Here is a 230,686-nt window from a genome sequence, read left to right as displayed (position 1 = left end):
TTGCGACAACATTTTGACTCACCACAAACACATCATCAGCGCGTCTGTCGGACACTATGGCGAGATTCACACGCCGCGCCCCGACATCAAGTGGCGCATAGTAGATATACACCATACGCGGGCGCGAGTTTGTGCCTAGCTCCCATGTGAATTCTTCTATGGGTGTGCCGCCGGGTTGGACGACTCTCCCTGTGCGCCGCGCCGAAGACGGGAGCGCACCCGCTTCTTGAATCATCAAGATATTTGCGGGGTTGTCGCCCGTAATCAGCTGTCGCACGCTCACATTCCACTTGCTTTCGGTGTTTGCCGAAGAACCTTGCAGATTCCAAGTGCTGACTTTATAGTCTTCAATATTGCCAAAGGCGAGGCTAAAGCTCATTGCTAAGAAATAGAATAATTTTCTCATCTTTTTCCTTTAGGGATTGGTTACAAAAATAGGGTCTGAAGGAAGCAAAATCGGCGTGATATACCATTGTTGGTCAAGATTGCTTTCAGCACTTGTTACGCATTGCTTAAGGAAAATGCTAAAATATTGTGTGGTGCGAATAGTCGGCGTCTGCACGCAGGTTTTGAGAGCGACATTTTGAATCTGCACCGCTTGGTTATCAAAAAAGTTGAGATTCCAAAGTTGCGTTTGGTCGTTGGTGCTGCACACCGCGTGAATCACACCATTTTTGTAGCCTTTGAGGCAAGTTTTGAGTTTTAGATTCTGAATCTGCACTTGCCCATTTGGAAAGCTAAGAATGCGCCAAAAGCGCACATCGCCAAACTCGTAGCTATCAATGGGCGTGTATCCCCACACCCAATTTTGCGGTTTGAGCGCCCAGATTGTGATGATTCCACCGCCCGGACTCATTAGCGCAACAGGGTTTGAGGCGTTTGCGGGGACGATTTGGTTGGCGTTTGAGAGCGCAAGGGGCGGGTGATTGCCGAGATTGAGCAACATCTCGCGTGATTGTGCGCCCGGCTGGGGCAGGTTTGGGGGTGTTGGGGTGTCGCCAATGCCCAAATCAGCATCAGACATGTCGGGCGTGGAGTGGCACGCAGTCAAAAAAAGCGCGAAAAATGCGGTCGCAAAAAGTCTCATTTTTATCCTTTGCAATGGGGTTTGAACTTAGGATATGGGGTTATTTTGAAGCCAAAAGATTAACGAAAAGTTAATATTGCTATGCGCCACAAAGCAACAAGGAGTGGGGATTGGGCTTTTGTGATTTATGACATCTCGCGCAGAATCTGCCACGAAAGTAGGAGTTTTTGGAGGTTAGTTTTGGCGTTTGCGGGGCTGGTTGAGGGCAGAGAAAAGATGTTGATATTGCGGTTAAATTTTTGTGAAAAAGAGGGTGGGGGGATAAGGATTTTATAATATTCTTTGGTTTGGGCTGTGAGCGGAAAGCCGAGATTCTTACAATATTTTTGAAAAAGTGCGCTTGCTTTTGTGCCATTGAGACAAATAGTCTTAATCTTGCTTGAGCTAAGCAGCGCAAAGATGTCATTAAACGCAATATTTTTGAGGCTACTATCGCTCGAACCGATAATCTCACAGGTTTGCACAATATCCCACAGTACGAGGGAATGGGATTGTAGAAATGCGGTTTTGGCGGCGATGTTATTTATTAAGGCTTGATTTTGTGCGATACTCTTATCATCAAACAATGCTCCCAACACTTTCCAAAAGCGATTTTGTGGGTGTGCGTAGTAGAATCCACACTCGCGTGATTTTATAGAAGGGAACGAGCCAAGAATGAGGGTTTTAGAATCTGCATTCAAACCACTAGGCGGGAATGGGTGGGTGGGCATTTTCTTTAATCCCGCCGAATTGGCTTACATATATTCTCTAAAATGTTTTTTAACTTACATTTCAAGTCATTTTTTAATCCTTCAAGATCATTTGATGAATAGTTGATTCTGTCTTTTGTTATCAAATCAAAATGCACAGCCTTTTCTTTACTTATTTGCATATTTTCATTTTCATCAAACAAAAGGATTAAAGGCTTATTTTGTCCTTCTGCTAAACCGATTTCATAATAAACATTTGGGCGAGAATATGTCAAGTCTGCAATCATCAAATCACACCCTTTAATGCCATTTTTAATTTTCTCAATAATATCTTTAGATTCAATATCTTCTTTATCTACTCTATAAGGCAAGTATATTTGCTTATGTTGATGTTCTTTGCTTAGCTCATAACCTTCAGCCACCAGTTCATTATAAACATCAACTATACTACTCCAAATATTATTTGTATTTTTAAAAGCCATAGCCACAAAAACCTTTTGAATTCTGGAATTATAAATTTCATCAAAAATATGCACAAGGCTTGCTAAATCCATTTTTGCTTTATAAATATGATTATTCAATACCCATTTTTTAAAAAGTTCTATCTTTTTTGTAGCTTGACCACTAATTGCATAAAATAAAAATGCAAAAAATAAACTCGTATTGTTTGTTTCTTTTAAATTTTTGTCTTTGAAAATCTCATTAATAGAATTAAGACGCCCTTGCATGTCTTCTATTTCTATCTCCACTTTAATAGCCTCTAAAAATTTGAAAAAATCTAAAAAGCTACTTCTTTTATTATTGTCAAAAATATTTTCTAAGTTTTTAAAATACTCTGTAAAAGAGAGTTTAGAGGCTTTTTTAGCATAGTAATATGGCAATCCAAAAGCTTTATCATCTTTGAGTTTTTCATCAGGGAAATTTGAATTATCTTCAAATATAAGTTGCAAATTTTGTTCCATACTCAAAGGAACTGCCTTAAAGTTAAGATTATGGAATATTATTTTGGCTTGTTTGCTATACTCTTCTTTAGTTCTAAAAAATATAATACAAACAGCAATGATTAGTTTTAGGTCTTTTGTTTTAGATTTAAGGTTTTCAAAAGCAGTAATTCTATGATTTCCATCAATACGAAAGAAAATATTTTCATCATTTCTTTCTTTGAGTGTGCTTAATGTTGCTACTTTAAAAGTTGAATCGCCATAAGGCTTTGGAGATTGAATGCCTATATTAAGCTTTTTAAAGCCAAAATTCCCTTTTTGATTATCTTGAAATGCCCAAATAAATTCTTCCAACCTCTGGATTTCCTCTTCATCTTCTGGCAAATAACACCCTAATACTAATTCTGGAAAAAATAGATTCTCCCCTCTTTCTAAAAAACCTTGCAATTCTTTGCTGTGTTGCTCTATAGTGCCTCTTTGATAGTCATCATCAGGCTTTGAAATTCTAGCAATCTCTTCAAAATCTGCAAAGCCTCGAAAGGTCAAAAATCCCCCGAGTGAAGTTTCCATGATGCCTTTTAGCTTCATCTTATCCTCCTAATATCATTTTTTCTACTTCTTTTTTAGCAGATTCTAGAATCTCTTTTGCCTCTTGCTGCAACTTCTTTGCCTTGTCTCTACGATGCGTGATTTCATCGGCGATTTGCTCTTGAATTAGTAAGGGTGGGAGGGGGATTTTTAGAGATTCTAATTCTTGAATATTGATATTGAGCTGCGCAACAGGTCTTTGCAATCTTGAAGTTTGATTCTTTGTTATATTAGATGACAAAATACATAGAATAAAATCATTAAAAACATTTTTCTTAAATCTTAAAATTGCAATAGCTTGATTAATCACTGCTGGCAAATCATAGTTATACTGGGCTATCTTTCCTATACTACCAGCTATCCCAAATAAAATATCTCCCCTTTTTACTCTTACTCTTGATAAATCAATATTATAAATATGCTCTTTTACAAAGATTACATTCTCTAAATCAACTTCAAGATTTTGGGTAAAATTCACCAATCTTAAAAAATAATATTTGCCATTTTCTTCATAGTCTTCCCCTTTAGATTTTGGAGTAGCGCCAGAAGCAATAAAATTTGTAATATCCTTAAGTCTCTCCAAAGGATACTTGCCCTTTTGCAGGGCTTTTTCTAGGTCTTGGTAATATTTTTGATGATAGCTTGGGTCGAAGCGAGAACCACTTAAAGCACTTATTTTTTGCGTGAAGATTCTAGAATCTAAAGTATTATTTGCTTTTTGTGGCATAGTAATGCCTAATTCACCCAATAAATATTCATCAATAGAATCTAAAAGTTCTTGGGCTTGTTGTTCTTTATCTTTTTTAACTTTATAGGCATTATCCATAATGTCAATAATTTGTTGCTGGATTTGTTTATTGGGAATCTGTGGAATTTGCAATTCTTTGATTCTCTCAATAGCCAATTTTGGAATTGTCGTTTGAATATATTGTCTTTTCATTTGGTTTTGTAGGAACGAAGTTTTCAAAATAATGCTCAAAAACTTTGGCAATACGCGATTCATAGCCTGTAGCTTTACACAATTTTCTGTTAAAATAACTTGATTATTTGTGGAGTTTTTAAATAAGAATATTTTTCCTATTGTTCCCGCAATGGACAAGGCTATCTCATCATTATGAATTTCATAGCGAGAAAGAAGCTTAAAAATATGCTCATCTATTGATTTTAAATTATCTATATCAATATCTAAACTTTCAGAATCTAAATCTTCAACACGTAAATATTTATATGGCGTTATAGTGTTAGAATAGGTTTCACCCTTTGGAATTCTCTTACCACTTCGAATAGAAACAAAGCTTTTTAGAGGGTAGGTCGTTATTGCCATGTTGGTAGTTTTATAATATTCTGCATCAAATCTCTCACCGCTTAATTCACTCCATTTTCTGATAAACATTTCACTCATACTAAGCCTTTGATGAATTTCTCTAATTCTTTGGTGATAACATCTAGTTCATTGTTTCCTGTAGGTTTGCCTGTCGCGTCATAGCCAATATCTTCAGCAATTGCCATAAAAATATCATAATCTAGTCCCTGCTCCTCAAAAAGCCTTGTCTTTTCTTGTTGATAAATCTCTATCATCTCATCTTGCAAAGAGGTAATTTGCTTTCTATATTTTATGCTAATAGCATTTTTTGCTTCTTTGTAGGATTCTTGTTCTTTATCTTCTTTGCTGGGATATTGATTATTTAAATCTTTCATTTCTTTTTTCTTTAAGTTGTCTAAATCCTGCATTTTGTCTTCATATTTTTGGGATATTTTGATTTTATTTTGCAAGTTTTCTTTAAATTTTTTAATTTTTTGTGTTTGTTCTATGCTGTATTTTTGTAGAAACAAAACAGAACTCTTAACCCCTGCTCCTGTGTGAGAAAAAGCAGTTTGTGGCATAGAGACAACAGCGAGGATTCTGTAAAGTTCTTCTATATTATCACGCACATATTGTAAGCTTGAGTTCGTCAAGATACCATCAGGGATAACAATAGCTAGAATCCCTTTGTCTTTTAAAAAATTATAGGCTTGTTCGATAAAAAGTATCTCTGTGCTTTGACTTTCTTTCCCTTTTCTGTGTGGCTTTAAATCTAGCCAAGAATCTCCACTATAAGCAAGGTTATATTGATGCAAATAAGCCTTTTCTGTTTGTTTAATAGTAGAGCCAAAAGGGGGATTGGTAATAATAAAATCAAAATGATTTGGCTTGAAATCTTTATTTTGATTTTTAATTGCAAGTTTATTCAGTCTCTCTTTTAAATCTCTATTTTCTTCATTATCTTCTAATTTGATGCTTGCCTCTTCAATGGGGGCTAAGCCATCATAAGCAATGACATTGGTATGCCCATCATCGTGGATAATCATGTTCATTTTGGCTACTCTTGCGATTTGTTCGTTGATTTCTATACCAAATAAATTTTTCTCTGCAAACGAATGCCAATAATTATGGTGTTTAAGCGCATTTGTTTTAAACTTTTCATCTGCTTGCTTACGCACTTTATCTAAAGCGTGGAGTAAGAAGCCACCACTCCCACAACTCGTATCAAGCACAAAGGAATTATTATTAATAGGCAAAACATCTACAATAAATTTCACAATTTCTCTAGGTGTGAAATATTGCCCAAAATCTCCCCTAAAGAATGAACCCATAAAGGTTTCAAAAGCTCTTCCTTTAGAATCTAAATCTGTTTCTGAGAGATTGTATTTTTCTAAATACCCTACTACTGCACGAATCTTTTCAGGACTTAAGCGAATATCCTCTTTGAAAACTTCGGGGTCTTTCTTACGTCCTTCTTCATAAAGTTCATAGATTCTTTGGGCTAACTCTTGGTTTATTCTCTCGTTTTCTGATTGTTTTTGATTTTTGTCTTTTTCCTCTTTTTGATTTCTTTTGGTATAAATTTGGAATTTGTAAGGTTCTCCATCGGGAGTATTTTTTTCGTCCCAAATCTTGCAAAATATCAGTTTATCAAGCTCATCAAATGCAGTGCTTGGATTTAACTCACCTCCTCCCCAAAGGGCATTATGTGCTTGTTTAAAAACCTGCGTTAATTCGTCTTGCTTGATAACTATTAAATCAAAATATTTTTTGTCTCCTCTTTGCCCACCTGCTACATATTTATACACTGCAATTTCTTTTGAGCCAAATTGTGGAATATCGGAAATGGTGATTCTCTGTCTTGGACGCTCTTTTGGGACTTGATAATACTCATCTTTTAGCCCAGAAGTAATCCACACATAAGAAGCTAACTCTGTCGTTGCATAACTAAAAGCTTGTTCAACTGCATTTCTAAACTCCAAATCTGAAATGTCTTGTTTTTTGCATTCAACGATAATATAAGGAGATTGACATTGAATATCATTAAAAACAATAATATCTGCCTCTTTAGTAGAACTTCCCATTTTGACAGGTTCAAATTGTTTAATAGATTCTACAGGATAATTGTATTGCAAGATAAGTTTCAAAAATGTCATTGCTTGAACTTTTTCCTCTGGATTGGTATATTTGCGTTTTTTATTTTGATGAATATAGGTAATGTATTCTTTATTTTCATCAAATAAAATCAGATTCTTGTCGATACCTTCATCTATTAAATCTTGTTCAAAATTATTCATTTTCCTCTCCTTGATTTCTTTGATATTTATATAAATTTCAGAATCTCAAGATTCTTTCTAAAATACTTTGACATAGATTATTCAAACAAATTTTTGATATAAATTTCATTGTCATGATATTTAGCTTTCTTTGCATCTTCCTGTAATCTTTCAATCTTATTTTGTTTATATTCTGGTAAATCCCAACAGATAGGTAATAATTCACAAAATCTATAAAAATACTCAGATAAGCTATAATCTCCTCTCAAAAAAGGACGTTTGGATAAATCACATTGCTGCGTTATCCATTTTTCTAACTCATAAGATTCATAAATATGCCCTTGCTTTGCATTCCATATTTTAGCTATTCTTACTAATCGTCTTAAAGTTTGATTATTCACTAATTCTCTATCTAAGTCATTCGGATTAGTTGAAATCCAATCCCAAACTCGCGTTTGATACCAATTTTGCTTATTTGGAATTCTATAATCTCCAAAATCATCAATAATGGCAGGGACTAAATCAAATTTAATATGATTGAGTTCTAAAACTACTGCTGGGAAACTTTGCTTGCAAATAGAGGTCGGGTATTTGGATTCTGCAAATTCTTTCAAGTAATCTAAATAATCTTGTGGTTTTTTAGGATAATTATTTCTAGGTTCTAAACGATAAAATCCTCCAAATATTTTTCCAAAAACAACTATTATGTCAACATCAGAATTTTCATCAAACTGCCTTGATATAATCGTTTTTCTTTTATAAGAACCAAAAACAAAATATTTTTCAATTTGATTTCTTGGAGTAATTGAAATCTCATTACTTTCATCAAATTGTTGTAATCTTCGAAATATTGTATTAATAGAAACTTGAATGTTATTCTTCTCATTATCCCTTACAATCGCTCTTTCCGCCAAATCATTCAAGTAGCTATTCACACTCATTTTTGCTCCTTATCTACTTGATATTGTGCGTTTTTATCTATTTCAATCTGCTTTTTCGCACTTTTGTATCCTGCTTGAGCAATGGGCAAAGAATTTTCATTAATATTAGTTCTCCTAGAATCTAACTTTTTTAAGTATTGAATTTGTTGCTCTATGCTTATATTCTTAGATTCTATTTCCAAAAATATTCTAGCCTTATTCCTAAGAGCTAGATATTTGTTTCCACTATTTTGGTGAGATAAATACTTCTCTTGAGGGTTTAAAAATACAAGTAACATTGTTATAAATCCTGATATAATAGCAATAAACCCACTCCAACATTCATTTGAATCATTATACACAAAAACTAGACTCGCACAAACAGAAGCAATAGATGTTATCATTAAGGCATAATTCCAGTATCTCCAATACTTTGCACTCTCAAAATGTCCCTTAGCTGAATAAATAGAATCTTCTTTGATTCTTTCAACTTCTCTTTTGATATTTTCTAAAATTTCATTTTCGCTCATTTTCCTACTCCCGCCATATCAGATTTTTAAATTTTTGGTATTTGCATAAATCTAAGCAGCCTTTAGCAATGATTTCGTGATTGTCATATTCTGCAGATTCTATGCCCTTAGAATCTGCAAACAATTCTCTCGTTCTCACATCAAACGCTTTTTGTAATCCATATTCTAGCCCTCACCTTAATTTTTAAAATCATATTTTTAATATTCACACTTCATAAGGAATAATCTTAATATTCCAAATTATTCTCTTCAAGAAATTTTTTCACGCCATAATCCATATTTTGGCAACTCGTTACAAAAACTCGATGCACTTTTCGTTTGGCAAAAATCTTTTGATTCTGCTCAATATATGCTGTGCAGTCTCCTAGAAAAATCCTTAAATGTTCTTGCTTGACTTGAGATTTTTCCCAATTTTTACATTGAATCAAAAGTGCCTCTTCTTCGCCTTTACTTGCATTTATAAATTTCACCCTCTATGAGATATTCCTGCGAATCCCAAAATGAATTCCAACCTTTTTCCATATTTAATATATACAAAGTATCTCCACCTAATGTCGCGGACTTGTTTTTCAAATCATTGAGAGCAGATTCTCTCAAATCTAGCAGACTCATAGAACTCCAAGTGTCTATTTTTTGCCCAACTTCTTGACCCAACAAACGACAATCTTTAGGTTTTTCCTTTGTTATATTTATGCTTTTAGCTTGAGGCAATAGGTGGGTTTTTGATGTGCAGCCCACCAATAGGGCTAAAAAAAATATTGCGATGCAGTATTTCATAGCTCTCTTGCCAATGAAAACAAAATTTTTACTTTCTCCCATCTTCTATCACCCTAACTTCCCCGCTCGATTCCACCTCTAAAACCACAAATGGCAACCCTTGTTTATTGAGTTCTTTCATAAAGGGGTCGGGGTCGTTTTGCTCCATATTCCACACCCCCGCGCCTTGCGTTGCACGATAATGTTTATTGATATTTTTATCTACTTTCACAATTGCCTCAAATTGTTCTCTTGTGGTTTTGAAAAATGTTCCATTAAACCAATTATTCCCTGTCTCTCCCCAAGGTGATTTAGTAAAGGCTGAATATTTGCCTTTGCTACTATCGTATAAACGAATGATTATTTCTGGTATATCCTGAGGCTTAACATCTATTGCGCCTTGAAATTTTAAATATACATCTTCATCTTTCTTGTTACAAATTGAAAATACTGCACGAAAAGCCTGAATTTTATCTGTTCCTCCACTATCCTTATCTGCAGACACATAACATAAAACGTTATCTCCTACTTGCATATCTTTAAAACAAGCTTCATAGTCTCTCATGTTTCCATTTTCCCGATATAGCGACCACCGCCAACCTTCTTTCCCTATCTTTTCTCCATCAACACCACACTGATCTTCAATTTTTTTAGGTTGGCAACATACAATCCAATAACCCGTATTAATCCCCTGATATTCGCCGCCTTTTGGCATATCGCTATTATCCGCGCCGCTTGCATTCTTGCTTGCCCCAACGCCCCACTTGCCCTCGCAAATCAACTTCGCCCCAATCATCGCCGGCACGCCTGTGGTGTAGCTCACCCCCTGCGCATTCACCTCGTCAAAGCATTTCTCGTGTTCGCAAACATTATAAATATAAATCGTGCGCTCCTTGCCGTCCTTCACCCCGCGCATATAGCAGCCAATATTCGTCTTGCCCTTTGTGCGCGGTGCGAGGCTCGCTGGGTCGGGCAATAGCGTCTTTAGCACCTCGATAGGCACAATGCTCCCGCCCTTGTGCTGCACAGAATCGACACGCAAAAGCCCGACATTTTCAAGGCATTTCATATGTGTAAGGTAGCTCTCGCCAAAGGTCATAAAAAAGCGAATCTTGCGCAAACCTTTGATGTTTCTTATCAAAGATTCCAACTCCTCGTGATAGAGTAGATAGCTGTTTTTCACCCCTACTTCGGGGTAGTCCCACTCTTTCATCAGTGCAAGTGGGGCAATGTCGCGCCACTCTCCGCCAAAATACCCCTCAACTTTCAAATCCTGTGTGTTGGATTCTAAACTAAAATGCTTTTCTTCGCGCTCAAACTTGCGATAAATCGTGTCTTGTTGCAAGTCTGGATTTAGATTCAAATCGGTTTGGGAGACAAGATTATGGATTGCCGTGCGGTTTTCAGCCGCTCCCAAAGACGAATCGCCCTTCACCCAATACCGCGCTTTGCTGCTCACCTCGCGCAAATTAATCTCTGGGTTAAAGTTTGTCGCAAATGCATACCCATGGTCGCCCGCGTTGCAATCCAAAATATCAATAGAATAAATTTCATCAAAATAATGTTTCTGCGCATACGCACAAAACACATTCGTAACACCCGGGTCAAACCCGCTACCAAGCAGCGCAAAAATCCCCGCTTCTTTGTAGCGCGTGTCATACGCCCACTGCTCTTTATACTCAAAATGCGCATTATCGGGGTGTTCATAGTTTGCGGTGTCAAGATAATGCGTTTTGGTGCGCAAACACGCTTCCATAATCGCCAAATCCTGATAAGGCAACGCGACATTCACAACAAGCGCGGGGCGCACTTTGTTTATCAGCGCAACGAGCGCATCGACATTATCCGCATCAACGACATCAACCTCAATCTCGCCCAAGCCCTTAGCACGGATAGAATCTGCAATCGCCTTGCATTTGCCAAGTGTGCGCGAAGCAAGGACAATGCGCGAAAACACCTCGCGATTTTTTGCCATTTTGTGTGCCACCACACCGCCAACGCCACCCGCACCAATCTGTAATACAACTGCCATATAGAATCCTTTAGAGTGAAATAAAAGATTTATCTGTTATAAATCTCACTTAATCATACGGGATTCTATCATTTTATCGCTGTTTTTGTTATTGACAATGCCGCCTTTACTGCCAAAAGACAAGGCAAAACCTTAAAAATTCACAGATTCTTATGATGAAAAAAATAATAAAAATGAAAGAAATTTGAGAAGTTAGAAATCATTTAAAAAGGCATACACGCGAAACTATGCAGTATGCCAAAAGTTTATCTAAAGATTCTATCGGTGAAAAATCGCCTTAATAGAGCCTCGTGTGATGATAAGCTGATTACTCTGAATCAAGACATCACTTGTGCCATCAGCAAAAAGCTGCACCAAAGTATCTTCCACAGCCATACTTTCTGGAGCACAAAGCATTCTTGTCATACCGACACCGACAAAATGAAGCTTATTATTCTTAAGCGTGTAATCGCCAAAAAACCCATTGCACCCAGCATTGCCATTTAATCCTCGATTTGCATCAAAATCCACATATGCAGTATGTTCTGACATCGCCACATTAATTTGTTTCCCTGCATTATCAAGTGAAGAAAGCATCCATCTGTGTGCAATCTGACTTTGCAAATCTTGTGCATTACCACAACCTATGGCAAATATACCTACTATAACCAAACACAAATTCTTCATACGCATCACTACTCCTTATCTTTCATCAATTTTGAAACAGATTCTGTAGATTCTAACAAAAGTTAGTAAAACATTATCAAACTTTATTCTTGCCATTCAAGTTCTTTGAGGGCTTCTTTGATTTTTGAGCTGACTTTCACTCCGCTGACAAAAGTATAATTTTGAGACTTGATTCTCACATGCAATTCTCTTTCGCCCTTCATTTCTTCTGCCTTGACTTTGAGTTTTTCAAGTATGCCTTCTTGTAGATTATAAGGATCAAGCACCACACATAAAGGCGCACAAGTATCAATTTCTTTAGGACGCATATCAATAGGAATGATCGCGGATTCTTCTTCATTTTGAGGTTTGTATTTAGGCTTTACATTTTGTTTTGCTGCATCTTGCAAAGATAATACTTCCATAATGCGAAAATTGGCATTATCCTCACGTTCTTCGACTTTACATTTAAGTGCGATAGGCAAAGAATTATCCACCTCTTCTAGAATCTCTAAATGTTTTTCAAATACCATAAAATCTACTTTTCCGCCATAATCCAAAAATTCGATATTCCCAAAAGGCTTACCGCTTTTTTTGCTGATCTTGCGTTTAATATCCAAAACCTTCCCTACAAGCATACACATTGAGCCTATTTGGAGATTTTCAAGCTCAATTGTTTTCACAACGCCTTTGATTTTCTTGATTTCATCTTTAAAATCATCAAGTGGGTGTCCTGATATATAAATCCCCATACACTCGTATTCATAATCTAACAATGTTTTAATATCATACTCGCCTTTATCCTCAATCTGTATGCGGACATTTATCCCCACATCTTCACTGCTAAATAAGGAATTATTAATCAACTCTTGAGCTTTAATTTTTCCTCTTCCCTCTTCGCATAATTCATCAATATGCTCAAGCATACTTTTGCGTGAATAGCCGAGATTATCCAAAGCTCCTGACTTGATTAATGGCTCAAGTGTTCGTTTAGAAAGTTTGCTAAAATCTACGCGCGCGACAAAATCTTCAAGATTCTGATACGCCCCATTTTTTTCTCTCTCTTCTATAATGTTTTCAATAGGTAAATCTCCCATGCCCTTAATCGCACTCAATCCAAAAATGATTTTCTTTACGCCATTAAATTCTCCCACACCAAAATCGTTTTCAGAAATATTAACATGAGGCGGGACAATATCAATATGAAGAGCCTTCACTTCTTCAATATATTTTGCAATTGATTCTGTTTTGCTTGTCTCACTTGTAAGCATTGCTGCCATAAATTCGTATTTGTAATAAGTCTTCAAATAGGCAGTTTGATAAGTAACCATTGCATAAGCAGCGGAGTGTGATTTATTGAATCCATAACCTGCAAACTTGACAATAAGCTCCCATAAATCCTCTGCTTTGCTTCTGTCGTATCCTTGTTTTTGTGCGCCATCGGCAAATTCTTTTTTCAGTCGAATCATCTCATCAAGCTTTTTCTTTCCCATAGCACGGCGCACCAAATCCGCTCCACCAAGTGAAAATCCACCGATTGTTTGCACGATTTGCATCACTTGTTCTTGATAAACAATCACCCCATAAGTAGGCTTAAGGATAGATTCTAATATATCAAAAGGATAGACGATAGATTCTATACCATGCTTACGATTAATAAAGTCATCAAGCATACCTGATTCCATTGGACCGGGACGATAGAGGGCAAGCATCGCGATAATATCTTCAAAAGTCGTGGGCTTAAGCTTTTTACTAAGACTTTGCATACCGCTAGATTCAATTTGGAATAAACCCAAAGTATCGCCACTTTGAATCGTCTCATACACTTTAGAATCTTCCATATCCATAATACTAAAATTAATCTCTACCCCATATCTTCGCTTAATCAGCTTGATTGCATCATCAATCACGGTAAGCGTCTTTAATCCTAAAAAGTCAAATTTAATCAAATCTACAGGTTCTAGCCAACCCATTGAATATTGCGTTGCGACACCTTGCATCTTATCATTCGTATAAAGTGGCACTTTATTCCAAAGCTCTTCTTGAGAATCAATCACAATTGCTGCGGCGTGTGTTCCTGCATTGCGCTTCAATCCCTCAAGCAAAACAGCATAATCCCACACTTGTTTTGCAAGCGGACTTTTTTCTACCAATTCTTGGATTCTCGGTTCTTTTTCCCATGCACCATCTTTTTCTTTTCCATCTTTACCCTTATGCTTTATAAGCGTAATGCCAAGCTCGGCTGGAATGAGTTTAGCAAACGCATCGGCTTCATTATAAGGCATATCTAGCACGCGTGCGACATCACGAATCACACCTTTTGCCAACAAAGAACCAAAAGTAATCACTTGCGCGACATTATATTTACCATAAGTATTTGCGACATATTCTATCATTTCGCCTCGTCTGCGTTGGCAAAAATCCATATCAATATCAGGCATACTCACGCGTTCAGGATTCAAAAATCGTTCAAAAAGCAAATCGTATTTGAGAGGATCAATATCTGTAATATTCAACGCATAAGCGACCAAGCTACCCGCAGCAGAGCCACGACCCGGACCCACAGGAATACCCTCTTTTTTAGCAAAATTGACAAAATCCCAAACTATCAGCATATAACCCGGAAACTTCATTGAGATAATCACATCAATTTCACGCTTTAATCGTTGCTGGTAAAGACTATGTCGCTCTGGTGGGATATTTTCTAGCCGTTTTTTTAATCCCTCTGTGCATTTGTAGGTAAAATAAACACTATCATCAATCGCATCAAGCTCAATATTTAGAATCTGTGGGAGATTCTCATCTTTAGCATAAAGCTTGGTATTTTTAAAAGTCGGGGGTGTGGCAGGAGAATTTTTTAAAATAACCTCTCCGGTATGCTTGTTTTTAATCTCTATATTTTTCAATGCGAGATTAAGTTGGCATTTTTGTGCGATTTCTTGCGTATTTTCAAGCACTTCAGGAATATCTACAAAAAGTTTTTGCATTTGCTCGGGAGATTTGACATAAAATTCTTTCACAGAATGTTTTAGCCTATCTTTGCTATTAAGTGTTTTACCCATTGCGACACACATTGCGACTTCTTGTGCGCTCGCATCTTTTTGAAAGGTATAATGTGTATCATTGGTAGCAATCACCTTGATTCCAAGCTCTTTGCCAAGTCTTAGAATCTGCTCATCAATAAAAAGCTGGTCGGCGATGCCATGTCGCATAATCTCAAGATAAAAATCCTCTCCAAAAATATCTCGATATTCCATTGCGACTTCTTTAGCGACTTCATAGCCTTTCGCCCCAAATGCAATATTGCGAGGATTGTTCGTATTGAGTTGCCAATTAACCTCTCCTTGCAAACACGCCGACGAACATACTAAGCCCTCTCTTCGCTCACGCAAAAGCTTTTTATTAATACGCGGATAATAGTAAAAGCCATTGATATAAGCTTGTGAAGAAAGATACATCAGATTCTTATAGCCTGTCTCATTTTTTGCATAAAGACAGAGGTGAAAACGTTGTTTGGTTGATTTATCATTCAAATCATCACAATTATGCAAATAAGCCTCAATACCAATGATAGGATTTAGCCCTTCTTCTTTCATTGTTACATAAAAATCAAGCGCACCAAACATATTGCCATGATCAGTGATTGCCACAGATTGCATTCCTAACTCGCGGATACGACTTGCAAGAAGCTTAATTTTATTAGCCCCATCAAGAAGAGAATACTCGGTGTGCAAGTGCAAATGGGTAAAACTCATTGCTATTCCTTTATCTTTAGTGTGTCTTTAATATTATATCAAATACAAAATAATGAGAAATGTTCTTAATTAAATTTGGAAAAATTATTGGATTAAAAACTCATATCGCAAATCTTCTAGCTCGTGTTTTAGTCGTTTGTTTTCGTCCAAAAGCATATCGTATTGCGTTTGCAAACTAGAAATTTCTCTACTTTTATAATAAATCGTGCTAGAAAGGTAAATTTTTGGCACAGAAAAAAATAAAATTCCTGCCAAAATCCCTAAAGCTACCCATAAATTATGTGCATTTAAACCCGAATAAGTAGAGGATTCTTGAGCGTAAAGATCTTGCTTCTCTTCTTCACTTACACGATTATCGATAATATCTTGATATTCCTGCATAAAAATGCCTCACATTAATTTAATATAATTTTAATCATTCCTGTATTCAAATACCCTTAATTTCGCACTTCTAGCGCGTTTATTATGAGTGATTTCATCAGAATCTGGAACAATAGGCTTTTTAGTGAGGATATATCCTTTTTCGTGATGATTCCCACATTCACACTTGTAAGTCTCTTGTGGGCAAATACATGACTTACTCCATTGTTTAAAATTTTGCTTCACCAAACGATCCTCAAGTGAATGAAAAGAAATAATCCCCACACGCGCACCTCGCAAATATCCTTTATCATAAGTCTGTGATAAAGAATCTAAGAGCTTTTGCAGCTCACCCAATTCATCATTGACTTCAATACGCAATGCCTGAAAAACCAAAGTCGCTGGGTGCAAACCTTGACGCCTAAAATGTTGCTCGACAAAAGAACTTAAATCAAAACACGACTGGAAAGGTTCTCTTTTGCGTCTCTCTACAATCAATTGAGCAAGCTTTTTACTCTCCTTAAACTCTCCATAAGACCTGAAAAGATTCTCTAAAGCGTGAGAGGAATAAGTATTTACAATGTGCGCAGCAGTCAGATTCTGTTGGGTATCCATTCGCATATCAAGCAAAGGGCTATTAAAACTAAAACCTCTTGCAACCTCATCAAGCTGCATTGAGCTCACGCCAATATCAGCGATAATTCCCTTGATACGCGAACAAACTTGCGCGGATAAATGTGAAAAAATATGCGAAAAGGGTTGATGAAAAAGATGAATGCGATTGCGATAAGATTCTAAACGTTTTGATGCCAAAGATAAGGCATATTCATCTCTGTCAAAAGCATAAATATGAATATGAGGATAAGATTCTAAAAGGGCAAGACTATGCCCACCATAACCCAATGTGCAATCAACCACGATTGGATTTTCATTCAAATCAACAAAGTCAATAGAATCTATATACTTAAAAACTTCGACTATTTGCTTTTGAAGGACGGATTGGTGCATTATTTTCAAGCTTTAAGGCTTAAAACGATCAAATCGAAGCCCATTATCAAGGATAATTTGATGCTCTTGATAGAGAGAATTTTTCAGATTCAAAACCATTACAAAATAAATTTGCTTGCTTTTTTCATCAAACTCCATTTTTAGCGGCAAATCCACTCGCACGAAATAAGGCATTTTATTAGCAAACAAAATAAAATCCTGTATATCTTGTGTGCTTGGCGCGTATCCAACGACTTGATAATAAGTATCGGCAATTTGCTGCTCTGAAGAGGTAGAGAGTTTTTTGACCTCTACATGTGTAAAAAAATCTTGCAAATAAGTCTGAATCTTCTCTTCATCAGCCACATTATAAAGATTTGCAAGAAATGTGTATTTTTGCACTACAAGATTCTTTAATTCTGCTTCAATAGCTTGATAATCTTGATTGATACGGTTAAAGACAATTTTTGATTCCTTTGTGCGAAGGGCTTGTTTTTTATATTCTTCAACTTTGGGTAAAAGAAAAGTGGTCGTGCAAAAAACACAAACAATCACAAAAACTAAGAATAAAATCAAATTGCGAATAACAAAATCAGCATTAAAATCATTATTCATTGTTTTTGTCCTTATCTTGAGTATTGATAGGTTTAAGAATCGGATTAGCCTTACTCACCGAAACGAAATTAAACCAGCCGCTCATCAAAGGATAAAATTCTACCCGCGTTTCAGTAAAAATAGCTCTAAGTGGAGCTTCAAGGAGAAACTTATACACTTCTTTGGAAGGTGTCAAGCCTTTTATCACCAAACGATTGTAATTGAGCTCCATACTATTTGCAGTGATTTGATGAGGAATAAGTTTAAAGAGATTAGCCACAGCATCTTTAAGCATTTCATTTTGTGTTTGTATCGTCTCGCCCAATTTGATTTCATAATCCAATCGTTCGATATAGTCTTTCACGACAATCACTTTCAACTTGATACTTTCTACATTTTCTTCGACAGAGGTTTGTTCGTTGATTCTGTTAATAATCTGAATTTCAAGAATCTTCTCATACGCAAAAATAAACAATACAGCTAAAATAATATATCCTGTCCAAATTTTTGTAACGCGTTTGAATATAGATTTGGGCTTTGGACGTATAAAACTATAAGCCATTATTTTATCCTTGATTGTCTTTCATTTCAGCCTTAGCAAGCTCAATAAGTGCATCGGGGATAGACAAACTCCTTATCTCTATATCCAACATTAGATTCCCACGAATATGCTCAATGGCTTGCTCTGTGATACCATAAGTATCCAAAATAACGATTTTCTCGATGAAACGCGCACTATAAACTTCGTTGCTATAAAATTCACTGATAGAATGTTTCAGAATCTCCGTTGCGTTTGACGCACGAGCCAAATCCCTTAATTCTTCGAGATGCGAAATTTCTGCCTCTTGTGCTTTTTGAGAATCTATTTCTTCGGGCATAAACTCTTTGCGAATCAAATCCTCATCTAAATCTTCCAATTCACCGATTTCATTTAATTCATCAATCGAGCCAATCACGGTATCTAGGTCTTTCATTTCTTTCAACGAATGCACTTCCATCATCGTATTTTGATCTTCCCCGCTACTATCTAGTCCGCTCTCCATCATAAAAAATCCGCCAAAATAAACGCTCTGTTCATCTGCGACAAAAAGCGTAATACTTCCCCGCTCTTGCAAGACAAATAATTGCATTTCTTTTGTCAGAGTTTTTTTGACATTTTCATACACCAAAATAAAAGGCGAAAACAAATAATCCAGCCCCAAGGCACGAATAAACTTCACACGATTTTCATCAACGGCAAGCTGCTGAATATAAAAAAGCCAATTGTGAGGCATCTCAATGATTTTAGAAGTTTTTGCATTCACGCCAAATTTAAGCAAATCTGTTTTTTTGGAGCAATGCGCCAAACCTTGATTATAAGTTTTACTTATCGCACTCAAATAAGTGAAAGGATGTCTGCGTTTATAGCTTGCGATGAGTTTTGCTGCTTCTACAGGCAATTCTTTATCAACGATTTTAAATTCTTTTGTGAGGGAGCTTTTAATAGTCTTATTCTTCATCACGACAATTTTTAAGGCACATATCTTAGCGTCCAAATTCACACCGATAAGAACCGTTGAAAAAAATGGTCTGAGTAAAAATTTCAGCAAAACATATCCTTACAATGAAGTTTTATTATTCTAGCAAAACTTCGATAAAGTCTCATACAAGAAGCAAGCATTTAGTGTTCCTTTTCCATTTTTTGAAGCACTTGTTGCTTGGCTTCTTCTATGTCTGTATGAGAATCAATCATAAAACCATCGTCTGCATAAAAAGAAATCGTAGAAAAAGGCTTGGGAATCTTGAATTTATCCCAAGTGCTAAGTTCCCAATAGTGCGAACATTCTACTCGCATAGGGACGATGTGCTTTTGAGCTTTTTGACTCATCGCGACAACGCCATCGGCAATAGAATGATAAGGTCCTTTTGGTCCATCTGGCGTAATACCCATATCATAGCCTTCTTTGAGTAGTTTTATTGATTCAATCAAAACCCTTAATCCACCCTTAGAAGTTGAGCCACGAAGTGTTTGCAGTCCAAAATAACGATATAAATGCACCATTATCTCGCCGTCAAAATGTTGAGAAGAAATGATAAAAAATCCTTTATTGCGCTCTTTTGGCATACGCTTCACAAGTTGGCGATACAAAAAAGGAAGCATCAAAAACTCACCATGCCAAAAGCAGCCTACAAAATTGTGTTTTTCAATATCGGGGCTGATATAAAAACGATGTCTTGTGCAAAGATACAGAATCCACAAAGCGATATAAGCCAATGGGGGAACGATGCAAAGCAAAATTTTTCGTTTTTTTTCGCGTGAAATCATTTTTCCTCCTTATCGCAAGAATCTATAATCTCTCCAAACAAGCTCCCTCCGTCATTTTTTACTACTCTTACTTGACATATTGATCCTATGGGTGCTTTTTCTCCGATGATTCTGATCAGTTTATTAGTATCACTGCGCCCTTCACTCCAACACTCACCATCAGAATCTTTATGATTTTCAATCAACACGCTATGGAGATTCCCAATCTCTGCTTGAGCTTTTCGCGTCAGAATCTGTTTATGTGCATTCTGTAATCTCGCCAAACGCTCCTTAGCAACACGCGCATCAACCAACATAGATTTATCATATTCAAAGGCACGCGTGTGCGGACGAGGCGAATACACAAAGCTATAAAGCGTATCAAATTCAACGATTGAAAGCACTTCCATTGTGTCTTCAAAATCTTGATCACTTTCTGTGGGAAAACCCACAATAATATCCGTGCCAATCCCGACATCTGGCACAAGCGATTTAAGCTTAGCGATTCTGTCCAAATACCATTCTTTACTATAACCTCTTGCCATCATTTTAAGAATCCGCGTAGAGCCGCTTTGAAGAGGGATATGTATCGATTTGGAAATCTTTGGATTGCACGCGAACTCCTCAAGAAACTCATCGTCCATATGTAGCGGGTGCGGTGAAGTAAAACGGATTCTCTGCAGACCCTCAATCTTACTTATCTCACGCAATAACTGCGTGAAGTTTGTCTTGGGGTGAGTGTGCGAAAATCGCACGCCATAGTGATTGACATTTTGCCCTAAGAGCAAAAGCTCTTTTATGCCATTTGCCACAAGCTTTCTTGCCTCTTTGATTAACATATCTTGTGGGATTGAAATCTCTTTTCCGCGTGTAAAAGGGACGATGCAATAACTGCATTGCTTATCACAACCAATTGAGATATTTAACATTGCTTTGATACCCATTGTTTGCGGAGATTGAAACACATAAGTGCTGTCATCATAGTCAATATCAACTTCCACTGCCTTAGGACGCTCGATGACTTCGGTGATTTTAGACACATTGCGCGCACCAAGCACAAAATCTACGCTCGGTGCTTTTTTAATAATCTCACTTCCCAAATGACTTGCCGTGCAACCACAAATGCCGATTTTTGCACCTTGTTTTTTCTCTTTAGCAAATTGTCCGATTTCCGAAAAAAGCTTTTGTTCAGGCTTCTGTCGCACCGAACAAGTATTAATCAAAATCAAATCAGCCTCTTTGGCATTATCAGTCAAAGTATAGTGTTTTTTGTGTTGTAATTCAGCAATAATATGTGCAGAATCCCGTTCATTCATTGCACAACCTAGTGTTTGGATAAAAAGCTTCATTGGAGGATAATTTCTTAGATTCTCAATAAATTCACAATTTTAAAATAACCTAAATGATATGAAGCTCATAAATATAGCTGCTTTCATCAAGCCCATATCGCACTTCATTTAAATGCACACTGTGTTTTGCTTTCTCAAAAAATGTCTTAGCTTTTTGCATATCTTTATGCGTATTTTCCTTATCAAAATAAAAAATATGCTGACCCTCTTGAGCCTTATTCAAAATCTCTTCTAAAGTCATTTTCGTATGCGATGCTTTGGATTTAGCGTTATTTAAACTTTGTTTGGCAAGTTTTAGTTCCATTTATTGTCCTTTGATGGCAAATTTAAGGCTTTAAGCTTATCATTATAGCCAAAATGTGCTAATTTTTAAAACTTTAAGCAATTTTTTATTATAATAACACTCTTCTTAATCAACTGCCCTCCCTAGTAAGGCGACCCCAAACGATTCGAAAGATGTAAAAAGGAATATCATGGAAAAGATTTTAGATATTATTGAGCTGATTGCTTATGAAAAAGGTTTAGATTCACAAGTTGTTTTCAATATTGTAAAAGAGGGTATTATCAAGATTGCTCGAGAAGAAATCAATCCACATTATGATTATTTTATCGAACAAGATTCTAAAGAACGCACACTTAAACTTTATCATCGTATCAAAGTATGTGCTGATGGTGAAGAAATCGAAGAAGGTAAAAGCATATCACTCTCTCAAGCCAAACAAATTGGCGAAGTGAGCGTAGGCGATGAAATCGATCGTGAAATCAGTCTTGACTCAATGAGTCGAGGAGCAATCAATAAACTCTTTTTGAATCTCGAATACAACCTGCAAAGGTCAATCGAAACACAAATTTTAGAAAATTTCCGCGCACAAATAGGAAAAATCGTTAATGGACAAGTCGTGAGTATTGATGCAGAAGGCAATACTTTTATTGAGATTGAAAGTATCCGTGCTATTTTGCCACAAAAAAGCCGCATTAAAGGTGAGAGTTTTAAAGTCGGTGATACCGTGCGAGCGATACTTAAGTATGTCAATATCAATCGTGGAGGGCTTTATGTCGAACTATCACGCACAACTCCAAAATTTCTTGAAGAGCTCCTTGCTATGGAAGTGCCGGAGATTAAAGATGGTGAGGTAATCATTCATAAATGCGCGAGAATCCCCGGAGATAGAGCCAAAGTAGCGGTGTATTCAACAAGCGAGAGAATCGATCCTATCGGCTGCTGTGTCGGCGTAAAAGGTGTGCGGATTAATGCGGTGAGCAAAGAGCTTCATAATGAAAATATTGATTGTGTGCAGTATCACTCTACACCCGAAATTTTTATTGCAAAATCCCTCACTCCTGCGCATATTGCAAGCATAAAAATTCAAGATACAGAAAGTGAGCGAGCAAAAGCAATCGTGCAAATCAAACCCGACCAAAAAAGCAAAGCTATAGGCAAAAATGGCGTCAATGTGCGCCTTGCAAGTATGCTGTGCGGATACGAGATTGAGCTACACGAATTGCAATCCGCATCAACAGAACAACCCTCCACAGACGAAGCATCGACAGAGAAAAAGGGTATTGACGCTTTGGAATCATTATTTAAATCTTAATCCGAAAAACCTTTATTCACACACGATAATGCAAGCTTTGATGCTTAGAATACACGACATTGGCATTTTGTGAGACTTTCACAAAGCGTCTTTGTGTGTAATCCACCACAAAATCACCCCCTCCTTTTTTACTCGCATAAAGTTTTGTGAGTATTTCACCGCATTTTTGCACAATAGAATCTTTGAGTTTTCTTTTACCGCAATGAATGATTAAATGCGCACTTGGCACATCACGGATATGCAGCCACATATCATCAGCTTTTGCAGATTCTAAAAGCCTTTGATTATCTCTAGCATTTTTACCGATTGAGACCTTAAAACCCTCGATAAAAAAACATTCACACGAAGTCTGATGAGACGAAGAATCACGCACTTTAGAATCTTTACGAGAAGAATAAGAAGAAAAAATCTCCAAATCATCGAGATTCTCTACATTTTGCACACATACGATTTGTGCTTCTAAAAAATCAATTTTATTTTGGAGATTCTCCCTTTGGATAAAAAGACTTTGTGCCTTTTTGTGAAACTTTTTACTTTGAGCGAAAAACAGATTCCCAGCCTCTTTTAAATCCCTTGCTTGAGAAGGAAGAGCAATCTCTATGGGCTGATTGTCAAAATCTTTTAATACCAATGTCGGGCTTGTGATTTTTGTCGTTGGCAATAAATACAGCGAAGCAAACAGCACTTTTCCCCATTGGGCTAAAAGAGAAGATTGATTAATAAAATATTCTTCAGAGGGTAGAGAATCTCGCTTTTGCTTCAATGCGTTGCATTTAGATTGCAGACTTCTAAGGACATTTTCGCGCTTAAGCTGCATATTTTTAGTAGCATATAAATGGTAATGCTCTAAAAGAATTGAGGGAATCTCACAAGAGCTAGGGATAGATTCTTGAGGCTTTAAATGTGTGGGTTGTGGCAAGGGTAAAAGAATCTTACCCACTTTCACTTCACGCGAACTTTTCATTTCGCTAATATGTCGCAATGCCTCTATCACGCAAGTTTTTTCATCAAGCAAAATCGCATTGGTATGTTTGCCTGTGCATTCAAGGACAAGCTTAAAGTGCATCTGCTTATAACTCTCCATACGCACACAGCTAAAAATCAGAATCCGATTATTGCCATCAACATTCACTTCTTGGATTTGTGCGTTTGTGCAATATTGAGCAAGTTTTAAATCAAAGGGAGCTTGGAAAATATGTGTGCTTAGAATCTCACCCTCGCACATAAAAATATCACTCTGCCCTTTTGTCAAATCAAAATAGATTCTGTGTTTGTCAAATTCGCCCACAAAAAGATTGCTTTTGATGCGCTTAAAATAGGAGAGTTTCTTAAAGTCTCGCAAATACGATGCGATGCCTTTGAGCAAAGAGAGATTCATTATCTAAAATCTCGCCGAATCTCACTCACGATTCAATGCCATTTTGGGCTAAATATCCCTTTGCAAATTCCAATGCTTGGGGGGTAACATTTGCTCCACTGATAATCCGCGCAATTTCTTGAACTCGCCCTTGATAATCAAGCTTGATAATCTTGCTTTTTTCGCCATTTTTTTGCACCAAATAATGCCAATCCGCTAAAGAAGGCATATGGGTTTGATGAGAAATCGCAAAAATTTGATAGCTTTGCGAAAGGCGTTTGAGAATCTTCGCCACCCCTTCACTCTCTTCTCCGCTAAGATTCGCATCAATCTCATCAAGCACAAGGATACCTTTTTTATCGCTTAATTCCGCCTCAATACACATAATCGCTAATCGCAAACGATTATATTCTCCTGATGAAAGCACTTCAATGCCACTTTGTCCGAGTGTGATTTGGCATTCACTCTCACCTTGCTCATTCATCGCCCTTTTGTTGATAAGCGTTTGAGAAGGATTTAGCCTTAGCTCCAAAGCAAAAGCATTCAATTTTTCATTAAATGCTTCTCTGCATTGCTCACGATTTTGATGCAAAATATTTGCATTTTCTTGACATTTTTGCGAAAGCGTAGCGATTTGCTTCTGGAGATTTTGCTTATCAAAGGTCAGATTCTCATAATCTTGAAGTTTTTGCTTTTGTTCTTTGACATATTCTAAAGCTTCTTTGATACCACCAAATCGCCGATTAAGCTCCGCGAGGGAAGAAAGCTTGTTTAGAATCTCTTCGGGATTAACCTCATCTAAATCATTTAAAGTCTCTTCTTCACGCTCAAGCAATGCTTCAAACTCGACTAACCCCTCCGCAAGTGAAGGGCATTGTTTATCTACAAGATTTAAAAAGTTCTCAAAAATGGGTGTCATCTCAAGGGCTTGATGAACTTGTCCTATCATTTCTTTGATTTTTTCTTGCTTGGAGAGCATTTTTTTTAATTCAAGTAAATGTTCGTATTCTCCCTCTTTGGGATTGATTGCCTCAATTTTTTGAATCTCAAAAGTCGCAAATTCTTTAAGTTGGGCGATGTTTTGTTCTTGAGATTCTAAAGTCGCAAGATTCTCTTTAATTTCTTCAAGTGTGCGAAAATCTCCTCTAAAAGTTTCCAAAAGTGTGCGATGTGAGGGGATTTTTGTGCAAACAAAATCATCAAAAATCTGAAGTAAATTTCTGGGTTTTAGCTCCTCTGCACCCTTGATACTAATATGTCTTGCAAAACCCGAAACAATCTCATTGAGCTTCTTTTTGGAGCTTGAAGTGTGGTTGATAAAATAACGCGTTTTGTCTTTCTTTAAGATACTCAAAACAATCTCATCATCTTCTTGAGGAATCCCATATTCAGCCCAATCAATATCAATAGATTCTAAATCAATATTTGCCTCAATTAAATCTGCATTGCTTTCTTTGATACCAAAAATCGCTAATAAAGATTCCATAAAGACAGATTTTCCGCTTCCGCTTGCTCCACTAAAAACATTAAAACCATTTTGCATATACAGCTCAATATCTTCAAAAGCCGGAGAGCGATGCACCAAGATTCTTTTAATCATTGACTACCTTTAAAAATAAGAAAAATTTATGCTTCCCCCCACTTAAATTTTTCTCTCAAAACGCTAAAAAAATCTCGTGTAGGAGGATAGATTAGCAAAGCACTTTGTGATAATGCACGAATACAGATTTTATCTGTCGGTATTATATCAATATTTTCTTGTCCATCAATCACCAATTTTGCCTGTTCTTTCACATGAAATTCTAGCACAAACTCATCACTAAGCACTAATGGGCGTTGTGTGAGAGAATGAGGCGCAATAGGTGTCAGCAAAATATTGCGACAATAAGGATAGATTACCGAACCTCCCGCGCTAATATTGTATGCGGTAGAGCCTGTGGGTGTGCCGATAATCAAACCATCGCAAGTATAAGTATTAAAAGGGACATTGTCGATTTTGGCATAAATATCTACCATTCCACACAATTCGTGCTTTGAAATCAAAAATTCATTCAGTGCAATCAATGTTCTTTGTCTTCCTTTTGCGCTATGAATGACTGCTTCCAAGACAAGATGCTGCTTCACATCATAAGTGCCATTACACAAACAAGGGATAAAAGATTCAATATCTTGAGGCATAAGAGCAGTTAAGAATCCCAACCGACCGGTGTTAATGCCCATACAAGGTAATTGATACTCAAAAGCTCGTCTCACCATTGAAATCAATGTGCCATCACCGCCCAAAGACACAAGCGCATCGCATTCTTTTGCCATTGTCTTAAAATCTGTCCCCAAAAGCCCAATCATTCCTCCGCTAATACTATCGAGCAAAACTTCGATGCGATGTTTAGCAAAAGATTCTCGTGTCTGTAAAAAAACATCTTTGAGGCTGGGGGTAGAAGGGCGTAAGATAATACCGACTTTTCGGATAGGAGTATTTTTCATCGTTTTTTATTGCTCAATCTTTATTGTTCGACATAATACGCACGCACAACAAATCCCCGCTTATAGGCTTGTTGCTGGCTTAATCCCTCAAAAACAGCTACATTGGGCATTTTTTTACCCACAACCCAAATCGCTTCTCTTGCACGAAAACTTGCCAAACCTTCTTGCTTAAGCTCTGGACTGAATCCACCATAAGGGAGATTATCCACGATACCAGAAACTTCAAATGCAACGATTTTATTGTCTTCTTTGGTGATGCTAAAGATTCCATCAATCAATTCATCTTGACAATTCTTAGGCATTCCCCATCGCCCGATTTTCATCGTATGACACGCAGCTACGATTTTTTCTTTAGGCTTGATAGAATAACGAAGTTTTGCAGGAAGACTATTTTGCTCATCTTTAAGGGCTTTTGTTTGAGCCTTAAGGAGTTTAATCTGCTCATCTTTAGAATCAATCTCTGATTGTTGCACGACATTTTTTTGATTTATCAAGGTAGATTCGATCTTTGCGCTGACTTCCTCAAGAGAAGAATGTGAAAACTCAACAATATAATAATACACCCCTCCCAAAGCTGCCAACAATACCAGAGCAAACAACATCAAGTATATTTTAGCTCTTGATTTTCTCTCCATTTGCGATCTCCTTATCTTCTATATTTTTCTAAAAAGAATGAGCAAAAAATATTCCACTCTAATAAGGTTGTAATTAAAACTTGCCTTAAGTATTTTTATCATAGAATATGCCCTCTTCAAACAAAGGCTTTAGGATAAAGCATCACATTAGACTTTATTAACTTCAATTATCTAGCAAGTCTAAATATCTTAATCATTGCAAGGAATCTTCGTATGTTTGATTCTTTTAAACAAAAATATTTGGTCAAATTTTGGTCTCCCATGCCTGCAATTATTGCATTGGGCGTGATGGCAGCTTATTATTTTGGTTTGACAGGGACTTATTGGGCGGTAACGGGCGAATTTACGCGCTGGGGCGGACATATTATGAATCTCTTAGGTGTGGATACAAGCACTTGGGGGTATTTCAAAATATTAGGACTACAAGGCACGCCTTTGGATAGGGTCGATGGTGTGATGATTATTGGAATGTTTGCGGGAGCATTTGCCGCAGCTGCAATGGCAAATAACATCAAATTTCGTCTGCCTCAAAGCAATATCAGAATCGCCCAAGCTCTTATCGGCGGAATCATTGCAGGTTTTGGAGCAAGAATCGGTATGGGTTGCAATCTCGCAAGCTTTTTTACCGGGATTCCACAATTTAGCTTGCACGCATGGTTTTTTACCATTATGACTTTGGTAGGTGTTTGGCTTGGGACAAAAGTCGTCTTTTTACCGATTTTTCGCTCGCATACGAAACTCATAAAAGTCGATACGCAAAAACAAATCACACACAATGGAAATAGAGCAAATATGCTTTTTATGCTCGGTATTTTGGTGCTTCTTGCTATTGCTGTGTGGGTGGGCTACCTTATGGCTTATGGCACGATTCCAGAGGGCAAGAAGATTCCCGTGTTGGCAATTGCTGTCGTGTTTGGCGTAGGGTTTGGATTCACAATCTCACGCGCACAAATCTGCTTCACTTCAGCCTTTAGAGATTTATTTATCACGGGACGCGGCTATATGGCACAAGCAGTGATTGTAGGAATGATGGTTTCAACTATTGGTGTTTTCAGCTATATTATGTTGGGAATGCCACCTAAGATTATGTGGGCTGCACCTAATGCAGTAATTGGTGGATTACTCTTTGGCTTTGGAATCGTGATTGCTGGAGGGTGCGAATGCGGTTGGATGTATCGCGCGGTAGAGGGACAAGTGCATTATTGGATTGTTGGGCTTGGAAATGTGATTGGCTCGACACTTCTAGCAGCGACTTGGGATTATTATGCCGAGCCACTTGCGACGAGCTTCCCCAGAATCAACCTTTTAGAATCTTTTGGCAATTATGGTGGATTGGTGGTAAGCTATGTCTTACTCTTTGGCTTTTTGGCGTTTGTCTTATGGATTGAGAGACGATATTTTGCCAAAAATAAACGATTTGAACGCGCATAAGGAGAAGAAAATGGAACTCAAGGAAATTATCCCAAACTTTAGACTAGACTTGCAAGGTGAGCCTTGCCCATATCCTGCAATTCGGACTTTAGAGGTTTTGCCTGAACTTAAAAAGGGCGAGATTCTCGAAGTATTAAGTGATTGCCCACAAAGCATTAATAATATCCCCATTGATGCGAGAAATCATGGCTATGAGGTTTTGGGTGTGGAGCAAATGGGAGCTACAATCCGCTATTTGATTAAGAAACCTTAAAGTAAAATTCTTTTCTCTTGATAGCATTACACTTGCTGTCAAGATTTCTTCATATTCTTAACGAGCAAGGCACAACCATCACATTAAAATAGTTTTGATATAATGAAAGATTCTTAAATTTTTTACAAAATCAAGGGGGATTAATGAAATATTTAAGCATCAAACATCTTTTAAAATATGCCTTATGCTTTTGCCTAGTATCTCCCTATCTTTATAGCAAAGATTTTAAATATCTCATTGTTACACCTCTTGCACCACAGAGCAAACTGCAATGCAAAATCCCAAACTTGAAAAATATACCCTCCAAAGATGCCGCTTTGCCTATCGTAATTCAAACGATTAAGGAACTTCAGGCAAACCCTACTAAAACACCGCCCAGCCTTTCTAAGCTTACTAAAATGTATGATAAATCTCCATCGGCAAACCTATTTATCCTCCAAATGCGCGGACAAATGATTGCTCAAAAAAATAAATCAATTATTTGTAAAGAATGTGAAAACTTATTTCGGAGGGATTTTGGCTTTTTAGAAAATCATCTTTTCAGCCTTAAACAAGCATCAAATCATGATAAAGCCAATGATACACTCTCCACCACCGAAGCGACCAAACATCTACGCGCTTTTAACGAACTTGATTCGTATGCAATTCTAGGGGAGAGTGCATTATGTCAAGGATTAAAAACCAAAAACGCAAATGATTTTATCAATGCCTACACTTACTTTGCTCTAAGTGGGTTAAATGTCCGAGCATTAAACGCACTTTATGAAGCCCTAAAACTTGAAAACAAAGAGGCAGCTTATCTGTTTTTATTTTTACTACAAAATGACATTTATATGCAAACCAATCCGCTTGGAGCGCAAATGCTAGAAGTTTTTATCACTCAAAATACACTTAAAGCGGCAATCAATAATAAAAGTATATTCAAAAATAATGCTGTGCTTGAATTTAATGGCAATCTGCTTGAGAATCTTGGCTATATTTTCTTGATTGATACGGGAATTGTCCTGCCTCCACAAGATTCTCGCTTTAGCCCTAACGATGAAGAATGGCTGATTGAAAATACTTCTCTGCACTTACAAGCTGTGCAAGACATCTTTAAACAAAGCTATAAACTTGCAGATTCTAAGGTCAAAAAACAAACTGATGAGAATCAAAAAATCATCAAAACATTGCGTTCTGTAAAAGATTATCCTTACTTTAATAGCCTTAAACTTCCAGAACGATAACCTTTAAGAATCTCTACGAATCATCAATAAAACATTGTTCAACAAATTATTACAGATTCTGTAAATTCTTCAATCAAACAAAACACAGAAAAACAATCAATCTTCAAGAATGTTACTATTATCACAATATCAATCAATAAAAGTTAAAAATTATTTTTCCAAATAAGGTTAAATATCATTATTTTGCTATACTTTACATTACCTAAGCCATCACATAAAGTATCTGCTTTTAAGTTGGCAAATCTTACTACAAAGGACACTTATGAATATCACTTATACCTTAACCGATGAATCCCCTGCTCTTGCGACTTACTCCTTTCTACCCATTGCGCGTGCATTCCTTAAACATGCTCAAATCAAAGTAGAAACTTCAGATATTTCGCTCTCCGCGCGAGTCCTAGCGCAATTCCCAGAATCTTTAAAGCCTGAACAACGTGTAGAAGATGCTTTAAGCCTTTTAGGTGATCTTGTCAAAAAAGCCGAAGCAAATTTGATTAAAACGCCTAACATTTCGGCATCTATCCCACAGCTTAAAGCGACTATCAAAGAATTGCAAGCAAAAGGTTATAATGTGCCTGACTTCCCTGATGAACCACAAAATGACCAAGAAAAAGCAATCAAAGAAAAATACCAAAAGGTGTTAGGTTCAGCTGTGAATCCCGTATTGCGACAAGGCAATTCGGACAGACGCTCCACAAAGGCTGTCAAGGAATATGCAAAAAAGAATCCTTACAGAGTCGTTCCCTTTAGCGCAGATTCTAAGACTATCGTCTCTTATATGAATGAAGGAGACTTTTTTGAAAACGAAAAAGCAGTTTTGATCCCTTCACCCACCACTGCCAAAATCGAATTTACCGATGAAAATGGCAAGACAACCACACTCAAAGAAAACTTAAAGCTCGAACAAAATGAAATTTTAGACGCGACATTTATGGATGTAGCAAAGCTTAGTGCATTTTATGAAGAACAAATCGCATTGTGCAAAAAGCAAGATATTCTTTTCTCATTACACCTCAAGGCAACAATGATGAAAGTCAGTGATCCTGTGCTTTTTGGCTATGCAGTCAAGGCGTTTTTTAAAGAGATTTTTGAAAAATATGGCGAAGAATTAAATCAACTTGGCGTGAATCCAAATAACGGCGTTTCCGAGCTTTTGAGTAAGATAGAATCTTCACCTAAAAAGAATGAGATTCTTAGCCTTTATCAAACAATCCTTTCGCAAGGAGCGAAAATTTCAATGGTTAATTCCGATAAAGGTATCACAAACTTACATGTGCCAAGTGATGTGATTGTCGATGCTTCAATGCCTGCAATGCTTAAAAATGGCGCAAAATTATGGGACAAGGACGGCAAAGAATGCGATACAAATGCAGTGATTCCTGATAAGACTTATGCGACTATCTATGAAGCTGTGATTGAAGATTTACATAAAAATGGCACACTTGAACCCAGCAAACTTGGAAGTGTTGCAAATGTCGGCTTAATGGCAAAAAAAGCACAAGAATATGGCTCACATGATAAAACTTTTATCGCGCCAAGCAAAGGGACTTTCAAAATCATCGATAGTGATAACAAAATACTTTTAGAACATAAAGTTTCCAAAGGCGATATTTATCGTGCTAATCAAGCAAAATACGATGCAGTATTAAATTGGATTGATTTAGGAATCGAACGAGCAGACTTGACGGGTAGCAAAGCAATTTTTTGGCTTGATAGCAAAAGAGCAAGCAATAAAATTATGATTGATTTAATCAATGCGCGACTTAAAGAAAAAGGTAAAAGCATTGAGATTCTCGCTCCTAAAGAAGCGTGCTTGAAATCCTTAGAGCTTATTCGTGCGGGCAAAGATGTGATTTCTATCACCGGAAATGTATTGCGTGATTATTTGACAGACCTATTCCCCATTTTAGAGCTTGGCACAAGTGCGAAAATGCTATCTGTCGTGCCAATGCTTAATGGTGGAGCAATGTTTGAAACAGGCGCGGGAGGAAGCGCACCAAAACAAGTCGAGCAGCTTGTCAGCGAAAATCACTTGCGTTGGGATAGTTTGGGCGAGTTTTTGGCTTTACAAGCAAGCCTTGAATTCTATGCACAAAGAAACAACAACACAAAAGCAAAAGTATTGGCTGATGCGCTTGATTCTGCGATTGGTGAATGGCTTAATAACAACAAAGCTCCTTCACGCAAAGTCAAAGAAGATGATAACCGCACTAGCCATTTCTATCTTGCAATGTATTTTGCTTCAGCTTTGGCAAAACAAAACACAGATACACAAATTGCAGGATTCTTTAAACCTATCGCACAAGAATTAGAATCTAATGAGTCAAAAATCCGCTCTGAATTTAATGACACTCAAGGCAATGCAGTTGATTTAGGGGGATATTATAAAATGGACGATGCAAAAGCAGAATCCATTATGCGCCCAAGTGCGACTTTTAACGCACTCATCGCCAAAATCGATAATATCTAATCCTTTCACCTTAAGCCTCTTTGTGAGGCTTAAAGCCCCTAATCTCACGCATTTTTATCTCTTACACCATACAGAATCTACAAAATCACGCGACTTAGTCAATATGATATTTATAAAGTCTATGTTATAGTTATAGTCTATTTTATTTTGAGGAGATATTTATGTTGAATAACCCTACTTTAGCTCAATATTCTGAAATGGTAAAAAATGAGCGCGCCTTTGTGCTAGAAACGATCAAAAAACATCAACCCAAAAAAATTTTAGAAATCGGCATTGCCGCGGGTGCAAATAGTGCTTTGATCTTAGATTATTTAGAATCTAACCAACTTTTGGATTCTACGATGCTTTATGCAATGGATTATAGTGAATATTACTACCGAGATCTTTGTAAGGAGGAATCTAACGGGGGGGGGGGCAATAACTTCTTGTCGTAAAAGCGGCTTCTTGGTTAATCAACTACTCCCACATCTCACCTCATACTATCATCTTTATACCGATGGATTTTGCGCCAATCACCTAGATAAAATCGGTGGCGATATTGATTTGTGCATCATTGATACCGTGCATGCTGCGCCGGGCGAGGCTATGGATTTTCTCATGGTGTTGCCTTATTTGAAGCCCAATGCAGTGATCATTCTCCATGACATTGCTTATCACACTTTTAGCCCAATACCCTTTGGCAAACACCGCAATATCTGCGCACTTTTGTTCTTTGCCCTTATAGGAGACAAGTGTATTCCCCCACAATACGAACCTTATGGGCATCTCTTCCAAAACATCGGCTCTTGCACATTAGACCCAAACCAAAACCAATATGTTGAGCTATATTTCCGACTCTTGCATTTACCTTGGACATATATACCCTCACAAAAAGACTTAGATGCTTTTATCAGTCATATTACTAAGCATTATGATAAGACATTTGTCGATGCTTTTGGTGAGATTCTCACTTTGCAAAAAAAATGGTTTGATCAAGAAGCAGCACAAAGACGCCCACAAAGAACTCCTATGCTCAAAAGATGGCAAAGAAGCATCAAAAAAAGAATAAACTTTGTGCGTGAGAGATTTTAGTTTAATAAAAGGACATTGCAGCTTTTGCCTCAAAGCCTCACGAAGAGGCTTCCCCTTCATATTGTCTGCCTAAAAAGACACCGAGCAAGCCCCAAATAAACGAGAGCGCAGCACCAACGAGCAACACACAAAGAATCCCGACACTTGCTAAGACACTTTCAAGCTGTGCAGAGAGCGCGTCTCCACCGCGATAAACCACCGTGTCAAGAAAGTTTTTAACCTTATATTTAGAATCTGCACTAAGCGGCACAAACAGCATTTCGCGCCCGGGTTTGACAAGCGCGTATTCGCCCACGCGGCGAATGCTCATTACCACCACCAAAGGCAAAAACGCGGGGTGAGTGAAGCTAAGAACGATAAAACCTAGAGCAATGATAAACCCTAAGCTGCTTAAAAGGCTTGTGATTCCAAAAAAACGCGCGATTTTTGCGGTGAGAAAAATTTGGATAAAAAGTGAGCTAAGTTGAACGATTAAGTCAATGTTTGCAAAAGCGGCAATTCTCTCCTCACGAGAAGCAAAAAGCTCGCGCACGATTCGTGCTTGTTCCATATAGAGAAATGTTGAAACACTTGTGAGCAAAAGGATAAATGCACACAGGGCTAAAAGATATTTGGAAGCAATGATGAGCTTGAAGCCCACAAAAGGATTTTTTGAGCCAATCACTCTATCAAAACGACTTAAAGATTCTTCGGTTTCAAAAGTTTTGAGTTCGCGTAAGATGAGATTTTTTAGTAAAATGGCAAATAGCAAAAGAGCGATTGAAAGAAAAACAAGGTTTGCCACACCCAAATGTGCAACCAAAAACCCAACACTGCTTGCCCCCGCAATGCTGCCCAAGCTTGCTCCTGCGGCGATGATTCCAAAAAGTCGATTGCTTGCTTCTTTGCTAAAAACATCAGCAATCAAGCTCCACGCGCTCGAAAAAGCAAATAGATTAAAAACACTAATCCAGACATAAAACACGCGCGCGAGCCAGATAAAATTTTGCGTGTGGGGTTCAAAGGATTGCATTAAAACATAAAAGCCTATAAGATTTAAAGCAAAAAAGATAAATACATAATCTGCATAGAATCTACGTTTAATCTTTCCGCTTAGCCACATTAAGCAGAGAGAAGCAAGAATGCAGACAATAAAAGTTGCTAAAAAGAGCCATTTAAGCTCGTCTTTGCCCCCTTCTAGCCCAAGTGCATCGCGCATTGGGCGCAAGATTGAGTATGAACCAAAGAGCATAAAAATAAAACTGCTTGATAAAATAAGGAGTTTAAATTCACCCTCTTTGAGGCTTAGAAGTTTATAGAATGTGGCTTTCATTCTAATAATTTGTCCAAGAAAATGAGCTTTTGTTGGTATCAAGCCCCATTAGAATCTTCTTATCTTGCTCACTTAGCGTGAAATCAAAAATATTGATATTCTCTTGCATACGTTGTTTTTTGGAGCTTTTGGGAATCACCCCGATTCCAAGCTCAACCAAAAAACGCAAAATCACTTGTGCTGGTGTTTTGTTGTATTTTTGTGCGATTGTTTTAAGCGTTGGATTATCAAAAATAGAATTTTTACCTGCGATAAAAGGACTCCATGATTGTAAGAGTGTGCCGTGCTTTTGCATTGCTTCTCGCAAAGGTTTTTGCTGCATCAATAAATGCGTCTCACATTGATTAATCGCTGGAATCACCTCACACGATTGCACAAAATCAAGATAGGCTTTCGCACCAAAATTTGAAATGCCGATGCTTTTTAGAATCCCTTGTTTATAAAATGATTCCATTGCCCGATACATTGCTTTTGCATGGGGATAGGGTGAATGGATAAGCAACAAATCAATCCTATCCATATTTAATGCTTTGAGTGATTTTTCAATCGATTTTTTTGTCGCATCTTCATTAGAAGAATCTAAAAGTTTAGTTTGGATAAAAAACTCTTCGCGTTTTAATCCACTTTCACGGATTGCCGCTCCTAGCTCGGATTCATTACCATACATCTGTGCGCTGTCAAAAAGACGATAGCCAATCTCAATAGCATCACTCATTGCTTTTTGTCCATTTGCACCAGTTAGCGTGTATGTCCCAAGTCCCAAAATTGGCATTTTTACACCATTATTAAGCGTAAGAAATTCCATTTTTACTCCTTGTGAATCTTTTGCGAATAAATGGCTTACCCCACCGCTAAATGCGAACAAACTCGCCATAGCAGAAGTTTTAAGAAAATCTCGGCGGTTTTGCATAATCACCCCTTTTACAAACTCAAATACGCAATTATAAAACCTAATACCTAGTGTTTGTCAAGAGGTAATCACCAAAAAGCACTAAAAGATAGATTCTCAAATAATAAGCCTATCGCATCGCATTATCATCTTTATAATGTGGTGCAGAAGCATTAAGAAAAGAGTTAATTTTGTGTGCGATAGATTCACTATTTAAATCGCTGATAGTGTGGCTTGGGCGAACTACACAAAATTACTTACAAATTACGCGCATAATCAATACTATATCCGCTCTGCTCTGCATATTTTTGTAGCTTTGCGAGTGAATCTAGCGCACATGGGAACATCACATAGCTATCGCTATCTATATCAATGCCACCCACGCACATTTGATACTCTGCCCACTTTTCATCAATAATAGCACACCATGTGCTAATGTCCCCTTCCTCATCAAACCAATCCTCTTCTAGCGGGAGTGTGTTATACCTTCTTCCATTTCGCCTTTCAAGAATATAGAAAGATCCATTCAAACCTCCAAGCTGAATCAAAAAATCTTCTAGCTCCTCTTTATATTTATAATCGCATTCATAGACATAGTTCCCTTCAAAAAGAACATCGACCATGCCTATCCACCGCACCTCACTTTCTTCATAATCATCAAAATTCTCCATACCTCTCCATTCGTATTCTCGATGTTCTTTAAAATATTTTTTCGTTTCACAGATGCACGCACTTATGTCTTTAAGAATCTCTTCATCATTATGTGATATTTCTGCTGCAAGCTTATAAATTGGGTGTTCTTGTGCGAGATTTGCCATATCCAACTCCTTATTTATAGATTCTAAAGCATAGATTATAGCATAACCGCCTTTTATCCACCAATGGCTTTTGGGCTTAAAGCTTGACAACCTATAATCTTTACTTTTCCCCCTTGACTGATAGCAACTCTCATCATTTATAATCCACCTTGATTTTTCAACAAAGAAGACGCGACAGCCAAAATGTGCTGCTTTTGGTGTGCGTCAAAGCTTTGGAATCAACAAGCCCGCACCGCGCTAAAGCACTCATACAAGGGCAATAGAAAGATTCTCTTGACAAATACTAGGTATCAGGTTTTATAATTTTGTTTTCACTTTTAAAGGAGCAAATATGCAAAACGAACATAACAAAACGCGCAGAGAGTTTTTGCTAACCTCTGCAAAAATCGCCGGTGGTGCGGCTGCTTTGGGCTTTGGGGCAAACCTATTTGCCCAAAATGCGAGCAATGCAAACGCGGCAAACACCGCAACAAGCACACCCTTTGGGCTACAAGAAGCCCTCAAAGGCGAGGAGATTCCAAGCGTGGGCTATGCCGCGCACTCTAAAGACTGGAAGTTTAAACCTTTTCAATTCACCCGCCACCCGCTGGGCGCAAATGATGTGCTTTTGCAGATTCTCTATGCGGGCATCTGCCATAGCGACCTGCACAGCGTAAGCGGCGACCACCACCCGCCCACCTATCCCATTGTCCCCGGGCATGAGATTTTGGGCAAAGTCGTTGCGGTGGGCAAAAATGTAAGCAAGTTTAAGGTTGGCGATTACGCCGGTGTGGGGTGTATGGTCAATAGTTGTGGCGAATGCGAAGCGTGCAAAGCAAGCAAAGAGCAGTATTGCACAAATAGCAAAACCATCTACACCTATAATAGCAAAGATGTCTTCCATGGCGGTGCAAACACCTATGGCGGGTATTCTAATAACATCGTGCTAAGCGAAAAATTTGCGATTAAAGTCCCCAAAAATGCCGAGCTTGAAAAGGTCGCGCCGCTTCTTTGCGCGGGGATTACCACCTATTCGCCTATTATGTTCTCAAGAGTCAAAAAAGGCGATAAAGTTGCAGTCGCCGGTCTTGGGGGCTTGGGGCATATGGCGTTGCAATATATGGCAAAGCTTGGCGCAGAGGTAACATGCTTTGATATTGTCGATAAAAAAGATGCGTGCTTAGCGCTTGGTGCAAAAGAGTTTGTGAATGTCAAAAGCCCACGATTTAGCGAGTTTGCTAACACTTTTGACTTTATCATTAGCACGATTCCTTATCATTATGATGTGAATGCGTATCATAAAATGCTCAAATTCGGCGGTGAAATGGCGATTGTGGGGCTTCCTGCAAGCAAAGACAAACCAAAGCTTGATTTTGATGCGTTTGTGTGGAATTTTCAAAACAAAAAGCTTTACCCTAGCGTGATTGGCGGGATTAAAGAAACGCAAGAAATGCTAGATTTTAGCGTGAAAAACAGAATCTACCCAAAAGTGCAAATCATTCCAATCAATCAGCTTGATGAAGCATATAAGGTTGTCGCGGCGGGCAAGGCGGACTTTCGCTTTGTAATTGATATGAGCAGCCTCAAAGTGTAGATTCTTAGGCACAGAAGTTTAAAGCAAGGAGAAACCATGCAAAACACATTTGGCAAACTTTTTTCAACACTTTTAGGCATAAGCCTAGTAATTTTATTCTTAGGAGGGTGCGATATGGCACAAGCAAACAAAACAAGCAAAACCGACAAATGGGACAAAGTCTTTGCACAAAGCGAAGCGGTAGAGGTGCAAAAGGTGCGCTTTAAAAATCGCTATGGAATCACGCTCGTAGGCGACCTTTATACGCCCAAAAACACAGACAAAGCCGCCAAGCTCCCCGCAATCGCAATCGCAGGACCTTTTGGCGCGGTTAAAGAACAAGCAAGCGGGTTTTATGCCCAAACCCTAGCAAAAAGGGGCTTTATCACCCTTGCGTTTGACCCATCTTACACGGGCGAGAGCAGCGGCGAACCCCGCAATGTCGCCTCGCCCGACATCAACACCGAAGACTTTAGCGCAGCGGTGGATTATCTAAGCAACCTCGCGGGAGTGGATTCTCATAAAATCGCGATTTTGGGCATTTGTGGCTTTGGGGGCTTTGCGCTAAACGCCGCGGCAATGGATACGCGTATCAAGGCGACGATTGCCTCGACAATGTATGATATGACGCGTGTGAATGCGCGGGGATATTTTGACGCAATGGACGCAAAGGCGCGGCAAAAACTCAAAGAGAGCCTCAACGCACAGCGCACACAGGATTTTAAGAGTGGCACTTACGCGCCACAAGGCGGGTTACCCGAGAAGCTTAGTGGTGATGAGCCGCAGTTTATCAAGGATTATTTTGATTATTACAAAACTCCACGCGGGTTTCATAAACGCGCGATTAACTCTAATGGTGCGTGGAATCTCACCTCATCTTTATCGCTGATAAATATGCCAATTCTCGCATATAGCGATGAGATTCAAAGTGCGGTGTTGGTGATTCATGGCGAAAAAGCGCATAGTAGATATTTTAGCGAGGACGCTTACAAGAAGCTCAAAGGCGAGAATAAAGAATTGCTGATTATCAAAGATGCAAATCATGTAGATTTGTATGATAATGCGAGTAAAATTCCCTTTGATAAAATCGTGCAGTTTTTGGGTGAGAATCTTTAATAGGAGTGTTAAATGATAGTCGCGATTGACCATATTGTGCTGCTTACAAACAACCTAGAAAAATGCCTCGCGTTTTATCGGGATATTCTTGAATGCGAGGTAAGAGAGCAAAATGGACGCTATGCGATTTGCTTTGGCAACCAAAAAATCAATATCCACCAGCATTTTGGCGAGTTTCAACCCGCCGCGAGTAAGCCATGTGATGGCGCGTTGGACTTTTGCCTGCTCGCAAAGGGCGATATTCACGCGATTAAGCGCAAGATTGAATCAAAAGGTGTGAAGCTTGAAGCGGGTGTCGTGCAAAGAACGGGTGCGCGGGCAAAACTTGATTCTATCTATCTTAAAGACCCCGATGGCAATTTGGTAGAAATCGCTGTGGAGAGGGAGGAAGATGCACAAACGATGCGCTAAAGATTCTAAGACCAAAAACACAAAAGGAGCAAAATGCACAAGTCAGATTCTAAAAATCGCCGCGAGTTTTTAAAAACTTCGGCAAAAATGGTCAGTTTAGCAGGGCTAGGGATTGCAAGTGGAGGTTTTGGAATCTCGCTTGCAAATGCACAAGATTCAATCAAAAAACACAAAGGAGCAAAGATGAAAATTTACCTACTCAATGGCGCAAAAGAGTTTGGAAACTCTAAGGGCAGGCTTAATACAACCTTGCACGAACTCGCAAAAGAAACACTAAGCAAGCTAGGACACGAAACCAAAGAAGTCATCATTGACAAAGGTTATGATGTGCAAGAAGAAGTGCAAAATCTCAAATGGGCAGATTCTATCATTCATCAATTCCCCGCTTGGTGGATGTGCGAACCTTGGATTGTCAAAAAATACATCGATGAAGTGTATTTGGCAAGTCATGGTGTGCTTTTTAATGATGATGGCAGGACTAGAAAAGACCCAAGCAAGAAATATGGCAGCGGTGGTTTGGCACAAAACAAAAGCTATATGCTTTGTAGCACTTGGAACGCCCCGCTTGAAGCTTTTAGTGATAAAACGCAGTTTTTGGGCATTGGAATCGATGGTGTGTTTGCGCATTTGCACAAGGCACATGAGTTTTGCGGCATGCAAAAGTTGCCTAGCTTTATGTGTAATGATGTAGTAAAAAACCCGCAAGTAGAGCGGTATTTGGCAGAATATGAAGCGCATTTGAAAAAGATGTTTGGGAATGCGTGATTGAGGCAATATGAGCCTATCATTGCGAGTAAATAAATGAGTGTGGCAATATGGTTGATTGCCACGTTCTCAAAGCCTCTCGCAATGACAGATAAGACATTTTAAGATTCTCCATTTGTCATTGCGAGCTTACGCGAAGCAATCAACAAGAGCAGAATCTAAGAGGAAAAATTCTAAAACACAAAGGAGAACCAATGAAAAAAATCATGAGTTTGGCATTAGTCGCAACATTAGGTTGCTTAGCAACAATGAACGCAAAGGAGGCAAAAATGCAAGAGCAAGAAGTCGTAAAAAATGGTAGCTTAGGAGGCTTTAAGGGAGATTCTAAAATCTTTAGCGGCGAGGTGAATGTCAAAATGCTATTCAAAAGCGATACCTACCGCCCTTTTGGCGGAGCTGAGGTTACCTTTAGCCCCCGCGCCAGAACCGCGTGGCACACACACCCAGCGGGGCAAACACTGATTGTTACCAAAGGAACGATTTACACCGGCACAAAAAGCGGAGTTACGCAGATTGCCAAACCCGGCGATGTCGTGCTTTGCCCACCTGATATTGAACATTGGCATGGTGCAGGGTTTAAAGAGAGTGGCTCGCATATCGCTTTGACACACGAAAAAAATGGCAAAAATGTTACTTGGCTAGAACTGCTAAGTGATGAGGAATATGAAAAATTTGTTCAAGAAGCCAAAAAGTAACCTAAATCCTAGCATCTTTGTCCTTAAGCAGAATCTATATAGGTCTAAAATCTCTTTAACAAGATTCAATAATAGAGAGCTTGTCATATTCAAGATAGATTAAAAATTATTTTTGAGATATAATACATTCTTTATAAATTTTAGTATATTTAGAAGATTATTTTGATGTGGAGCTTATAAGCATGAAAAATATAGAAAATAATTATACCCCCCCCCCCCCCCGAAGTTTAAAGACAAGGTTGCCCTAGTCTTTGGTGTTGATGAGAGATATATTGCTTATTTGGCAGTAGCATTAGAATCCCTCAAAACACACACGCATACAAGTTGCTATGATATTATTATTTTAGAAATTCACCTAAGCGAAGAACAAAAGCGCACAATCCTCACTCACTACACAAACGACAAAATATCTATCCGATTTCTTAACCTAGAGCGTGAAATCTCTCTCCATAGGCAGACTTCCTACACTACCACTTATTTAAGCAGTGCAATGTATCTGCGATTCTTTATCCCTAAAATATTGCACCAATACCAAAGGGCAATTTATTGCGATAGTGATGTGATATTTTGCGCAGACATTGCTAGTTTGTATGATGTTGATTTGGGGGATAATCTATTAGGAGTAGTTAAAGACACAGGAGTGCAAGTATTTCATCATCTTAATGATCATTTCGTCTCCTATGCACAAAATACACTTTGTCTCAAAAATAGCCAAAACTACTTCCAAAGCGGTCTTTTGGTCTTCAATATTCCACAATGTCTTAAAGAAAATCTGTGTGAACAATGCCTAGAGACACTTGCTCACCTTGAATCTCCCATTTACCCCGATCAAGATGTTTTAAACATTGTCGCGGAGGGGAAAGTTGCATTTTTACAAGGGTGTTGGAGTGTGGAAAATCATATTTTGGTTTATGAATATTTCTTATCAAATCTTCCCGCACAAGAGTTGGAACTTTACAAACAAGATTTAGCAAGTGTCAAAATATTGCAATATGCTGGAGATATGAAGCCTTGGAGTTATCCTGATACTCCTAATGCTACGCTTTGGTGGTCGTATGCACGAAATTCACCCTTTTATGAATCTATCATCTACCAAAACACTGTCCGAGTCGTTCCAAAGATTGGAGCAGAACTTAGAGTGAAAAACACTTTGAGCTACTCTTTAGGTAACGCCATAATCAGAGCTAAAAACCCTTTGAAAGTCATTATCTTGCCTTTGACTTTAATCAAGGTTTATTGCGCATACAAGCTAAGAAAAAAGCTTTATAAGATGCTCACAAAACTTGATAGCTCTTACACCTTACCACCATTAGAATCTTATGCAGACTTTGACAAATCGCAGAAACTCAAAGAGAGTTTAACCTATCAATTAGGTGATACACTTATCAAGCATCCTTTGACATTCCCTTTTCTCGCTCCTAAAATCTACCGAACATACAAAGAATAAAATCCATATAAGCATATTGCTAATTTTCAGGTCTTTTTATTCAAAATTATTCACACCAACGAAGCAAAATTTATCCGCTTTTAGCGTGGATTCTAATATCAATGCTCAATTCTTGACAGAGAGTAGGTCTAATGTTTTATAATTCAAACCACTAAACAACCCAGCTAAAGGAGCAACCAAATGAAAAAAGAATCCAAAAGCAATAAAAAGAAACTCATCACCAAACTTTCAGCGCGTAGCACACCCGCACCAACAACGAATCGCGATATTTTTACACGCGATTTAGAAGGCGAGCTTGTCGATATGAACGACCCAGAATGCGAAAAGATTTTAGCGGTGATTCGTGAGACGATTAAGCTTACCCATAAGTTTAATTCGGGCGCACACAGCCCCAAAAAATCGCGCAAACTTTTTAGCAAAATCATTGGGCAAAAGCTTGATGATAAGTCGTGGATTATCCCACCTTTTTATGTAGATTTTGGGAAAAATATCCGCGTGGGCAAAAACTTTTTTATGAATCAGGCTTGCACATTTATGGACAGAGGGGGAATCACAATTGGTGATGATGTGTTTATTGCGCCCAAAGTATGCCTTACGACCATTAACCATGACTTTGACCCTTATAATCGTCAGGCAACTTTTTGTAAGCCCATTGTAATTGGTAATCGCGTGTGGATTGGGATTAATGTAACCATTTGCCCGGGTGTAACAATTGGTGATAATGCGATTATCGCAGCGGGTTCGGTGGTTACTAAAGATGTGCCAGAAAATGCGATAGTTGGGGGCAACCCCGCAAGGGTGCTAAAGATGTTGGAGTTTGAGTAGAATCCACTATGTAAAGAAAATATTGAGAAGCCCTAAGTTGGCACAATTTTCTCCTTAAAGCAGAAATCCTACATGGAAAGAAGCGAATTTTAAAGGGGCTTTTGTTACGCTTTTAAAAACATTTTGCATTGGGGAGAAAAAATGCTATTACAAGAAATCTTGAAAAATTCCAATTATAAGCTTGATTTGTTTAGTGCAGATTCTATAATGCAACTAGAATCCAAAATCACCACAAAAGAAAGTAAAAGTGGCATAAGTTATTATGTGCTATGCCTCATACGCGATAAAGAAATTAAACTCACCCCCGAAGAAATCGTTCGCCAACTTTATTTAGATAAGCTCATCAATGAATACCAATATCCTAAATCACGAATCCAAGTAGAATATTCTGTTCATTTTGGGCGCGAGGTGAAAAGGGCAGATATTGTGGTAATGGACAAACTCCAAATCACTTCAGCTTATATTATCATAGAAGTTAAAAAGCCAAAGCTCAAAGAAGGCAAAGAGCAGCTTAAAAGCTATTGTAATGCCACAGGTGCGACAATGGCAGTATGGAGCAATGGTAACCAAATTAGCTATTACCACCGCAAAGACCCCAATTATTTTGAATCTATCCCTAATATCCCTACAAGCGATAAAAGCCTTAAAGATATTTTAAATGAGCCTTTTACCTTTGATGACTTGATAAAAACAGATATTTTAACGATACAAAAAAGAAGCCTAAGAGATATTATTACAGAAATGGAAGATGAAGTTTTGGCAAATGCTGGAGTTGATGTGTTTGAAGAAGTCTTCAAGCTCATTTTTATCAAGCTTTATGATGAGTTAGAAGGGGCAAGGGACAAAACGCGCAATCTTGATTTTAAAAACTATGGTGAATCAGATTCGGAACTCAAAGTAAAAATAGAAAAACTTTTTAATAAAGCAAAGAAAAAATGGGAGGGCGTGTTTAATGAAGACGAAAAAATTAAACTTTCCCCCTCACATTTAAGCGTTTGTGTTGGTTCATTAGAAAAAATCAAGCTTTTTAACTCAAATTTAGAAGTCATTGATGATGCGTTTGAATACCTTGTCAATAAATCCGCAAAAGGTGAAAAAGGACAATATTTTACCCCGCGTTATGTGATAGATATGTGCGTAAAAATGCTTAATCCCACAAAAGAAGAAACCATGATAGACACTGCAAGTGGTAGCTGCGGATTCCCTATCCATACTTGCTTTTATGTATGGAAGCAAATCTATAAAGAAAAAGGCATTGAAGCAAGCCACCTTTTCACAGCGGAGAAAAAAATCCCAGAATGTGAAGATTATGTCAAAGAAAAAATCTTTGGCGTAGATTTTGATGAGCGAAGCGTGCGAGTTTCCAAAATGCTAAATCTCATCGCAGGTGATGGGCATACGAATGTGCTTTATCTTAACTCTATTGATTATGAGCGTTGGGAAGAATGGGTAAAAGATGAGAATTGGAATGATGTCTATAATGAGGGTTTTAAGAAACTCAAAAAACTAAGGGTAAATAAAAATGAAAATCGCGATTTTAGTTTTGATATTTTAATGGCAAATCCACCTTTTGCAGGAGATATTAAAGAAAGCAGAATTCTAAGCAGATATGAACTAAGCAAAAATGCCAATGGTAAGCTACAAAGCAAAGTAGGACGCGATATTTTATTTATTGAGCGCAACTTAGATATGTTAAAACCCGGTGGGCGTATGGCTATTGTGCTTCCACAGGGGAGATTCAATAACTCTAGCGATAAATATATCAGGGAGTTTATCGCGGATAAGGCTAGAATCCTAGCTGTTGTAGGACTGCATGGCAATGTCTTCAAGCCTCACACAGGCACAAAAACTTCTGTGCTATTTTTGCAAAAATGGGGAGGCGAAGATGAAAATGGTCAAGAGCTTTGCCCAAAATGTGAAGATTACAACATTTTCTTTGCAACAATGAGTGAGCCTAGCAAGGATAATTCAGGGGAAAAGATTTATTATCCGCTTTTAGATTCTCATGGGCATTTGGTTGTTAGGCATGATTTATTTCACCCACATCTTGAGGGTGAAGAGCCTATCAAACAATCAAATGAAAGCCAAGAATCTTTCAATGAAAGAATGTGCGAATACCAAAAGCGATATGAAACATACAAAGACTTGCAACGAGATGGAATCACAGAAGCCTTTATAGAATTTGCCAAAGCAGAAAATTTGAGCTTTTGGAGAGAGCGGGAATGACAGAACGAGAATTTTTAGAATTAATTGAGTGCGAATTATCAACACAAAGACTAAAACATAGAGAAAATTCTAGGCTTGAGTATAAAGCCAATTTTAATAAAGCAGATTACGCGCTCTATGCCAAAACTCTAGCTGCTTTTTCAAACAATCAAGGAGGTAGTATTATTTTTGGAATCCAAGATAAACCTAGAAAACCTATTGGAATGACAAATGAGAATTTTAAAGATTTTGACAACAAAGATTTTAGCGAATTTTTGAACCAACATTTTGCTCCAGAAATACAATTTGAAACTTCTAATTTTACTTACCAGAAGAAAGATTTTGGTGTTATACAAGTTTTAGAATCTGATAACAAGCCTATCATATGTATAAAAAATGGAGGTAAAAAACAAGAGCTTATAGAGGGTGATATTTATTATAGATATAGCGGAAGAACGCAAAAAATCAAACACCCTGAACTTAAAAATATTATAGATAAAAATTTAGAAATTGAGCGTCAAAAATGGAGAGAACACATAGAAAATATAGCGAAAATAGGAGTAAAAAATGTAAAAATGTTAGATTTGTTGCGAGGAAAAATTGATATAGGAAATGGAAAAAGTATAGTTATTGACAAAGAATTATTAAAAAATCTTAACTTGATTAAAGAGGGAAAGTTTGTAGAAAAAGACGGAGCACCGACATTAAAACTCATAGGCACAATAGAGAATGGTGAGATTGTAGCACCAAATTTGAATTTGGATAAAGATTTCTTTACTACAAAAGAACTATTGGAAAAATTAGGCTTAACTATATCTCACCACTATTTCAGGGGAATTTTAGCTGAATACTCTATCATACAAAAAGAAACAAAATATTTTCAACAAAAGAAAAATCAAAAGTATTATAGTAGATTATGTTTAGAGTTTTTGCAGCAACAAAAACTAACAAATGACCGAGTAAAAGAACTTTGCAAAAAACATAATATTTGGCGTAAAAATGCAAAATAATCTCAATCAAACCCCACAAGATAAATCCCCACACCTTGAAGATTCCTTGCAAATCAGCCTTTTCTCCCAAAGTCGCCTAAGGGGCTATACTAGCACACAAGAGCATGAAGAAAACCTAGCTTTAATAGCCTCTATCGCTCATAAAATAGGCATTATAGAGATTATCTTGCGCAACATTATAGATTCTATCCTTTCGCAAAACAACGCAAATTGGCTAGAATCCTTGCCACAAGAGATAATCCAAGAGTTAAAGCCCTCCCCAGAGATAAGACATACCGCAAGTAAAGACAAAATCATCTCTTCGCAGAATCTCGGCTTTTGGATTAAGGTTATAGAGCATTACAAGATTCATAATCAAATCCTAAATATTAATTTTTTGGATACTATGGATTTCAAAAAATATTTTGTGAAAAATAAAAATACTTTCAAAACGAAGCACAACAGATTGTTACGACACCACAAAGTTAAAGCAATTTTAGAGCTTTTAAGGCTCATACGCAATCGCTCTTTTCACTTTGAGAATCTCTATAAAATCGTAGGCAATGACTATCCAAGACTAAATGTCAAAATCACAAACAAATACAAAGAAAGCATTTATATCGCCATACACCCAAGTAAAATTAAAGATTTTCTTGATGATTTATTAGCAAGTTTTCATAAGGATTTGGTGTTTTATGCAGAAAAATAAAAGGTGGCGGAAAAGGATCCGCCTTGAAAGAATGAGCATTATATATGCAGAATCTTAAATTTTAGCTTAGTTTATAAAGGAAAGTGATGAAGATAAATATAAATTAGAAATGGTGGCAAGTGCCACCTAGAAAGAAATGTAATCATAGCAAAGATTCCGCATATTTTTGCTTAAAATTTTATTAAATATTAGGAGTGCTATTAATGAATCCAAACCAAACCTTGCAAGATAAATTCCCGCATTTGGAAGTGAGTGTGCAGTCTTTTAGTAAAGTATCACAACATCTCATTTTAGGCTCAGAGTTTAATAGTAATGCAAGAGAAAATGCACTTCGGGCTATTAATTCAGAAGATAAGGTAAATGAGTATTTTGATTTAATTAGCTCCACTATTTCATCAATAGATAAACCCGCACTTATCTATGATTTAACCCACTCATTAGGAAATTTTCTACACGATACAGAATTAATAGAATGTGATTTAGGTAGTAATAAAAAGGAAGTTATACACAATGATTTTATTATTTCAAGACTTCGTTCGTATTTACAAGAAATGGCAGTTGTTCAAGAAAAGCAATACAGGCAATTGGTTTCCACAGAATATTTAGTTTATCGTCCTAAGACGAATCTTTTATCCTCAAATACGCTAATGATTTTTGCTTTAAGTAGTTATGTGCAAATAATCCTAAGTCATAGTCAATACGGAACTGAACACCCTAGATTCTATGAATTTGTTTTTAACGAAATGCCACTACCAAAAATCCTCTTTGAATTAAATAAAGATATGGATTCTACAATGAAACAAGCTTATATGCTTTTAGAGCAAAGCAAGACATTATACAAAGAAGCAGAGGATTTACTCTATACCGAATTGGGACTTAATCCGGCTAATCCAATGCAAAGCATTTTAGAATCTCAGGGCAACAATATAAACTACACCATTGCTACACTCAAAGAATCTTTCCTCAAAACTGGTAGGCTGGATAGCGAATATTACCAAAGTAAATACGATATAATGGAGAATCTAATTAAGGCTAAAGGCTTTAAAACCCTAGATGAAATCTGCTCTTTAATCAACTATGGCTCTGTGCCTACAAGCCCATATAGCGAAAATGGCGAGGGAGTGCCTTATATTAAAGGCTTAAATCTTAAGAATTTGCAAATTGATGAAAATAAGCTTGATAGAATCACAAATACCGATGATTTGGATTCTAAATTTTTTACCAAAGAAAATGATATTATCATCTCACAAATGGGGACGGTTGGTGATGTAGGGGTTGTCTCAAAAGAGCAAGAAAACTGCATTTTTGCTTCCTTTACTATTAGAATAAGGCTTAAAAACACACAAGAATTTAATCCTTACTTTGTGGCTGCGTATATCCAACATATTGCTAAAGAATGGTATTTGTATAGGCATATTGCACAAGCAAGCGTTAGGCAAAATACAGATTTACCAACAATTAGAAATTTATATGTGCCTTTGGTAGATAGAAATATACAAGAAAAAATCGCCGCTCATATTCAAAAAAGCTTCGCATTACGCAAAGAGGCAAAAAATCTTCTACAAGTTGCCAAAGTAAAAGTAGAGGAAGCTATTAAAATAGGGGGGGGGGGCAATATGTCCTTATAAGTGAAATCTTTAGAATCTACTACCCGCAAATCAAAGCCAAACTTAGAGAATCAAAACGAGAATATCGTTTGGGCGAATGGATGTTATATGAAGAACTCGTATTTTGTAATACAGAATCTCAAAGCGCAAATGAAATCGCACAAAAGCATTTCAATGCCAACACCCAACCCATAAATTACACGATTAAAACTTTAAAAGAATCTTTCCTAAAAACTAGTAGATTAGATTCTGAATATTATCAAACCAAATATGAACAAAATGAATATTTGATAAAATCTAAACACTATGCAAGATTGGGAGATTTGGTAGAAATCAAAAAATCCATAGAACCCGGTAGTGAAGCATACAGAGAAAGCGGAATCCCTTTTATTCGTGTGAGTAATCTTAGCCATTTTGGAATCAATCAAAGTGAAATCTATTTAGATTCGGCAGATTTTAATGAAGAAGAATTAAAAAACTTATATCCGAAAAAAGATATGATTTTATTAAGCAAAGATGGGAGTATAGGGCTTGCTTATTGTTTAGAAAAAGATTTAGAATGTATCACAAGCGGGGCGATTTTGCATTTGCAGATAAAAGACAAAAACCTTATTTTGTCGCAATATTTAACTTTAATTCTCAACTCCCTTACAACCAAGCTTCAAGCAGAGCGGGATAGTGGAGGTTCGATTATTGCACATTGGAAGCTTGATGAGATTAAAAATGTGCTTATCCCAATCCTTAATAAACAGATTCAACAAACCATAGAATCTAAAATCATTCAAAGCTTTGCTCTACGAACAGAAGCAAAGATATTGCTAGAAAAGGCTAAAGCAAAAGTAGAAGAGGCAATTAGAAAATCATAATTTTTATTTTTATCAATTCAAGTCTCTTGACTGATACTAACTCTCATATTTTATAATTTCATTTTTACTTCTATGCAAGGAGTCATGCGATTTGTATGACGATGGATTTATTATTCTAAGGCAAAGCCTAAGATTCTAAACCAAAAGGAGAAATAATGAAAACAGAATCGCAAAGTCTAGATTCTAAAACCCGCCGCGAGTTTTTAAAAACTTCGGTAAAAATTGGGGGCTTAGTTGGCTTAGGCGGGCTTGGAATCTCGCTTAGTGCATGCAAAGATTCTCATACCCAAAGCGCAATAGAATCAAACCACACCCCCAAACTCACACAAGGAGACACAATGAACCTCACAGAAAACGCAAAACAAAACTTTGAAACCCTTTTTGGTGTTTCGCCCGCTCAAAGCGATTTGGCAAAAACCGACCCCGAGTTTTTTAGTAATTATGTCAATTTCACCTTTGATGAAGTCATAGCAGATTCTAAGCTAGAACTACAAGAACGACTACTGATAATCCTTGCTTCACTCGTGGCAATCCCTGCTTTAAGTGAATACAAGACGATTCTAAATGCCGCGCTTAAAAATGGTGTTTCGCCCATAGCGATTAAAGAGATACTCTACCAAGCGACACCTTATGTCGGAATGGGCAAGAGCATTGACTTTATCACCGCAACCAATGAGATTTTTAAAGCACATCACATCACCTTGCCCCTAGAAGCCCAAAGCACCACCACGCGAGAAAACCGCCAAGAAAAAGGCTTAGAGACCCAAAGAGAGCTTTTTGGCGAAGCGATTGACAAAGGCAATGCAAACACACCCAAAGACTATCAGCATATCCGCAGATTCTTATCAGCAAATTGCTTTGGTGATTATTACACGCGCACAGGTTTAGAGCTGCAATTCCGCGAACTCTTAACTTTTGTGTATATCCTCTCAATGGGTGGGGCAGATTCTCAAGTCAAAGCCCATGTCGCGGGGAATATTAGAATTGGCAATGATAGAGCAAAACTTATCGCTGTGGTTACCGCGCTTGTGCCATATATTGGCTACCCAAGAAGCCTTAATGCGTTAAGTGCGATTGATGCGATTGCGCCGCTAAGTTAAGCTAAAAGGAGAGAGAATGAAAGCTTTAGTCGCGTTTTTTAGCGCAAGTGGTATCACCAAAGAAGTTGCGCAAAAGATTGCAGAGATTACAGAATCTCAAATCTATGAGATTGTGCCACAAGAGCCATACAGCAAAGCCGATTTGGATTGGACAAACGAACAAAGCCGCACGAGCATAGAAATGCGCGATAAATCCTCGCGCCCAAAAATTGCAAATCCTGTTGATATTGGCAATTGTGAAATTATCTTTGTGGGTTTTCCAATATGGTGGTACACCGCGCCGCATATTATCAATACTTTCTTAGAATCGCATGATTTTAGCGGCAAAATCATCATTCCATTTTGCACAAGTGGCGGGAGTGAATTGGGTAATGCACCAAAAGATATGCAACGCTCTGCTCCTAATGCGATTTTTAAACAAGGCAGACTAATGCACTTTGGCGAGAGCAAAGCAAGTCTTAAAAAATGGCTTGATAGTTTAGGATTAGAAGTGTAGATTGATATAAATTTGACAAGGAGGAACAATGGCTTGGACGATTAAAGAAGTCTCAAAACAAACCGGAATCTCACCACATACTTTGCGATTCTGGGCGAAAGTCGGGCTTTTTGAAACCTTTATTGACAGAGATGAAAATGGGGTGAAATATTTTGATAAAAGAGGTGTGGAGCTGATTGCGTGGATTGCTTGTTTGCGCGATACAGGAATGAGCCTCAAAGATACCAAAAAATATATGAAACTGATTGCTCAAGGCAGGAAAAGTGCAAATGAGCGCAAAGAAATGCTACTCAAACAAACCGCGATTCTTAAACAACAGCTCACAAACATTCATCAAAGCATTGAAAAGCTTGAACATAAAATTAGCATTTATGATGAGATGATTGCCACAGGCAAAGAAATGAAACTCTGTGGTGTAGAGGAGAGAAAAAAGCAAAAGAAAGCCAAAAAAATAACATACAAAACTTAGACTTTAAACTAATTTCAAGGAGAAAAAATGACAAACCAAACGCGTAGAGAATTTTTGCAAAATTCAAGCAAATTCATTGGTGCTTTGGCACTTTTTAGCAGCGGGATTGGCACACTAAACGCACAATCGATTACCCAAAACAAAGGAGAAATCATGCAAGATTCTAAAACCTTACCCACAGAATCGCTTACACGCACACTTGGCAAAAGCGGGATAAAAGTCTCGAGCATTGGGCTAGGTTGTATGGGAATGAGCGCAAATCATGGACCCGCAAGAGACAAAAAAGAGATGATAAAACTCTTGCAAAAAGCGGTGGATTTGGGCTATACATTTTTTGATACTGCCGAAGTCTATGGACCCCACACCAACGAAGAATTGCTTGGCGAAGCACTAAAACCCTATAAAGACAAAGTCATCATCAATACAAAGTTTGGATTCTATTATCCTTTTGGCAAACAACAGCTTGATTCGAGCAGAAAATCTATTATTCGTGCGGTTGATGGCAGCTTAAGACGATTGCAAAGAGATTGTATCGACCTCTATACGCAACATCGGGTAGATATTGATACACCCATAGAAGAAGTTGCCCAGACGATGCAAATGCTTGTCAAAGAAGGCAAGATTAAAGCGTGGGCATTGGGCGAAGCAGGAGTTAAGACAATCCAAAAAGCGCACAAAGTCTTTGCACCTGTGGCAATGCAAAGTCAATATTCTATGGCTTTTCGTGAGTTAGAAAATAATGGCATTATGGACACATGCGAAAAATTGGGCATTACGATTATCGCATATAGCCCACTTGATAGGGGGTTTTTGGGTGGAAGTTTTGATAAAAATACCACCTTTCACCCTACCCTTGACTTTCGTGCGTCTATGCCGCGCTACACCAAAGAAGCCCTAGAAGAAAATCAAAAAGTCATAGACTTTATTAAAGATGTTGCAAAAAATAAGAGCATTAATGGCAAACCCGCAAGTGTTGCGCAAGTTGCTTTAGCGTGGATACTCTCAAACAAAAGTTTTGTTGTGCCAATCCCCGAAACAACCAAGATTCACCGCTTAGAAGAGAATCTTAATGCGCGTTTATTGCACTTTAGCCAAGAAGAGCTTAAAGAGATAAATACACAACTCAATAAGCTTGTTATTGTGGGTGAAAGATATGCGCCCGGAAGCGATGCAGCAAAAAGTGTGGGGTTATAAGGATTCGTCTCGTAAGCACCATTTGAAAGATTTATGAATTTTATAGGAGGCACGACCGCTAAAAGGCTTTTATTGACTTATTGTCTTAAAAGTTTTTTCAAAAACTCGAAAAAATACTCTTTGGTTGATTGTGAAACTTTTTTGAGATATTTTTCAACTACCCTTTTGCCATCATCAGAATCTGCAACCGCTATCACCCTGCCTGTTTTATCATAAATCCACCTATCCCTATCGGGACGATTGCAGACCTGACATTGTGGGATAATGTTACCAATCTCTAAAGGCAAAGCAGGATTCATATGTCCCTCTTGTAATTGTGTAATTTCATTTTTGCGTATATTGTGAGGCTGCCCCTCTATGCTCCCACAAGTCGCACATCTATAATCATATTCTTTTTTCAGTTCTTCAAAACTTGCAGATTCGATTCCACTTCGTCTATCGGGTTTAAAAGAGGGATAAGGTATTGTTAAATCTACCAATTGATAAAACCCTGCCGGAATCTTAGCTCCAATATCGCCACGAGTGCCTGAAATAATATTAAATCCTCCTTGTTTGCTTAGATGTCTAGCTTGCTGCACATCGCTCACATTGGGATAAAATTGTCGAACAAATTCTGTAAGCTCTGCTTTTGAAATAACTCTTGTGTTTGGATAATTTTGAGCCAAATAAACTAACACTAAAGCGTCTTTTGTGTAATTCCCTTTTGAATCCTTTAGTTTTATAGACTTTACTCCATATCCTTTAAGATATTTTTCATGATATTCAACAATAAGCTCAAAAGTTTTAAAAATTTCTTCTTGATTCATTTTGAGAATCCTGCCCTACAAAATTTCTTTCTCAATTCGTTGCTTCGCTATCTCAAAATATTTTTGCTCAATTTCATAGCCTATAAACTTGCGATGATTTTGCAATGCAGCAATCGCATGCGAACCACTACCCATAAAGGGGTCAAGCACAATTTGCCCCTCTCGTGTAAAAAGTTTAATCAGATGAGAAATCAGACACACAGGCTTACGTGTCAAATGTTCTATTTTCTCATCGCTTTCTTGTTTTCTACTTTGTTTTGAGACTTCCATAACATTGCCCGGGAATCTACCATCTAAACTTTCATTGGTATTGATAAGCCCTAATTTGTATTGTTGCCAATTTTGCACAAACGTACCTACTTTTGGTTTTTGCGCCAAAACCATAGGTTCAATCTGTGGTTTAAGCTGTGGTGTTTTGTAGCCCTCTAGCTCTTTAATTAACGATTCTTTTTGTTCTTCGTTTAATGTTTTGTCTTTGCGAATAAAATGAGTTTGCGAAAATGCCTTTGCTTGCCCTTCGTATTTCCAAGCGAGCATATCTCGGATTTCAAACTCTGCCAAATCTAAGCTCATTGCCATTCTATGATAAAGCCTAGCTTGCGAAAACACAACACAAAATCCACCGGGTCTTAAAACTCTATAAAATTCTTTTGCCAAAGGGTTCATAAAATTTTGCAATTTTTCTCCTTGCGATTTATCAAACTTCATACCCACAGGCAAACCACCAATGACACCGCTTTTTGCGGCTTTGGTTTTGAGATTATTATCATTCCACTCATTCCCCATTCCGTCTATAAAATATGGAGGGTCTGTTACAATAAAATCAATTGAATTATCTTTTAATTCTTTTAACCCCTCTGTGCAATCTTGATTAAAAATTTTTGCCCCTTGACATATATAAAATTCCCCTAGATTTTGAAGTAGCTTTGTCATTGGTTTAACCCTTAAATAGCATCAATAAACTCTACAAATTATACGAACTTCCTGCTTTTATAATGTTTAATCAAACTTGACAGAGACTAGCTCTCATACTTTATAATTTCATTGCATAAAACAACAAGGATAAAACAATGAAAAACAACACAATAGATAGACGAGAGTTTTTAAAAGTCTCGGCAATACTAGGGGCAAGTTTGAGTTTAGGTACTTCGCCACTTTTTGCTTTAGAATCTCAACCCGATTCTAAGTCAATGCCCAAACGCACTTTGGGCAAAGGCGATAGAGCTTTTGAAGTCTCTGCCCTTGCCTTTGGGCTTATGGGACTCAACTATCACCGCAGCAAAGTTTTAGGCGAAAAAGAAGCGGCAAATATTGTCGCACAATGTGTTGATAGCGGAATCACGCTTTTTGACACCGCGCAAGTCTATGGACCCAATAGCAATGAAATCTTAGCGGGCAAGATTCTAAAACCCTATCTCAACAAAGTCTATGTAACAACCAAATTTGGTTTTGGGGCAAATGCTGATGTTTTAGACAGCTCGCCAAAACGTATCAAAGAAGTGTGCGAACAAAGCCTAAAACGACTAAACTTAGAGCAGATTCCACTTTTTTATCAACACCGATTTGACCCAAAAACACCGATAGAAGAAGTTGCCCAGACGATAAAAGAGCTAATAAAAGAAGGCAAAGTTGCAAGGTGGGGTGTATGCGAACTGAGCGCACAAACGATAGAAAAAGCGCATAAAATCTGCCCGCTTACCGCTGTGCAGAGCGAATATCATTTGATGTGGCGCAATGTCGAATCTGAACTCTTCCCTACCCTTGAAAAGTTAGGAATCGGCTTTGTGGCATATTCACCTTTGGCGCGTGGATATTTAAGTGGCAAGCTTACGAAAAATAGCAGTTTTGACCCAAAAAATGATAATCGCGCGACCTTTCCACGATACCAAGATGACACAATGGCGGCAAATTATCACATCATCGAGCGACTAAGCGAATTTGGCAAAGGCAAAAATCCAAATGCAAAAGACAAAAACGTAACTCCTGCACAAATTGCACTCGCTTATCTTTTGGCAAAAAAGCCTTATATTATCCCGCTTTTTGGCACGACAAACACAGAGCATTTGCGCGAAAATCTTGGTGCATTGCAAGTGCATTTAAGCACAAATGATTTAGCACAGCTTGATAAAATCCTTGATAAGATTAGTATTCAGGGCGACCGCTACCCACCCGAACAAGCAAAACGGGTGGGGCAATAGGGCTTGTCCTGCAAACAATCCTGCCTAAAGTATAAATCCGCGCTAAGAAAGTGGATTTTAAAAAGCGACAGAGTTTCGCTAAAGGGATTGTGTCTAGTCTTTTGCCAAAATTCCTTTTATTTTCTCTTTATCAATGCTTTCTTCTTTCCCCTCATAAGCATACCAGACATTCCAGTCGCTTTGTGTTTGTGTAGGGATATAGAAGTGATAAGGGAGTTTGCTAGAGACTGCCTCATAGCATTTTTTAAGGGATTCTAGCTTCTTTTCATATTGCTTTGTGTCAAAGTTCGCCCCCTCTCCTCCACGCATACTTTTGACCTCAAAGATATGGATTCTATCTTTCCAATCTTTTAGCACAAAGTCGGGATAAGAGAAGTGATAGCCCTCACAATAATATTCAAACTTCAAGTTAGACTTAGACAAGAAGTTTTTGCCTAGTAAATAAACCTTTTCTTGATTGATTTGTATTCTTTTGATGAGCCTTTCTCCATTTGGAGCGTCCTCATCTCTTAAGTTTAATAAAATCTCTATCCATTCTTTTTCTGCTTCGCTATCAAAGTAAAATACTTCCTTTTCTGCACTTTCCCATATCCATTTACTGATTTTCTTGTTATATCCGCTTTTATTAAGTGTGCTTTGGAGCGGCAGCACACTTTCACACCCTATCTCTTTAGGCGGTTCTATTATCATATTGTTTTTATAATCACACATATCCGTACTTAAAGCCTTTTTGATAGATTCGGCATTTCCACTTAATGCAAACCACCGCGCTATTTGCTCATCTCTTTCTTCTGCGCTTTGATAATATACTGCACAAAGGCTCTCTAACTCTTTATTGCTATTTAGATTCTTATAGCGTGTGAAAATATCCTCCGCTCCTATGCCATTGCTATTTTGAAGCACAGATTCTATCTTTTGTGCGCTATATGTGAGGTTTTGCTCTCTATGTCTTAGCCTTGTTGTGTGGATTTTAAACTCCTCTTGTATCTCATTTTTGTATATTCCCCCCGCATTTTCTCCCTTTAACTTCACGCCAATGCTACTTTGTTCCTCTGGCTTCACTCCATATACATACGCCTTTAAAATAAGTTCTTGTGCTTCTTTGTCCAACCTTTCAAAATCTAGCAGTCTAGGATTCCGCCGAATGCGCCCGATGACCTGCTCGGTAAGTTGTGTGCTTTTGGTATCACGCATTTGATAAAGCATACACGCTCTAGGTATGTCCCAACCCTCACTAATAACCATTTTGAAGATAATCACATCGATACTGCTAGAGTTTTCTTTGGCATAGTTGCGCCATTTTTTGGGCGGTAGCTTTTTTGCCTTCAGCGCGTCATTGCTATCACATTGCACTTCTTTTTCGCTGATATACATATACTTTAAGTGCGAAAACTCTAAGCTTCCTAGCACACTTTTGATGATTTTTAGCTCATTTTCTGCTTTGTCTTTATTAGAGATTTGAATAATGAGGCAAGGATTTATCGCAATAAGCTCTAAATACTTCTGTTTTAGCTCCACAAACTGCCTTAAAGCACCGCTAAGCCTCTTTTCTTCTCTCACCTCTCTCTCATCTCTGTATTCCACCTCTTTAATGAGTTGAGATTCTATCGCCCTATCTTCGCCGATTTGCACATCGGGGTATTGGTTTTTGGCTAGGCTTGGTGTGGCACTAACATTGAGCACTTTTTCAAAATACCCCACACCCTTTGGATTGCGCTTTATCAAACTATCAAGATTATTTGTCGCGATATGGCATTCATCTTTGATGAGATAAAGTCGCTTTTGCTTATAACCTTGCGCCTTTAGTTCTTCATTGTCTTTAAAGCCTTGTTGTGTGCGCAAAAATACGATTAATGCGCCTTGTTTAAGACGACTTTTTTCTTTATACAAATCTCTAGGCAACACATAGACATTGTAGTCTGTGGGGATATAGAGTGCGCCCTCTATCTTTTTGTCGGTATCAGATTCTATCAAGTAGGGCTTGAGTGTAGGGAATCTCTCTTTAAAACGCATAAAGCCTTGATAGTTTTGCTCCGCTAGATTGCCTTTAGAGAGACTAGAGACGACAAACACCGCGTTTTTGTCCTCGCTTAAGATTCTGTGCATAAAGTCGCCCATCATATAGGTTTTGCCACTGCCTGTAGGGGCTTTGAAAGTCGTGGTGTGTTTGCTTTTGAAAACCTCTACTAGCTCCTCTACTGCCTCGCTTTGTATATCAATCACTGCTTGTGTCATTGCTATTTCCTGCTTTTTTGGCTTTGAGGTATGCTTCCCACTCTGCTTCGTTCATTTCCTTGTTATCTTTTTGCATTTTTAAAGTCTTGGTCGCGTGGGAGAAGTTTTCACACACCCACGCGATTTTATCTTTGAGATTTTCAAAAGGCTCTAAGCCATAAAGTCTCTCATCAATAACCTCAAAGGCATTTTTACCCGTTTCGCTCTCATATATGCTGACTTCCTTTATCTCACTCACTTCTAAGATTCCGCCATAAGGCGCGTTTTTCTCAAGCCATTTGAAGTTTTTATCCCCATCATAGCATTCTCCGCTCATAATGCGCTTTAGTCGCTTAGTCGTTACATCGTGTGCGATTCCATTGGGGTTAAGGTCGGCTATTTCATTGTTGGTTACTAAAATAAAAGTGCGATTGCCGCCATCTTCGCGGTTGAGTTCAAGCACTGCGTGGGCGGTGGTGCCGGAGCCGGCAAAGAAGTCTAGCACAATATCCCCCTCTTCTAAGGGCTTATCTTTTAGCGATAAATCGTGGAGTTCGCCTTTCGCTTCGTCAGTGAATGCGTCTATTCTACTTCCTTGCTTAAGGCTACACAACCCCGATTTCTCATCTAAAATCTTTCTCCCTTTGTCGTTTTGAGATTCCGCATTGTCATATTGAGGGCTTTTTAAGCCCGAAATATCTCTTTGGTTGGATTGACTCACCATTTTAATTAAATTCATTAGTAATTTTATGGGTTTTGGGTTTTTAAAAGGTGCATTGATATTGCCAACTGCCAAAATAGAATCTAAATCCTTTTTTCCATTATCATTTGAATTTTCATTTTCCAAAAAAGATAAAGTCGTGAAAGGTTTTCCGCTATCAAAATATTCTATTTCATTTTTACCATTAGCCTTTTTGCAGTTTAGATATGTTTTTGTATAGATTCTATCGCCCTTTACAACCACAAATCCATTTTTTATGCCCCATTCTACTGCTCCCTTTGACCACCTCCACACCCAATCTGTCGTTTTATGTATTCCATTGATTCTCTCTAAATATTGCTTTTCACTCCCACCAGCATAAAAAACTCTGCCATCAATTTCGATTTTATAATCCATATTTTTAGAGTATTGCAGAGAACTATAATCAAGCGTTTGTGTTAATTTGTATTTTCCTCTTTTTTCTACAAATTCATCTTCTAAAGTGAATGTGCTTTCATCTCTATCTTCTAATGAAAAATTATCTACTAAACCCTTATTTTTTGTATATACAAGAATGTAATCATGATTTTTTTGCATTGTTGTCGTGCTTTTGCCACCTTTTTTAATAATTCTAGGCACACAACTTACAAAATTCCCCTCGCCGAAAACCTCATCAAAAAGGCATTTGACATAGGCTTGATTCCTATCATCTATGCTACAAAATATCACGCCATCTTCCCGCAGTAGCTCCCGCGCTAACTGCAGTCTAGGGTAAAGCATAGAGAGGAGATTATCGCGGGTTATAGCGTTGTCGTAGTTGGTTTGGGCGAAGTTACCCATATCATCTTTCCCATAAGGCGGGTCTATGTAGATGACTTTCACGCGATTTTGATAAGAGATAAGGAGATTTAAAAGTGCGGGATAATTATCCCCGATGATGAGTTTATGCTTGAGCGATTGTGAATCTACGCTAGATTCGGCATTTGAGGCATTTTGCCCCCCCCCCCGCTTTTTGCACAAAAGCTTAAGTTGGCATTGTGTGCAAGATAGGAAATCTCGCTACTTTGTCTCTCTAGTCGTTTGTCAAAGTGGAATCCCGTGTGCTTCCAAGTCGTGCCAAGTGCGAGGATAGCAAGGGCTTCTTCTTCGGATTCTGCATGGTTGATAAGCTTTTTTAGCAGTTCTAGGTTGGACATTTCTAAGATTTTATCTGCTACTCTTTTGTCTAGCTCTTCACAAATCCCCGCTTTAAAACTAGAGAGTTTATCTTTTTCCACCCTTTTTCCTTTATGTAATATAATCTCTTGCAAGAGAAATTGCCTTGTTTCAAACATTTAAAAGTCTAAAATCCTATCTAAGATTTGATAAAAATTCTATAAAATCCATAGTCTCTATATCCTTTTGCCCTTGACTGATACTAGCTTCTATGCGATATAATTTTATTTTGATTTAGGATTAAAAGCTATTGATATAAGGAGAAATAATGGCTTGGACAATTATAGAAGTAGAGCGAAAAACCGGAATCCCCTCAACCAAGATTCGCTTTTGGATTAAAAAGGGGCTATTCCCCTATCTGGAAACCGATAAGAATAAAGTGCGGTATTTTAGCCAAAATGATATTGACGCGTTGCGTTGGATTGAGTATTTACGAGAAACCAAAATGGACATTAAGACGATAAAGCATTATATTGACCTCTATTTTCAGGGCGACAAAACCCTAAAAGAGCGTAAAGAAATTATCAAAAAGCAAGTAGAATTTGTCAAAAAAGATTTGGCAAAAACAAAAGAGATTTTAAAAATCTTAGAAGAAAAACACAAGATGTATGAAAATCTTGAATGTGCCAAACAAAAGGAGTATTGAATGCACACCAATAACCTTTGGCTTTAAGGCGGCAAAGTCAAGGGTTTAGATTAGCTTACTTTTATGTGTTTTTCCTTATAATATTTGGAGATACGACACAAGGAAAACAAAATGATAAATCTCCCCAAAAGCCAAACTTCAAACTATACTAAAAAGACTTTATTGCTCTTTCTTTTGAGCCTCTTGCTGTTGATTCCTTTGATGATGTTTGATTCCATTTCACGCGATAGGCAATACAATGCAAAAGAGGCTATGGAAGAAATTGGAAAAGATTGGGGGGATTCTAATAGCCTCGTTACCCCTGCGATTGTCATTCCCTACAACTCCGATAACGACAAAACAAAGTTTCTACACATTACGCCAGAGACTTACAATGCCAAAGTCGTTTTGAAACCTCAAAAGAGAAAAAAGGGTATCTATGAGGCGGTGATTTATAATGCAGAGATTGCCTTTGAAGCGGAATTTGACTTCAATCTTTATGAGGCAAGCAAAATGATAGATTCTGATTTTGTCAAATTTGATATGACCGAGGTTACCTTGAATCTCCCCAAAGTGCGCAAAAGCGAAATTTCTACACTGACAATCAATCAAAAGCCCATAGCAATGGGATTTGCCAAACCAGAGCGCATTCCTATTAGTGAATCTTGGCTCAAAACTCCAGAATCTATTAAAATCACAATTAGTGGCGTATTGTCCGCACGAGGGCATTCATCTTTTGAAGCATTCCTTGATGCACAGAAAAACACCTTAGAGATTGAATCTCCTTGGGAGAATCCCTCTTTTAGCTCCCTTTTGCCAAACCACCATAGCATCGATTCTAATGGATTCAAGGCGACTTACACAAGCGGCAATGAAAATCCTATCTTTTCCTTTTCCTTTAGTTCTGCGCTTCTTACAGAGTATAAACAAGATGAAATCAAACCACTTAAAATAGAGCTTTATCAAGGAATCACTGAATATCGGCTGATTGATAGAGCGGTGAAATATGCTTATTTGTTTATCGCATTGACATTTTTAGCATTATTTTTATGCGAAATCGCAAGTGGCAAAAGCGTGATTTTATTGCAATATGGGCTTATTGGTGCTAGTTTGGTGGTATTCTACCTAAGCTTGCTTTCTTTTAGCGAACATTTCGGATTTATCCTTGCCTATATTCTCTCAAGCCTAAGCGTGATTGCACCTATTTCACTTTATACCTTTAGCATTATGGGCGAGAAAAGGTTTGCGTATATCATCGGGTGCATTATGGTGTTTTTATATGTGAGTTTATTCTTAATGCTTTTTCAAGATGCTTACGCGCTTTTGATTGGGACATTTATCGTGATGTTTGCAGTCTATGCGGCGATGTTTTTGACAAGGCATTTAAACCAAACGCAAGAATCAGAAGCAGAGACAAAATGACAAACGCTAAAGATGGCAAAAGCAAAAAGGAAGTGATAGGCTATGTGCAAAGTGCAAATCTCGAATGGGATTCTACCGACTAAGAATCCCTAAAAGTTTCTAAAAATCAAGTTTGATTAAAGTTTTAAGGATTATAATTATGTTTTTAGCACAAGGGGTCAGTTTTGCCACATTACACACAATCTCACATAAGCCATATAAGTAAGGGGGGGGGGGTAGAAAGCTTTAATGAAAACTCACGCGTAAAAATTCCTGCTCTGCTCACCTTAGCGCGTCTTGGGTTTAGCTATCTCTCACTGAAAGGCAATACACAATCTCAATTTGATAAAACAAGCAATATCTTTCTTCCTAGCTTTTTTAAATCCCTACAATCTCTCAATCCCACACTTTTAGAGAGCAATTTACCCAGCATTCTTTCTTCTATCCAAAACATACTTTTCTATGATGACTTAGGCTTAGCCTTTTATGAATCCCTCACTAAAGGCTTGAGCAATCATAATACAGAATCACAAAATACTCTTAAGCTCATTGATTGGCAAAACCCTAGTAACAATACCTTTGAAATGGTTACAGAGCTGCCTTATGGTAGGGATTCTAAAGGGAGCTTTCGCCCTGATATTACTTTATTTATCAATGGTCTGCCCCTAGCTTTTATAGAAGTAAAAAAGCCCAATAACGAGCAAGGTATCCAAGCCGAAATAGAGCGCGCCAAAGACCGCTTTAACAACAAATCTTTTAAGCCCTATTTCAATCTCACCCAAATTATTGTATATTCTAACAATCTCGAATATGATGAGAGTGAGCTAATGCCTTTAAGTGGGGCGTTTTATTCGACAAGCTATAGCCTAAAGATTAATCACTTTAGAGAAGAAAGAGCAGAAACAGACCAGCTCTTTAACTTAAAAGAGCTAGATTCTAGCATAAGAGATGAGATTTTGCGCGACACAAATGCTCAAGCTATCGCCCAATCAAGCGAGTTTCACACCAATACAGAGCTAAATACCCCAACCAATCGCCTTTTAGTCTCACTTTTTTCACATAAAAGACTCTTGTTTTTACTTTATTATGGGATTGCTTTTATCCGTGATAAAGACATACAAAGGCATATTTTGCGCTATCCGCAGTTTTTAGCTATGCAAGCTATCAAAGATAAGCTTAGCATATGGGAAAGAAGCGATGATACCAAATCCCAATCTTTACCGCTTAAGAGAGGTATTATCTGGCACACACAAGGTAGTGGAAAAACTGCCCTAAGCTACTATCTCACGCGATTTTTACGCAATTTCTATCAGCATAAAAACATCATCACACGATTTTATTTTGTTACAGATAGGATTGATTTATGCGCACAGGCAAAAAGCGAATTTACAAAGCGAGAGCTTTATGTCAAAGAAATTTCCTCCAAGCAAGACTTTATAGATGAGCTTACTTCTTCATCAATCCACAACAATGAAGGCAAAGATGAGATTATTTGTGTAAATATTCAAAAATTTAGCGAAGATGCTGTGAGTGTGCCAAATCTCTATAATATAACGATTCAAAGAGTATTTTTCATTGATGAAGCACACAGAAGCTACAATGAAAAAGGCTCATTTTTAGCCTATCTTTTTTCAGCCGATAAAAATGCACTTTTCCTCTCCCTCACAGGCACTCCACTACTAGCCACAGGAAATAAGGTAAGCTCAAAGGAGATTTTTGGCGAGTATTTCCATATCTATTATTACAATGCTTCTATCAAAGATGGCTACACACTGCGGCTGATTAAAGAAGATATTCAAACCAGCTATAAAGAGAATCTCTCAAATGCCATTAAAAACTTAGAGATTCCTAAAGGCTTGATTCAATCAAGCGACATTTACACACACAAAAGCTTTATTGCCCCGCTTTTAGACTACATAGTCAATGATTTCTCTACAAGTAGAAAAGTCCTTGATGAAAGTATCGGTGCTATGGTCGTATGCCAAAGTGCCAAACAAGCTAAAGCCCTCTATCAAAGCTCTTTAGAAACTTCAAACGAGCACAATCTCAAAACCGCGCTGATTTTGCACGATGAGCCAGATTCTGACAAACACAGAGAATCTTTCAAAAGAGGCGAGATTGACATACTCTTTGTCTATAATATGCTCCTTACAGGGTTTGATGCCCCAAGACTTAAAAAACTCTATCTCCACCGCGACATCAAAGCGCACAATCTCTTACAAACCCTAACGCGTGTCAATCGCCCCTATAAAAATTTTCATTATGGCTATGTGGTGGATTTTGCTAATATCGATAAGACATTTGAAGATACGAATAAAGCCTATTGGAATGAGCTACAACAAGAATTAGGCGAATTTAGTGAGCAATACAATCTTCTTTTTAAAAGCCCAAGTGAAATCAAACAAGAGCTAGATTCTATCAATGAAGTGCTCTTTGGCTATGACAAAGACAACAAAGAAATCTTCACTAAGCAAATCTCCAAACTCAAAAAAGAAGAGCTAAAATCCCTCCAACAAGCTCTAATAAACGCTAAAGAACTCTATAACTACATTATGCTTTCCAAGCAAGATAATCTCAAAAACTCACTAGATTTTGCCACCCTCAAAGCTTTACTTCAAATCATTGAAGAGAGGCTTTCACTTTTGCGCTATGAAGAGCTCATCAGCACCGAGCAAATCCCTACCCACACCTTAGAATCTGCCTTAGAAAATCTCGCTTTTATCTTTAAGCAAAGCAGCAAAAATGAGCTTCTCTTTGTGGATAATGACTTTATAGAAAAAATAAATCATATCGGTAATGAATTTAGTAAAAACCAAGATAAAAAAGACAAGGCATACACGACTTTATTTGAGGAACTTCAAGCACTTTTAAAGAAAAAAGACATCGCCCCCACACAAGAGCATATCAAAGCTTTGCAGACAGAGAGCGCAAAGCTTTTAGAGCAAATCCAATCTTTAAATGCTGCTAATGATAGGCTTTGTGCGGAATATAACGGAGATTCTAAGTTTATGCGTCTGCACAAGCGACTTTTAGAAAAAGCCGAAAGTGAGCATATAGAGCAGCTTACAAACACAGCTTTACGAAAGTATCTAATGCCTATTAAAGAATCTCTCGATGACTTTGTCTCTAATAATACAAATATCCTAGAGCAAGAATCTTATTTTATTAAAGAATCTAAAAGCCTCACAAAATCTCAAAGAGAAGCACTCTTTAAGCTTTATAGCAAAGATTCCAGCCAAAGTCTTTTTGCACTCATTACTCAAGAATACCTTAATCAATACAAAGGAGATAGCGCGTGAATGCTACATTACAAGATAAAATCCTAAAGCTTATTGACAAGCTTAAAGCCACCTGCGCCAATGATGGAATGGGCAATGACTCAGGAGAGTATAAAATCATCTCACAAATATTCTTATACAAATTCCTTAATGACCGCTTTGTCTATGCTTTTAAACAATCCCACAAAGCCTTTAAAGAATTAGATTCTCAAAGCTTTTATGAAAAATTAATGCAATTAGGCGATGAAGAGTATCAAGAAGCCTTAGAAGACATCGGCGCGGTGGTGTGCTTTGGTAAAGAAGACTTACTCCCTACACTTTTTAGCAAACAAAACCAAAGCGGATTTTCCACAATACTTGATGATTGCTTTACGCGCATAGCAAATAGAGAAGAAAATCGCGATATTTTTTCTATCCTTACTGAGGGTGGAGCGAAAATCTCACTCTTTGAGCCTATAATGCACAATATCATCGACCCAAGCAAAAGAGATAATTTCGCTAGAGCGATTATCTCGCCTCTTGCGGATTTTAACTTTACACAATCTTTCAATCAAGGCTATGACTTTTTCGCACCGATTTTTGAATACCTTATTAAAGACTACAACAAAGATAATGGCGGCAAATACGCCGAATACTACACGCCTTATTCTATCGCGCGCATAATGGCGAGAATCTTAACCCAAGATAAACCCTACAAAAGCGTTACTTGCTATGATCCAAGCGCGGGTAGTGGCACATTGCTAATGAGCCTAGCCCACACTATCGGGCAAAATAAATGCAGTATTTATGCCCAAGACATTAGCCAAAAATCAAGCCAACTTTTACGCTTAAACCTTATCCTTAATGACCTTAATCACTCTATCCACAATATCACCCAAGGCAATACCTTAACCCACCCTGCACACAAAGATAAAAAATTTGACTTTATTGTCTCAAATCCCCCTTTCAAGCTAGACTTTAGCGAGTATAGAGATGAGCTAGTAGCACAAAAGCAGCGATTCTTTGCAGGCGTGCCTAATATCCCCAAAAAAGACAAAGACAAAATGGATATTTACCTCTGCTTTTTTCAGCATTTACTCTACTCCCTTTCCCCCACAGGTAAGGCTGCGATAGTGCTTCCCACAGGGTTTATTACCGCTACTAAAATAGAGATGCGTATTAGAAAGTTTTTAGTAGAGAGCAAAATTTTACGCGGGTGTATCATTATGCCTAAAGATATTTTCGCGACTACTGGCACAAATGTATCAGTGATTTTTATAGATAAAGAATCTAGCTCTGATAAAGCTCTGCTTATAGATGCTTCAAGCCTTGGAGAAAAGACAAAAATCGGCGGCAAAGAACGCACACTTTTACGAGATGATGAAATAGAGCAAATCATCAGCACCTTTAATAAGCAAGAAGTAAAAGAAGATTTTAGTATCTTAGTAAGCTTTGAAGACATAGAGAAGAAAAACTACTCTTTTAGCGCAGGGCAGTATTTTGATTTTAAGATTGCATATAGTGATATGGATATAAATAGCTTTGAAGCTTACATAAATGAAACTAAAGAGAATCTAGAATCACTCTTTAGCCAATCACAACATTTGCAAAAAGCAATTCTAGAGAATTTCGCGACACTTCATTTCAAGGGCAAAGCATGAAGCAATGGCAATGGGTGAAATTAGGCGAAGTGGCAGAGATAAAAAATGGCTCAACCCCCTCAACTTTAGAATCCGATAATTTTAATGGCAATATCATATGGATAACACCCAAAGATTTATCCGAACAAAAAACCAAATATATTTATACTAGTCGAAAAAAAATCACACAAAAAGGATATGAAAGCTGCTCTACAACACTACTGCCAATTAATACAATCTGCCTAACGAGTCGTGCTCCAATAGGGTTAGTTTCCATATCAAAAGTAGAACTTTGCACCAATCAAGGCTTTAAAAATATTATCCCTGATAAAAAAGAATTATATTTTGAGTATTTATATTATTATTTAAAATACAGAACAAAAGATTTGATAGCACTAGGAGTTGGAACAAAATTTAAAGAGCTAACAACTCCTATCCTTAAACAATACCAAATCCCACTGCCGCCTTTGCAGACCCAAGAGAAAATCGCCAGAATCTTAAGCACGATAGATGATTTGATAGAGTGTAATACGCGTATCAATAAAGAATTAGAATCTTTGCTTTCCGTCCTCTATGAGATGTATTTTATCCGCTTTGATTTCCCAGATACTCACAATCGCCCCTATCAATCAAGCGGCGGAGAAATGCACTACCACCCTTTGCTCAAACGCGCAATCCCTAAAAATTGGGAAGTGCTAAACCTTTATTCAAGGCTTGATTTTGAGCGGGGGAAAGAATTTGGCAAGGAGGCATATTTACAATCCCCTAAAAGTAAGCATTGCGTGAAGTTTTATCGTGTGGGGGATATGATAGAGGGAAATAGCGTCTATATTGATACAAGCAAATATGCAAAATTGCCCTTTTGTAGTGAAGGCGATTTGCTCGTATCCTTTGATGGGAGCGTGGGGAGAGTGGCTTATGGGATAAATGGTGCGTATTGCTCTGGGATTTGTAAAATCACAGATAAGCAAGGAGCGGTAAACCAAGCGGGATTATTTTGTATTTTTAATGATGCGCACATACAATTTACTATCCACCAATACGCAGTAGGGACAAATATTTTACACGCAGGAAGAGCGATTGAAAATCTTATTTTGCCCTTTAATGAAGAGGTATTTTTAGCATTTCAGCACAAAGCCACCCCGCTTTTTATGAAAATGCGAGAAAATAAGATTCTAAACCACCACCTAGCCTCCTTACGTGATTTTCTGCTGCCGCTTTTGATGAATGGAGAGATTGAAGTAGGCGAAAAAAAGACAAAGAGATAGCCCTTTACTTCTCAATGTCAAAAAACCTCTGCAAAGATGGCTCTTTTAGCAATCTATTCTCTACGATATACAGATAGGGGGACAGATAGGCTAAATCCGACCCTCTATTGTCTAGTGTTTCTCTGATACATTCTACCTCGCCCTTGCAGGATTCACGCTTTTTTAGATATGCTCTTTGCTCGTCCAAAAGCTCACGATACAAAGCCTCTCTGTATATTTCAAGCTTTTCTTGTAATAATGACACAAGCTTTTGCTTCTCTTGCTCACTTAGATTCTGTTTGATAGGCAAATTTCTCATATCCGCTTCATCTAAGGCAAACTCTTTTGTCGCTTCTCTTGCGCCAAGATACAACACATTAATCGCTCTATCGTCATTTGCTAAATCCGCATTTGCGCAAATCGCCTTTTCTGTAAGCGTCCCCGCCTTTTGACAATCAAACCCCGCCTTGATTTTGTAATAATCCTGTGCGATATAGTTCATTTCTGTGGTGTCAAACTCACACTTTTGCTCCAAAAATGCGCACGCACTTAATGCCTTGCTTTGCTTGTCTTGCTCTATGTGGAGATTTTGAGAATCTCGCGTGGCGATAAGACGACATTGTGGAAAGTCAAGGAATAGAATCTCTGCTTTTTGCGCATTGAGGGGGTATAAAAGGATTGTGTGATTGATTTCTTCAATGTCTCCATTGATAAAGCAACTAATATGATTGCCCCAGCCCCGAAACCTTGCCCCGCCATTAAACGCGATTTCAAGAGAAAAATCTAGCTCCAAAGACTGCACCTTGTTTGCTAGAATCTTGACTCTATAATTCGTATAGCCAAGCTTTGAAGTGCCAGAATAGGGAGCATAATCATAAGTAGAGTTTCTAAACTCTCCAATATCTTGCCAATCTTTCAGATAGGGATTGGGTGCAGTCTCACTAGATAGATTTAATTTCTCTTTTGAGGGGTTGGGTGTAGAGTAATGAAAATGTATTGTTGAGTGCGCTTTTGATTCGATTACTAGTATAAGCAATAAAGGCAAAATTAATCCATAGCGACAGTGCTTGCCCTGCGACAAAAAAGACCTTAAATCACTCATACAAACCTCCAAATAAGCCTTTAGCCTGTATTCCTCACTCCTTGTGCGATTCCAACGATGGGGTAACGCTTTGCGCACAAAGTGCGAATCAAAGACAATAAAATTTTAGCACAAATTTGACTTACACCCTTACTTTAGACTCGTGATGATTTTACCATTCTCATTTCTACATAAAGTCGTTACATTGCATCAATACTTCATAGATTTTAAGGCAAGTTTATCGCTAATTTTATGCCTTTTAAGATATGATAAATAAATTTTATCCAATAATGCAAAAAACAAAGGACAATAAGATGAGATGTCGTTTCCGACTTTTGGTAGGTGTGTTGTTTAGTATGTGTTTTCTTCAAGCACAAACAAGCATAGATTCTATCACTCCCCTAGAAAATATGCAATGTCAAGAGCTTCGCTCAAACATCAAAGGCTCAAATGTGCCTACTTGGCGCAATGACTATACAATCATCGCAGAAAATCCCACACTTTATTCTGTGCCGCATTCATCGTGTGTGTCTGATTTGACGCCGTTGAAAAAAGGCAGCAAAATCGAGGTTTTGAAAAGCTATGATTCATTTTTTGAAATCGCAATCACAAGCAGTGATGAAACAAGGGGGGGGGTAACGACTATTCTTGCTTATATTCCTGCCGATGAGGTGGTATTAAGCAAGGTTAAATTTGATTTCTACTTTACATTAGTATGTATGGTGGGTGTGCTGCTTTTGGGACGCTGGATCATTGCGAGGATAAGAATCCTACAAGATTATAATATCCCTGAACCTGTCGTTGGTGGGATTATCGCTGCGATTGGGATTTTGATTGTCTATAAAAGTTTCAATTTAGAGTTTAAATTTGACTCTTCCCTCAAAGATCCTTTAATGTTGGCATTTTTTACAAGTATTGGCTTGAGTGCGGATTTTGCTTCACTCAAAAAAGGTGGAAAACTCTTAGTGTTATTTTTAATCATCGTGCTAGGTTTGTTAATATTACAGAATCTCATCGGTGTAGGCGTGGCTTCTATCATGGGTGTCAGTCCATTAGTCGGAATGCTCGGAGGCTCAATCACGATGAGCGGAGGGCATGGCACGGGTGGCGCATGGGCAAGTGAATTTATCAAAGCACCCTATTCTTTCTCTGCCGCCACAGAAGTAGCAATGGCGTGTGCGACCTTTGGATTAGTAATGGGCGGGCTACTTGGAGGACCTGTCGCGAGATTCTTAATCAAAAAACATCAGCTCAAAATACCCGGTGCAGAGCATAATAATGACGACCCGCATGGATTTGAAACACCGACTAAAGAGCGGCTCATCACACCTATCAGTTTTGTAGAATCTCTCGCATTGATTGCTATTGCGCTTTTAGTAGGAAATCTTGTCAGCGGATATATGCGAGAGATTTTCCCAAGTTTCAATCTCCCAACTTTCGTGTATTGTTTGTTTGTGGGTGTAATATTGCGCAATGTCTTATCAGCATTTAACATTCATCAAGTGTTTGATAGAGAAGTCTCTGTGCTAGGCAATGTCTCGCTTTCGCTCTTTTTAGCCTTTGCAATGATGACGGTAAATCTTTGGGAGCTTGTCGCATTAGCACTGCCTCTTGTGGTGATTTTGAGCCTGCAAGCAATAACAATGGTGCTTTATGCGAGTTTTGTTACCTTTAGATTCTGTGGAAAAGACTACGATGCCGCTGTTTTGGCAGCTGGGCATTGCGGGTTTGGCTTGGGAGCGACACCCACAGCAATGCTCAATATGCAAACGGTTACGCGACATTATGGTCCTTCGCACACTGCGTTTTTGGTCGTCCCCTTAGTTGGAGCATTTTTCATTGACCTCATCAACGCATTAGTGATACAAGGCACACTTTGGTTTTTACCTTTTTAACTTGATGATAACCTTTTGCAGACAGATTCTATTGCATTAGATTAGAATCTAATGCTCCTCAAAGCCTCTTTAATCTTTTCCACTTCTCCGCTTCCTATCGTGCTAAGTCGTAGCAAGGGGAGTTGGTATTTTTGCAAAATACCATTTTTTAGCTTGTCCCGCTCACTTTGTTTAGAATCTTTTTGATGATAGGCAAAGCCATCAACTTCTATGGCAAAAAGCGGGCGTTTATTCATCGTGCTAAATACAAGCAAATCAATATGGCTTGAAGAGGCGATAAATCTTTGCTCTTCATCGCTTAAGGCTTGGGTATTATTTAAGATTCTATACAAAGGGATATGAGTAGCAATATCCAAAGATAAATCCTTACCAATACATTCTTTCAATGCGTGATAAGCGATATTTTCAGAATCATACATTGAGATTCTTTTCTTGGATTTTAAATACTCTAAACGCGCATTTTGGTTGGCTTTATAAAGTAAGTCAAAGACGGACTTTACTTGACTTTGGGTGATTTCAAAATTATGATAGTGCATATATTGGACTAAATCATTAAGATGACTAACAGAGTTGCAAATTTGAGCAGAAACCACCACACGAAAATATTGTTTTGCACGACTAACCGCGACATTAAGCAAATTGGCATCATTGATAAAGTCATTGATTTCATTATCCACCGAACTTAAGATAATCGCCCCTTTTTCTCTGCCTTGAAATTTATGAATCGTATCAATCTGTATATCCTTAATGGCTTGCTGCAAGTAGGCTTTTTGCTTTCTATAAGGAGAGATAATCCCAATTTGTGCAGATTCTAGCTTCTCTCTTAGCGGTGGTAAAATCTCCTTTTCTATCACATCAATTTGCCTTTGATTATAATGTCTTCTTGCGTGATTTCCCGCTTGTGTGATAAAGGCTTGCATTACATCTTTTTCGCCTTTATCTTCACTCAAAATAATCAACTCATTGTTATAGAACTTTTGATTGCAAAATCCAATGATTTTAGGGTGGCAACGATAATGCTCCCTAAGCAGAATCTTTGGTGTATTGGGGAGAGTTGCGATGATAGAGCTTAGCAGACTTTGGGTAGCAAAGTCATAGTTGGCAGGAATCGTGTGCTTTTTGCTTAAAGATTCTATGGCTTGGATTTTATCTTGTGCTATCACATTGGGTAGCTGCTTGGTATCGCCGACAATCACCGCATTTTTAGCGACACTTAATGCCAAAAATCCGCTGACTAAATCCACTTGCGAAGACTCATCAATAATCACATAATCAAACAATTCACCCTTGAGATTCAAAGAAGATTTAATCGAATGGGTGGTGCTTAAAATAATGGGATATTCTTTAAGGAAACTAGACGCGTTGTGATACAAATCTTCTAATGAAAATTGCATTCTCTGTGCTTTAGGCTGATATTTTGCTTGAAGGGTGAGTTTGAGCAAAGCAAGAGAGTTTTCTGTAAGTTTCTGCAAGGGATTGTCTTTTTGCAAAATTTCTAGCCTCGCCTTGGCGGATTCTAAACTTTTTGAAAGCTCTGAAATTTTGAGGATATAAAAATATTCATCAAGTGTATTTAAAATCTCTTCTTTAGGGAGCTTATAGAATCTCAAATCCCCCACTCTATCCCACAGAACAAATTTTAGCTTCAGCCACGAGGGGAGATGCTCTCTTTCTTCTATTTGCACTTTAATTTTTAGAATCTTATCGGATTTTAAAAGCTTGAGATTCTGTATTTGCTGGGAATGCGTAGGGGTTTCTTGGGCTTTAAAATATTCATATTCTAATTGTAATGCGTTGAGAGATTGCGTGTGTTGGGCTATGGTGTTGGTTAGCTCAAAAGATTCTAAAGCTTTTTGCTCATATTTGGCGATATTTTCTTCTAATTCTATTTTGCTTAGAGCGAAACTCTCGCCATTTGGATAACTTAGCCTTTGATGCGAGATAAAATGTTCTTTATTTTCTTTCTTGCCCAAAGTCGCACAACAATAATCAAACCCATAGCATGAAAGCTTTTCAAACACATTTTGTGTCGCGGAATTATTGTTTGATAGCACCGCAACGCTTTTGTTATGGTAGATAAGATTTGCGATAATGTTTAAAATGCTCTGTGTTTTGCCTGTGCCCGGAGGTCCCTCAATGATGCTAATTTGTGATTGCAGTGCATTTTGTAGGGCTTGATACTGGGATTTATTCAAACCAAAGGGTGAGAGGATAAGGGGCAAAGGGCGTGTTTGGGTTTGAAGTGATAAGGGATTGAGATAAGCAAACAAGGCGGATTCTTGGGGGATAGATAGAATCTTGCTATACTCTTTGGCAAGCACATTGAGATTCCCCTCTGGTGTTTGAATCTCTATAAGCGTGCAAATCTCTTGAAGGTAATTAAAGAGGTGATAACTTGTCGCCCTTTTAATCAGCGTGAAATTTTCTTGTTTGTAAGTATAGACTTGCGGATTGCCTTTAAATACAACACTAAGGATTCCACCCTCTAAAGCGCAACGCTCAATATCCCGCGTCCTATCCTTACCCTTAAGAATGATAAAAAAATCTTGCGTCATTCGCGTTTCTTTGTGTTGATTTGGATTGATTATAGCAGAATCTACATCTTAAGCCTTATCAACACTTCTTTATTAACCCTACCAGCACTGCGTATTTTTAATCCCCACATCTTCCGCCTTAAAGGTTGGATTCTTACCCTCTTTGCGTTGTTTTTCATAATCTTTTAGCACTTTTATCGCAATATGTCCTAAGAGCAAAATTGCGATGATATTAACCAAAGCCATAATCCCCATAATCACATCGGCTAAATCCCACGCGAGTCCTAGACTAAGCTGTGCGCCGATGAAAACCATCACAACAGCACTTACTCTAAAAATTTGCAAGGCGATTTTGCTATCTGTGATAAATTTGAAATTAATCTCGGCATAAAAATAATTCCCAATCAGCGAAGTAAAGGCAAAAAGCACAATCGCTACACTCACAAAATACAAGCCAATATCTCCTAAGTGTCCTTGCATCACCTTTTGCATCAAAGGCATTCCTGCTAATCCACCTAAATCCTCACCGCTACATAGCACGATAAACGCACTTGCCGAGCAGATAATCAGCGTATCAATAAACACAGAAAGCGTTTGCACCATTCCTTGTTTAGCAGGGTGGCTTGTATGTGCAGTAGCTGCAGCATTTGGTGCGCTACCCATACCCGCTTCATTAGAATACAATCCGCGTTTAATCCCTATGACTATCGCACTTCCCGCAAATCCCCCAAAAATCGCTTCAAAATCAAAAGCCTTCGCAAAAATGTCAGCAAAAATGCTAGGAATGCTCCCAAGATTCAAAGCGACAATGATAAACGCGACAATCAAATATCCAAAAGCCATAATCGGCACAAGGACAGAAGTGATTTTCGCTGAAGCCTTATTGCTCCCAAAGAAAAATGGAGCGCATAAAAGCGCGAGTAGGATTCCGATATAAATCGTAACTTGCCCATTATGATAAGATTCACTCCCGACAAAAATCTCAAAGCTAGAAGTCAGCGTATAAGCTTGCAAACCATTAAAGCCATAGGTGAAACACAAAATCAGCGAAATCGCAAACACAATCCCAAATGCCCGAGAGCCTAAAGCACTTTGGATATAATACGCAGGACCGCCTTTGTAGCCGCTTCCGTCTTTTCGCTTATACACTTGCGCGAGTGTGCTTTCGATAAATGCACTTGCTCCACCCAAAATCGCCGTTACCCACATCCAAAAGAGCGCACCCGCCCCTCCACTACCAATCGCCACTGCAACACCTACGATATTGCCAATCCCCACGCGAGACGCGGTAGAAATCATCAACGCACCAAAGGGAGAGATATGCTCTTTATGGCTTTTCTCCATTAAGACAGAAAATGCAGAGGGTAAAAAACGAAGCTGGATAAACCCTGTGCGAATCGTAAAGTAAAGCCCACAGAGCAACAGCGCAAAAACCAAACAATAAGTATAAAGAAAAGTGCTTGATAGATTAATCAAGTCTGTTAAAAGTTCCATAAATCCCCCTTGTCAGTATAGTTTTAGCTTATCAAATCAACATTTATATCTAATGCAGATTCTAAGTTTTTAAAATACTTGCAAAATAGATTTTAATCATTCTCGCTTAAAATATACTTTAGCAATAAGTTATAGAGACTTTCGAGATTCTTTATTTGGCTCAAACAAAGACTATGCCCTAAAACCTCCCCTTGACAAACACCTAGTGGAATGCCTTATAATGCCCAATGTGATTTTACCCAAAAGGAGAACTATGGACAAACACAGGCGCAAGATTCTCAAAAATAGCGCGATTTTGGGCGTTGCAGGAGGGTTAGCTAGCGTTTCTACTATCTTTGGATTACAAGGTTGTGATAGCAAAGAATCCAAATCCACCACCCAAAAGACCGCAGCAAATAGCGCAAACAGCGCGGATTCTAAGCTCACAACAAAAGGAGAAATAATGAACACAAATCCACAAGTTTGGTATATCACCGGTGCGAGCGGCGGTTTGGGGCTAGAGCTTGCAAAATATCTTATCAGCAAAGGAGATAAAGTTGCGGCGACATCGCGCAAGATGGGCAATATCACCGCAAAGCTTGGAGTTGAGAGCGAGAGCTTTTTGCCCCTAGAGTTGCGCTTTGATGGCGATTTAAACGCACAGATTGCACAAAACCTTAACGCGGTGCAACAAAAATTTGGGCGGCTTGATAATGTCGTAAATAACGCTGGGTATGGGCTTTTGGGCTTTGTCGAAGAAACGAGCGAAAAGCAGCTAAGAGAACAATTCGAGGTTAATGTCTTTGCGCCATTTCTTGTCGCACAAAATGCGCTAAAGATTTTGCGCCCCCAAAGCCTCGCAGAGGGCGGCAATGCAGAAAACATAAAAGCGAGAATCTTTAACCTTAGCTCAATCGCTGGATTCAGGGTCAGCAATAATTCTACACCCTATTGTATGAGCAAATTTGCGATAAGCGCGCTAAGCGAGGGGCTACTGCTCGATGTGAGCGAATATGGAATCCACACTATTAATGTGATGCCCGCAGGTTTTCGCACCGAGTTTTTGGGCGCGAGTATGGTAAAAAGTGATTTAGAGATAAGCGCGTATGACGCAAGGCGCAAGACGTTTGAGCAAAAAAGCGCAGAATACAGCGGCAAACAAGCGGGCGACCCGCAAAAATTTGCGCAGATTCTCTACCAAGTTTCGCGCGACCCTAAGCCACCTTTTAGCTTATTTATGGGCGATGCAGCGTTTAAGAGTGCAAGCAACAAAATCGCGTGGGTGCAAAGCGACATCGCCGCGACACAAAGCTATGCAGGTGCAGCAGCAGACTTTGCAGACGCGGGCAACAGCGCATTTGACAAACGCTAGCTTGCCACAGCCCCTTTTGGCTGCCCCACGTGTTTAAAGCCTCTTAAAGTTTGCGTGGGTTGAATTGTGTTATAATGATAAAAAGGAAACGCGATGCAACCCTCACAAACTTTGCCACGCACAGATTTTTCCACACTTCGGCTGCTCTACCCCCAATGGCAAGGGGGTGATGTCGCGAGCTGGTTTAAAGACCTAAGCCCAAAAGAAGCTGCACAGGGCTATGTTTTGGGCGCGCAGATTCTGAATTTGCTTGTTGATAGCATTGCCCCAAGCGCGAACACCGCTGTCGTGAATATTGAGAAAGATTTTATGCTTGATAGCGCGGGGCAAAGGGTGGCACAAGAGGGAATTATCGACAAAGCCCCGCTGTTGCGCCAAACCAAAGCCGCGTTTGAGATTCTCAAAACCCGCAAACCCGCAAAGATTCTAACACTTGGTGGCGAATGCGCGGTGAGCGTGCCGAGCTTTTGCTATCTTGCAAGCCTCTATGATGATGTCGCGCTTGTTTGGCTTGACGCACACCCCGACATTGGGTTGCCAAATGATGATTTTTATCAGGGTTACCACGCAATGGCTGTGAGTGCGATTATTGGGCAAGGGGGCTTGCAAGAAACCTTTGGCTTACCAAGTTGGTTAGAATCGAGCAAAGTTTTGCTTGTTGGGCTGCATTCAGACGAGGCAAAGCATTATGCGCCGCGTCAAAAAGAGTTTGGGTTAGCAAGCCTCGCGCCAAATGATGTCGCAAAGGATTCGAGCAAGATTTTGGGCTGGCTTGCAAAAAGCGGGGCAAAAAGGGTGATGATTCATCTTGATTTAGATGTGCTTGATGCGCGCGAGCTTTATGTCGCTGTGGGCAACACAGGGCAAATGAGCCTTGAGCAGGTTATGCGCATTATCAATGATATTGCGGCACAATATGAGGTTGTGGGGCTGACAATCGCTGAACATTTGTCAAAAGCGCATATTAAGCTTAGAAGATTGCTTGAGAATCTGCCGCTGGTGAAAGAATGATGCACTCACGCTTTTGGTTGCGCCATTGCGGCTATGGCTTTGATACTCGCTTAATCCTCGCGTTTTATTACTATGCTTTTGTTATCAACTTCATACTCCGCACCTATTCTTATCTTGTTCTTCTTTGATTCTACCTTTGTGCAAATTTTATTTTCGATAGGTTTCCTATCATTATTCTATTTCTAAGGATTGATAATGCAAAGTTCAAATGTTTCTCATATCTCAAACAATCTTGCTTGGGTGCTTGTCATCGCGGGTGGAATCGTAGAATGCTTTTGGGCAAGCGGGCTAAAATATGCCGATAATCTCTTGCTTTATACCCTTACAGGAATCGGGATTCTTTTCTCGTTTGTGTGTATGGTTTTGGCGGTAAAGAGCAAACTCGAAATTGGCGTGGTGTATAGTGTCTTTGTAGGGATTGGCACGGTGGGTATCGCACTTGCTGAAATTGTGGTGTTTAGCGAGCCGTTTTCGCTGCTCAAAATTGGGCTGATTGTGCTGCTGCTTATTGGTGTGATAGGGCTAAAACTCTCTACCAACAAAGAAGAAAACGCACAAGAACAGGCTTTAGCAGAAGGCTTTGCCAAAGATTTGGGGCTTGATGAAATTGTGCAAAAGGAGAGCAAATGAGTTGGGTTTATCTCTTTTTGGCGGGTTGTATGGAAGTTTTGGGTGTGATGACGATGAAAAAGTATTCTTTAAGCGGCGCAAAGATTTTCTTGCTTGGAATCTTAGTGCAATTTGCGATTAGCTTTAGCTTTCTCTCGCTTGCAATGCAAGAAATCGCAATGGCAACAGCCTATGCAATCTGGACAGGCATTGGCGCAGCGGGCGGCGTGGCGGTGAGCATTTTATTTTTTGGCGAGAGCAAGAGCCTTAAAAAACTCTTTTTTATCGCGCTGATTATCATTGCGGTTGTGGGGCTAAAGCTTGTTGCGTAGTTTTATCGCACCTTAAAGTTTTGGCGGGGTAAAATCTTAAAACTATGCCTCGCCTATTTAAGTTTTGTGTTTCAAGTTTTGGAGGGTTGATGAAACAGGTTTTTATGAGCAAAAATGCGCAGAATCTTTGCGCGTTTGCAAAAGAAAAATATGGTGATGAGTTAGAATTTTTGTGGCAAAAGTTCTCAAAAAATGCGATTTTGCGCAAGAAAAAAACCAAAAAATGGTATGCGGCTTTTTGTGTGGTGAGCAAGGCGCAGCTTGGAATGGACGATTCTAAAAAAGAGTGTGTTGAGATTGTGAATCTTAAGCTTGACCCGCAAGATGTTTTGGCTTTTGTGGATAACCAAAAGTGTTTTAAGGCTTATCATATGAACAAAAAACATTGGATTAGCATTTTGCTTAGTGGCAATGACACGCTGGAGTTTGAGCAAATGTGTAGATTCTTAGAGCAAAGCTATGCGCTTGCGTGATTTAAATATGGCAAAAACTGCATTAAATGAAAGGAGCAAAGTTGCAAAACCAAACTTTACCTAATCCCAATAATCCTTTTCCGATAGCTGGGAACAAAAATCTTATCTATGCCAAACCAATGATTAAAAACCCAAATATTATCGTGGGCGATTTTACTTATATTGCCGATAGCGATTTTGAAAGCCATGTGAGTCATCATTATGATTTTGTGGGCGATAAACTCATTATCGGTAAATTTTGCCAAATCGCCGCGGGGGTGGAGTTTATTATGAATGGTGCAAATCATCAGATGAATGCAGTTTCGACCTTTCCATTTTATATTTTAGGCTGGGAGGCACAAGCACCCAAACCCGCAGATTTGCCGCTAAGAGGCGATACGATAATCGGTAATGATGTGTGGATTGGGCAAAATGCGGTGATACTGCCGGGTGTGCAAATCGGCGATGGTGCGATTATTGGTGCAAATAGTGTCGTGGGGAGCGATGTCGCGCCTTATGCTGTCGTGGTGGGGAATCCTGCAAGGCTCATCAAAAAGCGATTTGACGAGGAGCTTATCACAATGCTGTTAAAGCTTAAATGGTGGGATAAAAGTATCGCTGAAATTAACGCGCTGATTCCGATTCTCACTAATGGGAATCTTGGATTTGTGAGGGAGGAGATAAAGAAATTACTTGCAGATTCTAAAATATCATAAATCTTTCTTTTTGAAGTATTTTTAAAAACTTTTCTGTAAAATCCGTTGAGCATGTAACCTGCAAGGTTTGCCTATTTCTTCTTAAAATGATACAATAAATCAAGAATATATTACACATAATGCAAGGAGCAAGTATGAGGATTTTATCTAATAATTGCATTGGTGGTTTTTTGTATCAAGATTATCATTTACCCTATCAAACTCCATTAGCAATGTTGCAGATTGCGCCTAACGATTTTGTGCAATTTTTGTCAAATCTTGATGATTATCTTGGCTATGAATTAGAAAATATAGAATCTCACAATACAAAAGTAATAGAAACTTTTGTATCATTGGGCGGAAGTGCTAATATCACCTTTCCTGTGGGGAAGCTTGGTGAAATTATAGTGTTTTTTCAGCATTCTAAAAGCTTTCAAGAAGCAAAAGAATCTTGGAATCGGCGGATTATGAGATTTCAAAAAGATAAAAGTCAGATTTATGTGATTTTAAATCTTATGGGGTATAGCCATTTTATGGCAAATAAAGAATCTGGTGTGCGCGTGATAAACGAATTTTTAGAGCTTCCCTATGAGAAAAAAATCCTCCTACATACCGATGCAAAAATCGCTAGTATATATCCCAACCAACAAGAAGTCGCTTATGTCGGGGAAATACAAAATGCTTGGTTTGACTTTATAGAAGCAAATCCGCATAATCGCAAAAATTATCATCGCTTTGATTTTGACAAATGGCTTGGTGTGTCTTGTCTGCAAACCAAAGATTCTGCTTTAAGGCGGATAAAATCTAGTATCAATCATAAAATTATCAATGATGCGGGGGGGGGGGGATACTCTCTTTTTTATCCCCCATCAAAGGCAAATTCAAAAAATTGCATGAGTTAAAAGACTTATATCATTTGAAGTCCAAATGAGTCGTTTTGTGGGTTGATATTGTGAGATTGCCCCTGTGAGAGTATCAAAGGCATTATTTCTTAATCAATGGGACAAAGTTTTACTTTAACTCCTTTAGAATCTTCGCATAAGTTTTAGATTCTGCACGATAGGGCAAGTGCGATGAGAGGCTGTGCGAGATGAAGAGCAATAAATATTCAATCCTCTTGCTCTGAAGATTCTCGCTCTATTTGGCTTTTGTGAATGTAGCCAATAACTGCTTTTTTGGCATCATCGACATTGGGGGGAAAATACAGCACTTTGAGCCATTGTGAGCGCGATTCGCCAAGATTCCATAATAGATAATCACTCCCTAGCTCTATGCGTCTTAGAATCTTACCATTGGGGCTTTCTCGTAGATTCACATAAGAATCCTCGCTCGTGAGATGTATTCGCATATCATATTCTATGGGATCTGCATATTTTTCCCTACCATATAACTTTTCTTTTGTAGGCTTTATAATCTTCATATTTTTTACTTGCATAGAATGCCCAAAACTACAAGCCGAAAAATCCGCACGAAAATAATCCCCCGCTTCTATCTCTGCCCTCAATGCAATCTCTCCCGCAAGATTATCTTTAAACCATTGCGGGATATAGGGTTCTAAAGCCTTATAATGCTTCATATTTGGTTTTAAATCAAGATTAAATCCATACTGCAAAAAACTAGGTAATTCTTTAGAATCTGGCTCAAACTCAATCCATTCTACACCAATAGCACATGCTCCTACACTATAATCCCTGATGACCTTTAGTGTCCCTGTAAGTTTCAGTGGCATTTTAAGTTTATAATCACACACTTTCTCCCCATCACTCCAAAAACATAGTGGCTCTGGAATAGTGCGCCCTGTTCTCTTATCAACCTTCTCTCCGAGATGAATAGATTCAAAATACTTTTTAGCAAACGCCATTTCCTTTTGGCAGATTTGTTCTGCTTGTGCTAGTAACCGCTCTGATTCTTCTTTAGTATCAGCGTTAAAAGCTTTACCTTCCAAATCATTTGCACAATATTGAGTAAGAAACTCATACCATTTTTCTTTTTCTTCCCAATCATTTTGCTGTGCTTGTGGGGAATCCGTCTTTATATCTTTTGAAACTTCAGAAGCATTTAAAAACAATGCAAAACAAATCCCAAAAATCATTAGATAAACTTTCATTTTAACTCCTTTAGAATCTTCGCATAAGTTTTTGCCTCTGTTTGGTAAGGAATGGTTTGAAAATCTTGAAAGCAAGAATACATAATTTTTTCTGCAATTTTAACAAAGAATTTTTCACAATTTTTAAGCGTTTGTTTTGCCTGTTTTTTGTTTCCAAGTTGATAGCATTCATAGAGTTTTTGTGTTTGTTTGGGTGTGAGAAACTCTGGCAAAAATTTGTATTCTTTGCCAAGCGAAAAAGCAAAATTATTTTGTGCCAACCCCACATACCACGAAAGCATTATCAAAAGTCCTTCGCGCATCATACTAAGATGAGCATTGAGAAGTAAAATCTCACCCCGCAAAAGATCTTTCACACAACACACATAAAGCCAATAAAATTCATTGCAACAATCTAAAAAACTTTGCTTTGTTAGAGGCTTAATATGAAACGCGCAATCACTTGCAGGGAGCGCGTCAGCAAATCGCTTGTCTTTATCAAGCAAAACCTGCATAAGAGGTTCATTGGTTTTATAAAACTCGACATCATCAAGTGGAATGAGCATTAAATCAAGGCGCACTCCATCATCAAAAAGACAAAGGTAGCTAAACCAACCCTCTTTTAAATCAGGAGGGTAAAGCTCCATTGATTCTGGTTTTTGGAGCATTAGAGACTTACCAAAATTTTGTAACCAACTATCGTCTTTGTTGTCTTTGAAAGTTTGCAATGTTTGTTTGTCTAAGAAAAATGAAATATCATAATCGCAAAAAATATCTTTTTTAATATTTGGATTTGCCCTTGAACCCTCGAGCGTAACCACGCGGATTGCTTGATGATTTTTAGCAAAATCAAGGATTAGAGTGAGAATCTCTTGTTCTTTGCGGATTGATTTGCGAAAAACATGTTTGCGTAGATTCATAGTATTATTTTTCTCCTTTTTCTAAATTGAGCAATTTTATTTTTTTATCAATCCCTGCGGCATATCCTGTTAAATTCCCCTTTGCACCAATCACACGATGACAAGGGATAATGATTGCAATTTTATTATGCCCCACTGCACCGCCGACTGCTTGGGCAGACATTCGCGCTAAGCCTCTTTTTGTGGCAAGTTGTTTTGCAATTTCGCCATAGGTGATAGTCTCGCCATAAGGGATTTTACAAAGAATCTCCCAAACTTCTTTTTGAAACTCTGTGCCTATACAATGCAGGAGGATTTTAAAGTTTGGTTTCACGCCTGAAAAATAAACATCAAGCCAAGTTTTGACTTGTTTAATGAGGCTTGTTTCTTTTTCTTGATGTCCTTTATCTAAAGATTTTGCATAGTTTTTTTGATTCTCAAACCATAGCCCAGTTAAACCAATATCATCTGCACTCAAAAGCATCTTGCCAAGAGGGGATTGGTAATGACTAATCGTTTGCATTTGATACCTTTGTCTTAAAATTTAGTTATCAAAATATTTTGCTTTGGCACTGATTTGCTCGAGCTTAATCGCATAAGTATTAAGATGTTTGCGCTCAAAATCCACAGAAGTTTGCACAAAAGCTATTTTATCGGGCATATATTTTTGGCATAATAAGCGCATTGCTCTATCTTGAGATTCTTTATCTTTTAAAAGAGAGATTGTTCCATAAGCAATCGTGCTTTCATATCCTGTTGTAAAGACATAACTACCAAGCTTTTTAGGGTCATCAATCGCAATCTGCTCTAGTTCGTCATTGCTATAAATATTTGGCACTTGCACTTGCCCCACAAAAACAAGACATACGCGTGAGCCATTGTTAAAAAAGCTTATCTTACGTCCTGCCTTTGCAGTGTGGATATAGATGTAGTTTTCATGATAGACAAATGATACTGGAATGCTAAAAATTTGATACTCGCTGTTTAGTTCGCCATTTTCAGTATATGCCTTTTGGTGTGGCTTAAACTCACAAACGCTTGAAGGTGATGCACTAAGCACACAATAAGGTGCTTTTTGCATAATCTCTATGGCTTTTTGTGTGTCTTGGAGTTTGTCTTTGCGTCTCATTTGTTTATCCCTTCATTGCATTAGCAATTTCTTCCTCTGTGATTTTAAGATTTTGTGGCACGTCTATTTTCCCTGAATGTTCAAAATAATCATTAAAATATGTTATGCTCCAAAGTATCTTTTGTCGAGCTTTAATATCATCGTGGTATTGCCTTAGCATTGCTAATAATTGCATTTTGAAACTCACATTATCAGCAGATAGAGCAAAGATGAAACTATTTAACACATTTAAACCATCAGCAGATTCATAGAAATATTGGGGCAATGTTTCTTTAATTGTTTCTTGTGCGATGATTCTAGGATATATTGCAATCTTTTCTTCAAAATCGATTGCTTCAAGCAATGCCTTCCCATAGACAAAAATATCATTTTGGAAAAACTCCCCTTCAGTAATCCCCCCTCGCAATAAATAGCCATGTCTTAAGGCGTCATTGGATATATTGCCAACAAGGTTTAGTAGAGTTTCTATTTTGACTTTTCTTAAAGGATCATTGTCTTTAAGATTTATTGCAAGCAGGATATTATCAGAAAATATTTTAAACAAAATCTCTCTTTTATCAAACATATTAGTTAAAACAACGCTATGAAATACATTAAAATATATAGAATTTAAATCATTTAAAAATCTCTCACTTTCTTTAGACATCAAGTTTTTAGCCCCAAGAACATCTAAGTAAGCAAGGCAATGGGGAGAGGTATGAATTTGCTTTAAGAGTGCCATTTCACCTGTTCTTATCATTAAACATTCCTTTTATTTTTTCTTATAATATGCTTAATATTCTGTGTGTTTAAGAGATTCCTAAAATCCTGCCCAAAGCCTTTTGAAAAAGCCTATTTTTCTATCGGAATATTTGGCAAGAAGTTCTAAAATCTCTTTTCTGCGAAACATAATCGCAAAGTCATAAGGTGTCATTCCCATAGGATTCTTAAAATCGGGGTTTGCTCCATTTTCTAAAAGAAGACGCGCAATTTCTGCATAGCCTTTATAGCACACACCCGAAAGCGGGGTAAGGTTTTTATCATTGACTTTATCCACTTCAGCTTTGTATTGTAATAATAATTTCACACACTCTAGGCTATTATGATAGCTTGCAAGCATTAGCAAAGAATCCCCTTTATGATTTGTGAGGTTTGGGTTTAATCCATTTTTGAGCAAGGTTTCTAGGTTTTGAAAGTCATTATTTCTTGCCATATCAAACGACATTGCACAAAGTTCTTCTAATTTGCTTTGTTCTTCGGGTGTGAGTTGCATGATTGCTCCTTGATATTAAAGTTTAGATAGTTCTTCCGCTACAAGTTCGGCTTGTTCTATCACCCTATCCACCGCAAGTTTTTGCATATCTGGCGGATAGCCATATTTTTTAAGCACTCTTTTAACTGCTACACGAATCTTTGCCCGCACATTCTCTTTGTGTTGCCAATCAAGGGTGATATTTTGCTTGAGCGTATTAAAAACAGCAATAGCAAGTTCTTTAAGATTATCTTTGCTCATTAGCTCTCTTGCACTTTCATTTTGTGCGACAGCTTCATAAAAGGCATATTCATAATCTTTTAGCCCCAAATCTTGCTTTTGTTTCTCATCTAATATGAGTTCTTTGCTTAGGGCAATCAGCTCTTCTATCGCTTCACTCACACTAATGAGATTGTTTTGATATTTGTGCATTGTCTTTTTAAGCCGCTCCATAAGGCTTTGAGCCGAGATTGTGTTTTTTAATCGTGCAGAGAGTTCATCGTTTAAAAGCTTTTGCAAAGTTTGTAAGACAAGGTTTTTGTGCTTATGATGTGCAATTTCACTTAAAAATTCTTCTGATAAAATGCAGAGATTTGGCTTTGAAATCCCCGAAGATTCTAATAAATCAATCACCCCATCACTCACAATCGCATCATTAATGATTTGTTTGATTGCGCTTTGTGAGATTTGAGCCTTACTCTCCTCTTCTCGCTCATATTTCTTTAAACTTCTTTTGATTAAATCAAAAAACGCAACACCCTTTGCTAGATTCTCTGCTTCTGCACAAGGCAATGCCATAATATATGCTTTTAAAAGCCTTGTTGCAAAGTCTAAAAATCGTTTTTTGCCATTGTCTTGTGCAAGGATAATTTCGAGAGTTTGGGCGATAAAAGCGAGTTTGTCTTGGGTGAAGAGATTGAAATATTCCAAAGGGTTAATGCCACAAAGCATTTGCAAAAGAATCTCATAGTTTTCTTGCATTTTTGCAATAGCTTTGTCTTTATCTTCCACAAACTCACCCTTGCCACCGCTTTGGGTATAAAAATCTAGTGCGTTCTTTAACTCATTTGCGATTCCTAGATAATCTACAACTAGCCCCGCAGGCTTGTCTTTATACACACGATTCACCCTTGCAATGGCTTGCATCAAATTATGCCCACTTAAAAATTTATCCATATAGAGTGTGTGCAAAGGCGGGACATCAAAACCTGTAAGCCACATATCGCAGACAATGACTAATTCTAGCTCATCATCAATATCTTTAAACCTCTTTGCAATCTCGCTTCTTTGCTCTTTGGTCGTGTGGTGTTTGGCGAGCTTTACACCATCATCACTATTTGCAGTGATAATAACTTTGAGTTTGCCTTTTTGATAAGATTCATGATGCCAAGAGGGCATTAAAGCAATGATTTCATCATACAAAGAAGCCGCAATCTCTCGGTTCATACAAACAATCATTGCTTTGCCTCTTAACACCTCTTGCCTTTTACTAAAATGTGCAATAATATCTTTTGCTACAACCTCAAGCCGCTTTTTTGCACCAACAATCTCGCAAAGTCGCGTAGCTTTGGCGTTGATTTTGTCTTGCTCCTCATTTGCAATCAACCTAGAATCAAGCTCTTTTAATATCTCTTGCCCTTCAACACTAAGCCCAATTTTAACCAACCGACTTTCATAATAAATCTTCACCGTGGCGTTGTCTTCTACCGCCCTAGCAATATCATAAATATCAATATATTCTCCAAAAACGCGCCGCGTGTCTGCGTCTGCTTTTTCTATCGGTGTGCCGCTAAAACCTAGATAAGTCGCATTTGGCAAAGCGTCTCGCAAATATTTAGCATAACCATAGCGGAGCTGTGCCTCGTCATTTAACCTTGCCTCAAATCCATATTGGCTTCTGTGGGCTTCATCGCATAAGACAATGATATTTTCTCGCATACTCAAAAGTTCAAAGCTCTCACTTTCGCTTCTAAATTTTTGAATCGTGCTAAAGATAACGCCTCCACTTGCTCTTTTGAGCTTTGTTTTTAAATCTTCTGTGCTTGTTGCCATTATGGGTTCTGTGCGTAAAAGCTCTTTTGATTTTGCAAAGGTCTGATAGAGTTGCTCATCAAGGTCGTTTCTATCAGTGATGATTAGTAATGTTGGGTTTGCAAAAGTCGCAATCGCCTTTGCACTAAAAAACACCATTGTAAGGCTCTTGCCGCTACCTTGTGTGTGCCAAACCACCCCGCCTCTTTTGTCATTGCACATTGCGACTTTTACCGATTCGATTGCCTTTTGCACTGCATAATATTGATGATACGCGGCAATTTTTTTAATGATTTGTGTGCTTGCTAAGCCCCTTTTGTCGCTCAAAGTTTGCTTTTCAAACACGACAAAAAAGCGCAAAATCTCTAAGAGCATGCGAGGTTTTAAAACCTCAAGGATTTCTAGGGGGAGTGATTTATCCTCGCTTCGCCATCGCATAAATCGCGTAAAATCTGCGCTTAAACTCCCGACCTTGCTATTTAGCCCATCGCTTAGCACACACAAAAGATTTGGGATAAAGAGATGTGGAATCTGTGCTTTGTAAGTTTGAATCTGCTGATACGCACTTTCTAAAGTCGCGTTTAAATCAAGAGGATTTTTAAGCTCGCAGACGACTAAGGGCAAACCATTCACAAACAGCACAATATCCGGTTGTTTTGGCATTTGCACATGAAAATATAGTTGCTTACACGCGACAAAGGTATTATTTGCTAGATTCTCAAAATCTATCAGGTGCAAGAGAATGCCCCGCGTCTCACCCTCAATAAAGACTTCAAGCGGGATTCCGCGTGTGAGATAAGCGGTGCATTTGGCATTTGCCTCTAAAAGCTCAATATTTTCAAGGGCTTTGAGCTTTTGCAATGCCTCATCAAGCAGTTTTTCTTGAATCTCTTGATTGAGATTGAGACTTTGCAAAGCATTTGGGATTTCAAAATTGATTTTGTGCACAGTTTCTCTAAAGACATTTTCTAACACCCACTCGCTGCTTGTGCGCTCTAAATCTTTGCCACTCTTGCATTGATAGCCTAGAGTTGCTAAATGCTCTAAAAGCAAGGATTCTATGGCTTTTTCGTTGAGTTTGTCCATTGCCTACCTTTGAGGAAAAATAAAATAAAGGTATTGTATCAATAGTTTGCTTTTTAATAAATGGAGACCAAACATCGTGCAAGTAATTATTCGCAAAGTAAGCCCTTGAAGAACCCTTGCCGCATATGCTAAGCAAGGGGTTGCAGGATAAATCCTACAAGAAACGCAAACATTATATAAAATATTTTTTTAAACATAGATTAATTAGTTTTACTTAGAGGGATTCTAGGGCTTTTTCATTGAGGGGGTTGGTGGGCATTATTTTTCCTTTTTATGGATATTAAAACATCATAGTGAAAATTATATTAAATATAATGGTTTTAAATTAATTCGTCTTTATGTTCCTGACAATATCTTTCGACTTCATCAACCCATTTTTTATACCAATACCATTTCCCCTCTACATTTACTCCATAATGGAGGTTTGATTCTTTCGCTTTTTTACTTCTCCATAAATCTGTATGCTTGTGTATTGAAAAATTTGTATAGCCTTTGTCTTTCATTAATTCTACAATATGTTTTGGTAAAAACTTTTCTTTTTCTGTTTCTTTAACAAAGGCGTAAGATTTGGCATAGCTTTGATTAATTTCTTGCGCTAATTGAGAATCGCTTTTTATAAATTCTATCACTTTATCAGCCTGTCCCCTATGATTTACTGATTTAGGTATAAACAAAATCCTATAAGAGAATTTAGGACTATTAAACTCATCATCAGATAAACTATCATCAAAGGTTTGTATATAATTTAAAATATTTTTGGGTAAAGTGGAATCCTGCAATAAATCTTTTTGTTCCTCTGTAATACTTGAAAATTGAATACTAAAAGACAAATATTTATCTATTCCCTTATCATTAAATAATTTCTTAAGATAATCATTGTAATTCAAACAGCAAGCCTGAAATCTAGCACTTAACAAATCATCTATTTTGGTTGTCATTTGGTGCTCTATTTCGTGTCTTAACCCTATAAGAAATTTTAAGTTATTACTTGTATTATTGTCTATTGGACTATTCTCGTCTTTCAAACATCTTTCTAGCTCCCAATATTTATAATTTCCATTTTTTGTTTTATGAAATTTCTTTCTTTTGTTTCTAGCTTCACAATATCTATAATCTACTTTTTTAGATTTATAATAAGAATGCAGCAAATATGTCCAAGCAATAATGATTAAAACTATAAAACTTTCAGATTTAAAAAGCATATTTGGATTATTAAAGATTTGAACCGCTGCCAATGCAGATTCTTTGGATTTTTTTAACAATTCACTAGAAATAGATTTTAACTTTCTATTTCTCATTTTTTGCCTTTCCTCAATCTTTAGTTTTTAATGCAATCCTGCGAGTTCTCTAAAGCTAAGCGTCTGTAAGCCCTATATGCTAAATAGCCACAAATAATCCCTGCTATAAAAATAGCAATATTTTTTAAAGTCTCTTTATTGATTGCGAATGTGAAAGATTTATTATCCTTTACATTGGGTGCAGTATTATTTTGTTGGATAATATTCACTTGATTAGAAATGTTATTTGTAGTTGTTGTTAATTGGTTGTGTTGGGTTTGGTGATGTTGGGAATCAATTGAGGATTTTTTATTTTCATTCTTTCTCGTTTCAAAATATATTGTTAGCAGAATACCAAAGATAGTTAATATTATCCCAATAATGTCAGAATAATTTGAAATCGTTTCCAAGATTACTCCTTGAAAGAATAAATTTTTAATTCTAGCATATTTTTCATTTCACTCCTCCATTTTTTCATTAAAAATTTTTGATAAAACCAAATCCCGCATTTGCTCTAAAGATTGGATTTGTTTTGAGTTGTTGTAGATTTTATCAAAATAAACACTCACTAAAGAATGAAATTTTTGCAACTCCATATCATCGGGACATAAAATTGGCATATTTGAAAAATCTGTTGTATTAAGATTTGCAGTTGCTGTTCCACCACTTGCCATAGCTTGCAATTCATTATAAGATTCTTTCATGAAACAATACAGAAAGTATCTATAATATTCTTGAGCAGGAATAATAGAATTAATCTGTTGATTGGTTTGAGATTCAAAAGCATTCATAGAAACTACACCAACAGTAGCTATGCAGCTAACACAAATACTTAAGGGTGGCAATGTTTTAGTGTGTTGAGATTGTAATCCCTTTTGCGTTAAGCTATCGGTTGTCTTAAAAACAAAAGTTTTATTGTGCATATCAGGAATTTTGACAAAGGGTATCCCGCCATTAAAATATTCCTTTTTCATTTTTGAGGGAGTTTTACCACAAACTATTTTTCCATAATCCCCCAATTTGCCTATTTTCCATTCATTGCGGTTGGGATTCTCTATAAAATGATGGCGGACGAGAGTGAGGGCGAGGGATTCTAAGGTTTGGTTTTGGCGGTGGAGTAAGTCAATTTTATCATCAAAGCTACTTAGAATCTCTGCGATTTGGTTTTGGATTGGAAGGGGTGGGAGCTTAAAGGTAAAATCAGACATTTGTTTTGCATTAATATTTGGCTGTGCTGAACCACCTAATGCACCATTTACAAATTCAATCCACCCTCTATCTTGCAGACAATAACTAATAAAATGAGGATTGGCTATATTGGGATTTGCTCTAAATCTTATCAAGTATGAAGCAAAAATACATTGAGTTTTGGTCTTTATATATTTATTGTATCCAGCAGTTGCACCCGTCCTTGCGATAACAATATCACCAACTTTTAACAAGTATTTCTCTAAACTTTTAGAATCTATATTACAATATGGAACAGCATTCCAATCAATTTGAGAAGGAACAATATCCGTAATTCGTAAAAATTTAGTTCCTGTATTCTGTGCAATAGCACTTGCTGTATAGCCGTAATCAACCTTTAAACATATCTCCCCCAACCTTACTTCCCTCCATTCCTCTTTATGGAGCGATTCGAAGAAATTCACGCTAAAGCTTTGACCCATTGCTTTCCTTTTGGGATTGTAAAAGAGATTCCATTATCACGCTCCATTATGTTTATTTATTGCTTTTGCTTGATTAAATCATTATTTATGGTATAATTCTAGCTCATTCACGGCGGTGCTTTACCGCCATTTGCATTTTAGAATCCAAATTATCATTTTTTATATTTCCCCACGATTTTTAAAACTTGCATTAAGATAATTATACTACAATTCTAGCAGTTCAGAGGGCTAACCTGCCGAAAGTGCGGGGAACTCTTCAGTGAGAGGCTACTCTGAATTTCTTTTTTATCTCCTTATGGATTCCATTTTTACCCAATCGCAAATCTATTATTTATAAATCCCCCCGCGAGAATCTGCCTTATAAGCATAGATGATTAGAATCTTATCTTCTCTTGTTTCATAGAAGATTCTATATTTGCCAACCCTTAATCGATAGTGGTTTTCATAGCCTTGAAGCTTTCTAGTATCTTGAGTGTTGTTATAAGGATTTTAGGGGCTAAATCGCGGTGTTTGAGCAAAAACTTTTCTACCTCTTTGCTGTATTCTAAAATACCGCTCATAATCCAAGCTTCTTTTTTAGCTCTTCGTGGCTTATCGTCTCGCCCCTCTCTAGGTCTTTTAATGCCTTTTTGTAAGCTTTTTCATCTTCTTGTGTCCAAATCGTATCGGGGTCAATGCTACTACTAAGGCTAAAGGGAATCTCGCCGGTTTTTAGCACCTTGTAGGCAAATATTCTAAAGGCTGTGCCAAGGTCTAGCCCCATATCCTTAAGCATTACTTCTAGCACTTCTTTGTCGTTGCTATCCATTCTAAACTGCACAACTGAAGTCATTTTGTGTCCTTTTGTATGTGATTGTATGATTTTGTAGTGCATTATAGCACAAAAGGTTATTTTTGTTCACCGCCCAGCAATGCTAGGTTTTGCAAGATTTTCTCACTCAAAATCTGCTCCTCTGCAATCTGCTTTTCAAGCTCGACTTTGAGCCGCGAAAACTCGCTTTCAAAGTCAAAATCTTGCTCATCTTCAGCCAAGCCCACATAGCGTCCGGGCGTGAGGACAAACCCAAGCTTTGCAATCTCTTCAATGCTTGCACTTTTGCAAAATCCCTTGATGTCTTCATATCCCGCATTCTTTTGCCATTTATGGTAAGTTTCCGCGATAGTTTCTATATCTTCTTGGCGCAAGATTCTGTTTTTGCGGTTGATGAGTTGCCCACAATTGCGTGCGTCTATAAAAAGTGTGTTTGTGTGGCTCTTGCCGCGTCTAATAAACCACAAACACGCGGGGATTTGGGTATTTAAGAAAAGCTTTGCAGGGAGATTGATAATACATTCTATTAAATTAGATTCAATAAGATTTTTGCGAATCTGCCCTTCGCTGCTTGTGTTGCTTGTTAGCGAGCCTTTGGCAAGCACAAACCCAGCTCTGCCTTGTGGGGCGAGGTGGTAGATAAAATGCTGAATCCACGCATAATTAGCATTTCCGCTTGGTGGTATTCCAAACTTCCAACGCCCGTCATTTTCTAGCAACTCACCGCCATAATCAGAGTCATTAAAAGGCGGATTAGCGATAATAAAATCGGCTTTTAAGTCTTTATGTGCGTCATTAAGAAAACTTCCCTCGCTATTCCATTCAACCTGTGAAGAATCAATCTGCCGAATGGCGAGATTCATCTTTGCAAGTCGCCAAGTGGTTTGGTTGCTCTCTTGTCCATAGATTGAAATATCATCAATCTTGCCTTGATGACTTTGCACAAAAGCTTCACTTTGCACAAACATTCCCCCGCTGCCACAACATGGGTCAAACACGCGCCCTTTGTAGGGTTCTAAGCACGCGACAAGCAGTTCTACGACACTCTTTGGCGTGTAGAATTGCCCGCCTTTTTTGCCCTCACTTAGTGCAAACTCACCCAAAAAATATTCAAAGATATGCCCCAAAATGTCGTTATTATGGACACTATCACCCTGCAAGGATTGGTTTGAGAGTAAATCAATCAACCCACCAAGTGCGATAGAATCAAGATTTTCTTTGGCATAGACTTTGGGCAAAACGCCTTTGAGGCTTGCATTTTCTTGTTCAATTTCTTGCATTGCTTTATCTAAAATTATGCCAATATTGCTTTGTTTAGCTTGGCTCATAATATAATCCCACCGCGATTTTGGCGGGACAAAAAACGCATTATGCGCATGGTATTCGTCTCTATCTTCTGTGTCTCCACCCTCATTTTGCACGATGTCAAAGATAACTTGAAAACTATCACTAATATATTTCAAAAACACCAGCCCAAGCACGATATGCTTGTATTCTGCTGCGTCTATGTTTTTGCGGAGTTTGTCGGCGGATTTGAAGAGGGTTTTTGCTAGATTTTGTGTTGTTGCCATTGTTTGTTTTGCCTTTTATATCCTTCAAATTTGGAACACTTATTTTTGTGTGCTTTTTATAAGATTTTGTATTTTGGCATTATAGCCTATTTGTTTCAGAAATGAGATTCTAAAGTTTTTAGGGTATCCATTCGATAATTCCCTGTTGTGGGTGATTTGCCCTCCATTGTAAGAGTTCTTTAAGAGTTTTTACATTTCCCTCTATTACTGCTTGATAAATTTCTATTCCTGCAATATGTGTTTCATCAGGTATTTCATATTTGAGTTTAAGAATCGTCTCTTTTTGTTCTGCGCTCATGATTGCAAGGATTTTTTCTGCTTGTTTTTCAAAATATCCTGCATATTTGCTGCCTTGCACGATATGAATCATATCAATTTGCCATTCTTGCGTGTCTTGATACCACGCGTGCCATTCTAGGCAATTATCTTCTTGGTCTAAAAGATTGCGATATTCGATATGAGTAATGCGAGGATTGCTCGCAATTTTTGCGATAGCGGCAAAACTTTGTGCAATATTCAGTTGTGGTGTATAGATATGAAAGTCAATATCACGATGTTTGGCGAGCAAACCCATTTTGAGCGAACCAATAAGGTTAATTTGCGCACCGATACTTTGCCAAGCCTGCTTGATTTGGCATTCTTCGATAATCGCAAAAGCTTTTTGTTGATTGGTCTGTGCAAGGTGGGAGGGGTGCATTGGAATCCTTATTTAAACTATAAGTTTTTTTCAAAAAATTCTTTTAGTCGTTGATAAATTTCTTCATTTCTTGCTTCTATATCCTCCTTAAGCCAATCATTTTTGGACGATTTTGCTAAATCTTGCGCTTCTAAGAATCTTGATTTTTTATATTCTTCTTTTTTATCATCAAAATATCCATTACTTGCTTTAATATTGGGTATTTTTTCAAGCCACATTTTATTTCCAATAGACTCTATAAATGGTTTAGCTTCCTCTTTATCCCAACCTGTATAACTCTTTCTCCAATTCGTGGTTTTTGGAAAAATATGTTCAATTTCTCCAGAGATCTCTACTTCTTGCTTTGGATATTTCAAGTAAAGATTGAGTGTTAAGAGTGCTTTTATGAGCGTGGAAGATTTAAAAAATTGTTGCTTAAACAAATCTTCATTTTCTAGAATTTGTTTTGAGTTTGCCTTAAAATTTAATTCTCCATTTTCGTATATGCTTGTGTATCCCCTAAAAACAAACTCTTTAATGGCATTTACGGTTGGTTTATCAATAAAGCCAACCAATAACATGGTTATTGATTTTTTCAAAAATGGCAAAAGAGTTTTATCGTCAAAAAAATCTTTTTGGGCATCTTTGCAATAGAAGTAATATGCACTCACTAAATATTTCCAATATTCATTGGGATAGCATTCTAAAACCTCAAACATTTGCATTGCTTGTTGGCTTATTTTATCATTAAAATCTCCAAGCCAAAAAGAAGCAATCTCGTCAAGCTCTTTTAATAAGTTTTCTTGCCTTAAAACTTCCCTATATTTTTCTGTATAGAATTTTCTTAAACCAATCTCTTTACTAGAATCTTTCTTTCTTGCCCGTGTAATATGTGTATATTGTATAAATAAAAAATTCATATCAAAAAGCTGCTCTTTTGTTTCTTTATCAATAAGCTTTGCTTCTAAGGATTTCCAAGCAGTAGCGAATTCCTTCTTTTGTTTTTCATTCTTTTCTTTTTGGGCATAAATTTTACCTTTTATAATATCAGAATCAGCGAGTGGCAATCCTCTATCATTAAGCGTTGTAAAAATACGCATAGCATTTTCTTCATTTTTGCATTCTATGGGTAAAATTACAATTTTATTGAGCATTGTTTCATAAAACTCCTTTCGCTCATCAAGTTTCCCTAAAAAAATTTCTAATTTTTCACAAAAGAATCTAAAATTTTTAGCATATAATGATTTGTTGTTATCTCCTAAATCACACTCCTTGCTTAAGATTATCTTCAAATCCTCCAAATCGGAATCTAAGATAACTTTGCTTTGCAAATAAGATTCAGAATAAATAAGCTCTTCTGTTCCATCATCATAAAACCAAAGGCACTTGCCGAAAACTTTTGTATAGCCCTTAGTCTGTTCTTTTTGATATTGAAGATCACCTGTTACTTTGTAAAAAGCTCGGAATAATAAGCTTAAAGTCGTGATTCGCTGTTGCCCATCAATAACTTCAAAAACATTCCTATTGTTGTCATTAATGAATCCAACAATGCTTCCTAAAAAATACTCATCACTTAAATTGTTGTTTTTAGTATCTTGAGTTTCTTGGAAAAACTCTACAATATCATTCCACAATGTTTCACATTGTTCTTCTTTCCAACTATAGGGTCTTTGATATTCTGGTATCAAAAAATTTTTTCCACTTGATAAAAAATTGCGCACACTCTGTTTATTAATATACATTTCAGCTGCCATTTCCCCACTCCTTTTATTTTAATTTTTAAACTCATTCGGCAATTTTATAAAAAACTTAAGAAACAAGAGCTTAAAACGCTTCTTCCTCTAAAGCTTTTAGAATAAAGATGAGATAAAATGACAAGTTAAGATAACAACAATCAGTCATTTCTTACCCCATTTAGTCTATAATGCCATAAACCACCAAATCCAACGATAAACGCGCCAAAGGAGCTACAATGCTAAATGTTATTTTTGATATGGACGGGACACTGCTAGATAGCGAGGATTCTATTTGTGCAGCCATTGCAGAGATTCGCCATGATAGACATCTCCCTCCACTTTCCAAATCTACTATCCAGCACGCGATTCACACGCCCGGTGTGGATTGTGCAAAAATCTTTTATGAAATAGAGAATTTCCCGCACAGAAGTTATAAAGTCGGCTTTGAAGCATATTTTAAAAAGCATTATGAGCAAGCAGTATTGTTTAAAGGGGTGTGCGAAATGCTTGCCTCTTGCAAGGCAAAAAACTACTTCTTAGCCCTCGCTTCTAATGCCCCACACGATGGGCTTCAACCTATTTTAGTAAGACACAATATCGCGGAATATTTTGATAGTATCATCGGCACGAACCCAAGCATAGAATCCAAACCCAGCCCGATGATGATTTATAAGATTTTAGAATCTGCACCTTTTAAGCAAACTGTGTTTGTGGGGAATTGTGCCAAAGATGAGGGAGCAGCGCGTAATGCTAAAATTCCTTATCTCCAAGCAAAATGGGGCAGTGATGAGAAAAAAGAGAATGAGTTTTGCAATGCAGAGGAGCTTTTAGCCAAACTTAAAGCCTATGAACCTAGATGCTAAAGCTTTAAGCCTCACACAGAATCTAAAATTATTGAGAAAAATATGTGATTAAATAAGCTTGACTTATACTTCAATATCAAAGAAACAAATCTTAAGCTTTACACCTTTTGCACTCTCGGGCTTAAAGATAAACTCCCTATTTTCTACAAACCCTATTTTTGGATAAATCAAAAATCCTTGATTGCATTGGTATTTTGCAAGATAGGCAAACATTTGATACATATCACTCTGTGAGATTCCATAGTTTCTATCTTGTGTGCTTAAAATTTTCCATTTGGTATCAGCGATAAAAAGAACCTCTTCTGAATCTTTTTCATAGCCTACAATATCAGGCTTTAGTTGGAAAATATTTTTATCCTCTTTTTCGGCTAAAAATTTAGATTTTTCTTGCGTTTTGATAAAGATATTTTTTACTTCCTGATATTGTGAATTTTTTGCTCTAAAATTTTCATCACTACACCATTTTTTCATCTCACTTGCCACAAAGCTTTCAAATAGCACATTCATATCAACGAGCAAAGCAAAGGCTTGAGAGTCTCCATTATACACACTAAAACTTTTGCGCCTCAAAAAGATTTCACACCACTGCAGCAAAAGTCTATAATGCTTAAAACTTCTCATATTTTGGCATTGGCTCAAATCTTTATCGATATTGGCACTCGGTGGAATGTCGGCAAAAATAAAGCGAGCTTGGGCAAGTTTGCGAGTTGTCTTGCTGCTTAGATTTTGCTTGCTTAAAAATTCTAAAGTGCTTCTAATGATACGATTGGGCGCGATATTTTGGCTAAACTCATCGCTTGAAGTAAAAAATCTCTCTTTGTGCGCAAAATTGTATTTGAGGTTTTCATTAAACAACAACTTACCTTTGAGAAACTTGCGATTCTCTTCTTGCACCATATAATCACTTTTTAGCCCATTTTTAATCAGATTTTCAAGATCATTGAGAAATATTAGAATAAAGATTTCAAGCAAAGGGAGCTTTTGGGCTTTAAGATGAGCAACATGGCTTTCTTCAAAGGGAGAATCTTTTAGAGATTTTAGCATTTCTATGAGAATATTTTTGGCTGTATTGATTGCCTCTTGCGTGTTTTTAGCCTCATTAAAGCCTTGACTTTCTTGTGCTGTTCTAAAGGTTTTTGGCAAAATCTCAAGGCAAAAACCACTTTTGGCTTGAATCAGCCCGACATAGTTTTGAGCAACAAGGGTTTTAGAGTTTTTAAACTTCAAAAAGCAATGATTGCCCTCTTGATGAGCAAACTCTACAAGCTCATCAAAGATTTTTTGGGCTTTCTTTTTATCACCGCAAACTTGCTCTATCTCATTGGCACCAAAACTCTGCCACTCGGCGATACAAAGGGTATTGTTAGTTTTCATCATCTATCTTGATACTATCATCATAAATCTTTTGAAAATTTTTTATACCCCATTCGCTAGAATCTGTGATTTGATAAACACTTTTTTCATTATCACAATCGTTAAACTTGGAATTAAATAGCTTACTAAAAGTTATTTCCTTATCTACTTTAATCATTCCATTCCCATTAAGCACCGCATCAATCTTGGCATAATCCTCATAGAAATATTCTTGCAAAAGCGGAATGATTTTTTTGGCAAATACCGCTTGTAAATCTTTTAAAGAAAGTTCATACCAAAAGCATCTCTCGTTTTCATAGAATTTTGCTTTTTCAAAGAAAAATGCGTGTCCTATGGTGTGTTCTCTATCAAGCAAAAATTCAATGCGATGATTGATAAACTTTAAGATTTGGTAAAGCACTTGTGATTCTTCGCTATTCCATTCTTCTATACTAGAATCCTCTTCACCTTTTTTATTCACTAGCCAAATATTTTTTAATGCTTCACAATCTGGCATCATTTCAACAAACTCAAACCTCCTACGCAATGCGGTATCTAATAGAGCGATACTTCTATCAGCAGTATTCATTGTGCCGATGATATAGAGGTTGTTTGGCACACCAAAGCTTTCTTGACTATATGGCAAAGTAACTTCTAATGCCTCGTTTTCGCCGATTCTTTTGCTTGGCTCAATGAGTGTTATTAACTCACCAAAAATCTTAGAAATATTTCCCCGATTGATTTCATCAATGATGAGGATATAGGGGTTTAATGGTTTATATTCTTCTGGTGTTATCATTGACTGCACACAATTTAAAACCTCATATCTACCTTTATTAACTTGCCGAAAAGTCTTGCGCGCAAAGTTTGTTTCTGGAATCAATACACCATCTTGCTCGGGGCTTGTGTCTCTCCAAAGCCATTTGACTTTACGATATAATTTGCCATTCTCTTGCTTAAGGAAATCTCCAAATATACCAAAAGCCCTAATTCTTTTCGATTTCCCATGTTTTGCTATGGGGATAATGAGATAATCGTCCTCTGAAACTTTAGACTGAATCTCTTTTCCTCCCCATTGTTCATAAAGCCAAAGATACCCATTTTCATAACATTCCTTAAAATAATCTTTCCCTCCAGGAGTAGTGTAGGCTTTCCATAATGTTTTATTATAGTCTATCAAAATAGGTTCATGATTTGTATTTGCCTTTTGTGATGTTTCAAGATTATTTTCTGCTTTCTCACAAATCTTTTTAAAGATTCCATTTCGCACTTTATAAGTCATCTTTTGTGAGCTTTCATCTATTTTAGGCTTTATCCCCTCGACAAACTCCTCATACGAAAAGCTTTGGTGAAAGGTGATAAATTCAATCTGCCCATTAGCTTTATATTCATCAAATTTTTTCTTTTTCTCCTTACGACTTTCAGGAATAGATTCTATTTCTCCATATTCGAGCAGAATCTCCAACGCCCTATCTATCGTTTGATATGTCTTTCCTGTCCCCGGAGGTCCATAGAGGATTTGATTAAGCGGGATTTGATTTTTCTTAGAATCTTGTAGGTTGTTTTGACTGCTATTATTTGACTCTTGCATTTTTTGCTTCTGATTATTATATTTTTTCCAAAGGGGAGTAAATTTTTCATCTATCATCATTTCAAGTGTATAGGTTTTATCACCTAAAAGTTTTTTATAAATTTGTGCTGTGCTAAGATTTTCACCAAGACTTTCACCTTTAGCAATGTTTTGCAGTATATTTTTACTAAAAATACATAGGATTCTCATATCGTTAATGTTTTGATAACAAAAAGCAATTTTCCATGCACACACATCTCCTATCAGTTTCTCTATATTGACTATTTCGTCAATTTCATCAAGATGATTGCCCTGACTAAGTCTGATTAGTCTTACAATATAAGATTTCATTTTTTCAAAAGCTTGTTGTGGAGTTTTTTCTTTCAAGGAGTTGAACCAACCATAATCCCCATTATACGAAGCTCTATTTGTCTGCTTTTCTTCATTATTGTTTTTCCAAATTCCAAATTTAGTAGGATTTCTATCATATTTATTTAGTAAATCTAATTTGTATTCAATCCAATAAGTAAAATCATCTCTTGTTTCTCCACCGATTCCTGTGTATTCCTCCAAAGTCATATTTTTGACTCTCTCCAAATTCCAACGCTCTTGAAACTCTAGGAATAATACCCTCAATTCTTGCATTTTATAATCCCCCTACTTGATTAATTTGACTGACAAAATATTAGCAACAAAACACTTAAATCAAAAAGAAAGCCACGCGTGCTTTGACACACTCATTTACGCATTTTATAGATAATGTTGTCAAAATAGTTGATAAAGTATGCCTTATCATCTATTGCACTAAGGAGACACAATGCTCGAGCTCATCACCACACCAAGCTTTGAAAATATCGCACTTTATTGGTATCTCGTCTTGTTTTTTGCGTCAATCTTTGGCGGGGTTGTTGGCTCGCTCTCGGGCGGGGCGGGAATGATCACCATGCCGCTCTTGCTTTTAAGCGGCATCAACCCCCTCGCCGCGTTGGCGACAAACAAGCTCCAAGCGTGTGTTGGCTCATTTACTGGTGCGGCGCATTATTATGCACAGGGCTTGGTCGATATGCGCACAAACGCTGTATGTATCGGCATCGCGGTCGTGTTTGCAAGCATTGGTGCGCTTAGCGTGCAGGTTGTAGAAGTCGCGATTCTCTCAAAAATCTTGCCTTTTGTGATGATTGCCATTGGTGCGTATTTCTTGCTCTCGCGCAACATCAGCGACACCGACAGAGCGACAACACCGCACAAAGCCCTGCTCTATGGCACTTGCGCGGGTGCGAGTTTTTATGGTGGGTTTTTGGGTGTGGGAATCGGCACGCTCGTTCTCACGATGCTTGTGAGCGTTGGGGGCTATGGGCTTAGCAAAGCGTTAGCGTCTTCGCGTTGGATAGTTTTTAGTATCAATATTGCCTCGACATTGTTTTTTGTGCTTAGTGGGAATGTTTTGTGGGTTTTGGGAATTATAATGTGCGTTGGGCAGGCGATTGGAGCGAGGAATGGGGCAAAGCTTGCACTCAAACATGGCGCAAAGATTATTAAACCCTTTGTGATTTGTCTGTGTTTTATTATCTCTACTCAATTAATCATCAAAGAATTTTTCTAGCACTATGACTTACAATCAAGCCGCAGCACGTAGATTCTAAACGATAGGCAAAATATGCTATAATCATAAGAATCCAAAAGGAGTGCGAATGACGATAGAAATTGAAATTAGCGATAAAAATAAAGAGCAAATTATCAATGCGATTAGCCTTTTAAAGGGTGTAAAAAAGGTGCAAGAAGTGCCAAACAAAACAACCCTTAAAGCAATGAAAGAAAGCGATATGATAGCAGAGCAAATCAAATTGTTTCAAAAAAAGCCTTATGAGAATTGGGAAGAAGCAAAAAGGGCAATTTTAGATGTATAGGGTTGATTTCACCTCTGCCTTTAAAAAAGAATATAAGAAATTTGCTAAACTTAGAAAGGCTAAAGCAATAGATACTCTTATCCAATCTTTAGCTAATAATGAAGTTTTAGACAAAAAATATAATGATCACGCATTAAAAGGTGAATATCAAGGCTTCAGAGAATGCCATATTGAACCAGATTTGCTTTTAATTTATAAAAAATAGAGGATATTTTGCTCCTTTCTTGTGCGCGCTTGGGTTCTCATACAAATCTTTTCAAAAAAATTTAACGCAACCACCCTGCACAAAGCCCATTCAAGCCCCAAACGCCCCCTAGCCCAAACAAACTTTTAGAATCCTCGCCCAAACCCCTTGACAAACACCTAGTGGAATGCTTTATAATGCCCATTGTGATTTTACGCAAAGGAGAACTATGGACAAACACAGGCGCAAGATTCTCAAAAACAGCGCGATTTTGGGCATTGCAGGAGGGTTAGCGAGCGTTTCTACTATCTTTGGATTGCAAGGTTGCGATTCGCAAGAGAGCAAAGCCACCACCCAAAGCACCGCGACAAACAGCGCGGATTCTCAAAAACCAACCAACACAAAAGGAGTAACAATGGAATTTGTAACATTCAATAATGGCGTGAAAATGCCAATCTTAGGCTATGGCGTGTATCAGATTGAGCCAAAAGACACGCAAAAGTGCGTAGAAGACGCGATTAGCGTAGGATACAGAAGCATCGACACCGCACAGGCGTATTTCAACGAAGAAGCAGTCGGCGCGGCGATAAAAGCCGCGACAAATGGTGGCGTCAAACGCGAGGAGCTATTTATCACCACCAAAGTATGGATTAATAATTTTGAAGAAAGCAAAGCCCTAAAGTCAATTGAAGAGAGCCTTAAAAAATTGCAAGTGGATTACTTGGATTTGCTGCTGTTGCACCAACCCTTTGGCGACACCTATGGCGCGTGGCGCGCGATGAGCAGATTCTATAAAGAAGGCAGAATCAAAGCACTTGGCGTGAGCAATTTCTACCCCGATAGACTTGTGGATTTTTATCTGAATAATGAGATTAAACCCGCACTCAATCAGATTGAATGCAACCCCTTGCACGCGCAGTTTGAGGCACAAAAGGTGTTGCAAGAATATGGTGTAGCGATGCAATCATGGGCGCCTTTTGGCGAGGGACGTAATAATATGTTTAGCAACCCCACGCTTGAACAGATTGGCAAAAAATATGGCAAGAGCGTTGCGCAGGTGATTTTGCGGTGGCAGATTCAAAGAGGCATTATCGCAATCCCCAAAACCACGCGCAAAGAGCGAATGATTGAAAACATTTCGGTGTTTGACTTTGCGCTAACAGACGCAGATATGCAAAGCATTGCGGGGCTTGATGATAAGCAAAGTTTGTTTTTTAACCACCAAGACCCCAAAATGGTAAAATGGCTGATTGAGGTGCATAAGGATAAGTTTTAAGCTTCAAGCTCCGTGACTATTGCCTCAATCTGCACTCTTAAAGCACTTTGACGCGCGACAATCTGCCCAATCTCCGCATTAAGCGCGGTGATGTCTATTTTCTCTCGCGTGTCTTTTGTCTCCACATAGCTAGATACGCTTAGGTTGTAGTCGTTGTTTGCGATTTGCTCTTTAGGGATTAGCGCACTGAAGTATTGCTCATCGCCTCGCGCCTTGTAGGATTCTATGATACGCGCGATATGCTTAGGGGCGAGTTTGTTTTTCGTGCCGACTTTGACGAACTCTTCTCCCGCGTTGATAAATAGCACCTTGTCATCGCTTTTGTTTTTGCGCAACACAAGGATATTAACCGCTATGGTTACTTTGCCAAAAAACATATTAGGAGCAAGAGCCATCACGCAATCTACGAAATTCCCCTCTATGAGATACTTTCTTATATCCCGCTCCGCCCCGCTTCGATACATTATGCCCGGGAAACACACAATTGCCGCACTTCCCTTTTCGCTTAGCCAAGCCAAAGAGTGCATCACAAAGGCAAAATCCGCATTAGATTCTGGAGCTAAAACTCCTGCTCTTGCGAAACGTTCATCATTGATTAAAAGCGCGTTGCTCTTGCCCTCCCATTTTGTGCTAAAAGGTGGATTGCTCACTATCGCATCAAAAGGCTCGGCGGCTTTATGGTCGTCATTAGGAGCGATAAGCGTATCGCCAAAGGCAATGTCAAAATGCGTGTAATTCACATTATGCAGTAGCATATTCATACGCGCGAGATTGTAGCTTGTGGGATTTATTTCCTGCCCGAAGTAGCCTTGTTTGGGGTCTTGCTGCAAGATTCTTTTATATTGCAAAAGCAATGAGCCACTCCCACAAGCAGGGTCATAGACTTTGTTAGGCTTGATATTATTGCACAGCGTAAGCTCAGCTAAAAGTCTGCCCACTTCTTGCGGAGTGAAAAACTCCCCGCCACTTTTACCCGCACTACTTGCATACATACCGATGAGATATTCATACGCATCGCCAAAAATATCAATCTCGCTTTCCTTATAGTCTAATCCAGAATCCGCAATACTTTGCATAATTTTTAGGATTCTTTTGTTACGCTCGACATTAGATTTGCTATCTTTAGAAGTATTCAGTTTATTCGAATACAAATCCACATCACTAAAAAGCCCCTCAAACTGCTTGAAACTGCTGTGATTTCTGCTACTTTCTTCAATGTCTTTGAAAATCTTTGTAAGGTTTTGATTTAGATTCTCCAAATCCGCATTCTTTAGCACATTGGAGAAAAGCGCGCTAGGCGGGATAAAAAACCCTTTTCTTTTGATAATCTCTTCCCTGCCATTTGCTGCCTCTTCATCACTTAAAGCTTCATAGTCTTGCCCATAGGCTTCTTGGATATGGCTTTTGAGATTCTCACTGATGAAGTAATAAAACAAAAACCCCAAAACATAATTTTTAAAGTCCCAGCCATCGACTTTATTGCGCAATTCATTGGCGATTTTCCATAAGGTCTTAAAAAGTTCTTCTTTTTGTCCTGTGCTTTTCATTGTTTCTCCTTGTTTGGTTTTAGAATCTTAGATTCTGCATTTGTGGGATTCTTATGGCGTTGCCTTGCGAATGGCAAAAATATCCATTTTTAAGCATTTTACACCTCCTCAAAGCTTAGTAACTGCGCTCTGTAATATTCATATTGCTTTTTTCTTGCTGCAATCTCGGCGGGGATTCCACTGCTTAAGTCATTGACGAGTGTATCAAACTTATCTAAAATACTCACAATCTCTTCTTGCACTGCTAGGGGCGGGAGGGGGATTTGGAAGTTCTTTATCATTGGCAAAGTAAGCCCTCCACGATTGCCATCAAGATTAGAAATATCCCTTAATTTTTTATAACAATTGGCTAAGTAATAATAAAGGTATTTGCTAATTACGCTCTTACCAACAATAATCCCGCATAAAGATTGATTGGTGCATAATTCTATTTCTGTGATAGCTACAAGCCCCCTTGTTTTCCCTTGTCCAGCCAATGCTACTACCACCGTATTTTTAGGCAAAATTTTTGTGTTAGAGGATTCGTAACCTGCTTGAGTGATTTTCTTTTCTGTCTTGCTAATTTTTTTGAAATTGACTTCTCCAGAGCTCATCCATGATATAGTGCCATTTTCCCAATATTTCTTTTCTGTTGTTCTAGGAGTCCCGCCCACTATACAGGTAGCAATCTCTCCCAAACTCACCATTTTGACAAGGTTATTTGGATATTCTTCTTTATAAGGGGGTGGGGCTTGAAGTCGCCCCTCCCCCTTATATATCCCCCGCCTTAACACGCCTTCAAGGTTGGCACTATCGTGCGATTGTTTTTTATCGCAGTGAAGATATACTTCACTGCTAGGGATTTTATCAAGTTGAGGGCGAATGCCTGAAACATTTTTACTTGATTTTTTAAGAGATTCTTCGCTCGGGCTTTGCCACTCAAAATGACAATGATAAAGGGCGCGTCTCTCTAACTCTGCTTTGCTTAAAAGCTTATTTCTGTAATACTCGTATTGTTTGCGGCGCGCACTCAATTCTGTCTCTAATTCTGTCTCTAATTCTGTCTCTAATTCTGTAAAGGCGTCTAGGATTCTCACGATTTCGTTTTGAATCGCTAGGGGTGGTAGGGGGATTTGGATAGAAAGAATAGCTTTCATATCAGGGTGGGCAACGCCCGAACCGCGAAAAAAACTTTGGATAATACGATTTTTTGATAATAAATAATAATAAAGAAATTTTGCAATAATGATATTTTCGTCTCTCATAATTGCTAAAATATTGCCACTATCTACAAAAAATCCGTTGTGATATTTTATGTTTGCCGAGCCACCAGAAGGGATAGAGATAACTTCGCCTTTATTTAAATAATCTTGTGCTAGATTCTCTGTCGTGTAGGCTTCAAGTTTTCCTGTGGATAGTAATCTTATTGCCCCATTATCTACAATAAGAGATTTTAATTTTTCTGCGGAAATATGCTTAAATTTAGTTGTTTTTTCTTGCCATTGTTTAGGGACTTCTTTAAACTTTTTATCCCAAAATGTTATTTGCCAAAGCGGTTTATACTCCACCCCATTGGGGCAAAGCTCTTGTAGTAGTTTTTGGATTTTATTCATTAGTTTCTCCTTGTTTGGTTCTAGAATCTTAGATTCTGTATTGGTGAGATTCTTCGGAGTAAAGCCCCTAAAATCTCGCAAAAGGGGGCTATTCTCATAATCCCTCCTTGTGTGTGCGCAAAAATTCCCGATACTTTTCAAAAAATGCTTTTAAAGAGAGTATCGCCTCTGCTCTTTTATGCGTGGATTGCGCACTTGGGGCGAAAATATTGACTTTGGGCAATAAGTCATACACTTCGCCTTTGTCTTGGAAGAAATTAAGCCTAAAGGCTTGGTCTAGGTAGTCTTGGGTCTTTTGTGCATCTAGGCAAAACTCTGCGATGATTGCCTCTAGCTCCTTTTGGCTACACTCGCGCATATAGGTGTTAAATAGCCCTTGAAAGTCGGTGCGCTCATGCTTTCTGTCAATGCGGTTTAAAAACTCCTCAATAAGCTTGGCTTTATCTCTTAATGCGGGACTTGCGGCGATGGATTTAAGAATCTGGACTTTAAGCGTGTCGCGCTGGTCTTGGTGATAGCTGTGCAGTAAATGCAGGATATAATCTGCGGTAATGTCGTTTTCTGCGATAAGCTCGACTTCAAAGCGGACATTATCAAGGATACTTTCCTTTTCCTCGTGGGTTTTAAACTCCCTGTGCAGCTCCAAATAGTGGCTTTGGTAGTCTTGTAGCTCAAAATCGCTGATAGGCTTAGGCGCGCTGCCAAACTCATCAAAAATATCTAGGATATTTTTAAGCTTTAGAATCTCGCTAAAGGCGTTGATAAAATCCTTTTTGGATTGCATATCTAAAGTGGCGATTTGTGCGGAGCTAAAACGCGCTTGAAATGCACTTATCTTGTGGCAATAGTCTTGGAAATACACTTCAAACTTTTCTAATAGCACGATACTAGAGGCTCTCTCATCACCAAACATTTTTAGGCTCTCATTAGTCGCCGCTTCTAAGTCGCGGAAGCAAATGATATTGCCATAAGCCTTTTGGGCGTTTAAGATTCTATTCGTGCGGGAGTAGGCTTGGAGCAAGGAATGATGCTTGAGGTTTTTATCCACATAAAGCGTATTAATGGTTTTAGAATCAAAGCCGGTGAGGAACATATTCACCACGATAAGCAAATCTAGCTCTTTTTGCTTGACTTTTTGGGAGATGTCTTTGTAATAGCTGTCAAAAGATTCTAAAGAAAAGTTGCTTTTAAAGTGGGTGTTATAATTCTTTATCGCACTCCTTAAAAACTCTTTGGCACTTCGCTTGTCGCTGCATGGGTCTTCTAGCTCATCTAACTCGTCCAAATCTTCGTTTGGCTCGTAGGAATAGATAATGCCGATTTTGAGAGATTCTCTGTCTTGATTTGCACTATCCTGTGATTGGTTTAAAGATTCTCCACCCTCTAAAGAGGGCTTAGAATGACAAATGTCCGCTTTGATTTGTCGCATAAACTCCGCATAATACCGCTTCGCTGCTTCCACGCTTGAAGTCGCAAAAATCGCATTAAATCCCTTTAGGCGTTGATTTTGCAAGGCGTGGGCGTTTTGCCTCTTGGTGTGGCGATTGAAGTTCTCTAGGATATAGGCAACGACTTTTTGGATTCTCTCCTCACTCATGAGGGCTTCTTCAGTGTTGATTGCCTTGACTTTTTTCTCTTGGGGGTTGCTTTGTGTGGTCGTGCTGTGATAGCTGACTTTAAAGGGGAGGACATTTTTATCCCTAATGGCGTTTAGAATCGTATAAGAGTGGAGACATTCGCCAAAGGTGCTTTGCGTGGTTTGCAGCATTGCTTTGCCGCTTTGTTTATCCACGCCATAAGTCGCGGCATTTTCGGGGAAAATCGGCGTGCCGGTGAATCCAAAGATGTAGTATTTTTTAAACTTCTTAATAATACTTTGGTGCATAGCCCCAAACTGGCTTCTGTGGCATTCATCAAAGATAAAGACGATTTCTTGATGAAAGATAGCGGAATTTTCGTATTTTTTGATGAAGTTTGAGAGTTTTTGAATCGTGGTGATAAGAATCTTGCTGCTTTTGTCCTCTAGGCGTCTTTGTAGCTCTCTCGTATCGCGCGTGGCATTGGCGGCGTCCTTTTCAAAGCGGTCGTATTCTTTTTGGGTTTGGTAGTCTAAGTCTTTCCTATCCACGACAAAAAGCACTTTGTCAATAAAGTCAAATTGTGTCGCTAGAAGCGCGGTTTTAAAAGAAGTCAAGGTTTTGCCACTGCCTGTGCTGTGCCAGATGTAACCCCCGCCTTGCGTGCTGCCATAGAGTTTGTAAGTGTGTGCGATGCGAATCTTATCAATGATTTTCTCACACGCGCAGATTTGATAAGGACGCATAATCAAAAGCTCTTGATTGGTGTTAAACACGCAGTATTTAGTAAGGATATTTAAAAGTGTGCGTTTGGCTAAAAAAGTCTTGGTAAAGTCCTCTAAATCCTCGATTTTGTTGTTTTGACTATCGCTAAAACTCATCGTAAAGGCATAATCATCATTAAGGCTCTTTATCTCGCGCTTGGAATTGCTGTAATACCTGCTATAAGTGCCATTGCTGATAATAAAAATCTGCACAAATTCAAAAAGCCTATTTGCCGCGCTAAAGCTTTCATTTTGGTATCGGCGGATTTGGTTAAAAGCTTCTTTTAGCTCTATACCGCGTCTTTTAAGCTCTATATGCACGAGGGGCAAGCCATTAACAAGAATCGTTACATCATAGCGATTTTTGGATTTGCCTTCGTTGTTGGTGAGCTGGGAGAGGACTTGGGGGTGATTGTTAAGCGGGGTGTTTCTGTCAATTAAGCGGAGATTTTTTGCCCCCCCCCCCCCCGCGTAATTGTTAGAATCTCTTATGAGTGTTAGGGTCTCGTTGTCGGTTTGGAGGATTTTGGTTTTGTCTTGGATTTTAAGGTTATCATTTGTGAAATGTGTTTTGTAGAATCTGTCCCATTCTGTGGGCGTGAAATTGATACTATTTAGCCTTTCAAGCTGGGATTTAAGGTTTATCTCTAAATCTTTGATGTCCTCAATATATAGCCGCTCATAGCCTTGAGATTCTAACTCTTTGAGCAAGAATCTTTCCAAATCTGCCTCACTTTGGTAGGGTTTAGAATCTTTGGGGGTGAAGCGATATTGCGTAATGATAGTTGAATCGTCATTTTGTGCGATGAGTGCGTTTTTCACAATCTTCCTTTTGTTTAAGCCAAGAATCCTATCTTGTGCTTGATTAAGAATCTATAAGTTTATTAAAAGAATCAAAAAAATCTTGACTGATATTTTCTCATTAAATCCAATCCTTATCATTTTATAGTATCATCGGGATTATCCGGGTCATAGATTTTATGTGTTTTACTAGGGATAATCTCGCTTTTCATTTCAGAAGGATCGACATCTTTGCCATCATTGCTAAGCTTTAAAAGTGCCTTTTTAAACTCATAAATGCCATTAGGTGCATAAAAATCCCCGCCTGTTTCTTTGGCTAAATCACGCAAAAATGTCGCATTTTGCTTCAAAGAAAAAGTGTGAATCTTCACCCAATTATCCTTAGAACCTTTGCTGTTATAAACGATATTATCATTGAGATTCTTTGTGAGTTTGAGCATTCTATCAGTATTATATTTATCACTCTGCGCACTATCGGTGATGAGGTAAATTTCCTTTTTCAAGCCATTATCTTTGGTAAAGTGGCTCATCGCTTGGATAAGCGCATAATTCACCATTTTGCTCGGGCTTTTTTTGGTCTGCAAGGTTTTTACATTTGCTATAAAATCTTGCTCATCAATTACATCGCCAAAATCCTTGACATCATAGGAACTAAAGCTTACAAGCGTGATTTTGGCATAAGCCGCTCCAAGCTCATCTTTGAAAATATGCCTAGCCATAAAAGGTGCAATTTCCTTAAAAGCAAGCACATAGTCTTTCATAGAATCTGCCACATTTAGCACGATAGCGACTTCTTTGGCGGGTTTGTTGCGGAGTTTGAGATGAAACGCATCGCTTTCTTTATCATAATTGCTCAAGGCAAATTGCTGCTTATCGCAAATATTTTGCACCACCAAATCACTAGCCTTTAAAAAATACATAAACTCTCTATCGGGGCTGATAAAGGCTTGAAATTTAGAATCTAATATGCCGCCATTAAGTATCTTCCCTGCAAAACGGATATAATGTATCTTTTTAGAAACTTTTTGTGCATCAATCTTATCATTATCTTTCACCCAAAGCACACTTGGGTCAAAATGCGAGATAGACCTCATTTGCTCACATTGGAATCCATGAATCAAACGCGGCAAGAGATTTTCAATCAGTTTTTCATCAACTTCGGGGATTTCTTGGGCTTGATAGACTTTTGGAGTTTGGGCTTGTGTCAGAGAAAACATCAAGCTTAAGCCACAGATTGCTTTAAAAATGAAGCTTGATAAATTGCTAGTTTTCATCGTGCGTTCCTTAATTGTAGTATTTATTCAAGATTAAATTTTATTAAATTAAATATATCGTAAAACATAAAAAGAAACGCTGACAAATCAATAAAATATGCCAGATTCTCCTTTGATATTTGCATGAGTTACAAAAATAAATTTTAATATTTTTAGAATCTGCAAAATTGAGTAAAAAGCTAATTTATCATACAAATCTTAAAGGATTATGTAAAAATTTATTTTGCTTTTAAAAAATAAAGATTATGATTTAAGGGAATTTCAAATTTAATAGGAGGTTTGTTATGAAAAAACATGTTGTGTTTTTTGAGGCAGTGGGCGGAAGCGACAAAGGTAAAGACGGGCATAGAAAAGACACCGTGCCAATGATGGATTACCTTAAAAAGCTTGGCTGGACAGCAGAAGTCGTGTTTTTTACCGATGAGATTTTGCGTGATGACGCGAAGAAAAACGAGATTTACGAATATGTCAAAAAGGGTGCAGACGCGTATGTTTCGCGTGTGAATCCGGGTAACCTTAAAGAGGAAAAACTCTATTTTGATGTATTGCGCAAACTTTGCGCTGATGGCGTGATTGGTATGCCACACCCTGATGCGATGATTGGCTATGGTGCAAAAGACGCGCTTACCAAATTGCGCAATACCGAGCTTGTCCCAACTGATACTTTGGCATATTATGACCCCGCAGAAGCACAAAGAATCGGCGTCAAATGGGAAGCAGGCGGCGAGCATGACTTTAAGAAAAACTTCCCCAAAACCCTTGCAAAAGGTGAGCGTGTTTTGAAACAAAATCGCGGTAGCACTGGTGAAGGGATTTGGCGTGTGCAAATCAAAGACCCAAATAAATATAAAGGCGTGAGTGAATTGCCTCTTGATGCGGAGATTCGCTGCACCGAAGCGGTTGATAACCATGTTGAAGAGCGCAAACTCGGCGAGTTTATGGATTTTTGCGAAAAATACCTCAAGGGCGACAATGGAATGCTTGTCGATATGACATTCTTGCCCCGCATTAAAGAAGGTGAGATTCGAATCCTTATGCTTTATAAAGACCCTATTTATGTTGTGCATAAAAAACCTGCCGAGGGCGCAGACGCGTTTTCTGCAACACTCTTTAGCGGTGCGAAATATCGCTATGACAAACCCGAGCAATGGAGCGAGCTTGTGGGATATTTCCTTAGCAACTTGCCCGAGATTAAGAGCAAGCTTGGCAATTATGACTTGCCACTTATTTGGACTGCAGACTTTATCCTTGATACTGATGCAAATGGTAAAGACAAATATGTCTTGGGCGAAATCAACTGCTCATGCGTTGGCTTTACTTCTCCTGCAGAGTTTTTGGACAAAACTGCTCGCCGCGTGGCAAATACGATTATTAATATCGTTGAAGACGCGAAATCATAATTAAAAGTTCAAAGGGATTCTACAATCCCTTTGAATAAATGCTCATCTTTTAAATTTACTTCTCTCGTTTTGTTTTATTCTATCCTTAGTCGCTTTCTGCTATAATATATCTTTTGGAGATTATAATGACACAACACAACACAACACAACACAACACAACACAACACAACACAACACAACACAACACAACACAATCTTAAATCTTGATGAATTAGGAAAACTTGCTCGCGTTAATCATATCCCTATCATCTTTGCAAGCGATGAAAATTATGCCAAATATTTAAGTGTCGCTGTCCAATCCATTAAAGAACATATCAATCCGATATATCATTATGATATTTTCGTCCTAGAGACAGATATTACAGAATCTACCAAATTAGCCCTGCACTCAATGCAAAATACAAATCTAAGCATTTATTTTATCGACATCAAACCCAAACTTGCTTCATACGACACGAGTTTATTTACTCTCAACTATTACTTGACAATCGAAGCATACTATCGCCTTTTCATTCCCCAAATCTTTCAAACTTTTGAAAAAGTCCTTTATGTGGATTGCGATATTACCTTTCGCAAAGATATTGCAGAACTATATCACACTAATATGGAGGATTTTTTGGTAGCAGCCGTAAGAGATGTGGGTCTAATCCTCAATGTCCAAGTCAGAGAGCTAGAAATGTATCGCGCTTATATCTATGAGACCTTGCAACTTTCAAATGTGAGTGATTATTTTAATAGCGGCTTGATGCTTTTTAATCTCCGCTTGATGCGAGAGGTAAACCTTGACTTACTTCAATTAGGGATAGGGCTTTTACAAAAAGGCATCAAAACTTTATATTCAGATCAATCCATCCTAAACTACATTTTTAAAGACAAAGTCAAATACTTGCCGCATAATTGGAATCACCTGATATGGCACACAGAGATTGATATTCCCACATGGAAAGAACGCTTGGCAAATACGCCCTATTATGAGTTTATCTGTGCATATGAAGAAGCCTCTAAAGACCCTTATACGCTTCACTATAAACCTTGGAATAAGCTAGATATTGCATACGGCTATGAATTTTGGCGATATGCAAGGCTTTGCCCCTTGTATGAAATAATCTTGCACGATCATATCACACACAAGCTCTCCCTTACAATCAAAGAATATTCTTACCTCCCTATCTACAAAGCCAAACTCAAACGATACAGAATCTTGAATGCTCTCACCTTCGGCAAGTTTAGGAAATTTCAAAACCGCAAAAATGAGCTGAAACAAAAAATATCAAATATGGAAAAATAAACGAAAGCTAGAGTTTTGCGCTAGATTCTTAACTTATAGTATAATAAGTTTTTGAATCTAAAGCATCTAAAAGAGGACTTATGCCTATCAAATGCGCACTTATTGGTTATGGATATTGGGGACGAAATGTCGCAAAAGCTATCAGCGTAAATCCCGCTTTTAAGCTTGTATGTATCTATGATGAAGATTCAAACGCACTTGAAAACGCACGCTCACTTTATGACTTTACACTTTATCCGAGCTATGAAAGCATTTTGTGTGATGAATCTATTGAAGCGATTTTCATTATCACGCCTCCGCATACACATTTCACACTGACTAAAGCCGCCTTAGAACATCACAAGCATACCTTTGTCGAAAAGCCACTCACAACAGATCTTCAAGAAGCCTACAAACTCTACGATCTTGCGCAAAAACAAAATGTGCAACTTTATTGCGATCATATTTTTCTACACTCTCCAGCAGTGAATTATCTCAAAGAACATATTGCTGACTTTGGTGAAATCGTCTATATCAATGCAAGGCGCATTAATCTAGGATTATTTCAAAGCAATGTCGATGTGATTTGGGATTTGGCAATCCATGACTTAAGCATTATCGATTATCTTGTCGGGCTACATATCAAGAAAGTTTCTACTTTTAAAACCAAATATCTTGATTATCCTAACGATGCGTTGGCAAATATCAATATTGAATTAGAATCTGGCATCATCATTACGCTTAATGTCTCGTGGCTTAGTCCTATCAAGGTGCGCGAGATGATGATTGGCGGTAGCAAAAAGACAGCGATTTATGACGAAACCAAACGCGATAAGATCGCCATTTTTGACACGGGCGTAGTCATTAAAGATGAATTTGACAAAAACAGCCTTTACCAAAAAATGGTCGAATACAAACTCGGAAAACAAGAGATTCCAAATTTACCTCACAATATGGCACTGGATTCGTCTATTGCGTTTTTCGCACAAAAGATATTAGTAACCATTCCTTCTTATTCTAATGCTTCATCACAGCGTCATTCTCATATTGATTCTAAAAACGATAAAGAGCATATCTTACGCGTGATTAAGGCATTAGAAATCATTTCCCGTGCTTGAATTTTTTTGACTATCATCTCATCAAAGTTTTTTTAAATCTCTGTAGTTTCCCTTGATTGTGGAGCAAAATCTCACAACTTTTTTAAATTTTACTTTCGTTTTATATTGTGTTAAATTTCTTTGCTATGTTGGGATTTTTATAAATAATCGTTCTTATTATTTATAAAAAATTTTATTAATCTGATTTATTTTTAAAGGAGAATCTATGAACAAATTTACATATATTTCATTAATATTATCATTATTATTTACAAATGTTTTAGCAGATTCTGCAAACCCCAATAATGATACGACAAAAACACACAATACTCAAGAACACGAAGAAATACACAAAGTGAAACTTGAAAAATCTGTCGTTACTGCGTCTGGCTTTGAGCAAGACTACACTCTCGCCCCTGCATCAATTTCAGTCGTTAGTCCTAAAGAAATGCAATCTCGCCCTATTCGAGACTTAGCCGAAGCATTAGCCAATGTGCCGGGCGTAAGCACAGATGCTAGTGTGGGTAAGACAGGCGGCTATGGAATCTCTATACGTGGTCTAGCAAGTGGATATACACTGATTCTTGTTGATGGGAAGAGAATCAATGCAGATTCTAGCCTTTTCCCTAATGGCTTTAGCGATTCAGTTACTTCTTTTATGCCGCCGCTTTCTGCAATCAGCAGAATCGAAGTGATACGAGGTCCTGCTTCCACTCTTTATGGGAGCGATGCGATTGGTGGGGTAGTCAATATTATCACCAAAAAATCTTATGATTCACCGGGGGCGTTTTTTGGGTATGACTATACTTTCCAAGAGAAAAAGGCTTTTGGTAACACGCAAAGTTTTAATTTCTTTACTACACAACCGCTCAATAAAGAAAAAAATTGGGGATTACAATTGCGAGGAAGAGTTTATACGCGTGATTTTGTTTCTAGCAATAATCTTAAAATTGTCCCTACGACAAATGGCACAAATGCCAATGCCACAAGAGGCAACATCGTAGGACTTATTCCTGCACAAACTTACAATATCGGTGGGCGTATCGTGTGGAATGGCAAAGAAACTGCTGATAATAATATTTCTAAAAACATGATGTATCTTGACCTTGATTATGCTCAACAACATTATGATAATTCGCAAGGAATTATGGGCGGTTACAACGCTGCCGATAGTAAAAGTGAAGCAGGCAAAAGAGCTGAAAATGGCTATGGTTCAGAGATGAATTTTTACAGATTCAATGCTATTTTGGCACACAAAGGGTATTATACCAACACTCCTTCAGTTATCTCATATTTAAGCACAGATATGAGTTTGCAATACAATATTACAGCAAATCCCAACCGCTATGTGCCTACAGAGACTTTTTCAGACAAAGCACCAACTATCAATAATCTAAGGACAGCATATGGTGTAGCAGCAGGAAATAGCAGACAGCTTACGGCTCAAGACATTATCTTTGACTACAAAACCAATATGTTTTTTGATTTATTACGAATCTTTGGCATCAATGTCAGCTTGGGTGGAAGATATTGGCTTAATACCTTTAAAGATAAAGTATTTCAAGCAACGGGCAACAAAGCCTTCCAACACCAACACATCGGCGCACTTTTTGCCGAAGGGGAATTTGTCTTTTGGGATAAACTTTTTCTTACATTGGGTGTGCGTGGGAATTTCAACTCTACTTTTGGTTCTAACGCAAGCCCACGCGCTTATATTGCCTATAATATTATTGATAAATGGCTAAGCATTAAAGGCGGGGTTTCGACAGGATATAAAACCCCTGCTCTTTCTAATCTTATTAATGGTATAGTGAATCTTAGTAAGCAAGGGAAAACGCATACTTATGGGAATCCTTACCTTAAGCCAGAATCAAGTGTCAATTATGAATTATCCATTCTTAGCGATAATGACTATTTTTCAGCAAGTCTTACGGGATTCTATACGGATTTTACAGACAGAATAGCACCTATTCCTTTCGCCAAAGACAAACAAAATATCAATGGCAAAACTTGCGCCGCAACTGGTGGTTGTGCTACTTATCTCAACATCGATAAAGCAAAAAGCTATGGTATAGAAACAACATTTGGAATCAAACCCATTGGCATAGGTTATGGAGCAATTAGCTTTAATAGTGCTTACACGCACAATCAAACGAAAATCTCTCAAACCCTAGATCCCAAAGCTGTAGGTAAGAGACTGACAAATATTCCTTTGCATAATTTTAATGCCTCTTTGCATTATGATATTAAAAAATTAAGCTTTTATCTGCGAGAAGAAATAAAAGCTGGAATCTATCGCGGCAGTGCTAAAGTTATAAATTCTGCTGCAGCTGCACTTGGAGAATTCTATAAGCCTGTCTTCCTTACACATCTAGGTATCAACTATCAGCCTTTAAAATTATTGCGCATCAATTTTGCTATTTATAACCTTTTCAATCTCAATTTTGTTCATTACAAAACTTTTGATAGCGGCAAACAAATCGCCAATCATTACAGATATATTGGTGAAGGGAGAAGATATTACTTATCAGCACAAATGAATTTTTAAGCCGTCATTTCTTTTAATCAAATACTTTCATACAAAAGTTTGTGTTAGTTATCAGACTAACACAAACTACTCTTTAAAGATTCCATAATCACCCCACACAAATCACTTAACAATCAAGATTCATAAAAACTGCCGGGATAAGTTTCGCACATTTTACAAAATAAGAATACTTATTAATATTAGATTAAGTTTCTGTGTATTATAATCACACTTGTTTTTGAGATATTTGCTAACAAAAAACTTTAAGGATTTTAGAATCTTGGATTCTTGCAAAGTTTTTGGTAGGGTTGGGTCGGGTTAGTAAAGCATCTTTTCCTTCCTTATTTGTTGTTTGATTGCATCAATAGGCTATACTTTAATGAAAAGCTAGAGTATAGCCTTAATGGTGTATCTTCTAAATTTCATTTTGACAAGGATTTTTCATGAGTTATCAAAATATTATCGAGCATATGAATGCCCATCATCAAGACGCAATGATTGATTTGTGCAAAAAATTTGGCAATGCCACACATGTGGAGAATGTCCGTTTGGATAAAGTCGATTTTATCGGTTTAGATCTTGTTTATAATGACAACATCTCGTTGCGTGTCGAATTTCCACAAAAATGTGATGAAAACACACTCAAAGATTCTATTATTAAACTTTGTCAAAGTGCAAAAGCTCCTGACACTCAAGCAATTGCCACAGAAATCGCAGATTTCAAAAAAGAATTTGGTTCTATCCTTATTGCAAGCATTAATGCAGAGGGTGAAGCGATTTGCTCTTACGCACCACTGATTCAGATTCACAATCAGCTTTATATTTACATCAGCGAGGTAGCAGAACACTTCTCAAGTATCCAAGCAAACCCCTCAAAAATCGAAATTATGTTTTTAGAGGACGAATGCAAAGCAAAATCTGTCATCTTGCGCAAACGACTTCGATACCGAGCAAACGCACGATTTGTAGAACGTGATACGCAAGAATTTAACGACGCCTTGAAGGCTTTAGAATCTCTCATGGGTGGAGCGGGAGGCATCAAGACAATCAAGACAATGACAGACTTTCATTTAATTGCATTAGAGACAAAAAAGGGTCGGTTTGTCAAAGGCTTTGGTCAAGCTTATGATATTCTCCCTGATGGACAAATCGTCTATATTGGTGGCAAAGGGAATCCACATTCACGCAATCCTCACAAACATTAAACATAAAAATAAGCTATAATTTGCACCAATCAACTAAAAAAGGTGCAAATTGTCTATTTACGATAAACTCTCTGCTGATACGCATCGTCTCAAGACATCACAGAATCTTTTAGGATTCTCTGGTGGCGTAGATTCGGTAGGGCTATTTTTTATCTTACAACATTTAAATATCCCCTTTGACATAGCAATCATCAATTATCACACAAGAGAACAGTCGCTCCAAGAAGTCGCTTATGCAAAACAACTAAGCACAACTTATCACAAAAAATGCTTTGTCAAAGATGCTCCTTTGGGTTTTACCTCAAACTTTGAATCTCAAGCACGACAGATTCGCTATGCCTTTTTTGATGAAATCATTGTCAATCACCAATACACGCATCTCATTCTAGCACATCAACTCAATGATCATTTCGAATGGATTCTGATGCAATTTGCAAAAGGTGCTGGTTTGGGGAATCTAGTAGGATTTGACACACAACGAAAAACACCTCAAGGAGATTATAAGATTATCCGACCCCTAGCAATGATTCCTAAAAACGATATTTATCAGTATTGCTTTGATAATGCGCTAACTTTTTTTGAAGATGAAAGCAATCAAGATATGCGATTTAAACGCAATTTTTTCAGAAAAAACTTCAGCGATCCTTTCATTCAAGCATTTCCTAATGGTGTTGCAAAAAGCCTCTTGTATCTGCAAGAAGACAAAAATATACTACTCAATCTTATTAAGCCAAAATATCTTGAACTTTCTTGGAAAGACTTGAACAAATCAAACCAAAAATACAGAATCTTTTCTATTAACAAGAAACATCTTGAGAAAAAAGCGTATCTTGTGCTACTGCATGTTGATAAAATTGCCAAAGAACTCGGCTGCGTGCTTTCACAATCCCAACGACAAGAAATTATCCGCACACATTTTTCGTGCGAAATCCAACACCGACTGATTATCACGCATAATACACATTGTATTTTTATCACACACAAAATTAATGAAGATGTGATTTGTGCTGATATGGGTAAAAAAGTAATGCTTTTACCGATGAATAAAAGTTTCAAACAAAAATGTGGGAATCTAAAGATACCTCCCAAGTTAAGAAAACCTCTATGGCTTATATTTTGTGCATCAAATATGCTAGATTCTCATTGTGATAATGCAAAGGATTACTACTTCAAAACAAAAATTAATATTTTTTTTAAACAATTTGGCAACTTTTTTACCCCTTAAACAATGCTTTGTTATTTTTTTATTAACTTTTACTAATTTTTTAAGGTAGCTATAACTTCAAAGGCATTAAAATTTGTTTGTATTTCAAAAAAGGACAAGGAGAATCTATGCAGGCAAATACACTCGAGTATGATTACTCAATTGCTAAGTTGTTTGTTTTCTCTGCGATGGCTTTTGGATTTGTGGGACTACTTATTGGTGTAGTAATCGCATTTCAAATGGCTTTCCCAGATTTAAACTATTTGGCTTCGGAATATGGGACTTTTGGAAGGCTTCGACCTCTTCACACCAATGGTATCATTTATGGATTCACATTGAGCGGGATTTGGGCGTCTTGGTATTATCTTGGACAAAGAGTGCTTAAAATCACTTACAAAGAACACCCTTTCTTGCGCGTGGTTGGATTAGCTCATTTTTGGATCTATATCGTTTTAATGGCACTTGCTGTTGTTTCACTATTTGGCGGATTAACTCAATCTAAAGAATACTCTGAACTCATTTGGCCTTTAGACATTATGGTTGTAGTAGTATGGGTTTTATGGGGCGTAAGCCTTTTTGGTAGTATGGGTGTAAGACGCGAGCAAACAATCTATATTTCTTTGTGGTATTTTATCGCTACTTTCATAGGTATTTCTGCTCTTTACATTTTCAACAACCTTTCTGTTCCTACCTATTTCATCGCTGGTGTAGGAAGCTTTTTTCATTCTATTTCGTTCTATGCAGGAACAAATGATGCGATGGTGCAATGGTGGTGGGGGCATAATGCCGTTGCGTTTGTTTTTACATCAGGAATTATCGGTTTAATCTATTACTTCTTGCCTAAAGAATCTGGGCAACCTATTTTCTCTTATAAACTCACACTTTTCTCTTTCTGGGGATTGATGTTTATCTATATTTGGGCAGGTGGGCATCACTTGATCTATTCTACAACACCTGACTGGATTCAAACACTTGGTTCAGTATTCTCGGTAATCTTGATTTTACCTTCTTGGGGAACAGCGATCAATATGCTTCTCACAATGAGAGGGCAATGGCATCAAATCAAAGAATCTCCGATGATTAAATTCTTGATTTTGGCATCTACTTGGTATATGCTTACTACTCTTGAAGGACCTATTCAATCTATCCGTTCAGTCAATGGCTTGGCTCACTTTACAGATTGGATTATCGGACACGTTCATGATGCTGCTTTAGGTTGGGTAGGCTTTATGGTTATTGCTGCGTGCTTCCATATGGTGCCTCGAATCTTCAAAAAAGAGCTTTACTCCAAAAAATTAATGGACGCACAATTCTGGATTATGACAACAGGTATTATCCTTTACTTCTCCAGTATGTGGATTGCAGGTATCACACAAGGTATGATGTGGAGAGATGTCGATGAATATGGTAGCTTGGCTTATAGCTTTATTGACACCGTAATTAGCCTCTTCCCTTATTACCTTATTCGTGCTATCGGTGGGCTTATGTATTTGACAGGATTTATTATGTTTATTTACAATATTTTAATGACTATCTCTTCAGGTAGGGTGCTTGAAAAAGAACCCCAAAATGCTACTCCAATGGCAATATAAGAAAGGAGGGATATAAAGATGTTTAGTTTTTTAGAAAAAAATCCATTCTTTTTCGCGGTGGCGTTCCTTGTAGTATTTTCAATCGCAGGGCTAGTTGAAGTAATCCCCGGTTTTGCTAAAAAAGCTCAACCTATTGAGGGATTAAAACCTTATAGTTTGCTCGAAACAGCAGGGCGTCAAGTTTATATTTCAGAAGGCTGCTATAACTGCCATTCACAGCTTATCAGACCTTTTAAGGCAGAAACCGATCGATATGGTGCTTATAGTCTTAGCGGTGAATATGCTTATGATAGACCTTTCCTTTGGGGTTCTAAAAGAACTGGTCCTGATTTGCATAGAATCGGGGATAGCCGAAGCACAGACTGGCATGATGGACACATGAGAGATCCAAAATCCCGTGTTCCGGGTTCTATTATGCCTGCTTATGAACACCTTTATAACAAAAATGCAAATTTTGAAACAGCATTTGCTGAAGCATACACACAAAAAGTTGTTTTTGGTGTGCCTTATGATGTAGAAGGAGGCGTTCAAATTGGTGCAGAAGGTTTTGACAAAACTCCAGAATCAATGGCAAAAGCTAAAGCTCTTTTTATGCAAGAAGCTCAAGCAATCGTTGATGATATGATAAGCCAAGATGTCAAAGACGCATTTGCACGAGGCGAAGTCAAAGAAATCGTTGCATTAATTGCCTATATGAATAGCTTAAGTCAAGCTCGTAGGACAGCTACACAGGCACAATAATGTGGGCAGCAAGTATAATGGAAACTATAATTGAGTATCAAAAGATTATCTATTTGGTTGTTACACTTTTGTTGGTAGCTTTTTTGTATGGATACATCTATCATCTTTATTCCTCTCAAAGAAAGGGGATTAAAGATTACGAAAAGTATGCCAACCTTGCCCTAAATGATAATCTTGACGATGAGCTTATAGAGCCAAGAAATAAAACTAAATAAAGGGGAACTAGATGAACTGGTCAGATAATATAACAACGCTTGGGTTACTAGGTGCTTTTATCATCTTAGTGCTCACTATCTTTGTGATGGGTGTATATCTCAAAAAAATACGAGATGGCAAGGCAGATGGAGAAACTATGGGCGAAAGCTGGGACGGAATAGGTGAGCAAGCCAATAATTTACCTGTTGGTTGGGCAGCTTGTTTCTTAGGTGTCCTTATTTGGGGACTTTGGTATATCTTTTTAGGATACCCACTCAATGCTTATTCACAAATCGGTGAATACAACAAAGAAGTGCAAAAATATAATGACAAATATGCGAGTGTTTGGGAACAACTCCCAGAAACTGAAAAACAAGAAATGGGTAAAAATATTTTCTTAGTTCAATGCTCTCAATGTCATGGTTTGAGTGCTGAAGGTATGAACGGAAAAGCAAGAGATTTGACAAAATGGGCAAAAGAAGATGGCATCGTTGAGATCATCAAAACAGGTGGCAAAGGCTTAGATTACCTTGCAGGCGAAATGATACCTGTTGAAATGAGTGATGATGATGCAAAAGCTATTGCTGCGTATGTAATGCAAGATATTTCTGAAGTCAAAAGCACAAAATATCCTTTAGAAGTAAGCAAAGGCAAAGAATTGTTTGTTACAATGACTTGCACCACTTGCCATGGCGATGATGGTAAAGGAATGGACGGCTTTGCTCCCGATTTAACCAAATACGGCACAACCGAGTTCCTCTCTGAAGTGCTTAATAAGGGCAAAAAAGGTATGATAGGTATTATGCCTTCTTTTGATTATGCAAATTTTGCGCCAACCCAAAAAGATGCGCTTAATGTGTTTATTCGTTCATTAGAATCAAAAGATGAATAAGGGAGGAATTTAAAATGAATGGTTTATTTGGTCTCAATGGTTTAACAGGGTTTATTATTGCTGTGGTGCTCTTATTGAGCATTGTAGCAGGATTGGGGACTTGCGCTATCCTTACGCAAAAGTCAGTGGCAACACAATACTACAAGATCGATCAAAAAGATTCGATTCAACAAATCAGCACTGACAACGCAAAATATCGCGTTGATGCAAAATAAAGGAGAACAAAATGAATCTTACATTGATTGAAAAACTTTTAGGAACATTATTGGTTATCACTGCTGTGGCAACAATTGTTATCCCCTTTGTCCCAAATTTTTTCTTACATTTGATCTAGATCGATGTTTTTCGCATTACTCAAGAAGTTAGCTTATGCTAGCTTCTTTCTTCCTCTTTTTCTTTTATGTCAGAATCTTGAAACAAAATCATATGTTTTAGACAATCGTGATGCTTTGCTTGTGCCTAAAACAATTGCCTTTATCGAACAACTCTCCAATGAGCTTTTTACCAAAACAGGATTTTCTCTTTATGTTGCTGTGATTGACAAAGTCCCTTCCGAATTTGCCCAATCTGACGCTAAACTCGCGCGTAATCAATACAAATCTTCTATCACACAGAATCTTGCCCAGCCTTACAGCGTAATATTTTTCTTTAAAAATGATCAAAAAATCAATATCCTAAGCTCTGAACCCAATGTCTTCTTTAATGAAAACAAAGTATTTTTTGAATACATGGTGCCTTTACTGCCCAAACAAAAAGATGAGATTCTTTCACCGCAACGCATTTCAGCAATCTTGCTCAATGGCTATGTCGAAGCAGCCGATCTTATCGCTGAACATTTTAATCAAAAGCTAGAACACAATTTTCCCAAAGACGAGACAGGGGGTCGCGAATTTGTCCGCTTTAGTATGTATGCGATGCTATTTGTAATGTTTGGCATTATCGGCTTTATTTATATTACAAGAAAAAAATAAGGAGATTCTTATGCAAACACAAAAAAATTATTGGCCTCTCGCGATTATTGGCGTAATTATTTTTGGTGTCATAATGGTGAGTATATCTATCACTATTGCACTTAAAAACCCCATTCAAGATGATAATGCTTACTTCACAAAAAAACGCATTGTTGATGAAAACATCAATCAATTACTCATAGACCAAGATATTTTTGATGCTTCTTTCAATAGGTATTTGGATATTTTAGATTCAAGCGATGCAACCTTAGTTAGGGATACAAATCTCCTTTCGCCTTATCAAAGCAAGCCTCATCGTGATAAGTTTAATCCAAAGTTTCCAACTCAAGCCTTTATCGACAAGCAAAATATCAGACTTGCTTTGAATCTTATCCCGCAAAAAGCAGAATCCCCGAGTGAGATTCACATTAAAGCCTATCTTGATTCTTATCATCAAGCTAATGCTTTGCAAGATTTAGGTGAGCTAATCGCCGATGGTGTAGAAAACACACGCTATCTCTCTTCTGCATTTAAAATTCCGAAAGGACGTTGGAAACTCATTTTTGAAATCACTTACGACACAGACCATAAAGCTTACTTAGAAACAGAGCTCTTTGTGGATATGGTGGATATTTCTTGATGAATCTGATCAAGCACTCTTCCAAACACCCCGCATTTATGATGCTTGAAGCCGTAATGGCAATATGCGTTTGTGCAAGTGCAATCATCTTAACGCTTGGCTTTGTCCATACTTTAAATGCTGACTTGCAAACGCGTCCTTCTTCCTACCAAACTTACAAAAACACACTTCTTTCTCCCGTCTCTTCCACTCAAATGATCACTTCTCTTTCGCCTGCTCATCTTACCTATGAAACACAAGCCCTATCTTATACGCATAGATTTGGTGAAACCTTTGTGTTTTATATCCCTATCCACATACAATGAGACATTGCCGACATCACCGCGCATTCTCGCTCTTTGAAGTTTTGGTGTGTATTGTGTTGCTTGGCATCATTAGTGTCGTATGTGGATATATTTTGCTTGATTTGAGCAAAAATCTTGCCTTACAGCAAAAAATAAACGACCAGCATTATAGAATTGCACTGCTAAAACTTGAAAATATTATGCAGACAGCCCTTGCAGAATCTATAAGTGTTGATAACAAGCCCCTAGATTCTGTGTTTTCACAAGGACAGCTTTATTTTATAAGTTTTGATCGCCAAAAAATCTTCGGCGGAGGAGACAAAACATTCACACAAGCACAGATTCAAAATGGTATCCTTATGCCTGCAGTGTCGCTTTCTATTGATTCTCACAGCGATTCTACACTTTCTTTCAAGACACTTTATGGTTGGCATCAGAATCAAAAACTCTATCTTATATCAAACACACCCTCTGCGCTTAGCCTTGAAGAGCGATTTTTTGCTCCAAATCCTAAAGATATTTACACGATTACACATATCAATACCAACACACTTACTCTTGATCATACGCCTGAACACACCCCTCGCATTGCATTGCCTTTGGATTCTCAACCTCATAAAATCGAGTTCAAAGACCGCATTTTATGGCTTGATGATACTCCTATCGCTCTTAATGTATCTTCCTTTAGTATCACGCCTCATATTTTTACATTAGGAGAAAATACGCAATCTTTTTTAGAATTCACCCTTTGCTACCCATTTCATCAGACTTCACTCTGTGAAAGCGGTGGAATCTGGTTAGAATCAATCGTGGATTGGTTATGAAAGGGAGAGCTACCCGCAAGGGATTTTATATGATTTATGCAGTGTTTTTGATTGTTTCTGTGGGTATTGTTTGCACCTTTTTTCTTCGACATTCTTTCAATCTTTCTCACTCTCAATCCAATATCCACGCCAAGATTCAGCTTAATCTTTACGCTCAAAGCCTCAAATCTATGCTAATTCTCTGTATTAAAGAGCGAGATATAGCTACTTGCGCCCATCAAGAGTTTATCTTTGAATCCAACTACCATTTTTATACTGCACTGACTGCTTTAGATTCTCAAAACATCTTGCTTGACATAAGTGGAGAGGTTACTCACCCTGCTAGCACTAACAAACTGCGTATCACAAGGCGATATATTTTATTAGATTCTATCAAGACACCTGATGCGCCATAAACCATAACAAAAGCTTTTTATTTTTGATTATGAAACATGCTTCAAACATCGTGTATTACAGATTTTAAAATCCTTAGCCAACATTATCATTCATAACTTACTTTATCTTTTGCTGCACATTATTATAAGAGCTACACGCCGTATTTAACCCTGCATCACAAGCTTTTTTGTAATACTTCAAAGCCTGATTCATATCACTTTTTAATGTATCAAAACCATGCTCATATATACCACCTGTAGTATGACAAGCAGAAGAGGCAAAAATTGGTGTATTAGATTCACACTTGTATAAATCTTGCTTTTGTGAATCCATTTTTTGCAAGGCTTTGCAGTTTGTCTTAGCATCACTTTCACACGCTAGTTTTATATGTTCTAAAGCTTTCTTCGCATCTTTGAGCGTCCCTCCCAAGCCCTGCATTTCCCATAAGCCTAGCTGATAACAACTATTAACATCTTTTAATTGACAGCCTTTTTCCAAAAGTAGTCTTGCTTGGGTGTGATTTTTATTCACCCCGCCCATTCCATGATAATAATAAAATGACAAATCCCCACATGCGATACCTAAACCCATATCACAATCACTCTTTAGCATTAAAGTTCTTTCATCAAAATGATCTTCATCGCTATATTGTTCCAAAAGCTTAAGATTCTCACACCCTGATTTATAACCATATTCACACGCTAGATTTGCATATTGCTTCGCTGAAGGAATATTTTGATTCACACCTTGTGCATGTTCATAGAGGATTGAAAGATTATAGCAGCCTCCGCCATCTTTAAGCTCACATGATTTTTGATAATATTTCTTAGCATGAGCAAAGTCTGTGTGTGCAAACTTATAGCTTGTGCCAAGTGCCCGACAACCAAAAGCAGAATCTAGCTCGCAAGCCCTCTTGGCATAAGTATGTAGCAGCTCTCTTTTGCCTTGCGGGATCTCCTCAAAAGCTCCCAACCAAATCTCACTGATAGCAATTTCACAAGCTTGTTTGACCTCTTTGGGATTTAAAGCATTCGCTTTACAATTCCTGCCGTAAGGAGATTCTCTATCCAAGGAAGGGAGTTTCTCTTTTGAGCTTTTTTTAATATGTTCAATATAATCCCACTCAACCAATCCCGTTTCGAGATTCACAATACTGAAAATAAAGTGATAAGTAACAATATTCAAATTATTTTGCATAACAATATCATTGCTAATACGCGCACTCAAAGAATATCTTGGTGTGATTAATTTACCCTTAGGGATAATATCACTAAACTCTTCGTTATTGCGTAAAGAGCGGATTTTATCTAAACTAGGATCAGCGTTAAAAGCATTCCCGGCAATCGCTGCAGTGAGAGTAAATGATTGAGAATCAAGCATACCAGCAACCAATTCACGCGCCAAAAGATGTATATCTATACCAAAATCACTGACATCATTAAAATCCGAAATAGCTAAAACTTTTTTCTGCCCTTTAGTGCCTAAGACAAATGGAGAAACCATCAAGTCAGCCTCCGCTAAGGAAGCGACTTGAGATATATCATGAGAATTAAGATGAAAAGGTGTTTGATCTTGAGCTATACTTACTTGCACTAAAAAAGCAAAACAAATGTAAAGAGCCTTTTGTAGCATCAAAAGCCTATTTACGAGATTTACCTGCGATAATAAAGCGCAACGCATTGAGTTTAATAAAGCCCTCTGCATCACCTTGATGATAAACTGAATCTTCTTCAAAAGTGCTGTATGCGCTACTAAAAAGTGATTTTTTAGATTCTCGTCCTACAACAATGACATTGCCCTTATAAAGCTTAAGCTTCACAACGCCCTCTACACATTCTTGTGTTTTGTCAATCAATGCTTGCAAAGCCTCTCTTTCGGGGCTAAACCAATAACCATTATAAATCAAACTCGCATAACGAGGCATAATCTCATCTTTGAGATGCGCCTCCTCCCTATCAAGACACAAAGATTCTATCGCACGATGAGCTTTGAGATAAATCGTCCCACCGGGTGTCTCATAGCAACCTCGCGACTTCATTCCCACATAACGATTTTCTACCAAATCAAGCCGACCAATACCATGCTTGCTGCCTAATTCATTGAGTTTGCCCCAAAAAGCTGCAGGTGAGAGATTCTCACCATTAATCGCCACACCATCGCCATTTTTAAAGGTAATACTCACAGATTCTGGTTTATCTGGAGCTTGCATTGGTGAAACACTCCACCGCCACATATCTTCTTCTGGCTCGGCATTAGGATCTTCTAAGATTTGCCCCTCATAGCTAATATGCAATAAATTCGCGTCCATAGAATAAGGTGATTTGTTCGCCTTCTTTTCAATAGGAATCCCTGCAGATTCTGCATAGGCAAGGAGCTTTTCACGACTATTCAAATCCCACTCTCTCCAAGGGGCTATCACGCGAATATCCGGATTAAGCGCGTATGCTCCAAGCTCAAAGCGCACTTGATCATTCCCCTTGCCTGTCGCTCCGTGTGAAATCGCATCTGCACCGACTTTTTGGGCAATCTCTACTAATCTTTTAGCAATCAATGGGCGTGCGATAGAAGTGCCAAGCAAGTATTCGCCCTCATAAATTGTATTTGCCCGAAACATAGGGAATACAAAATCACGGATAAATTCTTCTCGCAAATCTTCGATAAAAATATTCTCCGGTTTAATCCCGAGCTTCAAAGCCTTTGCTCGAGCAGGCTCAACCTCTTCTCCTTGTCCAATATCAGCGGTAAAAGTAACCACCTCGCAGTGATAATTATCCCCAAGCCATTTCAAGATCACGCTTGTATCAAGCCCGCCGCTGTATGCCAAAACAACCTTTTTGACTGCCTTTTGTGCCATTTGCTATCCTTGTAATAAATTCTTGAAAGATATTATAATCAAAAATGCCTAAAGTTCTCTAAAACACCATCAAAATATACCATAGGCACATTTGGCACTAAAACAATGCTCATTCTTGCAAATTCTCCTCTTTTAATATTTAAGTAGGAATTAAGGGGGGGGGGGGATAGAATCTCCGCTCACTTATATCAACATTAGGGCAAAAATTTGGACGCTAAAGAAGATTTGACGAAATACATTTGGGAAGCTCATAATTTTGAGATTAAGAATCTCTGGCAACGTTCCATTTTACTCGTGCCTTTAATTGTGATGGCTTTTACTGCAATGGGAATTTTACAACTTAAGATTATTGATGATATTACCAAGTCCAAAGACGAGTATATACCCCTTTTATGCGCTGAATTATTTGTGTGCAATGTGGGGGCGATTCTGTCTTTATTTTGGGTGGCTTTGGCAAAAGCTTCTAAATTTATCCAAGAAGCTCATGAGGAACATTTAAAGGATTATCTAGGAAATGAAAAAGCTTATTGTAATTTAGACGATTACAATAAAGATTTTTGCTTTTTTAGCTTAAAACCCTATCGTTTTTCACCTAGCAAAATCAACATCGCCTTAGGGTGGTTCAGCGCATCAATTTTTGTTTATGTATTTATAATCAATTTATTACTTTACTTTTGCGAAATTAATATTTGTTGCTTAATAGGGTTAGGAATTATCACCTTAATTATAAATATACTTCTTTTATTTTTTTGTAAAGGAGGCAAAATGCAAAGCAATTAAACTTGGGGTTTAAAAAAAGGCAAAAAATAAAAATAAAAACAAAGGAGAGGCAATGAGAATTTTTCAAGGTTTATTTACGGGTTTTATGGGGTTGGCAGTATTGCTGACAGGTTGTGGCGATGGAGATTCGGATTCAAATTTTTCGTTGAGTTCATCAGAACCGCTAGTGAATGTCGCACTCCAAGATAATAAAATTATAATTGATATTTTAGACAATGATCTTCAAATTCAAGATATTGTAGTGAATCGTGGGAATTGTTGGGTGGTAGATGCATTTTATGATACCATAGAATACACTGGGAAATTTAGCAACAACTATGGAATATATGAAGTCGAGATACCAACAATTTTTTATAGCAAGGCAGGTGAGTTTTATCTAGAAAAAGTAAGGGACGATATATACTCAACTCGGGTTGGGTGTAGCCTTTTTTATGGTAGTGGAGATTTTTATAAGTGGGTTAATAAAAAAGAAGGTTCTCAAGCGTGCCGTGGAGTTAAATGGGATAAGTTTCTAGAAGAGCATGATAATGATTATCCAAGTGCCTATTTAGCCTATGCAGAATCTATCCAAAAAGAATATCTTAATCAATCCACTTTTGACGCACAGGAGTATTTAGCCAAGAATCCAGACCTAAAAGAATACGCACCTGAAGATTTTATGAAAACCATCAAAGAAGCATTAAAAGAATTTCAAGAGGCGGAAATGTTTTTTATGGATGAGATAAAAAAACGCAAACCTACCAAAAAATATCAATTTGGTGATAAGACAAGAACTCTTGTCTATTCAACAAATTCAGGTCGTTGCAATGTCAGAGAAGCAGTGATTAAAACCAACAAAGGCAATTGGAGCTTTGGATGGGAACAACATTGATTATTTCACCAACGCACTGATTGCCTTAAAATGAGGGGATTTTGCATCTTTAAGGAGCATAAAGAGTAAAGATTCTGTGCTTAGAATCCGCACACCACAAATCGCTAATTCCCTCAAGGCAAGTTTATAATGTGGCTTAAAACGCGAGCTAGAAGCATCAGCGACCAAAATAGAATCTATCCCTAATCTTCTTGCATCAAGCAAACTTTGCAACACACAAATATGTGCCTCAATACCAAAAAAGATTAATGTTTTAGGGGCAGATTCGGAAAGTTCGGAAAGTTTTGCCAATGCTTGATTAAATCTCTCTTCGCCAAAAACACTAAAAGTCGTCTTTTCAATCACACAAGCATCTTGAGGGAGATTAATCGCAGAATGCGTATGTCCTAATCCTTTGGGATATTGCTCGGTAACAAGAAGCGGTATATCAAGCAAAGAAGCAGTATGCAATAACATATTACTATACTTAATCACTTTCTCGTGATGCTGCATTGCGGGCAAAAGCTTTTCTTGCACATCAATGCAGACCAACACGCAATCTTTTGGCGACAAAAGCGGAATAGAAGCAATATTTGAAAGATTAGGCATAAAATCCCCTTTGATAATTCTAAAGTTGTGAGACGATTGTCTTTGTGTCTCGAGCAATCACAAGCTCTTCATTTGTAGGAATCACGCACACGCGCACTTTAGAATCAGGCGTGGAAATAATGGCTTCTTCACCACACACATTATTTGCCTCCACATCAAGTTTTACACCTAAAAACTCTAAATGCTCTACAATCATACCGCGTATGAATTTCGCATTTTCTCCCACACCTGCACAAAAACTTACTGCATCAACGCCATTCATCACCGCACAATACGCACCGACATATTTAAGCACACGATAGGCAAAAGCTGAACGAGCAAGTTTGGCGCGTTCATTCCCACCTAAATCCGCATCAAGCAAATCTCTAAAATCACTTGACAATCCAGAGATTCCCAACACACCGGATTTTTTATTCAAGATATTCAAGATACTTTGAATGTCCAAATCTTCGCGTTTAGAAATGTATTCGAGAATCGCAGGATCTAAGTCTCCGCTTCTTGTCCCCATAATGAGACCTTCAAGCGGTGTCAAGCCCATACTTGTATCGACACATTTTCCATTTTTGATCGCTGAAATTGAAGAACCATTCCCTAAATGGCATACGATAATTTTAGAATTATAATAATCTAAGCCCAAAAATTCAGCAGTCTTTTGTGAGACATATTTATGACTCGTGCCGTGAAAACCATATCGGCGCACTTTGTGTTTTTCATACCATTCATAAGGGACACCATAAATATAAGCTCTAGGAGGCATTGTTTGATGAAATGCAGTATCAAATACCGCTACCATAGGAGTCTTAGGCATTTTTGCTTGACAAGCCTCAATCCCCATTAAATGTGCAGGATTGTGTAAAGGAGCTAAATCCGAACATTCTTTGATATGCTGAATCACAACATCATTAATCAAAACAGATTCTTTAAAAAACTCTCCGCCATGCACCACACGATGCCCGATTGCTTTAATCTCATCAAGCGAACTTACTGCACCATTTTCTTTGTTGAGCAAAGCTTCAAGCACCATTTCAACGGCTTTGGTATGATGAGGCATTTCTTCTTTTTTCTCAATCTTTTTACCATCAGGCGTTTTATAATAAAGCACGCTACCATCAATACCGATTCTATCGCAAATCCCAGAAGCAATGACCTTTTCAGTTTCTGTATTAATAAGCTGAAATTTTAATGAAGAACTTCCACAATTGATAACTAAAACATTCATTTTCTATCCTTTTTATTAATTTTGTTGAGCTTGAAGAGCAGTCAATGCGACAACGCCAACAATATCATCAGCACTGCAACCTCTTGATAAATCATTAACAGGCGCGCTCATTCCTTGCGTGATAGGACCATAAGCTTGAGCGTTTGCAAGTCGTTGGACAAGCTTGTATCCGATATTTCCAGAATCCAAATCAGGGAAAATAAGCACATTAGCTTTCCCTGCGACTTTTGAACCTTTAGCTTTAGATTCTCCCACACTTGGGACAATCGCCGCATCAAGTTGCAATTCTCCATCTAAAGGCAATTGAGGAGCAAGAGTTTTTGCAATCTTCGTTGCTTGGACGACTTTATCCACATCAGGGTGTGAAGCACTGCCATAAGTTGAATGGCTAAGCATTGCAACGATAGGCTCTTGGTGTGTGATTGCTTTAAAACTTTTAGCAGAAGAAAGGGCAATGTGTGCTAATTCTTCGGCATTTGGATTCTGACAAAGCCCCGCATCAGAGAAAACAAATGTCCCATTAAGCCCATAATCACAATTTGGCACAACCATAATAAAAAAAGTCGATACAAGCTTGCAATCACTTGCTGTCCCTACAATTTGCAATGCAGAACGCAATACATCAGAGGTCGCGTGAATTGCTCCAGCAACCATTCCATCAGCTTTTTTAGATTTAACCAAAGCCGCACCGAAATAAAGAGAATCTTTTGTAAGCAAATCTTTTGCTTTGTCGTGGTCCATTCCTTTGTGAGAACGAAGCTTGACAAATAATTCTACAAATTCCCCCAAAAGCTCTGAAGTAGAGGGATTAATAAATTTTGCTGCTTGCAAATTCAATCCTTGAGTGTGAGCAAGCTCATTGATAGCTTTTTCATCACCCAAAAGAATAATATCAGCAAACCCTTCTTTGAGAATCTTATCTGCCGCTTGGAGTGTCCTCATATCGGAAGTTTCAGGAAGCACGATTGTTTTTTTATCGCTTTTTGCCTGCATTTTGATGTTTTCAATAAAACTCATTTTTGCTCCTTTTCATTATTGTTTGAATCAATATTTATCATAAACTAAGTGTGATTAAAATACACAAACAATAAGGAGCGTTTTGATAGGGTGTGCATTTTTTACTCAAAAATGCAACTATTTATTCATTATCAAAGCAAATTGATTCTACATTTTGAAAGCACTGATTGTATCATTCAAATCATGCGTCAATTCACCTAATGTGTCTGAAGTCTTTTGCATTTTTTCATTAATTTCAGAGATTTGGGACAAACACGAAGCGATCTTGATTCCATTCTCGAGTATCAAAGAAGTATTTGCATCGACTTTTTGCGCACCTTCAAAGCTTAAATGAGACTTTTCTACCGCAACTTGAATAGCCGTAGTGAGTGATTCTATATTGGTTTGCATAATGCCTGATTGCTCGGTTAAATGCTGCATTGATTGAGAACTATCTTCAATCGTTGTTGTGATTTCATCAATAGATTGCAAAATTGATTGAATAATCCCACTTGTTTCAGTAATCGAAGTTTGTGTCCTTTCGGCAAGTTTGCGCACTTCATCAGCAACGACTGCAAAGCCTCTGCCATGCTCTCCTGCACGAGCCGCCTCAATCGCAGCATTAAGCGCAAGAAGATTAGTTTGTTCGGCTATGTCGGTAATCACGGTTAAAACGCCTTGTATATTTTTGGCTTCTTCGCTAAGAGAACGAATCTTTGTCATATTCTGATCTTCTTTGGCTGCATCTTCTTGAATCTCACTATTGATTAAATCCACAATATTTTTTGTGCTTTGGACATTTCCCAATACTTTTTCTAACTCTTCTTTTGTCGCCACAGACATTTGAATATTTGTCTCAATAATCGTGCGACTTTTCTCACCCAAATCTGTATTGTTGCCAGAAATGGCTGAAATCTCTTTCAAGGTTTCATCAAGTTGATGTGAAATCTTACTAAGGCTTTGGGTAATATCTAAATTGCTTTTGGTTTGTTTAAATACTTCTGAAAATACATCTCGCATAAAGCGGATAAAAGTATTCACTGATGTTGCCATTGTCCCAATCTCATCATTATTAATAATCTTTACTTGTTCGGCTAAAGTCTTATTTTCAACGATATATTTGAGCTTTGTATTGACATTTGCAAGGCGGCTGATAAGGCTTCTGATGACGATAAAACATAAAATCAATGTCAAGACAACAATCACACCTTCTATTATTGCCAAGGCAACAAGCTTGCTTCTCAATGTGTTAAGATGCTCTGTAATATTTTCCTTAAGGTCATGTGCAAGCAAATCCTCGACTTCTTTAAGAAGGTCAATTTTGATTGTAATCGTATCAAACCACACCTTTGCTTCTATGCCAAAATTCCCTTCGTGCCGTTTTGCATGCAGTGCGTCCCTCATCAGTTGCACTTGCTGAAAACTCGAATCTTGTGTTTTCTTTTCATAAAATGCTACCGTTTCAGGCAAAGCAAGGGCAAGGAAAAGTTTTGTATAAGATTCTTGCTCGGCAATAAGACTTACGAATTTATTATAATTAGCATCTGGCGGTATGACATTTGCCGCAAATATCGCATTAGCATTTGCTCGCTCTTGTCCTGCTTTTTCTTTTGCGTATAAAAAATTTGTATAAGCAAACATAAGCTTCGTCAAATTAGCATCAGTAATGAGCTTTGTAGATTCTAAAACACTATCAAGCAAAAATGCAATTGTAGAAGTATAATAAGCAATCGTTTGAGGAGTGAGATTTACCGCTGTATGAATTGACTGGTCCGCATTATTGCGAACTTCTTGAATCTTGCTCACAGATTCTAAACCCTTATACAATAAATCAAAATATCCCGCATTAAAATTTTCTGTATTTTCAATCAATGTGCGTAAAGCTTGGTATTCTTTATCTGTAAGCAATCTTTGTGCTTTAAGCTCTGAAGAAAATTTTGCTCCTTTGCTTGAAAGAAATCCTGCACTCATACCTCTTTCTTTTTGCATTTCATGCACGAGCTTTGAGAGCTGTTCAGAAATATCGACTTGTTCTTGAAGCATCACTCCTTGATTGATCATATCGTTAGTTTCTCTAAGCTCATTGACCAAGAAAACAAGCATTGCTAGAATCGGGACAAACACGAGAATCACGATTTTTGTTTTGATACTGATGCCACGAAGAAAATTAAACATAGCAAGATCTCCTTAATTTTTTGAAGTTGAGATTAATCTATAAATTTTAGAATATAATAAAAATTTGATTTAAAACCACTTAAAGCAATGTGGCAAACAAAAAAGCCACCACCAAAAACAAATATCCTAAAATACTTTCCTCAATAATTTATCTGTATCAATCACAATACTTAACATTTGTTGATTTGCAATAATAGATTCTGTAAAATGAAAAATAAAGCTAAATCGTGCTGTGCAATAAGTATTTCTGTGTTCCCAATATGCTTCTAATCTATCATAAAAATTTGCATGATAAAATGGCAAACCAGAGTAGATAACCTCCCCATATTCCCTAAAGAACTGCATCTGTTTTGCACCATAATAAAGGCTATTTTCTATCCCAAAACCCTTATAATTATACCTCAAGCCCAAATCTAATCCCATATTAGTAAAAAATGGCTCAAGCCCTGTGTGCAATCTCTTTCTCTCACTTGATCCAAGCAAACCCAAAGAAATATCAAACCTATTAAAATTCCTTGATAAATCCACCCCTAAAAATACCTGATAATAGAATCTATCAAGCAACCACACATTAAGATTATCGCTATTTGGATTCAAAATCTCTGTGTTTTTTGTGTGATATAACAAAAAAGTGCCTCCAAGATAAAGATTATCTTGAAAGAATCTTTGGCTAACAAAGCCCTGAATTAAGAACTCATCGGTTCGTTTTTCTAAATTTCCGCCATACCAATCAACAATTAACTCTATTATACCCCCCCCCCCCTAAAAGATTATTTGCACTCTTGTATTGTAGAGCGACACCATTTGTCATTGGATTTTGTAATAAAAAATCTTTTCTGTAATATAAACTTGGATAATCTCCAATCCAATGCTTGCGTGGGAAAATCCCAAAAAAGCCATTAAAATTCTTTGTTACAGTGCTATAATACAAACTCAAACCACTATTTTCGAGACTTGGCACTCTCTCACCCATATTCATCATATAATAGCCGCCAACACGAATTGATTGATTGTAAAACTCCATGCCAATTTCTGGAAAAATACTCGCTCTAAACAAAGTGCGTGTAGCCCATAATGGATATGAACCCTCAAGATTATCAATAAAAAAATTAAAATCAAATCCATAAACAAAATATGGATTTTTATCATTGTATCTCGCATCAGATTCTAAAATTTTCAAATTATTACACTCTAAATCCTGCAACATACTTAAATTACAAGTATTAATAGATCTACATTCCATTTTGGCATAAATGTCAGTATCTTTGATACTAGCACCACTAATAATCCCAACGCAGAAACAAATGATTAAAAATCTCATAAAACCTCCCAAAATGTCATCAAGTCCATTTAAACCACTTAAAGCAATGTAGCAAACAAAAAGCCGCCTTTGCTTTGCGTAATAAGTGTGCGATAATAGCCCTCTTTAATCGGCACAAGAGAATCTCGCACATCAGAAATATCATTGATAAGAATCTCCCCATCAATATCTTTACCCCACATTTTTGCTCTTGCACTATAAAAATATTCACTCACCTCGCTAACCCCCTCGACAATCACATCAATCTCTTGTCCCACCATTGCTTGATTGTATGCCTTTTGCTGGGCTTTGATGATCTTATTCAAAGCATTAATGCGTTTGTTGGTAATTTTTGTCGGGACAGCTTGGGGCATATCATAAGCACTCGTGCCGACTTGAGGAGAATAAGCAAAAAGATTAACCCTATCAAAAGCAAAATCTTCCACAAAATCACGCAATTCTTCAAACTCTTCCTCACTTTCTCCGGGGTGTCCTATCACGAAACTCGTCCGCACGAAACTATGCGGCACTGCGCGCATAGCATTAAGAATCTCCAAATGCTTTGCTTGATTCGCTCCTCGTCTCATACGCTTTAGCATCGCATCGGAAATGTGTTGGATTGGCATATCAAAATACGGCAGAAAGCTTGCAGAATGCGCAATTGCCTCAATGAGATGAAGACTTGTAGTCGAAGGATAAAGATAGAGGATTCTTGCACTGATAGGGAGGTGAAGAGAATCTATAGACTTTATAAGTTTTATAAGACCCTCTGAAATCCCTTGATCCCGTAAATAAGAGCTTGAATCTTGCGCAATAAAACTAAAATCACGATAACCCTTGCTATAAAGATTTTGCAATTCTTTCAAGACAGATTCTAAAGGGCGCGATTGGAGTTTGCCCTTAAATGAAGGAATCGCACAAAAACTGCATTGTTGATTGCAACCTTCGCTAAGCTTAATATACGCGTGAAAATGCGAACCGATAATCACGCGCTCATCATTTCCGTCATATAAAAAGACTTTTTGCGAACGAATCGATTGGGATTTTTGAATCATCTGATCAATCTTATCATAATCCCCTACACCAGTGATAATATCTATTTCAGGGATTTCTTTTTGGAGTTCGTCAGCATAACGTTCTGCCAAACAACCGCTCACAACCAAAATCGCGCCTTTTTTGCGCTCAAGACTTGCTTGAAGTATGGTTTGGATACTTTCTTGCTTTGCAGATTCTATAAAACCACAAGTATTAACAATAATCACATCAGCTTGAGCAATATCAGGCGTGAGATGATAACCTTTGAGTCTGCCTAGCATCACTTCAGAATCTACAAGATTCTTTGTGCAGCCTAGTGAAATAAGGTGGAGATTTTTTGTAAAGAATGTCATCAATTTCCTTAGAAAATCGCTTGAGTCTGTAAAATCAGAATCCCAAGCTTCAACAATAAAATATTATATGAAATAAATCTACAAAATTTTAGTGTTTTGTCAATATTTCCCAACGCGGTGTTGGCTTACCATCGACATCTTCCATCGCACACATTCCCATGATATTATAGCCGCTATCGACATAATGCACTTCACCCGTTACACCGCTACTCAAATCACTCACGAGATACATCGCAGCACTGCCAACTTGATCAATGCTGACATTTTCACGCAAAGGCGCATTGGCTTCATTCCATTTAAGCATAAGGTTAAAATCACTGATTCCGCTTGCAGCAAGTGTCTTAATCGGACCTGCGGAGATTGCATTGACACGGATTCCAGCTCTGCCTAAATCATAAGCAAGATAGCGCACACTTGATTCTAAAGCAGCCTTTGCCACGCCCATTACATTGTAATTAGTAACATATTTCATACTGCCTAAATAAGTCAATGTCAGAATCGATGCTCCCTTATTCAGCAAAGGCAATACGCAACGAGACAGCTCAATCAACGAATACACAGAAATTTCCATAGCAGTATTGAATGCTTCTTTACTTGTTTGGACAAAATCACCTGTGAGCGCATCTTTTGGCGCAAAAGCGACAGAATGCACGACAAAATCAAGATTCCCAAAATCTGTCTGTAAAGACTGAAAAAGCGAAGAAAAATGCTCGGGCTTACTCACATCAAGCTCATAAACAAAATCACTTGAGCCAAATTCTTGCGCAATAGGACGCACCCTTTTTTCTAAAGCTTCATTCAGAAATGTAAAAGCTAGTTGCGCACCTTGCTCCTTGCAAGCCTTAGCAATACCATAAGCAATGGAACGATTATTAGCAATGCCCACAATCAAACCCTTTTTGCCTTGTAAAATCATATTTTCTCCTCACATTTTAAGAATCTAAAAAGGCTGATTATACACAAGATTGACTTAAAGATTATCACTTAAGGCTAGGTGTTTTATTCATTTTCCCACCATTTGAGTGTGGGTGGATTCTCTCCAATTGTATAAACCTGCCCTATTTGAGGAATCGCACATAAAATGCCCAATGGAGGAAGTCGCTGATGCAAATACTTTGCCACACCATTCCAAGCGTGTGTGCCTGCGATGAATCGTCCCCAATGAATGGGCAAAACCATTTTTGCTTTCAAATCAATAGCCTCTTGAACAATCTCATGAGGGAAAGAATGCGAGAATCTCCACGCTTGATTGTATTGCCCGCTCTCCAAGCATGCCAAATCAAAACCGCCAAATGCTTCTTTGATGCGCTGAAAATGTGTATAATATCCTCCATCGCCACTAAGGAAAACCCTTGTGTATTGAGAATCTTCTCCTAAAAATTCAATTACAAAACTTGCCCATAAAGTCGTATTGAATCCACCCATTCGTGCAGAATTATGTTGTGAGGGCGTAGCGATGATTCTTAAAATCGCTTGATGTTTTGTGGATTCTTGTTTGTCTTTGCGTAAATCTTGTGGGACAAAATCCTTTTGAGCAGCACAAGATTCTCTTAAAGCGATGCCATTCCACCAATCAAGCTCAATAATCTTACTCGCTGGAATCTTCCATGATTTCAAATAATCCCCTACTTTAAGGGGACAAATAAAATATCGTGTCTTTTCTTGAATCTGCATAATACTTGCCTTATCCAAATGGTCAAAATGTGAATGCGTGATAATCACAGCAAAAAGTGGTGGAAAATCATCTGCACAAAAGCATTTTGTTTGCTTAAAAGCACGATTAGCAAAGGGAAAGGGGGAAGCATACATCGAAAAAATAGGATCGACTAGTATGTGTAAATGCAAAAAAGTCAAGAAAAGTGATGAATGTCCTAACCACGCGATACTAGGCTTAAAATAGCACATCTTAAAATCAGAATCGACAAAAGGCACGTGGTTTTTGGGTCTCGCATCTTGAGGATAATGCAGATAATAACGCGCAACTTCTTTCCATGAGACCTTAGGGGGCAAAATCGCCTCTTGATTCTCATTACAAAATATCGTGCGATTCTTATAAGTCATAGTCCGTGCGTGTGTCCTTGAAGCATTGGCTAAAGAAAAATAATCAAGATAATCAGACATCTTGCTCCTTACCTTAAAATAAATTGAGAATCTCAAAAACCATTCAATCAATTTTATCCCAAAAACACAAAGCAAAAATCATTTAAATTCATTTTGCAAGTGTAATTTTAAGTTTAAAAATATACAATACGCTTTGCATTTAGTCTTTTGAGATTTTAAAAAGTAATTTTAATTATTTTCATTTTGGAGGTATCTTTGGCAGAAGTCATCACTATCACTTCGGGTAAAGGAGGTGTAGGCAAATCTACTGCTACTGCTAATCTTGCTGTGGGTATTGCAGAAGAAATAAAAGAAAGTGGCAAAAAAGTCGTAGCGGTGGATTTTGATATTGGTTTACGCAATCTTGATATGTTGCTTGGGCTAGAAAATCGTATCGTTTATGATGTGATTGATGTGATGGAAGGCAAATGTAACCTTTCGCAAGCCTTGATTATGCACAAAAAAACACGGAATCTTTATTTTCTCCCTGCTTCTCAAACAAAAGACAAAACAATCCTTGATAAAGAAAAAGTCCGAAAGCTTTTAGAAGAATTACGCGCACAATTTGATTACATCTTGATTGATTCGCCTGCAGGGATTGAAGGGGGCTTTGAACATGCGATTTTATGGGCTGATAGAGCTTTGATTGTCGTAACACCAGAAGTAAGCTCCGTGCGTGATAGTGATCGCGTGATTGGCATCATTGATGCTAAGTCTCATAAAGCCCAAAATAACGAGGAAGTGCAAAAACATATCATCATCAATCGCATCAAGCCTGACCTTGTAAAAAAAGGTGAAATGCTTTCACAAGATGATGTGCTAGGCATTCTTGCATTGCCTTTGATTGGGCTTATTCCAGAAGATAGTAAAATCATCACCGCGACCAATTCAGGCGAGCCTGTCATCTATACACAAAGCCCAAGTGCCAAAGCCTATGCGCGCATTGCTAAAAGAATCTTAGGGCAAGAAGTAGCATTTGAAAGTCTTGAGAGTGAAGGTGTGATAAATACTCTCAAAAGGATATTTCAATGATGGGAATCTTCCGTTCTTCTAAAAGCGCACAAACAGCCAAAGATCGGTTAAAAATCGTCCTTGCCCATGAAAGAACGGCAAATATTCCCTACTTAGAAGAAATGCAAGAAGAAATTTTAAAAGTCGTGTATAAATACACACGCTCAAGTCAAGTCAATATCACCACTAATAGTAATCAAAATATCAGCACCCTTGAAGTAGAAATCACACTTGGGGATAAATAGTGTGCGTTTTGTAAGGGTATTTCTACTTTTAGGGATTATTTTTATTCAAAGCATTGCTGATTCTATCATCGATACTTCCAGCACTTTAGAATCACCCAATCAAACGCCGCAAATTCCCATTGTCAATGGATTTAAAAAGCTTTATTCTCTACATGCAGATAATTTTATTTTTTTAGAATCTTTATCGCCTACACACTCAAATGATGCCAATCAAACCCAAGACAACACGATTTTAAAGAATCCAACAATCTCTAACAAACCAAAGATTCTATTGATTATGGACGATATTCAAAATGCCTCACAAATCAAACAGATTCAATCATTGCCGCTAAAAATTATCCCCTCAATCTTTCCGAAAACAAAATACAATCCCAAAACTCCCTTAATCGCACAAAAAAATGCCTTTTATATGATACATCTCCCACTAGAAGCGCAAAATTTTGAACAAAAAGAATTAGAGCCTATCAAGGTAGGCACAAGCAAAGATAATATCTACGCAATCATCGCACAGATTAAGCAAGATTTTCCGAATCTACTTTATATCAACAATCACACAGGAAGCAAATTTACGCAAAGTGAAAAAGATATGCTTAATCTCTTAAGTGTTTTTGATGAATTAGGTTTAAAATTTATCGATAGTGTTACGACACCTCACCCTGCAAGCGAGAAAATTTCTCATCAGCAAAAGCGTTTAATTATGCAAAGGGATATATTTTTGGATAATGAGATTTCCACGACACACACAAAAGCCCAACTCAAACTTGCAATCCAAAAAGCACAAAAGAAAGGCTATATCATTGCGATTTGCCACCCACACACAAGCACTTTTAAGGCTCTCAAGCAAATGAGTGATGAGCTAAACCATGCACTTGAGTTTGTTACGCCCAAAGAGTTAGAATCTTACCTCTCATCACAGGCAATCACTCATTACACGCGAGAGAGATTCTATGCAAACGCTCAATGAAATCCCTCTATCGCTGAAGATTCTGAAAAATCCTCCCTCAAAACTTTTCTTTAAGGGCAATGATAAATTGCTTGATTCCCCTCACAAAATCGCCATTGTAGGCACACGCAAACCCAATCCCTACACCAAAACTTTCGTTGCAACCCTTGCCCATAAAATCACACAAATGGGAGGTATAATCGTCAGTGGTGGGGCTTTAGGCGTGGATATTATTGCACACACACATGCTTTCCCGCATACTATTATGTTCTCACCCTCAAGCCTTGATATTATCTATCCCAAAAACAACGCCAAAATGATACGGCAAATGATGGAACGCGCCTTAGTGTTAAGTGAATATGAATCTCCTTACGAACCTCAACGATATAGCTTCTTAGAACGTAATCGCCTTGTCATCGCCTTGAGCGAATATGTGATTATCCCTCAAGCCGACCTTCACAGCGGCTCTATGCAAAGCGCACTGATTGCCCAAAAACTCGGAAAACCTCTTTATGTGCTGCCTCATCGGATTGGAGAGAGTGAGGGGACAAACAGCCTTTTAGCACAAGGCAAAGCGCAGGCAATTTATGATATATCTTCATTTGTTGCCTCTATCTTTGGTATAAACCCTTCTCATAATGAAGAAAATGATGAGATTCTGCAATTTTGCAAAAATAATCCCTCTTTTGAAGAAGCATTTGCGCGTTTTGGAGATAAGCTTTATGAATACGAACTAGAAGGCAAGATTATCCGAGAATCTGGCGGTATTCGTGTGCTGTAATTGAGTTTTTAATTAACACAAACCCATTATAATAGCAATTTTATTTAATACTTAACAAGGATACTAAAATTATGTCTGATTTAATTTTACAACAAACCTTTAAGAAAATCCCTACAAAGAGCTAGCCTCTGAATAAGAATCTGTCCCTGACACTTGCTTGTGATGTCGGCATAAAGAAAATAGGGTTAGCCGCATTTGTTGAAGGCATCGTCTTGCCTTTAGATCCTATTTTGCGTCAAAATCGCAACCAAGCAGCAAAAGAACTAGCCTCTGTGCTTTACTCTCGTCATATCACACATTTAGTCGTAGGACTGCCTAGCAATGACCAAGCCACACATGAAGCACACGAAATGGAAAAACGCATTAAACATTTTATCGACTTGCTTGAGTTTCAAGGTGAAATTATTTATATCAATGAAGATTACACAAGCATTGAGGCTTTTAGAGACACATTACATATGAAGAAACAATCGCGTGCAAAAGCACAAAAAGATGGCAAGATAGATTCTTTGAGTGCTTGTATTATTTTAGAACGATATATTGAATCTTACAATAACTAATATTACGCAGCTATAAGTTTATAAACATACTTTTGTTTGTATTTAGTATGTTAGAATATAAGCCTTATTTTTCATAAAGGACACAAGATGTCGCAAAGCAAAACACCCAAAAAAACCACACAAAAAATCCTTGATATATCACTCAATCTTTTCAGCACCTATGGTTTTGAATCCGTCAAAATGCAAGATATTGTCAATAAACTAGCACATTTTGGCTTGAGCAAAGGGGCAATTTACCATCATTTCAAAAACAAAGAAGATATTTTAGAAGCTATTTTGACGCGTTATGAGGAGGGGGCTAGCGCACTTTGGGACATTCAACACTCCCAAAACAATGGTAGAAATAAGATTCAAGCAATCATTTTACAACATTTAGAACATATCGCTAAACATAAGGCATTGATTCGCAATTGCAGTGCGATTTTTAGCTCACCTCGTGCAATCACTCACCGACTTCAGCACAATAATATCTGCCCCATTTTAGAATCTTTTATCGAAGAGGGAAACGCTGATGGCTCACTTAATGTCGCCTATCCCAAACCGGCAAGTGAAATGCTTTTTTGGGCGATATATGTATGGCTTGATAATATGTTTTACCCATTAAGCACAATGCAATACACTCACAAAATGCGGCATTTACGCATAATGTGCGAGGGTGTTGGGCTAAGCGTGATTGATGAAGAAATCAGCGTAAAAGCACTTCAAGTATGGAAAGAGCTAGTATCATAAAACCGCCGTAGATTCTTTTAGAATTCCCACAATCCACAAAGACACATCACGACTTATCAACACTCACATTCACAGATTCTCCAAACTTTTAAGCTATTTTTAACGGGGGGGGGGGGATAGAATGCTCGTTTTTAAATTAAAATCCAAGGATAAGATATGGAAAATACACAAAATCAATCTCAAGAATCAAATAATGTCATTCAAGCCTCACTTGTAGCGGGGAATTGGGAAGGCAAAGTGCCTAAAGAATCTCTTGAGTTACTCAAAGGCAGACTTTCAAAAATCACCGATGAGCAAAGAATCGCAAGCTTTAATATGCTCCAGCTCAAAAGCCCTATTATTGGGCTTATACTAGGACTTATGTTTGGCTGGATTGGCGTAGATAGATATTACAAAGGCGATATAGGACTAGGGATTATTAAATTTTTGACATGTTTTATAGTAATAGGCTTTATTTGGGCAATTGTGGATTTGTTTCTTGTGTGGAAAGGCATCAAAAGTGATAACTTCAATAAAATCAACAATCAACTTTTGATTTGCGGTGCATAACCGAAAGAATAAGTAATAATTGAGCAAACAACTTACAAAGATTGGCTAGTCCGCTATAAATGGATTTGAAGAAAATTAATTTTATGCCAAAAAGCATCAGAATAGGCTAACAAGGAGCAAATAATGAGCGAAAATAGCACATTAGAAAAAATTTTTAGAGAATATCATTTGTTTTCAATCCCTTCGTATCAGCGAGACTACGCGTGGGAGATAAGAAATTTTGAGGAATTGTGGGAAGATTTAAAAGAAAGTATAGAGCTAGAAAACACAGATTCAGATAAGGGGCATTTTCTGGGCACAATTGTCGTAACTCCCAACAATCAAAATCAAAATAGTGTTGATGTGATTGATGGGCAGCAAAGGCTTACTACCACTTTTATGCTCCTTCTTGCATTGTGGGAAAAATTAAGTGAAGAAAAACGAGACCACATTGGTAAAGGATTTCTTTATGAAGATTACAAAGAAAAGACATACAAACTCCAAGTGAGCGAGAGTAATAGAGAATTTTTTAGACAGATTCTAGAATCTAGCAATCAAGCCCATCTCCCAAGCAAAGGCAAACTCGATATAAAACCAGCCACTCAAGGACAAAACAACCTCTATGATGTTTTTAACTGCATACTTGGCAAAATAAAAGTTTTTGATTCAAAGGAAGCTGATAGCTACTTCACAAAGCTTATCAATATGCGCTTGATATGCTTCAAAGAACACAATGTGGGAGCAGCTATCCGCACCTTTCAAAGTGTGAATGATCGGGGTGTGCCATTGCGACTTTTGGATAAACTCAAATCTCTTTTGATTTATTATTCTAATCGCTATTGTGTTGATGATAAGCTTGATTCTAAGATTAATCAAAATTTTGGAGAAATTTTTAGATTCTCTTCGCAAATATTTGCTCACCCCTATCGTTCAACAATTTTTGCGACACAATCAAATTAAATTAATGATATTGAATGTGATGTGTTTCGCTATCACCTTGCGAGCAAAAAGAATTTTGCGGAGGGTATGAAATACTTAGGTTTGTATAAAGCATCTGCTGAAAATCACTATATCGAACTTAAAAAGGCTATCAAAGACCTTGCTCAAGAAGACAAAACTCAAAACAAGGCGTTGCTTAAAATGTTTTTAAATGATTATAGTGATGACCTTAAGGCATTCTTCCAAGCTACGCTTGACATACTTGAGGAGATTGACACAAATGAAGAGTTGTTTAAAACAATCATGATTGAAAACCTTAATCCGATGTATTACAATACTCATACGCCTAAAAATCGATCAAAAGCTTGATAAGGAGATGATAAGACTTTTTGCCAAAACAGATTGCATTTTGATTAAAATGAATGGAAAATATAAAAAGTCTTATGATTTAATCGAAAAATACCAAGACAAAAATACTACGCTGCTTACAGAATCTATAAAAGATTACATTAGAGGATTAAAAGTCGTAGAGAGTAATATTAATGATTTTGTGCAACATACTTTTAATCAAACACACAAAAAAGTATTTCACTATCTTTTTATCGAAAAAGAATGTAGGGGGATTGATGATGGACATTTAAGAAATCTTTTAACCAATGAAGACAATGGCAAAAAAACTACCCAAACCCAAGAACATATTATTTCTCAAAGTGTTTTCGATAAAGACAAAAAAGACATAATCGAAAACAAAAAGTTTGATAATAAAGATGATTTAGGAAATTATATCCACACTTATGGCAATTTTCTTTCACTTGAAAAGCGATTAAACAGCGAGGGTAAAGACAGATCAGATTCTGAAAAAAGAGAGGCTTATAGCAAATCTGCCCTGCCATTTGTAAGGAGTTTCAATCCAGAAAATATCAATAAACAATCTATCATCAAACGCAACGATGAGATGAAACAATGGCTTAAAGAGGAGTTTTTCAAAGACTTTTTATAAATATTAGCAAGGTATGGTTATAAGAATCTTTTATGGTAAAGCTTTCTTATGATGGGTCAATAGAGCCAAGATAAATAAAATGATTTTGACTTTAATCAATACAAAAGTGTTCTTATATTTATTATCAGTGGCGAAGAGTTTTTGAAAAAACTTAATGATGCAAAAAACGATATGCCATCTATTGATATTAATGATGACGAAATACCATTTTAAAGGAGTATGGAATGAAAATTAAAGCTATTGTATTGGCTGGATTGTTGGCTTTGGGTTGCTATGGTGAAGAAGTTGATATTAATAATGTCTCTATAGATCACGACTCTTTTGTTGATAAAAGTTTATTGTTGGGGATAGCACATGCGTATTGTTTTCTTAATGTAACTGATAAAGTAGCAGGAGAAATGTTTGCCAAAGGGAATAAACTAAATAGTGAGCAGTTTAAATCTCTTGGAGAAGTTGCTGGTGGGCTATGTAAGGAATTTATTGAAGATAATGTGAAAATCTTTGTTAATCAAAATGTGAATGGTGATAGCTTTAAAAAAGGTTTAGATTATGGAAAAAAAATCTTTTATGAAATGAATAATAGGGAGTAAGTAGAAAATGGGGGGTGTATCAAGTCCCCCAAAAAGCTTGGCAATTGTCAATTGTTTCACCAAAAAAACAAAGACAAAAAATGTATCTTTGTTTCGTTTTAAGATAAAACGAAATTTTCGTGATTTAAGTAGATTCCACACGCACGATCAAGCTTTCCCCTAAACCCAAAGATTCTATAATCTCTTGCTCCAATGCCCTTTGCTCACCATTATCGACTTCATGATCATAGCCTAAAATATGCAAAAACCCATGCACAAAAAGTAATGCTATCTCATCTTGCACACTATGCCCTAGCCTATTTGCGACACTTTTGGCAAGCTCGACATTAATCACCACACTTCCCAAACAAGGCTGCATTCCTGCTAATCTCTCCTCATTTGCATCATAATCACACAGATTCTGTGAATCTTGAGCATTTTCTTGCGTCCAAGCAGAGAGCCAATCCTCCAAAGGAAAACTTAGCACATCGGTAGTTTGGTCTTTTCCCCTATATTCTGCATTGATCATACGCATAGAATCAGAATCCACAGCTACCACTTCTAAGATATAATGTGATAAATCCTTAGCAATCAACCCGTTGCGCATCATCTCTTCACAAAAATCTTCTAAAAATAAAAGCTCACCGCCATTCTTAGAATCTTGCTCATTGATGTCAAGCGTGGGGGATTTTGTCGCAGGTGTCGTTAATCTTTCTTTATTCATCTTACCTCGATAAATGATAAAATTTGTATTTTTACGCTTAAAAGTATAGCCCAAAGTGCTATAATTCAAACTTCAATTTGTATATGAGGAGAACAAAATGGTAGATTATGGGATTAATTTTTGGAGCAATAATGATTTTATTATCCAAGACGGAAAAGTCAAGGTTAATCACAAAAACAAACCCGCCCTCATTGACATTGTGCAAGAAGCAAGAGAAAAGGGTTATAAAGGTCCTTTGCTATTGCGCTTCCCTCATTTGATACGCAATCAAGTCGATAAAGTTTTTAACGCCTTTGAAGACGCTATCAAAGAATACTCTTACAAAGGGCAATTTAAGGCTGTTTTCCCCCTCAAAGTCAATCAAATGCCTAATTTTGTCCTTCCTCTTGTCGAACAAAGTAAAGATAAATGCTACGGATTAGAAGCAGGAAGTAAATCAGAGCTTATTTTAGCTATGGCTTACACTAACAAACACTCGCCTATCACCGTCAATGGATTCAAAGATAAAGAAATGATTTCTTTAGGCTTTAACGCTGCAAATATGGGACACGATATTACACTTACGATTGAGGGGTTAAACGAGCTAGAAACGATTATTGAAGTGGCAAAAGAAATGGGTGAGCCCTATCCCAATATCGGACTTAGAATCCGCCTCCATAGCACAGGTATCGGTATTTGGGCAAAAAGCGGTGGGATTAACTCCAAATTTGGACTGACAAGCACCGAGCTTTTAGAGGCTATCAATATGCTTGAAAAAGAAAATCTTTTGCACAAATTTACCATGATACACTTTCATATCGGCAGTCAAATCAGCGATATTTCTCCGCTTAAAAAAGCCATTCGTGAAGCGGGCAATATTTACGCAGAGCTTCGCAAAAAAGGTGCAAAGAATCTCACATGCGTAAATATCGGTGGGGGATTAGCTGTCGAATACACCCAACACGAGGGTAAAAATCATCGTAACTACAACTTGAGCGAATTTAGCGGCGATGTCGTGTTTTCTTTACGCGAAATTATGAAAAACAAAAAAGAACCCGAACCTGACATTTTTATAGAATCTGGACGCTTTATCGCGGCAAGCCATGCAGTCTTAATCGCCCCCGTTTTAGAGCTTTTCTCGCATGAATACGATGAAAAAGCCTTAAAACTCAAAGAGAAAAATCCACCTTTGATTGAAGAGCTTTTTGATCTTTACAACACGATTGGAGAAAAAAACGCCATCGAATGCCTCCACGATAGTCTCGACCATATGGAATCTTTGCTCACACTCTTTGACTTAGGCTATATTGATTTACAAGATCGGAGCAATACCGAAGTGCTTGTGCATTTACTCATCAAAAAAGTAATCAAACTCCTTAAATACAAGAATCACAATGAAATCTTACAAATCCAAGAACAAGTGCAAGAACGATATTTGCTCAACTGCTCGTTTTTCCAAAGTCTGCCTGATTATTGGGGATTAGGACAACCTTTCCCTGTGATGCCTCTTGACCGACTGAATCGCCGACCTAATCGAAGTGCAAGCCTATGGGATATTACTTGTGATTCTGATGGAGAAATTGCTTTTAATGCCACACAACCCTTATTCCTGCACGATGTCGATGTTACTAAAGAAGAATATTTTGTTGGGTTTTTCCTTGTAGGAGCTTATCAAGAAGTGCTTGGAATGCGGCACAATCTCTTCACACACCCCACAGAGTTTAGTATCGAATTTGACGATGATTTGAATAAAGGCTATGAGCTTACACATCTGATAGAAGCACAAACAATCCTTGATGTGCTTGATGATTTGGATTATGACACAAAAGATATTGAACGGCGACTGAAACAACATATCGAAGACAATCAGAATCTTGACGAAGAGGGCAAAAAGGAAATGCTTGGCATGCTCTATGTAATGCTTAGTGAAAATGGTTATCTACGCACTATCGCGACCAACAAAGGTGAATAATGGGTTTTTGGGGTATCATTCGCGAAGATTTTAGGATTATCTTAGAAAAAGATCCTGCAATCAATAGTAAAATTGAGCTATTTTTTAATTATCCTGGCTTGATAGCACTTGTGCATTATCGTATCGCTCACAGAATCTATAATCGCGGATTTAAGGCAATTGCTCGTATTATCATGGGGCTTACAGGGTTTTTGACAAATGTCGATATTCACCCAGCTGCTAAAATCGGCAGAAGAGTTTTTATCGACCACGCTATTGGTGTTGTGATTGGTGAAACTGCTGAAGTCGGCAATGATGTAACCATTTATCAAGGGGTAAGTCTTGGCGGGACAAATCTTAATAAAGTCAAACGCCACCCGACAATCTGTGATGGTGTTGTGATTGGTGCGGGTGCGAAGATTCTAGGAAATATCGTCATCGGTGAAAATGCAAAAATCGGCGCAAATTCTGTCGTGATTAAAGATGTGCCTAAAGATTGCACTGCTGTGGGGATTCCTGCAAAAGTGATCATCAAAGGGCAATCAAAAGAGGCAAGTGCTATCAATAAACTGCCCGATATTGATAAGGCACTTTTTGAATATCTCTTTAAGCGTATGCAGATTCTGGAAAATGCGCACAATAATGACGACTGCAAAAAAGAAATCGAATATCTTGAAAAGCTTTATGCAAGCTTTCTAGAATCTCTCAAAGCCTAAGCTTTAATCAAGAAAATATCAAAGGGATAGTTTTTGTTTGCATTTTTGAGATCAAAATAAGCATCAATCAGCTTATATTCACCTTTGATATGAGAACGATGTCGCTCTTTTGCCTTATCAAGCATTTCTAACTCAAAAAACACATAAAACACTGCCATTTCTGCATTCTCGTCATTATCCGCACATTCTTCAAAAAGTCGTATCCATTTATCAGGAGAAAGGATACCTTGAGAATCGCGTGCAAATTGAAGATAATCATTTGCATCAAATCCCACACTTTTGCATGCTTTTGAGAGATTCTCATTATCGATATTTTGGGGGTATTTGAGATAGATTTTCAATATTTCTTTGACAATAGGCTTATCAAGCGGGAGTTCAGGCATTTGCGATAAAAGTTTTTCAAACTCCTTATAATCAGCATTTTTAAGAATCTCAAGAAACGCAAACTTTTTAAGCTCTTCAGATTCATTCTCATGCAAGATATTAAATCCCACTTTGTAATTCGCCCTAATCTTATTTTTAAGATTCTGAATGATGAATTTATTATCCTTGCTCAAGCGATAAGACTTCAAATCCACGACCTTGCCACTCATCACATCTTTATAATTTTCAAAAAGCGTATCGATTTTGTGATTAAAACTCTCCGCAGAATCTAATCGAGGTTTGAGATAGAATCTTTGCAGAATCTTAGAAAGATCGCCAAATGCTTTGCGTTTATAAATACGATTTTTGATAGGCTGATTGAGTGCTTGCTCGTTGATTTGCGTCAAAAGCTTATCGTAATCATGTTTGCGATGATAAGATTCAAGCATATCTTTTGCCCATGCAGACGCAAAAAATGCCAAAGTCAAGACAAAAAATAATCCAATGATTCCTACAATCCAAACTGCCACAGGCAAAGTAATAGAAATCTCATTAAATGGCAATACATAAGTATAAGATTCACTCTCAAGACTATAAATATATAATCCCAAAATCAAGCAAAATACGAATGAAAAAAGAGCATAATATTTCAACTTCATTGTTATCCTTTTTGTTTTTGATTTTTTTCAAATAGTTCTCGGCATTTGATGCAATACTTTGCGTGAGGCTTTACCTTTAGCCGCTCGACATCAATTTCATCATCGCACATTTCGCAAATGCCATACACGCCCTCTTTAATCTTTTGCAAAGAGCGTTGAATATCACTCATTTCTGCATGATACAAATCAATAACACTCATAGCAAGATTCCCTTGCAAAAATGCGCTTACCATATCGTTTTCATCTTTAAAATGTGTATCTTGAATGCTTTTAATACGACTATTTTTTGTATCAATACTTTGACATATTTTGTGCAAACGCTCTTTTAACAGCGATTCAAAAAAACTATAATCTATCAATATAACCTCCTTGTTATTTACTTATGATAAGGGTGCTGATGCAAAATACTAAGTGCCCGATACATTTGCTCACACACAATGATTTTTGCGATTTTATGGCTAAAAGTGAGCGGACTTAAACTCAAAACCTTACATTGCTTCAAAAAAGTATCTTCCAACCCATAAGCCCCACCGATAAAACAATGAATATGGCTGTGCGATTGGATAACCTCCGCAAATTGCAAAGAATCTAGACATTTGGCATTGGGGTGAAAGGCAAGATTAAAAGCATGAGGCAAAAGATATTTTGTGAAAGCATCAGTGTAAGATTCTCGTGCTTTTTGGGGCGAAATTTTTTGCGCATTAAGCACATTTTTGGGCAATAAATCTACTACTTGCATTTGCGCTCCAAACTGCTGACATTTGGTAACAAATTCATCTTCTAATGCTTTGTATGCAGAATCTTTTTTACTGATAGAATAAATGTTGATTTGCATAGCTGGGATTAAGCATTCTGCTTAGATCACTCAAGGTTTTTTTAAGCTCCTTGCGATTTACAATCATATCAATCAACCCATGTTCAAGCAAAAATTCAGCTGTTTGAAATCCTTCGGGCAAATCTGCGCCGATTGTTTGCTTGATGACGCGTGGTCCTGCAAAACCAATGATCGCGCCCGGTTCAGCAATAATAATATCTCCTAAAAATGCAAAAGAAGCACTGACACCTCCAAATGTCGGGTCAAGCAAAACCGAAATAAAAGGCAATTTTGCATCAGCGAGTTTATTGAGCGCAGCAGAAGTTTTTGCCATTTGCATTAAAGAAAAAGTTGATTCTTGCATTCGCGCTCCACCGCTTGTAGAAAAAATCACAAGACTTTGACGCTTCATAACCGCTCTATCAATCGCACGCACGATCTTTTCACCCTCTACAGAGCCTAAACTTCCAGCCATAAAAGCAAAGTCAAAAAGCACAATTTGCATTTCTACGCCATCAATAAAAGCCTCTCCTGCAATCACCGAGCTTGGGCGTCCTGTCTTTTCCTCTCCTTCTTGCACACGCTTTTTGTAGCTTTTCTTATCTACAAATTCTAACGGATCAATGGGTTTTAAATCCTTGTCATACTCGATAAAAGTATCTTTATCGCACAAAAGCTCTAATCTTTCTTCAGCAGAAATTTTAAAATGATAATTACATTTAGGGCATATATGGGATTGTGAAAATACTTCTTTAAAATACATCATTGCATTGCAGCTAGGACACTTCAGCCAATGATTAGGAGTTTCGCTCTTCTCAAGCCTCGTATCTTCTTTTTTGCCCTTAAAAAAATTTCCCAAGCCCATATTGCTCCTTTAATAAAAGTTGGTGAATCATATCAAAAATATGCTTATCTCTGCTTATAAGTAGATAATCCGCGGTGTGTTTATGATGCAAATCTTCACATAAAAATATGCCTGCTTTACTATCAAATGCACGAATATTACCTAAAAAAAGCATAAAATTGGCACGGTGTGCATTGGCAATTGATAATGCACTCGCACCTAAAGAACGAAATTTTATCTTATTTTCATAAAGCAGATGTGCAAAATGAGGATTTACATAAGCTTTTTCAAAAATGCCACATTTTACATTTCCCAATACAGATTCTGAAAAATGATCCTTTTGCTGCAAGGCAAGGAGGTTAGCTGCAAAATCACCCTTCAGAATCTCATCAATACAGAATCGAAAGCACTTTTTGGATTGATGAATACGAGCAATCCCCTCTCCTGTGCAAAAATTAAATACGACAGATTCTTTGACATTACCCATTTCATCACATAACGCCAAAGACGAGCCATAATAAGGAATATGTGAAAGAAAATTATCACTCCCATCAAGAGGGTCTAAAATGATCGTATCTTGCGTTTGACTAGGCGAAAGGATTCTCCCACTCTCTTCAGAATCAATATGTGCTAGAGGCAACAAAAAATCCATATAGATTTTTTCACTCACTAAATCTGCACCGATACTCACATCGCCTCCCGCTCCCTTTTGATGATACACATAGAGGTCGGGGGTCATGTTTTTAAGGGTATGTATGATTTTTTGAGTTGCAAGAGACGCATTCTTGACAAACACACTCAAATTTAACTTCTCCAATATACAGAAAACTTTTTAAGGTAAAATTATGCTATCAATTTTCTTAAAATAAGGATAGATTTGCAGGGTTATATCTTGAATATGCAAAAAAGTCGAGCCGAAGACCTTATCGTTAGAATCCTCACACCAACCCAAATCAAAACACTTTATCGATTCTATGGGACGCGTCATAGCATCATCAACCTTGGGCGTAAAATCGACTTTGAAGAAGAAAAAAACCTTACCTTTCTCCCCAAGCTCAAACACATCTTACACCTTGCGCACAAATGGGAAAACGACAAAGAGCGTTATTATGTTTGGCAACGATTTATCGCACTTTTAAACAAACATCTCTCTGATATTTATACTATCGAAGAATTCTACTTCCAAATGCTTGAAAACGGAGCAAATAAGCTCAATGTCCAGAATCCCAAACGCGTTGCTATCGAAATGTATGCCCAAATGCTTGCCTTTGAGGGTAGGATTAATCAAATATCGCATCAATACCATCAAGACACAAATCACAATGAGCAACATTTATGCTTTATATGCGGTGAGCAAATCCACGATGAAATCGCTTTGGGAAGAGCTTTTTTATTTGCTCATCATTCTTGTATCGGTGGAGAAATCTTTGACAAAGCAAAGATTCTCTCTTTCCTCCAAACACAATCTAGTATTCATTTAGAAGACGATGAAGTCTTATCACTTTGGGAAATATTGGGACTTGGAATGTAATTTTGACTTTGCTATTGTCGTTATATAGGTTGTTTTAAGAAATATATCTTATAATAAAACGCATTATTTTGTGCAACATTTTCAAACACAAGGAGCTTTTCATGTCTTATGCCAGCAATGTCCTCAGTCGCATCAAAGCGCAATACCCAGCACAAGTGCTTTTTCATCAAGCAGTAGAGGAAGTTTTTGAATCTTTAAAACCTGCTCTTGATAAAGATAAAAAATACGAAGAGTATGCTATTTTAGAGCGTCTGTCTATGCCTGATAGAGAGATTCATTTTCGTGTGAGCTGGGTTGATGATCAGGGCAAAATCCAAACTAATCGCGGCTATCGCATCGAATTTAATGCTGCCATAGGACCTTACAAAGGTGGTTTGCGCTTTCACCCAAGCGTAAATGAAGGTGTCATTAAATTCTTAGGTTTTGAGCAGATTCTCAAAAATTCACTTACCACACTTGCAATGGGTGGAGCAAAAGGAGGAAGTGATTTTGACCCTAAAGGTAAAAGTGAAGGAGAAATGATGCGCTTTTGCCAAGCCTTTATGAACGAGCTTTATCGACATATCGGTGCTACTACCGATGTCCCTGCAGGAGACATTGGCGTAGGTGGTAGAGAAATCGGCTATCTTTTTGGGCAATACAAAAAACTCACAAACTGCTATGAAGGCGTTTTGACAGGAAAAGCTTTAGCATGGGGCGGAAGCCTAGTGCGCACAGAAGCCACAGGTTATGGCTGTGTATATTTTGCACAAGAAATGCTCAAAGCACGCGGAGAAACTTTAGAGGGTAAAGTTTGCACCGTCTCTGGAGCAGGTAATGTCGCCATTTATACCGTGGAAAAGCTCTTGCAATTAGGTGCAAAACCTGTAACCGTGAGCGATTCTCAAGGAATGATTTATGATGAGCAAGGCATTGATTTAGAACTTCTTAAAGAGGTAAAAGAAGTCAAACGCGCTTCACTCACAGAATACGCTAAAGCAAAACCAAGCGCAAAATATACAAAAGTGAGTGATTATCCTGCAGGCACTAACGCTGTATGGTCAATCCCTTGCTTTGCTGCTTTCCCTAGCGCGACACAAAATGAACTAAACGAAAAAGACGCAAAAAATCTACTTCAAAATGGCTGTAAATGTGTGAGTGAAGGTGCAAATATGCCTTCTACTATCGAAGCAGTGCATCAATTCATTAATGCCAAAATCTGCTATGGACCGGGCAAAGCAGCAAATGCTGGAGGTGTAGCAGTGAGTGGGCTAGAAATGGCACAAAATGCAAGTATGAATCCTTGGAGTTTTGAGACCGTGGATAATCGTTTGCATAGTATTATGGAAAGCATCTTTACTAATGTTAGCCAAACCGCACAAGAATTTGGCGATCCTACAAACTTTGTGCTTGGCGCAAATATCGCTGGATTCAGAAAGGTTGCTGGAGCGATGATCGATCAAGGTGTGATTTAACTATCACAGCTTCGCCTTTTTCCTTGCTACCTTTTTGGTAGCAAGAAGATAAATTTAAACTTGCTGAATCCACAATCTCAACAAAATCCACAGATACACTAACATCATATCTAAAGCCTCATCGTAAGAATCTCACAGCAAATATTACAATTATATTGTAAAACTAAAGCAGTTATTAATAAATATTAAATTATTATAAGAATAAATAATACTAAAATTTTATTAGTATTATCAAATCACTTGCTTTTCATAATAATATGCGGTCTCTAAAAGCCTAAAACAAAGAATATAAAGGAAACTTATGACTATCAAAGTCTCTCCTATCACGCTTTCTATGATAATGCTGACACTAACTTTCGCTGATGAAAATCTCTCTCGCCCTTATCCACCAACAGACACAGAATCCCTATCGTCCCTGCAAACCTACAAATTAGAACATTCTATTGCTATTGGCTCACCCTTAGAAAGTGATGTAGTCAATATCCCCGGTCATATTTCAGTCATAGAATCTGAAGAGATTCACAAATCACCAAATACCAAAATCACTGATATTGTCAAAAAAACTGCAGGTGTGAGGATTGATAATGACACAAACTTTAATCCACGCCCCAAAATCAAGATTCGCGGGATTAATTATGGCACATTAGTTATGCTTGATGGACTGATTCTAAGCGATCTTGAGGGTGAAAATCGCATCATCAATCAAATATTCCTCGAAGACATACAAAGAGTAGAAATTGCTCGAGGTTCTTATTCAAATCTCTATGGGACAGGTGCGATTGGTGGAGTGATTAATTTTATCACAGCAATGCCCAACACTTTCGAGGCATCACTCATCACAGGATACGGCACAGAATTTCAATCTCACACTGCCGATAAGAATCTGTTTAAACTCTATGTGAGTATTGGTGATGCGTTTTTTAATAAACGATTGCGTGTAAAATTTAATGCAGGATATAAAGGCAGTGGTGGTTATCCGAGCTTCCCGACTTATTTTGCCGCAGGTGATTCTACTGCTCAAGATAATAATATGAATGGATTTTTTATTGATAAAGCAGGGCAAACGATTATCGGAACAGGGGGAGATAGAGATTATCACATTTATGACACGCGCTTCAAAGCAGAATACGATATAAGTGATGCAGATATGCTAAGTTTGATGCTCGGATTCTCAAGCTATGACTATAGCTTCAAAAATTTTATCAGCTACCTTAAAGACGCGCAAGGCAATCCTACCGACCTCATCGACAATAAAGACTATTTTGTCGGCTCGGGACTTGGAGGCAAGGGAAGATATTCACATTTGTATGGGAATCTCACCTACACGCACAACTTTACAGATTCTCTACTCAAAATCGCTCTCTCTTCAATGAATCTCTTCAGTATTTGGCAGGACGCCTTGCAAGGAAGTGCGGACAGATTTGGCGGAGCAGGCAGCACACAAGACACGGATTCAAGCAGTAATTATCTTGATGTGATTTATCAAAGCGAATTTTTTTCGCGACACAAACTCGCAATTGCTTCACAATTTCGTTACTATACTTACACACAAGATCAAAGGAATATGACAAATTGGCTCATTAACAGCACACGCACAGATTCTCGGCGCAAGTTTGGGAATGAAGCCTTTGTCGCCTCAATGTATGCGAATTGGGAAGCACAATGGCTTGATAACCTTAGCACAAATCTCGGTGTGCGTTATGACTATTGGCATAATTTCAACGGCTATCTGATTAATAATTTAGTTACACCTAACGACAGAAAAGACAATATCAACAATACAGAATCTATCTTTAGCCCAAAATTTAGCATCAGCTACACACCCTTAGAGATTCTATTATTCAAAGCAAGTATCGGGAGTGGATTTAGAATGCCTACTATGCGTGATATGTATCAATTCACGCATGCGAGCAATTATTGGGAGCTCAATCCGGACTTAAAAAAAGAAAGTGCGCTAAGCTTTGATATTGGGGCAGAACTTCGCACACAATATATCACGACAAGTTTGTATTATTATCAGCTTGAAATGAGGGATATGATCTATCGTTCCGGTAAAGGTAGCAAAAATGACCCTTGGCGGTATATCAACGCTGGTAAAGGGCGTATCAATGGTATCGAATACAGCGCATTTGTGCCTTTATGGAGTGATTTTATTTTAGAGGGGAATTACACACTCACTCTTGCTAAAGTGTTAGAGAATCCTGCACGACCTCAATCTGTGGGCAAACAGCTCATTGGAGTGCCCAAACACATGGCAAATATCGCATTGCATTATATGCCAAAATATGGTTTATACGCCTCTGTATGGGCATATTATACGCCTGCATTTTATAATGATGATGTCAATTCTACGCCCCTAAGCGACACTTATGGGTATTATGAAAGTCAATTTAGTCTCAATGCCAAAATAGGCTATATATGGAAAATGGGGTTAGATGCCTCCCTTAGCTTTTTTAATCTCACAAATAACCGCTATTATGATTTTTATCGTGTGGCTGGAGCGAGCTTTTACGCACAAGTAGGATATAAATTTTAGATTCTTTAATGCTGATAAATGTATAAATAAGCAAGTGATTAAACAGAATCTGCCTAAGATTCTTAACTGATACAGAATCTGTGCAGGAAGATTCTGTATCTTATAATCTTATACTTTTTATAACCCTATCACACCCACACGTTGTTTGCTATATTTTGGATTCTCTGCAATTTCAATCATCGCACTTGCATAGTCGGCATAGCTTGCTTTGCTTTCGCCTTTGTCATTGACTTCAAATTCTTCGCCAATGATTTTATATTTTCCGGTTTTGGGCGCATCAGCGATAAATTCAGCCGGTGGGCTTACAAACACCCAATTAATATCTGAAACACCGCGTAAAACTTTAAGTCCCTCTGTTTGTGCGTTTGCCAAAGGCTTGTATTCATCGGGGAAGTTGGGTGTGTCGATAAGCTGTGTGGTGTGTGATTTGTCCATATAGAGGCTGCCCGCGCCACCAACGACAAGGAGCTTCGCTTTGTTTCCTGCTAGAATCTTCACAAGATGTTCGATGTGTTTTTTGTGCAAATCAAGCTGCTTCCATTCGCCAAAACAATCGATAATCACATCAAAACCTTGTAAATCATTTGCGTTTAGGCTAAAGATGTCTTTTTGGACGATAGTTAAATTGGGCTTTGGACTAAGCTTCTTGCTATCGCGCACAAACGCGCTAACCGCGTAACCTTTGGCAAGGGCTTCATCGGTGATGAGCCTGCCCACTCTACCACTTGCTGCTAAGATTGCTATTTTCATTGTTTTTCCTTTTGGTTTATTTTCTTTCCCAAAGCTTGGGAGAATGCCTAAGCTAACGGCACTTAGGGCGATGAACGAAGTTTTGATAAAGCTTCGTCTCGAATCTGATGATGCTTGTTTCATCATCACTCCTTTATTTTGAGGATAAAGTTTGTTCTATTGAAGAACAAATGAAATTTTGATATACTAAGTTTAACAAATCAAGTAGGCATTTTTTTATTATATAGTATTCTTTTTGAAACTATTGCGTATTTTAGAGCTTTTTATGCTACAATTTTTGAGCAAAAACTTGAATCTGTGAGGTGAAAATGCAAGAAAAAAAAGATTATTGTTCGCCATGCCCTGTCGAAACCACGCTCAACCTGATTGGCAACAAATGGAAATTCTTGATTATCCGCGATTTGCTGGAGAATACGCGGCGATTTGGCGAGCTAAAAAAGAGCATTAGCGCAACCAAAAACCAGAGCATTTCGCAAAAGGTTCTGACACAAAACCTGCGTGAGCTAGAAAGCGCAAAGCTTGTCAAACGCAAAGTCTATGCCGAGGTCCCCCCAAGGGTAGAATATAAGCTTACCGAGCTAGGGCAGAGCCTTAAAGCTGTGATTGAGAGCTTGGAAGAATGGGGGGAGTATTATAAGAATCTTACGATTATGGGGCAAGATTCTATTCAAGATTCTATACACGCTTAATGCGATGGCTTAGGGCTTAGTCGTGATGCCTTTGCGACAAGCCCGATAAATTCCTTCCGATACACATCATCGCTCACACCTTTTTCTTCTAACACTTTTAAGATACTTTCATAACTTGCATTTCCTTTGTGTTCAGAATCTAAAAGCAACATACCAAACTCCGCCACACATTGCGCAAAACGCATATCTGCACTGCCATCTTTGCTCACATCGCTTTCACGCACGACTTTTTCAAGTAGCATACTTTTCTCTTGAGCATTCGCAAGATTACTTGGCTCTTTATATCGCACTTTCACACTTACCCATTCTGATTCAAATCCTTTATTTGCGATATTTTGGCTATATTTTAGCGGATCAATCATACCTTTTGCATCTTTGCCCAATGTAGGGTTTTGAGAATCTGCATTTTGAGTTTCTGTCGGAATCAGCTCATAAAGAGCCGTTACTGAATGTCCCGCACCCATTTCACCCGCGTCTTTGTCATCATTATTGAAATCCTCATCATTTAGTAGCCTTTTTTCATAACCAATCAACCGATAAGAAGAGACTTTAACTGGATTAAATTCTACTTGAATCTTGACATCTTTTGCTACTGCGACAAGAGTCGCTCCCACCTGCTCCACCAAATGCTTTTTCGCCTCCAAAAGTGTGTCAATATAAGCATAGTTTCCATTACCTGAATCGGCGAGTTTTTGCAATGTAGAATCTTTATAATTCCCCATACCATAACCAAATACCGAGAGATACACGCCACTTTGTGCTTGCTGCTTGATAAGCTCAACAAGTTCAGATTCTGAAGTGATACCGACATTAAAATCTCCATCAGTCGCGAGAATCACACGATTCACACCTCCTTTGATAAAATGCTCCTTTGCAAGTGCGTAGGCATCTTTGATACCAGAGCCGCCATTAGTAGATCCTATCGCAACGAGTGATTCTATTGCGTGAAGGGCTTTGAGCTTATCTGTAGTCGGCTGCAAGGACACCGAAGATGCTCCCGCATAGGTTACAATGCCGATACTATCGTTAGGATTAAGATTCTCAACAAGCATTTTGAGGGATTTTTTGACAAGCCCCAAGCGATCCGCACCCTCCATAGAACCGGAAGTATCAATCAAAAATATCAGATTAAAAGGCTTTCGCTTTGTCCAATCAATCTCTTTAGCTTGAATGCCGATTCGCAAGACTTTGTGATGAGGATTCCATAACGCATCACTGATTGAGGCATCAATGCTAAGAGGCACAGAATCTTTAGGAGAGGGGTAATGGTATGTAAAATTATTGAGCAATTCTTCGATACGCACCGCTCCTTTTTGAGGGAATTCTCCACTCTCTATGGCTTTACGCACAATAGCATAAGAAGCAGTATCCACATCAGAGCCAAAAGTGCTAAGAGGCGCATTAGAAACGAGCTTAAAAGCGTTTTCATCTTTATGCGCAAAGCTATTGGTATCATAAGAATCGTGCAGAGCTTCTCGGGCAGTCTTCATAGTAGCTAAATTCGACATCAGCTGCAAACTTGCATCTGCTTCATCTTCAAACACATATTGTTGTGCTTCAGTTTCTTCCAACTCCCCAGATTCTGTATTTTTATCACCACACCCACCTAAAAATATTACACACACCACCCCTAGAATAAAACTCCATTTGCAAATATGTCTCATTATCTCCTCCTTTGAATTATCATCACCCATTGTATCAAAAAAAAAAAAAAACGATTTTGTGAATTTTAGGATATAATCTCACCATCTAAATTCACATAAATCACATTTTTAGAGGAAAAATAATGTCAAAAGTCATCATTATTGGTGCAGGTCCAGCAGGGCTTAGTTGTGCAAGAATCTTAGCAGAGAAAGGCTTTGAAGTAGAAATCTTTGAATCAGATTCGCAAGTCGGTGGAATGAGCAAGAGTTTTGAGCTTTTTTCGCAGATTGTCGATATTGGTCCTCATCGATTCTTTAGCAAAGACAAACGCATTAACGACTTTTGGCTTTCTCATACTTATGGTGAATTTGAACAAGTCTCCCGCCTTACACGCATTTTTTATCAACGAAAGTTTTTTTACTATCCGCTTAGAGGGTTTGATGCACTTTTTAAACTTGGTGTTTTTGAATCTTGTCTCTGTGTCTTAAGTTTTTTACGCGCAAAAATATTTAAAGCTATAAAGACTGATAAAAAAGTAACGGGGGGGGGGGCAAGAGAACTCTAAAAGAGAAAGCTTTGAATCATGGGTAGCCGATGCCTTTGGCTACCGACTTTATAGTATCTTTTTTAAATCCTACACAGAAAAGCTTTGGGGTATCAAATGTAAGGAGCTTGATTCAGACTTTGCCGCACAAAGAATCAAAGGCTTAAACCTCTACGAAGCTATCAAATCCGCATTTTTCGGTGATAAAAATAAAAAACACAAAACCCTTGTCGATGCTTTTAATTATCCCAAAAAGGGCTGTGGGGTTGTGTATGAAAATATGAAAAACGAAATCCTTAAAAAAGGTGGGAAAATCCATTTAAATTGCAAGGTCTTAGGCATCAAGACGAAAAATAAAAAAGCTTATAGTATCCTCACCGATAAGGGCGAATACCAAGCTGACATTATTGTCTCAAGTGCGCCTTTTAAAGAAATGGTTTGTTCTCTTGGTGAATTAGACAAAGACATCACGGATCTAGCCTCAAAACTTAAGTTTCGCAATACGATTTTAGTCTATGTCGAGGCAGATTCTGAAACGAAGCTTTTTGAAGATAATTGGATTTATGTGCATTCTCCTCATGTCCAAACTGGTCGGATTACAAACTTTGCAAATTGGACAAAAGACCTACAATGTGGCAGGAAGGAAAACATACTTGCTTTAGAATATTGGGCAAATGATGATGAAAAATTATGGAATCTTAGCGATGAAGAACTTATCAATATCGCCAAAAAAGATTTAATCGATTCTGCTCTTCTCAAACCACAAGATATTAAACGAAGCTTTGTCCTAAAATTGCACAAAAGTTACCCCGTGTATGAACGAGGATATAAAGAGAATCTCAATAAAATCTATACTGCCCTTGATAGCTTTTCTCATCTGTATTTTATCGGGCGCAATGGTAGCTTTAAATACAACAATCAAGACCATAGCATTTTAATGGGCTTAGCCTGTGCTGATAAGATTCTAGGAAAAGCTGTGAATCTGTGGCATATCAACACGGATTACGACTATCAAGAAGATTCACATATACCAGAATCCGCCGCAAATGATAAAAGATGAAATTAAAGAAATTTAAATATAATGGCAAGCTTTATTTATTTTACACCTCGAAAGGATTACTATGGAATCTTATCAAAGTATTACGGGGGGGGGGGCATAACCTAAATACGCTTTCTGTCATTATCCCTTGCTTTAATGAAAAAGCTACGATTGAAACTCTCCTTGATGTCGTTAAAAATGTCCCTCTTCCCTATAAAAAAGAAATCATCATTGTTGATGACGGCAGCAGTGATGGCACAAAAGAGATTCTACAGAATCTACACAATACTCACGATACTACCGACAATAAAGATTCTCATATCAAAATCATTTACCACACGCATAATCAAGGCAAAGGTGCGGCTCTTCGCACAGGCATAACTCAAGCTACAGGCGATATTGTCTTGATTCAAGATGCGGATTTGGAATACGACCCTAGTCAATACCCCAAACTGCTTGAACCCTTTGAAAGAGGTGTCGCTGATGTCGTATTTGGCTCACGATTTGTGAGTGGAGATTCTCATCGGGTATTGTATTTTTGGCATCGCATCGCAAATGGTATGCTCACACTCTTTTCTAATATGCTTACTAATCTCAACCTTACTGATATGGAGACTTGCTATAAAGTCTTTAAGCGTGAGATTATTCAAAGCATCACCTTGCAAGAAAATCGCTTTGGCTTTGAACCCGAAATCACTGCAAAAATCGCCAAAATAAAAAATATCCGAATCTATGAAGTAGGGATTAGCTACTATGGAAGAACCTATCAAGAAGGCAAGAAAATCGGCGTAAAAGATGGATTTCGTGCATTATGGGCAATCCTCAAATATCGCTTCAAGGGGTAAAAATGAAAGAAGCTCTTTTAGAACCATTACTGCGAACAATGCGCTTAAACAAAGTATTGCCCACTATCAAAGAATTTAACAATCCAAGAGTGTTGGATATAGGCTGTGGCTGGGAGGCAAAGCTACTCAAAGAAATATCCCCCTATATTGCACAAGGTGTAGGGATAGACTTCAAAGCTCCAAATATCCAAACTGATAAAATCCGCACTTTTAGTTATTATTTTGAGCCGAAGTGGGATTCTGTAAATCTTCATCAATCTAAGAATCTCCATGCTACTCAAGCGTCTGTATTTAACGGGGGGGGGGGATATGCAAAATGTAAATCTGCCCTTTGATGATGAAAGTTTTGAAATTATCACCTTACTGGCTGTTTTGGAACATCTTCATCACCCTATAGATATGCTTAATGAAATCAAACGAGTTCTTGTGCCTCATGGTATCTTGCTTCTTACCGTGCCAAGCCACGCAGCCAAACCTGTGCTGGAATTTCTAAGCTACAAACTGCACATCATTAGTAAAGAGGAAATCTTAGACCATAAAAGGTATTACAATAAAAAAGACATTGTCAATTCCCTATCACAAGTAAATGGATTGAAACTCCTTACACATCACTACTTTCAGTGCGGTATGAATAACTTTGCCAAAATCATCAAGGAATAGTCATGAAAAACACCCTCTCTAAACTCTTCAAATATACCATTGTCGGTGGGAGTGCCGCTATCGTAAATTGGGGGGTGTTTTTTGTGGGTGTTGAAATACTGCATTGGTATTATTTATTTGCGGGATTGATAAGCTTTGTGATAGCGACATTGTGGAATTTCATTTGGGCGAGGAGATTTGTCTTTAAACGCTCCAAACACTCACTATTTAAAGAAAGTTTTTTAGTATATCTCGTGTCATTTTTAGCTTTAGGCATTGATTTAGGGACGCTGTATATTTGTGTAGATATAGCACATATCAATGAATTACTAGGCAAAATCTTTGCTATAGGCGCAGCGTTTGTCTTTAACTTCACTTTACGCACATTTGTGATTTATAAGGAACATTAGATGATCAGATTCTCATCTGTGCATTATCTCTTATCTCAATTCAAAGGAAAAATATGAAAAAATACCCTTTCTCACTTACTTCATTCATTTCTTGGCACAGCATTACACTGCTTGCTCTGTGTTTTGGCATCGGTATCAGAATCTATTTATATCTCTATCATAAAGATTTATGGCTTGATGAAGCAATGCTTAGCTTTAGCCTTTTTGGCATCTCTTTTGGAGAAATCTTTTTTCAGCCCTTACCGCACACACAAGCTGCTCCATTAGGATTCTTGCTTATCACTAAGCTCGGGGGATTGGTTTTTGGCTATGGTGAATATTGGCTATATTTTATGCCTTTATTGTGCGGGATTGGCTCATTGCTACTTGCATACAGAATCGGCGCAATGCTGTTTGATAACTTTGGGCAATGCTTTTTTGTATTGCTTTGCGTAGGCTCTATGTCGCTTTTGTATTACAGCACAGAGTTTAAACAATACGGACTTGAAGCATTTTGCGCCTTTTTGGCTATTTATCTTTATCTCACAGCAGGGGTAAAGCGACTTTGTATAGCGGCAGTGGTGATGATGTTTTTTTCAAACACGATTATTTTTATTTGGGGTGCGTGTGTGGTAGGATACGTATATCAAAACCGATCGCATCTTATCACCTTTATCAAGCAAAATTTCTTTTCTTTACTTTTGCCTTGTGTCGTTTTCTTGATATATTATGTCTTATACATTCGTTTTCAGGCTGTAAGTGGCTTTTATGATTATTGGGATAAACATTTCTTACCTCATCAGTTAAGCGAATATCCAGCATTTTTCAAAGATACTTTACTCTCTTTATACAGTGGCTTTGCACCATTTGGCGACAATAAAGGCAGAAATGTTATTTTAGCCTATATGGGCTTTTCATTGCTAGGACTTTTTGCTATGTATAAGCAAAAAGCTCATTTATGTGTGGTAGTAATCTCGGCTTTGGTGATTTATATCGCGCTTTCATGGTTTAGAATCTATCCTTTCGGACATGGGGGAGTGATCGGCTCTCGGTTGTCTCTATGGATGTCTGTGATTTTTTATCTCTGTTGTGCGTATGGGGTTTATGCACTCTACAAGCAAAAAATATGGCTCAAAAGCCTTGCGGTAATCTTACTGCTCACTTGTTTGTTTCAAGCGATTTATCACGAAAGTCGCCATATCCGCCTCAACTTATATTATATTGAGCAAACTCACACCTTTGCTACTTCTATCGCTAATAATATTCAAGAGGGGGATTGTGTGTGGGTTTATAGAAAAGCCGCTCACGCGTTCAATTACTATAACTTCATTGATCATCTCTCTATTCCTTACGAAAGTATTGGCGATGATCTTTCTTCTTTTACATTTGATGCCAAAAACTGCGCCTCGCATTATGTCTTTGCGACTCATTACAATGCAGAATGGTATGAGAATCTAAGAACTATCATTGAAAACTATGATCCTCACGCCTCTTGGCAGTGGCAGAGCGTAGGCTGGGGAGCATTCTTGGTGCAGATTCACACACAAGACAATTCTGTGCAATAGGGCGATTTTGCAATTTAAAAGGGGTTATCTCAGATAACCCTTACCAATGAGATTAACCCAAAAAGTCATCTTTTGGGTTTCGGGCTTACTTGTAAAATCTCAAAAGGGATTGTTTGCCTCACAGAATCCTAAGCCTACAATGACTTAACCACTATCCCTACAAAGCCTAATCTCAAACCCAGCCATAAAACTAAACTTCATCTGAATCTTGCGCGGCAAAAGCCCCATAAGCATTCCAAAAATCCCCCACCTAGACCAATATTGCCGCATATATAAACTTATTTCTAACAATGACAATGCTACATTGGCTTTTTGCGCTAGAGCAATCACCTCATCAGGATTATCAAATCCACTGCGAAACTTCGCATCAAAATGCCTAATTGTATCGTGCTGCACTTTATGCTTAACAAATGCACTGCCTACAAAATCTACCCACAATTGCACTTCTCCAAGAATTGACAAATGAGAAAATATCTTTGTAATTTCCTCATTATCAAAATACATCATCACGCCTTCTATTACCACGATTATAGGAGCATTCGCGTGTTTTTGTTTGATTTCTAAAAAGCATTCCTTCTCTAGTAAAGATGCGCCCAGATACACATCTTTACTAGATTCTGATAAAAGACTTTTGCGTAAGGCAATGACTTCAGGCAAGTCGATTTCATAAAATGTCGCGTTTTCAAAATGCGGCAGATTCTGCGATTTGAGCCGCTCATAGCGCGTATCAAGCCCACAACCTCCACAAATCACTACTGCATGATCATTTTTAGTGATAAATTCTGCGACCTTTCTATCAAAATACGCTGCCCTCACACAACACCCCACACGACTTAATTTACCGCTATCAAGCTTGCTATAGTCATAAGGTATCGCATCAATCAGACCTTGCGCAAAACTATCACGCAATATTGCACTCTTTCCTTCATTCGCCCGTTTTTCCTCACATGCGCGAAAATATAACGGAATGAGCAAGGTTTCAGAAACATTATTTATATTAAGGGATTCAGGATTATTCATAATCTCTCCTTGATTTATAATAATAAAAGTTATCATAATTAAACTAAAACTATCCTAAAAATATTATTTGCTTTTAAATAAACAAGGTAAGTTTTGGTATGATTACAAGGCAAACAGCACAAAAGGGTATTTATGTATAAAACGCTATTTATTTCTATCATAACGATATGCACTATTTTTAATGGCTGTGCAGATTCTAGCGATTCAGAATCAAGGGCAATCCACCACCCCAAAGACCGCTTAGAGTTAGTCAATCTCCTTGGCGATGAAAGCATCAAGCTTGGACAAATTGACACCTCCGCTATCACCGATATGAGCTATCTCTTTGCGCGTATCCCGCAAGAAAAATGCAATGAGCTATTTGAGCAGTTTCTTAAATCAGTCGATGCGTTTGTAATCCTCCGTATTGAAGAAATCGCAGCGGCTGATAAGACCTACAAGCCTACAGATTCTAACACTGAATCAATTAAAGCGGCACTCATTCAGCAGTGGCAAGATAACAATCAAAAATGCACGCATACTGCCTATTCGAGGCAAGATTTTGACGGGATAGAATCATGGAATGTTTCTAATGTCAAAGATATGAGCTACTTGTTCGCAGGTGTGAAAGAATTTGATGAAAATCTTGGGTTGTGGAATGTGGGCAAAGTCGAAAATATGAAGGGGGCATTTATGAAAACCACCTTTAATCGCAATATAGAATCTTGGGATACTTCAAATGTGCAAGATATGAGTTTGATGTTTGCTGATAGTCATTTCAATCAGCCATTAAATGCGTGGAATGTGGGCGGTGTCAAAGATATGAGCTTTATGTTTTACAAATCACGCTTCAATCAAAATATAGAATCTTGGGACATCAGTCATACAGAAAATATGAGCTTTATGTTTGCTCGTGCTAAAACTTTTGCTCAAAGTCTTGAAAGCTGGGGGCAAAAGCTCAATCCAAATGCGCTAACGCACAAAATGTTTGAGGATTCTTATTTAGAATCTAACAATGCCTTGCCCAAATGGTATCACGAACCAAAGCCATAAAATCACACAAAGCGTAGGCTTAAGCGAAGATCCTCATCACCTTTCATCGTTTCATTTTTGGACACAAACTCAACAAAGTATTATATTATATTCTGATAATTACTTTTATTATATAAAATAAATTGTTATATTTTTAATAATATAACAAAATCATTTTTATAAAGGAGTTCGTTATGAACAAGTTATGGGTTTCATTAGCTTTAGTTTTTAGTTTGAGCATCAGTCCTCTTGCAGCATTAGAATCTAGCACGAAACTTAATCAGGCTGATACTGAATTTCTTTTTGGCACAGATGCACAAAATGTCGATGTGATAGTGCTTAGTGAAGATGAAATGGAAGAAACGACAGGGGAGTTTTGGGGTGCTTTTAGCGCAATTACTGGTCTTGGTGCTTTAATATACGAGATTGGCAGAGATCATCATTGGTGGTGAGTTTAAATTGCTCATATGAGTATGTTTTATAACATACTCATTCTGTATTAAATGAATCTAAGGAGTAAAATGAGACATATTGTTAAATTCTTATGTATTATAAGTGTTTTTTGCATTCATAATATACTATGGGCAGATTCTCAATCTCGCTACTTTATGGGACAGGTAGGTATAGGTGGAGCGTATTATAACTTTGGTGGAGAGGATGTAAGTAGTGTTGGGGGCTATTTGGCTGGAGAGGCTAGATTTTTTGTTTTTCAACGCGTGCAATCTGTGTTTGGCGTGCGCATTGGTGGAGGGCAGAGTAAAGCTTATCAAATGCCTGATGTAGCAGAAAAATCGGGATTTATGATTTCAGACCAATATTTTAAAATTGGCGTAAATATTGCAAGTTTAAATACACCGCTTTACATCAATTTACTAGTAGAATCTAATAGCCATGATAGCAAACACGGCTTAAGTCGTAAGCTTAAGCTTTTGGGTGCTGATATTGAGGGAGCAATGCCACTTGGGAATATATCGTGTTTTGAGTATTCTTTAGGCTACACATATACAACAAATCAATCATCTTATGTCATCGGCGATAAAACCTCCTATATTCAACGCGATCCATTTAAAAGCTATATTTTGAGCGCAAGTATTGGTTTAAGTCGTAAGCTTAGTTTGCAAACAATATTCTATACCAAACTTATAGGCAAGTATCAAAATCTTAAAGCTTCATTTTATAGTGATGGCGCACAGGGTTATCCAAGCTCGGCAAATATTGTGGCGATGCTAGAGTTTGGATTCAGGGGATTATAGTGTTTTATAAGATGTTTAACTTGAAAATGTGAGGTATAAAATGAGAATATTTTACAAAACCTTTTTGGGACTTATTTGCTTATTTAGCACAGCTTATGCTGATGATATAAATCTTTTTCGTATCGGGATCGGTGGGCTTTATGGTAGTTATACAAGTGATGCTGGTGGGAATGATTTCAAAAATATAGGTGGATATGTCAATATAACGGGGCGAAGTTTTATTAACACAACGCGCAATCTTATCACAGAAGGCGGGGGAGATATTGCTTTTGGCAAAAATTCAAACCAAATAGATTCTGGAGCTCTGTATATGTATGAAGGATTTTTCAATGTCGGCTACAATCTTGCCACGCAAAACTATCCGCTTTATCTTAAGCTTGAATACGCGTATGGAACTCTTGCAGAGGAAATCCAAGATAACGCTACTGCTTTGCGGACAAGTTTGCACCAAATAGGCGGAGTGCTGCATGGCTTTATCCACACACAAGGTAAAACGACCTATGAATATGCACTAGGATATTATTATGTGTTTTATGGCTATCATTATTTTTACCCTAATAATCAAGATTCAGGCATTCGTTCTAGGATCAATGACTACACTTATGCACTAAAGGCTCATATAGGCTTTACTTACAATTTTACCGAGAGATTTGGTGTATTTATGAATCTCAAAGCAAGATATTATGATATTGCAAAATCTCATCGTAATACGACTTTTGACTACCCAAAAGCGCAAAATCTTGTAGGAATGCTAGAGCTTGGTCTGCAGTTTTAATCTTTCTAAGCGGGGCTCTGCCCTGCAACTCAATACACCTTAGGCATAGCCGGGATTTATTCCAATCAATCCAAAGATTTAAGCTCTCAAGATTTTAGGGATTTAAAATTGACACAAACCGCAAAAAGAGCATCATTTAATCTTTGATGCCTTTATTTTTCTATAATACTTTGTTTTATTGATAAAGCCACGGCAAGGAATAGTAATGAAATATTTTTTTAGCTCATTTGTTATTGCTCTCATTGGCTTATGTCTTGCTTTTTATGTGGGGAATTGGGCTGGTGTGTTTATTTGCGCACTGCTTTCTATTCTTGAAGTTAGCCTCTCTTTTGATAATGCTGTAGTAAATGCTAAAGTCCTCCATACGATGAGTGAAAAATGGCGCAAACGATTTATTTATTGGGGGATTCCTGTCGCTGTGTTTGGTATGCGCTTTTTCTTCCCCGTGCTTATTGTTGCCATAGCTGCGAGAATGGGAATCTTTGAAACCTTACATATTGCGATGTATGACCCACAATCTTATCATAAAGCCTTAGAACAGAGTCGTTTTGAGATTTATGCCTTTGGTGGTGCGTTTTTGCTCATGGTATTTTTGCAGTTTTTTTTAGATTCTAAACGCGAAGAGCAATGGCTCAAATGGCTAGAGGCAAATCGTTTCACCCAAAGCCTCACTCGCATTCCTTATAGTGCGGTTTTGATTGCGTGTGTAGTCGGTATCGTGCTTTTATTACTCACGAAAAATTATTTGATTGGAGCGGCATATTTTTCGGCTTTAGTGCTGTATCTCTTGATACACTCCTTTGATGCTTTTTTTGGCACTGAAAGTGCGCGCAATGGGCTTGTAGGATTTTTATATTTAGAAATTCTGGACGCAAGTTTTAGCTTTGATGGTGTCATTGGCGCATTTGCCTTGAGTGATAATATTTTCATCATTATGATAGGCTTAGGCGTGGGAGCAATGTTTGTGCGAAGTCTGACGCTGTATTTGGTCGAAAAAGAAACCTTGCAAGAATACATCTACTTGGAGCATGGCGCACATTATGCGATTGGCACACTTGCGCTGATTATGTTTTTAAAAATCTTCATTGAAGTGAGCGAAATAATCACAGGGCTTATTGGCGTAGGATTTATTACTCTTGCATTCGTATGCTCTACTATCGTCAAATCACGCAAATCCCAACAACAAAATAATCCTTAAATTCGACATTTAGGATTCTCAATGAATTGAAATCGTGGCTTAAAGATTAAAAGTAAAGTAGCATTTTATAACGAAAATCAAACAGATTGCCCCCTTAAATCAATAAAAGAGGGCTTAGGAAGGGAAAAAATATTAAAAGGCTTAATTTTTATCCTTATCGACTAATTTGCCCTTACCAATCCATGGCATCATCGCGCGCAATTGTTGTCCGACTTTTTCAATTGGGTGTTGAGCGAGATTCTTTCGTTCAGCATTCATTCGTGCATATCCTGCTTTGCGCTCCAAAATAAAATCTTTTGCGAATCGCCCTTCTTGAATGTCTTTCAAAATCGCTTTCATCGCTTTTTTAGATTCTGCATTGATCACGCGCGGACCGCTTATCATATCACCATATTCTGCCGTATTTGAAATAGAATAGCGCATATCTGCCAAACCACCTTGATAAATCAAATCCACGATCAACTTAAGCTCATGGAGACACTCAAAATACGCCATTTCTTCAGGATAACCTGCCTCTACAAGAGTTTCAAATCCTGCTTTTACAAGGCTACTGACACCTCCGCAAAGCACTGCTTGCTCACCAAATAAATCCGTCTCTGTTTCATCTTTGAAAGTCGTTTCAATAATACCACTTCTTCCACCACCAATCGCGCTTGCATAGCTTAATGCAATCGCTTTTGCATCGCCTTTGCTTGTATCTTGCTCAACCGCAATAAGGTCTGGAATCCCTCCTCCATTGACAAATTCACTTCTCACGGTGTGTCCGGGTGCTTTAGGAGCAACCATAATCACGCCCACACCTTTAGGAGCTCGGATTTGCCCAAAATGAATATTGAATCCATGTCCAAAAGCAATGATTTTATCTTCGCTCAAGTTTGGTTCAATATCGCGTTTAAACACATCAGCTTGCAATTCATCGGGGATAAGGATCATCACCACATCTGCCCATTTAGTCGCTTCTCCTACTTCTAACACAGCAAAACCTTTTGCCTCCGCCTTTGCCCAGCTTTTACCGCCTTTATAAAGCCCGATTTTTACCTCCACACCAGAATCTCTTAGATTCTCTGCGTGTGCATGTCCTTGACTACCAAAGCCAATAATCGCTACTTTTTTCTTTTGAATAAGCCCTAAATCACAATCTTTATCGTAATACACTCGTAATGCCATATCATTTCTCCTTAGAAATCATTGTGCGACATTTATCGCTCAAGTTTTATTGAAACAAGGATTATAGTTAAAACAAACTTAGGTTATAATTTATCAAATCACAACTAAAGGATAATGATGCAAAAATCCTCCAAAAAATCAACACTTTTAAGCCCTCAAGAATTTCGATTTGTGTCGGAGATTCTCACTGAAATGCTTGAGAGAACTGATAAAAAAGTCAAGTCTTATTTTGTAATGCTTCAAAAATGCCTTGAGCATAATCCGTCATCACAAAAATCCACACTCACCCTGCAACAAACCCTTACAGATACACTTTCGCTTATTGCTAAAGAAGACAAGATTCTACCCATCATCAAAGCATTCACTCTTTACCATATGCTTTTAAATATTATCGAAGAGATTAATCTTAGCGAAACTTACACGCTCAACCATCTCTCCAAAACTATTCAAGGGCTACTCCAAGAAGGATATGATAAAAATGACATTATCGAAGTGCTTAAAGATTTGACATTTTATCCCGTTTTTACCGCACACCCGACAGAATCTCGCCGCCGCACATTCCTTGAAGCGCATCACCAAATGAGCCAAGACATCAAATCAATCTTTGCCTATCAAAGCAAACAAGCCCGCGAACATTTATTTTATCGGCTGAATCTCTTGTGGAATACGCATTTAGTGCGCAGTGAGAAAATGGAGATTCTCTTTGAGCTAGACAATCTCCTTTATATCATCGAAAGCTCAATACTTGATGCCTCCACAAAAGTGCTCGGCGATGTGAGAGAAGTATTAGGGCAAGAGCTGGAAGCTTCGCCTATTGTCTTAGGGAGCTGGATTGGGGGCGACAGAGATGGGAATCCTTTCGTGAGCAATGAAGTAATGACAAAAGTAATGAAAACTTCTCAAAGAGCGATTGTCAATGTGTATTTAGAATCCGTCAATAAGCTTATACGCGAGCTTTCAATGTCAATTGACTTTATCCAACCAAGCAAACGATTTCTCCAATCTCTCGAATCTGAAAAACATGAGCTCTCAAGCAGTGAATTACGACTTTTCGAGAGAGAACCTTTCCGTGCCAAACTCTACCTCATCAAGAAAAAACTTGAAAATCGCTTGATTCTTATCAATGTGCCTGATAGCGTGAATTTTACCTACAAAAGTATCCAAGAGTTTTTAGATGATATTGATATGATGATAGAATCCCTTGATTCGCTGTCTGCAAGTCGTCTCATTGAGCTACGACACTTAGCACTTTTAGGAGGCTTTCATCTTTTACGAATGGATTTTCGCGAACATCGTGATGTGATTGTTAAAACAATCTGTGAGATTTTTTGCCTTATGGGGCTATGCGATAGCGATTTCAAAGACCTAAACGAACATCAAAAAATCGAGATTCTTAACCGAGCATTAAGCCATAAAAGAATCAATCTTCATACGATTATTGATCAACTCTCGCCAGATTCTGCGCGGCTCGTGGAAGCGTTTTTAAAAATCCAATGGTCAAAAAATCGTCTTTGTGAAGAAGTCTTGCAAAGCTTTATCGTCTCAATGAGCACACAAGCAAGTGATTTGCTCTGTGTGCTATGGCTTGCCAAACAAAGTGAACTGTGGAAAACCTCTAAAGAATCTAAAAGCAAAAAACCAAAAGCAAGAATCTCTATCACACCACTTTTTGAAACGATTGATGATTTACAAAAAGCTCCTAGAATCATTCGGACACTTTTTGACAATCCTCATTACAAACAATACCTCATTGACCACCAAATGCAACAAGAAATCATGATAGGTTATTCAGATTCAAGCAAAGATGGCGGTATCTTTGCAAGTAATTACAATCTTTACAAGGCAATTGAGAATCTTGCCAAACTTCAATCGCAACTCAAAATTCGTATCAATTTTTTCCATGGTCGAGGGGGAAGCGTCTCTCGCGGTGGAGGAAGTCTTGAAGCAGCATTATTGTCTTCAGCACCTCAAAGCATAGGCGGTGTGCTTAAAACAACTGAACAAGGTGAAATGATTAGTGCAAAATACTTGCAACAAAAAAGTGCTACAAAAAATCTCTCTAGCACTATCAGCGCGTTGCTCAAAAAAGAAGTCTATGACAGATTCTGTGTGGGTGAATCTTGCCACATTGATACTCACACAATCAATCTGCTTGAGCCTGTATCAGCAAAATCCTGCGAACATTATCGAGAGCTTGTTTATGGATATAATGGTTTTATGGAATATTTCAAAAATGCTACACCAATTGAGTTTATTCAGAATCTCAACTTAGGATCTCGCCCTAGCAAACGCAAAGACACCCAAAAAGTCGAGGACTTACGCGCTATTCCATGGGTCTTTGCATGGACACAGAATCGAGCAATTATCCCCGCATGGTATGGTTTAGGAAGCGGTTTGGCATCGGGTGATAAATCCGCGCTCAAAGCCTGCTATGAAGAGAATCTGTTTTTTAAAACCACGATTGATAACATCTCTCAAGCCTTTATGAAAGTGGATTTAGACATTGCTAAACTTTATAATGAATTTGTCAAAAATAAAAATATCCAAAAAAATGTGTGGGAGAGTATTTATAGCCAATACCAACTCACAATGGAATATCTTTTATTTTTGCGTGGAGAAAATGTATTGCTTGATAGAGAATCAAACATTCGAGAATCCATTCTTCTAAGACGCCCTTATTTAAGCGTGCTTAATCTCACACAAATTGAACTCATCAAAAAATATCATTCTTGTAATTACCCCAAACAGCGTCAAAGGCTAATGGAGCAGATTCACGCGACAATCGTAGGGATTGCACAAGGGATTCGCAACACAGGCTAAATCGTATGGAATGCTTTGATTCTCCTTATCCTCTCATCTTGGGGGGTGATAATTTTCTCCCATTTCTCTTAAACTTAACAGAATCTTCGTATAAATTTTGTCTGTTGGAAATAATATGTGATTAGAATGTTATAATCTTTCATCTTTTTAAATTACGGAGGTCAAAATGAAACTAAAAATGAGCTTAATCAGTCTAGTATGTGGTATCGGTATGCTTTTTGCCGCAGAATCTAAAAATATCGAAATCACGCAACCCTACACCTACACTACACGCGCGGATTCAAATATGGTTGGTGTATTTATGCACATAAAAAATCTCTCTTCAAAGCCTATTCGCTTGCTTTCTGGCGAGAGTGAAAGAAGTAAAACTTTTGAGATTCACAAAGTCGAGGGTGAGGGCAAAGACAAGAAAATGATTGCAATTAAAGAGCTTGAAATCAAACCTAAAGAATCACTTGAGCTTAAACCCGGTGGTTTGCATTTAATGCTAATTGATCTCAAATCTCCTCTCAAAAAGGGCGAAAAGGTTGATGTTACTTTGCACTTTGACAATAAAGAAAAAATCACGCTTGAAGTGCCTGTGCAAGAGAGAAAACAAGATTCTTCACGCGGCGCACACAAACGCTAAACTTGGGATTAAAGCTGATCCCAAAGAATCTGTTCTTGATGAATGGATCGGAGATAGTCATTTGCTTGGACAAAAACATCGCTCCCGATAAAGCCTCTTGAAAGTGGGCTTGGGTGCGGAGCACAAATCACTTTATGCTTACTTTGATCAATTAAATCTGCTTTTTTCTTCGCATAATTCCCCCATAGCATAAAAACAAGATGTGTCTTGTGGTCAGAGAGAGTTTGTATCACACCATCAGTAAATTGTTCCCAACCAAAATGTTTATGTGAAGTCGGTTGATTAGCTTGCACACTAAGAATTGCGTTGAGTAAAAGCACACCTTGCTTCGCCCAACCGCTCAAATCCCCATGATTTGGCATACACAGATTCAGACTCCGTGAGAGCTCCTTGTAGATATTCTGTAAAGAAGGTGGGATAGGCATACCTCTAGGGACGCTAAAACTCAATCCCATTGCTTGGGGTGTCAATACACCATCAATAGGGTAAGCATTATGATAAGGATCTTGCCCTAAAATAACGACTTTAAGACGATCTAAGGGTGTGAGATAAAAAGCATTAAAAAGATGTTTCGCTTGTGGATAAATGACTTCGTGTCTGTGAATCGCGTCCATATAATGTGATTTAATATCTGCAAAATAAGGACTTAAAAGCTCATCTTTGAGGAGAGTTTTCCAGTCATCAGGCATCTTGACTTTGTCAAGATCAATACGAGTCGATTCTGACATATCACTCAATTATTTTTGGCACGATAAAAAACCCATCTTGTGCATTGGGAGCGGAAGCAAGCACATCTTTAGCGACACAAGCATCTTTGGGAGAATCTTCGCGCATAGGTGTTTTGAGCTCTTCATCAAAACAATGACTGGGAATATCAAGTTGAGAAATATTTTCGACAAACCCAAGTATCTCGGTAAGCTCTCCTTGTATTTTTTGACGCTTATCCTCATTAATATGTATCATAGCAAGCTTTTCAAGGCGTGAAAGCAAAGTATCATCAATAATCACAATAATCCTTTTATCCTAAATAAGCACGATTTTAATACAAAATGACTATATTTTTGCTTAGATTCTATAAGACTTCGCGCATTAAAGCGATAATTTGCTGCGTATCCAACACTTTCTCATCAAGAAAACAAAATTTTTCAAAAGCAAGGGCAGCTTGATAAATCAACATATCCTTACCATCGCTGCAAGAGAGGTCAAATGATTTAGCAAGAGTAAGAAAAGGTGTTTCCTTACCATAAATCAAATCAAAGGCATACTTAGCGTTGGTAAAAACATCACGAAGCTTAGATTCTGCAAGAGGCAATTCGTGATGGTTTAACCCTGCACTTGTTGTATTAATCACAATATCATAAGATTGAATAGGTTTAAATTCACTAGAAAGATAGGTCTCAAATCCCTTTTGCTCAAAAAATACCAACTTGTCCGATGAACGATTAAGAATCGTTGTGGCAATCTGATGATGCGCCAAAATCATTGCTACAGCCTTAGCAGAACCACCTGCCCCTATAATAAGGGCAGTTTTTACCCCATAAGGCTTAATACACTCATAGAATCCTTGTGCATCAGTATTATAACCGATAATACGATTCTCCCTATCCAATACCCAAGTATTACACGCACCGATATGAGTAGCGATCCCTCTCACCTCATCGCATTGTTTGTAAGCCTCCTCCTTAAGAGGAATTGTAATATTTGCCCCACTCAATCCCAAATCACAAAAAACCTCTCGCAAACGCGAAGGATTTTCCAACAAAATACGACTATAATACCCACTGAAATGAATTTGATTCTGCAAAATATGAAAAGCATCATTATGCAATAATGGCGACTTAGAATGCGCAATGGGTGAGCCGAAAACACCAAAAAAACGAAGCATAATCACGGCTCCTTCGCAAGAAAGCTTAATGCTGTATAGCCATATTGCTTATTAGGAAGCTGAATCTTTGCCCATTCACCATTGATTTCTAACACATCAACACGCATATTTTTTGTCAAATGACCGATAATAGGTGAAGTCCTATCCATATGCAAACGAACATTAAGTGTGTTGGGAATCACAATATACATTTCACCGCTAGTAGGATTTGGACGCAATTTAAGCAAACGAGTAGCGACATAGCCCTCTACACCAGCAGCATTTCTTACTTTGCTCCACTCCAAAGACTCTCCTATCACTTCTAGGCTCTCATCTGTATTTGCACGCGAAATAACCGGAGATTCTGAAGAAGGATTGCGGCGGATATTGATACGAGCTTTGGCATAACGATAAACTTTTGCTAATTCAGCTATTTGAGGCACTTGTGTTGGAGAAACAGGATTTTGCTCATTCCTTTCATCAATCTGTGGAAGATTTAATGATGCGAGATTGTTCGTTTCAGATTCTTGGTTTTCAGAATCTGTGGGAATCTCTAGAATATCGACAGGCATTTCTGTCGTATTTGTAGCAAGATTCTCTGTATTTGTTTCGTCTAATGGTATATCATTCAAATTTTCTTCTAACAAATCTATTGATAAAGGTGTAGATAATGCTAATTCTCCATTAGTGATATCATCTATGTTTTGTATATTGGCACGGTGATATTGAGTAATTCTTAGGCTTTTTTGGTCAATCCATACCACGATCAATGTATAAATTGCTATACCGCTTAAGACGACAAAAAACGGAAGCAGGTATAGCTTAAAAAAAAATTTTATGCTCATAAGGAAGCCTTGTGAAAAATTTTAGGTTAATTTAATACCCTCTGTAGAACACACCTCCCCTACGATATAACCATTCGTTTGTTGGAGAATACAGTCTGCTCTGTTTTTATCTACAGCAAGAATCATACCAACTCCCATATTAAAAGTGCGATAAAGTTCAGCTTCATCAACATATTGAGCAATTAATTGAAAGATAGCGGGTGTTTGCAAAGATTTTTTAAAAATATTTGCTCCAAGCTGTGGAGGGAGGATTCTCGGAAGATTTTCAATAATACCTCCTCCGGTAATATGAGCCAATCCATGAAGGCTAGGACGCAGGTTTTCATCGCCAAAAAGTGATCGGAAAATAGGCACATAAATACGCGTAGGTGTAAGAAGTATATCAATCAAGGGTTTGCCTTCAAACACATCATCGTATTTCATTTTCAATTTTTCAAAAAGCACTTTGCGAACCAATGAATATCCATTACTATGGAATCCACTACTAGGCAAAGCTATTAGGACATCATCGGGACAAACCTTACAGCTTTGTATATCCTCTCGTTCAGCAATCCCTACTGCAAACCCTGCTAAATCAAAATCACTTTTATGATACATTCCGGGCATTTCTGCAGTCTCCCCGCCAATCAATGCACATTGCGCTTCTTTGCAACCTTTAGCGATACCGCTGATAACAGAAAGTGCGTCATCTTTATGAAGCTTACCCGTAGCATAATAATCCAAAAAAAATAAAGGCAAAGCAAAATTGCAAATCAAATCATTCACACACATTGCTACCAAATCAATACCGACACTATCAAGCCTGTGTGCATCAATAGCAAGCCTTAATTTTGTGCCTACGCCATCAGTTGCGCCTAATATGACAGGATTCTTATAACCTTGTGGCAAGGCATAAGCTCCAGCAAATGATCCTATCCCCCCTATCACATTTTCATCAAAAGTCGTCTTTACAATGGGTTTAATACCCTCGACAAGAGCATTTCCCTCATCAATATCCACACCTGAATCTTTATAACTTATATGTGTGTTATCCATTAAATATTCCTTAATATAGGGCTTTCAATGCACTTATCCATGCAAATGTGCAAATGTTAGGCTTTATAACATATAAATATTGAAAAACCCATTATCTTGGAAATATTTGTAAAATTAATTGCTTGTGCGATAACGAAATTGCCCATTTTTGAAAACAAGCTTCGCTCCGCCGATACCATAAAGCCACTTATTTTCAATAAAGTTTTTAAGAAACGCTGCAAATTCACCATTGATACTTTGCTTATAGATAATACCTACTCCATCAGTGTGTCCTATCGAACAAACCGTGCCTCGATGAACAAATTTAAAAGGCTCTTTTTGCTCCTTACCATCAAGAATCTTCAAAAGACTTTTCCCCACATAATCCCCCATTTGCGCAGAAAGTTGTGCTGTGGGAGCATGAATAGCATCACGAGAGGTACAAAGAGCGCAATCGCCAACAACATAGATATTCTCGTATTGGGGCGAACGCAAATACGCATCGACCTTGACACGACCTTTTGTATTCTCCAAAGGAGACTTTTCGACAATATCACTACCACGAACGCCTGCACTCCATAAAATCGTATTGCCTTTGATTTCTTTTAATTCACCATCTTTGCGTATCACTACACCATCGGTTTTGACTTCTTGCACATCACCTCCACATATCACCTCTACGCCAAAAGATTCAAGCTTTTTTTGAGCAATTGCGCTTGACTTTTTGCTAAACATTGGCAAGATTCTATCCGAACGACCTATGCAAGTGATTTTAGGAATATCTCGAGGAATTCCACCAATAAGACACAATTCATCAAGTCGTGAGCCAAGCTCCGCTGCAAACTCAATCCCTGTGAATCCTGTCCCGCAAACAATAATGCTTAAGTCTTGTTGATTCTTTGTGTGGCAATATTCTTTAAATTTATATTCGATGGCTTTATCAAGCTTCAAAGCAGCATTTAACGAAGAAAGTTTATGTGCATGCTCTTCTACACCTTTGATACCGAACCCTTCGGGCTTAAATCCTAATCCAATCACAAGATAATCATATTCATACACGCCACCATTACCAATGACCTGTTTTGAATCGGGTTTTATTTCGATAATCTTATCCTTAATAAACTGAACCTTTGTCAAATCTAAGATTTTACGAAAGTAGATTCTGGATTTCCTTGCACTTAATGTGCCGATAGCAACTTTATGTAAAAGTGTGGTTTGATAATGATAGTCGTGCTTGCTGATTAATGTAACTTCTGCTTGTTGATGCAAATGCTGTTGCAAAGTCATCGCTGTGCGTAATCCCCCGTATCCTCCACCGATGATTAAGATTCTAGGCTTCATTTTTTACCTCAATCTAAAATATTTTTGTGCAATTTTACCAATGTTTTCATGAAAATAAATCGATTTTTGGCAAGTAAAGTAAAAAAATAGTTTAATTTTGATATTTTTACTCAATTCGTTAATAAAAGAATATTTTACTTTAGGTTTAAAAGACAATACTCTCAAAAACAACAAAATTCAAGAATAACGCTAAATAAGATTCTCATTAAGCCATTGTTGATATGCTTTGCTTGCTTTCGCTTTGAGAAAAATCATTTGAGGCAATTCATAACTATGATATTTTTTAAGAATCTTTTGGATATTTTTCTTGTGTTTTTTATGAGTCTTAAGTATTAAAAGGTATTCTTTTTCATGTGCAATCTGCTCATTCCAAGTGTAATAACTTCGTATTTTGGTAATTTGCGCACAAGCAACAAATCTATTTTCCAAAAGAATTTTAGCAAGATGTTTTGCTTCTTTTTTACTCGGTGTGGTGGTGTGCAGAACAATCATTTTCTTCACTTTAGAGAATCTAAGCTTTCAAACAGAATCTGATTTGAAAGCTTTAAGCGCGTATGTCAAGCAAATGTGTTGAAGAAAATACTTCTTCTGGAGCAGATTCTTCACTAGGACTTTCTGACTGGGCATTTTGTTCTTGCTCAAATGATTGCTGTTTGTCTCGTTTATCATCAGGGTCAATAGCTTCAATTTGTGGAGCAGGAGAAACTTCTTGCACAGCCTTAAGGCGATCAACAAATTCTTGCATATTAGCATTCAACATAAAATCCACTTTTTGCATTTGGTTGGCTTGTTGTATTGAGCCTAATTGAGCATTTTGATTAAGGTAAGTGATATTACCAATTGTGCTAAGTGCCATTGTCTCCTCCTTTTCTTGAAGATTCTAAATACAATACATTTATAATATCGACACATTTATTATAAGCATAAGATTCTCTTAGAATCTTTACTTGAGAAACAGCACTTTCTGTGCCTCTTAATGAAAAAGAAGATATGTTTGAGCTTTTTCACGCTCTATAGGTGATAAATTATAAGTCTTAAGTCCAATTTGTACCTGATAGTTTTGTCCAATCTGTGTTTTACCATAGCTCAAAGCAATGCGCCCTGCGAGAATCTTATCGTCTAAAGATGCGTTTGTTTCAATAATACCCATTGGTCCTATACAATCAAGCAGGACAATTTGCTCCATTTGTGGATTGGGTTTGCTTAGCTTGATATTTTCCTCTTCATTACGAGAAATCACACATCTTGCACCATTTTCTAAAACCATATAGCGTCCGACTTTTACCATATCAATATCTTCAAAATTCATTGGGCGATGAGAAATCAAATCTTTAATTTTATCCGCCACAGAATCTTGTGTGAGCAAACACCCGCCTCCGGGTTTTTCATAATATTTAAATCCATAATCTTTAATCATCTCTAATTGTCTATGACGCCCTCTGCCACTAATATCAAGAAGCTTTTCACGCTCTACCCAACCCATTTTTTCGGGAAAACTTGGCTCTAGTAGTTTCGCACTCATAGGACGCAGGAGCAATTCATCAAGAGTGCGAGGTTTTGCAGAATCTACACCATCACGAGAAAGCAAAGAATCAAACTTTTTATTTTCCCCTATTCCACGCACAAGCTTTTTGACTTGATCCAAAGCTTCTTTCCGCTGACTTTTAGGACGTTGTCCTAACACTTCACCACTAATCACAAAATGCGCACCCACTTCAAGCAAATAAGAAAACGCATGGGCAAACATATTGGCATGGCAATCAATACAAGGATTAAAATACTTCCCATAGCCATACTTTGGCTTAAAAAGCACTTCGTCAAAAAACTGCTTTTGAATATCGATGATTTTAAGAGGGACATTGATTTGCGCGGTTGCATTCTGAAAATACTCTAATTTATCTTTGTTGCCTCCAAAACCTATATCAAAATGCAAAGCTATCACTTCTACACCTTGATCTTTAAGAAGTTTCATTGAAATGAGGCTATCGCAACCTCCACTAAAAAGCGCTAATGCTAACATAAGGCAATAATTCTCCTTTTTTGAGTTTTACAATACGTGTTTTTATCTGATTAATAATGTATCCTTTGCGTTGTATATCAATGTTATTAATATAGGGAATCTGTGTCAATAAATGACTATAAGTGTGCATAATCAACAAACGCAAATGTTCTTTAAGAGAGGGTAAGTCAGATAGGGTTTTAATATTTGTATTAAGTGCGAGAGCAAGTAGCTCTGGGGATTCATATTGTTGAGCAAGTAGAATCTCAAACTCATTCTTATAGTGAATAAAAAGTGAGCTGTCAATATACTCAACGACAAAATCAATCATATCATGTCGTTCGAACAAGGTTTTAATCAGAATTGCTTCGGATACATCTTGAGTGTGTTGATTAAACAACTCTTGTGGCGTGGGAGTAGAGTTATGTTTTGTCCCGATAAGATTCACTGGCAACATCAACAATCGTGCAAGAAAGGGTTTGTATTCCTCCTGCAAAATAGGACTCAAGCTATTAAGAAATTGGGTAGATTCAATAAGTGCTTTTTCTTTTTGCAATGGATTTTTTAAATCAAATTGCCGAGCAATATGCAAAAAAATAAATTCTATAAAAGGTATAGGGCGAGAAAATAGAGTTTCTAATTCAGTGATCTTTTTTTGAGCAACCATATCTGCTGGATCTGCGCCATTTTCAAAAATCACTACTCCACCCTCTATCCGATTTTCACTAAGAATCTTTGAAGCCTTAAAGGCAGCATTAATTCCTGCATTATCGCCATCATAGCTCAAAATCACTTCTGGCTCTCCTTTACGCAAAAGCGGTAGATGTTCTTTTGTCAAAGCTGTGCCAAGTGTCGCTACAGCATAATCAAATCCTGCCTGATGAAGCATAATCACATCAATATAACCCTCACAAACAATGATCTTTTTTTGCTTATAGATTCTCTCTTTAGCATGATAATACCCATAAAGAAGTTTTGATTTATTAAATATTTTGCTTTGCGGGGAATTGATATATTTTGCACTTGATTCTTTCATCGTTCTCCCGCCAAACCCTACTACCTTACCATTAGCAGCATAAATAGGAAAAATGATTCTATCGCTAAAACGTGCATATTCACGATTACCATCTTTACCAATCGCACCAAAATCAAGTGCTTCTTGTTTATTGAGATGACTAGCATTGATAAAATTCAATGTTTCAAAACTTGCTCCACAATACCCAACAGCAAATTTTTCAATGCTCGCATTGGAAATATGTCGTGAAGCAAGATAATCCAATGAAGGTTTGTGAGACAGAAGTTGCTTTTGATAAAAACGTGTAAGTTCATCAAGAACAATTGAATCTTCCTTTTTTGTGTAAGATTGTTCATATTCAAGGGTAAAACCTATCATAGAAGCAATTTTTTCGATACTTTCTACAAAATCCAATTGATCATATTTCTGCACAAATTTAATCGCATCGCCACCTTCACCACACCCATAACAATGGTAAAAACCTTTGACTGGGCTAACAACGAAACTGGGCGTTTTTTCATTATGAAAAGGACAGCAAGCCACATAATTGCTGCCTACTTTTTTTAAATCAATACTTGCTCCGATAATCTCAACAATGTCGAGATTCTGTTTAAGCGTTTCGATAGAATGCTTGCTGATCATTTTAAATTTCTTACTTCTATATAAAATATTCTTTATTGAAATTCTCAAAGGGTTTGAGATTCTATAAAAATAAAGCTTATAATCTTATTTTCTACAAACTTTATAGCTATACTTTTATATAAATTTAGTCTATAAGACTAATATTTATTTATTTCATAACTATAAAGTATTGACTCGTTTAATAAAATATTATAGAATTCTCGCACTTAAAAATTTTAAGTGCTAAATTTTTTGATTATTTTACACTGCAAAGGAGACCGAAGATGAAATTCAAACCCTTGGGAGAACGAGTTTTAGTCGAAAGAATTGAAGAAGACACCAAAACCAAATCAGGCATTATTATCCCTGACAATGCAAAAGAAAAGCCTTTAATGGGTATTGTAAAGGCACTTGGCGCAAAAGCTCAAGAAGGAAAATTTTTAAAAGAAGGCGACAAAGTCTTGTTTGGAAAATATAAAGGCACAGAGATAAAACTTGATTCTCAAGAATTTATCGTTTTAGAGCTAGAAGATATTCTAGGCGTAATTGAAAAATAACTCATTTTATACATCAATTTAAGGAGAAACCAATGGCAAGTAAAGAAATTAATTTTTCAGACACAGCAAGAAATAAGCTTTACGAAGGTATCAAACAACTTAGCGATGCTGTAAAGGTTACAATGGGACCAAAAGGGCGCAATGTTTTGATTCAAAAAAGCTATGGCGCACCTGCTATTACAAAAGATGGTGTTTCTGTAGCAAAAGAAATAGAACTTTCTGACCCTATCGCAAATATGGGTGCGCAGCTTGTAAAAGAAGTCGCTAGCAAAACTGCTGATGCAGCAGGAGATGGCACAACCACAGCAACGGTTTTAGCTTATAGCATCTATAAAGAAGGTTTGCGCAATATTACAGCAGGTGCAAATCCTATCGAAGTTAAACGCGGTATGGATAAAGCGAGCCAAGCTATCATTGAAGAGCTTAAAAAATCAAGTAAAAAAGTCGGTGGGAAGAGTGAAATCGCTCAAGTTGCTACTATTTCTGCTAATTCAGATGAAAATATCGGTGCGCTTATTGCTGAAGCAATGGAAAAAGTAGGAAAAGATGGTGTGATCACCGTTGAAGAAGCAAAAGGTATCAATGATGAGCTTAGCGTGGTAGAAGGTATGCAATTTGATCGTGGCTATCTCTCAGCATATTTTGTAACCAACACTGACAAAATGACCGCACAGCTTGAAAATGCTTATGTGCTTTTAACTGATAAAAAAATCTCTAATATGAAAGAAATTTTGCCTTTACTTGAAGCAACTATGCAAAGTGGCAAGCCTCTTCTTATCATTGCTGAAGATATTGAGGGTGAAGCTCTTACAACCCTAGTCGTTAATAAATTACGCGGCGTATTAAATGTTTCTGCAGTGAAAGCTCCGGGATTTGGCGATCGAAGAAAAGCAATGCTACAAGATATTGCAATCCTTACAGGCGGACAAGTCATTAGCGAAGAGCTTGGTAAAACTTTAGAAAATGCAACTCTTGCAGACTTAGGAAGTGCTTCTCGAATCGTGATTGATAAAGACAACACAACAATCGTTGATGGAAAAGGTAAGGCAAAAGATGTAAAAGACAGAATTGCACAAATCAAAACAGAGATTGAAAACACTACAAGTGATTATGACAAAGAAAAGCTCCAAGAGCGTTTAGCAAAACTTAGCGGCGGTGTGGCTGTGATTAAAGTAGGTGCAGCAAGCGAAGTTGAAATGAAAGAGAAAAAAGATCGCGTAGATGATGCACTTTCAGCGACAAAAGCGGCTGTCGATGAGGGTATTGTAATTGGTGGTGGTTCGGCACTTATCCATGCTGCAAAGAAAGTCAAGCTCAAACTTGAGGGCGATGAAGCAATTGGCTATGATATTATCAAACGCGCTATCAAAGCTCCATTAGCTCAAATTGCTGCTAATGCAGGGTATGATTCAGGTGTGGTAGTCAATGAAATTGAAAAGAATGCTAAAGAAGGTTTTGGCTTTAACGCTGCAACAGGCGAATATGTAGATATGTTTAAAGAAGGGATTATTGACCCGCTCAAAGTTACACGTGTCGCATTACAAAACGCAGTTTCAGTATCAAGCTTACTCTTAACAACTGAAGCGACCATCAATGAAATTAAAGAAGATAAACCAGCTCCAGCAATGCCTGATATGGGTGGAATGGGCGGTATGGGTGGAATGATGTAGTTCTCTCCACCTTTCTCACTCTCCTTGGGGAGTGAGAGTTCAATTTATATAAGCCTCCAAACCTCTTGCAATATTTATCAGAATATTCCTTTTTTTTAAAAGCCCACCCACTAACAAATCAAATAAATTTACTACTTTAATTCAAACAAAGATTCAAAGATCAATATTTGCCTTTTTCGCTTGGGCAGTTTGGAGTTTTTTGGGAATCTGATAAAGCCTACCTTCTTTTTGGAATCTTGCACCTGTTTGGTGAAAATGAAAGCTTATACCAGCTTTTTGTGCTTGATCTCGCAACGAAAGTATCCACTCATAACGACAAATTCTTGATTTATAGCCACTCTCTCCCCCCACAGAAACCAACTCAACGCCATTGAGATAAGATTCTATATGAATCTCTTCAAGCAATGGCGCACAAATAATCCAACGATGTTTGATAGGCAAAGAAAGCAGAAAGGGCAATCTTTCATCGGCGCGTTTTTGATTTTCTACACTGCAGCCAATAATGACATTGTCATACCCATTTCTCCAATCATTTGGTAAGACCTGTTCCAAACGATGAATGCGTTTTGTAAAAAACACAAAATGAAGATCTTTTCGAATCCGCATTATCTCCCATGCTTTATCTCGCCAAATATCCGCTTCTTTTAGCAAAAAATCGCTACTAAAACAAGTATAAACCATCGTCCCATACTTGATTCTATACTCTCCATTTTTTGTCCTTTTAAGGGGCAAATCAAAGCTTTTATTTAAAGAAACCCTATGTGTATCACGACCATAGACAGAATCCATACTAAAAATAAAGCAATTTGCACAGCCCTCTGAATACCTAAAGCAGCCATGCCACGGATTCCAGCTTTGTATAGCAGAATTATCAGATATTAAATCTGTAAAAAGTGTGCTTTCCATAAGGGTTATTTAAAAATCAAATACGCTTTAAATATCAAAAAAATAACAAGGCTCAAAAGCAAAACAATCTCTATCATTAATTCCTTCTCCAAATCATCAATATTTTGATTATAATAAAACTTTTTGCACAAAATCATAAATAATTCTTCAAAGAAATAAATATCCTTACTATTACCGATTCTAAGCCAATGATTGAACCTTAATCCAATATGACTTTTAAGAACATACTTGCATTGATTATGATAAAATACATTAGCCATATTGAGGAGGAGATTATGCGCTCTGTGTTTTGGACATTTCATATTTTAATCCTAGCCACATTGCTTCTTGCTTTCAATGCTTGCAGTAAAACTCCTGAAGAAAAAGCGATAGAAGGCTATTTGAAAGGATTGTTTGCAGGGGATTTGAATGAGTTTGTGAAATATTCAAGCTATGGATATGCACTTGATTCTATGGGACAACGCAATCTCGCCAATCTCTTTGTTACTGCTGAAACGGCACGAGCAAAGGAAAGTGGAGAATATCAAAAAGTAAAAATACTTGCCCTGACACACCTTCCTCACAATGAAGATTCTATGCCCACAGCAAATGCTCAAGTGCGCATTATTTTTGGCACACAGACTTTAGAAACAACACTTGAACTTGTATATGCAAATTTTGATCGTTGGCTTATCAACACAATGATTTCCCTAGAACCCCATATTTTAGAACAATTCCAAACTATGCGCGATCCTGTTGTTCATTAGATTCTAAGCCATAATCCTTAATTTTTAGGGCGAAAATATCGCAACACAGCAAAGCCTATTAGTGAAATAAAAAGCACCACCACAATACCGCTAAATGCTTCAAAATATCCAAAAGGCTGGGTAAAGTCAAATACTTTCTCTCCCATTATTTCAAATCCCATACAATTCCTTTATTTCAAAATACCTTGATTCTTTAGCACATTAGCACACCGTGAGCAAATATCACTTTCATCTGCAACAAACTGCCAACATCTTTCACATCGTTGTTTTTCTGCTCGATAAATCTCAAATCTTTCTCCATTTTCAAGCACAAAATCACCTAAAGATTCACTATTAGGGCGCTGATTTTTCACCTGTGAAACAATCAGCCATTGCGCAAGCATATCCATCTCACTCTCTTCTGCAGTATAGACAATCAACTCAAGGGAAGATTTGATCACTTTTTGCTTTTTAAGATGATCTAATATCTCGGTAAATTTTTCTCTAATAGCCAACAAATGCCCAAAGTCTTCTTTTACTTCAAGTGAAAAAACCTCTTCGCATCGGAATCTTCGAAGCTCAAAAATATCTCGCATATCTGCTTTAATGAGTTTTGACGCATAAGACATTGCCTCATCAGCAGTATAAGTAAGCACCGGCGCAATAAAGTGCAACAATCGCCTAGCGACAAGCACGATTGCACTTTGAATCGCTCGGCGAGAGACAGAATCTTTATCATCACAATACAAACTATCCTTGCACAAATCCAAATAAATTCCGCTTAGCTCATTTGTGATAAAATTCATCACAATTTGAAAAGCTTTAGCAAATTCATACTCATCAAAATACCGATACGCTTCCTCAAAGACCTCATCGCAACATTGCAGAATCCACCGATCAATCACGCCAAGCTCATTTTTTGCGACAAATTTCTCTAAATCTTGCGTATTTGCAAGCAAAAACCGAATCGTATTGCGGATTTTACGATACTGCTCACCAACTTGTCGGAGAATATCATCACTGATATTTTGATCACTTTGATAATGGCTTAATGCGACCCAAAGCCTTAGAATCTCGCTTCCTTGTGTTTTGATAATTTCGGCAGGAGCAATGACATTTCCCTTACTTTTGCTCATCTTTTCACCATTTTTGTCAAAAGTAAAACCATGAGTAAGAATTGTCTCATAGGGAGCTTTTTTTGCAACCGCGCAAGAAAGTAAAAGTGAGCTTTGAAACCAACCACGATGTTGATCACTTCCCTCTAAATACATACTTGCCGGGTGCGCTCCTGCATCGTAAATAGGATTATCTTCGCCCAATACTGCATTCCAAGTGCTCCCGCTATCAAACCATACATCAAGGATATGCTTGCTTTTTTCAAGTTGGGGAGCAAGATGCTGATGTGAAGATGGAAGAAGTGATTGAATATCCTTACTCCACCACACATCGCAACCCTCCTTTTCAAAAATATTTGCCAAATATTCCAAAACTTCCTCATCAAGCAGAATCTTCTGTGTGTTTTTATCGATAAAAAAAGCAATAGGCACGCCCCAATCTCTTTGCCTTGAGATACACCAATCGGGACGATTTTGCACCATTGAATAGATTCTATTCTTGCCATTATGAGGATAGAATCTCACCTTGTCAAGCTCTTCTAACGCAATCTCTTTAAGAGTTTTACCCTTATAAAAGGGTTCGTCCATCAAGATAAACCATTGTGTGGTGGCTCGATAAATCACAGGCTGGTGTGATCGCCAACAATGCGGATAGCTATGTGTGATTTTGCTGTGTTTAAGCAAGGCATTCCCAAGAAGCTCAAGAATCTTAGGTTGAGCATCAAAAATATTTCTACCTATGATTTCTCCAACAGATTCTTTTGGGATAAGCCCCATAGATTCAATAAGTGAGCTAAAACGACCCTCATCATCGACAGGCATAATCACTTCCAAATCATATTTCAGCCCGACATAATAATCATCTTCACCATGCCCGGGTGCAGTATGCACCGCACCTGTGCCATCATTCATACTGACATGCTCACCAAGCACGATTAGTGAATCTCTCCCATTAAGCGGATTAATCGCCTTTAATCGCTCCAAATCTTTAGGGTTGATTTCTTTACAAACCATTCCAATACCGAGATTCTCTACTAGCCTAGCATGCAAGGCTTTTGCTACAATGTAGCCATCGTCTGTCAAGATATATTTCTCATCAGGATTGACCGCAATCCCCACATTTGCAGGCAATGTCCAAGGCGTAGTCGTCCAAATGATGATTTTTCCCTCTTGAATCTGAAGCTTTTTTAAAGCCTCTGGACTTAGTGTAAAAGCAACAAAAATAGAATCTGATACCTTATCTTGATATTCGACTTCAGCATCTGCTAAAGCTGTCTGACAAGCCCAACTCCAATAAATAGGCTTACTCCTCTGTGCAAGCAAACCTTCTTTGGCTACTTGGCATAATGTGCGATAAATCTGCGCTTCAAAACTAAACTCCATTGTTTTGTAAGGATTCTCAAAATCCCCCACAACACCCAAAGCTTGAAATTCTTGCGACTGAATCTCGATAAATTTCCTTGCATGCTCACGACAAAGCTCACGGATTTTTTCTTTAGGCAAGTTATCTTTTTTTTCTTTACCTATTTTTTGCTCGACTTGTTGCTCAATAGGCAATCCATGACAATCCCAACCGGGCGTATAACGGATATTATCCCCTTTAAAAAAATGATATTTGACAATAATATCTTTAAGAATCTTGTTGAGCGCATGTCCGATATGCAAATGCCCATTCGCATAAGGAGGACCATCATGCAAATTAAACGATGTGTGAGAATCACGATTACGAGATTTAAGATCTTGATACAAATGCTGTGCTTGCCATCTTTGGTAAGTTTTGGGTTCATTTTGTGGGAGATTCCCTCTCATTGGGAAATCCGTCTCTGGCAAAATTAAAGTGTTTTTATAATCCATCATATCCCTTTAGCGCAAAAATTATGTCGCATTTTATCAAAAAATCGTTCAATTATTGATACTGCACATAAAAATCAAATCCCAAAATGCCATTTTACCTTGTTGCTTTTGATATGTTTTAAGAGATTCTGTTCATATCTTGAAACAATGAGACAATCAAAATACTATAACAGAATACATCATTTACAAGGAACAGGGATATAAAAAGATTTATTCTTGTAGCAAATCTTTTATCATTGTCAGAATCTTCTCTTCATTTTTTTCACGCTGAAGCTCTAAAGATGCCTTATGTGAGGATTCTTTCATTTTATCAATCTGTGAAACATCTAAAGATGCCAAAGCAAGGGCGAGTGATTTGATACTAAAATTTTCCGCCACAACTGCCATTTGATATTTTTCGACAAAAGGTATCAATGAAGGGATTGGGGGGAAACAAAGAGCTAGTCGTGATTGTATATATTCAAAAAACTTATTGGGCAAAGTAGCAAGGAGATTGTGATTGTGCGGAGGAATGTAAATTAAGCCTATATCATAAGCATTGCCCATTAGCACGATTTCTCTCAAACTCACAGGAGGCAAGATTCTCACTTGTTTGCCTTGCGCCATATAGCGTTTAATTTTAGATTCTATCTTGTCGCGATAGGCTTTCTCTCCGCCTGTGAAAATAAAATCAATACTAAAACGCGCATCAAGATACTTGCAAATCTCTATTAGCTCATCTATCCCGCGATTCTGATTGAGTGCGCCATGATAGAGAATCTTGATTTTGTTCCCATTTGTAGGTTTGGGCATAAGTGCATAGTAGGGAGGCAAGCTCATTAAAAGATGCACATTTAAGCCAAACTGACGCTTGTATAATTCGCAAAATGTCGGCGAGACGCTTACCATCATATCAGCACGGGAAGCAAAATCACGCACTAGCGATTCGTTAAAAGCCTTAAAGAGTAGTCTCCATCGCAAAGAACTTGTATTTTGCAAAGGATAAAATTCTCTTGCATCAAAAAAGACTTTTGTCAAATCCAAACGCCTACTTTCCTCAAGCCCTTTATACAAAACAGGTAACAACAATAAATCATGACAAATCACACAATCATAAAAATGCGACTTGAGATGCTCGACAATTTTCAAGCGATTGGTAATAAGACTAAGTCTCTGCCAACGTCTTAAAGCCACATTACCCCACAAACATAATTCTTGAAAAGTATTGCGTTTTTGGTAAGCAGGATAGCTAAAGGTTGGGATTCTCTGCTGGGGGGGGGGAAGCATTTGTGTGCCATCATCACTATCAATCCCCATACAGCTTACTGCATAGTGAGATTTCAGAATCTCTATCATTGCCATTGCGCGAGGACAAGTTGCGATATTTGCGGCAGCGAGAACTAATATGCTTTTAGAACTCATTTAATGCCCTTTTAAAGCTTTTTAATGTTAATTGGTAGTTTATAACCTTAGAAATCATTTGATTGATTTTAGAACCCTTTTTGAATGTTTTAGGGTAAAACTATTCATTATTCTTTATCCACATTATCAAAATCTTTAAGGATCTGTTTAAAAGCATTCACGCCTAGCTCACTTCTGTATTGATCAAAAATACTCTTGATACGCGCCCTTATGTGCTTTAAACGCGATAAATCATCAGGCGAAAGGCGCAGCAAATTGATAGCTTTACTGACATAATCTTCCAGAGAAAACGCTACTAAAGACAGCTGTTCTTGCGTAACAAGACTATAAAACTCTTGCTTTGTTGTTTGATCATTATGATACCATTGCTCTAGCCACGATGCGATTCTCTTCTCTCGCTCATCTTGGCTTTCTTTACTCATCACGAGATCAATCCCGCCCTTAGCAGTGTATTCAATGCGAGATTCTCCTTGCTCTAAGGGGAAACTATCAAGCCACACATCAATCAAATGTCCATAAATAGCACTATCCACATAACCAGCAAAATAAATTCTCTTCAAAAAAATATAAGCTTGTTGAGAATCTTCAAAACATTGTGTGATTTTTTCTTCAATGGTGCGCACATTGCCATTGCCACACGCTAAATAAATGCTTTGAGGATAAGCTTGCATAATCTTTACCACACATTGCCAATATTCTAAAGAATCAAGTTTTGTAAGGCGACCGATTGTGCCAACGATTTTCATCTCATCAGGAAATTTTGCACGATGGGTTTTGATAAATTCTAAAGGCACAGGGGGATTATAGAATCTATCGTCCATCTTAACAGGCACTCCTAAAAATTCATACCCCTCGCAAGTCAATTTCAGTTTATTTTGACAAATATGCGTGATTCTCGCATCAATTTGAGGAATGTCATAGACAAAATTGCCATGAGAATAATAAATCTGCACTTTTGCGCTACGTGATGCCAAAATAAAATCACTGATACCATAGCCATTATTGGGGCTGATTAAAATATCAATACAATCTTTGTGGATCGCCTCCTTAATGGCTAAGGCTTTTTGCAAATGCGAATTATAGAATCCTTGCAGATTCAAATGTGAAACAACATCAACAATGCTTACCCCTAAATCTTGATAATATTTGATCACTACAGGATCATCATCACTTTTCTCAAGAAGCTTCATTGTGTAGATTCTGACCTCATATTCTTGAGAAAATTCTTCATCGTGGAGTAGGTTTTTTAAAAGACTATATTCGACCTTGTAGGGAGAATTTGCCACTAAACGATCGCGTAAAATACCTATACGCTTTTTTGCTTTGCGTGAAGGCGAAGATTCAAAACGATGATAAATGCCTTGTGTTTTAGCAAATTTTTCATAATAACTCGCACCCACTCTGTCAATCTCATCACAAAAAACTCTCCATTGGGCTTGATGGTGATAGTTATTGCCACACATATGATACATAAAAAATTGTAGATACATCGCTTCATCAAGATATTGCAGTTCGTAGCTTTTGTCTAAAAGCGTATAAAACAAATGCTTCCACAGCGCATAAAGCGTGAGCCAAGAGGGGTGATTAAAAAAATGTGAAACATTCCAAAAACAATGTAGCTGCCAATTAAGCACGCTTCGCCTTCTCATCGGTGTAAGGGCAAAATAATATTCTTCTTGTAGGGTAAAACGGACAGATTCTAAAAATAATTCCATACTCACACCTAGTGCCTCAAAACGTTCGACAATGAATTGAGAATGAGCAAGAGAGCTTGGGAGATTAATATCCAAAAGCGAAATAAGTCCGATATATTCTTTTAATACCTTTTGGAGCATTTCATGAGGATAAGAGAGAATCTTAGAAAGAATCAAAAGCTCTAAAAGCATTGCATTCTCTACATCGCTTGCACCTTCCCCAAACAAAGCATTTTGAGCCATTTGGATAAACACTTCAAAACGCTCATCGGCTTTTAAATGAGGGGTAGCAGCGAAAAGCATATAAAGATTTAAATATTCGACAGCGCAAATATGCCCTTGCATTAAAACTTCAAAAATTTTGTCTCTCAAACCCTGCGTGATTTGCAATAAAAGCGCATTATATAGAGCTAAATCTTCGGTATCAAGATAGAGAGCAGATTCAAAATCTTTATGGTGCAAGCATTGAAATTCTTTAATAGTGGCATCAAGTTGGGGCTTTGAAGAAATGGTGCTAAGATTTAAAGCTAAACACTGCAAATAATGCAAAATATTTTGAGCTTTTTGTTGGACAGAAGAGTGAGATTCTTGTGGTGATGGATTGTTGTGTTGTTTCATTCTAAAAACTTTGTATCAATTCCTCATCACCTACATCGCCCTCAATTTCATCATATTGCAATATCATCTTAGGCTGCTCCCTATCAATAAGCCATACATAAGAAAGCGAATCCATTTGCACAAATGGCTTCACATCAACACTCAAATAGCCATAATCTTCTCGAACATCTTCTACCACACCCACAGGGATATTTTCCAAAAATATCCCATCAAGCCCGCTTGTAAAGACTTTATCTCCTTTACGAATCTCAATCCAATCGGGGATAAAATTTACTAATATTCTGTCATTACGCATACCTGAAACGATGCCCATTGCTCTATTGTTGCCAATATAGACATCATAATTACATTTTTCATCACCATTCAAGAATCCCTCGACACGACCATCTTTAACGACAGCAATACCCAATGCCATATTGTCTTTTACAATACCAAAGATTCTATCTTCAAGCCCATCAAGGCGATAATCACGATATTGTCTTAAGTCTGTGTCTAACCAAACTTTCGTGCGTTCTCCCAAACCTGCATACGAAATAATGCGTGCGAGGTGGATTTCTGGAGATATTTGCGTTACATCTCTCTTGCCAACAAGATTCTGAAATTTGCTTAGATTGTTTTTGAGTTCTTCGACCTCCAAGACAAGCTTATCGTAGTCGCTTGTTTTTAATCGAAGTTCTTCAATAGTTTTTGCTTGATTAAAATGCTTATCGTAAGTGTTTGTGATATTGTCTTTTGTATTAAGAAAAAAAAGTTTAATATGATCACTTACTCCCAAGATTTTACTTGCGATTGATCTGTCTGCCTCCATCAAAACAATAATGCAGATAAAAAAGATAATCCCAAATACAAGAATCTTATATCGCATAATGATTTAGCTTAGTTTATTATTAATCAAATGCAAGTTGATCAAGTAAATCCAAATCTTCCATTGCCTTTCCTGTCCCCTTTGCTACACACAACAACGGCTCATCGCCGACATAAACAGGAAGTCTGACAATATCAGACAAATGCTTATCAAGCCCTCGAATCAACGCACCTCCACCTGTTAGCACTATGCCATTCTCTACAATATCTCCTGCCAAATCAGGGGGCATAGATTCTAAAACGCTTTTGAGAGCATTGCTGATTTCCCTTAACTGATCTTTCATTGCCTCTCTTACATCTTCACTTGTCAGCTCAATGGTGTTAAGCAAACCACTAACCTGATCTCGCCCTCTTACTTGCATAACAAGAGGTTTTTCCATAGGAGATGCTGAACCAATCTCAATTTTAATATCTTCGCCTGTGCGCTCACCAATAAGAAGGTTGAATTTTTTACGCACATAATCCATAATCGCCACATCAAGCTTATCTCCAGCAACCTTGATACTCTTACTGATAACCAAACCTCCTAGAGAAATAACACCAATCTCCGTTGTCCCACCGCCAATATCTATCACCAAATTGCCTTTTGATTCTTGAATCTGTAATCCAGCACCAATGGCTGCTGCCATGGGCTCTTCTATCAAAAATACTTCTCGCGCTCCTGCACTCATTGCAGATTCTTTGACAGCTTTTTTTTCTACACCCGTAAGCCCATAAGGGACACACACCATAATACGCGGTCGTATCAATGATTTGCGTTTGTGTGCTTTTTCGATAAAATAACGTATCATCTTTTCAGTCATATCGAAATCTGCAATCACACCATCTTTCATCGGGCGAATCGCTTGTATGCCATCTGGTGTTTTACCAAGCATATCTTTTGCTTCTTTGCCCACAGCAAGAATCTTGCCTGTGCTAAATCGATCTGCCTGCACAGCTACAACGGAAGGCTCATTGATGATGATACCTTCTCCTTTGACCAGAACCAAAGTATTTGCTGTCCCTAAGTCGATTGCAATATCTTTGGAAAATGTTCCAATAAGTCTATCCATCATCAGCATGAAAGCTCCTTAAATTTTATAAATCCAAAACTTATCGTGCAATTATACATTCTAATCCTTTGTTAAACCTTTTATTTTATATTAAGTTTAAGCTCTTTTAGGGATATTTGTCTTCTTCACAAGAATTGGGCTTTGCTTTTCTAAAATACATTCTTTGGATAAAGTGATTTCATAACCCTCTAATTCAGGTAAATCATACATCAAGTCAATCATTGCTTCTTCCAAGATTGCCCTTAAGCCACGCGCTCCTGTCTTTCTAGCAATAGCCAATTCTGCAATGGCATCAATTGCAGTTTTTTCAAACTTTAATACCGCTCCATCAAGCTCAAAAATTTTCTGATATTGTTTAATGAGGGCGTTTTTAGGCTTAGTCAGAATCTCAATCATTGCTTCTTTTGTAATTGGGTGGAGCACGGTTATCATATGCAATCTTCCAATAAGTTCTGGAATCAAACCATAATTGATTAAATCATCAGGTTCTACGAATTCAAGCAACGAATCTTCTTCACTTTTACCCTTTTTCTTGCCATGGAATCCCAATACATTTCCGCCCAAGCGTCTTTTGATAATATCGCTCAAGCCATCAAAAGCCCCACCACACACAAATAAAATATTACTCGTATCTATTTGGATAAAGTCTTGGTTGGGGTGTTTTCTACCCCCTTTTGGAGGAATATTGACAACGCTTCCTTCAATAATTTTTAACAAAGCTTGTTGCACACCTTCCCCGGAGACATCACGCGTTATAGAGCGATTTTCAGAAAGTCGTGATATTTTATCAATCTCATCAATAAAAACAATACCCTTTTCGGCTTTTTTGACATCTCCATCAGCCGCCTGCAATAATCTTGTTAAAATATTTTCAACATCTTCTCCGACATAACCTGCTTCTGTTAAACTTGTCGCATCAGAAATAGCAATCGGAATATCCAAAAATTTTGCAAGTGTTTGTGCCATCAGTGTTTTACCACTACCCGTAGGACCAATAAGTAAAATATTAGACTTGGATAATTCAACAGCTCTAAGTGAGGGGCTAAGCAATTTTTCATTTTTAGCAATACGCTTGTAATGATTATAAACAGCAACCGAAAAGACACGTTTTGCCTCTTCTTGTCCAATGACATATTCATCAAGCCTTGTTTTAAGCTCTTTTGGAGAAGGGACATCAAACATTTGAATATCATTAGATTCACTATCTGAAGAATGTTTTTCATCAAAAAATCCATTAAGAACATTATAAGAAGTTATAATGCAATTTTTACATATATAAATACCATACGGATTTGAATCTTTTGCAGCAATAAGTGGATTTCTTGTGCTTCCTTCTGCTTCACAAAAACTGCATTGTTGTTTTTTACTCACCTTGAACTCCTTTGAGAGGTATGCCTCTTGTGCTTTTAAGAATAAAATCACAAATATATTGTGTATGAATAGAAGGATTCTGTGCAAGCTGATTTTCAGCAAGCTCTCTAATAGGAGCAGTGCGGGAAAATAAAATCTTGTATAATTTACTAATTTCATCAATCTCATCACGAGAGAATAGTTTTCTCATACGATGCTTGTTTAATCCTCTGATATGTGCGCGATTGCCTTCAGCCAAACAATAAGGGGGCAAATCTTGGGTAAGAGCAGAAGCACCAGCGACCATGCACCCATTTCCAACCTTGACAAACTGATGAATAGGTGTCATACCTCCGACATTGACATGATCACCTATTTCTACATGACCACCCAATGTAGCATTATTTGCAAGAATACAATGATTTCCTATGATACAATCATGCGCAATATGTACATATGCCATTAAAAGATTATGATTACCTATAATCGTTCGTCCTCCTCCCCCTTCTGTTCCGGGATTAAGTGTGGTAAATTCCCGAATCAAATTATCATCTCCAATAATAAGCTCTGTTTTTTCCCCAGCATACTTTAAATCTTGTGGGGGTACACCTACCGCAGCACCACTAAAAATTTTATTGCGATTACCAATCTTGGTATGACCTGTAATATAAGCATGATGACCAATAATACAATCATCGCCTATTTCTACATTCTCATCAATAATACAAAATTCACCTATTTGAACATTGCGACCGATTTTTGCTCCTGACCTAATAACAGCAGTTTTTGCAATATTTTCACCCATTCTCACTTCCTTTAAGAATCTTCAGCATCAGCAATCATTGCCTTAAGCTCTGCTTGAGAAACTAACTTATCTTCTACATAAGCTTCAGCTCCCAAATGCCAAATGTTACCCTTATGCTTTATAACATTTAAACGATAAATTAATTTATCGCCGGGTATCACAGGTACTCGAAATTTTGTATTATCAATTGTCATAAAATAAACAATTTTATTTTTTGCTTGTTCTGTATCATCACCAAACATACTCACAAAAGCTAAAATACCTCCTGCTTGAGCCATTCCCTCAATCTGCATAACACCCGGATAAATAGGTTTTCCGGGAAAATGTCCTAAGAAAATTTCTTCATTGATTGTGATATTTTTATAAGCTTCAATGCTTTGTTGTGGAATAAGTTGAGTTACCCGATCAACCAACAACAATGGATAACGATGGGGTAATATCTGCCTAATTTTCTCCACCTTCATCATTTCTAAACTCCTTACAATTTTATTCTCTATTCTACCAAAAATATTATGAATCTGTTGTTATATTAAATACACTTGTCTCTTGAAATCGTGCATCAATAAAAATTTTTAGACTATACAAAATTATCTTGTCAATAATAATGATGGGATTGATACTATCCGCACCGCAAATTAATGAACGCAAGACAAGTTCCTTCTCATATTCTGGAGGACTAAACATCATTTCACGCACATTATGATAAGAAGTTTTTAGAATCTTATTAACATCAGACAATCCCAAAAAAACACTATCATCTTTGCTCGCATATCCCACTTGGATTCTGATACTTTCAGAATCCAAGTGCAATTCACGCTCCATACAAACAATATATCCTGTTTTGACAAGACGCTTACTTTTAGAAAAAGCAAGTAAATACGAATCAATCACTTGAGAATTATCTACACAATAACTTCTCATATTTCTCCAAACAATCTTTGGACATTTATTTAAAATATACTTTATCCCTTTTGCCTCACACTCTGTGCGTTTTTGAAATACTGCCAATCTTTGCTCGTTACTTCCTGGCATTATTTGCTTTCCTATATTACTCATCATTTCGAGGATTAACTGATTGTGCAAATCCCTTTGCTTACTAAGTGCAAATGTGCAGCCACAATAATTTTGCTTATATAATTTATCTTTATTGGCAAGCTCACTTTGTCGTTGTGTCCCTCCATTACTTCTCACATCAACCTTGAGAAAATCCAAATCATATTTTTTTGCAATCTGGTCTCCTTCTTTATAGAGAGTTTCAGAATCTTTCAATGGGCTACTTAAAAGAGTAGTGGTAAATAAGGGGATACGCATTTTATGAGCAACTTTTGCTGTATTTTCTAGTCTAGTATCAAAACACTTAATACATCTTTCACCTTTTTCTGGAGCATCTTCCAAGCCTTTAACAGATTCAAACCATTCTTGACATTCATATTCTCCTTCAATCAAAGGAATATTTAACATTTGACAACTTCTTTGAACATCAGAATATCTCAAATTATATTCTTGTCGAGGGTGAATATTAGGATTATAAAAATATCCGATGAATTTCTTTTCAGGATACATTAATTGCAATTGGCTTAAAAAATAATGGCTATCAACCGAACAACAAATATGCACCAATATTGATTCACTCATTTTTACCTCCACCAGTTTGATTCTTTATATTTATTTTTTATACGCAAAATATAAGAATGCTCCCACTCCTACAACCGCTACTAATGCCAAAAATATAACCAAAAACATATCTAATCCACTCATTATTTTCCTTTATAACGATTTAAAATGTTTCATATGAAACATTTTCTTTTGAAATTTTTTCTCTTAATTGACCACATGCAGCACTAATATCTAAGCCTTTAGATTCTCTTATGGTGCATAAAAGTCCTTTATGTATCAAAAAATCTGCAAATTTTCGCACATCATCAAGATTTGGACGCTCAAATTCACTACCTTCATGAGGATTAAAAAGTATCAGATTTACTTTTGATTTGATTCCATCAAGCAATTGTAAAAGTTTTTTTGCACTTTTTAAATCATCATTAACACCTTTTATCATCAAATATTCAAACATCACTCTTTTACGAGAATCTACAGGAAAAGCACGCACTTGTGATAATACTTTTTCAATATTATAAGCACGATTCATCGGTATCAACTTGGAACGCAACTCATCATCAACAGCGTGCAATGAAATGGCTAGCTGCACACCGAGATTCATTCTGCCTAATTCTTCAATCTTGGGGGCAATACCACTTGTAGAAATAGTCTGTCTTCGCGTAGAAATACTTAGCCCTTCCAATTCGCTAAGAATCCGTATTGCCATTGAAACATTATCAAGATTATCTAATGGCTCTCCCATTCCCATATAAACAATATTCATTCTTTTATGTGGAGATATATAATTATCCCTTTTTATCTGCACGACTTGTTCTACAATCTCACCAGATTCTAAGTGTCGTATAAATCCACCTTTTCCGGTATAACAAAAAAGACAACCTACCCTACAACCAATTTGACTTGAAAGACAGATAGTCCATTTTTCTCCTTCTTGAATGCTTCCATCTTGCCTGATTTTCTTATCACGCATTTTTAATAAAACTGCCTCAAAGGTATGTTGATCTCGCGTTTTAAAAAGATATTTTTTGCTTCCATCTTGACTTTGCTGACACTTAATGATTTCAAGATGAGTGATTTCAAAAGTATTTGCAAGTGCTTCTCTCAAATTTTTGGGAAGATTCTTCATATTGCCAAAATCTGTCTCATATTGATGATAAAGCCAATGATAAATTTGCTTTGCTCGGAAAGAAGGTTCTAATAAACCCATTAATTCATCAAGTGTATAGCTGTATATATTTTTACTTTTAAAAGATTGCGAAATACTATTCATTCAAACAACCTTAAATTTGTTTATGGTAAAAATTTTCTGCATCTTTTGCTTGCTTGAGTAAGTTTCTCTTTGACATCTTGATGATGGTGTATAAAATCCTTGTGTGCATTTTCATCACAATAATTGCTCACGCAAAATACACCAAAACAAGGTATGCAAAAATGTTGGGCTACACGCATCACAGCAAAAAATTCCATATTTTCTAATCCAATTCCTGCAGTATAAAATTGCGATGCCAAGTGTTTATCTACACTTATGTAATTAGAACTATTGACTATACTTTTTTTGAATCCCAATGTTTCATATGAAACATTGGAGATTCTAGAGACTTTATTGCGCTCATCAAAAATATTAGAATCTATCTTGTTGTCAATAGGTGTATAAGAATATTGTTGTAAAAAACTTAGCTCAATTTGTGTCGCACTATCAGCCACAAATAAATCCAATAATGCAATATCTTTGCTATAAGCTCCAGCACTTCCTAAAAAAATAAGCTCATCAATTTTTTCTCTCAAACATAAAGAGCAAAGATTCAAAGCACTATCGACCAAGCCTACCCCTATACTTTTGGCAAAACTAAAATCTTCGCCATTACCTGCACAAATCCACATTTTCATACCTTAATTTGTTAAATTCTCACAGCGATATGTTCTCGTGCAAGATAAGATTTCAACTCAAGAATGTCGATTTCTTTAAAATGAAAAATACTCGCCGCTAAAGCAGCATCTGCTCCTGCGGTAAAAACATCACGAAAATGTTGCATACTACCCGCACCTCCACTTGCAATAATTGGGATAGAAAGTTGAGCATTGATCGCCTCAATCATAGCAATATCATAACCCGCCTTCGTTCCATCTGTATCCATACTTGTGAGTAATATTTCTCCTGCACCTCGATCGCATACTTCTTTAGCCCATTGTATTGCATCTTTATGAGTATCAACACGTCCGCCATTCACATAGACATTCCAGCTGCCTTTTTCATTGCGTCTCGCATCAATAGCGACAACAATACACTGCGAACCAAAATGTTTTGCTCCCTCATCAATCAAAGAAGGATTCTTAACTGCCGAACTATTGATGCTGACTTTGTCGCAACCTGCATTTAATAATACAGACATATCTTGCACTGAAGAGATTCCTCCTCCAACGGTAAAGGGGATAAAGATTTCCTTAGCAACTTTTTTTACCATATCAAGTGTTGTAGAACGTTTCTCTACACTCGCTGTAATATCCAAAAAAACAATTTCATCAGCACCTTGCCTATTGTATTCTTGAGCGATTTCAACAGGATCACCCGCATCTTTCAATCCTACAAAATTGACCCCCTTAACAACACGTCCTTCTTTGATGTCAAGACAAGGAATAATCCTTTTTGCAAAATCCATTCAATACTCCCCTATTTATTGTGTATATTTGGAATTTAAGCCGTATCATAGCGGAATAATGCTTATAAAAACAAAATATTTGCATACTTTGGGTATAATGATTCTCAAAGTGTTTAAGGGTTTGAATATCGTGGAAAATTACCGAGCAAAAAAGCATTTTGGGCAAAATTTCCTTAAAGATTCAACCTTTATCCAAAAAATAATCCAATCCATTCCCACTGACAAAATACCTTGTGTTGAAATTGGGGTTGGCTTGGGTGATTTGACACAAGAGCTATTAAAAATAGAACCCTTGATAGCCTATGAAGTCGATAAAGACTTATGTTCTTTACTTAAAAAAAAATTTGCTAATGAAATTTCCAGTGGTCATCTAATCTTGAATCATCAAGATATTTTACAAATGCCATCACAGCAAGCATGGCTACATTGCGATACTTATAAGGTAGTTTCAAATCTTCCTTATTACATCGCCACACACATTATCTTGCGCCTTTTGCGCGATAAGTTTTGTCATTCTTTTCTTGTAATGACCCAAAAAGAAGTCGCGATAAAATTTTGTGCCAAAAACACAATGCGAGAGTTTTGCGCCTTAAGTGTATTAGTCGAAAGTTTTGGTGAAGCAGAGATTCTATTTGATATTCCTAAAGAAGCATTTTCACCTGCTCCTAAAGTTACTTCTTCAGTATTCATAATGCGCAAAACTCATTGCAGTCAATGGGAACAAGATTTTTCGCTTGCTACATTAGAAGATTTTTTAAAGCTTGCATTCAGTGCACCACGTAAAAAGCTTTTTTCAAATCTCTGCCACAATTTTGATGCAAATATTTTAAAAGAAGCTTTTGACACAATAGGTATATCAATCAATGCAAGAGCTCATGAAGTAAAGACAGAAAGTTTTCACCATATTTTAAAATTTCTCATTGAAAGGAACAACAATGGAAGAGCAAAACAACTCTACACAAAACCCTAAATTTAAATCATTCACAGAACGTTTCAAGAAAAAACCTCAAGAACAACAAAGTGAGACACAAGATTCTCAACCTAAAAATATAAAACCCTCATCAGAACATCAAAAAAATAAAACTTTTGAAAAACGCAGATGGAGTGGCAAAAATCATCAAAATACCAATAAGACATCTTCAGATGAAAGCAAAAATGGTGTCAGAGAAATAAAAAATGTCGATGAAAAAGGGAATCTTGGACTGCACAAAGATTTAAAGCGAGGCGTGGAAGCAAACACAAGAATCCAAAAACAAAGCCTCAATCCTCATCACAAACTCAATCTTGACACAAAAGCAAGTGTGCGTATCACGCCGCTAGGTGGTTTAGGGGAAATCGGTGGAAATATCACCGTGATCGAAACACCAGATTCTGCTATTGTGATTGATGTAGGTATGAGCTTTCCTAATGAAGATATGCACGGAGTAGATATTCTTGTCCCTGATTTTAGCTATCTTTTTGCCATCAAAGATAAAATTGCTGGTGTGATCATCACTCATGCACACGAAGATCATATCGGTGCTGTGCCATATCTCTTTAAGCTCCTACAATTTCCTATTTATGGCACACCTTTACCTTTAGGTATGATTGGAAGCAAATTTGACGAACACGGATTAAAAAAATTTCGCTCATTCTTCAAAATCGTTGAAAAACGCAAACCCATCAAAATTGGAGATTTTGAAGTAGAATGGATCAACATCACACATTCAGTGATTGACGCTTCGGCTTTAGCAATTCGCACTGAAGCAGGAGTCATTTTACACACTGGGGATTTCAAAATCGACCATACACCGATTGATAATCTCCCGACAGACTTACACCGCCTAGCCCATTATGGTGAAGAAGGTGTAATGCTCCTCCTTAGCGATTCTACAAACTCTCACCGCAGTGGCACTACTCCTAGCGAAGCAAGCGTTGGTCCTACTTTTGAAACACTCTTTAAACAAGCTCAAGGACGAGTAATCATGAGCACTTTTTCCTCAAACATTCATCGCGTGTATCAAGCTATCACTTATGGCATCAAATATCATCGAAAAGTCGCTGTGATAGGACGTTCAATGGAAAAGAATCTTGAGATTGCACGAGAGCTTGGCTATATTGACTTACCTCAAAATATTTTTATCGAAGCACATGAAGTCGCCAAATATCCCGATGAGGAGATTCTTATCGTAACGACTGGTTCTCAAGGCGAGACGATGAGCGCACTCTATCGTATGGCAATCGATGAACACCGACATATCAAAATCAAACCAAGTGATATGGTGATTATTTCTGCTAAGGCAATTCCCGGTAACGAAGGTTCAGTATCAACCGTGCTTAATTTTTTAATGAAAGCCGGAGCAAAAGTTGCCTATCAAGATTTTAGCGAAATCCATGTGAGTGGGCATGCGGCACAAGAAGAGCAAAAATTAATGTTGCGTCTGATTAAACCAAAATTTTTCCTCCCTGTGCATGGTGAATACAATCATATCGCTAAACACAAACAAACCGCTATTGCTTGTGGTGTGTTAGAAAAAAATATTTATCTTATGGAAGATGGAGATCAAATTGAAGTCAATCCCAACTATATGCGAAAAGTTCGCAGTGTTAAAAATGGTAAGACTTTTATTGATAACCAAATCAACCGACAAATCGAAAATGATGTTGTGCTTGATCGCCAAGCCTTAGCAAATGATGGCATTGTTATCATTTCTGCGAAAATCTCTAAAGATCGCAAAATCCTCGAAACTAAAATCTCAAGCTATGGCTTAGTCGCAGATAAAGAAGACAAAGGCTTTGAGAAAGAAATGAATGAAACACTTGAATTTATGGTGAAAAATTTTAAAGCCGAAGGTTTCAATGCGAAGAATCTCGAAAATGAAGTGCAAAATCTCTTCAAACGACATATTTTCAAAAAAGTAAAAAAATATCCTACGATTGTGCCAATGATTTATGTTGTTTAAGGAGCGAAAATGGATTATTTGCAAATTGCCAAAGAAGTTTTACAAACAGAATCTGATGCCTTGCTCAATGGATTTAAGAATCTGAACGCACAAGAGCTTGAGCGCATTATCGAATGTATCATTGCTTGCAAAGGTAAATTCATCGTGTGCGGTGTAGGCAAAAGCGGACTTGTAGGAGAAAAAATCTCCGCTACACTCTCAAGCACAGGCACTCCTAGTGTTTTCTTACACCCGACAGAAGCGATGCACGGGGATTTGGGAATGATACAAAAAGATGATGTGATTTTAGCTATCAGTTACAGCGGTGAGAGCGAAGAGCTTGTCAATATCATTCCCCATATCAAACGACTAGGCAACACAATCATTACAATGAGTAAAGATTCTCAATCCACACTTTCAAAAATGGGTGATTATTTTTTAAATATTGCTGTCGCCAAAGAAGCATGCCCTCTTAATATCGCTCCTACAAGCTCTACTACTCTAACCCTCGCGTTAGGCGATGTTTTAGCCGTATGTCTGATGAAAAAACGCGGATTCAAAGAAGATGATTTCGCATCTTTTCACCCAGGTGGAAGCTTAGGCAAACAGCTTTTTGTCAAGGTAAAAGATTTAATGCAAACACAAAATCTTCCATTAATTACACCTGATATACCTCTCTCTGAAGCCATTATCATAATGAGCGAAAAGCGTTTGGGCAATGCGATTATCACCCAAGACGATAAACTTTGGGGGATTCTAAGTGATGGAGACTTGCGCCGCGCGATGATGCACAAAGATTTTGATTTACACGCACCTGTCAGCCATTATGCCACACACAATCCAAAAGCTTGTGATTGCCCTGATATGCTTGCATTAGACGCATTAAAGCTCATGGAAAAAAATAAAATCCAGCTTTTAATCATCACAAATAAGCAAAATCATATAGAAGGTGTTATACACTTACACACACTCGTATCTGCAGGTATCAAATAAAGGAGAGTAATATGTTTGAAAAAATGGATCAGATTTTCAAAAATATTGAGGACATTCGCGATGATATTAATATCTTACTCAATATGGCAAAGATTTCTCTTGTGGATTATATTATGATCAAACGCGGTTCGCAGGATATGCCTGAACATTTGACTTTTACCACATTGTCGCAAATTGATGTCGAGATAGACAAACTCAAAGCAGAAATTGACGCACTCAACAAACTCAAAAGAGAATTGTTAGTTTTTTAGTCTTCCACGAAGATTCTTTACACAGATTCTCTATGACGCAAAGCTTTTCTGATATAAGCTTTGCAATCTAAAATCTTAGAATCTACCCCATTTTACTATTCAAAGATTCTCATTACCTTACAAAATACTTTATCAATTAAAAAAGTTTATAAATGAAACACTTTATAATAAAAAATGATTATGTATCTTAATATTTTAAACAAATAAAATATACAATTAGCCATAAAATCATTTTAAAAATAAGAATGATTTGTGATTATTAATAAAAGGAGAATCTATGAACAAATTCCAATGGAGTGCCGTTGTGCTTTCATTGCTATGTGCAAATATGCTATTAGCTGATGAAACAGCGGGGGGGGGGCAAAGTAATAGCACAGAAGAAGATTCTAAAGTCCGTAAAGTCAATCTTGGACGATCTGTTGTAACCGCTACAGGATTTGAGCAAGATATTAAAGACGCACCGGCTTCAATGTCAATCGTTACCGGAGAAGAATTACGCGATAGACCCGTGCGAGACATCGGCGATGCGATACGCGATTTGCCCGGCGTGAGTGTGGATTACCAAAGCTCAAGCTATGGGGGCTATATGATTTCTATACGCGGTATGCCTGCTAGTTACACACTAATGCTACTTGATGGAGCGAGGCAAGGTGTCGATCAGACAACTTTCCCAAATGATACTTATTCTCAACAATTCTTTATGCCGCCCATTGCAGCCATTGACAGAATCGAAGTGATTCGTGGTCCTGCTTCCACGATTTATGGGACAGATGCGATTGGCGGGGTAGTCAATATCATCACCAAAAAGAGCTTTGACAAATGGAGCGCAAACGCCACGCTCAATACGACTTTAGAAGAACAACCATATTTTGGGCATTCCTATGGAGTTTCACTCTATGGTGCAGGTCCGCTTGATCGCGCGAAAAAATGGAGCTTACAACTTCGTGCAAAAGAAACTTTCACGCAAGATCCTCGCGAAAATACTATACCTATTCCGGACTCAATTAATCTTGACGCACCCACACTCTCCATAGGGACGAATTATGTAGGCACAGGCAAAAGCAATTCTTGGCAAGCAGGCGGAAGATTAGGCTATGATATGAACGAAAGCAATTACTTTTATCTTGATTTCTCACATCTTGGACAATATTTTGATTCTACACTTCTAGGCACAGACAATAAATTCTACTCATACAATACCATACTGATGCACAAAGGGTCGTATGGGAATATCCGCACAAATACATCACTTAGCTACAATGTAGCCCAACAAATAGCCCGCAGTCGTTTGGGACAAACCGCCATAGCCCAACATCGCAGTATCATACCCTTTTGGCGTATGAATCTCAATATCGGAGCACAATACACATTTGACACGATTGCTGCCTTAGGCGACACTGTCTTTGGAGGGGATTACACAGATTCTGTCTCACGACATCAATTCAGTATCTTTATTGAAGATGAATGGGCAGTGCTTGATAATCTCTTTTTTACCATTGGTTTAAGGGGCAATTACAGCAACCTCTTTGCCTTTAATGTCTCCCCACGCGGATACCTCGTCTATAAAGCCCTAGAAGCAAGTGCTATTGGGGATTTGACCTTTAAAGGTGGTGTCTCCACAGGTTATAAAGCTCCCAATATTACCTCTGCCTTACCCGGCTGGGTTTCAAGCACAGGAAAAGGTTCAGTGCGTGTTTATGGGAATCCCGACTTAAAACCAGAATCAAGCATCAACTATGAAATCACTGCAATGCACGAGACAGATTGGACAAATATCGAAATCACCGGATTTTATACAGACTTTACCAATAAAATACTCTCACAAACCGTAGCTACTGGAGAGTCCTTACCCGCAGGTTATACTTGCCCAAGCAATCTTTCAACAGGCACTAATTCAAATATCTCACCCTCATGCCAAACTTCTTATAATATCGATAAAGCCATTAGCTATGGATTAGAGCTTTTCACACAGCTCAAGCCTATAAGTGTAGGCGTGGGCGATCTTGGTGTGAATCTCTCCTATACTTGGAATAAAAATAAAGCGACTTCAGGCGAAGGTAAGGGCTTACCGCTCACAGGAGTGCCAGAACACACACTCAATATGGCGATTAATTATACTTATAAAGATTTAGGCGTGTGGATTCGCGGAGAATATCGAGCCAAACAATTCCGCACCAATGTCGCTGGACGCAATGGAAATTACACTAATGCTACATTTGACGCATGGAAAGCAAATAATCCCGGTAGGAGCGAATACTATAATCCTTATTTTCTTTTACACTTAGGAGCAAATTATAATTTCACGCAAAGACTTAGAGCAAACTTTGGCATCTATAATCTCCTCAACCAAAGCTTCTTTGATTACTATGTATATACATCGGGAAAAGATTCTACACTCGCTAACAACTACGCCAATGTGCTAGAAGGGAGAAGATATTATATACAATTAAGCTATGACTTTTAAACTTTTGAGAATCTTCTTAGATTCTCAAATTAAGAGGAGTGTAGGAGATCTTGCACACGATGGATAATAGCTTCATCGCTCTCCATATCCACATACATAAACGCATCGCCACTTTGGCGATCCCCGCTCAATAAATCCCCGCTATTGCGGTATTTTAAGTCTAGCTCTGCAATCTCAAATCCACTTAAAGTCGCAGCAAACGCCTTTAATCGCTCATCATTCACAGAATGCGTGTAAAGATAACAATACCCCTTTAATCCATTCCGACTGACACGCCCTCGAAGCTGATGCAATGTCGCTAGTCCAAGTCTCTCGGGTGCGACAATTACGATTGTCGAAACACGAGGCAAGGAGATGCCTACCTCAACCACGGTCGTAGCAAGCAAAATGCAGCCCTTTTCTCTAAACGCATCAAGCACTTCTTGCTTTTCTTTATCCTTGCCCGAAGTAACAAAAACACCCTCAAAATGCTTCTGCCAAAAGCTACTCCCCTCACTCAAAGAGGCATAATCAATACTTTGACTTTCCTCTACAAGCGGATAAACGATAATTGCTTGATGTCCTTGTGCGATTTCATTGCGAAGATGTGAAAAAAGATGTGAAAAATCCTTTTTGCCAATCACACGCGTGAGAATCTCCTTTTTAAAAGGCACATCACGGATAAAGCTAAAATCAATCAATTGCGCATTGAGCATTGCCAAAGTGCGTGGTATAGGTGTCGCTGAAAACTGCAAGACATGGGGGTGCTTTTTATTTTGTGTAGATTCTTTCAATATGGCAGATTCTACAGAATCTAAACTTTCAGAATCACTAGATATTTTCTCAAGTTTATAACGTTGAATCGTGCCAAAACGATGCTGCTCATCACTCATCACCAATGCTAGATCTTTAAGCCTCAAATCACGATACAACAACGCTTGCGTGCCAATAATAAAATGCGCCTCATCATCAAAAACTGCCTTGCTTTGAGAGGTAATCAGCTGCATTTTCACATAAGAAGGCAAGAATCTGCACGCCTCCTCATACAGCTGTTTAGCAAGAATCGTTGTGGGTGCCATAAGAATACTTTTATACGGATAGGCAATCATCACTGCGCAAAGAATCACCATTGTTTTACCACAGCCCACATCGCCCATCACTAGACGCTTAGCAGCAATAGGTGAAGTCAAATCCTTGTAAATGTCTTTAATCGCATGATTCTGTCCCTTTGTCAAATCAAAAGGAAGTGTCTTGATAAAGTCTTCCGCGCAACCTGTGCAAACAAAATTTGCAGGAAAATGTCTTTTTTTGCATGAGAGATTCTGAAGATAATGATAGATTTCAACAAATTTAAGCGCATCAAGAAAATCTCTAGGAAAGGTGTTGCCATTTGCGTTATAGGCTTGTAAAAATACTTTTGTAGGATTAAAAATTTCTTCAATCTTGCACGCAATATCTAAGGGCAACCCGCAAACTAAAAGATATTTTTGTGTGATAAGTCGCTGGGTGAGTTGCTGCATCGTTTGGGCATTAAAAAGTGTCGTTTTAAACTGCGTTTTAATCGTATTAATTTCTTTGACAATACTTGGCTGTGTCATAGAATATTCGCCAAATTTTAGCTCTAATTTACCCATAATATACATTTCAGAATCAAGCACAAAAAGCTTTTTGTGAAAGGCTTTGGCATGGAAAATAGTGATATGAAGAAACTCATTAAAATCAAGCATTTGCGCATAAATATGTAACATAGCATTTTTGCCAAAACCTGCGGGTTTAATCTGCGTAACACGCACACGCAATACTCCATTTATCGGAGATTCACAATCAAGCGTGGGAATAAGTGTGGTGTTTGTATAGGATTTCGGTGTGTGCGACAACACTAAGGAAAACAAATTGGTAATTTTTAGTTTTGCAAGTTTTTTTTGATCTTCTTTATCAAAAGAAGCAAGAATATCTTGTGCGGGAAGCATAGATTCTGTTATTTACCAATCAATGCGGCAAGATCAAGAATCCGATGCGCATAACCCCATTCATTATCACACCACGCCATAACACGCGCAATATTACCCTGAAATACATGGCTTAAATCTTGAGCAATTACTACGCTGTAAGGGCTATTGATAAAATCGCTACTCACGCCCTCTCTAGTATCAATACCCACAACACCAAACATCTCGTTTTCGGAGGCTTTGGAGAGTGTCTCATTAAGAATCTCTGTCGTAGTAGGCTTACAAAGTGTAAAACTCATATCAAACAATACGATATTAGACACCGGCACGCGCACGCTGTATCCATGTAATTTACCCAAAAGATGAGGCAAAACGCGCATCACTTCTTTTGCTGCACCTGTGCTTGTAGGAATAATATTTTGTGCGGCAGCTCGTGAGCGGCGTTTATCCTTCGTATATACAGAATCAAGCAAAGATTGATCATTTGTGTAACTATGAATAGTCGTGAGTGTGGCAGATTCTATACCAAAAGCATCATGAAGAATCTTACAAATGGGAGCAATAGCATTCGCGGTGCAAGAAGAGTTTGAAATAATCTTTTCTCCTTGATAGTGCTTTTCATTAATCCCTTTGATAAAAGTTGGCATAGAATCAAGTGCAGAAGCAGATAAAATCACTTTTTGAACGTCCTTTTGTAAATGATGTGTGAGCTGGGAAGTTTGAAGAAAATGTCCGCTTGATTCTATCACAATATCTGCTCCCAACGCTTTAAAATCAATATCTTCGCTGCGAGAATAGCTAAGAGTGTGGATAGGAGGACACATATCAAAATCAAAGCAAAGCGTGTGATTTTGATAATCCACTGCATAGGGGAGTTTTTGGTGTGTGCTGTCATGCTCAAGCAAGTAGGTGAGAATCTCCCAATCCGCGACATCATTAATAGCGACAATCTGCACATCTTCACGCTCTAATGCCACACGCATTATACTTCTTCCAATGCGACCAAAACCATTGATAGCAAGGTTTATCATTGTCCTTCCCTTCCCAATAAAACTGCAAAAGGATTTTAGCATATTTTGTTATAATCTTTAGTATGAGTTTGACTTTGGCTGACAAAACACTAAAGGGGTTTGAATGAATATTGAAAAAATCAGAGCAAATTATCAACGCATCGCTATCACAGGAGCAAGTAGCGGGATTGGCAAAGAAATCGCACTTTATCTCGCCTCACCGCAGACATCATTGTATCTCACAGGAAGAGACACGCAACGACTCGCAGACATTAAAGAATCGTGTGTCAATCAAGGTGCAAAAGTGCAAGAAAGCACATTTGATGTCAGAAATGAATCTGCATGCCAACAATGGTGTGAGGATATATTTCAAGAGCGTGTGGATTTGCTTATCATCAATGCAGGTATGGCATTAGGTGAAGATGAAAGTGCGAATCAACAAATACAAGTCGCCCAAACAAATGTAATGGGTGTCGCAAACATCGTATTTTACGCACTCGAAAAAATGCAACAACAAGAGAAAATCAAAGGGTATCGCGGACAAATCGTATTGATTGCATCTATCGCTTCACTTTTGGCAATGCCAAATGCGCAAAGTTACAGCGCATCAAAGCATTTTGTGAGAATCCTCGGCGAAGCACTGAATCTCTCTTATCCTGACATCACTATTACGACTATTTGCCCGGGATTTATCACCACGCCTTTAACGGCACATTTAGCACAATGGATACCCATGATGAGTGCCAAACAAGCAGCACGAAAAATCCTTGTCGCTTCTGCTAAACGCAAATGGCTTTATATTTTTCCTTTTTGGCTGGGATTTGCTGCGAGATTCTATAATCTTTTGCCTTTGTGCATCAAACGATATTTGTGCAAGATTCTTAACATTATGGGCAAACTTTAGACAAATTTATAGCGCAAGATTCTGTAAAATCTTGCTTTGAAATATTTCAGAATCTATGCGCCTAAAATATTTTGAATCGCCTTTTCAAAATCATTCACAGATGAAGGTTCAATCAACCTTTCTCCGACTTCTACACCATCTCTGTAAAAAATAATAGTCGGTATACGGCGAATGTTTAGCTCCTCCTTGAGCGAATTTTCAGTATCGAAACTGACTTTAAAGATCTTGAGTTGATTGGCATAATCTTGAGCTAATTTTTCCACAATAGGCTCTACTCGGCGACAATCTGGACACCAAGACGCACCAAAATCAATCATTACAAAACCTGTCTTAATCTCTTCTTTATAACGCGCTGTATCAATAATCTCTACCATTGCTTTTCCTTAAATCATAAAATCGACAAGCACATAAGTGCCGACCAGTAGGATAACAAATAAAATCAAAGCAAGGATAAATGTCTTTGCTCCAAAAGAGACAAATTTTTTCCAATCAATCTGTAAGCCTAATGCAGCCATTGCAATTACAAGCAAAAGCTTAGAAGTAAATTGCGCTGTTTCAACAACGACAGGGGGAAATGCAATCAAAGAATGCAAAACAATCACGCCTAAAAAAACAAGAGCAAAGTAGGGAATATACATTTTAGAAGATTTAGGAGAATCCCCTATCGCACTATGCCGACACGCAAACCACGAAATGATAAACAATAAAGGCACTAAAAGCACAACTCGCGTCATTTTGACAATAATTGCGACATTTTGAGATTCTGGAGAAACTGCCGATGCGCCCACGACATTTGCTACTTCGTGCAAACTCGCTCCGATATATACACCCCATTGATAATCGCTTAAAGGTAAGATACCTGCATAATAAACTAATGGCATTAAAATCATACCAATAAGCCCAAAAAGCACGATAAACCCTAAGGCGACAGAGCTTTTGCTAGGCTCGGTTTTAAGGGTAGATTCTAACGCAAGAATTGCAGCAGCACCGCATACAGCACTACCAATTCCTACAAGCATACAAATCTCTTTATCCAGCTTAAGAATCTTTACACCAATGACGATACTTAGGCAAAAAATCACACCCACAACACTCACCGCAACCAAAAAGCCATTTAAACCAAGACTAGCGATTTCTCCTAAAGTGATATACGAACCATAAAAGATAATACCTAAACGCAATAGTTTTTTTGCACCAAATTCAATGCCATCTTTGATATGAAATTGAGCATTTAAAGTCGGATAAAGTGGCGAAAGCAATGCCCCTAGCAAGATTCCAATAATAAGCGGTGAAAGAAACAATACAAAAGTATAAGAGACAAAAAGTGCTATCGCGCTAATAACACTTAAGAGCAACAAACCATAAAAAAATCCTTTAGAAAAACGCATATTGTATTCCTTTAAAGTATTAAAAATAGATAAAGTTATGCCGATAAATTGTTGGGGAAATTGAGTAAAAAAGCAATAGCAGTGGTGGCTCGAGGCGGAATCGAACCACCGACACGGAGATTTTCAGTCTCCTGCTCTACCGACTGAGCTATCGAGCCATAAAATAAAAAAGGCTTGTATTTTAACCAATAACGCTTAAATATTGGCTTAAAAACTATTGCAATGCTAATTTTACAAAAATTTCACCCCTTTGTTTATAAGAACTAAATTGATCCAAACTTGCAGCAGCAGGAGAAAGAAGGACTACATCATCAGTTTTTCGCACTTGTTTGATAAGCTCCATTGCCTTTTGAAGTGTCGTTGAAGGAACGCAAGGCAGAGCATATTTCTTAGCGAAATCTGCAAGTCGCGCTTCATTGCTACCAATCGCATAAATACAAATATCTTTGCCTTGCATAAAATCAAAAAGTGGTGTAAGATTCGCGCCCTTATCATCGCCACCCAAGATAATAATCAAATGCTTGTCTGCATAACGTCTAATCGCCTCAATCGTTGCATCGACATTTGTGCCTTTACTATCATCAACCCACAAGCGGTCTTGTGTGTCATAAAATTCTTCAATACGATGCTTACCAATTTTAAATAGATTTAACCGCTCAATATCTTCACATTTGAATCCTACTTTAGCAATCCCAAGCGCAATCAAAGCATCAAGCAAAAAAGGTTCTTTAAACACAATGCGTTCAATCGGTAAATCTAATTTTTGCGCCAAATCAACAGAATCTTTATAGGTGATCAAATGCCCTTTATAAGCCTTGAGTGTTGGGTGGGAAGAAAGCTCATCGGGGATAATTGCATAACTTTGAGCATTCATCAATGTGAGAGGTTTTAGCTTATCACTCACATAATTCTCAAAACTTCCATGCCAAGTGATGTGATCTTCTCTCACCGGAAGCAACGCATAAATATGAGGACAAGCTTTTTGCGTATAATGCAAACTGAAAGAACTTGTTTCAAGCACCCACACGGGTGCTTTTTCTTCATAAAGTGTGGCTAAAGGTGTGCCGATATTTCCTCCACTTTTTGCTCCAAAAGGCGAGAGTAAAAGTGTCGTTATTTCGGTCGTGGTTGTTTTGCCATTCGTGCCACTAATCCATATATTTAAAGGCTTTTGGGCTTCATCATTTAAGAGCATATCAAAATAATCATATTCGCTGATACGATGTTGCGCCTTTTGAATCAAAGGGTGATAAGGGGGAATGCCCGGACTAAGAATCTCCATACTGCTTGATGCAGATTCAAAAGCACTTGAGGGCAAAAAAGTATTACCTTTTTCATCAGTAGAAATATCTTTAAACTTATCATCATAAATATAAAGCTTCTCACCTTGTTTGTTCAAAAATGCGACTAATGGCGTAGTCGTAACGCCATATCCAAAAATGCTTTTATGTTTCATTGATGAAGCTCCTTAAATCTCTTCTTTAACGAATCTTGAGGCTTAAAAGGGCAATAATATTTGCCAAAATTGCGATAATCCAAAAACGCACAATGATTTTATTTTCTGCCCAACCTCTTACCTCAAAATGATGATGAATAGGTGCCATCGCAAAAATACGCTTTTTACGATATTTATAACTTCCCACTTGCAAAATCACCGAAAGTGCCTCAATCACAAAGATGATTCCTATCAGAATTAATAATATTTCATTATTGGAGACAATCGCCATATATGCGATAAAAGCACCTAAAGCCAAACTTCCGCTATCTCCCATAAAAACTTGAGCGGGATGGCAGTTATACCACAAGAATCCAAAAAGTGCGCCAATGAGTGCGACCGAAAGCACAGCAAGCTCCCCACTATCAACGACTTTAGGCCACAACAAATATCCCGAGAATCCTGCATGTCCAGCAACATAAACAAAAACAGAAAGGCTGAAAAGCGCACAAATGCTTGGCACCGTGGCTAATCCATCAAGCCCATCAGTAATATTCACAGCATTAGTAGTCGCCAAAAAGACAAGTAGCCAGAATCCTAAAGCAATGACAGGAATACCTCCCAGCTTAAATGCTGCCATATCAAAAAGTGGATTCTTCATAAAAGGAATATAAAGATTAGTATTGTGTCCTATGTAAAGCAAAGTTGAGGTAATTAGCAGTGCAACAATAAAGAGCAAACCAAACTTCATCTTTGCGCTCATTCCGGCATTACTTTTAGCAGAAATTTTCATATAATCGTCTCTTGCTCCAATCAACATAAAAGCCGCGATACAAAACAACCCCAAAAGCACATAAGGATTAAACAGATTAGCACACAACAAAGAAGAAATAAACATACTCACGACAAATACAAGACCTCCCATTGTGGGGGTATTTCTTTTGTTTTCATGTGCTACGACATAAGTCGAAATCGGTTGATTTGCCTTTTTTGCCTTAGCCCACTTAATAAAATAAGGCATCAACAAAACACTCAAGACAAAAGCAACAAAAAAAGCCACGCCCGCACGAAAAGTAATATAAGAGAGCAGATTCACATTAAAATGCTGATATAAAAGATAAAGCATCGTCCTTCCTTGAAAATGCAACAATTTAGTGTTGCGGTTTATTTAAAAAATCTTAGATTTTGGCTACAATCTTACAAAAAAAGTATTTTATCATAGGAGTGTATATGAAAACTATCCTTGTTGTTACCGATGGCATCGGCTATAATGCTAAAACAACGCATAATGCGTTTTTCCATGCCAAAAAACCTGCTTATGATTATTTGTTTGCAAATGTTCCTTATGGTATGATTGATACTTTTGGTTTGAGCGTGGGATTACCAAAAGGACAAATGGGCAATTCCGAAGTCGGACATATGTGTATCGGTTCAGGCAGAATCCTCTATCAAGATCTTGTAAAAATTTCCTTAGCCATTGAAAAAAATGAGATTCAAAACAATTCCGCACTGCTATATGTAAGCCAAAATGCACAAACGATACATTTATGTGGCTTAATCAGTGATGGTGGCGTGCATTCTCATCTATCACATATCATCGCCTTAGCACAGATTCTCTCTTCACAAGATAAAAAAATCTATCTCCACCTTATCACTGATGGTAGAGATGTATTACCCCAAAGCGCGATAACTTATCTGCAGCAAATTGAGGAGATTCTCTCACCTAATATTGAGATTGCGAGTATTTCGGGGAGATTCTATGCAATGGATAGAGACAATCGCTGGGAGAGAATCCAAAAAGCCTATGAAGCGATTGTTTTGGCACAACATCAAACTTCTCTCTCTCCTAAAGACTATATCCAGTCGCAATACAATGAAGGGATTTTTGATGAATTTATTGTGCCTGCAAGTTTTATAAACTATCAAGGTATGCACGATAACGAGGGATTTATTTTTGTGAATTTTCGAAGTGATAGAGCGAGAGAAATTGTCGATGCGATTGCCAATCCTGCATTTAAGCAGTTTGAATCCCATAAAGCATTAACACTTTATACTGCCACAATGACAGAATATGATGCAAAATTTCCCTATCCGATTCTCTTCCCCAAACAGACTATTCAAAACACACTTGCCGAAGTCATTAGTCAAAAGGGTTTAAAACAACTCCATGTGGCAGAAACTGAAAAATACGCTCATGTTACATTTTTCCTTAATGGCGGCAAAGAAGAAATGTTTGCGGGTGAAGAGCGTGTGCTAATCCCCTCACCAAAAGTGCAAACTTATGATATGCAACCTCAAATGAGTGCCGAGGAAGTCGGAAATGCTGTGGTTGAAGGGATTGAGAAAGGTTTTGATTTCATTGTTGTTAATTTCGCTAATGGTGATATGGTCGGACATACCGGTAATTTTGAAGCTGCCATTAAAGCGGTGGAAGCGGTGGATAAGGAGCTAGGAAAAATCATAGAATCTGCAAAAAAACACCATTACGCACTTTTCATTACAAGCGATCATGGGAATTGTGAAGAGATGAAAGATGAAAATGGAAATATACTCACTAATCACACCGTGGGGCAAGTATGGTGCTTTGGAATGATTGAAGGTATCGATAAAATCAACGATGGCGGGTTAAATAACATTGCTCCAAGCATTTTAAAGGCGATGCGCATTCCTATTCCTCAAGAAATGGACAAACCATTATTTTAAATCTCAAGATTCAAAAGTTTTTTGAATCTTGAGTATTGTGCAATGCCCCTAAAAAACCTAATATTAAAGTTACAAGACTAAATTCACAGAATCTAAAATAATTAGAGTTAGTTTTGGATTCTGTGTCAATACGATAAGACCTTAAACACTCAAATATATTGCTAAGCTTGTAATGAATAAACCACCGACAAACACACCAAATGCACTTGCTCGGTTTTTCTTACAAAAAGAAGTGATCACTAAGCCTGAAAAATAAAAAATCATCAATGAAAGTGCAAAACCAATCGCAATAAAATCAAAAAGTCCAAGCTTGAAAGAGCCGATTTCGTATTTTGAACCTTTTGCTTTGTGCATAAGCAACAAGATTCCATATAAACTTCTATCAACAGCCCTTAATTGAGGTTCTCCTTGCTTATTTAGAGAAAGACTTACGCTATATGTCAAACCACCCATAGCGGGATTCCCTCTGTGCATACGAACATCTGTATTTTTAGGGACAGGCAATTGATTTGCTTCCAAAGTTTGGATAATAAACTCTTTCTCTTGTCCCTTTTCCGGCATAGAATCAAGCTTTATTTCATGAACTTTCGCTCCTGCTTCTTCTCTCAAATCAAAAAGATATAAAGCTCCTGTCAGCGCATAAATAAATGCCGCTGGTAAAAAAAATAAACTCAAATAAAGGTGAATTTGCATCCACAATTTACGATCAAATTTCATAAGCCCCTTCCTTGCAAAATAAAATAATTACAATTGCTATTTTATATTTAAAAGTATGAAATATAAGTGAAATAAGATATAAAAAATGATATTAAAAATTAAAATGTATCTTTATGGAAAACTTTAGAAGCAAAACTACAGATTCACTGATTTATAAAGCTTTAGCTTATGCGTATTTATTAAAAACAATAAACATTTTCTTTATTTGGCTTTAAATAAAGAAAATCATTGAGAAAAAGAATATGAAGATACCAAAGAATACAACAAATCATATTCTTTGGCAAATATTTTAGAAAATTGTCAGACTTTAAAAAATGCCACATTATCTTTGAGCGTTTGAGAGATTCGTTCAAGCTCATCAATTCGTTTGTTTGCATTTTGCAAAGAAAGACTTGTATCATTAGAAAGCTTAGAAATATTTTCCATATCATGTGTGATGCTCGCCATTGTATTGCCTTGTTCTAATGATGAGCTTGCCACGATTTTTGCTTTTTCAAAGGAATCTTTAGCTTGATCTTGGATTGATTCTAAAATTTGGACAGAATCCATAATGAGTTTTTGCCCCTTATCGATTTGAGGCACAATCTCTTCAATCGAAGCAACCGAAGTTCCAATACTTTCTTGAATAAGAGAAATAGCACTAGAAATCTCCATAGTCGTTCCTGCTGTCCTTTCAGCAAGTTTTCGCACCTCATCAGCAACCACCGCAAATCCTCTTCCATGTTCACCTGCTCGTGCCGCTTCAATCGCTGCATTAAGCGCAAGTAAGTTTGTTTGGTCGGCTATTTCTGCAATCAAATTAGCACTATTGCTAATTTCTACGGATTGTTGTTGCAACTCTCGAATATTGTTGGCAGAAACACTGATCATTTCGGTAATTTTACCAATCTCTTCTGCAGTTTCACCAATCGTTTTCATACCTTCGACTGAAATATCCACCGTCTTAGAAGAGTTCTCTTCTGTTTGTCTAGCAATATCAGAAATATTTGCAACGACTTGGTGCATTTCTTGAAGTTTTTGTGCAATAAGGTTAGAATGATGGCTTTGCTCATTGGCTGCATTTTGTGCTTCATGAGATGTCTTTGAAACAATAGAGGCACTTTCACTAATCTGATAAGAAGAAGCAGAAATAGATTTTACCGTTTCTTTAAGATGCTCTTGCATTGAAGCAATTGAATATAGCATTGAATCTTTGCCACCATGATAATGAACAGGTTCAGAAAGATTCCCATTAGCGATTTTAGCAACAATAGCTGAAGCTTTATGTGGCTCACCGCCCAACATACGCAAAAGCCCACGAATAACCGTTGTCGCTATTCCCACACCAAATATAATTGCAAACCCAAGTAAAACATAAAGCAATGTTTTGAATCTATCAACCAATTCTCTCAAATCTTTTGTAAGCTCACTATTTGCGTTTTCTTCATCATCAATAAACTCGTTAATTTGCGCAAGCCATTGAACAAAATAAGGCGAAAGTGTGTATAAAATTTCACGCGCTTTTTTCGTGTCTCCTGCAAGTTTCGCTTGTGTAACCTGCACAATCAAAGGGATAGCTTTTGCTTGAGTGGCTGAAATTTCATTCAAAATAGCCCGTTGATGATCTTTCAAAAGATTTGTTTTAAGGAATTTTTCTTCCATCATATCTTCTGAATCTTTATAAAATTTCTCTAAATTGCTGATTTGCTGCATAAGTTTTTGTAACCCTTGAGTATCATCTTCATCTATAAGCACCACATCACGGATAGCAATAGCTCTATCATGAACGCTCCCTCTAAAGTTGATTGCATAACGTTGAGCTTGAGCATTGACATCATTAATTTCATTAAGCGAAACAATAATATTATTAACACGATTAAGGCTTACAAATACAATAATACAGACAAGAATGACTAATATTCCGAAACCAAAGCTAAGCATAAAGCTTACACTAACTTTTTTCTTTGGTTGCACATCTGCTTTGCTTGACATTACATAGCTCCCGAATTAATGATAAAAATTATCTCTGATTATACACTAGTATAATTAATGTTAGACCTAAGATTAACTTGACAAACATTAACAAGCTTTAATATGCAAAGCTACAAAGATTCTTGTTTATCTTTATCTGTAAAAATAATGCTAAAATCCCACACTTAAAAATTTACATTTGCAAAGAGTTAATTATGAGCACTGAAATGGTCGCTGTTATGCTTGGAGTTTCCTTAGTATTAGGGCTTCTTGGATTATTAGCATTCATTTGGGGACTTAAAAATGGGCAATTTGATGATGCAAACAAAATGATGCAAGGTGTTTTATTTGATTCGGTTGAGGATTTGAATCTTGCCGCTAAAGCCACAAATAAATCACAAAATACACATACATCAGCTTACAAACAAAAGGAGAAAAATAAAATGGAAAATATTTATGATGTTGCCATTATCGGGGGAGGACCCGGTGGAGTGAGTGCCGCAATAGAAAGCGTTATTCTAGGTATCAAAAATGTTATTCTGCTGGAAAAAAGCGATAACCACTCTGCAACAATTCAAAAATTCTACAAAGATGGCAAACGTGTTGATAAAGATTATAAAGGACAAAAAATTGATCTTGAAGGCAATATACCTTTCGTTGATGGCACAAAAGAAAGCACTATAAGCTTCTTTGATGAATTGCTCCAACACCATAATATCCCAGTAAAATACCAATCTGATATAGAATCTATCAACAAAAAAGATAATATTTTTGTGATCACAAATACACAAAATAAAACTTATCAAGCGCGCTATGTTGTGATTGCGATTGGCAAAATGGGGCAACCTAATAAACCAAGCTATCCTATCCCATCTTCAATCCGTAAAATCGTATCTTTTAATGTCAATGATTGCCAAAACAATGAAAAAATATTGATTGTAGGAGGAGGTAATTCTGCTGTAGAATATGCTTGTATGCTTGCTCAAAATGCCGATGTAACGCTCAACTATCGCCGAAAAGAATTTACGCGAATCAACGAAACCAATGCCGAACAACTTACGCAAGCAATAGAACAAAACAAGCTTAAAACACGATTAGGTGTAGATATTGTCGAACTTTTTGATGATAATGGCAAAGTAGGAGTGCGATTCTCTGATGAAAACAAAGAAACTTTTGACAGAGCAATTTATGCCATTGGTGGAGCTTCACCGGTGGATTTTCTTAAAAAATGTCATTTAGAGATTGATGAAAAAGGTGTGCCTTTGTGCAATGACTTACATGAAAGTAGTATGAAAAACTGCTTTGTCGCTGGAGATATTGGACTTAAAAGCGGAGGTTCAATTGCGCTTGCTATCAAGCATGGCTATGAAATTGCCAATGAAATTAAAAGACGAGAATCATAATTTCTAGCAGTAAATATTTCCGTCTCAACGATATAATAAAATCGCACGATACTTAATAAAAAGAGGATTGAAAATCCCGCTAGACTTAAAGCATAATGTGAGTTTCTCTTACCCTCGCAATTGCTCAAGCCTATCGCGTTTCGTGCCAATATCTGTAATCTGAATGCCAAAGTTCCCATCTACAATCACAACTTCGCCTTTTGCGATCACTTTATCATCAACAAGAATATCCAAAGGGTCATTAGCAAGCTGATTAAGCTCAATCACGCTACCTATATCCATCGCTATCACATCTTTTAACAACATTCGTTTTTGCCCAATGCGCACTTTGACATTAAGTCGCACATCTAAAATCATATTAATATTTTTAAACTCAACCGGCGTAAGCGCATGCGTAGGAGCATTTTGTGGAGCTGCAGCCATAATCTGTGGAGCTTCACCTCCCCCTTCAAATGCTGCCATAAAAAGAGAATTAGCCAATACAATAAAGTTTGACTGAATCGAATCAAGCGAAAAGTTAAAGATATAAGCTTTATCAAAACGCGATAAATCCACACTTTGAGTGATAAACTCGATATTAGAGCAAGTAAAGTTAAGTTTAGGCAATTCTTTTTGAGAATTCAACGAAGTAGAAATTGCGCCAAAAATATTGGAGCTGATTTCTTTAATCGCATCAAGGTCATCATCACTCATTTCTGTTTTAGCTTCTCCATCACCGCCAAGCATCATATCAGCTAATGCTGTTCCCATTTGCGCTGGGATTACCATCGCAATTTCACCACTATGATCACCGCTTGCTTGAATATAGCTGATAGAATAGGGCAACGGGAGATTGCCAAGACTCACATCATCATCTCTTGTGTGGCTGACTGTTGGGGTTTTTCCCATTAATCCTTCGACCGTGGAAGTCGTCTCTGCGACAATTAAATCAGTTAGTGCTTTCATTCAGCCTCCTCTTGTATATCAGCAATACGATTCTTGCGTTGAGCTTCAAGCATTTCAAGCACTTCTTTGACTTGATCTTTTTCTGTTGTGATAACTTCTTTAATCTGAAGCGTTTTGCGGTATCTTTGCAATCCAACGCTTGCAACATATTTTTCTCTACCATCAATGGATACGAGAATCGTATCATCAGCGACTCGATCCAAACGCACGATATTCCCTACCTGCAAATCAAGCATTTCTTTGAGCGTCAAAGTCGCACCACCTAAATATCCCGAAACAATGACATTTGTCCCAGCAATCAAAGCTTGCAATTCCTTGTTTCGGCTTTTTTTAGAGCTCGTATCACTAAGCATCAAATCCCGACTCGCCAACCTTGAAAGCACAGATTCTAAAGAAATAACCGGATAACAAATACTCATCATTCCACTACTATGTCCGATGATGATTTCCATCACAACCATAATAACGATTTCGTTTTGAGCCACGATTTGCACGACATTAGGGCTACTTTCTTTCGCATCAACAGAGGGGAAAATTTCTGTAACCGAAGACCATGCCTCTTTAAGATTCTGCATAATTTGTCGCAAAAGTGTATCAAGCAAATTCAGCTCAATATCACTAAATTCACGAGAATTTTCATAAGGGTCGCCTTTACCACCCAAAAGTCTATCAATCATCGGAAAAGCAATGCTGGGGTTGATCTCCAAAATCGCTGCACCCTCTAATGGCTTCATAGAGAAAATATTAAAGCTTGTCGGGGAGGGCAAACTCATCAAAAACTCCCCATAAGTCATTTGATCCACGCTGTGGAGCTGAATCTCCACGATGCTTCGCATCACTGCAGAGACTTGCGAAGAAAGACTCCGTGCCATTTTGTCATGGATAGATTTAAATGCTCGTAATTGTTCTTTACTGACGCGGTTAGGGCGTTTAAAGTCATAAAGTGTTACTTGCTTCTGATGTCCAATGTCTTGGGTCTCTATCTCGGCGGCATCGCCCTCATCATCAACAACCTCCAATAAGGCGTCAATTTCTTCTTGACTTAATATATCAGCCATTGATGTCTCCTATCGCTTCTCGAATTTTTTTAATCACTTCTTTGGTGATTTGAGAGATTCTCGATTCTGTAATCTCAAGAATCTCACTGATTTCTTTTAAACTAAGCTCTTCAAAATAATACAGCTGGATAATCATCTGTTCCCTTTTACCAAGCTTTTTGAGAATCTTCTGAATGATTTCCATAAGCTCTTCTTTTTGTAGATTCTCTAAAATATTTTCTGAACAAATCGCATTGTATTGTTCGTCAATCGGCACAAGTGCATAGACATCAGAAGCGATACGCGCCTCACGAATCTTTTGAATATCTTCATTCAAAACCTTTGCAAGATATTCATCACTAGGCTCTTCTTGATGGTCATTAAAATACTTAGAAACCTCATAATCAATACTTTTAACAAGCTTGCGATTAGCACGAGAAAGCACATCAAGACTACGCAAATAATCAAGCATTGCTCCATTTACACGCGTCTTCGCAAATCCCCAAAACGAATCGTTAATCGTGCTGTCATAACGGCGTGCAAGCTTGATTAACTCTTCTGTGCCAATAGAAACCAAATCCGCCATTTCAATAGAGCTTGGCAAACGTTCTTTAAGACGAAAAGCCATTGCTTTAACCGCAGGGAGATATTGCAATGCAAGTTCATCTTGTGAATATTTTAGGGTTTGATTATATCCATTGACATTTTTCATTCTCGAGCCTTAGGGTTTGATTTATTTGTCATTATTTGCCTCTTCATCATCAGATTCTATACTTTTGATAAAGTTACGAATTTTAGCAGATTCTTTTTCACGCTTATCAAACTCTAAACGATAAAATTCCAAATTGCTCTCAAGCTTGCCTTTTTTCAATTTAGAATCCTCAAAATCCAAAAACCAAAAATAAAGCGAAATACACACTGCTACAATCAAATAAATACCCATTGTTGTAATAATCGTCCATAATACAACAAATTCAGCTTCATCAAATTTAGCAATCGAAAACGCCAAACCTACGAAAAATCCTGCGACAATACTAAAACTCATATAATTATCAGGTTTCATATTATCCCTTTCGTTCCTTATCCCCTAAATATAGCCCAACATTCGCTTAAAGAAATGAGCAAAATGATTGCTTTGTGAAGTAGGAAGCATATTTTGTTCCAACTTTGCAACAAGATTCTGTGCGATTGCATTAATCTGCGTGGTAGGCGCACATAAAGGCTCTGATTTGACAAATAATTCCCTTGAGCGCACAGCTTTTGCCACTGCATTATTTTGCTCCAAAAATCCTAGCATCTCTAAGCGCAAAGAGGGGATATTCTTACTCGCAATATGAGCAATACGATTAAAAACCATTGAAGATTCTTTTTGATTTTTCACCATATTGAGAATCATAAAAATTTCCTCACGATTTTTTGCATTTAATTTGATAGTCGCATACGCATCAGTGATCGCTGAAGGATCAGGCATTGTAACGACAATCACGACATCACTTGCATTTAAGAATCCTTGTGTGATACCGCCAATCCCTGCACCGGTATCAATAATCATATAATCGACAGAATCCAAAATATCACTTTCATTTAAAAACCTATCAAAAACGCCCGAATGAGCATATTTGAGAATCTCCTCGCCATTATCACCCGGTATCAAATACAAATCTTCTTGAATAGGATAAATAATCTCTTGAAAGCTCGCTTCTCCGCGCAACGCGTGAAGAATATTTTTCTGCGTTTTGACACCAAAAATCAAATCCAAATTTGCCAAGCCAATATCCGCATCAAATACTGCGACTTTTTTGTGCATTTTCCATAAACAATACGCAAGATTCGCGCTAATACTTGACTTGCCCACGCCTCCTTTACCCGAAGTAATAGCGATAAACTTAGTCGCGCTAAAATTGCGTTTATCTTGGCTTTGGACGATAGCTTGAAGTTCGTAAGCTTGATTATGAATCATAGTGCTTCTTTAATTGACTTTAGGACGCTTAAATCCATCAAGCAAACAATCCACCAAATAATCATTACCCGCTAGAATCAAATCATTTGGCACACCCTGACCAATCGAAAGATAGCTGATAGGCTTTTTGGTTTCATACACGAGTGAAAACATATTACCAAAATTGCGACTTTCATCAAGTTTGCTAAAAATCAAAGTATCAATATTCATCTCACTAAAAGCATTATAAGTATCTTTGAGATCCTCATATTTCGCGTTAATCGCAAGCACAAGATTCACATCAATTTTGTAGTCATTATTTAAATACGATTTGAGCGATTCAAGCTTAGAGCGATCATGTTGTGAATGCCCCGCCGTATCAATCAAAATATAATCACAATGTTTTAAAGAATCTATCGCTTTGCCAAACTCTTCAGGTTCGACCACCGTGTCAATACTAAGCTTCATCATACGCGCATACGCCATTAGCTGATCGACAGCAGCCAAACGATAAGTATCCAGCGTAATCACACCCACACGATAACGTTGATTAAGCATCAGAGAATAACGCGCTGCAAGCTTTGCAAGTGTCGTTGTCTTGCCCACACCCGTAGGACCGACAAGCATCATAATCTTTTTGGTATTATTCTGGAGATTCTCGCTCCTACAATAAATCATCTTGCGTAATACCTCGCGAAAATATCGCTTAATTGTCGTAGAATTAGAACGCATTTTAAGTGGCATCAACTCTAAAGAGAGCTTCATAATCGTATCAAGATGTTCGCGATTCATACCGCTACTTTTGGCGATACGATAAATTTCTGCAAATTCTTGAGGGATATTAAGCCCCTCATTTTTAGGGCTTTTTTCTTCCCAAAACATATTTTGAATAAGCTTCATTTTGTCATTAATCTCATCAAGCTCTTTTTTGATTTCCTTAAGCTCAAGTCGTTCATTCACACTTTGAGCCAAACGCGTATTTTGCAAATCTTGAATCTTATCTTCAGCGCGTTCATCAATCCCACGATTGGATACTAAAGGTGCGGTGGGTTTGGGATACCCTGAAGATACAGCGCGTTTAGGAGGAGTGCTTGGCATATTACTTGGCACACCCGCAGCTTCTGAAATCTGCCTTACCGCATCAGAAAGTTGGAGCGTTACATCATCATAAATCTTAGGCTTTTGGGCTTCTTGTTTTTTCTTTGTCATTCTTTTTTCTGCAATTTCATCAAGCCTTTTTTGGACACTATTAGGAGCAGGATTAGGATCAAGGGCAGGGGGTGGGACATTTTCTTGCGTGGGTGCATCTTGTGCTGGTTGTGGAGTAGCTGCTGGTGTGTTATCTTCGACAGCCACGACCATTTCATAAAGTGCAGGTTGAGTCATTGATTTTTTACGAATTTCTTTCGTTTCTACAAGCAAAATATCACTGCCAAATTTTTCCTGCGCTTCTTTGAGTGCTTGGGCAGGAGTATCACCCATAAAAGTGTGTAATTTTTTCGCCATAATTCTTCCTATTCACAATAACTTTAAATCTTTATTTTAGCCTTTTGATGTTAAGCAAAAGTTTAACCTTAACAAGATTCTTATTGTTAAAATATATCGTGCTTGATTATTAAACAGATTCTATAATCATTACATAAAATAATTTTAATAATATTTTTTATTTTTTATTAAATTTAGATTTTGTAGTATTTCGATACTTTTACAAATCGTTCTTATTATTGTTTGTAAATGATATTATGTTTAAAAAAGGAGAATCTATGAATAAAATTTCATTAAGTGTGCTTACTGCTTCATTGCTATGCACTAATGTGCTATTAGCCGATGAAATAGTAGCGGGGGGGGGGCAAAGTAATAGTTTAGAAGAAGATTCCTCTAATGTCCGTAAAGTGAATCTTGGACGATCTGTTGTAACAGCTTCAGGTTATGAACAAGATATTAAAGATGCTCCTGCTTCCATTTCTATAATCCCACAAGAAGAAATACTTACTCGTCCTATCAGAGATTTAGGTGATGCGGTGCAAGATGTGCCGGGGGTGTATGT

218 protein-coding genes, 1 tRNA gene and 2 pseudogenes (1 of these 221 cut by a window edge) are annotated in these 230,686 nt (G+C 37.7%); 103 read left to right on the top strand and 118 right to left on the bottom strand.

Translation table 11 applies throughout. The features are described from left to right. The 22 genes from LS68_RS05645 to LS68_RS05545 form a co-directional block, all read right to left on the bottom strand. Positions 1 to 406 carry the start of a cytolethal distending toxin subunit B family protein gene (locus LS68_RS05645; RefSeq protein ID WP_034372893.1) on the bottom strand. 419 nt of this gene lie to the left of the window's left edge, so the window shows 406 of its 825 coding nt (coding positions 1-406); it begins with the start codon at positions 404 to 406; its stop codon lies beyond the left edge, outside the window. A 9-nt stretch (positions 407 to 415) separates the two neighbouring features. Continuing rightward, a complete protein-coding gene (locus LS68_RS05640; RefSeq protein ID WP_034372896.1) occupies positions 416 to 1,087 on the bottom strand; it encodes a cytolethal distending toxin subunit A/C in 672 nt (223 codons plus the stop codon). Positions 1,088 to 1,212: 125 nt separating this feature from the next. Further along, a complete protein-coding gene (locus LS68_RS05635; protein ID WP_034372898.1) occupies positions 1,213 to 1,797 on the bottom strand; it encodes a DNA-deoxyinosine glycosylase in 585 nt (194 codons plus the stop codon). A gap of 5 nt (positions 1,798 to 1,802) precedes the next feature. Continuing rightward, positions 1,803 to 3,305 carry a hypothetical protein gene (locus LS68_RS05630; protein WP_034372901.1) on the bottom strand — a complete coding sequence of 501 codons (1,503 nt, stop codon included), beginning with the start codon at positions 3,303 to 3,305 and terminating at the stop codon, positions 1,803 to 1,805. Between the two features lies 1 nt (position 3,306). Further along, the gene (locus LS68_RS05625) at positions 3,307 to 4,707 is read right to left on the bottom strand and encodes a restriction endonuclease subunit S (RefSeq protein ID WP_034372903.1); all 1,401 of its coding nucleotides are present in this window, start codon (positions 4,705 to 4,707) and stop codon (positions 3,307 to 3,309) included. Continuing rightward, positions 4,704 to 6,905, bottom strand: coding sequence for an N-6 DNA methylase (locus LS68_RS05620; protein ID WP_034372906.1), 2,202 nt, complete (start codon positions 6,903 to 6,905; stop codon positions 4,704 to 4,706). The genes LS68_RS05625 and LS68_RS05620 overlap by 4 nt, the downstream gene beginning before the upstream one ends. Before the next feature lie 77 nt (positions 6,906 to 6,982). Further along, a complete protein-coding gene (locus LS68_RS05615) occupies positions 6,983 to 7,825 on the bottom strand; it encodes a hypothetical protein (protein ID WP_034372909.1) in 843 nt (280 codons plus the stop codon). Further along, the gene (locus tag LS68_RS05610) at positions 7,822 to 8,334 is read right to left on the bottom strand and encodes an SLATT domain-containing protein (RefSeq protein WP_034372912.1); all 513 of its coding nucleotides are present in this window, start codon (positions 8,332 to 8,334) and stop codon (positions 7,822 to 7,824) included. Before LS68_RS05610 ends, LS68_RS05615 begins: the two co-directional genes overlap by 4 nt. Positions 8,335 to 8,338: 4 nt before the next feature. Next, the gene (locus tag LS68_RS09920; RefSeq protein WP_277872306.1) at positions 8,339 to 8,473 is read right to left on the bottom strand and encodes a hypothetical protein; all 135 of its coding nucleotides are present in this window, start codon (positions 8,471 to 8,473) and stop codon (positions 8,339 to 8,341) included. An 88-nt stretch (positions 8,474 to 8,561) separates the two neighbouring features. Next, on the bottom strand, positions 8,562 to 8,762 hold the full coding sequence (locus LS68_RS05605; RefSeq protein ID WP_241993689.1) for a hypothetical protein: 201 nt from the start codon (positions 8,760 to 8,762) through the stop codon (positions 8,562 to 8,564). Between the two features lie 19 nt (positions 8,763 to 8,781). After that, positions 8,782 to 9,153, bottom strand: a complete 372-nt coding sequence (locus tag LS68_RS05600; protein WP_034372915.1) for a DUF4156 domain-containing protein — start codon at positions 9,151 to 9,153, stop codon at positions 8,782 to 8,784. Next, the gene (locus tag LS68_RS05595) at positions 9,140 to 11,122 is read right to left on the bottom strand and encodes a saccharopine dehydrogenase family protein (protein WP_241993688.1); all 1,983 of its coding nucleotides are present in this window, start codon (positions 11,120 to 11,122) and stop codon (positions 9,140 to 9,142) included. Before LS68_RS05595 ends, LS68_RS05600 begins: the two co-directional genes overlap by 14 nt. Positions 11,123 to 11,380: 258 nt before the next feature. Beyond that, a complete protein-coding gene (locus LS68_RS05590) occupies positions 11,381 to 11,794 on the bottom strand; it encodes an META domain-containing protein (RefSeq protein ID WP_034372918.1) in 414 nt (137 codons plus the stop codon). Positions 11,795 to 11,871: 77 nt separating this feature from the next. Then, positions 11,872 to 15,522: a DNA polymerase III subunit alpha gene (dnaE, locus tag LS68_RS05585; protein ID WP_138091194.1), complete on the bottom strand. Its 3,651-nt coding sequence runs from the start codon at positions 15,520 to 15,522 to the stop codon at positions 11,872 to 11,874. A gap of 84 nt (positions 15,523 to 15,606) precedes the next feature. Then, a complete protein-coding gene (locus LS68_RS05580; protein ID WP_034372921.1) occupies positions 15,607 to 15,903 on the bottom strand; it encodes a hypothetical protein in 297 nt (98 codons plus the stop codon). Between the two features lie 30 nt (positions 15,904 to 15,933). After that, positions 15,934 to 16,890 carry a 16S rRNA (cytosine(1402)-N(4))-methyltransferase RsmH gene (gene rsmH / locus LS68_RS05575; protein WP_081950960.1) on the bottom strand — a complete coding sequence of 319 codons (957 nt, stop codon included), beginning with the start codon at positions 16,888 to 16,890 and terminating at the stop codon, positions 15,934 to 15,936. Between the two features lie 12 nt (positions 16,891 to 16,902). Continuing rightward, positions 16,903 to 17,484 (bottom strand): hypothetical protein, encoded by a 582-nt coding sequence (locus tag LS68_RS05570; RefSeq protein ID WP_034372925.1) that lies wholly within the window; start codon positions 17,482 to 17,484, stop codon positions 16,903 to 16,905. Next, positions 17,477 to 18,025: a hypothetical protein gene (locus tag LS68_RS05565; RefSeq protein ID WP_034372927.1), complete on the bottom strand. Its 549-nt coding sequence runs from the start codon at positions 18,023 to 18,025 to the stop codon at positions 17,477 to 17,479. Before LS68_RS05565 ends, LS68_RS05570 begins: the two co-directional genes overlap by 8 nt. 4 nt (positions 18,026 to 18,029) lie before the next feature. Beyond that, positions 18,030 to 19,052: a hypothetical protein gene (locus tag LS68_RS05560; RefSeq protein ID WP_034372929.1), complete on the bottom strand. Its 1,023-nt coding sequence runs from the start codon at positions 19,050 to 19,052 to the stop codon at positions 18,030 to 18,032. 71 nt (positions 19,053 to 19,123) lie between these two features. Further along, positions 19,124 to 19,768, bottom strand: coding sequence for a lysophospholipid acyltransferase family protein (locus LS68_RS05555; RefSeq protein WP_034372931.1), 645 nt, complete (start codon positions 19,766 to 19,768; stop codon positions 19,124 to 19,126). Next, positions 19,765 to 21,096 carry a tRNA (N6-isopentenyl adenosine(37)-C2)-methylthiotransferase MiaB gene (gene miaB, locus LS68_RS05550; RefSeq protein WP_081950961.1) on the bottom strand — a complete coding sequence of 444 codons (1,332 nt, stop codon included), beginning with the start codon at positions 21,094 to 21,096 and terminating at the stop codon, positions 19,765 to 19,767. Before miaB ends, LS68_RS05555 begins: the two co-directional genes overlap by 4 nt. 49 nt (positions 21,097 to 21,145) lie before the next feature. After that, positions 21,146 to 21,400: an HP0268 family nuclease gene (locus LS68_RS05545; RefSeq protein ID WP_034372937.1), complete on the bottom strand. Its 255-nt coding sequence runs from the start codon at positions 21,398 to 21,400 to the stop codon at positions 21,146 to 21,148. A 169-nt stretch (positions 21,401 to 21,569) separates the two neighbouring features. Here LS68_RS05545 and nusA point away from each other — a divergent pair, with 169 nt between their 5' ends. Further along, entirely contained in the window at positions 21,570 to 22,691 is a 1,122-nt protein-coding gene (nusA, locus tag LS68_RS05540; protein ID WP_034372940.1) for a transcription termination factor NusA, read from the top strand. A 16-nt stretch (positions 22,692 to 22,707) separates the two neighbouring features. On the opposite strand, the gene LS68_RS05535 is transcribed toward nusA, so the two are convergent. The 4 genes from LS68_RS05535 to LS68_RS05520 are packed head-to-tail and all read right to left on the bottom strand — an operon-like array spanning position 22,708 to position 27,167. Further along, positions 22,708 to 24,069 carry an NFACT family protein gene (locus LS68_RS05535; protein WP_034372943.1) on the bottom strand — a complete coding sequence of 454 codons (1,362 nt, stop codon included), beginning with the start codon at positions 24,067 to 24,069 and terminating at the stop codon, positions 22,708 to 22,710. A gap of 25 nt (positions 24,070 to 24,094) precedes the next feature. Beyond that, the gene (locus LS68_RS05530; RefSeq protein WP_034372946.1) at positions 24,095 to 25,648 is read right to left on the bottom strand and encodes an AAA family ATPase; all 1,554 of its coding nucleotides are present in this window, start codon (positions 25,646 to 25,648) and stop codon (positions 24,095 to 24,097) included. 26 nt (positions 25,649 to 25,674) lie between these two features. Beyond that, entirely contained in the window at positions 25,675 to 26,532 is an 858-nt protein-coding gene (locus tag LS68_RS05525) for an NAD(+)/NADH kinase (protein WP_034372947.1), read from the bottom strand. A 20-nt stretch (positions 26,533 to 26,552) separates the two neighbouring features. Next, positions 26,553 to 27,167 (bottom strand): hypothetical protein, encoded by a 615-nt coding sequence (locus LS68_RS05520; protein ID WP_034372950.1) that lies wholly within the window; start codon positions 27,165 to 27,167, stop codon positions 26,553 to 26,555. 213 nt (positions 27,168 to 27,380) lie between these two features. On the opposite strand from LS68_RS05520, the gene yedE reads away from it, so the two are divergent. From yedE to LS68_RS05490, 6 genes are all read left to right on the top strand, one after another. Further along, positions 27,381 to 28,598: a selenium metabolism membrane protein YedE/FdhT gene (yedE, locus tag LS68_RS05515; protein ID WP_034372953.1), complete on the top strand. Its 1,218-nt coding sequence runs from the start codon at positions 27,381 to 27,383 to the stop codon at positions 28,596 to 28,598. A gap of 25 nt (positions 28,599 to 28,623) precedes the next feature. Next, the gene (gene yedF, locus LS68_RS05510) at positions 28,624 to 28,851 is read left to right on the top strand and encodes a sulfurtransferase-like selenium metabolism protein YedF (protein ID WP_347232422.1); all 228 of its coding nucleotides are present in this window, start codon (positions 28,624 to 28,626) and stop codon (positions 28,849 to 28,851) included. A 143-nt stretch (positions 28,852 to 28,994) separates the two neighbouring features. Beyond that, positions 28,995 to 30,077, top strand: coding sequence for a hypothetical protein (locus tag LS68_RS05505; protein WP_034372959.1), 1,083 nt, complete (start codon positions 28,995 to 28,997; stop codon positions 30,075 to 30,077). Positions 30,078 to 30,339: 262 nt separating this feature from the next. Next, positions 30,340 to 32,547: an NADP-dependent isocitrate dehydrogenase gene (locus LS68_RS05500; RefSeq protein ID WP_034372962.1), complete on the top strand. Its 2,208-nt coding sequence runs from the start codon at positions 30,340 to 30,342 to the stop codon at positions 32,545 to 32,547. 161 nt (positions 32,548 to 32,708) lie between these two features. Continuing rightward, positions 32,709 to 32,981 carry a hypothetical protein gene (locus tag LS68_RS05495; protein WP_034372965.1) on the top strand — a complete coding sequence of 91 codons (273 nt, stop codon included), beginning with the start codon at positions 32,709 to 32,711 and terminating at the stop codon, positions 32,979 to 32,981. 10 nt (positions 32,982 to 32,991) lie between these two features. After that, positions 32,992 to 33,618 (top strand): class I SAM-dependent methyltransferase, encoded by a 627-nt coding sequence (locus LS68_RS05490; protein ID WP_034372968.1) that lies wholly within the window; start codon positions 32,992 to 32,994, stop codon positions 33,616 to 33,618. 37 nt (positions 33,619 to 33,655) lie between these two features. Here LS68_RS05490 and LS68_RS05485 read toward each other — a convergent pair whose 3' ends face one another. The 3 genes from LS68_RS05485 to LS68_RS05475 all read right to left on the bottom strand — a co-directional run bounded on the left by LS68_RS05485 (position 33,656) and on the right by LS68_RS05475 (position 36,637). Continuing rightward, on the bottom strand, positions 33,656 to 34,930 hold the full coding sequence (locus LS68_RS05485; protein ID WP_034372971.1) for an MFS transporter: 1,275 nt from the start codon (positions 34,928 to 34,930) through the stop codon (positions 33,656 to 33,658). A 1-nt stretch (position 34,931) separates the two neighbouring features. Then, entirely contained in the window at positions 34,932 to 35,840 is a 909-nt protein-coding gene (locus LS68_RS05480; protein WP_241993687.1) for an aldo/keto reductase, read from the bottom strand. A gap of 236 nt (positions 35,841 to 36,076) precedes the next feature. Next, on the bottom strand, positions 36,077 to 36,637 hold the full coding sequence (locus LS68_RS05475) for a DUF6630 family protein (protein WP_052100485.1): 561 nt from the start codon (positions 36,635 to 36,637) through the stop codon (positions 36,077 to 36,079). A gap of 331 nt (positions 36,638 to 36,968) precedes the next feature. Between LS68_RS05475 and LS68_RS05470 the strand changes: the two genes are divergently transcribed. The 16 genes and pseudogenes from LS68_RS05470 (at position 36,969) to LS68_RS05395 (ending at position 53,083) form a co-directional block, all read left to right on the top strand. Beyond that, a complete protein-coding gene (locus LS68_RS05470) occupies positions 36,969 to 38,210 on the top strand; it encodes an NAD(P)-dependent alcohol dehydrogenase (protein WP_138091192.1) in 1,242 nt (413 codons plus the stop codon). 114 nt (positions 38,211 to 38,324) lie between these two features. Beyond that, positions 38,325 to 39,305, top strand: a complete 981-nt coding sequence (locus tag LS68_RS05465) for an alpha/beta hydrolase (protein WP_052100285.1) — start codon at positions 38,325 to 38,327, stop codon at positions 39,303 to 39,305. A 12-nt stretch (positions 39,306 to 39,317) separates the two neighbouring features. Further along, entirely contained in the window at positions 39,318 to 39,716 is a 399-nt protein-coding gene (locus LS68_RS05460) for a VOC family protein (RefSeq protein ID WP_138091190.1), read from the top strand. A gap of 183 nt (positions 39,717 to 39,899) precedes the next feature. After that, positions 39,900 to 40,481: an NAD(P)H-dependent oxidoreductase gene (locus LS68_RS05455; RefSeq protein WP_034371019.1), complete on the top strand. Its 582-nt coding sequence runs from the start codon at positions 39,900 to 39,902 to the stop codon at positions 40,479 to 40,481. Positions 40,482 to 40,675: 194 nt separating this feature from the next. Beyond that, the gene (locus LS68_RS05450; RefSeq protein ID WP_081950883.1) at positions 40,676 to 41,176 is read left to right on the top strand and encodes a cupin domain-containing protein; all 501 of its coding nucleotides are present in this window, start codon (positions 40,676 to 40,678) and stop codon (positions 41,174 to 41,176) included. 256 nt (positions 41,177 to 41,432) lie between these two features. Beyond that, positions 41,433 to 42,623, top strand: a pseudogene (locus LS68_RS05445) (glycosyltransferase family 8 protein); the annotation flags it as partial. A gap of 180 nt (positions 42,624 to 42,803) precedes the next feature. Continuing rightward, on the top strand, positions 42,804 to 43,448 hold the full coding sequence (locus LS68_RS05440; protein WP_081950984.1) for a sugar O-acetyltransferase: 645 nt from the start codon (positions 42,804 to 42,806) through the stop codon (positions 43,446 to 43,448). Positions 43,449 to 43,589: 141 nt separating this feature from the next. Beyond that, the gene (locus tag LS68_RS05435; RefSeq protein WP_034373867.1) at positions 43,590 to 45,674 is read left to right on the top strand and encodes an N-6 DNA methylase; all 2,085 of its coding nucleotides are present in this window, start codon (positions 43,590 to 43,592) and stop codon (positions 45,672 to 45,674) included. Then, positions 45,671 to 46,663, top strand: a complete 993-nt coding sequence (locus LS68_RS05430) for an ATP-binding protein (RefSeq protein WP_034373864.1) — start codon at positions 45,671 to 45,673, stop codon at positions 46,661 to 46,663. Before LS68_RS05435 ends, LS68_RS05430 begins: the two co-directional genes overlap by 4 nt. Continuing rightward, entirely contained in the window at positions 46,653 to 47,351 is a 699-nt protein-coding gene (locus LS68_RS05425) for a hypothetical protein (protein ID WP_052100530.1), read from the top strand. Before LS68_RS05430 ends, LS68_RS05425 begins: the two co-directional genes overlap by 11 nt. A gap of 203 nt (positions 47,352 to 47,554) precedes the next feature. Next, positions 47,555 to 48,979 carry a restriction endonuclease subunit S gene (locus LS68_RS05420; RefSeq protein WP_138091186.1) on the top strand — a complete coding sequence of 475 codons (1,425 nt, stop codon included), beginning with the start codon at positions 47,555 to 47,557 and terminating at the stop codon, positions 48,977 to 48,979. Between the two features lie 68 nt (positions 48,980 to 49,047). Next, positions 49,048 to 49,824: a restriction endonuclease subunit S gene (locus tag LS68_RS05415; protein ID WP_138091184.1), complete on the top strand. Its 777-nt coding sequence runs from the start codon at positions 49,048 to 49,050 to the stop codon at positions 49,822 to 49,824. 338 nt (positions 49,825 to 50,162) lie between these two features. Beyond that, entirely contained in the window at positions 50,163 to 50,924 is a 762-nt protein-coding gene (locus LS68_RS05410; RefSeq protein WP_034369626.1) for a carboxymuconolactone decarboxylase family protein, read from the top strand. Positions 50,925 to 50,940: 16 nt separating this feature from the next. Next, positions 50,941 to 51,420 carry a flavodoxin gene (locus LS68_RS05405; RefSeq protein ID WP_034369625.1) on the top strand — a complete coding sequence of 160 codons (480 nt, stop codon included), beginning with the start codon at positions 50,941 to 50,943 and terminating at the stop codon, positions 51,418 to 51,420. Positions 51,421 to 51,448: 28 nt separating this feature from the next. Then, positions 51,449 to 51,889 (top strand): MerR family transcriptional regulator, encoded by a 441-nt coding sequence (locus tag LS68_RS05400; protein ID WP_052100152.1) that lies wholly within the window; start codon positions 51,449 to 51,451, stop codon positions 51,887 to 51,889. A gap of 27 nt (positions 51,890 to 51,916) precedes the next feature. Further along, complete coding sequence (locus LS68_RS05395; RefSeq protein WP_081950877.1) at positions 51,917 to 53,083, top strand: aldo/keto reductase; 1,167 nt, start codon at positions 51,917 to 51,919, stop codon at positions 53,081 to 53,083. Positions 53,084 to 53,160: 77 nt separating this feature from the next. On the opposite strand, the gene LS68_RS05390 is transcribed toward LS68_RS05395, so the two are convergent. After that, a complete protein-coding gene (locus LS68_RS05390) occupies positions 53,161 to 53,889 on the bottom strand; it encodes a hypothetical protein (protein WP_034369623.1) in 729 nt (242 codons plus the stop codon). A 15-nt stretch (positions 53,890 to 53,904) separates the two neighbouring features. Continuing rightward, a complete protein-coding gene (locus tag LS68_RS05385) occupies positions 53,905 to 54,822 on the bottom strand; it encodes a site-specific DNA-methyltransferase (RefSeq protein ID WP_052100150.1) in 918 nt (305 codons plus the stop codon). Positions 54,823 to 54,959: 137 nt separating this feature from the next. Between LS68_RS05385 and LS68_RS05380 the strand changes: the two genes are divergently transcribed. Continuing rightward, entirely contained in the window at positions 54,960 to 56,087 is a 1,128-nt protein-coding gene (locus LS68_RS05380) for an aldo/keto reductase (RefSeq protein WP_138091182.1), read from the top strand. A gap of 93 nt (positions 56,088 to 56,180) precedes the next feature. Here LS68_RS05380 and LS68_RS05375 read toward each other — a convergent pair whose 3' ends face one another. Genes LS68_RS05375 through LS68_RS05365 form a run of 3 tightly spaced genes read right to left on the bottom strand, consistent with a single transcriptional unit; the run spans position 56,181 to position 60,278 of the window. Beyond that, a complete protein-coding gene (locus LS68_RS05375; protein WP_034369978.1) occupies positions 56,181 to 58,322 on the bottom strand; it encodes a DEAD/DEAH box helicase family protein in 2,142 nt (713 codons plus the stop codon). After that, entirely contained in the window at positions 58,303 to 60,021 is a 1,719-nt protein-coding gene (locus tag LS68_RS05370; protein WP_138091180.1) for a site-specific DNA-methyltransferase, read from the bottom strand. Before LS68_RS05370 ends, LS68_RS05375 begins: the two co-directional genes overlap by 20 nt. Beyond that, positions 59,967 to 60,278: a hypothetical protein gene (locus LS68_RS05365; RefSeq protein WP_138091178.1), complete on the bottom strand. Its 312-nt coding sequence runs from the start codon at positions 60,276 to 60,278 to the stop codon at positions 59,967 to 59,969. The genes LS68_RS05370 and LS68_RS05365 overlap by 55 nt, the downstream gene beginning before the upstream one ends. 206 nt (positions 60,279 to 60,484) lie before the next feature. On the opposite strand from LS68_RS05365, the gene LS68_RS05360 reads away from it, so the two are divergent. The 5 genes from LS68_RS05360 (at position 60,485) to LS68_RS05340 (ending at position 68,407) form a co-directional block, all read left to right on the top strand. Beyond that, positions 60,485 to 60,862, top strand: coding sequence for a MerR family transcriptional regulator (locus tag LS68_RS05360; RefSeq protein ID WP_052100241.1), 378 nt, complete (start codon positions 60,485 to 60,487; stop codon positions 60,860 to 60,862). Positions 60,863 to 60,973: 111 nt separating this feature from the next. Continuing rightward, complete coding sequence (gene creD / locus LS68_RS05355) at positions 60,974 to 62,263, top strand: cell envelope integrity protein CreD (protein ID WP_034370490.1); 1,290 nt, start codon at positions 60,974 to 60,976, stop codon at positions 62,261 to 62,263. A 164-nt stretch (positions 62,264 to 62,427) separates the two neighbouring features. Next, the gene (locus LS68_RS05350; protein WP_052100239.1) at positions 62,428 to 65,541 is read left to right on the top strand and encodes a type I restriction endonuclease; all 3,114 of its coding nucleotides are present in this window, start codon (positions 62,428 to 62,430) and stop codon (positions 65,539 to 65,541) included. Then, positions 65,538 to 67,160, top strand: a complete 1,623-nt coding sequence (locus LS68_RS05345) for a class I SAM-dependent DNA methyltransferase (protein ID WP_034370487.1) — start codon at positions 65,538 to 65,540, stop codon at positions 67,158 to 67,160. The genes LS68_RS05350 and LS68_RS05345 overlap by 4 nt, the downstream gene beginning before the upstream one ends. Beyond that, a complete protein-coding gene (locus tag LS68_RS05340; RefSeq protein WP_052100238.1) occupies positions 67,157 to 68,407 on the top strand; it encodes a restriction endonuclease subunit S in 1,251 nt (416 codons plus the stop codon). The genes LS68_RS05345 and LS68_RS05340 overlap by 4 nt, the downstream gene beginning before the upstream one ends. A 4-nt stretch (positions 68,408 to 68,411) precedes the next feature. Here the strand turns inward: LS68_RS05340 and LS68_RS05335 are convergent, their stop codons facing one another. Next, positions 68,412 to 69,488 (bottom strand): hypothetical protein, encoded by a 1,077-nt coding sequence (locus LS68_RS05335; protein ID WP_034370486.1) that lies wholly within the window; start codon positions 69,486 to 69,488, stop codon positions 68,412 to 68,414. Between the two features lie 650 nt (positions 69,489 to 70,138). Here LS68_RS05335 and gltS point away from each other — a divergent pair. Then, complete coding sequence (gltS, locus tag LS68_RS05330; RefSeq protein WP_034371199.1) at positions 70,139 to 71,362, top strand: sodium/glutamate symporter; 1,224 nt, start codon at positions 70,139 to 70,141, stop codon at positions 71,360 to 71,362. 41 nt (positions 71,363 to 71,403) lie between these two features. Here gltS and LS68_RS05325 read toward each other — a convergent pair whose 3' ends face one another. Next, entirely contained in the window at positions 71,404 to 73,917 is a 2,514-nt protein-coding gene (locus LS68_RS05325; RefSeq protein WP_052100236.1) for an AAA domain-containing protein, read from the bottom strand. Between the two features lie 78 nt (positions 73,918 to 73,995). Next, on the bottom strand, positions 73,996 to 75,390 hold the full coding sequence (locus LS68_RS05320; RefSeq protein WP_034370482.1) for an alanine/glycine:cation symporter family protein: 1,395 nt from the start codon (positions 75,388 to 75,390) through the stop codon (positions 73,996 to 73,998). A 253-nt stretch (positions 75,391 to 75,643) separates the two neighbouring features. Here LS68_RS05320 and LS68_RS05315 point away from each other — a divergent pair, with 253 nt between their 5' ends. The 7 genes from LS68_RS05315 to LS68_RS05285 all read left to right on the top strand — a co-directional run bounded on the left by LS68_RS05315 (position 75,644) and on the right by LS68_RS05285 (position 80,742). Then, on the top strand, positions 75,644 to 76,741 hold the full coding sequence (locus LS68_RS05315) for an SDR family oxidoreductase (protein ID WP_052100234.1): 1,098 nt from the start codon (positions 75,644 to 75,646) through the stop codon (positions 76,739 to 76,741). Between the two features lie 93 nt (positions 76,742 to 76,834). Next, the gene (locus LS68_RS05310; RefSeq protein ID WP_138091176.1) at positions 76,835 to 77,752 is read left to right on the top strand and encodes an arginase family protein; all 918 of its coding nucleotides are present in this window, start codon (positions 76,835 to 76,837) and stop codon (positions 77,750 to 77,752) included. Between the two features lie 195 nt (positions 77,753 to 77,947). Further along, positions 77,948 to 78,382: an SMR family transporter gene (locus LS68_RS05305; RefSeq protein ID WP_034370479.1), complete on the top strand. Its 435-nt coding sequence runs from the start codon at positions 77,948 to 77,950 to the stop codon at positions 78,380 to 78,382. Continuing rightward, positions 78,379 to 78,693, top strand: a complete 315-nt coding sequence (locus LS68_RS05300; protein ID WP_034370475.1) for a multidrug efflux SMR transporter — start codon at positions 78,379 to 78,381, stop codon at positions 78,691 to 78,693. The genes LS68_RS05305 and LS68_RS05300 overlap by 4 nt, the downstream gene beginning before the upstream one ends. Positions 78,694 to 78,782: 89 nt before the next feature. Beyond that, a complete protein-coding gene (locus tag LS68_RS05295; RefSeq protein ID WP_052100229.1) occupies positions 78,783 to 79,166 on the top strand; it encodes an MmcQ/YjbR family DNA-binding protein in 384 nt (127 codons plus the stop codon). Between the two features lie 119 nt (positions 79,167 to 79,285). Further along, positions 79,286 to 79,861, top strand: a complete 576-nt coding sequence (locus LS68_RS09915) for a CatB-related O-acetyltransferase (protein WP_347232421.1) — start codon at positions 79,286 to 79,288, stop codon at positions 79,859 to 79,861. A 134-nt stretch (positions 79,862 to 79,995) separates the two neighbouring features. Next, positions 79,996 to 80,742: a DUF1919 domain-containing protein gene (locus tag LS68_RS05285; RefSeq protein WP_158621824.1), complete on the top strand. Its 747-nt coding sequence runs from the start codon at positions 79,996 to 79,998 to the stop codon at positions 80,740 to 80,742. Positions 80,743 to 80,948: 206 nt separating this feature from the next. Here the strand turns inward: LS68_RS05285 and LS68_RS05280 are convergent, their stop codons facing one another. The 15 genes from LS68_RS05280 to LS68_RS05210 all read right to left on the bottom strand — a co-directional run bounded on the left by LS68_RS05280 (position 80,949) and on the right by LS68_RS05210 (position 96,061). Continuing rightward, positions 80,949 to 81,947, bottom strand: coding sequence for a hypothetical protein (locus tag LS68_RS05280; RefSeq protein WP_034371946.1), 999 nt, complete (start codon positions 81,945 to 81,947; stop codon positions 80,949 to 80,951). Continuing rightward, positions 81,944 to 82,846: an aminoglycoside 6-adenylyltransferase gene (locus LS68_RS05275; protein ID WP_052100424.1), complete on the bottom strand. Its 903-nt coding sequence runs from the start codon at positions 82,844 to 82,846 to the stop codon at positions 81,944 to 81,946. The genes LS68_RS05280 and LS68_RS05275 overlap by 4 nt, the downstream gene beginning before the upstream one ends. 4 nt (positions 82,847 to 82,850) lie before the next feature. Continuing rightward, positions 82,851 to 83,348 (bottom strand): methylated-DNA--[protein]-cysteine S-methyltransferase, encoded by a 498-nt coding sequence (locus tag LS68_RS05270; protein ID WP_034371943.1) that lies wholly within the window; start codon positions 83,346 to 83,348, stop codon positions 82,851 to 82,853. A gap of 21 nt (positions 83,349 to 83,369) precedes the next feature. Continuing rightward, positions 83,370 to 83,954 (bottom strand): pyridoxamine 5'-phosphate oxidase family protein, encoded by a 585-nt coding sequence (locus LS68_RS05265; protein WP_034371940.1) that lies wholly within the window; start codon positions 83,952 to 83,954, stop codon positions 83,370 to 83,372. Between the two features lie 4 nt (positions 83,955 to 83,958). Continuing rightward, positions 83,959 to 84,693 (bottom strand): hypothetical protein, encoded by a 735-nt coding sequence (locus tag LS68_RS05260; protein WP_034371937.1) that lies wholly within the window; start codon positions 84,691 to 84,693, stop codon positions 83,959 to 83,961. A gap of 60 nt (positions 84,694 to 84,753) precedes the next feature. Further along, positions 84,754 to 85,209 carry an ankyrin repeat domain-containing protein gene (locus LS68_RS05255; RefSeq protein ID WP_138091172.1) on the bottom strand — a complete coding sequence of 152 codons (456 nt, stop codon included), beginning with the start codon at positions 85,207 to 85,209 and terminating at the stop codon, positions 84,754 to 84,756. Between the two features lie 12 nt (positions 85,210 to 85,221). Then, positions 85,222 to 88,302: a type I restriction endonuclease subunit R gene (locus LS68_RS05250; protein WP_034371931.1), complete on the bottom strand. Its 3,081-nt coding sequence runs from the start codon at positions 88,300 to 88,302 to the stop codon at positions 85,222 to 85,224. 320 nt (positions 88,303 to 88,622) lie between these two features. Then, positions 88,623 to 89,600: a DUF3644 domain-containing protein gene (locus LS68_RS05245; RefSeq protein ID WP_034371929.1), complete on the bottom strand. Its 978-nt coding sequence runs from the start codon at positions 89,598 to 89,600 to the stop codon at positions 88,623 to 88,625. A 20-nt stretch (positions 89,601 to 89,620) separates the two neighbouring features. Beyond that, positions 89,621 to 89,989 (bottom strand): hypothetical protein, encoded by a 369-nt coding sequence (locus LS68_RS05240; protein ID WP_034371926.1) that lies wholly within the window; start codon positions 89,987 to 89,989, stop codon positions 89,621 to 89,623. 48 nt (positions 89,990 to 90,037) lie between these two features. After that, positions 90,038 to 91,249, bottom strand: coding sequence for a restriction endonuclease subunit S (locus LS68_RS05235; RefSeq protein ID WP_138091170.1), 1,212 nt, complete (start codon positions 91,247 to 91,249; stop codon positions 90,038 to 90,040). Positions 91,250 to 91,674: 425 nt separating this feature from the next. Further along, entirely contained in the window at positions 91,675 to 91,809 is a 135-nt protein-coding gene (locus LS68_RS09910; protein WP_277872304.1) for a hypothetical protein, read from the bottom strand. Further along, entirely contained in the window at positions 91,806 to 92,081 is a 276-nt protein-coding gene (locus tag LS68_RS05225) for a type II toxin-antitoxin system RelB/DinJ family antitoxin (protein WP_034371922.1), read from the bottom strand. Before LS68_RS05225 ends, LS68_RS09910 begins: the two co-directional genes overlap by 4 nt. Positions 92,082 to 92,137: 56 nt before the next feature. Further along, a complete protein-coding gene (locus LS68_RS05220) occupies positions 92,138 to 93,631 on the bottom strand; it encodes a class I SAM-dependent DNA methyltransferase (protein WP_034371920.1) in 1,494 nt (497 codons plus the stop codon). A 118-nt stretch (positions 93,632 to 93,749) separates the two neighbouring features. Continuing rightward, entirely contained in the window at positions 93,750 to 94,328 is a 579-nt protein-coding gene (locus tag LS68_RS05215) for a hypothetical protein (protein WP_034371917.1), read from the bottom strand. 17 nt (positions 94,329 to 94,345) lie between these two features. After that, on the bottom strand, positions 94,346 to 96,061 hold the full coding sequence (locus tag LS68_RS05210) for a DUF262 domain-containing protein (RefSeq protein WP_034371914.1): 1,716 nt from the start codon (positions 96,059 to 96,061) through the stop codon (positions 94,346 to 94,348). A gap of 218 nt (positions 96,062 to 96,279) precedes the next feature. On the opposite strand from LS68_RS05210, the gene LS68_RS05205 reads away from it, so the two are divergent. Then, positions 96,280 to 96,906: an HAD family hydrolase gene (locus LS68_RS05205; protein WP_034371911.1), complete on the top strand. Its 627-nt coding sequence runs from the start codon at positions 96,280 to 96,282 to the stop codon at positions 96,904 to 96,906. Positions 96,907 to 96,969: 63 nt separating this feature from the next. On the opposite strand, the gene LS68_RS05200 is transcribed toward LS68_RS05205, so the two are convergent. Next, a complete protein-coding gene (locus LS68_RS05200) occupies positions 96,970 to 98,280 on the bottom strand; it encodes an McrC family protein (RefSeq protein ID WP_052100422.1) in 1,311 nt (436 codons plus the stop codon). Beyond that, on the bottom strand, positions 98,270 to 100,474 hold the full coding sequence (locus LS68_RS05195) for an AAA family ATPase (protein WP_034371908.1): 2,205 nt from the start codon (positions 100,472 to 100,474) through the stop codon (positions 98,270 to 98,272). Before LS68_RS05195 ends, LS68_RS05200 begins: the two co-directional genes overlap by 11 nt. A 172-nt stretch (positions 100,475 to 100,646) precedes the next feature. On the opposite strand from LS68_RS05195, the gene LS68_RS05190 reads away from it, so the two are divergent. The 4 genes from LS68_RS05190 to LS68_RS05175 all read left to right on the top strand — a co-directional run bounded on the left by LS68_RS05190 (position 100,647) and on the right by LS68_RS05175 (position 103,196). Beyond that, the gene (locus LS68_RS05190) at positions 100,647 to 101,432 is read left to right on the top strand and encodes a TSUP family transporter (RefSeq protein WP_138091168.1); all 786 of its coding nucleotides are present in this window, start codon (positions 100,647 to 100,649) and stop codon (positions 101,430 to 101,432) included. 88 nt (positions 101,433 to 101,520) lie between these two features. Then, on the top strand, positions 101,521 to 101,736 hold the full coding sequence (locus LS68_RS05185; protein WP_034371906.1) for a hypothetical protein: 216 nt from the start codon (positions 101,521 to 101,523) through the stop codon (positions 101,734 to 101,736). Next, the gene (locus LS68_RS05180; protein ID WP_347232419.1) at positions 101,729 to 101,941 is read left to right on the top strand and encodes a type II toxin-antitoxin system YafQ family toxin; all 213 of its coding nucleotides are present in this window, start codon (positions 101,729 to 101,731) and stop codon (positions 101,939 to 101,941) included. The genes LS68_RS05185 and LS68_RS05180 overlap by 8 nt, the downstream gene beginning before the upstream one ends. 394 nt (positions 101,942 to 102,335) lie before the next feature. Continuing rightward, complete coding sequence (locus LS68_RS05175; protein ID WP_034372660.1) at positions 102,336 to 103,196, top strand: aldo/keto reductase; 861 nt, start codon at positions 102,336 to 102,338, stop codon at positions 103,194 to 103,196. On the opposite strand, the gene LS68_RS05170 is transcribed toward LS68_RS05175, so the two are convergent. From LS68_RS05170 to LS68_RS05155, 4 genes are all read right to left on the bottom strand, one after another. Continuing rightward, positions 103,193 to 104,743, bottom strand: coding sequence for a type I restriction-modification system subunit M (locus LS68_RS05170; RefSeq protein WP_034374183.1), 1,551 nt, complete (start codon positions 104,741 to 104,743; stop codon positions 103,193 to 103,195). The genes LS68_RS05175 and LS68_RS05170 overlap by 4 nt on opposite strands. A gap of 98 nt (positions 104,744 to 104,841) precedes the next feature. Beyond that, a complete protein-coding gene (locus tag LS68_RS05165) occupies positions 104,842 to 106,335 on the bottom strand; it encodes a restriction endonuclease subunit S (RefSeq protein ID WP_138091165.1) in 1,494 nt (497 codons plus the stop codon). Between the two features lie 94 nt (positions 106,336 to 106,429). Further along, on the bottom strand, positions 106,430 to 109,498 hold the full coding sequence (locus LS68_RS05160) for a type I restriction endonuclease subunit R (protein ID WP_138091162.1): 3,069 nt from the start codon (positions 109,496 to 109,498) through the stop codon (positions 106,430 to 106,432). A 116-nt stretch (positions 109,499 to 109,614) separates the two neighbouring features. Next, a complete protein-coding gene (locus tag LS68_RS05155; protein ID WP_034374194.1) occupies positions 109,615 to 110,751 on the bottom strand; it encodes a hypothetical protein in 1,137 nt (378 codons plus the stop codon). A gap of 284 nt (positions 110,752 to 111,035) precedes the next feature. On the opposite strand from LS68_RS05155, the gene LS68_RS05150 reads away from it, so the two are divergent. The 16 genes from LS68_RS05150 to LS68_RS05075 all read left to right on the top strand — a co-directional run bounded on the left by LS68_RS05150 (position 111,036) and on the right by LS68_RS05075 (position 125,964). Further along, the gene (locus LS68_RS05150; RefSeq protein ID WP_034374197.1) at positions 111,036 to 112,151 is read left to right on the top strand and encodes a Cj0069 family protein; all 1,116 of its coding nucleotides are present in this window, start codon (positions 111,036 to 111,038) and stop codon (positions 112,149 to 112,151) included. A gap of 34 nt (positions 112,152 to 112,185) precedes the next feature. Beyond that, positions 112,186 to 113,439 carry a glycosyltransferase family 8 protein gene (locus LS68_RS05145; protein ID WP_199741487.1) on the top strand — a complete coding sequence of 418 codons (1,254 nt, stop codon included), beginning with the start codon at positions 112,186 to 112,188 and terminating at the stop codon, positions 113,437 to 113,439. 80 nt (positions 113,440 to 113,519) lie between these two features. Continuing rightward, the gene (locus LS68_RS05140) at positions 113,520 to 114,536 is read left to right on the top strand and encodes a Gfo/Idh/MocA family oxidoreductase (RefSeq protein WP_034374270.1); all 1,017 of its coding nucleotides are present in this window, start codon (positions 113,520 to 113,522) and stop codon (positions 114,534 to 114,536) included. 205 nt (positions 114,537 to 114,741) lie between these two features. Continuing rightward, positions 114,742 to 117,063, top strand: coding sequence for a TonB-dependent receptor (locus LS68_RS05135; protein WP_138091156.1), 2,322 nt, complete (start codon positions 114,742 to 114,744; stop codon positions 117,061 to 117,063). A gap of 422 nt (positions 117,064 to 117,485) precedes the next feature. Continuing rightward, the gene (locus LS68_RS05130) at positions 117,486 to 118,247 is read left to right on the top strand and encodes a HugZ family heme oxygenase (RefSeq protein WP_034373577.1); all 762 of its coding nucleotides are present in this window, start codon (positions 117,486 to 117,488) and stop codon (positions 118,245 to 118,247) included. A 49-nt stretch (positions 118,248 to 118,296) separates the two neighbouring features. After that, positions 118,297 to 119,472 carry a tRNA lysidine(34) synthetase TilS gene (tilS, locus tag LS68_RS05125; protein ID WP_052100515.1) on the top strand — a complete coding sequence of 392 codons (1,176 nt, stop codon included), beginning with the start codon at positions 118,297 to 118,299 and terminating at the stop codon, positions 119,470 to 119,472. Between the two features lie 107 nt (positions 119,473 to 119,579). After that, a complete protein-coding gene (gene ccoN, locus LS68_RS05120; RefSeq protein WP_034373580.1) occupies positions 119,580 to 121,043 on the top strand; it encodes a cytochrome-c oxidase, cbb3-type subunit I in 1,464 nt (487 codons plus the stop codon). 18 nt (positions 121,044 to 121,061) lie between these two features. Then, positions 121,062 to 121,784, top strand: coding sequence for a cytochrome-c oxidase, cbb3-type subunit II (gene ccoO / locus LS68_RS05115; protein ID WP_034373584.1), 723 nt, complete (start codon positions 121,062 to 121,064; stop codon positions 121,782 to 121,784). Continuing rightward, positions 121,784 to 121,999, top strand: coding sequence for a cytochrome c oxidase, cbb3-type, CcoQ subunit (locus tag LS68_RS05110; protein WP_034373587.1), 216 nt, complete (start codon positions 121,784 to 121,786; stop codon positions 121,997 to 121,999). The genes ccoO and LS68_RS05110 overlap by 1 nt, the downstream gene beginning before the upstream one ends. Positions 122,000 to 122,010: 11 nt before the next feature. Then, entirely contained in the window at positions 122,011 to 122,871 is an 861-nt protein-coding gene (locus LS68_RS05105) for a c-type cytochrome (RefSeq protein ID WP_034373590.1), read from the top strand. 14 nt (positions 122,872 to 122,885) lie between these two features. Then, positions 122,886 to 123,086 (top strand): DUF4006 family protein, encoded by a 201-nt coding sequence (locus LS68_RS05100; RefSeq protein WP_034373593.1) that lies wholly within the window; start codon positions 122,886 to 122,888, stop codon positions 123,084 to 123,086. Positions 123,087 to 123,209: 123 nt separating this feature from the next. After that, positions 123,210 to 123,842 carry a hypothetical protein gene (locus LS68_RS05095; RefSeq protein WP_034373597.1) on the top strand — a complete coding sequence of 211 codons (633 nt, stop codon included), beginning with the start codon at positions 123,210 to 123,212 and terminating at the stop codon, positions 123,840 to 123,842. A 10-nt stretch (positions 123,843 to 123,852) separates the two neighbouring features. Next, positions 123,853 to 124,461, top strand: a complete 609-nt coding sequence (locus LS68_RS05090) for a hypothetical protein (protein ID WP_052100516.1) — start codon at positions 123,853 to 123,855, stop codon at positions 124,459 to 124,461. Continuing rightward, on the top strand, positions 124,461 to 124,766 hold the full coding sequence (locus LS68_RS05085) for a hypothetical protein (protein WP_034373601.1): 306 nt from the start codon (positions 124,461 to 124,463) through the stop codon (positions 124,764 to 124,766). Before LS68_RS05090 ends, LS68_RS05085 begins: the two co-directional genes overlap by 1 nt. Further along, on the top strand, positions 124,763 to 125,569 hold the full coding sequence (locus LS68_RS05080) for a prepilin-type N-terminal cleavage/methylation domain-containing protein (RefSeq protein ID WP_138091153.1): 807 nt from the start codon (positions 124,763 to 124,765) through the stop codon (positions 125,567 to 125,569). The genes LS68_RS05085 and LS68_RS05080 overlap by 4 nt, the downstream gene beginning before the upstream one ends. After that, positions 125,566 to 125,964 (top strand): hypothetical protein, encoded by a 399-nt coding sequence (locus tag LS68_RS05075; protein WP_034373607.1) that lies wholly within the window; start codon positions 125,566 to 125,568, stop codon positions 125,962 to 125,964. Before LS68_RS05080 ends, LS68_RS05075 begins: the two co-directional genes overlap by 4 nt. Positions 125,965 to 126,061: 97 nt before the next feature. On the opposite strand, the gene LS68_RS05070 is transcribed toward LS68_RS05075, so the two are convergent. Together LS68_RS05070 and LS68_RS05065 are read right to left on the bottom strand one after the other, a co-directional pair. Then, positions 126,062 to 127,576, bottom strand: a complete 1,515-nt coding sequence (locus tag LS68_RS05070; protein WP_034373611.1) for an SEL1-like repeat protein — start codon at positions 127,574 to 127,576, stop codon at positions 126,062 to 126,064. A gap of 7 nt (positions 127,577 to 127,583) precedes the next feature. Then, positions 127,584 to 128,798: an argininosuccinate synthase gene (locus tag LS68_RS05065; protein WP_034373615.1), complete on the bottom strand. Its 1,215-nt coding sequence runs from the start codon at positions 128,796 to 128,798 to the stop codon at positions 127,584 to 127,586. A gap of 207 nt (positions 128,799 to 129,005) precedes the next feature. Between LS68_RS05065 and LS68_RS05060 the strand changes: the two genes are divergently transcribed. Together LS68_RS05060 and LS68_RS05055 are read left to right on the top strand one after the other, a co-directional pair. Beyond that, complete coding sequence (locus LS68_RS05060; protein WP_034373618.1) at positions 129,006 to 129,578, top strand: hypothetical protein; 573 nt, start codon at positions 129,006 to 129,008, stop codon at positions 129,576 to 129,578. Between the two features lie 52 nt (positions 129,579 to 129,630). Continuing rightward, positions 129,631 to 130,449, top strand: coding sequence for a hypothetical protein (locus LS68_RS05055; protein ID WP_034373621.1), 819 nt, complete (start codon positions 129,631 to 129,633; stop codon positions 130,447 to 130,449). On the opposite strand, the gene LS68_RS05050 is transcribed toward LS68_RS05055, so the two are convergent. The 9 genes from LS68_RS05050 to LS68_RS05010 all read right to left on the bottom strand — a co-directional run bounded on the left by LS68_RS05050 (position 130,450) and on the right by LS68_RS05010 (position 140,236). Further along, positions 130,450 to 131,037, bottom strand: coding sequence for an isochorismatase family protein (locus LS68_RS05050; protein WP_034373623.1), 588 nt, complete (start codon positions 131,035 to 131,037; stop codon positions 130,450 to 130,452). A gap of 19 nt (positions 131,038 to 131,056) precedes the next feature. Further along, positions 131,057 to 132,256, bottom strand: coding sequence for an acetate kinase (locus LS68_RS05045; RefSeq protein ID WP_034373626.1), 1,200 nt, complete (start codon positions 132,254 to 132,256; stop codon positions 131,057 to 131,059). Positions 132,257 to 132,271: 15 nt separating this feature from the next. Then, a complete protein-coding gene (pta, locus tag LS68_RS05040; protein WP_034373629.1) occupies positions 132,272 to 133,273 on the bottom strand; it encodes a phosphate acetyltransferase in 1,002 nt (333 codons plus the stop codon). Positions 133,274 to 133,420: 147 nt separating this feature from the next. Continuing rightward, entirely contained in the window at positions 133,421 to 135,427 is a 2,007-nt protein-coding gene (locus tag LS68_RS05035; protein WP_138091150.1) for a methyl-accepting chemotaxis protein, read from the bottom strand. A gap of 126 nt (positions 135,428 to 135,553) precedes the next feature. Further along, positions 135,554 to 136,054, bottom strand: coding sequence for a hypothetical protein (locus LS68_RS05030; protein ID WP_138091147.1), 501 nt, complete (start codon positions 136,052 to 136,054; stop codon positions 135,554 to 135,556). A gap of 103 nt (positions 136,055 to 136,157) precedes the next feature. Then, the gene (locus tag LS68_RS05025; protein ID WP_138091144.1) at positions 136,158 to 136,748 is read right to left on the bottom strand and encodes a hypothetical protein; all 591 of its coding nucleotides are present in this window, start codon (positions 136,746 to 136,748) and stop codon (positions 136,158 to 136,160) included. Between the two features lie 38 nt (positions 136,749 to 136,786). Further along, positions 136,787 to 138,115, bottom strand: coding sequence for a 30S ribosomal protein S12 methylthiotransferase RimO (gene rimO / locus LS68_RS05020; protein ID WP_138091141.1), 1,329 nt, complete (start codon positions 138,113 to 138,115; stop codon positions 136,787 to 136,789). A gap of 88 nt (positions 138,116 to 138,203) precedes the next feature. Next, entirely contained in the window at positions 138,204 to 139,031 is an 828-nt protein-coding gene (fabI, locus tag LS68_RS05015; RefSeq protein WP_034373848.1) for an enoyl-ACP reductase FabI, read from the bottom strand. A gap of 83 nt (positions 139,032 to 139,114) precedes the next feature. Then, on the bottom strand, positions 139,115 to 140,236 hold the full coding sequence (locus tag LS68_RS05010; RefSeq protein ID WP_052100529.1) for an MBL fold metallo-hydrolase: 1,122 nt from the start codon (positions 140,234 to 140,236) through the stop codon (positions 139,115 to 139,117). A gap of 195 nt (positions 140,237 to 140,431) precedes the next feature. Between LS68_RS05010 and minD the strand changes: the two genes are divergently transcribed. From minD to LS68_RS04955, 11 genes are all read left to right on the top strand, one after another. After that, on the top strand, positions 140,432 to 141,247 hold the full coding sequence (minD, locus tag LS68_RS05005; RefSeq protein WP_034373846.1) for a septum site-determining protein MinD: 816 nt from the start codon (positions 140,432 to 140,434) through the stop codon (positions 141,245 to 141,247). Next, a complete protein-coding gene (gene minE / locus LS68_RS05000; protein ID WP_138091138.1) occupies positions 141,238 to 141,471 on the top strand; it encodes a cell division topological specificity factor MinE in 234 nt (77 codons plus the stop codon). Before minD ends, minE begins: the two co-directional genes overlap by 10 nt. 1 nt (position 141,472) lies before the next feature. Next, a complete protein-coding gene (locus LS68_RS04995; RefSeq protein WP_052100528.1) occupies positions 141,473 to 142,435 on the top strand; it encodes a divergent polysaccharide deacetylase family protein in 963 nt (320 codons plus the stop codon). After that, entirely contained in the window at positions 142,419 to 143,195 is a 777-nt protein-coding gene (gene dprA, locus LS68_RS04990; protein WP_034373843.1) for a DNA-processing protein DprA, read from the top strand. Before LS68_RS04995 ends, dprA begins: the two co-directional genes overlap by 17 nt. A gap of 146 nt (positions 143,196 to 143,341) precedes the next feature. Next, positions 143,342 to 143,755 (top strand): Holliday junction resolvase RuvX, encoded by a 414-nt coding sequence (gene ruvX / locus LS68_RS04985; protein WP_052100527.1) that lies wholly within the window; start codon positions 143,342 to 143,344, stop codon positions 143,753 to 143,755. An 87-nt stretch (positions 143,756 to 143,842) separates the two neighbouring features. Beyond that, on the top strand, positions 143,843 to 144,484 hold the full coding sequence (locus LS68_RS04980) for a TetR/AcrR family transcriptional regulator (RefSeq protein WP_138091135.1): 642 nt from the start codon (positions 143,843 to 143,845) through the stop codon (positions 144,482 to 144,484). A 156-nt stretch (positions 144,485 to 144,640) separates the two neighbouring features. Continuing rightward, positions 144,641 to 145,033: a TM2 domain-containing protein gene (locus LS68_RS04975; protein ID WP_034373753.1), complete on the top strand. Its 393-nt coding sequence runs from the start codon at positions 144,641 to 144,643 to the stop codon at positions 145,031 to 145,033. Between the two features lie 123 nt (positions 145,034 to 145,156). Beyond that, complete coding sequence (locus LS68_RS04970; RefSeq protein WP_034373750.1) at positions 145,157 to 145,972, top strand: DUF262 domain-containing protein; 816 nt, start codon at positions 145,157 to 145,159, stop codon at positions 145,970 to 145,972. Between the two features lie 66 nt (positions 145,973 to 146,038). Beyond that, a complete protein-coding gene (locus LS68_RS04965) occupies positions 146,039 to 146,320 on the top strand; it encodes a hypothetical protein (RefSeq protein WP_138091132.1) in 282 nt (93 codons plus the stop codon). A 7-nt stretch (positions 146,321 to 146,327) separates the two neighbouring features. Further along, positions 146,328 to 146,951 carry an HNH endonuclease family protein gene (locus LS68_RS04960; protein WP_052100518.1) on the top strand — a complete coding sequence of 208 codons (624 nt, stop codon included), beginning with the start codon at positions 146,328 to 146,330 and terminating at the stop codon, positions 146,949 to 146,951. A 224-nt stretch (positions 146,952 to 147,175) separates the two neighbouring features. Continuing rightward, the gene (locus tag LS68_RS04955) at positions 147,176 to 147,541 is read left to right on the top strand and encodes a hypothetical protein (protein WP_034373747.1); all 366 of its coding nucleotides are present in this window, start codon (positions 147,176 to 147,178) and stop codon (positions 147,539 to 147,541) included. Between the two features lie 124 nt (positions 147,542 to 147,665). Here LS68_RS04955 and ybeY read toward each other — a convergent pair whose 3' ends face one another. After that, positions 147,666 to 148,130: an rRNA maturation RNase YbeY gene (gene ybeY / locus LS68_RS04950; protein ID WP_034373759.1), complete on the bottom strand. Its 465-nt coding sequence runs from the start codon at positions 148,128 to 148,130 to the stop codon at positions 147,666 to 147,668. A 211-nt stretch (positions 148,131 to 148,341) separates the two neighbouring features. Here ybeY and speA point away from each other — a divergent pair, with 211 nt between their 5' ends. Both speA and cysE read left to right on the top strand, forming a co-directional pair. Further along, on the top strand, positions 148,342 to 150,195 hold the full coding sequence (gene speA, locus LS68_RS04945) for an arginine decarboxylase (protein ID WP_034373744.1): 1,854 nt from the start codon (positions 148,342 to 148,344) through the stop codon (positions 150,193 to 150,195). Next, entirely contained in the window at positions 150,195 to 150,890 is a 696-nt protein-coding gene (cysE, locus tag LS68_RS04940; protein ID WP_034373740.1) for a serine O-acetyltransferase, read from the top strand. Before speA ends, cysE begins: the two co-directional genes overlap by 1 nt. On the opposite strand, the gene LS68_RS04935 is transcribed toward cysE, so the two are convergent. Genes LS68_RS04935 through LS68_RS04915 form a run of 5 tightly spaced genes read right to left on the bottom strand, consistent with a single transcriptional unit; the run spans position 150,887 to position 154,387 of the window. Next, positions 150,887 to 151,912 carry a hypothetical protein gene (locus LS68_RS04935; protein ID WP_034373737.1) on the bottom strand — a complete coding sequence of 342 codons (1,026 nt, stop codon included), beginning with the start codon at positions 151,910 to 151,912 and terminating at the stop codon, positions 150,887 to 150,889. The genes cysE and LS68_RS04935 overlap by 4 nt on opposite strands. A gap of 2 nt (positions 151,913 to 151,914) precedes the next feature. Then, positions 151,915 to 152,271, bottom strand: coding sequence for an RNA polymerase-binding protein DksA (gene dksA / locus LS68_RS04930; RefSeq protein WP_034373734.1), 357 nt, complete (start codon positions 152,269 to 152,271; stop codon positions 151,915 to 151,917). Positions 152,272 to 152,288: 17 nt separating this feature from the next. After that, positions 152,289 to 152,747, bottom strand: coding sequence for a 23S rRNA (pseudouridine(1915)-N(3))-methyltransferase RlmH (locus tag LS68_RS04925; protein WP_034373731.1), 459 nt, complete (start codon positions 152,745 to 152,747; stop codon positions 152,289 to 152,291). Beyond that, positions 152,719 to 153,591, bottom strand: coding sequence for an acetyl-CoA carboxylase, carboxyltransferase subunit beta (accD, locus tag LS68_RS04920; protein WP_034373728.1), 873 nt, complete (start codon positions 153,589 to 153,591; stop codon positions 152,719 to 152,721). The genes LS68_RS04925 and accD overlap by 29 nt, the downstream gene beginning before the upstream one ends. Beyond that, complete coding sequence (locus tag LS68_RS04915; RefSeq protein ID WP_241993686.1) at positions 153,569 to 154,387, bottom strand: inositol monophosphatase family protein; 819 nt, start codon at positions 154,385 to 154,387, stop codon at positions 153,569 to 153,571. Before LS68_RS04915 ends, accD begins: the two co-directional genes overlap by 23 nt. Before the next feature lie 60 nt (positions 154,388 to 154,447). On the opposite strand from LS68_RS04915, the gene recO reads away from it, so the two are divergent. The 3 genes from recO (at position 154,448) to LS68_RS04900 (ending at position 159,091) form a co-directional block, all read left to right on the top strand. After that, positions 154,448 to 155,101 carry a recombination protein RecO gene (recO, locus tag LS68_RS04910; protein WP_138091129.1) on the top strand — a complete coding sequence of 218 codons (654 nt, stop codon included), beginning with the start codon at positions 154,448 to 154,450 and terminating at the stop codon, positions 155,099 to 155,101. Positions 155,102 to 155,202: 101 nt separating this feature from the next. Next, positions 155,203 to 156,555: an NADP-specific glutamate dehydrogenase gene (gene gdhA / locus LS68_RS04905; protein WP_034373722.1), complete on the top strand. Its 1,353-nt coding sequence runs from the start codon at positions 155,203 to 155,205 to the stop codon at positions 156,553 to 156,555. 301 nt (positions 156,556 to 156,856) lie between these two features. Further along, positions 156,857 to 159,091, top strand: a complete 2,235-nt coding sequence (locus LS68_RS04900; protein ID WP_034373719.1) for a TonB-dependent receptor — start codon at positions 156,857 to 156,859, stop codon at positions 159,089 to 159,091. Positions 159,092 to 159,208: 117 nt separating this feature from the next. Here LS68_RS04900 and LS68_RS04895 read toward each other — a convergent pair whose 3' ends face one another. Next, a complete protein-coding gene (locus LS68_RS04895) occupies positions 159,209 to 159,841 on the bottom strand; it encodes an NAD(P)-dependent oxidoreductase (protein ID WP_034373756.1) in 633 nt (210 codons plus the stop codon). A 308-nt stretch (positions 159,842 to 160,149) separates the two neighbouring features. Here LS68_RS04895 and LS68_RS04890 point away from each other — a divergent pair, with 308 nt between their 5' ends. After that, entirely contained in the window at positions 160,150 to 160,530 is a 381-nt protein-coding gene (locus tag LS68_RS04890) for a helix-turn-helix domain-containing protein (protein ID WP_034373716.1), read from the top strand. Here LS68_RS04890 and LS68_RS04885 read toward each other — a convergent pair. Then, positions 160,527 to 162,194: a VWA domain-containing protein gene (locus tag LS68_RS04885; protein ID WP_138091126.1), complete on the bottom strand. Its 1,668-nt coding sequence runs from the start codon at positions 162,192 to 162,194 to the stop codon at positions 160,527 to 160,529. The two genes, LS68_RS04890 and LS68_RS04885, sit on opposite strands and share 4 nt — an antisense overlap. 122 nt (positions 162,195 to 162,316) lie before the next feature. On the opposite strand from LS68_RS04885, the gene LS68_RS09800 reads away from it, so the two are divergent. The 7 genes from LS68_RS09800 to LS68_RS04860 are packed head-to-tail and all read left to right on the top strand — an operon-like array spanning position 162,317 to position 167,195. Beyond that, positions 162,317 to 162,739, top strand: a complete 423-nt coding sequence (locus LS68_RS09800) for an FAD-dependent oxidoreductase (RefSeq protein ID WP_241993685.1) — start codon at positions 162,317 to 162,319, stop codon at positions 162,737 to 162,739. A 55-nt stretch (positions 162,740 to 162,794) separates the two neighbouring features. Further along, a complete protein-coding gene (locus LS68_RS09795) occupies positions 162,795 to 163,778 on the top strand; it encodes an FAD-dependent oxidoreductase (protein ID WP_347232420.1) in 984 nt (327 codons plus the stop codon). Continuing rightward, positions 163,775 to 164,602 carry a glycosyltransferase family 2 protein gene (locus LS68_RS04875; RefSeq protein ID WP_081950964.1) on the top strand — a complete coding sequence of 276 codons (828 nt, stop codon included), beginning with the start codon at positions 163,775 to 163,777 and terminating at the stop codon, positions 164,600 to 164,602. The genes LS68_RS09795 and LS68_RS04875 overlap by 4 nt, the downstream gene beginning before the upstream one ends. A 2-nt stretch (positions 164,603 to 164,604) precedes the next feature. Continuing rightward, positions 164,605 to 164,937: a hypothetical protein gene (locus LS68_RS09680; RefSeq protein ID WP_241993684.1), complete on the top strand. Its 333-nt coding sequence runs from the start codon at positions 164,605 to 164,607 to the stop codon at positions 164,935 to 164,937. Further along, complete coding sequence (locus LS68_RS09675; RefSeq protein WP_206750341.1) at positions 164,912 to 165,262, top strand: methyltransferase domain-containing protein; 351 nt, start codon at positions 164,912 to 164,914, stop codon at positions 165,260 to 165,262. The genes LS68_RS09680 and LS68_RS09675 overlap by 26 nt, the downstream gene beginning before the upstream one ends. Positions 165,263 to 165,264: 2 nt before the next feature. Continuing rightward, positions 165,265 to 165,651, top strand: a complete 387-nt coding sequence (locus LS68_RS04865; RefSeq protein ID WP_052100489.1) for a GtrA family protein — start codon at positions 165,265 to 165,267, stop codon at positions 165,649 to 165,651. Between the two features lie 53 nt (positions 165,652 to 165,704). Continuing rightward, positions 165,705 to 167,195, top strand: coding sequence for a hypothetical protein (locus LS68_RS04860; RefSeq protein ID WP_034373000.1), 1,491 nt, complete (start codon positions 165,705 to 165,707; stop codon positions 167,193 to 167,195). Between the two features lie 144 nt (positions 167,196 to 167,339). Here the strand turns inward: LS68_RS04860 and LS68_RS04855 are convergent, their stop codons facing one another. Further along, positions 167,340 to 168,215: a class I SAM-dependent methyltransferase gene (locus LS68_RS04855; protein ID WP_034373003.1), complete on the bottom strand. Its 876-nt coding sequence runs from the start codon at positions 168,213 to 168,215 to the stop codon at positions 167,340 to 167,342. A 132-nt stretch (positions 168,216 to 168,347) separates the two neighbouring features. Here LS68_RS04855 and LS68_RS04850 point away from each other — a divergent pair, with 132 nt between their 5' ends. The 5 genes from LS68_RS04850 (at position 168,348) to LS68_RS04830 (ending at position 172,452) form a co-directional block, all read left to right on the top strand. Beyond that, positions 168,348 to 169,247 (top strand): BspA family leucine-rich repeat surface protein, encoded by a 900-nt coding sequence (locus LS68_RS04850; protein ID WP_034373006.1) that lies wholly within the window; start codon positions 168,348 to 168,350, stop codon positions 169,245 to 169,247. A gap of 173 nt (positions 169,248 to 169,420) precedes the next feature. Further along, positions 169,421 to 169,678 carry a hypothetical protein gene (locus LS68_RS04845; protein WP_241993683.1) on the top strand — a complete coding sequence of 86 codons (258 nt, stop codon included), beginning with the start codon at positions 169,421 to 169,423 and terminating at the stop codon, positions 169,676 to 169,678. Between the two features lie 69 nt (positions 169,679 to 169,747). Then, entirely contained in the window at positions 169,748 to 170,479 is a 732-nt protein-coding gene (locus tag LS68_RS04840; RefSeq protein ID WP_034373009.1) for a hypothetical protein, read from the top strand. A gap of 40 nt (positions 170,480 to 170,519) precedes the next feature. Beyond that, on the top strand, positions 170,520 to 171,254 hold the full coding sequence (locus LS68_RS04835) for a hypothetical protein (protein ID WP_034373012.1): 735 nt from the start codon (positions 170,520 to 170,522) through the stop codon (positions 171,252 to 171,254). Between the two features lie 205 nt (positions 171,255 to 171,459). Next, positions 171,460 to 172,452: a DUF475 domain-containing protein gene (locus tag LS68_RS04830; RefSeq protein ID WP_034373015.1), complete on the top strand. Its 993-nt coding sequence runs from the start codon at positions 171,460 to 171,462 to the stop codon at positions 172,450 to 172,452. A 141-nt stretch (positions 172,453 to 172,593) separates the two neighbouring features. On the opposite strand, the gene ilvC is transcribed toward LS68_RS04830, so the two are convergent. Beyond that, the gene (gene ilvC / locus LS68_RS04825; protein ID WP_034373018.1) at positions 172,594 to 173,619 is read right to left on the bottom strand and encodes a ketol-acid reductoisomerase; all 1,026 of its coding nucleotides are present in this window, start codon (positions 173,617 to 173,619) and stop codon (positions 172,594 to 172,596) included. A gap of 117 nt (positions 173,620 to 173,736) precedes the next feature. Here ilvC and LS68_RS04820 point away from each other — a divergent pair, with 117 nt between their 5' ends. Both LS68_RS04820 and LS68_RS04815 read left to right on the top strand, forming a co-directional pair. Continuing rightward, positions 173,737 to 176,439: a phosphoenolpyruvate carboxylase gene (locus LS68_RS04820; RefSeq protein WP_052100490.1), complete on the top strand. Its 2,703-nt coding sequence runs from the start codon at positions 173,737 to 173,739 to the stop codon at positions 176,437 to 176,439. A gap of 166 nt (positions 176,440 to 176,605) precedes the next feature. Further along, positions 176,606 to 177,067, top strand: a complete 462-nt coding sequence (locus LS68_RS04815; protein WP_052100491.1) for a copper chaperone PCu(A)C — start codon at positions 176,606 to 176,608, stop codon at positions 177,065 to 177,067. A gap of 8 nt (positions 177,068 to 177,075) precedes the next feature. Here the strand turns inward: LS68_RS04815 and ung are convergent, their stop codons facing one another. The 10 genes from ung to dnaG all read right to left on the bottom strand — a co-directional run bounded on the left by ung (position 177,076) and on the right by dnaG (position 185,787). Then, positions 177,076 to 177,795, bottom strand: a complete 720-nt coding sequence (gene ung / locus LS68_RS04810; protein ID WP_034373021.1) for a uracil-DNA glycosylase — start codon at positions 177,793 to 177,795, stop codon at positions 177,076 to 177,078. Between the two features lies 1 nt (position 177,796). Then, positions 177,797 to 178,075, bottom strand: a complete 279-nt coding sequence (gatC, locus tag LS68_RS04805) for an Asp-tRNA(Asn)/Glu-tRNA(Gln) amidotransferase subunit GatC (protein ID WP_034373024.1) — start codon at positions 178,073 to 178,075, stop codon at positions 177,797 to 177,799. A gap of 64 nt (positions 178,076 to 178,139) precedes the next feature. Next, positions 178,140 to 178,952, bottom strand: a complete 813-nt coding sequence (locus LS68_RS04800) for a shikimate dehydrogenase (protein ID WP_034373027.1) — start codon at positions 178,950 to 178,952, stop codon at positions 178,140 to 178,142. A gap of 2 nt (positions 178,953 to 178,954) precedes the next feature. Then, on the bottom strand, positions 178,955 to 179,776 hold the full coding sequence (locus LS68_RS04795; protein ID WP_034373030.1) for an SH3 domain-containing protein: 822 nt from the start codon (positions 179,774 to 179,776) through the stop codon (positions 178,955 to 178,957). Between the two features lie 21 nt (positions 179,777 to 179,797). Next, the gene (gene purM / locus LS68_RS04790; RefSeq protein WP_034373033.1) at positions 179,798 to 180,811 is read right to left on the bottom strand and encodes a phosphoribosylformylglycinamidine cyclo-ligase; all 1,014 of its coding nucleotides are present in this window, start codon (positions 180,809 to 180,811) and stop codon (positions 179,798 to 179,800) included. Positions 180,812 to 180,925: 114 nt separating this feature from the next. Further along, positions 180,926 to 182,131 carry an NAD(P)/FAD-dependent oxidoreductase gene (locus LS68_RS04785; RefSeq protein WP_034373036.1) on the bottom strand — a complete coding sequence of 402 codons (1,206 nt, stop codon included), beginning with the start codon at positions 182,129 to 182,131 and terminating at the stop codon, positions 180,926 to 180,928. Positions 182,132 to 182,320: 189 nt separating this feature from the next. Next, complete coding sequence (gene cutA, locus LS68_RS04780) at positions 182,321 to 182,623, bottom strand: divalent-cation tolerance protein CutA (protein WP_034373037.1); 303 nt, start codon at positions 182,621 to 182,623, stop codon at positions 182,321 to 182,323. A gap of 52 nt (positions 182,624 to 182,675) precedes the next feature. Next, on the bottom strand, positions 182,676 to 182,987 hold the full coding sequence (locus tag LS68_RS04775) for a hypothetical protein (RefSeq protein ID WP_034373039.1): 312 nt from the start codon (positions 182,985 to 182,987) through the stop codon (positions 182,676 to 182,678). A gap of 117 nt (positions 182,988 to 183,104) precedes the next feature. Further along, complete coding sequence (locus tag LS68_RS04770) at positions 183,105 to 184,151, bottom strand: 7-cyano-7-deazaguanine synthase (protein WP_081950967.1); 1,047 nt, start codon at positions 184,149 to 184,151, stop codon at positions 183,105 to 183,107. Continuing rightward, positions 184,129 to 185,787: a DNA primase gene (gene dnaG, locus LS68_RS04765; RefSeq protein WP_034373041.1), complete on the bottom strand. Its 1,659-nt coding sequence runs from the start codon at positions 185,785 to 185,787 to the stop codon at positions 184,129 to 184,131. Before dnaG ends, LS68_RS04770 begins: the two co-directional genes overlap by 23 nt. 263 nt (positions 185,788 to 186,050) lie before the next feature. On the opposite strand from dnaG, the pseudogene groES reads away from it, so the two are divergent. Further along, positions 186,051 to 186,314, top strand: a pseudogene (groES, locus tag LS68_RS04760) (co-chaperone GroES); the annotation flags it as partial. A gap of 41 nt (positions 186,315 to 186,355) precedes the next feature. Beyond that, on the top strand, positions 186,356 to 187,993 hold the full coding sequence (gene groL, locus LS68_RS04755; protein ID WP_034373046.1) for a chaperonin GroEL: 1,638 nt from the start codon (positions 186,356 to 186,358) through the stop codon (positions 187,991 to 187,993). Positions 187,994 to 188,146: 153 nt separating this feature from the next. Here groL and LS68_RS04750 read toward each other — a convergent pair whose 3' ends face one another. Next, positions 188,147 to 188,899: a DUF5131 family protein gene (locus LS68_RS04750; RefSeq protein ID WP_052100492.1), complete on the bottom strand. Its 753-nt coding sequence runs from the start codon at positions 188,897 to 188,899 to the stop codon at positions 188,147 to 188,149. A gap of 275 nt (positions 188,900 to 189,174) precedes the next feature. On the opposite strand from LS68_RS04750, the gene LS68_RS04745 reads away from it, so the two are divergent. After that, positions 189,175 to 189,645 (top strand): hypothetical protein, encoded by a 471-nt coding sequence (locus LS68_RS04745; RefSeq protein ID WP_052100493.1) that lies wholly within the window; start codon positions 189,175 to 189,177, stop codon positions 189,643 to 189,645. 17 nt (positions 189,646 to 189,662) lie between these two features. On the opposite strand, the gene LS68_RS09670 is transcribed toward LS68_RS04745, so the two are convergent. From LS68_RS09670 to hisF, 13 genes are all read right to left on the bottom strand, one after another. Next, positions 189,663 to 189,806 (bottom strand): hypothetical protein, encoded by a 144-nt coding sequence (locus LS68_RS09670; RefSeq protein WP_199741483.1) that lies wholly within the window; start codon positions 189,804 to 189,806, stop codon positions 189,663 to 189,665. A gap of 9 nt (positions 189,807 to 189,815) precedes the next feature. After that, positions 189,816 to 192,593 carry an isoleucine--tRNA ligase gene (gene ileS, locus LS68_RS04740; RefSeq protein ID WP_034373052.1) on the bottom strand — a complete coding sequence of 926 codons (2,778 nt, stop codon included), beginning with the start codon at positions 192,591 to 192,593 and terminating at the stop codon, positions 189,816 to 189,818. Positions 192,594 to 192,803: 210 nt separating this feature from the next. Continuing rightward, positions 192,804 to 193,994 (bottom strand): capsular biosynthesis protein, encoded by a 1,191-nt coding sequence (locus LS68_RS04735; protein WP_034373056.1) that lies wholly within the window; start codon positions 193,992 to 193,994, stop codon positions 192,804 to 192,806. Between the two features lie 107 nt (positions 193,995 to 194,101). After that, positions 194,102 to 196,306: a colanic acid biosynthesis glycosyltransferase WcaL gene (locus LS68_RS04730; protein ID WP_138091123.1), complete on the bottom strand. Its 2,205-nt coding sequence runs from the start codon at positions 196,304 to 196,306 to the stop codon at positions 194,102 to 194,104. Position 196,307: 1 nt separating this feature from the next. Beyond that, a complete protein-coding gene (gene mreC, locus LS68_RS04725) occupies positions 196,308 to 197,171 on the bottom strand; it encodes a rod shape-determining protein MreC (RefSeq protein ID WP_052100496.1) in 864 nt (287 codons plus the stop codon). Positions 197,172 to 197,193: 22 nt separating this feature from the next. Further along, positions 197,194 to 198,228: a rod shape-determining protein gene (locus tag LS68_RS04720; RefSeq protein WP_034373104.1), complete on the bottom strand. Its 1,035-nt coding sequence runs from the start codon at positions 198,226 to 198,228 to the stop codon at positions 197,194 to 197,196. A gap of 90 nt (positions 198,229 to 198,318) precedes the next feature. After that, a complete protein-coding gene (gene clpX / locus LS68_RS04715) occupies positions 198,319 to 199,593 on the bottom strand; it encodes an ATP-dependent protease ATP-binding subunit ClpX (protein ID WP_034373059.1) in 1,275 nt (424 codons plus the stop codon). Then, positions 199,586 to 200,377 carry an acyl-ACP--UDP-N-acetylglucosamine O-acyltransferase gene (gene lpxA / locus LS68_RS04710; protein ID WP_034373062.1) on the bottom strand — a complete coding sequence of 264 codons (792 nt, stop codon included), beginning with the start codon at positions 200,375 to 200,377 and terminating at the stop codon, positions 199,586 to 199,588. The genes clpX and lpxA overlap by 8 nt, the downstream gene beginning before the upstream one ends. Positions 200,378 to 200,388: 11 nt before the next feature. Further along, entirely contained in the window at positions 200,389 to 200,844 is a 456-nt protein-coding gene (fabZ, locus tag LS68_RS04705) for a 3-hydroxyacyl-ACP dehydratase FabZ (RefSeq protein WP_034373065.1), read from the bottom strand. A gap of 43 nt (positions 200,845 to 200,887) precedes the next feature. Further along, positions 200,888 to 202,012: an epoxyqueuosine reductase QueH gene (locus LS68_RS04700; protein ID WP_034373067.1), complete on the bottom strand. Its 1,125-nt coding sequence runs from the start codon at positions 202,010 to 202,012 to the stop codon at positions 200,888 to 200,890. Between the two features lie 142 nt (positions 202,013 to 202,154). Further along, positions 202,155 to 203,264, bottom strand: coding sequence for a 23S rRNA (adenine(2503)-C(2))-methyltransferase RlmN (gene rlmN / locus LS68_RS04695; protein ID WP_138091121.1), 1,110 nt, complete (start codon positions 203,262 to 203,264; stop codon positions 202,155 to 202,157). Between the two features lie 20 nt (positions 203,265 to 203,284). Then, on the bottom strand, positions 203,285 to 203,875 hold the full coding sequence (locus tag LS68_RS04690) for a purine-nucleoside phosphorylase (protein WP_138091118.1): 591 nt from the start codon (positions 203,873 to 203,875) through the stop codon (positions 203,285 to 203,287). Between the two features lie 17 nt (positions 203,876 to 203,892). Next, a complete protein-coding gene (hisF, locus tag LS68_RS04685; protein WP_034373963.1) occupies positions 203,893 to 204,651 on the bottom strand; it encodes an imidazole glycerol phosphate synthase subunit HisF in 759 nt (252 codons plus the stop codon). A 58-nt stretch (positions 204,652 to 204,709) separates the two neighbouring features. Between hisF and rsmA the strand changes: the two genes are divergently transcribed. From rsmA to LS68_RS04660, 5 genes are all read left to right on the top strand, one after another. Beyond that, positions 204,710 to 205,621 (top strand): 16S rRNA (adenine(1518)-N(6)/adenine(1519)-N(6))-dimethyltransferase RsmA, encoded by a 912-nt coding sequence (gene rsmA / locus LS68_RS04680; RefSeq protein ID WP_241993682.1) that lies wholly within the window; start codon positions 204,710 to 204,712, stop codon positions 205,619 to 205,621. Then, a complete protein-coding gene (locus tag LS68_RS04675; protein WP_052100537.1) occupies positions 205,587 to 207,593 on the top strand; it encodes a ribonuclease J in 2,007 nt (668 codons plus the stop codon). The genes rsmA and LS68_RS04675 overlap by 35 nt, the downstream gene beginning before the upstream one ends. Positions 207,594 to 207,602: 9 nt before the next feature. Further along, entirely contained in the window at positions 207,603 to 208,565 is a 963-nt protein-coding gene (locus LS68_RS04670) for a KpsF/GutQ family sugar-phosphate isomerase (RefSeq protein ID WP_034373968.1), read from the top strand. A gap of 11 nt (positions 208,566 to 208,576) precedes the next feature. After that, positions 208,577 to 208,816, top strand: coding sequence for a DUF2443 family protein (locus LS68_RS04665; RefSeq protein WP_034373970.1), 240 nt, complete (start codon positions 208,577 to 208,579; stop codon positions 208,814 to 208,816). A 277-nt stretch (positions 208,817 to 209,093) separates the two neighbouring features. Further along, complete coding sequence (locus tag LS68_RS04660; protein ID WP_241993681.1) at positions 209,094 to 211,280, top strand: TonB-dependent receptor; 2,187 nt, start codon at positions 209,094 to 209,096, stop codon at positions 211,278 to 211,280. A 29-nt stretch (positions 211,281 to 211,309) separates the two neighbouring features. On the opposite strand, the gene recG is transcribed toward LS68_RS04660, so the two are convergent. Both recG and LS68_RS04650 read right to left on the bottom strand, forming a co-directional pair. Next, positions 211,310 to 213,229 carry an ATP-dependent DNA helicase RecG gene (recG, locus tag LS68_RS04655; protein ID WP_052100512.1) on the bottom strand — a complete coding sequence of 640 codons (1,920 nt, stop codon included), beginning with the start codon at positions 213,227 to 213,229 and terminating at the stop codon, positions 211,310 to 211,312. Positions 213,230 to 213,237: 8 nt separating this feature from the next. Beyond that, on the bottom strand, positions 213,238 to 214,239 hold the full coding sequence (locus LS68_RS04650; RefSeq protein WP_034373554.1) for a glyceraldehyde 3-phosphate dehydrogenase NAD-binding domain-containing protein: 1,002 nt from the start codon (positions 214,237 to 214,239) through the stop codon (positions 213,238 to 213,240). Positions 214,240 to 214,342: 103 nt separating this feature from the next. Here LS68_RS04650 and LS68_RS04645 point away from each other — a divergent pair, with 103 nt between their 5' ends. After that, positions 214,343 to 215,122 (top strand): SDR family NAD(P)-dependent oxidoreductase, encoded by a 780-nt coding sequence (locus LS68_RS04645; RefSeq protein WP_034373551.1) that lies wholly within the window; start codon positions 214,343 to 214,345, stop codon positions 215,120 to 215,122. A gap of 53 nt (positions 215,123 to 215,175) precedes the next feature. On the opposite strand, the gene LS68_RS04640 is transcribed toward LS68_RS04645, so the two are convergent. From LS68_RS04640 to mraY, 5 genes are all read right to left on the bottom strand, one after another. Further along, a complete protein-coding gene (locus LS68_RS04640; RefSeq protein WP_034373548.1) occupies positions 215,176 to 215,496 on the bottom strand; it encodes a thioredoxin family protein in 321 nt (106 codons plus the stop codon). A 9-nt stretch (positions 215,497 to 215,505) separates the two neighbouring features. After that, positions 215,506 to 216,510: a putative sulfate exporter family transporter gene (locus LS68_RS04635; protein WP_034373545.1), complete on the bottom strand. Its 1,005-nt coding sequence runs from the start codon at positions 216,508 to 216,510 to the stop codon at positions 215,506 to 215,508. A gap of 82 nt (positions 216,511 to 216,592) precedes the next feature. Then, positions 216,593 to 216,668 (bottom strand) — tRNA-Phe (locus LS68_RS04630). 56 nt (positions 216,669 to 216,724) lie between these two features. After that, a complete protein-coding gene (gene murD / locus LS68_RS04625) occupies positions 216,725 to 217,966 on the bottom strand; it encodes a UDP-N-acetylmuramoyl-L-alanine--D-glutamate ligase (RefSeq protein WP_034373542.1) in 1,242 nt (413 codons plus the stop codon). A 25-nt stretch (positions 217,967 to 217,991) separates the two neighbouring features. Continuing rightward, positions 217,992 to 219,071, bottom strand: a complete 1,080-nt coding sequence (mraY, locus tag LS68_RS04620) for a phospho-N-acetylmuramoyl-pentapeptide-transferase (protein WP_138091115.1) — start codon at positions 219,069 to 219,071, stop codon at positions 217,992 to 217,994. A 98-nt stretch (positions 219,072 to 219,169) separates the two neighbouring features. Between mraY and gpmI the strand changes: the two genes are divergently transcribed. Next, on the top strand, positions 219,170 to 220,648 hold the full coding sequence (gene gpmI, locus LS68_RS04615; protein ID WP_199741481.1) for a 2,3-bisphosphoglycerate-independent phosphoglycerate mutase: 1,479 nt from the start codon (positions 219,170 to 219,172) through the stop codon (positions 220,646 to 220,648). Positions 220,649 to 220,789: 141 nt separating this feature from the next. Here gpmI and LS68_RS04610 read toward each other — a convergent pair whose 3' ends face one another. Both LS68_RS04610 and LS68_RS04605 read right to left on the bottom strand, forming a co-directional pair. Then, entirely contained in the window at positions 220,790 to 221,365 is a 576-nt protein-coding gene (locus tag LS68_RS04610) for a hypothetical protein (protein ID WP_034373534.1), read from the bottom strand. A gap of 300 nt (positions 221,366 to 221,665) precedes the next feature. Continuing rightward, entirely contained in the window at positions 221,666 to 223,336 is a 1,671-nt protein-coding gene (locus tag LS68_RS04605) for a methyl-accepting chemotaxis protein (RefSeq protein WP_034373531.1), read from the bottom strand. 194 nt (positions 223,337 to 223,530) lie between these two features. Here LS68_RS04605 and ccoS point away from each other — a divergent pair, with 194 nt between their 5' ends. After that, positions 223,531 to 224,718 carry a cbb3-type cytochrome oxidase assembly protein CcoS gene (ccoS, locus tag LS68_RS04600; protein ID WP_081950979.1) on the top strand — a complete coding sequence of 396 codons (1,188 nt, stop codon included), beginning with the start codon at positions 223,531 to 223,533 and terminating at the stop codon, positions 224,716 to 224,718. Positions 224,719 to 224,826: 108 nt separating this feature from the next. Here ccoS and fliY read toward each other — a convergent pair whose 3' ends face one another. Genes fliY through flhF form a run of 6 tightly spaced genes read right to left on the bottom strand, consistent with a single transcriptional unit; the run spans position 224,827 to position 230,145 of the window. Next, positions 224,827 to 225,663: a flagellar motor switch protein FliY gene (gene fliY, locus LS68_RS04595; RefSeq protein ID WP_034373528.1), complete on the bottom strand. Its 837-nt coding sequence runs from the start codon at positions 225,661 to 225,663 to the stop codon at positions 224,827 to 224,829. Beyond that, a complete protein-coding gene (gene fliM, locus LS68_RS04590) occupies positions 225,660 to 226,721 on the bottom strand; it encodes a flagellar motor switch protein FliM (RefSeq protein WP_034373525.1) in 1,062 nt (353 codons plus the stop codon). Before fliM ends, fliY begins: the two co-directional genes overlap by 4 nt. Beyond that, a complete protein-coding gene (locus tag LS68_RS04585; protein WP_138091112.1) occupies positions 226,714 to 227,412 on the bottom strand; it encodes an RNA polymerase sigma factor FliA in 699 nt (232 codons plus the stop codon). The genes fliM and LS68_RS04585 overlap by 8 nt, the downstream gene beginning before the upstream one ends. Before the next feature lie 21 nt (positions 227,413 to 227,433). Continuing rightward, positions 227,434 to 227,763 carry a hypothetical protein gene (locus LS68_RS04580; protein WP_034373522.1) on the bottom strand — a complete coding sequence of 110 codons (330 nt, stop codon included), beginning with the start codon at positions 227,761 to 227,763 and terminating at the stop codon, positions 227,434 to 227,436. 24 nt (positions 227,764 to 227,787) lie between these two features. Then, positions 227,788 to 228,660 (bottom strand): MinD/ParA family protein, encoded by an 873-nt coding sequence (locus tag LS68_RS04575; RefSeq protein ID WP_034373519.1) that lies wholly within the window; start codon positions 228,658 to 228,660, stop codon positions 227,788 to 227,790. Positions 228,661 to 228,669: 9 nt separating this feature from the next. Then, positions 228,670 to 230,145, bottom strand: coding sequence for a flagellar biosynthesis protein FlhF (gene flhF, locus LS68_RS04570; RefSeq protein WP_034373514.1), 1,476 nt, complete (start codon positions 230,143 to 230,145; stop codon positions 228,670 to 228,672). 257 nt (positions 230,146 to 230,402) lie between these two features. On the opposite strand from flhF, the gene LS68_RS09790 reads away from it, so the two are divergent. Beyond that, on the top strand, positions 230,403 to 230,686 hold a 284-nt coding region (locus tag LS68_RS09790; protein WP_241993680.1), incomplete at its 3' end, for a TonB-dependent receptor plug domain-containing protein.

Source organism: Helicobacter sp. MIT 05-5293 (assembly GCF_000765665.2).
Classification (GTDB): Bacteria; Campylobacterota; Campylobacteria; order Campylobacterales; family Helicobacteraceae; genus Helicobacter_C.
The sequence above is the reverse complement of the archived record's forward strand: the minus strand, read 5'-3'. Positions and strand labels throughout refer to the sequence as shown.

Coding starts and splice junctions, on each gene's coding strand:
- LS68_RS05595 (WP_241993688.1), bottom strand. CDS start 11,122: ATGGCAGTTGTATTACAGATTGGTGCGGGTGGCGTTGGCGGTGTGGTG.
- LS68_RS05050 (WP_034373623.1), bottom strand. CDS start 131,037: ATGCCTAATCTTTCAAATATTGCTTCTATTCCGCTTTTGTCGCCAAAA.
- LS68_RS04885 (WP_138091126.1), bottom strand. CDS start 162,194: ATGAGACATATTTGCAAATGGAGTTTTATTCTAGGGGTGGTGTGTGTA.
- LS68_RS04700 (WP_034373067.1), bottom strand. CDS start 202,012: ATGAGTGAATCAATATTGGTGCATATTTGTTGTTCGGTTGATAGCCAT.
- LS68_RS04675 (WP_052100537.1), top strand. CDS start 205,587: ATGGAAGAGCAAAACAACTCTACACAAAACCCTAAATTTAAATCATTC.
- LS68_RS09800 (WP_241993685.1), top strand. CDS start 162,317: ATGTCAAAAGTCATCATTATTGGTGCAGGTCCAGCAGGGCTTAGTTGT.
- LS68_RS04665 (WP_034373970.1), top strand. CDS start 208,577: ATGTTTGAAAAAATGGATCAGATTTTCAAAAATATTGAGGACATTCGC.
- LS68_RS05470 (WP_138091192.1), top strand. CDS start 36,969: ATGCAAAACGAACATAACAAAACGCGCAGAGAGTTTTTGCTAACCTCT.
- LS68_RS05410 (WP_034369626.1), top strand. CDS start 50,163: ATGAACCTCACAGAAAACGCAAAACAAAACTTTGAAACCCTTTTTGGT.
- nusA (WP_034372940.1), top strand. CDS start 21,570: ATGGAAAAGATTTTAGATATTATTGAGCTGATTGCTTATGAAAAAGGT.
- ccoO (WP_034373584.1), top strand. CDS start 121,062: ATGTTTAGTTTTTTAGAAAAAAATCCATTCTTTTTCGCGGTGGCGTTC.
- LS68_RS04845 (WP_241993683.1), top strand. CDS start 169,421: ATGAACAAGTTATGGGTTTCATTAGCTTTAGTTTTTAGTTTGAGCATC.
- LS68_RS05165 (WP_138091165.1), bottom strand. CDS start 106,335: ATGAATAAAATCCAAAAACTACTACAAGAGCTTTGCCCCAATGGGGTG.
- LS68_RS05220 (WP_034371920.1), bottom strand. CDS start 93,631: ATGGCAACAACACAAAATCTAGCAAAAACCCTCTTCAAATCCGCCGAC.
- LS68_RS05135 (WP_138091156.1), top strand. CDS start 114,742: ATGAACAAATTTACATATATTTCATTAATATTATCATTATTATTTACA.
- LS68_RS05325 (WP_052100236.1), bottom strand. CDS start 73,917: ATGACGCAAGATTTTTTTATCATTCTTAAGGGTAAGGATAGGACGCGG.
- LS68_RS09670 (WP_199741483.1), bottom strand. CDS start 189,806: ATGGGATTTGAAATAATGGGAGAGAAAGTATTTGACTTTACCCAGCCT.
- LS68_RS04835 (WP_034373012.1), top strand. CDS start 170,520: ATGAGAATATTTTACAAAACCTTTTTGGGACTTATTTGCTTATTTAGC.
- cysE (WP_034373740.1), top strand. CDS start 150,195: ATGGGTTTTTGGGGTATCATTCGCGAAGATTTTAGGATTATCTTAGAA.
- LS68_RS04575 (WP_034373519.1), bottom strand. CDS start 228,660: ATGATTCATAATCAAGCTTACGAACTTCAAGCTATCGTCCAAAGCCAA.
- LS68_RS05270 (WP_034371943.1), bottom strand. CDS start 83,348: ATGCAAACGATTAGTCATTACCAATCCCCTCTTGGCAAGATGCTTTTG.
- mraY (WP_138091115.1), bottom strand. CDS start 219,071: ATGCTTTATCTTTTATATCAGCATTTTAATGTGAATCTGCTCTCTTAT.
- LS68_RS05025 (WP_138091144.1), bottom strand. CDS start 136,748: ATGAGATTTTTAATCATTTGTTTCTGCGTTGGGATTATTAGTGGTGCT.
- LS68_RS05235 (WP_138091170.1), bottom strand. CDS start 91,249: ATGGGTCAAAGCTTTAGCGTGAATTTCTTCGAATCGCTCCATAAAGAG.
- yedE (WP_034372953.1), top strand. CDS start 27,381: ATGTTTGATTCTTTTAAACAAAAATATTTGGTCAAATTTTGGTCTCCC.
- LS68_RS04750 (WP_052100492.1), bottom strand. CDS start 188,899: ATGGAAAGCACACTTTTTACAGATTTAATATCTGATAATTCTGCTATA.
- mreC (WP_052100496.1), bottom strand. CDS start 197,171: ATGCGATATAAGATTCTTGTATTTGGGATTATCTTTTTTATCTGCATT.
- LS68_RS05305 (WP_034370479.1), top strand. CDS start 77,948: ATGCAAAGTTCAAATGTTTCTCATATCTCAAACAATCTTGCTTGGGTG.
- LS68_RS04815 (WP_052100491.1), top strand. CDS start 176,606: ATGAAACTAAAAATGAGCTTAATCAGTCTAGTATGTGGTATCGGTATG.
- LS68_RS04800 (WP_034373027.1), bottom strand. CDS start 178,952: ATGCTTCGTTTTTTTGGTGTTTTCGGCTCACCCATTGCGCATTCTAAG.
- LS68_RS05280 (WP_034371946.1), bottom strand. CDS start 81,947: ATGAAAGTTTATCTAATGATTTTTGGGATTTGTTTTGCATTGTTTTTA.
- LS68_RS05500 (WP_034372962.1), top strand. CDS start 30,340: ATGAATATCACTTATACCTTAACCGATGAATCCCCTGCTCTTGCGACT.
- LS68_RS04820 (WP_052100490.1), top strand. CDS start 173,737: ATGCAAAAATCCTCCAAAAAATCAACACTTTTAAGCCCTCAAGAATTT.
- LS68_RS05570 (WP_034372925.1), bottom strand. CDS start 17,484: ATGAATAATGATTTTAATGCTGATTTTGTTATTCGCAATTTGATTTTA.
- LS68_RS04860 (WP_034373000.1), top strand. CDS start 165,705: ATGAAAAAATACCCTTTCTCACTTACTTCATTCATTTCTTGGCACAGC.
- LS68_RS04640 (WP_034373548.1), bottom strand. CDS start 215,496: ATGGTAGAGATTATTGATACAGCGCGTTATAAAGAAGAGATTAAGACA.
- LS68_RS05090 (WP_052100516.1), top strand. CDS start 123,853: ATGCAAACACAAAAAAATTATTGGCCTCTCGCGATTATTGGCGTAATT.
- LS68_RS05340 (WP_052100238.1), top strand. CDS start 67,157: ATGAAGCAATGGCAATGGGTGAAATTAGGCGAAGTGGCAGAGATAAAA.
- dnaE (WP_138091194.1), bottom strand. CDS start 15,522: ATGAGTTTTACCCATTTGCACTTGCACACCGAGTATTCTCTTCTTGAT.
- LS68_RS05465 (WP_052100285.1), top strand. CDS start 38,325: ATGGCACAAGCAAACAAAACAAGCAAAACCGACAAATGGGACAAAGTC.
- LS68_RS05545 (WP_034372937.1), bottom strand. CDS start 21,400: ATGGAACTAAAACTTGCCAAACAAAGTTTAAATAACGCTAAATCCAAA.
- ung (WP_034373021.1), bottom strand. CDS start 177,795: ATGTCAGAATCGACTCGTATTGATCTTGACAAAGTCAAGATGCCTGAT.
- accD (WP_034373728.1), bottom strand. CDS start 153,591: ATGGGCTTGGGAAATTTTTTTAAGGGCAAAAAAGAAGATACGAGGCTT.
- LS68_RS05315 (WP_052100234.1), top strand. CDS start 75,644: ATGGACAAACACAGGCGCAAGATTCTCAAAAATAGCGCGATTTTGGGC.
- LS68_RS05385 (WP_052100150.1), bottom strand. CDS start 54,822: ATGACAAAGCTACTTCAAAATCTAGGGGAATTTTATATATGTCAAGGG.
- LS68_RS05085 (WP_034373601.1), top strand. CDS start 124,461: ATGAATCTGATCAAGCACTCTTCCAAACACCCCGCATTTATGATGCTT.
- LS68_RS05405 (WP_034369625.1), top strand. CDS start 50,941: ATGAAAGCTTTAGTCGCGTTTTTTAGCGCAAGTGGTATCACCAAAGAA.
- LS68_RS05460 (WP_138091190.1), top strand. CDS start 39,318: ATGATAGTCGCGATTGACCATATTGTGCTGCTTACAAACAACCTAGAA.
- LS68_RS04980 (WP_138091135.1), top strand. CDS start 143,843: ATGTCGCAAAGCAAAACACCCAAAAAAACCACACAAAAAATCCTTGAT.
- rlmN (WP_138091121.1), bottom strand. CDS start 203,264: ATGAATAGTATTTCGCAATCTTTTAAAAGTAAAAATATATACAGCTAT.
- LS68_RS05640 (WP_034372896.1), bottom strand. CDS start 1,087: ATGAGACTTTTTGCGACCGCATTTTTCGCGCTTTTTTTGACTGCGTGC.
- LS68_RS05475 (WP_052100485.1), bottom strand. CDS start 36,637: ATGGCAAATCTCGCACAAGAACACCCAATTTATAAGCTTGCAGCAGAA.
- LS68_RS05205 (WP_034371911.1), top strand. CDS start 96,280: ATGCTAAATGTTATTTTTGATATGGACGGGACACTGCTAGATAGCGAG.
- speA (WP_034373744.1), top strand. CDS start 148,342: ATGGTAGATTATGGGATTAATTTTTGGAGCAATAATGATTTTATTATC.
- LS68_RS04660 (WP_241993681.1), top strand. CDS start 209,094: ATGAACAAATTCCAATGGAGTGCCGTTGTGCTTTCATTGCTATGTGCA.
- LS68_RS05520 (WP_034372950.1), bottom strand. CDS start 27,167: ATGGAGAGAAAATCAAGAGCTAAAATATACTTGATGTTGTTTGCTCTG.
- creD (WP_034370490.1), top strand. CDS start 60,974: ATGATAAATCTCCCCAAAAGCCAAACTTCAAACTATACTAAAAAGACT.
- groL (WP_034373046.1), top strand. CDS start 186,356: ATGGCAAGTAAAGAAATTAATTTTTCAGACACAGCAAGAAATAAGCTT.
- LS68_RS04875 (WP_081950964.1), top strand. CDS start 163,775: ATGAAATTAAAGAAATTTAAATATAATGGCAAGCTTTATTTATTTTAC.
- ccoN (WP_034373580.1), top strand. CDS start 119,580: ATGCAGGCAAATACACTCGAGTATGATTACTCAATTGCTAAGTTGTTT.
- LS68_RS05380 (WP_138091182.1), top strand. CDS start 54,960: ATGAAAAACAACACAATAGATAGACGAGAGTTTTTAAAAGTCTCGGCA.
- LS68_RS05635 (WP_034372898.1), bottom strand. CDS start 1,797: ATGCCCACCCACCCATTCCCGCCTAGTGGTTTGAATGCAGATTCTAAA.
- LS68_RS04745 (WP_052100493.1), top strand. CDS start 189,175: ATGCGCTCTGTGTTTTGGACATTTCATATTTTAATCCTAGCCACATTG.
- LS68_RS05420 (WP_138091186.1), top strand. CDS start 47,555: ATGAATCCAAACCAAACCTTGCAAGATAAATTCCCGCATTTGGAAGTG.
- LS68_RS05195 (WP_034371908.1), bottom strand. CDS start 100,474: ATGCAAGAATTGAGGGTATTATTCCTAGAGTTTCAAGAGCGTTGGAAT.
- LS68_RS05425 (WP_052100530.1), top strand. CDS start 46,653: ATGCAAAATAATCTCAATCAAACCCCACAAGATAAATCCCCACACCTT.
- LS68_RS05590 (WP_034372918.1), bottom strand. CDS start 11,794: ATGCGTATGAAGAATTTGTGTTTGGTTATAGTAGGTATATTTGCCATA.
- LS68_RS05450 (WP_081950883.1), top strand. CDS start 40,676: ATGAAAAAAATCATGAGTTTGGCATTAGTCGCAACATTAGGTTGCTTA.
- LS68_RS05360 (WP_052100241.1), top strand. CDS start 60,485: ATGGCTTGGACAATTATAGAAGTAGAGCGAAAAACCGGAATCCCCTCA.
- LS68_RS04585 (WP_138091112.1), bottom strand. CDS start 227,412: ATGAAAAATGTCAATGGATATAATCAAACCCTAAAATATTCACAAGAT.
- LS68_RS04890 (WP_034373716.1), top strand. CDS start 160,150: ATGCAAGAAAAAAAAGATTATTGTTCGCCATGCCCTGTCGAAACCACG.
- LS68_RS05155 (WP_034374194.1), bottom strand. CDS start 110,751: ATGAAAACTAGCAATTTATCAAGCTTCATTTTTAAAGCAATCTGTGGC.
- LS68_RS04900 (WP_034373719.1), top strand. CDS start 156,857: ATGACTATCAAAGTCTCTCCTATCACGCTTTCTATGATAATGCTGACA.
- LS68_RS05600 (WP_034372915.1), bottom strand. CDS start 9,153: ATGGGAGAAAGTAAAAATTTTGTTTTCATTGGCAAGAGAGCTATGAAA.
- fabI (WP_034373848.1), bottom strand. CDS start 139,031: ATGATTTTACAAGGCAAAAAGGGTTTGATTGTGGGCATTGCTAATAAT.
- hisF (WP_034373963.1), bottom strand. CDS start 204,651: ATGGATTTTGCAAAAAGGATTATTCCTTGTCTTGACATCAAAGAAGGA.
- LS68_RS09675 (WP_206750341.1), top strand. CDS start 164,912: ATGCAAAATGTAAATCTGCCCTTTGATGATGAAAGTTTTGAAATTATC.
- LS68_RS05630 (WP_034372901.1), bottom strand. CDS start 3,305: ATGAAGCTAAAAGGCATCATGGAAACTTCACTCGGGGGATTTTTGACC.
- LS68_RS04635 (WP_034373545.1), bottom strand. CDS start 216,510: ATGCGTTTTTCTAAAGGATTTTTTTATGGTTTGTTGCTCTTAAGTGTT.
- LS68_RS04970 (WP_034373750.1), top strand. CDS start 145,157: ATGAGCGAAAATAGCACATTAGAAAAAATTTTTAGAGAATATCATTTG.
- LS68_RS05375 (WP_034369978.1), bottom strand. CDS start 58,322: ATGACACAAGCAGTGATTGATATACAAAGCGAGGCAGTAGAGGAGCTA.
- LS68_RS04965 (WP_138091132.1), top strand. CDS start 146,039: ATGAAATACTTAGGTTTGTATAAAGCATCTGCTGAAAATCACTATATC.
- LS68_RS05610 (WP_034372912.1), bottom strand. CDS start 8,334: ATGAGCGAAAATGAAATTTTAGAAAATATCAAAAGAGAAGTTGAAAGA.
- LS68_RS05440 (WP_081950984.1), top strand. CDS start 42,804: ATGAAAAAAGAATCCAAAAGCAATAAAAAGAAACTCATCACCAAACTT.
- LS68_RS05565 (WP_034372927.1), bottom strand. CDS start 18,025: ATGGCTTATAGTTTTATACGTCCAAAGCCCAAATCTATATTCAAACGC.
- gdhA (WP_034373722.1), top strand. CDS start 155,203: ATGTCTTATGCCAGCAATGTCCTCAGTCGCATCAAAGCGCAATACCCA.
- LS68_RS05010 (WP_052100529.1), bottom strand. CDS start 140,236: ATGTCTGATTATCTTGATTATTTTTCTTTAGCCAATGCTTCAAGGACA.
- cutA (WP_034373037.1), bottom strand. CDS start 182,623: ATGATTGTTCTGCACACCACCACACCGAGTAAAAAAGAAGCAAAACAT.
- LS68_RS05555 (WP_034372931.1), bottom strand. CDS start 19,768: ATGATTTCACGCGAAAAAAAACGAAAAATTTTGCTTTGCATCGTTCCC.
- LS68_RS05215 (WP_034371917.1), bottom strand. CDS start 94,328: ATGCACCCCTCCCACCTTGCACAGACCAATCAACAAAAAGCTTTTGCG.
- rimO (WP_138091141.1), bottom strand. CDS start 138,115: ATGACATTCTTTACAAAAAATCTCCACCTTATTTCACTAGGCTGCACA.
- LS68_RS09915 (WP_347232421.1), top strand. CDS start 79,286: ATGATTAAAAACCCAAATATTATCGTGGGCGATTTTACTTATATTGCC.
- LS68_RS04960 (WP_052100518.1), top strand. CDS start 146,328: ATGATAAGACTTTTTGCCAAAACAGATTGCATTTTGATTAAAATGAAT.
- LS68_RS05300 (WP_034370475.1), top strand. CDS start 78,379: ATGAGTTGGGTTTATCTCTTTTTGGCGGGTTGTATGGAAGTTTTGGGT.
- LS68_RS05505 (WP_034372959.1), top strand. CDS start 28,995: ATGAAATATTTAAGCATCAAACATCTTTTAAAATATGCCTTATGCTTT.
- LS68_RS05310 (WP_138091176.1), top strand. CDS start 76,835: ATGCAACCCTCACAAACTTTGCCACGCACAGATTTTTCCACACTTCGG.
- LS68_RS05075 (WP_034373607.1), top strand. CDS start 125,566: ATGAAAGGGAGAGCTACCCGCAAGGGATTTTATATGATTTATGCAGTG.
- LS68_RS04830 (WP_034373015.1), top strand. CDS start 171,460: ATGAAATATTTTTTTAGCTCATTTGTTATTGCTCTCATTGGCTTATGT.
- LS68_RS09910 (WP_277872304.1), bottom strand. CDS start 91,809: ATGAGCGGTATTTTAGAATACAGCAAAGAGGTAGAAAAGTTTTTGCTC.
- LS68_RS05455 (WP_034371019.1), top strand. CDS start 39,900: ATGAAAATTTACCTACTCAATGGCGCAAAAGAGTTTGGAAACTCTAAG.
- LS68_RS05390 (WP_034369623.1), bottom strand. CDS start 53,889: ATGAATCAAGAAGAAATTTTTAAAACTTTTGAGCTTATTGTTGAATAT.
- LS68_RS04865 (WP_052100489.1), top strand. CDS start 165,265: ATGAAAAACACCCTCTCTAAACTCTTCAAATATACCATTGTCGGTGGG.
- LS68_RS05245 (WP_034371929.1), bottom strand. CDS start 89,600: ATGAGAAATAGAAAGTTAAAATCTATTTCTAGTGAATTGTTAAAAAAA.
- LS68_RS05190 (WP_138091168.1), top strand. CDS start 100,647: ATGCTCGAGCTCATCACCACACCAAGCTTTGAAAATATCGCACTTTAT.
- LS68_RS04855 (WP_034373003.1), bottom strand. CDS start 168,215: ATGAATAATCCTGAATCCCTTAATATAAATAATGTTTCTGAAACCTTG.
- LS68_RS04850 (WP_034373006.1), top strand. CDS start 168,348: ATGTATAAAACGCTATTTATTTCTATCATAACGATATGCACTATTTTT.
- LS68_RS05180 (WP_347232419.1), top strand. CDS start 101,729: ATGTATAGGGTTGATTTCACCTCTGCCTTTAAAAAAGAATATAAGAAA.
- LS68_RS04775 (WP_034373039.1), bottom strand. CDS start 182,987: ATGGCACTTAGCACAATTGGTAATATCACTTACCTTAATCAAAATGCT.
- LS68_RS05480 (WP_241993687.1), bottom strand. CDS start 35,840: ATGCAAAACCGCCGAGATTTTCTTAAAACTTCTGCTATGGCGAGTTTG.
- fabZ (WP_034373065.1), bottom strand. CDS start 200,844: ATGATGAAGGTGGAGAAAATTAGGCAGATATTACCCCATCGTTATCCA.
- LS68_RS05620 (WP_034372906.1), bottom strand. CDS start 6,905: ATGAATAATTTTGAACAAGATTTAATAGATGAAGGTATCGACAAGAAT.
- ybeY (WP_034373759.1), bottom strand. CDS start 148,130: ATGATGCGCAACGGGTTGATTGCTAAGGATTTATCACATTATATCTTA.
- LS68_RS05275 (WP_052100424.1), bottom strand. CDS start 82,846: ATGAATCTACGCAAACATGTTTTTCGCAAATCAATCCGCAAAGAACAA.
- LS68_RS05615 (WP_034372909.1), bottom strand. CDS start 7,825: ATGAGTGTGAATAGCTACTTGAATGATTTGGCGGAAAGAGCGATTGTA.
- LS68_RS05400 (WP_052100152.1), top strand. CDS start 51,449: ATGGCTTGGACGATTAAAGAAGTCTCAAAACAAACCGGAATCTCACCA.
- miaB (WP_081950961.1), bottom strand. CDS start 21,096: ATGAAGCTTTTTATCCAAACACTAGGTTGTGCAATGAATGAACGGGAT.
- LS68_RS04955 (WP_034373747.1), top strand. CDS start 147,176: ATGAAAATTAAAGCTATTGTATTGGCTGGATTGTTGGCTTTGGGTTGC.
- LS68_RS04925 (WP_034373731.1), bottom strand. CDS start 152,747: ATGCAAATCAACATTTATTCTATCAGTAAAAAAGATTCTGCATACAAA.
- LS68_RS05395 (WP_081950877.1), top strand. CDS start 51,917: ATGACAAACCAAACGCGTAGAGAATTTTTGCAAAATTCAAGCAAATTC.
- LS68_RS04605 (WP_034373531.1), bottom strand. CDS start 223,336: ATGTCAAGCAAAGCAGATGTGCAACCAAAGAAAAAAGTTAGTGTAAGC.
- LS68_RS05070 (WP_034373611.1), bottom strand. CDS start 127,576: ATGCTACAAAAGGCTCTTTACATTTGTTTTGCTTTTTTAGTGCAAGTA.
- LS68_RS05200 (WP_052100422.1), bottom strand. CDS start 98,280: ATGAAAACTAACAATACCCTTTGTATCGCCGAGTGGCAGAGTTTTGGT.
- LS68_RS05525 (WP_034372947.1), bottom strand. CDS start 26,532: ATGAAAAATACTCCTATCCGAAAAGTCGGTATTATCTTACGCCCTTCT.
- LS68_RS05210 (WP_034371914.1), bottom strand. CDS start 96,061: ATGGCAGCTGAAATGTATATTAATAAACAGAGTGTGCGCAATTTTTTA.
- LS68_RS05035 (WP_138091150.1), bottom strand. CDS start 135,427: ATGTTTAATTTTCTTCGTGGCATCAGTATCAAAACAAAAATCGTGATT.
- LS68_RS04795 (WP_034373030.1), bottom strand. CDS start 179,776: ATGAGCATAAAATTTTTTTTTAAGCTATACCTGCTTCCGTTTTTTGTC.
- LS68_RS05055 (WP_034373621.1), top strand. CDS start 129,631: ATGAGAATTTTTCAAGGTTTATTTACGGGTTTTATGGGGTTGGCAGTA.
- LS68_RS05485 (WP_034372971.1), bottom strand. CDS start 34,930: ATGAAAGCCACATTCTATAAACTTCTAAGCCTCAAAGAGGGTGAATTT.
- LS68_RS05530 (WP_034372946.1), bottom strand. CDS start 25,648: ATGATTAAAAGAATCTTGGTGCATCGCTCTCCGGCTTTTGAAGATATT.
- LS68_RS05175 (WP_034372660.1), top strand. CDS start 102,336: ATGGAATTTGTAACATTCAATAATGGCGTGAAAATGCCAATCTTAGGC.
- recG (WP_052100512.1), bottom strand. CDS start 213,229: ATGCTTCCCGCACAAGATATTCTTGCTTCTTTTGATAAAGAAGATCAA.
- LS68_RS05080 (WP_138091153.1), top strand. CDS start 124,763: ATGAGACATTGCCGACATCACCGCGCATTCTCGCTCTTTGAAGTTTTG.
- ccoS (WP_081950979.1), top strand. CDS start 223,531: ATGAGCACTGAAATGGTCGCTGTTATGCTTGGAGTTTCCTTAGTATTA.
- LS68_RS04975 (WP_034373753.1), top strand. CDS start 144,641: ATGGAAAATACACAAAATCAATCTCAAGAATCAAATAATGTCATTCAA.
- LS68_RS04645 (WP_034373551.1), top strand. CDS start 214,343: ATGAATATTGAAAAAATCAGAGCAAATTATCAACGCATCGCTATCACA.
- LS68_RS05295 (WP_052100229.1), top strand. CDS start 78,783: ATGAAACAGGTTTTTATGAGCAAAAATGCGCAGAATCTTTGCGCGTTT.
- LS68_RS05065 (WP_034373615.1), bottom strand. CDS start 128,798: ATGGCACAAAAGGCAGTCAAAAAGGTTGTTTTGGCATACAGCGGCGGG.
- LS68_RS05105 (WP_034373590.1), top strand. CDS start 122,011: ATGAACTGGTCAGATAATATAACAACGCTTGGGTTACTAGGTGCTTTT.
- dprA (WP_034373843.1), top strand. CDS start 142,419: ATGCAAACGCTCAATGAAATCCCTCTATCGCTGAAGATTCTGAAAAAT.
- flhF (WP_034373514.1), bottom strand. CDS start 230,145: ATGGCGAAAAAATTACACACTTTTATGGGTGATACTCCTGCCCAAGCA.
- murD (WP_034373542.1), bottom strand. CDS start 217,966: ATGAAACATAAAAGCATTTTTGGATATGGCGTTACGACTACGCCATTA.
- LS68_RS05285 (WP_158621824.1), top strand. CDS start 79,996: ATGAGGATTTTATCTAATAATTGCATTGGTGGTTTTTTGTATCAAGAT.
- rsmH (WP_081950960.1), bottom strand. CDS start 16,890: ATGCACCAATCCGTCCTTCAAAAGCAAATAGTCGAAGTTTTTAAGTAT.
- lpxA (WP_034373062.1), bottom strand. CDS start 200,377: ATGGGTGAAAATATTGCAAAAACTGCTGTTATTAGGTCAGGAGCAAAA.
- LS68_RS04840 (WP_034373009.1), top strand. CDS start 169,748: ATGAGACATATTGTTAAATTCTTATGTATTATAAGTGTTTTTTGCATT.
- LS68_RS04610 (WP_034373534.1), bottom strand. CDS start 221,365: ATGAAATTTGATCGTAAATTGTGGATGCAAATTCACCTTTATTTGAGT.
- LS68_RS04690 (WP_138091118.1), bottom strand. CDS start 203,875: ATGTGGATTTGTGCAGGTAATGGCGAAGATTTTAGTTTTGCCAAAAGT.
- purM (WP_034373033.1), bottom strand. CDS start 180,811: ATGGATAACACACATATAAGTTATAAAGATTCAGGTGTGGATATTGAT.
- LS68_RS05110 (WP_034373587.1), top strand. CDS start 121,784: ATGTGGGCAGCAAGTATAATGGAAACTATAATTGAGTATCAAAAGATT.
- LS68_RS05250 (WP_034371931.1), bottom strand. CDS start 88,302: ATGGACAAACTCAACGAAAAAGCCATAGAATCCTTGCTTTTAGAGCAT.
- LS68_RS05095 (WP_034373597.1), top strand. CDS start 123,210: ATGTTTTTCGCATTACTCAAGAAGTTAGCTTATGCTAGCTTCTTTCTT.
- LS68_RS05170 (WP_034374183.1), bottom strand. CDS start 104,743: ATGAAAAGCACAGGACAAAAAGAAGAACTTTTTAAGACCTTATGGAAA.
- ilvC (WP_034373018.1), bottom strand. CDS start 173,619: ATGGCATTACGAGTGTATTACGATAAAGATTGTGATTTAGGGCTTATT.
- LS68_RS04735 (WP_034373056.1), bottom strand. CDS start 193,994: ATGAGTTCTAAAAGCATATTAGTTCTCGCTGCCGCAAATATCGCAACT.
- LS68_RS05430 (WP_034373864.1), top strand. CDS start 45,671: ATGACAGAACGAGAATTTTTAGAATTAATTGAGTGCGAATTATCAACA.
- rsmA (WP_241993682.1), top strand. CDS start 204,710: ATGCTTATAAAAACAAAATATTTGCATACTTTGGGTATAATGATTCTC.
- LS68_RS05140 (WP_034374270.1), top strand. CDS start 113,520: ATGCCTATCAAATGCGCACTTATTGGTTATGGATATTGGGGACGAAAT.
- LS68_RS05495 (WP_034372965.1), top strand. CDS start 32,709: ATGTTGAATAACCCTACTTTAGCTCAATATTCTGAAATGGTAAAAAAT.
- LS68_RS05265 (WP_034371940.1), bottom strand. CDS start 83,954: ATGAGACGCAAAGACAAACTCCAAGACACACAAAAAGCCATAGAGATT.
- LS68_RS04935 (WP_034373737.1), bottom strand. CDS start 151,912: ATGAAGTTGAAATATTATGCTCTTTTTTCATTCGTATTTTGCTTGATT.
- LS68_RS05320 (WP_034370482.1), bottom strand. CDS start 75,390: ATGGAACTTTTAACAGACTTGATTAATCTATCAAGCACTTTTCTTTAT.
- pta (WP_034373629.1), bottom strand. CDS start 133,273: ATGAGTTTTATTGAAAACATCAAAATGCAGGCAAAAAGCGATAAAAAA.
- LS68_RS04770 (WP_081950967.1), bottom strand. CDS start 184,151: ATGTTAGCATTAGCGCTTTTTAGTGGAGGTTGCGATAGCCTCATTTCA.
- dnaG (WP_034373041.1), bottom strand. CDS start 185,787: ATGATCAGCAAGCATTCTATCGAAACGCTTAAACAGAATCTCGACATT.
- LS68_RS05435 (WP_034373867.1), top strand. CDS start 43,590: ATGCTATTACAAGAAATCTTGAAAAATTCCAATTATAAGCTTGATTTG.
- LS68_RS04580 (WP_034373522.1), bottom strand. CDS start 227,763: ATGAAACCTGATAATTATATGAGTTTTAGTATTGTCGCAGGATTTTTC.
- LS68_RS05335 (WP_034370486.1), bottom strand. CDS start 69,488: ATGAGTGATTTAAGGTCTTTTTTGTCGCAGGGCAAGCACTGTCGCTAT.
- fliM (WP_034373525.1), bottom strand. CDS start 226,721: ATGGCTGATATATTAAGTCAAGAAGAAATTGACGCCTTATTGGAGGTT.
- LS68_RS05100 (WP_034373593.1), top strand. CDS start 122,886: ATGAATGGTTTATTTGGTCTCAATGGTTTAACAGGGTTTATTATTGCT.
- LS68_RS04895 (WP_034373756.1), bottom strand. CDS start 159,841: ATGAAAATAGCAATCTTAGCAGCAAGTGGTAGAGTGGGCAGGCTCATC.
- LS68_RS04650 (WP_034373554.1), bottom strand. CDS start 214,239: ATGATAAACCTTGCTATCAATGGTTTTGGTCGCATTGGAAGAAGTATA.
- LS68_RS04730 (WP_138091123.1), bottom strand. CDS start 196,306: ATGAAACAACACAACAATCCATCACCACAAGAATCTCACTCTTCTGTC.
- LS68_RS05225 (WP_034371922.1), bottom strand. CDS start 92,081: ATGACTTCAGTTGTGCAGTTTAGAATGGATAGCAACGACAAAGAAGTG.
- LS68_RS05185 (WP_034371906.1), top strand. CDS start 101,521: ATGACGATAGAAATTGAAATTAGCGATAAAAATAAAGAGCAAATTATC.
- LS68_RS05130 (WP_034373577.1), top strand. CDS start 117,486: ATGAGTTATCAAAATATTATCGAGCATATGAATGCCCATCATCAAGAC.
- LS68_RS05625 (WP_034372903.1), bottom strand. CDS start 4,707: ATGAGTGAAATGTTTATCAGAAAATGGAGTGAATTAAGCGGTGAGAGA.
- LS68_RS05580 (WP_034372921.1), bottom strand. CDS start 15,903: ATGCAGGAATATCAAGATATTATCGATAATCGTGTAAGTGAAGAAGAG.
- ileS (WP_034373052.1), bottom strand. CDS start 192,593: ATGGATTATAAAAACACTTTAATTTTGCCAGAGACGGATTTCCCAATG.
- LS68_RS05045 (WP_034373626.1), bottom strand. CDS start 132,256: ATGAATGTTTTAGTTATCAATTGTGGAAGTTCTTCATTAAAATTTCAG.
- fliY (WP_034373528.1), bottom strand. CDS start 225,663: ATGAAAGCACTAACTGATTTAATTGTCGCAGAGACGACTTCCACGGTC.
- LS68_RS05535 (WP_034372943.1), bottom strand. CDS start 24,069: ATGAATCTCTCTTTGCTCAAAGGCATCGCATCGTATTTGCGAGACTTT.
- LS68_RS04785 (WP_034373036.1), bottom strand. CDS start 182,131: ATGAAGCCTAGAATCTTAATCATCGGTGGAGGATACGGGGGATTACGC.
- LS68_RS04670 (WP_034373968.1), top strand. CDS start 207,603: ATGGATTATTTGCAAATTGCCAAAGAAGTTTTACAAACAGAATCTGAT.
- LS68_RS09680 (WP_241993684.1), top strand. CDS start 164,605: ATGAAAGAAGCTCTTTTAGAACCATTACTGCGAACAATGCGCTTAAAC.
- LS68_RS05150 (WP_034374197.1), top strand. CDS start 111,036: ATGAAAAAACATGTTGTGTTTTTTGAGGCAGTGGGCGGAAGCGACAAA.
- LS68_RS05260 (WP_034371937.1), bottom strand. CDS start 84,693: ATGATAAGAACAGGTGAAATGGCACTCTTAAAGCAAATTCATACCTCT.